This window comes from Crenobacter intestini (assembly GCF_004919095.1).
In the GTDB taxonomy this organism is placed as follows: Bacteria; Pseudomonadota; Gammaproteobacteria; order Burkholderiales; family Chromobacteriaceae; genus Craterilacuibacter; species Craterilacuibacter intestini.
In genome coordinates this window covers 339,780-539,996 of record NZ_STGJ01000001.1, presented here as the reverse complement: position 1 = coordinate 539,996, position 200,217 = coordinate 339,780, and the positions used below count along the sequence as shown (strand labels likewise).

Below are 200,217 nucleotides of genomic sequence, written 5' to 3'. Positions count from 1 at the left end.
TCCGCAGACCCCCAGCTCCATGAGCTGGGGGTTTTGCTTTGTGCGCGCACCCAATACATCTGCCGTGCGCATCTATAAGAACAAAGGGGCGTGTCCTGACGGACACGCCCCTTTGTTCTTGCCGGGCCAGCAGCCCGTTACAGCCCGAGCAGGCGCAGGGTCAGCGGGTCTTCCTTGCCGCCGTAGAAGGCGGCGAGGGTGGCGGCAAACAGCGGCTCGTCCGGCACGGCGCGGCCGAACAGGGTGACGCACGAGCACAGCTTTAGGTCATCCGGCCGGCCCAGAATGTCGCGGATGGCCAGGCTGCGGTGCGCGAGCAGGGCTTGCAGGCACTCGGCGAGCCTGGGGCCGAGCGTCGGGTGCGCCCAGTACGCACGCGCCTCGGCAAGATTGGAGAGCGCGTAGCGCTCGGCCATCGCGCTGTGGCCGAGGCCGTCCAGTTGCGGGAACACGAACCACATCCAGTGCGAACGCTTGCGCGCGGCGCTAAGCTCGGCGAGCACCGCCGGGTAGACCGCGTCCTGCGTGCGCACGAAGCGCGCCAGCCCCGCCTCGTCCATGTCAGGCGATCCTGGTGGGTGAGACCAGTACGCCGTCTTCGTCGGCGTACAGCCAGTGGCCGGGGGTGAAGTCGACGTCGACGAAGCGTACGGCCAGCCCTTGCTGGCCTTCGCCGCGCTTGACCGACTTCTTGGGGTTGGTCGCCAGTGCGCGTACGCCAAGGTCTAGCGCGGCGATGGCGACCGAATCGCGGATGCAGCCCCAGATCACCACGCCTTCCCAGCCGTTTTTCACCGCGAGTTCGGCGATCTGGTCGCCCATCAACGCACAGCGCAGCGAGCCGCCGCCGTCGACGACCAGTACCTTGCCCTCGCCTGGTGTGCCCAGCACTTCGCGCACCAGCGTGTTGTCCTCGAACAGCTTGACGGTGGCGATCTGCCCGCTAAAGCGCGCGCGGCCGCCGTAGCGTTGCAGCAGGGGGGTGGCGACGTTGACTTGCCCTTCGTGGGCGTCGTAGAGGTCGGTGGTCATAAATTGCATGGTTTTCTCCGTTTGCAGTGTTTGCTTTTGTTTTGTTCACAGCTTGAGCGCGCGTGCCCAGGTGCGGTAGACGCGGTCGGCCAGCGCGTTCGACGCGATCAGCTTGCGCTCGCTGTGCGCGAGCATCGCCTCGATCGCCTGCACGCCCGGGTGCTCGGCGTAGGGCGCGATCTCGTCCACGCATTCGCTCCAGTGCGCGAGCATCGCCTCGTCCATTTCCAGATGGAACTGCATGCCCAGATGGATGCCGTGGCTGAACGCCTGGTGCGGGCAGTGCGCGCTGTCCAGCAGCAGCGTCGCGCCTTCGGGCAGAGTGAAGTATTCGCTGTGCCAGTGCATCAGTTCGGTGCCGGTCGCGTCGCCGAACCAAGGGTTGGCGGCGTCCGCCGCGCGTACCGGGTGCCAGCCGATCTCGGCGCCGCCCGGGTTGGCGCCTACCATGCCGCCGAGCGCTTCGGCGAGCAACTGGCCGCCCAGGCAGTGGCCGATCACCGGGATGTCCAGCGCGATCGCCTCGCAAATCAGCGCCTTCTCGTGTTCGACGAAGGGCAGGCGGTCGTTGACGCTCATCGGCCCGCCGAGTACCACCATGCCGGCGTAGCCGGCGATCGACGCGGGCAGCGTCTCGCCCAGGTGGCCCTGGAGCAGGTGGAGCTTGAGGTGGGCGCGCTCGGCAAAGCGCGCGAAGTAACCGGGCCCTTCGCCCGGGTAGTGCTGGAAGACAGCGATGCCTTTCATGACGGTCCCCTTGTTGCGCGAAAAAAAAGCCGCCTCTACGGGCGGCTTGGAGTTACTGGATCTGCAGCGGGATGAACAGCGTGTTGTCCATGCGCCGCACCAGAAGGGCGATATTGCCGCGCGCGGCGTTCAGTTCGCGCTCGAACGACTTCACCGAGCCGACCTCGGTCTGGTTGACGCCGACGATCACGTCGCCGGTGGCGAGCCCCGAGCGGGCGGCGACGCCCGTCACCTTCTGGACCAAGAGGCCGCCCTTGACGCCGAGCGCGCTCTTTTGCTCGGCGGAGAGTTCGCTGACGATCAGCCCGATCTTGTCGAAGTTGAACGACTGCGGCTCGCTGCCGTTGCCGCCCTTCTTGTCGGCGGATGCCTCTTCGTCCTGCTTGAGTTCGCCCAACTTGGCGATGACGACCTTTTCCTTGCCCTTGCGCCATAGCGTGAGCTTGACCTCGGTGTCCGGCTGCATCGCGCCGACCAGAATGGGCAGGTCGCGCGAGCTTTCGATCACCTTGTCGTTCAGCTTGAGCACGATGTCGCCGGCCTGCACGCCGGCCTTGGCAGCGGCGGCGTCGGGTTCGACACGCACGACCAGCGCGCCGTGCGGGCGCTCAAGGCCGAAGGAGGCGGCGAGTTCCTGCGTCAGCTCCTGGATGTGGATGCCGAGCTGGCCACGGCTGACCTTGCCCTTGCTCTTCAACTGTTCGACGACGTTCATCGCGATATCGATCGGGATCGCGAAGGAGATGCCCATGAAGCCGCCCGAGCGGCTGTAGATCTGCGAGTTGATGCCGACCACTTCGCCCTTTAGGTTGAAGAGCGGGCCACCCGAGTTGCCCGGGTTGATCGCGACGTCGGTCTGGATGAAGGGCACGTAGCTCTCGTCGGGCAGGCTGCGGCCCTTGGCCGAGACGATGCCGGCGGTCACCGTGTTGTCGAAGCCGAACGGCGCGCCGATGGCGGCGACCCATTCGCCGACCTTGAGTGCGGCCGGGTTGCCGATCTTGGCGGCGGACAGCCCCTGTGCGTCGACCTTGAGCACGGCGACGTCGGTGCGCTTGTCGAGGCCGACCAGCTTGGCCTTCAGCTCGCGGCGGTCGGTCAGCGTGACCTTGATCTGGTCGCCGCCGGAGACTACGTGCGCGTTGGTCAGGATGTAGCCGTCTTCGCTGATCACGAAGCCCGAGCCGAAGGACACGCCTTCGTCCGGCGGCGCGTCCTGCTGCTCGGGCGGCATGAAGCGGCGGAAGAAGTCGTAGAACGGGTCGTCTTCGGGGATGCCGGGCAGGCGCGACGGCTGGGCGCTGCCCGGGCCGTTGCTGCTGCGTGTCGCCTGGATGTTGACGACAGCCGGGCCTTCCCGCTCGACGAGCATGGTGAAGTCGGGCAGCAGCATCTGTACGCTGCCGTCCGCCTTGGCCGGTACCGCCACCTTGGCGATCGGCTCTTCCCCCTTGATCCACTGGCTGACCCTGTCGCAGCCGGAGAGGGCGACGACGGCGACGGCCAGCACAGCCATTTTGCGCAATTGCGTGTTCACTTTTTCATTTCCAGTCTTGGCGGGCCGACGCAGGCGGGCGGGCCCGGCTTTGGCAGATGCTGCCTGCCACCGCCATTTTCAAGCAGCTTATTCAATCATACCGGCTTTGCCGGGTACTCGCAGAGATCCTGGATCGGGCAGCGCGCGCATTCGGGCTTGCGTGCCTTGCACACATAACGGCCGAGCAGGATCAGCCAGTGGTGGGCGTCCAGCCGGAACTCGGGCGGGGTAAATCGCGTGAGCTTGTCCTCCACTTCACGCACGTCCTTGCCCGGCGCGAGGCGGGTACGGTTGGCGACGCGGAAAATATGGGTGTCGACCGCGATGGTCGGCTGGCCGAAGGCGGTGTTGAGCACCACGTTGGCGGTCTTGCGGCCGACGCCGGGCAAGGCCTCGAGCGCCTCGCGGCTTTGCGGCACCTCGCCACCGTGCTGCTCGACGAGGATGCGGCAGGTGGCGAGGGTGTTTTTCGCCTTGGTGCGGTAAAGCCCGATGGTCTGGATGGTTTCGGTGAGGCGCGCCTCGCCCAGCGCCAGCATCGCCTCGGGGGTGGGCGCCAGCGGGAACAGGCGGCGGGTCGCCTTGTTGACGCCGACGTCGGTCGCCTGCGCCGACAGCAGCACGGCGATCAGCAGCTGGAACGGCGTGTCGTACAAAAGCTCGGTGGTCGGCTGCGGGTTGTCCTCGCGCAGCCGCTCGAAGATCGCGCGGCGCTTGGCTGCGTTCATTGCGCCGCCTCCGCCTCGGGCAGCGGCGTAGCGGCCGCTTGTTGCAGGGCTGCGCGGGCGCGGGCGCGCGCGTCCAGCCACTGCTTGCCGGCGACCATCAGGCCGAGCCCGATGAAGGCGCCCGGCGGCAGCAGCGCGAGCAGGTACTGGTAGTTCATCTGGGCCGGTACCAGGTGCAGCACCAGCGCGTGGCCGGCGTCGCCGAACACCAGTTCGGCGCCCGAGAACAGCGTGCCGCGGCCGATCATTTCGCGCAGCGCGCCCAGTACGGCGAGCACCCCGGTGAGGCCCAGCCCCATCATCGCGCCGTCGAGCGCGGCCTCGGGCACGGTGTTGCGCGAGGCGAACGCCTCGGCGCGCGCCATCACGATGCAGTTGGTGGTGATCAGCGGGATGAAGATGCCGAGCACCGCGTACAGCCCGTGCATCCACGCGTTCATCGCCTGGTCGACGCAGGTGACCAGCGCGGCGATGATCATGATGAACACCGGGTTGCGGATCTCGTTCGGGATGAACTGGCGAAGCAGCGCGACCGAGGCGCCGGAGAGCGCGGTCACCAGGGTGGTGGCCAGCCCCAGCGAGACGCCGTTGATGACGCTGGTGCTGACCGCCAGCACCGGGCACAGGCCGAGCAGCTGGACGACGCCCGCGTTCTGCTTCCACAGGCCGTTATGGGCGATTTCCCGCCAGCGGGAGGTGGGCTTGGCGTCACTCATTTCTGCTCCTTCAGCCGGGCGGCGAGTTGGTCTGCGACGCCCACGGCCTGGCCGACCGCGCCGGTGACGGCGCGCGCCGAGATGGTCGCGCCGCTGACCGAGTCGATGTCGCCGCCGTCCTTCTTCACGCGCCAGCGGGTTTCCATGCCGCGGCCGGCCAGCTGGTCGGCCCAGCTGCTCTTGGCGCGGTCGATATAGTCGCCCAGGCCCGGCGTCTCCTTGTGCGCCACCACGCGCACGCCGCTGACGCGCCCGTCGGCGGTGACGCCGACCAGCAGGCGGATGCGGCCGCCGTAGCCGCGGCCGGTCTCGGCCTCGAACACGCGGGCGACCAGCGCGCCCCCCTTGCGGGCGACATGGGCGACGGCGCCGGGGGCGAGCCCAAGCGCGGCCGCCTCGGCGCCGGTCAGCGGGACGGTGTCGGCGACCAGGTCGTTGTCGAAGCTGCCCGCGGGCAGCGTCTGCGCGATCAGCGCGGCGCGCGCCGCGTTTTCGTTGGCCGCGATACGCTCGCGGGTCGCGATGAAGCTCAGCGCGAGGATCAGCGTCGCGGCGAAGGTGAACGCGAGCAGGGTGGCCGCGCTCACGCGGGCCTGGGTGGCGGCGCGGCGGATCATCGGCTCTTTTCCTTGCGCTTGCGGTTAGCCGCGCCGAACGACGGCGGGCGCGTGTAGCGGTCGATCAGCGGGGTGGCGATATTCATCAACAGCACCGAGAACGCCGCCGCGTCCGGGTAGCCGCCGAACACGCGGATCACGTAGATCAGCACGCCGACGCCGGCGCCGAAGATCAGCCGGCCGCGCGCGCTGACCGGCGCGCTGACCGGGTCGGTCACGATGAAGAAGGCCGCGAGCATGGTCGCGCCGGCGGCCAGGTGGAAGGGCGCGCCGCTGTAGTACCACGGGTCGGCCAGGTGCATCAGCAGGGCGACAAGGCCCAGCGCGCCGAGCAGCGCCACCGTCGTGTGCCAGGCGATCACCTTCTGCTGCAACAGGTAGAGGCCGCCGGCCAGGTAGGCGAGCGCGACCCACTCGCGCCCGGCACCGCCTAAGCGGCCGAACAGCGGGTTCGCCATCACGTCGCCTGCCGGCATGTCCGGCGCGATATGCGTCTTCAGGTAGTCGAGCGGGGTCGCGCTGGTGATGGCGTCAAGCGTCAGGTGCGCGGGCAGTTCGCGAGCGAAGATCCAGCCCAACTGGTCGAGGGCGGACAGCGGGCCGTGCGGGATGCCCCAGGCCGCCATCTGCGCCGGAAAGGCGACGATCGCCATCGCGAAGCCGACCATCGCCGGGTTGAACGGGTTGTTGCCGAGCCCGCCGTACAACTGCTTGCCGAACACGATGGCGAAGGCGGTGGCGACCACGATCAGCCACCACACGCCGAGGGGCGGCATCGACAGCGCGAGCAGCCAGGCGGTGAGCAGGGCACTGCCGTCCTTCAGGAAGGGCGCGACCGGCACGGCACGCGCGCGTAGCATCAGCGCCTCGGTGACGAGGGCGGTGACGCTGGCGAGCACCAGCTGGACGAGCACGCCGGCGCCGAACACCCATACGCTGGTGGCGATGGCCGGCAGCAGCGCGGCGAGCACCTTGAACATGACCGTCGACACCGTGGTCGGGCGGGCGAGGTAGGGCGCGTACATCATGGTTGCGGGTCTTGTCCTTTCTGGGCTTCGCGTTCGGCCTTCTTGGCCGCCGCGCGCGCCATCGCCGCCTCGATGGCGGCGCGTTTGGCGTCGTCGATCACTGGCTTGGCGGCGGGCGCCGGTGCCGCTTCGGCCTCGGGCACCGCAGCGCCTTGCTGTTCGGCCTTCTTGGCCGCCGCGCGCGCCATCGCCGCCTCGATGGCGGCACGCTTGGCGTCGTCGATCACGGGCTTGGCGGCGGGCGCCGGTGCCGCTTCGGCCTCGAGCGCTGCCGCACTTTGCTGTTCGGCCTTCCTGGCCGCCGCGCGCGCCATCGCCGCCTCGATCGCGGCGCGCTTGGCGTCGTCGATCACGGGCTTGGCGGCGGGTGCGGGTGCCGCTTCGGTCTCGGGCACCGCCGCGCCTTGCTGTGCGGCCTTCTTGGCCGCCGCGCGCGCCATCGCCGCCTCGATGGCGGCACGCTTGGCGTCGTCGATCACGGGCTGGGCGGCGGGCGCCGGTGCCGCTTCGGCCTCGAGCGCTGCCGCACTTTGCTGTTCGGCCTTCCTGGCCGCCGCGCGCGCCATGGCTGCCTCGATGGCGGCGCGCTTGGCGTCGTCCAGCACCGGCTTGGGTGGGGCATCGGCGTCCTGCTGTTCGGCCTTCTTCGCCGCGGCACGCGCCATCGCCGCTTCGATGGCGGCACGTTTGGCGTCGTCGGTAGGCGGCGGCGCGGCACTGGCCTTGCGTTCGGCCGCCTTGGCCATCGCCGCGCGGATCGCGTCGGCCTTGGCCGCGTCGGGTGCGGCAGCCGCAGCCGGGGTCGCCGCGCGTGCGGCGAGGCGTTCGGCCTTCTCGGCCTTGTCGCGTTCGATGCGGAACTGGCGGAATTCGTGGCGCGCGCGCGCAAGGTCGGCCGCCTTCTTGTCGCGCTCGGCCGCCCAGATCTCGTCCTTGGCGAACTTGTAGAAGTCGACCAGCGGCAACTGGCTCGGGCACACGTAGCTGCACGCGCCGCATTCGATGCAGTCGAACAGGTTGGCTTCCTGCGCCGGGCCGAATTCGCGCGCCTTGGCGTGCCAGTAAAGCTCCATCGGCTGCAGCTCTGCCGGGCAGGCGTCGGCGCACGCGCCGCAGCGGATGCACGGCATCGCGGGCGGCCGCTGTGGCAGCAGCGTATCGCTCCTGGCGATCAGGCAGTTGACCGCCTTGCTAACGCCTGCCGCGCGTGACCCAAGCGGGAAGCCCATCATCGGACCGCCGACGATCACGCCGTCGCAGCGCGCGGTGACGCCGGCCCACGCGAGCAGGTGTTCGATCGGCGTGCCCAGCAGTACCTCGGTGTTGCCGCAGCGTTCGAGTTCGCCGGTCAGCGTGACGACGCGGCTGATCACCGGCTCGCCGTCGACGATGGCGCGCTTGAGCGAATAGAGGGTGCCGACGTTGAAGCACTGTACGCCAAAGTCGGTCGAGCGCATGCCGTGCGGCACCTCCTTGCCGGTCAGGATGCGGATCAGCTGCTTGGCGCCGCCGGACGGGTAGCGGGTCGGCACGCTGACCACCTCGATCGGGGTGCCGGCGCACGCGGCCTTGAGTGCGGCGATCGCCTCGGGCTTGTTGTCTTCCACCCCGATCAGCATTTCGGCGGCGCAGGTGAGCGTGCCGGCGATCATGACGCCTTTGGCGATCTCTTGCGCGCGCTCGCGCATCAGCCTGTCGTCGCAGCTGATGAAGGGTTCGCACTCGGCGCCGTTGACGATCAGGGTGTCGAGCTGGCTGACGCCGAGCTTGAGCGCGGTGGGGAACACCGCGCCGCCCTGGCCGACCACACCCATGTCGCGCAGGAAGGCGCGCACCGTCTCGTTGTCGGCATCCTGCCAGTTTGGCAGCGGCGTCTTGCCGACCCATCTGTCGAGGCCGTCGGTCTCGATGCTGATGCAGGTCTGCGGCAGGCCGGACGGGTGCGCGACGTCGGCGTTTGCGATCGCGACCACCCGGCCCGAGCTTGGCGCGTGCACGGCGGCGGACACGCGCCCGTCGGCGCCGGCGATGACCTGGCCCTTGAGGACGGCCTCGCCCACGGCGACGCAGGGCTTGGCCGGCGCACCAAGGTGCTGCGACACCGGCACCACCAGGCGCGCGGGCAAGGGCGGTTGCGCGATCGGCGTGCCGTTGGAGAGGTCCTTGAATTCGGGCGGGTGGATGCCGCCGTGAAAGCGGTACAGCTGTCTCATGCCTTGATCGTCCTGATCGGGATCACCGGGTAGCGCCACTTCCAGGTCTCGACGCTGGTGCCTAGCGGCACCATGCGGATGCAGTCGACCGGGCAGGGCGCGAGGCACAGCTCGCAGCCGGTGCACTCGCTCTCGATCACCGTGTGCATCTGCTTGGCCGCGCCGACGATGGCGTCGACCGGGCAGGCCTGAATGCACAGCGTGCAGCCGATGCAGGTTGTCTCGTCGATGCGCGCGACCGACTTGGGCTTGGGCTCGGCCGCTTCGCCGTCGAAGGGCTTGAAGTCGACGCCGAGCAGTTCGGCGAGCTTGCGGATGCCGTCTTCGCCGCCGGGCGGGCACTGGTTGATGTCGGCGTCGCCGCTGGCGATCGCCTCGGCGTACGGCCGGCAGCCGGGGTGGCCGCACTGGCCGCACTGGGTCTGCGGCAGGATCGCGTCGATCTGGTCGACCAAGGGGTCGGCGTCGACCCGGAAGCGTACCGAGGCGAAGCCCAGGATGGCGCCCAGCACGATGGCGAGCAGGGCCATCACGCCAAGCGCGGTCAACAGGATGTTCATACGGTCGTGTTTCTCATTTGACGAGGCCGGCAAAGCCCATGAAAGCGAGGCTCATCAACCCGGCGGTCACCAGCGCGATGGCCGGGCCGCGGAACGGTGCGGGCACGTCGGCGCCTTCGAGGCGCTCGCGCATCGCGCCGAACAGCACCAGCACCAGCGAAAAGCCCAGCGCGCTGCCGAGGCCGAAGATCAGCGACTCGGCGAAGCCGTGCTGCGCCTGCGCGTTCAGCAGCGGAATGCCCAGCACCGCGCAGTTGGTGGTGATCAGCGGCAGGTAGATGCCGAGCACCTGGTAGAGCAAGGGGCTCGTCTTGTGGATCACCATCTCGGTGAACTGCACGATGGCGGCGATCACCACGATGAAAGAGAGGGTGCGCAGGAACTCGAGGCCCAGCGTGACCAGCAGCGCGTTGATCAGGTAGCTGGTGCCAGAGGCCAGCGTCAGCACGAAGGCGGTGGCGATGCCCATGCCGATCGACGCCTCCAGCTTCTTGGAGACGCCCATGAACGGGCACAGCCCGAGCACGCGCACCAGCACCACGTTATTGACGAGGGCGGTGGCGACCAGGATGGGCAGGTAGTGGCTGAGGTCCATGGCGGCGCGGGCGTTGCGAAAGCGGCAAATTATCCGGATTTCGAGCAATCGCTACAAGTTGTCGCGTACCCGTACACCCCAATCAAGGTAGCCGCAGTAAAAAGCGTGTGCCTGGCGCCATGTGCGCCCGCCGGCCTGATTCAGGCGCGGCGCACGCGCGAGATCAGCGTCACGGCGCCAAGCGCGAGCGCGCCCGCGACCAGGCCGGTGAACAGGTTGACGAAGGAGGGCACCAGCGCGCCGATGATGCCCGCCTGGTGGGATTCGGCCAGGTGGTGCAGCGCGGGGATGCCGTGCACCAGGATGCCACCGCCGACCAGGAACATCGCAACCGTGCCGGCGACCGACAAGCCCTTCATCAGCCACGGGCAGGCCGCGAGCAGCGCGCGGCCGACCGCCTGCGGCGTGCTGCCCTGCTTTTGCATCAGCCACAGCCCCGCGTCGTCGAGCTTGACGATGGCGGCGACCAGCCCGTACACGCCGATGGTCATCACCACCGCGATGCCGGACAGTACCGCGACCTGCTCGACGAAGGTCGCCGCCGCGACGGTGCCCAGCGCGATGGTCACGATTTCGGCCGACAGGATGAAGTCGGTGCGGATCGCGCCCTTCACCTTGTCCTTCTCCAGCGCAGCAAGGTCGACTTCGGGCCTGGCGAGCGCCGCGGCGAGCTCGGCCTCGTGCGCCGCGTCTTCCTTGCCGTGCAAGAACTTGTGCGCGAGCTTCTCGACCCCCTCGTAGCAGAGGAAGGCGCCGCCGGCCATCAGCAGGGGTACGATCGCCCACGGCGCGAACGCGCTGATCGCCAGCGCCGCCGGCACCAGGATCAGCTTGTTGACGAAGGAGCCCTTGGCGACCGCCCACACCACCGGCAGCTCGCGGCTGGCGTCGACGCCGGAGACCTGCTGTGCGTTGAGCGCGAGGTCGTCGCCGAGCACGCCGGCGGTCTTCTTGGCGGCGACCTTGGTCATCAGCGACACGTCGTCGAGCAAGGTGGCGATATCGTCGAGCAGGGCGAGCAGGCTGGATGCCATCGTGGTGTTCCCGATGTTGAAAGAGACATTCTAGCCCGCTGCCGGCCGTGGCCGCGCGTGCACGGAAAAGTGCGTTGCGCAAACGCAAAAAAACCGCCGGCGGTGCCGGCGGTCAGTGCCTCGTTGCAAAGGCGGTAAAATCAGACGCCCTGTTGCAGCTGGCTCAGGATGTGCGGGTTTTCCAGCGTCGAGACGTCCTGCGAGATCTCCTCGCCCTTGGCGATCGAGCGCAGCAGGCGGCGCATGATCTTGCCCGAGCGGGTCTTGGGCAGGTTCTCGCCGAAGCGGATGTCGTCCGGCTGTGCGATCTTGCCGATCTCGTGCGCGACCCAGTTCTTGAGCTCGGTGGCGATCTTCTTGGCGTCGTCGCCTTCCGGGCGGTTGCCCTTGAGGACCACGAAGGCGACCACGGCCTCGCCCTTGACGTCGTGCGGCTTGCCGACCACGGCTGCCTCGGCGACCAGCGGGTTGGCGACCAGTGCCGACTCGATCTCCATGGTGCCCAGGCGGTGGCCCGACACGTTCAGCACGTCGTCGATGCGGCCCATGATCCAGAAATAGCCGTTCTCGTCGCGGTTGGCCGAGTCGCCCGCCAGGTAGTACTGGCCGTTGAACTCTTCGGGGAAGTAGGTCTTCTTGAAGCGGTCGGCGTCGCCCCAGATGGTGCGCACCAGGCTCGGGAACGGCTTCTTGATCACCAGGAAGCCGCCGCGGCCCGGCTCGACCGGCGCGCCGGACTCGTCGACGATGTCGGCGATCACGCCCGGCAGCGGCAGGGTGCAGGAACCGGGCTTGGTCGCGACCGCGCCCGGCAGCGGGGCGATCATCGCGGAGCCGGTCTCGGTCTGCCACCAGGTGTCGACGATCGGGCAGCGGCCGCCGCCGACCACCTCGTAGTACCACATCCACGCCTCGGGGTTGATCGGCTCGCCGACGGTACCCAGCAGGCGCAGGCTGGAGAGGTCGTATTGCTTGGGCAGGTCGGCGCCCAGCTTGATCAGCGAGCGGATCGCGGTCGGCGCGGTGTAGAAGGTGGTGACCTTGTGCTTCTCGATCATGCTCCAGAAGCGGCTGGCGTCCGGGTAGGTCGGCACGCCCTCGAAGATGACCTGGGTCGCGCCGTTGGCCAGCGGGCCGTAGCAGACGTAGGAGTGGCCGGTGATCCAGCCCACGTCGGCGGTGCACCAGAACACGTCGTTCGGCTTGTAGTCGAACACCCAGCGGAAGCTGTTGGCTGCGCCCAGCAGGTAGCCCGCGCTGCTGTGCTGGATGCCCTTGGGCTTGCCGGTCGAGCCGGAGGTGTAGAGGATGAACAGCGGATCTTCGGCGTTCATCCACTCCGGTTCGCAGTGCTCGCTCTGGCCTTCGGTCAGCTTGTGCCACCAGATGTCGCGGCCTTCGACCCAGTGCGCACCGCCGTTGGTGCGCTGGTAGACGATGACGTTCTTGACCGAGTCGCAGCCCTCGAGCGCGAGCGCCTCGTCGACGGTGGCCTTCAGCGGGACGGTCTTGCCGCCGCGCAGGCCTTCGTTGGCGGTGATCACGGCGACGGCGCCGGCGTCCTGGATGCGGTCACGCACGGCACCGGCGGAGAAGCCGCCGAACACCACCGAGTGAATCGCGCCGATGCGCGCGCAGGCCTGCATGGCGACGATTGCTTCGACCACCATCGGCATGTAGATGACCACGCGGTCGCCCTTCTGGATGCCGAGACTCTTGAGGCCGTTGGCGAACTGGCAGACGCGGTGGTAGAGCTCGGCGTAGGTCAGGCGGGTGACTTCGCCTCCGTCCGCTTCGAAGATCAGCGCGATCTTGTTGGCGTTCAGCGGCAGGTGGCGGTCGATACAGTTATGCGAGACGTTCAGCACGCCGTCGTCGAACCACTTGAAGAATGGCGCGTTGCTGTCGTCGAACACGCGGGAGAACGGCTTCTTCCAGCTGATCATCTCGCGGGCGAGGTCGCCCCAGAACGACAGGTAGTGGTCGTCGGCCTCTTCACACAGCGTGTTGTAGGCCTCCATCCCCGACACCGTGGCCTTGCGACGGAATTCGTCGGACGGCGGGAAGCTGCGGGTTTCTTTCAGGATCGACTCGAGGGTGGACATGGGGTCTCCTTGTGGACTTGGTATTTTCAGGCCGCGCCCGCGAGGGGCGCGGCGATTTACAGCGGTTTAAGGCTTAGTGCTTGGACGCACCGGCGGCGCCGATACCGGTCATCGCGCGGACAAACTGTGCGTCGAACTTTGCTTTTTCTTCCTGAGCCTGGCGCGAGCTGTCGGTGACGGAGAACAGCCAGGTGAAGAAGAAGGCGAGGGTCATCGAGAAGATCGCCGGGTTCTTGTACGGGAAGAGTGCAGTCTCATTCTTCAGTACGTCAACCCACACCGCCGGGCCGAGGATGATCAGCACCACCGCGGTCACCAGGCCAACTGCGCCGCCGAGCACGGCGCCGCGGGTGGTCAGGCCGCGCCAGAACATCGACAGGAACAGCACCGGGAAGTTGGCGGACGCCGCGATCGAGAACGCGAGGCCGACCATGAACGCGATGTTCTGCTTCTCGAACACGATGCCCAGCAGCATGGCGATCACGCCGAGCGCCAGGGTGGTGATCTTGGAGACGCGCATCTCGTCCTTTTCGTTGGCCTTGCCCTTCTTGATCACCGACGCGTAGATGTCGTGCGACACCGCCGAGGCGCCCGACAGGGTCAGGCCGGCCACCACCGCGAGGATGGTCGCGAACGCCACCGCCGAGATGAAGCCGAGGAACAGGTTGCCGCCGACCACTTCAGACAGGTGGATCGCCGCCATATTGTTGCCGCCGACCAGTTGGGTGACTTCCTTGCCGTTCTTCATCACGGTTTCCATCATGCCCGGCTGGTTCAACACCAGGAAGATCGCGCCGAAGCCGATGATGAAGGTCAGGATGTAGAAGTAGCCGATGAAGCCGGTCGCGTAGAACACCGACTTGCGTGCCTCGCGGGCGTCGGACACGGTGAAGAAGCGCATCAGGATGTGCGGAAGGCCGGCGGTACCGAACATCAGTGCGAGGCCCAGCGAGATCGCGTCGATCGGGTTGGCCACCAGGCCGCCCGGCTCCATGATCGCCAAGCCCTTGCCGTGCGCGGCGACGGCCATTTCAAACATGTGGTTCAGGCTGAAATCGGCCTTACCCAGCACCATGAAGGCCATGAACGAGGCGCCGGAGAGCAGCATGATCGCCTTGATGATCTGTACCCAGGTGGTGGCCAGCATGCCGCCGAACAGCACGTACATCACCATCAGGATGCCAACCAGGATCACCGCCGAGGTGTAGCTCATGCCGAACAACAGCTGGATCAGCTTGCCTGCGCCGACCATCTGCGCGATCAGGTAGATCGCAACGACGACCAGGGTGCCGGTCGCGGCGAACATGCGCACCGGGGTCTGCGAGAGGCGGTAGGACGCGACGTCGGCGAAGGTGAACTTGCCGAGGTTGCGCAGGCGCTCTGCGACCAGGAACAGGATGATCGGCCAGCCGACCAAAAAGCCCATCGAGTAGATCAGGCCGTCGTAGCCCTTCTCATACACCATCGCCGAGATGCCGAGGAAGGACGCCGCGGACATGTAGTCACCCGCGATGGCCAGACCGTTCTGGAAGCCGGTGATGCCGCCGCCGGCGGTGTAGAAGTCGGACGCCGACTTGGTCTTGCGCGCCGCCCAGTAAGTGATGAACAGGGTGGCGGCGACGAAGATGAAGAACATCACGATGGCCGAGATGTTCAGCGGCTGCTTCTCGACTTCGCCGGTCATGGCTTCGCCAGCCAGGGCAAGCGTCGGCAGTGCGGTCAACAGGCCCGCGTACAGGGATGTGATACGGGATTTCATTTGCGGGCTTCCTCGACGATCTGCTGGTTGAGGGCGTCAAACTCGCTGTTGGCCTTGCGGACATAGATGCCGGTCAGCAGGAAGGCGGAGACGATGATGAAAATGCCGATCGGGATGCCGATGGTAATCACCGAACCCTGGGCGATCGGGGCGCCCAGGCTGTGCGGGTTGAAGGCCAGTACCAGGATGAAGCCGTAGTAGATGACCAGCATGACCAGCGAAAGTTGCCAACCCAGACTGGTCTTCTTGCGGACCAGTTCTTTGAACTTGGGGTTGGACTGTACCTTGATGAGTACGTCCTCGTTCATGAGTTCCTCCTTGTTGTCGGACGCGAGGCATGCGCCTGCGTAAGGCGGACTGTACGGAAGGGTTCGAGGCTGGGCTAATCGCATTTTTTGATTGGGTGAATTTGTCAGGCGAATGATGCGTCGCAATAACCTATATAAAACATAGTCTTACAGTGGTGTTTAGACTCTAGTTGCTGTATGCCAAATCGATTTAAACGCTACGAAATACAAGGGGGACGGAGGGGGCGCCCTTGGTGGCTGTGATGCTTGTTGGTGAGTCGTGACCGCGCGGATGACTGCGGTTGGCAGAGAAGGGGTCGCCTCGCTGTAGTCGCTGGAGCACTAATCGGGCAGAGGGTTGCGTGCACCTCATATCCGGTAAGGATGGCTTGCTGCTGAAGACCGACGTTGTGGTGTGCAGCCTAGATGTATGGCTGTGTCGGATTGTGCGGCCGACGGGATTTGAATGGCGATAGGCTTGCGGTCGTGGGCTGTGTCTTAGAAAATCCAATCGGAATACATGGTGCCGTGTCCGGGTGCCTGACAAGCGTTTCAAGGGGAACCGATGGAAATTTACCAGTTGCGCACCTTCGTGACGGTCGCCCAGCAGGGGCACCTGACGCAGGCGGCCGAACTGCTGCACCTGTCGCAGCCGGCCGTCACCGCGCAGATCAAGGCGCTGGAAGAGGAGGTCTCCATGCCGCTGTTCGAGCGCAGCGCGGGCGGCGTCAGCCTGACCGTGGCCGGGCAGGAGCTGTTGCCGCAGGCGCAGGCCATCCTTGCCGCGTCACGCGAGCTGCTCAACCACGCCAAGAGCCTGAAGGGCCAGCTCACCGGCAAGGCCGACATCGGCATCACGCTGACGCCGGACACCCTGCGCATCGGGCCGTGGGTCGCGCGGCTGACCGAGCGCTACCCCTTGCTCGATTTGCGCCTGCACCACGGGGTGACCGGCGACGTGTTGAACCTGGTGCGCAAGAAGGAGCTTGATTGCGGTTTTTACCTGGGCAAGAACCCCTACGTGAACGTCGCGACCCGGGTGCTGGGCAGCGTACCGTTCCGCGTGGTGATGCCGAACGCCTGGCAGGACAGGGTGCCGCAAATGAACCCGAAGGCGCTGGGCAAGCTGCCGTGGATCGGCCTGTCGCAGTTCTCCAGCCTGTCCAAGATCAGCAGCGAGTTGTGGCGGGAGCTGAACATCTCGCCGCGCAAGGTCACCGAATGCGACCACCTCTCGGCGGTCGAGGCGCTGGTGTGCGCGGGCATCGGCCTTGCGCTGATCCGCGAGGACCACGCGCTGGCCGCCGAGGCGGAAGGGCGCTTGCTGGTGGTGCCCGACATCCGCAAGGAGGCCGACCTGCTGTTCGTCTACCCGGCCGAGCGCGAGGGCGACCTGATCCTCGAGGCGCTGCTCGCCGAGCTGATGCCCGTATGGGAGACGGCCGCCTGACGCGGCCGGGCAAGACCATGCCGCTTGCCGGGTGTATCCGCCGGCGTCTGCCGCTAGAATCCGCTCATGACACATGACTTGCTGCAGGCGCCCGCCCTCGCGCGGCTGGGTGCGCCTTTCGTGGTGCCGGTGGCGGCCACGCCCTTGCCGGACGCCCGCCTGCTGGCGGGCAACGACGCGTTGGCCGGCGCGCTTGGCTGGCCGGCTAGCTGGCAGGAGACGATGCTCGGCGTGCTCTCGGGCAACGCTGAGCCCTCTTGGGGTGCGCCCCTGGCGAGCCGCTATGGAGGCCACCAGTTCGGGGTGTGGGCCGGCCAGCTGGGGGACGGGCGGGCGCTCTTGATCGGCGAGGCCGGCCTGGGCGGTGCGCGGGTCGAGCTGCAGCTCAAGGGCAGCGGGAAGACGCCGTTCTCCCGGATGGGCGACGGCCGTGCGGTGCTGCGCTCGAGCGTGCGCGAGTACCTCGGCTGCGAGGCGATGCACGCGCTGGGCATCCCGACCACCCGCGCGCTGTCGCTGGTGGTGTCCAGCGAGCCGGTGTGGCGCGAGCGGGAAGAGCGGGCCGCCGTGCTGTGCCGCAGCGCCGACACCTTCCTGCGCTTCGGCCACTTCGAGCTGCTGTACCACAAGGGCGAGCACGCGGCGCTCACCACGCTGGTCGACTACGCGGTCGAGCAGCACTTCCCCGCCTGCCAGGGCGCACCGCTGCCCGCGCTCGCGCTGTTTGCCGAAGCCGCCCGGCGTAGCGCCGAGCTTGCCGCGCGGTGGCAGTCGGTCGGCTTCTGTCACGGCGTGCTCAACACCGACAATATGTCGCTGACCGGGCGGACGCTCGACTACGGCCCGTTCGGCTTTCTCGACGCGACGCGCCTCAACCACGTGTGCAACCACTCGGACAGTAGCGGGCGCTACGCGTACGCGCGCCAGAGCGACATTGTGCTGTGGAATCTGTACTGCTTCGCGTCCAGCCTGCTGCCGCTCGCGAGCGAAGAGGCCCTGCGCGAAGTGCTCTTGGCATGGCCGGCGCTTTATGAAACCGCGTTTCTTGCGCGCATGCGCGAAAAGCTCGGGCTTGTGGCGGCGCAGGACGGCGACGATGCGCTGGTCGGCGATCTCTTCGTGTGGATGGACCGCCTGGGCGCCGACTTCACGCTAACCTTCCGCGCGCTCTGTGGCTACGACGCGTCGCTGGACGCCGCCGCGCAGTTCGAGGCGGCGGGTTTCGTGCCCGACGCAGGCGTGCGCGCCTGGCTCTCGCGCTACGCGCAAAGGCTGGCGGGCGAAGCGCGTCCGGCGGAAGAACGCCGTGCGGCGATGCGCCGCGCCAACCCGCGGCTGGTGTTGCGCAACCATCTGGCCGAGCAGGCGATCCGCGCGGCCGAGGCGGGCGACGCGTCGGTACTCGAGCGCCTCGCGCGCGCGTTGTCGCGCCCGTTTGACGACGACGCCGAGTTTGACGACCTCGCCGCGCTGCCGCCGGCCTGGGCGGCGTCGCTGCAGCTGAGCTGTTCGAGTTAGGCGCGATGGACAAGCCGCTGAGGGTAGAACCCAAGTCGCCGGTCGCCTCGCTCGGCCTGGGGACGCCGCGCGACGTGCGCCGCGACCATTCGGCCGGGCTCGCCCGGCGGGAGGGCGCCGCCGAAGGCGAACCCTTCGAGGAGACGCTCAGCGAGCGCCAGCGCGCGCACGCGCGCGACGCCGCCGACGGGGCGCTGGCGGGGGCGCTGGCCCGCCTCGCGCTGCTAGAGGACGCGGTAGGTCATCTGGATACGGCGCTGCTCGGCGCGGACCTCGCGCGTTGCGTCGCGCTGGGGCAGGAACTTGCGTGGATGGTCGACGAGTGGCGTGCCGTCGCCGCGCTCTTGGTCCAGTGTGGCGGCTGGGCGGACGGCCGTACCCGCTGCGTGCGCCTGCTCGGCCGGCTGTCGGCGGCGCGCGGTCTGCTCGGCCGGGTGTCCGGCCGGCGCCTTGACGCGCTGGATGCCCAGCTTGCCGCCGCGCAGGCCGAGGCGGCGCGCGCATGAAAAAAGCCGGAATCTGACGATTCCGGCTTTAGTGTCCTGGTGGAGGTAAGCGGGATCGAACCGCTGACCTCTTGCATGCCATGCAAGCGCTCTACCAACTGAGCTATACCCCCGTCTTGCCCGCGTCGCGGGAAGAAGGCCGAACTATAAAGACAGCGGCGGTAGCTGTCAAGCCCTCAGCACTCGACGACGCTGACCGGCACCTCGATCACGTTGATGGCGAGGCCGCCGCGCGCGGTTTCCTTGTACTTGCTGTGCATGTCGGCGCCGGTGTCGCGCATGGTCTTGATCACGCGGTCGAGCGAGACGAAGTGCTTGCCGTCGCCGCGCAGCGCCATGCGTGCGGCGTTGATCGCCTTGACCGACGCCATCGCGTTGCGCTCGATGCACGGCACCTGCACCAGGCCGCCGACCGGGTCGCAGGTCAGCCCCAGGTTGTGTTCCATGCCGATCTCGGCCGCGTTCTCGACCTGCTCGGGCGTGCCGCCCATCACCTCGGCCAAGGCGCCTGCCGCCATCGAGCACGCCGAGCCGACTTCGCCCTGGCAGCCGACCTCGGCGCCGGAGATCGACGCGTTGAGCTTGAACAGGATGCCGATCGCGCCGGCGGTCAACAGGAAGCGCACCACGCCGTCGTCGTTGGCGCCGGGCACGAAGCGCGCGTAATAGTGCAGCACCGCCGGGATGATGCCGGCCGCGCCGTTGGTCGGCGCGGTGACTACCCGGCCGCCGGCGGCGTTTTCCTCGTTGACGGCGAGCGCGTACAGGTTGACCCAGTCGATCACGGTCAGCGGGTCGGCCAGGGCCGCCTCGGGGCGCTCCACCAGTTGGCGGTACAGCTGGCCGGCGCGCCGCTTGACCTTCATGCCGCCAGGCAGGATGCCGTCGCGCTGGCAGCCGCGGGCGACGCAGCCTTGCATCACCTGCCAGATCTTCAGAAGTTCGGCGCGCACCTCGGCCTCGCTGCGCCAGGCCAGCTCGTTCTCGAGCATGATCTGGCTGACCGGCTTGCCGTGGGTACGGCACAGCGCGAGCAGTTCGGCGGCGCTGGCAAACGGATGGGTCAGCTCGGACTTGCCCGGCGGCGTGAAGCCCGCGTCGATGGCCGCCTCGTCGACGACGAAGCCGCCGCCGACCGAGTAGTAAGCGCGCTTGGCGATCATCTCGCCCGCGCTGTCCCACGCCTCGAACGTCATCCCGTTCGGGTGGTAGGGCAGGGTCGCCGTCTTGTGCAGGATCAGGTCGTCTGCCTCGTTGAACGCGACCTTGTGCGCGCCCTGCAGGCGGATCTCGCATTCGGCGCGGATGCGCTCGAGCTTGGCCGGCACGGTGTCCGGGTCGATCAATTGCGGCTCTTCGCCGGAGAGGCCGAGCAGCACGGCGACGTCCGAGCCGTGCCCCTTGCCGGTCGCGCCAAGCGAGCCGTACATCTGCGCGCGCACGCGCGCGACGCGGCCTAGCAGGCCGTCGCGCTGCAAACGGGCCACAAAGGTGCGCGCCGCCCGCATCGGGCCGACGGTATGCGAGCTCGACGGTCCGATGCCGATCTTGAAAAGGTCAAATACGCTGATGGCCATGCCTGTCTCCTGGGTTCTTGTCGGCGCGCCGCATGTTGGCGAGCGGGCACTTTTGCCGGTGCGCCACTTTAATCAAGCCGCCCGTCGCCGGCAAGTCAGGCCAGCGCCGCGCGCACCGCGGCTTGCAGCGCCGGGATCACCTCGGCCTCGAACCAGGGGTGGGCGGCGAGCCACGGCCGGTTGCGCGGGCTGGGGTGCGGCAGCACGAAACGGGACGGCGCGAATTCACGCCAGCGCGTCGCCGCCTCGGTCAGCGTGAGCGTCTGGCCCAGATGCCAGCGCGTCGCGTACTGGCCGACGACAAGCGTCAGGCGGATTTCCGGCAGTTTCGCGAGCAGCGCCTCGCGCCAGGCGGGGGCGCATTCCGGCCTGGGCGGCGCGTCGCCGCTGCCGCGCTTGCCCGGGTAGCAAAAGCCCATCGGCGCGATCGCGACGCGGGACGCGTCGTAGAAGGTGTCGCGGTCGAGGCCGAGCCACCCACGCAGGCGTTCGCCCGACGCGTCGTCGAAGGGGACGCCGCTTTGCTGCACCTTGAGTCCCGGCGCCTGCCCGGCGATCAGGATGCGCGCGTGCGCGCCGGCCTGCACGATGGGGCGCGGCGGCAGCGGCAGGTGCGCCGCGCACAGCCGGCACGCGCGGATGCGGCAAAGCAGGGCGCTCAGCGAAGGGTCGGGGCTGGGCATGGCATTCTCCGTGGCTGTCGTTTAACGATGACGTCATCAAGGCGGCGCTCGCCTATACATAAGGGATAGACGACCGAGGACTGGCCGCCCGATGAACGCGCGCGCGAATACGCCCCACCTGACGCTGCCCCAACGCACCTTGCTGCACGGCGCCTTGCTGCTATTGGCCCTGGCCGCCTTGCTGCTTCTGGTGTCGGTGCTGAACGGGCGGGACGATGCGCGCTTCGAGGCGATGGCGCGCGCCAGCGACGCACAGCGCCTGATCGGCGAGGCGCGCGAGGCGGTCGCCGAGGGCGGGCTCACCCTGCGCGAACTCGTGATGTCGGCGGAGCCGGCCAGCCGGCAGACCCTGGTCGCCCAGCTGACCCGCAGCGACGCCGACGCGAGCGCCGCGCTGCGCGCGCTGTCCGCCGGCCCCTTCCCGCTGCAGGCGGCCGACGCCGAAGAGGCCCTGCGCAACTACTGGGCCAGCCGCTCGCCGGTGATCGCGCTGTCGGCGGCGACGCGCGACGGCGCCTGGCGCATGCTGGGCGAGGACGAGTCGGCGCGCGCCGCGCTGACGCTCGCGCGCGCGCTCGACCGCCTGTCTGTCGACGCCGCGCAACTCAAGGCAGGCGCCGAGTCCGGCCGGGCGCAGGCGGCGCGCGAGCGCGCGTGGCTGCTGGGCGGCGCGTTTACGCTGTTCGCGCTGCTGGCCGTCTGGTCCTTGTGGTCGCTGGCGCGGGCCTTGCGCGCGCCGCGCGCGGCGCTCGGACAGGAGCTTGCCGCATTGGCCGACGGCGACTTCGACTGGCGCGGGCCGCCGTGGCTCGCGCGCGAATACGGCGAACTTTCCGCCGAACTTGAACGCTTGCGCGAACAGTGCCGCAGCTCGAGCGCCGAGCGCTGGGTCCTCGGCGCACTCTCCAACCTGTCCTCGGTGATGCAGCGCGCGTCGTCCCTGTCCGAGCTTGGCAGGACCACGCTCTCGGCGCTGGCGCCGTCCACCGCTGCCGTACGCGGCGCGCTCTATCTCGACCGACCCTCGCGCAACCAGTTGTCCTTGTTGGCGGGCTACGCGCTGGAAGGGTCGTCACCGGCCGCGCTCGCTTACGGCGAGCGCCTCGCCGGGCAGTGCGCGGCAGACCGCCAGCCGCGTACGGTCGAGGGCGCGCAAGGCAACGAGCTGGGCTACGCGCTGGCGCTGTGCGTGCGGGTGTGGCCGGTGCTGCTGGGCGAGCGGCTGGTCGGCGTGCTCGAGCTTGGCTTTGCCGGCGCGCCGTCGCCGGCCGCGCTCAAGCTGGTCGAGGGCTTGCTGCCGCAACTGGCGATGGCGGTCGAGATCCTCGAGCGCGCGCACAAGGCGCGCTACCTGCTCGAATCGACCCGCAAGCAGGCGCAGCAACTGGGCGAGCAGGCCGAGGCGCTCAGGCAGCACCAGGTGGCGCTGGCCGACCAGTTGGCCTTCCAGCACGCGCTGATCGACACCATCCCCTATCCGCTCTTCTACAAGGGGCCGGACAACCGCTTTCTCGGCGTCAACCGCGCGTATGAGGCGGCGCTCGGCGTGCGCCGGCAGGACATGCTGGGCAAGACCGTGCTCGAGCTTGCGGCGCTGCCCGAGGCCGAGCGCGAACGCTACCAGGCGGAAGACGCGGCGGTGATCGCCGGCTGCTCGCGCCTCTCGCGCGAACGCCTGATCCGCTTTGCCGACGGCGCCGACCACGACACCCTGTACTGGGTCGCCGGCTTTTGCCACGCCGACGGCAGCGCGGCGGGCCTGGTCGGCAGCTTCGTCGACATCAGCGAGCGCAAGGCGATGGAGACCCGCCTGCGCGAGGCGGGCGAGCGGCTGTCGCTCGCGCAGCAGGCCGGCCGCGCCGGCGTGTTCGACCTCGACCTCTTGAGCGGCCACAACTACTGGACGCCCGAACTCGAGCAGGTGTTCGGGCTGCCGGCGGGCGGCTTTGCCGGCACGCTCGAGGCGTGGCAGTCGTTGCTGCACCCGGACGACCGCGGCGCGGCCACCCGCCGCCTGCGCGCGGCGTTCGCTGGCGCGTGTGAAAGCTTCGAGGACGACTGGCGCATCGTGCGCGCCGACGGGCAGACGCGCTGGGTGCATGTCAACGCGCGCATCCTGCGCGGCGAGGACGGCCGCGCGCGGCGGGTGATCGGCATCAACGTCGACGTCGACGAGCTGGTGTCGGCGCGCGAGGCCGCGCGCTCGGCCGCGCGAGCCAAGGCGGACTTCCTCGCCAACATGAGCCATGAGATCCGCACCCCGCTCAACGCCGTGCTCGGCATGGCGCATCTGGCGCTCGATGGCTGCGCCGAGCCGCGCACCCGCGACTACCTGCAGAAGGTCGAGCGCTCCGGCCGCTACCTGTTGTCCATCATCAACGACATCCTCGACTTCTCGCGGGTCGAGTCCGGCCGGCTCGCGCTCGAGTCCACGGTGTTCTCGCTGGCAGACGTACTCGACAACGTGGCCAGCCTGGTCGCCGAGCGCGCGTCGGACAAGGGCCTGGAGCTGGTCGTCGAGGTGGGCGAGGACGTGCCGGCGCGGCTGGTCGGCGACCCGTTGCGGCTCGGGCAGGTGCTGGTCAACTACGCGGGCAACGCGGTCAAGTTCACCGAGGAGGGCGAGATCGTGCTCGGCGTCGAGCGTGTCGCGGCCGAAGGAGACGGCGTGATGCTGCGCTTTTACGTGCGCGATACCGGCGTCGGCATCGACGCGGCGACGCAAAGGCGGCTGTTCCAGCCCTTCGAGCAGGCCGACGCGTCGACCACCCGCCGTTACGGCGGCACCGGGCTTGGGCTCGCCATCGTGCGCCGCCTCTCGCAGCTGATGGACGGCGAGGCCGGCGTCGACAGCACGCCGGGGCAGGGCAGCACCTTCTGGGCGACGGCGCGGCTCGGCGTCGCCGCCGAACAGGACACGCCTGTCCTTACCGGGATGCGGGCGCTGGTCGCCGACGACAACATGAGCGCGCGGCGCACGCTGGGCGCGACCTTGTCGCGCTTCGGCGTCGAGGTGGTGACGGTGGCCGACGGCGAGGCGGCGCTCGCGGCGGTGCGCGACGCGGACGCGGCGGGGCGCCCGTTTGACGCGGTGCTGCTCGACTGGCGGATGCCGGGGCTCGACGGCGTCGAGGCCGGGCGGCGCATCGCGGCGCTGCCGCTTGCGCGCCAGCCCGTACGCATCCTGGTGACCGCCTTCGCGCGCGACGAGGCGTTTGCGCAGGCGGGGGCGGCGGGCTTCGCGCGCGTGCTGGGCAAGCCCGTCCCGGCGTCGCTGCTGTTCGACACGCTCGCGCATCTGGGAGAGTCACCGCCCGTTGAAACACCGGCAGACAGCCGCGCGCGGCTTGCCGGCCTCGACGTGCTGGTGGTCGAGGACAACCCGCTCAACCAGGAGGTCGCGCGCGGTTTGATCGAGCGCGCGGGCGGCGAGGTGCGCATCGCCGGCGACGGCGCCACGGCGCTCTTAGAGCTTGCCCGCAAGCGCGCGGACGTGGTGCTGATGGACCTGCAGATGCCGGGCATGGACGGGCTCACAGCGACCCGCGCGATCCGTGCCGACCCGGCGCTGTTTGGCCTGCCGGTGTTCGCGATGACCGCCAGCGCCATGCCCGAAGAGCAGGCGGCGTGTCTGGCCGCCGGGATGGACGGCATTGTCGCCAAGCCGGTCGAGCCCGGGGCGCTGCTCTCGACACTTGAGCGCGTGCGCGCAAGCAGGGGCGGCGTCCCGACCGCGGCGCGCGCCCCTGCAGCGACCGCCGCGGAGGGCGATCCGCCGCCCATGCTCGACCGCGCCGGCGCGCTGGCGCGCCTGGGCGGGGACGCGGCGCTGTGGCGGCAACTGGCCGGCCAGATGGCCTCGCGCGAGGCGGACACGCCGTCGCGGCTGGCAGCACTGATCGCCGGGGGGCAGCTGGACGACGCGCGTTTTGCCGTGCACGCGTTGCGCGGCAGCGCCGCCAACCTGGGCGCGGTCGCGGTCGCCGCGGCGGCGGGCACGCTGGAGGCGTCGCTCGCGCGCGGGGCCGCCGACCAGGTGGCGCTCTCGGCGCTCACCGCGGCGATGGCGGCGCTGCCGGGCGCGCTGGCGGCCGCGCAGCTTCCCGCGCCAGAAGCGGATAAAGGCGGCGCCGGGCCTCTGCCGGCCGGGCTTGCCGCGCTGCGCCACCTGCTGGAAAACGACGACGCGGAGGCGCCCGCGTGGCTGTCGGCGCACCGCGCCTCGCTGCCCGCGGGCGAGGCGGGGGCACAGCTGGCCGCCGCGGTCGAACGCTACGACTACCCGGCGGCGCTCGCGCTGCTCGATACGCTGGAAGGGACGCCCGATGGATGACACGCAAAAACCGCTGGTGCTGGTGGTCGACGACACGCCGGAGAACCTCGCGCTGATGGGCGCCTTGCTGCGCGACCGTTACCGGGTCAAGGTCGCCAGTAGCGGCGAGCGCGCGCTGGCGATCTGCGCGGGCGGCACGCCGCCCGACCTGATCCTGCTCGACGTGATGATGCCCGGCGTCGACGGCCACGAGGTGTGCCGCCGCCTGAAAGCCGGCGCCGCCACCCGCGACATCCCGGTGATCTTCCTGACCGCCTTGAGCCAGGTCGACGACGAGACCTTCGGGCTGTCGCTCGGCGCGGTCGACTACATCACCAAGCCGGTCAGCCCGCCCATCGTGCTCGCGCGGGTCGACACCCACCTGCGGCTGAAGGCGGCCGCCGACTTCCTGCGCGACAAGAACGGTTATCTCGAGGCCGAGGTCGCGCGGCGCACCGCCGAAGTGCAGGCGGTGCAGGACGTCACCATCCACGCGATGGCGAGCCTTGCCGAGACGCGCGACAACGAGACCGGCGGCCATATCCGCCGCACCCAGTTCTACGTGCGGGCGCTGGCGCAGGCGCTAGCGGATACCCCGCGCTACGCGGCCGAGTTGACGCCGCAGGTGATCGACGCCCTGTTCAAGTCGGCGCCGCTGCACGACATCGGCAAGGTCGGCATCCCCGACGCGATCCTGCTCAAGGGGGCGAAGTTGAGCCCGGACGAATTCGAAATCATGAAGCAGCACACCACGCTCGGGCGCGACGCCATCGTCGAGGCCGAGCAGCGCCTCGGCATGCGTTTGCCCTTCCTCGACTACGCGAAGGAAATCGCCTACGGCCATCAGGAAAAGTGGGACGGCAGCGGCTACCCGCAGGGCATTGCCGGCGAGGCGATTCCCTTGTCGGCGCGGCTGATGGCGCTGGCGGACGTGTACGACGCGCTGATCAGCCGCCGCGTGTACAAGCCGCCGTTCAGCCATGAAGAAGCGTGCCGGATGATAGAGGAAGGGCGGGGCAGCCACTTCGACCCGGACGTGGTCGACGCCTTCCGGCACTGCAGCGCGGCGTTCGCCGGGATCGCCGAGCGTTTCGCGGACCCGCAGCATTAAGCATCGTGCGCGTCATGGAAAATCCCGCTATCATCGGCGGGTGTTTATTTTCAAGGATCGCCGCGGGCCGACCCGCCGCCGTATGGACCCTTACCCCGCTTGTCCCCGTTTTGCCCCGTCTTCTGTCCTGCCCGCTGTCCGCGCCGTGCGCCCCTACCCGGAGGTGACCGCGTGGAAGTCCTGATCCTGATCGGCCTGATCGTCTTAAACGGCGTGTTCGCGATGAGCGAGATCGCGCTGGTGACCGCCCGCCGCGCCCGCCTGACCCGCCTGGCCGACGAAGGCGACCACGCCGCCGCCGCCGCGCTCAAGCTGGGCGAAGAGCCGACCCGCTTCCTCTCCACCGTACAGATCGGCATCACCTCGATCGGCATCCTCAACGGTATCTTCGGCGAAGCCGTGCTCGCCGAGCCGCTCGCCCTCTGGCTTGTCTCGCTGGGCGTGCCGGCGCACGGCGCGTCGATCGGCGCGACCGTCGGGGTGGTGATCGTCATCACCTACGTGTCCATCGTGATCGGCGAGCTGGTACCCAAGCGGCTGGGCCAGCTGGCGCCCGAGTCCATCGCCCGCCTGGTCGCCCGCCCGATGCAGCTGCTGGCCGTGGCGACCCGGCCGTTTGTCCACCTGTTGTCGCTGTCGACCGAGGCGCTCTTGAGGCTGATGGGCGTGCGCAACCAGGTCGCCAGCGGGGTGACCGAGGAAGAGATCCAGACCATGCTCGACGAGGGCAGCGAGAGCGGCACCATCGACACCCATCAGCACGAGATGCTGCGCAACGTGTTCCGTCTCGATGACCGCCAGCTTTCGTCCTTGATGATCCCGCGCGCCGACGTGGTCAGCCTGGACACCACCTTGCCGTTCGAGGAGAACCTCGCGCGCATGAGCGGCTCCGAGTTCACCCGCTACCCGGTCTGCGCCGGCGCGCTGGACAGGCTCTCCGGCGTCGTCAACGCCAAGCATGTGCTGACCGCCGCCCTGAGCGGCGGCGAGCCGGACTGGGCGGCGCTGACCCAGAGCGCGCTGTTTGTGCCCGAGACGCTGACCGGGATGGAGCTGCTCGAACAGTTCCGCGCCGGCGGCACGCAGATGGCCTTCGTGGTCGACGAATACGGCGAGATCGAGGGCATCGTGACCCTGCACGACCTCTTGGAAGCGGTGACCGGCGAATTCACGCCGCGCGACGCGGAAGACGCGTGGGCCTTGCAACGCGAAGACGGCTCGTGGCTGCTCGACGGCTCGATCCCGGTGCCCGAGCTGAAAGACAAGCTTGCGCTCAAGGAAACGCCGGAAGAGGACAAGGGGCGCTACCACACGCTCTCCGGCATGCTCATGCTGCTGCTGGGGCGCGTCGCAAGAACCGGAGATGTGCTGCACTGGCAGGGCTGGCGGCTCGAGATCGTCGACATGGACGAGCTGCGTATCGACAAGGTGCTCGCCAGCCGGGTGCCGGATGCGAAGGAGGGCGGCGATGAGAGCGAACCCGCTTGAAGCGCTGCTCGCGTCTGAACCCTTCGTGCTGTTGGATGGCGCGCTGGCGACCGAACTTGAGGCGCGCGGCGCCGACCTGTCTGGCGGCTTGTGGTCGGCGCGGGTGCTCACCGACGCGCCGGCGCTGATCCGCGCGGTACACGCGGATTATCTGGCCGCCGGCGCCGACGTGGTCACCGGCGCAAGCTACCAGGCGTCGTTCGCGGGTTTCGCGCGTGCGGGGCTCGCGCACGACGCCGCGGCGCGGCTGATGGCGCGCTCGGTCGGACTCGCGCGCGAGGCGCGCGACCAATTCTGGGCGGTAGAGGGCAAGCGTGCGGGGCGCGGCTACCCGCTGGTCGCCGCGTCGGTCGGCCCCTACGGCGCGACGCTCGCCGACGGCTCGGAGTACCGTGGCGGCTACGGCCTCTCTGTCGAACAGTTGATGGACTTTCACCGCGAGCGCCTCGCCTGTCTCATTGCGGCGGGGCCGGACTTGCTCGCCTGCGAGACGCTGCCGTGTGCCGAAGAGGCCGTCGCGCTCGCTCGGTTGTTCACCGAAGAATTCCCCGACGCGCGCGCCTGGCTCGCGTTCTCCTGCCGCGACGGCGCGACGCTTGCCGACGGCACGCCGCTCACTGACGCGCTTTTGCAAATAGACGCGTGTCCGCAGATCGTCGCCGTCGGCGTCAACTGCACCGCGCCGGGTTTTGTCACGGCGCTGATCACCGCAGCGCGCGCGGTGACCGCCAAGCCCGTGCTCGCCTACCCGAATTCGGGCGAGCGCTGGGACGCCAAGACGCAATGCTGGCACGGCCACGGCGACGACTTTGCCGGTGACGCGACCGGCTGGCTTGCCGCCGGCGCCCGCCTGGTCGGCGGCTGCTGCCGCACCACGCCGGCGACCATCGCCGCGCTCGCCGCGTTGCGCGCCCGGCTTAAAGCCGCTGCCTCGCGCGGCTGATCGGCGGCGCGTCTCCAGCAGAATGGCTTGCTTCTACTTCACCAGCGGCCGGATCGTGGTGAAGCCACCGTCCACCGCGATGACCTGGCCGGTGATGCGGCTGGCCCCTTCGCTTAACAACCACGCCATCACCCCGGCGACCTGCTCGGCGCTTTGCAGGCCGCCTAGCGGGTACTGGCGGCCGGCCGCTTCGCGCAGCGCAGGCATACCCAACATCGGCGCGGTCAGCGGCGTGTCGGTCATGCCCGGCGCCACCGCGTTGACGCGCAGGCCCTGCGCGGCGTAAGTCGCGGCGGCGCTGCGCACCAGCGCTTCGACCCCGCCCTTGGCCGCCGCGATCGCTTCGTGGTTGGCGACGCCGATGCGCGCCACCACCGAGCTGCAGAACACCGCGGCGCCGGCCTGCCCGCCACGCGCCGCGTGCCAGGCTTGCAATGTGTAAAACGCGCTGTCCAGGTTCGCCCGCAAGATCGCCTGCCAGGCTTCAAGTTTGGTGCGGTGCAGGGGCGCGATCAGGGTGCTGCCCGCGCAATGCGCGAGGCCGTCGGGCGAGGCGCCTAACGCGTCCTGGCAGGCGGCAAGCGCGAGCGCTGCGCCCTCCGCCGTGCTCACGTCGGCGGTAACCCTGAGTTCCGCGTCCACGTCTTCAAGCTTTGTACCGTCCCGCCCGACGGCGACGACACGTGCCCCCGCGGCCGACAGCTGACGGGCGAGCGCGCGGCCGATGCCGCCGCTTGCGCCGGTAATCATCACGATCGAAGTCATGCGTTAGCCTCCTGTGAAGCAGGGTTGTCGGGTCAGCCGCCTTGCCGCGCGATGAGCTCGCTTGCGTTGGTGAAACCCGCGGTCGCCGCGCGCCACCACTGCGAGAACGAGGCGCAAGGCCCTTGTACGGCGGGGAACAGGCTGGCCGGTGCCTCGCACGTGGCGAAATGCCCGAGCCAGGGCGCGAGGTGCGGCTCGGCAACGGTGCGCACGCTGCGGGCAGTTTTGAGCGCGGCGGTGATATCGGACACATCGCCGTGCCAGCAGATGGGGGCGATGGTTTTCATCGCCGTTGATACAAACTGCCAGCGCTGCGCCGTCCACGGCCAGTCGCGGTGAAAGTCGGCCAGGTACACGCCGATCACCCGGGTGTTCGCCGGCAGGTTGGCGGGCGCGCAGCCCAGACACCAGGGGTGGACCAGCCACACGTCGCAGCCGGCGACGTGGGCGCTGTCGGGCGCGCTCGCGCCGCAAAAATCGGGCGGTGCCGTTAGCAAGGCGGGCTCGGCCACGCCCTCGGCGTGCGTGCCGGGCGCGGGCGGAAACTTCAGATCTGAAAACGCGATCGCCTCCAGTGCCGCGTAGCTGGTATCCAGCACGCTGCCCGGGCACTGCCAGGCAGCAGGTGCGTAGCGGGCGACGTTCTCCGCGTTGAAGAGATAGGGCTTGTGGCTGCCGGTGCCGGCGACCCACTGCCAGCTCAGGTGGTTGCTCGCCATATCGCCGTCCAGCAGGTGCGAGTAAAGCCAGTCGGCGCCGGCGCGCCAGTGCACCTTGCGCAGGTGGACAAGGTAGCTCGCCAGCCACATGCGCGCGTGGTTGTGCAGGGTGCCGACGGTGTAGAGTTCGCGCACGGCGCAGTCGATCACCGCGAGCCCGCTGCGCGCCTCGCGTACGTCGGCGGGGACTTCGACCTGGTAGGCGTGGCTGGGCAGGGGCCCTGCGTGAAGGTCCTGCAGGATGCCCGCGCCGCGCTGCTGCCACACATGGCGAAAGTAGGCGCGCCAGCCCAGCTCGTATACGAACTTGTGCGGCACCGGCAGCGCGTGGCGCGCGTCGACCTGCCGCAGCACGTCGACCAGGCTGATCAGCCCGTGCGTGATGTAGGGCGACAGCGTGCTGACATGGCCGGTAAGCGCGTTGCGCGTCCTCGCGTAACGCGCCGGGTCAAACGTGGCGATGCGCGCCAGCGCCGCGTCCACGCTCGCCTCATACGGCAGCGCCGCCAAACTGTCCGGCGCGCCGGAAAGCTCACTCAGGTCGCCTTGGTGCCAGCGTGTCATCGCCGTTTTCCTTGTCCCGCAGGGTTTGCGCTTGCCGTCTGATCTGCTGCTTTTCGTCGTCGGGTAGCCTGTCCAGTTGCCGGATCTGCAGCGCCATGCGCGGGTGCTTGGCGAAGCGCTGTTGATGGCGCAGCAGGAAGTCCCAGTACAGGGTGGTGAACGGACACGCGCGTTCCCCCGTTTTTTGCTCCGGCTTGTAGCGGCAACTGGCGCAATACGGGCTCATGCGCTGGATGTACTTGCCGGTGGCCGCGTAGGGCTTGCTCGCCATCCGGCCGCCGTCGGCGTACTGGCTCATGCCTATCACGTTAGGCAACTCGACCCACTCGACCGCGTCGACGTACACCGCGAGAAACCAGGCGTGAATCTGCCTGGGGTCGACGCCCAGCAGCAGTGCGTACAGGCCGGCCACCATCAGGCGCTGGATATGGTTGGCGTAGCCGTGCTTGAGCGTCTGCGCGATCACATCCTTCAGGCAGGCAAGCTCGGTGTCGCCGCTCCAATACCAAGAGGGTAGCGCCGCGCCAGCTTCCAGTGCGTTGGCGTCGGCGTAAGCCGGCATCTGGCTCCAGTACACCCCGCGTACGTACTCGCGCCAGCCGAGGATCTGCCGGATAAACCCCTCGACGCTGGCCAGCGGCGCCCGTCCACTGTGGTAGGCACGCTCCGCCGCCCCGATCACCTCGCGTGGGCTCAACAGCTTCAAATTCAGCGCGGCGGACAAATGCGCGTGGTAGAGCCAGGGGTCGTCCGGCCACATCGCGTCCTGGTAGCGGCCGAACGAGGGCAGCCGCGCCTCGATAAACACATCAAGCGCCTTGAGCGCCGCCTCGCGGGTGACCGGCCAGGCAAACGCGTCAAGCGAGCCCGGCAGGTGGGCAAGACGCGTATTCACCAGCGCCATCGCTTCGCGGGTGATCGCGTCGGGCGGGGTTGGCTGGCGTTGCGTGAGCAGGCCCGGCCCGTCTGGGGGTAATGGGTGGCGGTTGTCGGTATCGAAGTTCCAGCGCCCGCCAACCGGCCGCGCAGCGCCGTTGGCTTCTTCCATCAACACGCCGAAGCGCTTGCGCTGTTCCCGGTAAAAGGTCTCCAGGCGCAAGCTCTTGTGCGCCGCGAGATGGCGGGCAAAGTCGGCGTCCGACACCATGAAGTGGCGGTCGGCGCGCACCTCCAGCGGCACGCCGTGTTGGGCGGCGACGTTCTGCAACATGGCAAGCACCCGCCACTCGCCCGGCTGCGTCACGATCAGCTGGGTAGCACCCAGGCGCGTGAGGTCGGCGTCCAGCTGCGCGTGCAGGCTGCCTGCGTTGCCTTCGTCGTCGAGGCGGGTGTAGCTAAGCGGCCACCCGCGGGCCGTCAGTTCGGCCGCGAAGTGGCGCATGGCGGAGAGGAACAGGGTGCTGCGCTGTTTGCTCGAGCGGTAGGGGGCCGACTCGTCGGTGACTTCGGCCATCCATACCCTGTCGCACGCGGGGTCGAACGCGTCGAACGCCGCCGCGTCCGGGTCGAGCTGGTCGCCCAGCACCGCCACCAGGTTGCGCGGCCTAGGCACGGCGCGCCTTCGCCAAGCGGCAGGCGTCCGAGCAGTACTTCACCTCGTCCCAGTTGTTCGCCCAGCGGCGGCGCCAGCGCATCGGCCGGCCGCATGCCGCGCACGGCTTGCTCGGCAGCGCCGACTTCTGGTGGTGGTAGCGCTCGCCGGGTGATGGCGGCGCGTCTGGGGGAGGGCGGTTAGGCATGGCGAAGGGCAGGGGGCGGTCAGGCCAGGACAGACTATGCACCTGTTATAGCAAGCTTTGCACTCTCGCCGGTCGCGCCGACGGCCTTGCGGTCTGCTCGGGCCATGCCCCTCAGGGGGCAGGCGCGTGGCTGACCTTGAAGTGGCCGGTCTCGGCGAGCAGGCGCTGGATGTCCTGGCCGGTCACCTCGACGCTGGCCGACAGCCGCGCTTGCCTTACCGACAGCGTGGCGCTGGCCGTGCCGATCTTCTCCATTTCGCGCGTGCCGTCGCGCGCGGCGTCCGACAGGCGGGCGATGGTGCTGATCAGCCCGTCGATCAGCGCGTAGAGTGCCTGGCTCTCCCCGTTCGACGACTCGGCCAGTTGCAGGCCTTCTTCCAGATCCTGCATGCCCGACTGCATGCTGCCGACCGCGTCGTGCGCCTGCGCCTGCACCTGGCCGATCATCGCGCGGATTTCCTCGGTGTTGCTGCGCGTGCGCTCGGCCAGCTTCCTGACTTCGTCGGCGACCACCGCGAAGCCGCGGCCGGCCTCGCCCGCGCGCGCCGCCTCGATCGCGGCGTTCAGCGCCAGCAGGTTGGTCTGCTCGGCCACTTCCTGGATCAGTTCGACCACGCTGCCGATCCGCCGCGTGCCGTCCCCCAGCGAGTCTATGGTCGACGCCGACGCGGCGACGGTCTGCCGGATCGAGCGGGTGCGCTCGCCGACGTTCTGCATCTGGCTGAGCGAGGCGGCCAACTGGCGGGCGGTCGCCTCGCGCACATGCTCGGCGTAGCGGTCGGCCTCCTCGAGCATCTCGCGCTGGCGCTCGCCGGCGTGCGCGCTGTGCCGCGCGCTGTCGCATACCTCACCGACCGCGGCGCCGGCTTCGCCGCCGTGCCGGCTCATGTTCTGGTTGTGCGCACCCAAACGCTGGCTGTGCGAGAGCACGCGCCCGAGCATCAAGTCGAGCTGGTCGATCAGGCTGTTCACCCACTGTGCCATCACGCCGGTTTCGTCGGCAGGCAGCTGCTGGCGGTCGATGCGCCGGCGCAGGTCGCCTTCGCCGTCGACGATGTCGCGCAGCATCGCACTCACCGCGCGCAGGCGGACGCTGACCGGCCTCGCGTGCAAGGCGCGGAAGGCGAGGGTGCCGGTGATCGCGAGCGCGGCGAGCGTCGCCGCCTTACCCGCCAGCGACAGCTCGAACAGCTGGTCGGTCGCGAGCACCGCCGCGCACAGTGCCAGTTGCACGCGTGCGAAGCTGAAGGTGAGCTTGTCGGCGACCGAGCGGTAGCGGTACACCTCGGCGAGGTCGGCCTCGCACATCATGCCCCAGCTGTCCGGCGAGCCCGGCAGCGAGAAGGTGACGCCCTTGCCGACCACCGGGATATGCCGGTAGTCGGCGTAGCCGGGGTAGGTGACGAACAGGTTGTCGCCCTTGCGTATCGTCTCGCGCACGCCCGGGTGCAGCCGGCCGGTGGCCGGGTCGTTGAACACCAGTTCGAGCTCGGTGTGCGCCGACACGCGCACGGTGCCGTACGCGGTGCGCACGCCGTCCTTCAGGTTGTCGCCGCCGCTGAAGGTGCGGTCCTCGAAACGCGAGCGCGACAGCGCGGTGCCCGGCCGGATCGACGGGTCGAAGTTCGAGCGGACCATGAACAGGTAGTTGTCGCCCGACTCGTGGAAGATATGCCCGGCCTCGCGCTGGATCAGGTCGCCCAGCACGTCGTTGGGGACGCGCGCGCACAGGCAGCGGGTGCCGCAGGGCAGCGGCTGGTGAAAGACCAGCGTCACCGCGTCGTGGAAGGCCGAGCTGCGCGCGCCAAGCGCCAGCGTGACCGGGTCGATGTACGGGCCATGCAACAGCGGCGCCGTACACCCCTGCCGGCAGGCGCGCGGCTCGGCGACCGCCTGCCCCTGTCGCGCGGCGGCGCTCGACATCAGCACCCGCCCGTCCATTGTTGCCACATAAAGTTCGGTGGCGTCGCCAAGTTGGGCGAGCGCGTCCCGCAGCAGGGACGCCTGGGCGGCGGCCGGCGTCGTCTGCAACTGGCGGGCGAGCGCCTCGAGCGCCTGCCACTGCTGGCTGGCCCACGATTGCAGGATGCGCACGCGGGTGCGCGCGAAATTTTCGAAGATGTCCTCGATCACCGGGTAACGGTCGCGGTTGAGCGCGCAGGCGACGCGCATCGCGAGTTTGCCGGTGCGGCCGAAGACGGGTAGCCAGCTGCGTTCGGCAGCGGCGAGTGCCATACGGTGGCTTTGCAAGGTAGGGGGCATGCTGGGCGTCCTGATCGCTGATGCCCTTGTAATGCAATTGGCATGCCAAGGATGGTGCCGTGATCACACCCCTGCCGCGCAGTGCGTGCACAAGTCGGGTGCATGCGGCGGGAGGGTGCCCTGTCCTGGTGCGTTGGCGGGGCTGCGCGGGGCGGAGCGCAGCCTGCGGCTTACACCTTGAAGCGTTCGACCGACGCCTGCAATGTCCTGGCCAGGCGCGAGAGCTCGTCGACCGACTGTACCGCCTGCGCGATCGATGCGTCGTTCGCCTCGGCGCCCTCGGCGATCGCGTCGATATGGCGCGACACCGCCGCGCTGCTTTGCGACTGCTGCTCGGTGACGGCGACGATCGCGTCCAGTTCGCGGCTCACTTCGCTGGCCGCCTCGCTCGACGCCGCGAGCCGCTCGGCGACCATCCCGCTCGAGTGGCGGCTCGCCTCGAGCAAGCCCATGCTCTGCTCCAGCGCCTCGCGTACCGAAGCCGACTGCGGCCCCAGCGCGGTGGTGACGCGGTCGATCTGCGCGGCGGATGCGGCGGACTTCTCGGCGAGCTTTCTCACCTCGTCGGCGACCACCGCGAAGCCGCGGCCGGCTTCACCGGCGCGTGCTGCCTCGATCGCGGCGTTCAGCGCCAGCAGATTGGTCTGCTCGGCGATTTCGCGCACCTGGCGCGTCATGTCGTTGATCGCGTGCGTCGACTGCATGAAGTCGTTTTCGGCGTCGGCCATCAGGCGGATCGCGCGTTCGACGGCCTGAGCCTCGTCCTGCAGCTTCTGCATGCTGTCGCGGCCGGCCTTGGCGTGACCGGCGCTCTGCGTCGAGCCCTCGCGCACCTGGCCTGCCTGTTCGGCGATCTGCGCGATATGGCGGGCAAGCGCGTCGACTTCGCCGGAGGCCGCCGCGGACTGCGCCTTCTGCCGCGCCGAGCCTTCGGTCAGGTTGCCCGCGTGTGAGGTCAGCGTGCGGGCGGAAGCGGCGACCGCGCCGGCGGTGCGGCTGACGTCGCCGACCAGCGCGGTGATCGTCTCGAGCAGGCGATTGAAGCGGTAGGCGGCGACGCCGATCTCGTCGCGGCGGGTCACCGGCAGGCGGCGGGTGAGGTCGCCGTCCCCCTCGGCCAGTTCGGCCAGCCCCTGCGACATCCGCTTCAGCGGCTGGCTGACGAAACGGCGGATGAAGAAGTAGACGACGCCCATCAGCGGCAGCGACAGGAACAGGGCGAAGGCGATGCTCTGGTTGCGGAATTCGTCGACCGCGCCGTAGGTCTTGGTGAGCGACACCCGCATGCTGACGGCGCCCAAGGGCGTGCCCTCGGCCACCTGGTGGCAGCTGATGCAGTTCTTGCCCAAGTAATTCCTTGACGCGAGGGTCGGGTAGACCACGCGCAGCATCTCGCCCTCGGGCGTGCTCTCGATCGCCACATGCGGTTTGCCGCTTTCGAGCACCTGCCGTTCGACGCCGTCGCCCGCCTTGGCCTTGTCGCCGGCGTTGCCCGGGCCGAACACCTTGTTCACGCCGTCGCCGCGCAGCACGCGCAGGTCGTGCACGGCGGACAGTTCGCGGATCTGGTCGAGGAAGACGTCGCGCTGGGCGACGGTGCCGGTGATCATCATGCCGGTGAGGCCGGCCATGGTCATCTCGTTCATGCTGTGCGCGAGGTCCTTGGCCTGGGCGACGGCGATCTCGCGGCTGACCTTCACTTCCCACGCGATCAGGCTGCCCCAGGCGATGGCCAGGCAGCACCAGATGGCCAGGGTAAGGCGCAGCCAGATCGGCCAGTCGGCGAGTTTGCGCATGGCGGATGTCCACGTTATGAGAATGGGTTAAATTCGCCGCTATTAAATCAGCATATTGCTTGCAGGTAAAGCAGGAAAAACGCCTGCACAAGGCAGGCGTCGGTGGGGGTGGGCGGCGACTGCTGCGGTTAGCCTGGCACGCGCACCCAGCCCTCCATCAGGATGCGTGCGCTGCGGCTCATCACCGCCTTGGTGACGGTCCATTCTCCATCAACCAGCTTTGCCTCGGCGCCGACGCGCAGGGTGCCCGACGGGTGGCCGAAACGCACGGCGGCCTTCTCGCCGCCGCCGGCGGCGAGGTTGACCAGCGTGCCGGGGATCGCCGCGGCGGTGCCGATGGCGACCGCGCAGGTGCCCATCATCGCGTGGTGCAGCTTGCCCATCGACAGCGCACGCACCAGCAGGTCGACCTCAGCCGCGGCGACCTGCTTGCCGCTGGCGGCGGTGTAGCCCTTCGGCGGCGCGACGAAGGCGATCTTCGGCGTGTGCTGGCGGGTGGCGGCGTCTTCCGCGCGCTTGATCAGCCCCATGCGCAGGGCGCCGGCGACGCGGATAGCCTCGAAGCGCTTGAGCGCTTCGGCGTCGGTGTTGATGTCTTCCCTGAGCTCGGTGCCCTGGTAGCCGATGTCGCAGGCGTTGACGAACACGGTCGGGATGCCGGCGTTGATCATGGTCGCCGGGACGGTGCCGACGCCGGGGACTTCCAGCTGGTCGATGAGGTTCCCGGTCGGGAACATCGCGCCGCCCTGGTCGCCGTCGTCGGACGGGTTCATGAATTCGAGCACGATCTCGGCGGCCGGGAAGGTCACGCCGTCGAGCTCGAAGTCGCCGGTCTCCTGCACCTGGCCGTTGCTCACCGGTACCTGCGCGATGATGGTCTTGCCGATATTGGCCTGCCAGATGCGCACCGTGCACACGCCGTTGTCCGGCACGCGCGCGGGGTCGATCAGCCCGGCGTGGATGGCGAAGGCGCCGGCGGCGGTCGAGAGGTTGCCGCAGTTGCCCGACCAGTCGACGAAGGGCTTGTCGATCGAGACCTGGCCGTACAGGTAGTCGACGTCGTGGTCCGGCACGCTGGCGCGCGACAGGATCACGCACTTGGACGTGCTGGAGGTGGCGCCGCCCATGCCGTCGATATGCGCGGCGTACGGGTCGGGGCTGCCGATCACGCGCATGAAGAGGTCGTCGCGCGCGCGGCCGGGGCTCTGGCAGGCGGGGGGCAGGTCTTCCAGCCGGAAGAACACGCCCTTGCTGGTGCCCCCGCGCATATAGGTCGCGGGAACGCGTTGCTGGGGAGGATGGCTCATGGCGTCGATCCTGAGAGTTGGAGGCGGGGCAGGCGGCGTGCCGCCTGCCTGCGGGGTTTACGCCGGCTGGGCCTCGCGCTCGGCATTCGAGGCGAGGAAGTCCTGCGCGAAGCGCTGCAGCACGCCGCCGGCCTTGTACACGCGCACTTCGGCGGCGGTGTCCAGGCGACAGGTGACCGCGGTCTCGACCGTCTGGCCGTCCTTGCGGTGGATCACCAGCGTCAGCTCGCCGCGCGGCACGATTTCGCCCTTGACGTCAAAGGTCTCGGTGCCGTCAAGCGCGAGCGTCTTGCGGTCGGTGCCCGGCTTGAATTCCAGCGGCAGTACGCCCATGCCGACCAGGTTGGTGCGGTGGATGCGCTCGAAGCCCTCGGCGACGATGGCCTCGACGCCGGCCAGACGCACGCCCTTGGCCGCCCAGTCTCGTGAGCTGCCCTGGCCGTAGTCGGCGCCGGCGACGATGATCAGGTTCTGCTTGCGGCCCATATAGGTCTCGATCGCTTCCCACATGCGCATCACCCGGCCTTCGGGTTCGACGCGGGCGAGCGAGCCCTGTTTGACCTCGCCGTTCACGACTGCCATCTCGTTGACGAGCTTGGGGTTGGCGAAGGTGGCGCGCTGCGCGGTCAGGTGGTCGCCGCGGTGCGTCGCGTACGAGTTGAAGTCCTCTTCGGGCAGGCCCATCTTCGCCAGGTATTCGCCGGCGGCGGAACTGGCGAGGATCGCGTTGGACGGCGACAAATGGTCGGTGGTGATGTTGTCACCCAGCAGCGCCAGGGGACGCATGCCCTTGAGGGTGCGCTCGCCGGCCAGCGCGCCTTCCCAGTACGGCGGGCGGCGGATGTAGGTGCTCATCGGGCGCCAGGCGTACAGCGGGCTTTCCGCCTGCTCGGCTTCGCCCAGGTCGAACATCGGGATGTAGACCTTGCGGAACTGCTCGGGCTTGACGCTGGCGGCCACGATGGCGTCGATCTCCTCGTCCGACGGCCAGATGTCCTTCAGGCGGATTTCACGGCCGTCCACCACGCCCAGCACGTCCTGTTCGATATCGAAGCGCATGGTGCCGGCGATCGCGTAGGCGACGACCAGGGGCGGCGAGGCGAGGAAGGCCTGCTTGGCGTACGGGTGGATGCGGCCGTCGAAGTTGCGGTTGCCCGACAGCACCGCGGTCGCGTACAGGTCTCGCTCGATGATCTCCTGCTGGATCTTCGGGTCGAGCGCGCCGGACATGCCGTTGCAGGTGGTGCACGCGAAAGCGACGATGCCGAAGCCCATCTTTTCCAGCTCGCCCAGCAGCCCGGCTTCCTTCAGGTAAAGCTCGGCGACCTTGGAGCCCGGCGCGAACGAGGACTTCACCCACGGCTTGCGCACGAGGCCCAGTTCATTGGCCTTCTTGGCCAAGAGGCCGGCGGCGACCACGTTGCGCGGGTTCGAGGTGTTGGTGCAGCTGGTGATGGCGGCGATGATCACCGCGCCGTCCGGCAGCTGCCCGTTGGCTTCCTCGGCGCGGGCGGCGGCGAGCTTGGCCTCGTTTGCGATGCCGCGCTCGGCGAGGGCGGAAGTCGGCAGGCGGCGGTGAGGGTTGGACGGGCCGGCCATATTGCGCACGACGCTCGTCAGGTCAAACTCGAGCACGCGTTCGTAGTCGGCGGTCGCGAGCGCATCGGCCCACAGGCCGGTGGTCTTCGCGTAGTTTTCCACCAGCGCGACCTGCTCGGGTTCGCGGCCGGTCAGCTTCAGGTAATCGATGGTCTGCGCGTCGATGTAGAACATCGCCGCGGTCGCGCCGTACTCCGGGCACATATTGGAGATGGTCGCGCGGTCGCCGATCGACAGGCTGTCGGCCCCCTCGCCGAAGAACTCGACGTAGGCGCCGACCACGCGCTCCTTGCGCAGGAATTCGGTCAGCGCAAGCACGATGTCGGTCGCGGTGATGCCGCTTGGGCGGCGGCCGGTGAGCCTGACGCCGACGATGTCGGGCAGGCGCATCATCGAGGGGTGGCCGAGCATCACGGTCTCGGCTTCCAGGCCGCCGACGCCGATGGCGATCACGCCCAGCGCGTCCACGTGCGGGGTATGGCTGTCGGTGCCGACGCAGGTGTCGGGGAAGGCGACGCCGTCGCGCGCCTGGATCACCGGCGACATCTTCTCCAGGTTGATCTGGTGCATGATGCCGTTGCCGGCCGGGATCACGTCGACGTTCTTGAACGCGGTGCGCGTCCAGTCGATGAAGTGGAAGCGGTCTTCGTTGCGGCGGTCTTCGATCGCGCGGTTCTTGGCGAAGGCGTCCGGGTCGAAACCGCCGCACTCGACGGCGAGCGAGTGGTCGACGATCAGCTGGGTCGGCACCACCGGGTTGACCTGCGAGGGGTCGCCACCCTGGTCGGCGATCGCGTCGCGCAGGCCGGCCAGGTCGACCAGCGCGGTCTGGCCGAGGATGTCGTGGCAGACCACGCGGGCCGGGAACCACGGGAAGTCGAGGTCGCGGCGGCGCTCGATCAGCTGCTTGAGCGAGTCGGTGAGGGCGGCCGGCTCGCAGCGGCGCACCAGGTTCTCGGCGAGCACGCGCGAGGTGTACGGCAGGCGGGCCCAGGCGCCCGGGGCGATGGCGTCGACGGCGGCGGCGGCGTCGAAGTAGTCGAGCGCGCTGCCCGGCAGCGGTTTGCGGTATTGACGGTTCATGGCTCTATTCTTTGTTGTCCGGTTGGGTCAGCGCATGCGGGGAGCGGGGCGCAAGGCCCGGCTCCCCGGCACGCGGCACTGATGCTTAGCGTGCTTCGATCGGCACGAAGCGCTGATCTTCGGGGCCGGTGTAGTTCGCGCTCGGGCGGATGATCTTGCCGTCGATGCGCTGCTCGATCACGTGCGCGCTCCAGCCGCTGGTGCGGGCGATCACGAACAGCGGGGTGAACATCGCGGTCGGCACGCCCATCATGTGGTAGGAGACGGCGCTGAACCAGTCGAGGTTGGGGAACATCTTCTTGATGTCCCACATCACGCTCTCCAGGCGCTCGGCGATGTCGTACATCTTGGTGTCGCCGGCGGACTCGGACAGCTCGCGCGCGACTTCCTTGATCACCTTGTTGCGCGGGTCGGAGATGGTGTACACCGGGTGGCCGAAGCCGATCACCACTTCCTTCTTCTCGACGCGGGCCTTGATGTCGGCTTCCGCCTCGTCAGGCGTCTCGTAGCGCTTCTGGATCTCGAAGGCGACCTCGTTGGCGCCGCCGTGCTTGGGGCCGCGCAGCGCGCCGATCGCGCCGGTGATGCTCGAGTACATGTCCGAACCCGTGCCGGCGATCACGCGGCCGGTGAAGGTCGATGCGTTGAATTCGTGCTCGGCGTACAGGATCAGCGAGGTGTGCATCGCGCGCACCCACAGTGCGGACGGCTTCTCGCCGTGCAACAGGTGCAGGAAGTGGCCGCCGATCGAGTCGTCGTCGGTCTCCACTTCGATGCGACGGCCGTTGTGGCTGAAGTGGTACCAGTAGAGCAGCATCGAGCCGAAGCTCGCCATCAGGCGGTCGGCGATGTCGCGCGCGCCGGCGATGTTGTGGTCGTCCTTCTCCGGCAGGGTGCAGCCGAGGGCCGAGACGCCGGTGCGCATCACGTCCATCGGGTGGGCGGACGCCGGCAGCGCCTCGAGCACGGCCTTCACCGAAGCGGGCAGGCCGCGCAGCGCCTTGAGCTTCTGCTTGTAGCCGGCAAGTTCGGCCTTGTTCGGCAGCTTGCCGTGTACCAGCAGGTAGGCGACTTCTTCGAATTCGCAGCGCTCGGCGATGTCGAGGATGTCGTAGCCGCGGTAGTTGAGGTCGTTGCCGCTACGGCCGACCGTGCACAGCGCGGTATTGCCGGCGGCGACGCCGGAGAGGGCAACCGACTTCTTCGGCTTGCCGGTGATGACCACTTCGCTCATTGTGTTCTCCTTGCTCTCGTTGTTGCTTGCGGGCGGCAGCGCCGCCTTACTTGTTCTTGCCTTCGGCGAACAGCGCGTCGAGTTTCTGCTCGTACGCGTGGTAGCCGAGGTGGTCGTAGAGTTCCATCCGCGTCTGCATGGCGGGCACGGAAGCGGCCTGCGTGCCGTCGCGGCGCAGCGTCTCGTAGACGCCGAGTGCGGCCTGGGAGGCGGCGCGGAAGGCGGACAGCGGGTAGAGCACCAGGCCCACGCCGTTCTCGCCCAGCTGTTCGGTGGTGTAGAGCGGGGTCGAGCCGAATTCGGTGATGTTGGCGAGCACCGGCACCTTCACGGCCTCGGCAAACTGCTTGTACATCGCAAGGTCGGTGATCGCCTCGGGGAAGATCATGTCGGCGCCGGCCTCGACGCAGGCGATCGCGCGCTCGATCGCGGCTTCCAGCCCCTCGACCGCCAGCGCGTCGGTACGCGCCATGATCACCATGTCCTGGCGGCGGGCGTCGACGGCGGCCTTCACGCGGTCGACCATCTCTTCCTTGCTGACGATGGCCTTGTTCGGGCGGTGGCCGCAGCGTTTTTGCTGGACCTGGTCCTCGATGTGCACGGCGGCGGCGCCGGCCTTCTCCAGGTTGCGCACGGCACGCGCGATATTGAACGCGCCACCCCAGCCGGTATCGATGTCGACCAGGAGCGGCAGGTCGGTCACGTCGGTGATGCGGCGCACGTCGATCAGCACGTCTTCCAGCGTGGTGATACCCAGGTCGGGGATGCCGCACGAGCACGCGGCGACGCCGCCTCCGGACAGGTACAGCGCCTTGAAGCCGCTATGTTCGGCAAGGCGGGCGAAATAGGCGTTGACGGCGCCGACGACCTGCAGGGGTTTCTCCTGCTGGACGGCGAGGCGGAAGCGTTGACCCGGTAAGAGCGACATCGAGGCTTTCCTTTACATGAGGTTGGGTGTTTGTCTGACATTCTAGCAAGTGCTTGGTGAAAATGACAATCGGAATTATGGGCCGCGCGGCAGTGCTTCCTTGCGGGCGGGCAGCACGTGGCGGCGTCTGTTTTGCTTTGCAGCAGGGTCTGCTAAGGTATGCGCACTTTTGCGCAAGAACTAATCGGATATATGCGAGTCACACCTGAAAGACTGATTGGCGGCCGCGTCGGCCTTCGCTTGCGGCAGGGGGCGCGCGCCCTCCATGAGTGAGCGGGAACTTGACCAGCAACTGGTCGAGCGCGTGCAGCGCGGGGAGAAGCGCGCGTTCGATTTGTTGGTCGCCAAGTACCAGAAACGGCTCGGCCGGCTGCTGTCCCGCTTCATCAAGGACAGTGCCGACGTCGAGGACGTCACGCAGGAAGCCTTCGTCAAGGCCTACCGTGCGCTGCCGTCGTTTAGGGGCGAAAGCGCTTTCTATACATGGCTCTACCGCATCGGGATCAATACGGCGAAGAACTTTCTGGTCGCCAACGGTCGAAAGCCCATGGTCCACGCCGGAATCGAGGATGAGGACGGGGAGACGCTCGATCTGTCGAGCCAGATTCCCGACTACCACACCCCCGAAGCGGACCTGATGAACCAGCAGATCCTCGCGACGGTCAACCAGGCGGTCGAGGCGCTGCCGGAAGATTTGCGCACCGCGATCACGCTGCGCGAGATGGACGGCCTGAGCTACGACGAGATCGCCCAGGTGATGGGGTGCCCGATCGGCACCGTGCGCTCGCGCATTTTCAGGGCGCGCGAGGCGATCGCGACGCAGTTGCGTCCGCTGCTGGATACGTCGAAAGACAAAAGGTGGTAATGATGAACGAAAAAATATCCGCATTGATGGACGGCGAGCTCTCGCCGAACGAAGTCGACGACGTAAGCGACGCGCTGCTCGCCGAGCAGTCGCTCTCGGCGTGCTGGAGCGAGTATCACCTGATCGGCGAGGCGATGCGCCGCAACGGCCAGCTGACGCTGGACGTGCGCGAGAAAGTGTCCGTCCAGTTGCGTGACGAGCCGACGGTGCTTTCGCCGCGCGCTCCGCTGCGCCAGCGCCCGGTGCGCCGCTACGCGGCGATGGCCGCGACGGTCGCGTTTGCCGCGGCAGTCGGCTGGGTCGGCTTCGGGCAGGATCCGGCGTCGCAGGTGGTCGTCGCGCAGGCCGTGCCGGCTTCGCAGGACGTGTTCGCGCCGGCTTCCGGCGTCGAGGCGCCTTACCTTGCCGCGCATCAGGAGGCCGCCGGCGGCGGTCTGGTCAGGGTCAGCATGGCCGCCGGTGCCAAGGTGGCACATTGATGCGCGGCTTGTTGTTGCCTTTCGCCGTCTCCCTGCTGGGGGCCGGCTCCATTCATGCTTCAGCGCCCGACGACTGGGCCTTGCTCGGCAAGGCCGCGTCGGTCGCCCGCACGCAGCCCCTGGCCGGCAGCTATTTGCACCAGGTCGGTAGCGCCGCAGAGACTTTCCGCATCGAGCGCGCGCAGGCGCGCGGCAAGGTGCGCGAGCGGCGCGTCTCGCTCGACGGCCTGCCGCGCGAGGTGATCCGCAGCGGCGACACCGTCGTCAGCGCAGGGCCCGACCAACGCGCGCTGCAGGCGGCCAAGGCAAGTTCGGTCAAGCTCTTCCCGGCGTTGCTGCCCGAGGACGTGGACGCGCTGCAGCAAAGCTACACGCTGACCCGGCTGGGGCAGTCGCGCGTCGCCATGCGGGATTGCCAGTGGCTGGAGCTCAAGCCGCGCGAGGCCGGCCAGCGTTACGCGCTGCGCCTGTGCGTCGACGGCAAGTCGCACCTGCCGCTCAAGACGATGACGCTGACCCCGCAAGGGCAGGCGGTCGAGTCGTTCAGCTTCATCGACCTGAACCTCGACGTCGGCAAGCTGAAGGTCGACGTCAAGCCCCTCTACAAGCTGACGGCCAAGTCGTCGTCGCAGCGCGCTGCCGCCGACGCGCCGACGCCTGCGCTCGAGCTGCGCGGCATGCCGGCCGGCTTCTCGCTGGTGCAGGCCGGCGAGCGCCGCCTGCCCGGCGACGAGGGTGCGGCGCCGGTCCAGCATTTCGTCTACAGCGACGGCCTGGTGATGCTGTCGGTGTTTGCCGAGCCCGGCGCGCAGGCACGCACCACCGGCGGGCACGGGTACGGCGCGCTGTCCGTGGTGTCCGACCCGGAGGGCGACTACCAGCTGACCCTGGTCGGCGAGTTGCCCGAGTCCTCGCTCGCCGCCATCGCGCGCGGCCTGCGCATCAGCAAGAAACCATGACCGAAGCCGAAGCGCGCGTGCTGTCGGTCGAGTCCGGCCATGCCTGGGTCGAGCCGCAGCCGCATTCGCCGTGCGGGCATTGCGACCCGGTGAACGGCTGCCGTTCGATGAGCATCGCCCGCCTGTTCGGCGGCGCGACCCGCTTCAGGGTGCTCGACCCGCTGGGCGTCACGCCGGGCGACAAGGTGTTCGTCAGCGTCCCCGAGGGCGGGGTGCTCGGCAGCGCGCTCCTGATGTACCTCGCGCCCTTGAGCGGCCTTGTCGGCGGCGCCTTGCTCGGCAATCTCGCCGGCGAAGCCTTGGCCGTGGCCGGCGCGGTGTCGGGCGCCGCAATCGCGCTTTTCTGGGCGCGGCGCCGCGCGGCGCGCCTGAAAGGGGACGCGCGCTACGTGCCCGCGATCACCCGCCGTTTCGACCCCGCCTTGTCCCCGATGGAGATGCCCCGTAGATGCAGATCAGGAAAGTAGCCGCGGCCTGCGTGCTGGCCTTCGCCTGCGCGCTGCCTGCGGGCGGCGTTGCCGCCGCCCCGGCCGCCTTGCCGGACTTTACCCGGCTCGTCAAGAACGAAGGCCGTTCGGTCGTCAACATCAGTACCACGCAGACCGTGCGCGAACAGGCTGGCCTGCCGCAGGGCATGGAAGGCGACCCGTTCTTCGAATTCTTCCGCCGCTTCGCGCCGCCGCAGCCGCCGCGCGAGTACCAGGCCGCGAGCCTGGGTTCGGGCTTCATCATGAGCCCGGACGGCTACATCCTGACCAACGCGCACGTGATCGCGCGCGCCGACGAGATCAAGGTCACGCTCGGCGACAAGCGCGAATTCAAGGCGAGGGTGGTCGGCTCGGACGCGCGTACCGACGTCGCGCTCTTGAAGATCGACGCGGCGGGCCTGCCCGCGGCGAAGCTCGGCAAGGCGGATGACGTCGAGGTCGGCGAGTGGGTGCTGGCGATCGGCTCGCCGTTCGGCTTCGAGAACACCGTCACCTCGGGCATCGTCTCGGCCAAGGGCCGGCAGTTGCCCGACGAGAGCTACGTGCCGTTCATCCAGACCGACGCGGCGATCAACCCGGGTAACTCGGGCGGGCCGCTGTTCAACCTCAAGGGCGAGGTGGTCGGCGTCAACTCGCAGATCTACAGCCGTTCCGGCGGCTTCATGGGCATTTCGTTCGCGATCCCGATCGACGTCGCGCTGGACGTCGCCGACCAGCTGAAGAAGTCCGGCCGGGTCGCGCGCGGGCGCATCGGCGTGTCGGTGCAGGAAGTGAACAAGGACCTGGCCGCGTCGTTCGGCCTGGACAGGCCCGAGGGCGCGCTGATCAATTCGGTCGAGCCGGCTGGCCCGGCCGCGCGTGCCGGCGTGCGCGCGGGCGATATCGTGCTGGCCATCGACGGCAAGCCGATCGCGAATGGCGCCGACCTGCAGCGCGCGATCGGCATGATCCGCCCGGGTAGCACGGTCAAGCTGCAACTGTGGCGCAACCGTGCGCCGCTGGCGGTCGCCGTGCGCGCCGAGGAGCTGAAAGAGGCGGACCCCAGGCTCGCCGAGCGCGAGTACCGCGCGCCGGAAGAGACGGGCCGTATCGACCAGGGCAAGCTCGGCCTGACCCTGGCGGAGCTTAATACCGCGCAACTGAAGCAGGTCGGCGTGCCGTACGCGCTGGTGGTGCAGGGCACGGGTGCCGTGGCTGCGCGCGCAGGGATTACCCGTGGCGACGTGATCGTCGGCGTGGCGGGCGAGGCGCTCACCGGCCGCGCGCAGTTCCAGCGCCTGCTCGCGGCGGTGAAGCCCGGCGACGTGGTCGCGCTGCAGCTGTGGCGGCGCGGCAACCTGTTGTTCGTGCCGCTGGAAGTGCCGAAGGGGACGCCATGAAGCTGACGCTGTATTTTCGCGAGTACTGTTCGCTGTGCCACGCGATGCGCGACGCGCTTTTGCCTTGGCAGGCGCGCTACGGCTTCGAGCTGTCGGTGCTCGACGTCGACGACGACCCGGTGCTCGAGGCGCGCTACAACGAGCTGGTGCCGGCGCTGGAGATCGACGGCGAGCCGATCTGCCACTGGTACCTTGACGAGGCGAGGCTGGCCGCCGTGCTGGCTGCAAAGGCCGGGGAAATCCGCTAGAATCCGCCACCAACAATCCAACGACGAGGGCGCCTGGGGTGCCCTCATCTTTTTGCCTGCGAGCCGATGAAACATATCCGTAATTTTTCGATCATTGCCCACATCGACCACGGCAAGTCGACGCTGGCCGACCGCTTCATCCAGTTCTGCGGTGGCCTCGAACTGCGCGAAATGAGCGCCCAGGTGCTCGACTCGATGGATATCGAGAAAGAGCGCGGCATCACCATCAAGGCGCAGACCGCTGCGCTCCACTACAAGGCGCGTGACGGCCAGGTCTACAACCTGAACCTGATCGACACCCCCGGACACGTCGACTTCAGCTACGAGGTCAGTCGTTCGCTGTCCGCGTGCGAAGGCGCACTCTTGGTGGTCGACGCCTCGCAAGGCGTCGAGGCGCAGACCGTCGCCAACTGCTACACCGCGATCGACCTCGGCGTCGAGGTGGTGCCGGTGCTCAACAAGATCGACCTGCCGGCGGCCGAGCCCGAGCGCGTGGCGCAGGAAATCGAGGACATCATCGGCATCGAGGCGACCGACGCCGTGCGCGCGTCGGCCAAGAGCGGCATCGGCATCGAGGACATCCTCGAGACCGTGATCGCCAAGATCCCGCCGCCGACCGGCGACGAGGCCGCGCCGCTCAAGGCGCTGATTGTCGACTCGTGGTTCGACAACTACGTCGGCGTGGTGATGCTGGTGCGCGTCAAGGACGGCGTGGTGCGCCCGAAGGACAAGATAAAGTTCATGGCGACCGGCGCCGAGCACCTGGTCGAACAGGTCGGCGTGTTCACGCCCAAGTCGGTGCAGCGCCAGGAACTGAAGGCGGGCGAGGTGGGCTTCATCATCGCCGGCATCAAGGACATCAAGTCGGCCAAGGTCGGCGACACCATCACGCTGGTGAAGACGCCGGCGAGCGAAGCGCTGCCGGGCTTCAAGGAAGTGCAGTCGCAGGTGTTCGCCGGCCTCTACCCGGTGGAGAGCCACGACTACGACAACCTGCGCGACGCGCTGGAGAAGCTGCAGCTGAACGATGCCTCGCTCAAGTTCGAGCCGGAGGTGTCGCAGGCGCTGGGCTTCGGCTTCCGCTGCGGCTTCCTCGGCCTTCTGCACCTGGAGATCGTGCAGGAACGCCTCGAGCGCGAGTTCGACATGGACCTCATCACCACCGCGCCGACCGTGGTGTACGAGCTCCTGATGAAGGACGGCGAGGTGATCCACGTGGAAAACCCGTCCAAGCTGCCCGACCCGTCCAAGGTCGAGGAGCTGCGCGAGCCCATCATCACCGCGCACATCCTGCTGCCGCAGGAGTTCGTCGGCTCGGTGATGACGCTGTGCAACCAGAAGCGCGGCGTGCAGCAGAACATGCAGTACCTCGGCCGCCAGGTGATGCTCACCTACGACTTGCCGATGAACGAAGTGGTGATGGACTTCTTTGACAAGCTCAAGTCGACCAGCCGCGGCTACGCCTCGCTCGACTACGAGTTCAAGGAGTACCAGGCGTCCGACCTTGTCAAGCTCGATATCCTCGTCAACGGCGAGAAGGTCGACGCGCTGAGCCTGATCGTGCACCGCCAGAGCGCGCAGTTCCGCGGCCGCGCGGTGGCCGCCAAGATGCGCGAGCTGATCCCGCGCCAGATGTTCGACATCGCGGTGCAGGCGGCGATCGGCGCGCACATCATCGCGCGCGAGACGATCAAGGCGCTCAGGAAGAACGTGCTGGCCAAGTGCTACGGCGGCGACATCACCCGTAAGCGCAAACTGCTGGAAAAGCAGAAGGCGGGCAAGAAGCGCATGAAACAGGTGGGCAACGTGGAAATTCCGCAGACCGCGTTCCTCGCCATCTTGCAGGTAGGGGACAAGTAAGTGGCCGGCTATTTCTGGATGTTCGTGGTGGCGATGGTCGCCGGCGTGCTGATGGTCGCTTCCGGCGGCAAGCACAAGGCGCCCGGCGAGAAGGAGTGGCCGGCGTCGGTGCAGTGGGGCTACATCCTGCTGTTGGCCGGCTTCTTCGGCGTGCTCTCCAACTGGATGAGCTTCAGCGCGGTGATGCTGGTGATCGTGCTGATCACCGGTTTCGGCTGGGCGCTCGACCGCTTTTATCTCGCGCGCCGCCGCGCGCCGGGCGAGGAGCCGGGCCACGTGATCGACAACGCCAAGGGCTTCTTCCCGATCATCCTGGTGGTGTTCCTGCTGCGTGCCTTCGTCGTCGAGCCGTTCCAGATCCCGTCCAGCTCGATGCGGCCGGGGCTGGTGGTCGGCGACTTCATCCTGGTCAACAAGTTCGATTACGGCCTGCGCGTGCCGGTGCTCAACAAGGTGATGGTGCCGGTGGGCGAGGTGGCGCGCGGCGACGTGGTGGTGTTCAACTTCCCGCCCAATCCGCGGGTCGACTACATCAAGCGGGTGATCGGCCTGCCCGGCGACACCGTCGAGTACCGCAACAAGCGCCTGACCATCAACGGCCAGCCGGTGCCGGACGTCGAAGACGGCACATACGAGTACCTTGAACAGGGCCTCGCGATGATCCGTACCGACCAGTTCGTCGAGAAGCTGCCGAGCGCTCCTGCGCCTCGCAGCTACAAGGTGGTGACCACGCCGGACACGCCGGTGTACGACCCGCAGCAGGTGCGCGACTTCCCGTACCGCGACAACTGCAAGTACGAGGAAGACGGCTTCACCTGCAAGGTGCCGGACGGCCACTACTTCATGCTGGGTGACAACCGCGACAACAGCCTGGACAGCCGCTACTGGGGCTTCGTCGCCGACGACCTCTTGGTCGGCAAGGCCTTCCTGATCTGGATGAACTTCAAGGACTTCTCGCGCATCGGCCAGAAGATCCACTAAAGCGCCCGTCCCGGCGGCCGGCAGACCCCGCTAAGGCGGGGTCTGCCTTTTTGTTGCCGCATGCGCAAAGCGCCGAGGACGTTTAGAATGGTCGCCTATCCAACCCTGACCGGAGACACCATGCGCCACCGCCAAGCCGGCCTTTCCCTGATGTCCTTGCTCGCCTTCCTGCTGGTTGCGGGCACCGTACTCTTGACCTTCTTCAAGGTCGTACCGGTGTACGCCGAATATTTCGAGGTGAAGAACGCGCTGAACGACATGGCCAAGGAACCCGCGCGCGAAGGCGAGTGGGGCGTGCGCAAAGACTTCACGCAGCGCGCCGGCGTTGCCGACATCAAGTCGGTACGCGCGAACGACCTGTTGATCGTCGCGCCGGCCGGCGTGAGCCCGGTGATCCAGGCGGCGTGGCGCCGCGAGGTGCCGTTGGCCTACAACGTCAGTCTCGTCTTCGATTTCAACGTGAAAGCCGGCAACAAGGCCGGCGAGCAAATCCTACAGTGACCCAACAACGTGATACCCGGTTCCGGCGGCTGAGCGACGCCATCGGCCACCGCTTTACCGAACCTGCCTGGCTGCGCCAGGCACTGACCCACCGCAGCTTCGGTACGCCGAACAACGAGCGGCTGGAATTCATCGGCGACAGCATCCTCAACTACACCGTCGCCCGCATGCTGTACGACCGCTTCCCCGCGCTGAGCGAGGGCGAGCTCTCGCGCTTGCGCGCCAACCTCGTCAACCAGCAGACGCTCAGCGAGATCGCCGTCGTGCTCAAGCTGGGCGACGAGCTGTACCTGGGCGAGGGCGAACTGAAAAGCGGCGGCTTCAACCGGCCGTCCATCCTCGCCGACGCGCTGGAGGCGACCTTCGCCGCCGTCTCCTTCGACGCCGACTTCGCGGCCGCAGAGGCGGTGGTGCGGCGACTCTACGATGCGCGCGTCGCCGCGATCGACCCGACCCGCCACGCCAAGGACGCCAAGACCCGTCTGCAAGAAGCGCTGCAGGCGAGGCGCTACCCCCTGCCGCGCTACCGCATCGTCTCGCAAAGTGGCGAAGCGCACGAACAACACTTTATCGTCGCCTGTGAACTGGGCGACTTGGGCATCGACACCACCGGCGAGGGCAGCAGCCGTCGCGGCGCCGAGCAGCAGGCCGCCGAGGCCGCGCTCGAACGCCTGGCGTCGCTGTTCAAGAAAGGCAGCAAATGAACGAAACCGATTTCCGCTGCGGCTTTGTCGCGATCGTCGGCCGCCCTAACGTCGGCAAGTCGACGCTGATGAACCACCTGATCGGGCAGAAGATCAGCATCACCTCGAAGAAGGCGCAGACCACCCGCCACCGCGTCACCGGCATCCATACCGCTGATACGGCTCAGTTCGTGTTCGTCGACACGCCGGGCTTCCAGACCTTCCACAAGGGCGCGCTGAACGAGGCGCTGAACAAGAGCGTCAAGGACACGCTGTCCAACGTCGACTGCGTGCTGTTCGTGGTCGAGGCCAAGCGTTTCTCCGCCGCTGACCGCGAGGTGATGGCGCTGCTGCCGAAGAACATCCCGGTGATCCTGGTGGTGAACAAGGTCGACAAGGCCAAAGACAAGGTCGAACTGGCCAACTTCATCGACGACGTGCGCGCCGAGTTCAACTTCGCCGACGCCGAGGTGGTCAGCGCCAAGCACGGCCAGCGCCTGACCGAGCTGCTCGCCAAGGTCGAGCCCCTGCTGCCCGAGTCGGTGCCGCTCTACCCGGAAGACATGGTCACCGACAAGAGCCAGCGCTTCCTCGCCGCCGAGATCGTGCGCGAGAAGCTGTTCCGCTACCTGGGCGAGGAGCTGCCGTACTCGATGAACGTCGAAGTCGAGGCATTCGAGCTCGACGGCACTATGTACCGCATCCACGTGGCGATCCTGGTCGACAAGGAAGGGCAGAAGCCCATCGTGATCGGCAAGGGCGGCGAGAAGCTGAAGAAGATCTCGACCGAGGCACGCCTCGACATGGAGGCGCTGTTCGACACCAAGGTCTACCTCGAGGTGTGGGTGAAGGTGAAGTCGGGCTGGGCCGACGACGTGCGCTTCCTCAAGGAATTCGGCCTCGACTGAGCGATGTTCGCGCAAACGCCTAAGCCGCCCTACTGGGCGGTGATCTTTACCAGTCAACGCAGCGACGTCGACGCGGATTACGCGCGCGTCGCCGACCAGATGGTCGAGCTGGCCGCGCGCCAGCCGGGGTTTCTCGGTGTCGAGAGCGTGCGCGGCGCGGACGGCTTCGGCATCACCGTGTCGTACTGGGCAAGCGAAGCGGCGATCGCCGCGTGGAAGGCTGAAGGCCGCCACCGGCTCGCGCAGGGCGCAGGCTACGCGCGCTGGTACACGGCGCTGTTCACCCGGGTGGCGTGCGTGACGCGCGACCACGCGTGGACGCGCGGCTGATGCAGCCGGGCAAGGTCGACAAGCAGCGCGCGTACATCCTGCACGCGCAGCCCTACCGCGAGACCAGCCTGCTCTTGGACGTGCTGACCGCCGCCTACGGCCGCGTCGCCCTGGTCGCGCGCGGTGCGCGCCGCCCGCGCGCCGAGCTGCGCGGCCTGTTGATGCCGTTCCAGCCGCTGCGCCTGTCGTGGTTCGGCAAGAACGAGGTGAAGACCGTGCACGGCGCCGACTGGGTTGGCGGCGTGCGCATGCTGGAAGGCCAGGCGCTGGTGTGCGGCTTCTACCTCAACGAATTGACGGTGAGGCTGGTGCTGCGCGACGAGCCTTCCGACGCGCTGTTCGCCGCGTACGACGAGGCGGTGCGGGCGCTGGCGTCCCCCGGCGCCTCGCACGCGGCGGCGCTGCGCCGCTATGAAATCAAGCTTTTGCAGGCGCAGGGCTACGCCCCCGCGCTTTGTAGCGACGCCGCAGGCGAGCCGCTGGACGCCGCCGCGCTCTACCGCGTGCACGCCGACGCCTCGCCCGAGCGCTGGCTGGGCGGCACCGTGCCCGGCGAGCACGCGGTGGTGCGCGGCTCGACCCTGCTCGCGCTTGCCGGCGGCGAGCTGGCCGACGCGCACAGTCGGCGCGAGGCGCGCCAGGTCACCCGGCTGATGCTCGCGAACATCCTGGGCGACGCGCACCTGGCGAGCCGTGCGCTTCTGCCAGACCCATCCCTGGTGGCGCCGGAGCCCTTGCCCGCGCCGCCCCTCTAAGAACGGAGACTCAGCATGATCCAGTTGGGCGTGAATATCGACCATGTCGCCACCCTGCGCCAGGCGCGCGGCACCCGCTACCCGAGCCCCATCGAGGCGGCGCTGGTGGCCGAGAGCGCGGGCGCCGACCTGATCACCCTGCACCTGAGGGAAGATAGGCGCCACATCCAGGACGCCGACGTGTTCGCGATGCGGCAGGTGATCAAGACGCGGATGAACCTCGAGATGGCGCTGACCGAAGAGATGCTGGAAAACGCACTCAAGGTGATGCCGCAGGACGTGTGCCTGGTGCCGGAAAAGCGCGAGGAGCTGACCACCGAGGGCGGGCTGGACGTGATCCGCTACTTTGACGAGGTCAAGCGCTTCACCAGCGTGCTGCAAGGCGAGGGGATCCGCGTGTCGCTGTTCATCGACGCCGACCGCGCGCAGATCGAGGCCGGCTTCGATACCGGCGCGCGCGTGATCGAATTGCACACCGGTGCCTACGCCGACGCGCACGGCCAACAGCAACTCATCGAGCTTGCCCGCATCCGCGAGGCGGCGGTGTTCGCCGACCACCTGGGCTTCGTCGTCAACGCCGGCCACGGCCTGTCCTACCACAACGTGAAGCCGGTGGCGGCGATCGCCGAGATCGCCGAGCTCAATATCGGCCACGCGCTGGTGTCGCACGCGCTGTTCGTCGGCTTCCCGGCCGCGGTCAAGGAAATGAAGGCGCTGATGCTCGAAGGGCGCCGCGGCGAATGATCACCGGCGTCGGCACCGACTTGGCGCGCATAGACCGCTTCGAGACGCTGCTCGCGCGCAAGGGGGCCGCGTGCGCGCGCCGCCTGCTCGCGCCGTCCGAGCACGCGGCGTTCGCGCAGAGCCGTGAGCCCGCGCGTTTTCTTGCCAAGCGCTTCGCCGCCAAGGAGGCGCTGGCAAAGGCGCTGGGCACCGGCGTGCGCGCGCCGGTGCTGCTGACCGCCATCGCCGTCGGCCACGACGCTCTGGGCAAGCCCCTGTTCGAACTCTCGCCAGAACTTGCCGCCTTCGTCGCCGCGCGCGGCGTCGCGCGGCTGCACCTCTCCGTCAGCGACGAGACGACGCACGCGCTGGCGTTCGTCGTCGCCGAGTCGCCGTGAACGCAACGCCCAAGGACACCCAGATGGATACCTCTCTCAAGCTGCCGCGCGGCCCGGTGATGGCCGATATCGCAGGCTGCACCATGACAGCCGCCGAGCGCGCGCGCCTGTGTCACCCGCTGATCGGCGGCGTGATCCTGTTCCGCCGCAACTTCGAGTCGGTCGAACAGCTGATGGCGCTGACCGCCGAAATCCGCGCGCTGCGCAGCCCGCACCTCCTGATCGCGGTCGACCACGAAGGCGGGCGCGTGCAGCGCTTTTTGCCCGGCTTCACCCGCTTGCCGCCGATGAAGATGCTGGGCGACGCGTTCGACGCCGACCCGGCCGCTGCGCTGGCGCTCGCCCGCGACGTCGGCGAAGTGCTCGCCGCGGAGCTTGCCGCCTGCGGGGTCGACCTGTCGTTCACGCCGGTACTCGATCTGGATTGGGGCCAGTGCGCGGTGATCGGCAACCGCAGCTTCCACCGCGACCCGGCGGTGGTGGAACAGCTTGCGCTCGCGCTGCAGCAGGGGCTTGCCGCCGGCGGCATGGGCAGCTGCGGCAAGCATTTCCCCGGTCACGGTTTTGTCGAGGGCGATAGCCACCACGTGATCCCGGTCGATAAGCGCAGCCTCGACGAACTCAGGGCCGACGACCTCAAGCCCTTCGCCGCGCTCGCCGCGGCCGGCATGAGCGCGGTGATGCCCGCGCACGTGGTCTACCCGGCGGTGGACAGCCTGCCGGCCGGCTTCTCGCGCGTGTGGCTGCAGGACATCCTGCGCGGCGAGTTGGGTTTTGACGGGGTGATCTTCTCGGACGACCTGACCATGGAAGGCGCCGCTGGCGTCGGCAATATCGGCGCGCGCGCCGACGCGGCGTTTGCCGCCGGCTGCGACATGGTGCTGGTGTGCAACCGGCCGGATCTGGCCGACGAATTGCTGGCGACCCTGCAGCCGCCGGCGCAGCCGGAACTGGCCGCGCGGCTCGCGCGCATGCAGGGGCAGGGCGAGCCGGAAGCCTGGCGCGCGCATTGCCAGACTGACGCCTTCGCCGCCAAGCGCGCGCGCGTCGCCGCGCTGTCCATCCCGCCGGAAGCCTGCCAGGGCGTCGCGGTGGGCGAGGCGAGCTGAGGGCGGGCAGCTTCTCGAGCCCTCCGCTTGCTGCAGATTTTAATAAAATGCCGACCTTCAGGTCGGCGTTTTTCAATTGAAATCAATTCATGGCTAATTATTTGAAGATGATATCTATCCGACTTTCTCGTCCAGACGAGGGTGCGCGTGTTGTTGAAATCTGGCGCCGCGCGGTTGATGCCACCCATGACTTCCTGTCTCCAGAGGATCGCCAGGCCATCGATGAACTGGTCTGCGATTTTCTGCCGAAAGCTACGCTCTGGCTGGCCGTTGATGCCCATGGTTATCCTCTGGCGTTCATGCTGATCGATGATGGGCATATGGAGGCGCTGTTCGTTGATCCGGCTTTCAGGGGTGAAGGAATTGGCGCCTCGCTAGTCCGGCACGGACTGTCGATTCACCCGGCAATGACTACCGATGTCAATGAGCAGAATGGCCAGGCTATCGGCTTCTACGAAAAAATGGGATTCAAACGGACCGGTCGCTCTTCTGTCGATGCCCAAGGAAGGCCATACCCGATCATCCATCTGGCGATGCGCCGTTCGTAAGTGGGTGAGGTTGCGCGCGGTGGTTGCGTCCGCTGCGCGGACGTGTTCGGGTGCTCCTATGCTAGTGGACGAAAGAAGCCTCCCAACCCGACCGCCTAGAGCAAGAGGCTCAAGCGGGCTGCAGCGCTAGTTCTGCAGTTCTGCCCGAGGGGGGCAAGCATCAGGCCCCGGGATGCACTATCACAATTGGTACGTCTATTCGCGGATTGCGGAAACACTGTGGCATCGACTGAAAAGAAATACTGGTTTCCCGCGAAGCGTTCCGGCTGGGGGTGGGGGCTGCCCACAGCGTGGCAGGGTTGGCTCGTCTGCGTCATCTATTTCGCCTTGGTCTTGGCGGGTGCGGGCGCAGTGCTGCCGCGCCATGGCGCTCTGTGCTTCTTCGCCTACACCGGTGCGCTCACGCTCTTGCTGGTCGTGATCTGCATGGTCAAAGGCGAGCGCTTACCGTGGCTTCGAGGCAACAAGTGACGGCTTTACATGGCTAGTCCGTCAGCGAAACATCAAACGGCTTCACTGTTTGGTGTCCTCCGGCCTGTCACGTCCAACGTCAGCCTCGCAGGGTGGCTTGCCGCCGGCGGCATGGGTAGCTGCGGCAAGCATTTCCCCGGTCAAGGTTTTGTCGAGGGCGACAGCCACCACGTGATCCCGGTCGACAAGCGCAGCCTGGCCGAACTCAGGGCCGACGACCTCAAGCCCTTCGCCGCGCTCGCCGCGGCCGGCATGAGCGCGGTGATGCCGGCGCACGTGGTCTACCCGGCGGTGGACAGTCTGCCGGCCGGTTTCTCGCGCGTGTGGCTGCAGGACATCCTGCGCGGCGAACTGGGTTTTGACGGGGTGATCTTCTCGGACGACCTGACCATGGAAGGCGCCGCCGGTGTCGGCAATATCGGCGCGCGCGCCGACGCGGCGTTTGCCGCCGGCTGCGACATGGTGCTGGTGTGCAACCGGCCAGATTTGGCCGACGAATTGCTGGCATCTCTTGTGCCGCCGGTGCAGCCCGAACTCGCTGCCCGCCTCGCGCGCATGCAGGGGCAGGGCACGCCGGACGCCTGACGCGCGCATTGCGAGAGTGACGCATTCGCCGCCTAGCGCGCACGCGTCGCAGCGCTGTCCATCCCGCCGGAAGCCTGCCAGGGCGTCGCGGTGGGGGAGGCGAGCTGACGTTGTAGCTGAGCCGACTCGCGGCGGCCTGCCGACGCGAGTCGGCTCGAGCGACTAGTTAGGCATCGGGCGCAATGTTGCAACGAAGAAGTTGTACATAAGGTCGATTGCATCCTTCGCGTCGGACTCCATGATTGAAACCGGATGCCGTCGCTCGTCGCGCACGCGCGTGGCAAGGGCATGCTGATGCCAGCCTTCTTTAAGATGGGCAAAGGGATTGCGGCGCAGGCTCAGCGTCTTTGCTCGTTCGAGCCAATCTGCGGGGAATACCTTCTTATCTTGAGCGATCGCGATCGCTTGCCCAAGTGTCGGGCTGCCCTTCGTATGGCCTAGGAGTTGAAGCTCCTCAACGAGCGTGTGCTCAATGAAAGAGACCGCCATCAGCAACGATGCAACGAAATGCCCATCAACAAAAACTTCCCGGGCTTCGCGGAGCACTTGCAGCGACTCGGTTCGCCCCATAAAAACCGACACGCTAGGCTTGTGGAGTGACAGCCACACATTCCGCTCAGCGCGGGCAGCTCGTCTTTCATCGTCGCTTTCCTCCAAAGCTTTGAGCAGGTCTTCCATCGTGGCAGTCGGCTGTTCGCTCATGAGATGCCTAACGCCTTGCATCACCGGTAGCTAAAATCGGCGCGACGAAGGAGCGACGCTTTTGGCTGTCCGAGTGCATGCTTTTGTTAGGCATTATCTTCTGATGAACCTTCGTTTGCTTGTTGGTTGGCGCGACTTGCGTTCCAAAATGTGTTGAATACAAGTCGAAAGGCAAACCACCAAGCATAGATTGAATATATATTTTGGCTTTCCTCAAACCCGATAAGACCATGAGCCAATTCATTTCGTAAATTAGGCCCGAAAGGGTCGCAAAATATCGCTTTTAATTCGAACGCAAGGTCTTTTCCGAAAATATCCTCAACCTTTGAATTATCCAGCAATGTGCTAAGCCCGTTTTCGTTCTCTATGCCGTTAATATCAATATTGGATGTTTTTTCCCCATGCTGTTTAAGGTGATATCTAACTAAGTTTTCTATCTGGGGAATAAGCAAATGCAGGGCACTAACGAAATCTCCATCGAAGCCTTGGAAAAGAGCTTTTGCCACTAGTCGTACTCTATCTGGTGGCACCACAGGCGACCTTTTTACAAGCGAATAAAAATCGGCCTCTTTCAATCTGTGTTATTGCCTAATTACTTCAAGGGCTGGCCAAATATCTCCTTGCACTACCAAATTTAGTTCCATGCCGTAGTGCTTGATCATTTCCGGCCAAATAACCGCCTCTTGATTTTCTCCACCCAGATCCGCAGCTGGTTTTTTTGCAATTACTCTTCCGTCGGATGATATATGAGTAGCAGCAAACAGCGATTGCAAGGGGTGATTCCTTATCATTTCCAAAGAGAAACTTCGTATCTTTTCAGCACGAGCACCTCTATAGAGGTTTGCAAAATGTAATAGTGCTTCAGTTAATTCTATCCCCTTTACCGCTTTGATCGATTTTTCAATTAGTTCTGTGATATCTATTGGCCCGGATGTAATTTGGCCCATTTCATTAAGTGAATTTTCTCCTGCTTCATTCATTAATCTCCTGAGCTCAGCGATTCTTTCCTCTACTTTGTGTATATCGCGTAATGCTCTTGGAATTGTTCTGTATTTATGTATCGCACTTTCATAAAAGCTAGCGGCAACCATGTTGCTAGGGTTAATATCAGCCTGCCGTGCAATTGCTTCCTTTACCCAGCATTCTGCATTCCTAACAATCATCACTGTTGATTGCTCAGCATCTTCGGATTTTTTATACCATTCCGATGCAGCATCTAAATAATCCTTTGCCCTACGAAGATCGCCAGACTCTTCAAAGAAAGTGGCAAGCAACTCTAGTTTTTCAGCTATATCCTTCTTGTCTTTTGCGCCCAAGTGGTGCTTTGAAAGCAAATCAGCTAGCCAGTTGGCCAAATATCCATCTTCTGGCTTTGATTCTTTCAGTTTTTCAAGAATTTTTGATTCAATTTCTTTTAATCTTTCGCCTGCGCCAGCCCGGAGCATTAAGCATAGTTGTATAGCCCTATCCCAACATTCCCGATCATCACGAATCCAATTTTCGGTGATAATTTCAATGCTTCTATAATTATCAATGGCAAAGAGTGCATTCTGAGGATTTCTTGGCTTTTGTAGTAACCACACTATATCTGAAATTCTGGCGCACAATTTGGGCTCATCAATCAGGGGTATGATTTTCGAAAAGAACTCGATGTCTTCTTTTTTAAAGTCTTCTGGAAGTGCCGAACGTTTTCCATCCGTCACCATGCAAGGGGCAAATGGCTCATTCAAACTATTAGGCTTTAATATCATTGAGCAGGCATCAGCGAGTAACCAAAGCACTTTCCCTGCTGCCAAATTACCTCCTTCTGTAGCCTTTCTGGCTCTCGAAGACAGTTGTTGCCACATCGATGAATAATCTTCTCGACGTGCTTCTTCCAATGACTCGCGCCAACCACAAGTATTGAAGTCATCCAATGTAATGTTTGTATTCTCTGGGTAGCGTTCCATGATGCTCCAAACGGCGGATTCAAAAAGTAAGTGCAACGCGCTGCAGGCCGGAAGACCTTGGCTGGCGAATGCCAGCCAAGCCGTTTTCTCGGTCGATGGTTCAACTTCCGCTCGACCTCGTCCAGCTCCGTCTGCGTCACTTTTGTAAAATCGGTCTTTCCTTTCTGGAAGTATTGCCGTACCAGTCCGTTCAAATGCTCGTTGCAGCCACGCTGCCAGGAACTGTACGGCTCGGCGAAAAAGCAGTTAGCCTTCAGTTGGCGAGCCACATCCTGCTGTCCGACAAACGCCAGCACCCCCAACAAAAACGCTGCCATCGGCAGCGTTTTTGTTGGGAACTTCAAGACGCCGGCGTCGGCGGCGCATGGCGGCGGGCGAGGCGGACGAAGACGAGGCCCAGTGCGCAGAAGGCGAGCGAGGCAGTAGCTAACAGCGTCACGCTGTGCCAGATCAGCGGGGCGAGGGCGCCGGCGACGATGGCGCCGGTCAGCGTCTGCACGAAGCCCTGCATCGAGGAGGCGGTACCGCGTTGCGCGGGGAACAAGTCGAGGATGGCCAGCGTGATCGACGGTGCGGCCAGCGACATCCCCATGGTGTAAAGCCCGATCGGCAGCACGCTCGCGGGCAGCGCGGGCGGGAACAGGAGCGCGTGGGCGACGCTGGTAAGCGCCGCGGTCAGCATCATCACGTAGCCCGCGTTGACCGCCTGGCGTGCGGTAAAGCGGCCGGCGGCGCGGCCGGACAGCCACGCGCCCGTGATCATGCCGGCCACCGCCGGGCCGAACAGCCACAAAAAATCGTTCGGGCCGAGCCCGAGCTGGCCGATCAGCATGGCCGGCGCGGAAGGCACGTAGACGAAGAAGCCGACGAAGTTCAGGCTGACTGCGACGGTATAGAGGCGAAAGCGCGGGTTGCCGGCGACGGCGCGATAGTTGGCGAGGAGCGCGCGCGCGGCCAGCGGCGTGCGCTTTTCGGGCGGGTGCGTCTCGGGCAGGGCGGTCACGCACATCACGAACAGCACGGCGCCGACCACCGCCATGAAGGCGAACACCGCGCGCCAGCCGAAGGCCGAATACAGCCAGCCGCCGATCACCGGCGCCATCGCCGGCGAGAGCGCGAACAGCATGGTCACCTGCGACATCAGCTTCTGCGCGGCGATGCCCTGGTAGCAGTCGCGGATGATGGCGCGTCCGACGATCAGGCCGACCCCGCCGCTGACCCCTTGCAGCACCCTGAAGGCGACCAGTTCGGCGAAGCTGTCTGCGAAGGTGCAGCCCAGCGCGGCCAACGCGTAGCAGAAGGTGCCGGCGAGCAGTACCGGGCGGCGGCCGATGGCGTCGGCGATCGCGCCGTGCCACAGCATCATCAGCCCGAAGCTCGCCATATAGGCGGAGAGGATCAGCGGCGTCTGCGTTTCGTCGACGGACAAGGCGCCTGCGATTGCCGGCATCGCCGGCAGGAAGGTGTCGATCGCGAAGGGGCCGAGGGTGCCGAGGGCAGCGAGGATGATGGCGAGTGACGGGACAGGGCGGGGCATGGGCTTCCAGTGTTCAGGCGGTGACTGATTCTACCGGTTTTGCGTTTGTCCTGCCCTGCAGGATAGCGGGCGCTTTTTTTGACGCCGGGCAAGGGCGGGTGGCGCTGGCCGTGCGAGGATGGGCGGGACAATCACGAGGAGGCAGCATGCGTATCCTGTTGGTCGGCGGCCCGCTGGACGGGCAGTGGCACGAGGTCGGGCGCGAGCCGGAAACCCTGGAGGCGGGCGGGGGCGTTTACCAGCGCGTGCTGTGGATGTGGCCGCCGCGCGACGCGCTGTGGCTCTTCTGGTGGCACGGCAAGCCCGAGCCCGAGGCGGTGCTCGCGACGCTGGACAAGGCGGCGCTCGCCCCAGTGTGCTCGCGGCGCGAGGCGCTGGGCTACGGCGCGCTCGAAGTCTCGGCGGCGCGGCCGGCAACCAGCTGGGCGGTCAGCGCGTCGGCGGGTACGCCCGGCGAGAACAGGAAGCCCTGCCCGTAGTCGCAGCCGGCGCGCGCGAGCAGCGCGCGCTGCGCCTCGCACTCTATCCCTTCGGCGACCACGCTTAAGCCCAGCTTGTGCGCCATCACGATGACGGCCTCGCACAGGGCGAGGTCGACGCCGCTCAGGTGCAGGTGCTGCACGAAGCGGCGGTCGATCTTCAGGCTGTCGATGTCGAACTTCTGCAGGTAGGCGAGCGACGAGTAGCCGGTGCCGAAGTCGTCGATCGCTACCTCGACGCCGGCGTCGCGCAGGCGCAACAGTTGTGTCTGTACGGCGGGGTCGGCGTCGAGCAGCACGCCTTCGGTGATCTCGACGGCGATGCCTGAGAGCGATGCGATGGTCTCGGTGAGCGGCACGCTGCTGCGCTCGCGCCTGAACTGCACCGGCGAGACGTTGACGCTGACCACGAAGCCGGGGTCCAGCCGGCGCCAGCGCGCGGCCTGCTTCGCCGCCTGCTGCAGCACCCATTCGCCGATCTCGGGCATCAGCCCGGCCTCTTCGGCCAGCGGGATGAAACGGTCGGGGCTGACCGGCTCGCCCGCGTCGTTCTGCCAGCGCAGCAGCGCCTCGGCCTTGCGGATGCGGCCGGTGGCCAGCTCGACGACGGGCTGGTAGACCAGCGTGAACGCCTGGCGCCTGAGCGCGTCGCGCAGTTCGCGCAGCATCTGCGAGCGCTCGAGCGCCGCCTGCTGCAGGGCGTCCACGTAGAAGTGCGCGCTGTTGCGCCCCTGCTGCTTGGCCGCGTACATCGCGAGGTCCGCCTGCCCGAGCAGCGTCTCGGCGTCGACACCGGCAAACGTGTCGTGCAGCGCGACGCCGACGCTGGCGCTGATATGGCAGGCCTCGCCGTTCAGCACGAAGGGCCGGCACAGCGCGTCGAGGATGCGCTCGGCCAGCCGGCCTGCCTGTACCTTGTCTGCCTCGGCCACCAGTACGACGAATTCGTCGCCGCCGATGCGCGCGACCATGTCGCCGGCGCGCACGCACGAGAGCAGGCGCCGGCCCGCCTCGACCAGCAGCGCGTCGCCCGCGCCGTGGCCCTGGCTGTCGTTGACGTTCTTGAAGTGGTCGAGGTCGACGAACAGCACCGCGAGCCGGCCTGCGCTGGCCGTAATCTGGCGCGCGAGGCGGTCGAGCAGGTGGCGCCGGTTGGGTAGCCCGGTCAGGTTGTCGTGGTTGGCCTGCTGCCAGATCGCCCGCTCGGCGGCCTTCTTTTGCGAGAAGTCGGAGAAGATGGCGACGGTGTGGGTGTGGCTGCCGTGCGCGACGCTGTCCAGCGTCAGCCGCGCCGGAAACTCGGCGCCTTCCCGTGTCGCCAGCCAGAATTCGCCCTGCCAGCGGCCCTTGGCCCTCAACTCGGCCTCGACCATGTCGATGCGCTCGGGACGGTTGGACGGGCCGCGCAGCACGCGCGCGTCCAGCCCGACCGCCTCGCTTTCCGGGTAGCCGGTCAGCGTGGTGAACGCCGGGTTCACCGTCTGGATGCGCCGCGCTTCGTCCATCACCAGCATCGCTTCGCTGCTGGCGCGCAGGATCAGGTCGGAGAGCTGCATCGCCTCGAGGGTGCGGCTGCGCTCGATGGCGACCGAGGCAAGGTGCGCGGCCTCGGTGATCGCCGCGATGTCGGCCTCGGTTGGCGAGGCCGGGCGGGCGTGGTAGAGCGCGAAGGTGCCGAGCACCTTGCCTGCCGGGTTGACGACGGGCTCCGACCAGCACGCGGCAAGGTCGGCGGCGCGCGCAAGCGCGGTATAGGGCGCCCAGTAGGGGTGGCTGGCGATGTCCTCGACGATGACGCGCTCGCCGCGCGCGGCGGCGGTGCCGCAGGCGCCGACACCGTCGCCGATCGCGAGGCCGTGCACGGCCTCGTTGTAGAAGTCGGGCAGGCTGGGGGCGGCGCCCAGCAGCAGGTGGCGGTTGTCGCGCGCGAGCAACAGGATGCTTGCGCGCACCTCGGGATTCGCGCGTTCGATGCCCTGCGCGAGGGCGGTCAGCACCCGGGGTAGCGGCGCGCCGTGCGCGATGAGTTCGAGTACCGACTTGCCCACGCTCATCGGCAGCCCGGCGGACGCCGCGGCGCATTCGGGCTCGAGCACGATCAGCCGCAAGCCGCCGCCTAGCGCGCGTTCGTTAGCGTTGGCCGGCAAGGGCGCGCAACGCGTGCCGCACAGCGCCGCTTCCCCTGCGCCCAGCAGGCGGCAGGCGGCCTGGTTGGCCGCGACGATCACGCCGTCTGCGTCGGCAATCAGTTGCGCGCAGGGGCTCAGCGCGAAGGCGAGCGGGTAGGGAAGGGTGGGCTTGGGCTGCATCGGCCGTGTTCGGGCTGGGTCGAGGCGGCCAATTTAAGGCGGAAACGGGGCGCTGTCTACCCGATCGTCATTGACGGGCGGCGAAGCGCCGCCCGTTTGCCCGTTTACGCCTGCTGTTCGGCGGCGATCGCCGCGTCGCAGCGGCGCACCTTGACGAAAAACAGCACGGCCAGCGCAATGGCGCCGGCGACGCCGATCACCGTCGAGGTGGTCAAATCAAGGCCGAAGCCGATCGGCGCGTTGGCAAGGTAGGTGATGCACACCGCGCTCATGAACAGGGCCGGTACGGTGCAGATCCAGTGGAACTTGCCGTGGCGCATCAGGTAGGCGGCGGCGGTCCACAGCATGATGCTGGCGGTCGCCTGGTTGGCCCAGCCGAAGTAGCGCCAGATCACGTTGAAGTCGACATAGCTGAGCGCGAGGCCGACGGCGAACATCGGCACCGCGATGAGCATGCGCTTGCCGATCGCCTTTTGCGGCAGCTTGATCAGTTCGGCGACGATCAGGCGTGCCGAGCGGAACGCGGTGTCGCCCGAGGTGATCGGCAGCACGATCACGCCGAGCACGGCCAGCACGCCGCCGGTCATGCCCAACAGCGAGGTCGACACCTCGTGCACCACCTTGGCCGGGCCGCCGGCGGCCATGGTCGCCTGCATCGCCGCCGGGCTGTCGTAGAACGACAGGCCGAGCGTGCACCAGATCAGCGCGATCACGCCCTCGCCGATCATCGCGCCGTAGAACACGAAGCGGCCGTGCTTCTCGTTGGCCATGCAGCGGGCCATCAGCGGCGACTGCGTCGCGTGGAAGCCCGACAGCGCACCGCAGGCGATGGTGATGAAGAGCAGCGGCCACAGCGGCAGCTCGCCCGGGTGCATATTGGTGCCGAAGTCGAGGCCGGCCGAGTAGAAGCTGTGGTCGGACAGCGCGAGGCCGACGATCAGGCTGATCGACATGAACAGCAGCAGCGCGCCGAAGAAGGGGTAGACGCGGCCGATGATCTTGTCGACCGGCACCACGGTGGCGAGGATGTAGTAGGCGAAGATCACCGCGGTCCAGATCGCGACCTCGGTGCCGGTCAGGTTGGCCAGCAGGCCGGCCGGGCTCAACACGAACACCACGCCGACCAGCATCAGCAAGAGCAGCGCGAACGCGTTCATGAACTGGCGCACCACGTTCCCCAGGTGCTGGCCGACCACCGACGGCACCGACGCGCCGCCGGCGCGCACGCTGAGCATCCCCGAGAAGTAGTCGTGCACGGCGCCGGCGAAGATGCAGCCGAACACGATCCACAGCATGGCGACCGGGCCGTACAGCGCGCCCAGGATGGGGCCGAAGATCGGGCCGATGCCGGCGATGTTGAGCAACTGGATCAGCCAGACCTTGGCGGTCGGCATCTCGACGTAGTCGACGCCGTCGGCGTGGCTGGCGGCGGGGGTGGCGCGCGCGGGTTTGGGGCCAAACACGCGTTCGACGAAGGCGCCGTAGACGAAGTAGCCGCCGATCAGCAGGCCACAGGCGATGAGAAACCAGATCATGGGGATCTTTCCTTTATTTCGACCGAATGTAGAGGCCGCCCGGTGGCCTTTGTCGGCTCTGGTCGTACGCGAGGTGCGGGGCGGCAGGCATGACGCCGGCAGTAGCCGGCGTTCGGTAAAAATAAAGCAAGTGCTTTGTTCTTGTTCTGATCTGGCGCAAATGGCGCTAGCGCGGCGCGCGTTTGAGCGCCGTGAACCACGCGATCCGTTCCTGCCAGATGCGCGGCGCGCACGCGACCAGGTGCAGGCTGGCGAGCAGGTTGAGCACGGCGGCGCCGGCGAGCAGCAGCGCGATATTGTCGGTCAGCGCCAGCACGGCGACGCTCAAGGCTGCGGCGAGCACCATATAGAGGCCGTTGACGATGTTGTTGACGGCGATCGCCTGCGAGCGGAAGTCGTCCGGGCTCGCCGTTTGCAGCCAGGTATACAGCGGCACGGTGAAGAAGCCGCCGAAGAAGCCGAGCAGGGTCAGCGCGGCCATTTCGCGTACATGTCCCGGCTGCATCAGGTACTCGCCAAGCGTCAGCAGCGGGCCCTGGTGCGGCGTGTACGCGGCGAGCGCCAGGTCGAGGCCGAACACGCTCATGCCGGCGCTGCCAACGAGCACCAGCCCCAGTTGCAGCCGGCCCTGCGAGAGCTTGGCGCACACGACGGACCCCAGGCCGATGCCCAGCGAGAAGAGCGCGAGCATCAGCGTGTAGACGTCGGCGTCGCCGCCGAGATTGAGGCGGGTGAAGGTCGGCAACTGGGTGGTGTACACCGAGCCCATCAGCCAGAACCACGAGATGCCGAGGATGGCTGCGCGCACGTCGCGCATCCGCCACGCGCGGGAAACCAGCGTCGCGGTGTCGTCGGCGATATTGAACGAGAGCCTGATCTCGGGGCTGGCGGGTGGCGCCGGCGGCATCGCGCGGCTGGCCGCGTAGCCGGCGATCGCGACGGCGGATAGCAGCAGGGTGATCGTCAGGTGGCCGTGCTGGATCAGCACGCTGCCGCCGATCTGCCCGAGCAGGATCGCGAGGAAGGTGCCCATCTCGATCAGCCCGTTGCCGCCGACCAGCTCGCGCTCCTTCAGGTATTGCGGCAGCACCGAGTACTTGAGCGGGCCGAAGAAGGTCGAGTGCACGCCCATCAAAAAGAGGGCGCCAATCAGCAAGGGCGCGGACGCGTGCCAGAAACCGGCGGCGGCGAGCACCATGATCAGGATCTCGGCGAGCTTGATCGCGCGGGCGAGTACCGCCTTGTCGATCTTTTCGGAGAGCTTGCCGGCGCTGGCCGAGAACAGGAAGTAGGGCAGGATGAACACGCCCGCGCACACGTTGACCAGCATGGCCGGCCCCAGCCCCGCCATCGACAAGCCCTGGTAGCTGATCATCACCACGATCGCGGTCTTGAGCAGGTTGTCGTTGAACGCGCCGAGGAATTGCGTCGAGAAGAGCGGCAGGAAGCGGCGGGTGGAGAAGAAGCTGAACGAAGCCTGCACGGCGGGTCCGGTCGAAAAAAGAGGGAAGCGGCATGGTAGCCGCTTCCCCCTCGTGTTGTCAGCCGGGAAGGCTTACAGCACGGACAGCCACAGGCCGGCGATGGTCGCGGTCATGAAGCCCGCCATCACGGCGGCCAACAGCGCGCGCATGCCGATCTGCGCCAGGATCTTCTGCTTGTTCGGCGCCAGCGCGCCGATGCCGGCGACCGAGATGCCGACCGAGCCGAAGTTCGAGAAGCTCGACAGCGCGAAGGTCGAGATCAGGATGGCCTGCGGCGAAAGCGCGCCGGCTTCCTTCAGCTTGGCAAGGTCGAGGTAGGCGATGAACTCGTTGAGCACGATCTTCTGGCCGATCAGCGAGCCGACCTGCAGGCTCTCCGCCCAGCTCACCCCCATCATGAACGCGAACACGCGGAACACCTGGCCGAACAGGTATTGCAGGGTCAGGCCGTCGAACACGCCGCCGGTGGTGCTGGCGATCAGTGCGTTCACGCCGATGGCGTCGCCCAGGCCGTCTTTCAGCACGAAGTTGATCATCGCGATCAGCGAGACGATGGCGATCAGGATGGTCGCGATCGCGGTCGCCATCTTGGCGCCGTCGAACGCGCCGCCGACAATCGCGCTGATGAAGGTGCTGTCCTCCGGCTCGTCCGCTTCGTGGCGGTCCTGGCCGGATTCGTGCTCGGCGTCGTCCTCGGGGAACATGATCTTGGCGAATACCACGGCCGCCGGCGCGTTCATGAACGACGCGGTCAGCAGCATGGTCGCGAACCTGGCCTGCTCGGCGGTGTCCGCGCCGCCCAGGAAGCTCACGTAGGCGGCGAGCACGCCGCCGGCCAGCGTCGACATGCCGGCGACCATCACGCAGGCGAGCTCCGACTTGGTCATGTGGCGGATATACGGGCGGATCAACAGCGGCGCCTCGGTCTGGCCGAGGAAGATGTTGCCGGCGACGGTCAGGCTCTCCGGGCCGGACAGCTTCATGGTGCGCTTCATGAACCACGCCATGCCGGCGACCACGCGCTGCAGGATGCCCAGGTGGTAGAGCAGGGCGGTCAGCGCCGAGAAGAACACGATCACCGGCAGCACGATGAAGGCGAAGATGAAGCCGAACTTGGCCGGGTTGGCCAGGTCGCCGAACACGAAGCCGGCGCCTTCGCCGGCGAACGACAAGAGCTTGGCGAAGCCGGTGCCGACGGCGCTGAACACGCCGTTGATGGCAGGGACGTAGGTGATCAGGACAAACAGGGCGCTCTGGATCAGCAGGCCGGCGCCGACGATGCGCCAGTTGATGGCCTTGCGGTTGGTGGATGCCGCATAGGCCACGCCGATCAGGAACAGCATGCCGATCAGGGCTTGGAGGGTGTGCATGGTTCGCTGGTCCGCAGGGGGGTGAAAAAAAGTGCGCGGATTCTACACGAAGGGGCGGACCCTTGTGATGGCGATGCGCACGCCTCCCCTTCTTTTAGACCAACGTATTACACGTGCTTAATTATTTATGTTTTTGGTTTTGTTTTTGTCGGTTTGATGCGGGCTGTCGTCGTCCATCATCATCCGGTGCGCCGGCCCTTCGAGGTCGTCGAACTGCCCCGAGCGGGTCGCCCACCAGAACAGGCCGCCGATCAGGAAGGCGAGGACGAGGCTCAGCGGAATCAGCAGGTACAGGCTTTCCATTCTAGTGCTTTCTGCGGGTGAGGCGGACCGCGTTGCCGACGACGATCAGCGAGCTGGCCGCCATGCCCAGGCTGGCGATCCAAGGGGTGACGAAACCGGCCATCGCCAGCGGCAGCGCGACCAGATTATAGAGCGCCGCCCACGCGAGGTTCTGGCGGATCACCCGGCGGGTGCGTCTGGCCATGGCCAGTGCCGCGGGCAGGCTCGCGAGGCGGTTGCCGATCAGGAGCATGTCGCCGCTCTCGGCGGCGACGTCAGTGCCGCCGCCCATCGCGACCGAGACGTCGGCGCGGGAGAGCACCGGCGCGTCGTTGATGCCGTCGCCGACCATCAGCACGCGGCGGCCGGCCTGCTGCAAGTCGCTGACGTAGGCGAGCTTGTCTTCGGGGCTGGCGCCGGCCTTGAGGCGGCGGATGCCAAGCTCGGCGGCGAGCCGCTCGACCGCCGCTTCCCCGTCGCCGGACAACAGGTGCACGGCGAGGCCTTGCGCCTGCAAGGCGGTGACCGCGGCTGCCGCGTCCTCGCGCATGCTGTCGCCGATGGCGAAGCGGGCGAGCACGGCATTGTCGGAGGCAAGCCAGATCTCGGTCGCGCCCGCAGGTGCGGGCGGGAGCACCGGCAGCGCGCGGCCGGCGGCGGCGAACGCCGCCTTGCCCAGCCGGTAGTGTTGTCCGTCGATCTCGCCGGTCACGCCCGCACCCGGCTGGTTGGCGAGGTGGTGCGCGGCAAGCGACGGTGCGCCTGCCGCGTCGGTCAGCGCGCGCGCGATCGGGTGTTCGCTGCCCGCTTCGAGCGCGGCGGCCAGCGCGAGCGCCTGTCCGGGCGCAAGTTCGCCCGTGCAGTCGGTGGCGACCAGACGCATGCGGCCGTGGGTCAGCGTGCCGGTCTTGTCGAATACCACGTCGGTCGCGCCGGCGAGCGTTTCCAGCGTGTGGCCGCGGGTGACCAGAAGGCCGTCCAGCGCCAGCTCGCCGGTGGCGGCGGTCAGCGCGGCGGGGGTCGCCAGCGACAGCGCGCACGGGCAGGAGATCACCAGCACGGCGACGGTCACCCATAGCGCGTGCTCCGGGTCTTGCGGGAACCACCACGCGAAGGTGGCAGCGGCGGCGATCAGCAGCGCCAGCACGAAATAGCCGGCGATGCGGTCGGCGACGCGCGCCATGCGTGGCTTCTCGGCGAGCGCGAGGTCGAGCAGGCGCACGATGGCGGCGAGCCGGGTGTGCTCGCCGGTGCCGGTGACGCGCGCGTAGAGCGGGCTATCGATGTTGACGCTGCCGGCGATCAGCGTGTCGCCCGTCTGCTTGGGCACCGGCGCGCTCTCGCCGGTGAGCAGCGCCTCGCTCGCGCTGCCGCTGCCTTCGAGCACCTCGGCGTCGGCGGGTACCGTCTCGCCCGGGCGCACCAGGATCACGTCGCCGCTGGCCAGCAGGGCGGCCGGTGCCTCCTCGCTTGCGCGCGACTCGGGCCAGCGTGCCACCTTGTGCGCGAAGGCCGGGATCAGCTTGACCAGGCTCTCGGCGGCCGAGCCTGCGCGGCGGCGGGCGACGCCCTCCAGGTAGCGCCCGCCCAGCAGCAGGAAGACGAACATCGACACCGAATCGAAGTAGATGCCGTGGTCGATATGGTTGACCAGCGCGTACAGGCTGGCGAAGAAGGTGACCAGGATGCCGAGGGTCACCGGCGTGTCCATGCCGACGCGGCGCGCCTTCAGGTCACGCCAGCACGCCTGGTAGAACGGCACCGCCGAGTAGACCATCACCGGCAGGGTCAGGATCAGGCTCGCCCAGTGCAGCATCCACAGGAAGTTGGGTTCGATCTCGCCGTCCGGCGCCATGTACACCGGCACCGCGTACATCATCACCTGCATCATCGACAGGCCGGCGACCCACAGCCGGTTGATCGCGCGCTTGCGCTCCTTCTGCTGCAGCGCCTCCTGGCGCGCGGCGTCGTAAGGGTGCGCGCGGTAGCCGATCGCCGCGATCGCCTCGAGGATCTGCGACAGGCGGATCTTGCGGTTGTCCCAGCGCACGCGTGCGCGGTGCGAGGTGTAGTTGATGTCGACCGCCAGCACGCCGTCCAGCCTTTGCAGGTGGTGCTCGTTCAGCCACACGCAGGCGGCGCAGGTGATGCCCTCCAGGATCAGCGACGCCTCGCGCACGTCGCCGTCCTCGCTGCGGACGAAGCTTTGTTGCAGGGTCTCGTTGTCGTACAGGCGGATCTGCTCGAGCAGTTCGGTCGGCAGTGCCTCGGCGCGTTGGCTGCTGCCGTCGCGGTGCTGGTAGTAGTCGTCGAGCCCGGCGTCGATGATGGTCTGCGCGACGGCCTGGCAGCCGGCGCAGCAGGCCGGTTCGGTGCGTTCGCGGTAGCGGATCGGGTGGGCGGCGCCCGACGGGACGGGCAGGCCGCAATGGAAGCAGGAATCGGTCATCGCGTGCTATTGTAACCGCTTGGAATGCTGTGGTGCGAGGAGGCGGTGATGTTGATGCGTGCGGTGCTGCAAGGCGGGCCCGGTGGGGCCGATACCCTTTATCTGGGCGAGCTGCCGCGTCCCGAGCCCGGGCCGGGCGAACTGCTGGTGCGGGTGATGGCCGCAGGGGTCAACCGTGCCGACATTGTGCAGCGCGAAGGACATTACCCGCCGCCGCCCGGCGCCTCCAGCGTGCTCGGGCTGGAAGTCGCCGGCGTGGTCGAGGCCGCGGGCGAGGGTGCGTCGCGTTTCGCCAAGGGTGACGCGGTATTCGGCCTGGTCGCAGGGGGCGGTTACGCCGAGTATGTGCTGCTGGACGAGGCGCTGGCGATCGCCAAGCCTGCGAGCCTCGGTTGGGCCGAGGCGGCGAGCCTGCCCGAAGTGTGGATGACCGCGTGGCTGAACCTGGTCGAGGTCGCACAGCTTGCACCTGGCGAGCGTTTCCTGGTGCACGCCGGCGCCAGCGGCGTCGGCGCGGCGGCGATCCAGTTGGCGCGCATGCTGGGGGCCGACGTGCTCGCCAGTTCGAGCAGCGACGAGAAGCTCGAGTTTTGCCGGATGCTCGGCGCGCAGACGGTGTTCAACGCGCGCCGCGACGGCGCGTTCTCGGGCCAACTCAAGGCTACCGGCGGCGTCGACGTGATCCTCGACCCGGTCGGCGCCAGCTATTTCCGCGAGAACCTCGCCTCGCTCAATACCGACGGGCGCCTGGTGCTGATCGGCGTGATGGGCGGGCGCAACGCCGAACTCAACCTCGGCCTGTTGCTGGTCAAGCGCTTGCGGGTGATGGGCTCGACGCTGCGCACCCAGCCGCTGGAGGTGAAGGCGCGTCTCGCCGCCGCGCTCGAGGCCCGCGTGCTGCCGGCGCTCGCGCGTGGCGAGGCGAGGGTCACGCTGGACGCGGTTTTCGCGCTGGAAGCGGTGGCCGACGCGCACCGCCATTTGGAAGAAAACAACAACCTCGGGAAAGTCGTGCTGGATCTGTCGAATTTAATGCAAATGTAATTGTCATCGACTATATTGAAGTCCGGAAGGCGAAATCCTTCTGATTTGGTATGGATGGGACTCGGGCGACGGCGACGTCGCCCCTTTTTTTGCGCGCACGCCCGACGCGCACGCACCAGTTGTGATCTGGCGCAAAAAAGAAAGTGTGGACTTGCTGATATCTTGCCGAGCTTTGAGTCCTGCAAGGTGAAGCATGCTGTCCGATACCGAAATCGCCCGCCTCGCGCGCCCGCGTCCGATTGAAGCACTGGCAGGCTCGCTCGGGCTCTCGCCCGACGAGTTCGAGCCTTACGGCCGCGACAAGGCCAAGGTCGGCCTGTCTTTAGCGCGTCAGCCGCACGGCCGCCTGGTGCTGGTGACCGCGACCAGCGGCACGCCCGCGGGCAGCGGCAAGACCACGGTGTCGGTCGCGCTCGCCGACGGTCTTGCCAGGCTCGGGCAGCGTGCCGCGCTCGCACTGCGCGAGCCCTCGCTCGGCCCCTGTTTCGGCATGAAGGGCGGCGCGACCGGCGGCGGTTACGCGCAGGTGGTGCCGTCGACCTCGATCAACCTGCATTTCACCGGAGACTTCCACGCGATCACCAGCGCGAACAACCTGCTCGCCGCGCTGGTCGACAACGCGCGCCACCACGGCGCGGTGTCGTTGAAGCAAGTGCTGTGGCGGCGGGTGCTCGACGTGAACGACCGCGCGCTGCGCCAGATGGTCAGCGGCCTTGGCGGGCCGGCCAACGGCGTGCCGGCCGAGACGGGTTTCGACATCACCGCCGCGTCCGAGATCATGGCCGCGCTGTGCCTGGCCGACGGCGAAGCCGACCTGCGCGCGCGGCTGGACCGCCTGCTGCTGGGCGTGCGCGCCGACGGCCGCCCGTACACCTGCGCCGAGCTGGGCGCGACCGGCGCGCTGATGGCGCTGCTAGTCGACGCGCAAAAACCCAACCTCGTGCAGACGCTGGAGGGCACGCCCGCCTTCGTGCACGGCGGCCCGTTCGCCAATATCGCGCACGGCTGCAACTCGCTGGCGGCGACCCGCGCCGCGCTCGCGTGCGCCGACTGGGCGGTGACCGAGGCGGGCTTCGGCTCGGACCTGGGCGCCGAAAAATTCTTCAACATCAAGTGCCGGCAGGCGAAGCTTGCGCCCGCCGCGTGCGTGCTGGTGACCTCGCTCAAAGCCTTGCGCTGGCACGGCGGCGTCGAGCTCTCCGACGCGGGCCACGGCAACGCCGACGCGCTCAGTCAGGGCCTCGCCAACTTGGGGCGCCATCTGGACAACCTCTTCGCGTTCGGCCAGCGGGTGGTGGTCGCGCTCAACCGCTTCGCGGGCGACGAGGACGACGAGATCGCGCTGGTGCGCGGTTACGCGCAGGAAAAGGGCGCGCGTTTCGCGGTGTGCGAAGGGTACGCCAAGGGCGGCGAGGGCGCGGTGGAACTTGCGCAGGCGGTGATGGACGCGGCGTCCAGTGCGCCCGCGGCGCCGGCCTACAGCTACCCGCTGGACGCACCACTCGAGGAGAAGCTGGGTGCGCTCTGCCGCCGGGTGTACCGCGGCGCCGGGGTGGAACTGTCGGCGCGCGCGCGCGCGGACCTTGCGCAACTCAAGGCCTTCGGCTGCGAGCAGTTGCCGGTGTGCGTCGCCAAGACGCCGTTCTCGTTCAGCCACGACGCGAAGCTGCGCGGCGCGCCCGAGGGCTTCGTGCTGCCGATCGAGCGGCTCTACGCGAACGCCGGTGCCGGCTTTGTCGTCGCGATGGCTGGCAGCGTGCTCAGGATGCCGGGCTTGCCCAGGCAGCCGCAGGCCTTTGCCATCGACGTGTCCGGCGGCGAAGTGAGCGGGCTGCCCTGAGGCCTCCCGCCATCCGCGGCCGGGCACTTATACTGGCGGCTCTGCCGGCTTGAGCGGGAGGGTCGGCCCGCGGCGGCCCAGCCGGCGTAAGGAGGGAATATGGATATCTGGAAGCCAGGCAGTCTGTTGCTGCTTGCAAGCATTTTGGCTGGCTGTGCGTCGGCGCCGCCGCGGCAGGAGGCCGGCGCGCAGAGGACGCCGGGCGCCGGCGTGGTGTTGTCCGAGGCGGATAACGGCCTCGCGGTGTCGCTTGCGCCGTCGCAGGCGTTGCTGGTCGAATTGCCGGCGCAGCCGAGCACCGGCTATGGCTGGTCGTGGCGGATGCGCGGCAGCGCGCTGCTGGAGGCGGACGGCGAGCCGGTGTTCCTGCCGGAGAAGCCGGGCCTCGCCGGCGGGCGCGGGCTCGAGCAATGGACGCTCAGGGCGCGTACGCGCGGGCAGGGCGTGCTAGTGTTCGAGTACCGGCGGCCGTGGGAGGGCGGGGTGCCGCTGCGCGAGCTGTCCTTCCCGGTCAGGGTCGATTAGCCGGCCGCTTGCAGCACGCTGTCGTCGCCGGCGAACACAGCCTGCATGATGGCGCGCTCGCGCCCGACGATGGCCGCGACGAATTCGTCGGCGCCTTTCATCGCGGCAAAGCTCTGGTAGCCGGATTCGAGGAAGGCATGCAGCGAGGCGAGGCCGGCTAGCGTGGCCGGTGCGCGCATCATGCGCAGGGTCACGCCGATCAGCGGCTTGCGGGTGAGCGCGTTAAGCGCGTTGCCGACCTGTTCGGTCAGCTCGATCTGGCGCGCGCGTGCCTGGTGGTTGTCGCACGCGCGGTACGCCGCCGCCCAGGCCGCCGCGTCGATGGCGCCGGCGCGGCAGTTTCCGCCCAGCGCGTCGACCATCGCCGCGTCCAGCCGCTCGGAGAGCGCATCGAGCTCGAGCGCCAGCGTGACGACCCTGAGCCCGCCTTCGGGCAGCATCGCGACCACCTTGGGGACGACGCGCGCGATCTCGTGGTCGCGCTCGGAGAGGTCGCCGCCGCCGTAGAGCTCGTCCAGGAAGAAGCGGGCGGCCGCGCCGTAACGCGTGCTGGCCAGCAGGTCGGCGTGGGTGCGCGCGAGGCGCGCCGCCTGCCATTGGCGTAGCGCCTGGCGGGCCGCTTGCAGTGCGGGGTCGGTTTTGGCGGCCCGGCGCAGGCGGTTTGCCTCGGCGAGGTGGGCCTGCAGCGTTTCGCCCAGGCGGGCGCGCGCGTCTTCGCTGGCGGTGTCTTGCATGGGGAGGGGGCTTGCGGCAAAGCGGGCATTATCGCCGAGGCCGCCGCTTCAGGCCACCGGCCCGCGCGGATGCGATATATACTTTCGTCATGAATGAGATCCGCATTGTCCGTGCGCACGCGCTCGGTGCCGACGAAGCGCTCGCACGCGCGCAGGCGCTGGCCGCGTCGCTTTCGGCCGAGTACGGCCTGCGCTACCACTGGCAGGCGGCACGCCTGTTGCATTTTCGCGGCAGCGGCGTGCACGGCACGCTAGAACTGGGCGACGCCGAGCTCTGCCTTTGCCTGACGCTGGGCTTCCTGCTGTGGCCGCTGCGCCCTTCGCTCGAGCTGGCGATCAGCGAGCGGCTGGACGCGCTGCTGCCCGGTTAACGGATTCGTTCACCTGTAATGTGCGTGGCATAATCGGTGCAAGCCCTTCACCGCGAGCCGCCAGCATGAGCGCACAAGAACCCGTTTCCCACGTCGATACCGCCTGGCTGCGCATGGACAGGCCTTGCAACCTGATGCAGATCGTCGGCGTGATGCTGTTCGACGGCGCGCTCGACATCGGGCGCCTCAAACAGACCATCCGCGTGCACATGCTCGCGCACGACCGCTTCCGCCAACTCGCGCGGCCACACGGTACCGGCTACCGCTGGGTGGAAGACCGTGACTTCGACCTCGATCACCACCTGCGCCGCGCGGTGCTGCCCGGCGACGCCGGCAAGGCCGCGCTGCAGGCTTTCGTCGCCGACCTGGCCGCCGTGCCGCTCAACCCGCACCGCCCCTTGTGGGAGATGCACCTGGTCGACACTTCGCTCGGCGGGCAGGCGCTGATCGTGCGCATTCACCACGCGATCGCCGACGGGATCGCGCTGGTCGGCGTGCTGCTCTCGATGATGGACAACACGGCCGAAGGCGGGCAGGGCGAAGAGGCGCCGCCGCTGCCGGCTGCAAGCGCCATGGAGGACGCGGACGACGCGCACTGGTTCGACAAGGTGTGGGCGCCGGTAGGCCAGGCGCTGGTCACCTCGGCCGGGCTGACCGCCCGCCTGTGGGGCGGCTATCTTGGCTTCTTGATGCAGCCGATGAAGGCGCTCGACTACCTGGGCACCGGCTGCGACGTGACGGCGGAACTCGCGCGTCTGGCGGCGATGCCCGACGACTCGCCGACCCGTTTCAAGGGCGAGCCGGGGAGCGTCAAGCGCGTGGCGTGGTCCGAGCCGATCGCGCTGCCCGAGGTGAAGGCGGTCGGCAAGGTGCTCGGCGTGTCGGTCAACGACATGCTGCTGTCGGCCGCTGCCGGCGCGCTGCGCGAATATCTGGCGGCCAAGGGCGACGCGACCGACGGGGTAGAACTGCGCGCGCTGGTGCCGGTGAACCTGCGCGCGCCGGGCGACGCGCGCCTGGGCAACCGTTTCGGCCTGGTCGCGCTCGAGTTGCCGGTCGGCGTCGAGAACCCGCTTGCGCGGCTCTACGCGGTGCGCGAGCGCATGGACGCGCTCAAGCACTCCTACCAGGCGCCGGTGAGTCTCGGCATCCTGGGCGCGTTCGGCATGTTGCCCAAGCTGGTGCAGACGCAGGTGTTCGACCTGTTGGCCAACAAGGCAACCGCGGTGATGACCAACGTGCCGGGCCCGCAGCAGGCGCTGTACCTGGCCGGCGCCAAGTTGCGCCAGCCGCTGTTCTGGGTGCCGCAGTCGGGCAAGATCGGCATGGGGGTGTCCATCCTGTCGTACGACGGCAAGGTGCAGATCGGCCTGATCACCGACAAGCGCCTGGTGCCCGACCCGGACGCGATCGTCGGGCGCTTCACCCGTGCCTTCGAGCAGTTGCTGCTCCTGGTGCTGATGGAGCCGTGGGATACGCTCGCCGACGCCGCCGCTGTCGAGCGGCGGCTGTCGGCGCTAGTGGCCCAGAGCGGCCGCTAGCCGCGCAGTTCAGGCCAGCTCTTCGCGGGCGGCCTCGACATCCAGCCGCTCCATCGCATCGGCCGCCTCGCACTCGGCCGCCTCGGCGTACAGCCGCTCCGCTTCGGCGAGCTTGCGCTTGCCGTAGAGCATCGCCAGCGCGTTGGCGAATTCCATGCGCGCGATCGCCGAATCCGGGTTCAGCTCGAGCGCGCGCCTGAAGTGGCGCTCGGCTTCCTCCTTCTTCGCCCCGTAGGTGAGCCCGCCGACCATGGCGCCGACCTTGTCGACGATCTCGGCGTGCCAGGTGCCCAGCGCGATATGTGCGTCGGCGTGTGCCGGCGCAAGTTCGAGCGCGCGCTCGAGGCTGGTGCGGATCTTGCCGCCCAGCCCCTGCGCGAGCGCCTTGGCGACCGAGATGCCCTGGCCGTAGCGGCCGAGCGCGTAAGCGTGGTAGTACCAGACATTTGCGTCGTTCGGGGTGCGTGCCTGGCGCTTTTCGCAACGCTCGGCGACCGCCTTGAAGATCGCCAGCGCCTCTTCCGCGTCGCCTTCCAGATAGGTCGCGTAGATCATCGCCGCCTTGTCGGCCGCGTTCTCGCCCTTGTCGCCGGCGGCAAGCCCGGCGCGCACGGCCTCGGCAAACTCGCCCGCGTGGTAGGCGCGCCAAGCGTCGGCGACGGCCGTCTCCGCCGGCCACGGTTCGCAGTCGCCGCGGTGCAGGCGCGCCCAGCTTTTTTTCAGGTGCTCGCCCGCGTAGCGGTAGTGCTCGCCCGGGTAGGGAAATGCGTGCCAGTTCCTGCTCATGGTCTCCTCCTTGTCGTGCTTGTTGTCTTGTAGTGGTCGTTCAGCCTCTTTGTCCTGGCCGTGCGAGCGCGTCCCGCGAGAGGCGGGCGAGGCGGGCACCGGCATCGCTGGTGAGCCACGGGGCGGCGGCGAGCATCATCTGGCTGGCGCCGCGGGCGGGGGCGTTGGCGGCGGTGCCGCTGCGCGCCTCGTCGTAGGCGAGCCAGCAGGTGCCGATCAGGCTGAGGTTTACCGCCAGCATCCCGCGCGCGGCCTCGTCGGCGACGAGCTGGCCGCTTTGGGAGAGTCCGGCGAGCGCCCGTCGCGCGGCGTCCTCCTTGCGCGCGATCAGGCGCTTCAGGCGCGGCGCGATGGCCGGGTAGTCGGCCATCAGCGCATTCAGGTCGCGGAACAAGAAGCGGTAGCGCGCGAGCGTGTCGAACAGCCGGTGCGCGAACTGCCACAAGTCCTCGACGTCGTCGCTCAGGCTGGCCGCTTCCAGGAGCGGGGCGATTTCGGCCTCGTAGCGCGACAGCAGTTCGCCGACAAGCTCGCCCTTGTTGTGGAAGTGGTAGTGCAGGTTGCCCGGGCTGATGCCGATCTCGAGCGCGATCGCGACCGGCGTGACTGCAGCCGCGCCGTGCGCGTTGAACAGCGCGAGCGCGCAGGCGGCGATGCGCTCGCGGGTGTGTCGGGCCGGTTTCTTCTCCATGTCGGCGCTCCGCCTTGCAATGCACTAAGCATACGACGTCAGCGCCCTGCCGGGTCAAGCAGGCGGGAGAGCCTGGATAGCGTGCCGTCCAGTTGGCCGAGCGTTGCCTTCAGGTTGTCCGGGCGCGGGAACAGCAAGGTGCGCGTGGAATCGGTGATCGCGGCCAGATCAAGCCTCAGCCCGTGCCCCTCGAACAGGGGCGCCAGGGTGTGGCGCCGGCGATACAGGTCGGTGCGCGTGTGCTGGTACGCGTGCTCGCACAGGCGCCGGCGGTCGCGGTAGCTGAACACGTTGGCGAAGAAGACCTGCGCGTTGTCGCGCGCGGGCTCGAACAGCACCACGTCGGCGTCCGGGTACTCGTGGCGGTAGCGGGCAAGCCCGGTATGCATGCGCGAGTGGATGATCGCGCGGAACGTCTGCGAGAGCACGGCCGGCAGCCCGCGCGTCTCAAGGTGTTCTTCGTCGGCGCCGGCGACCGGCGCGTTGTAAGGCACCAGCGGGTTCACGCACAGCACGAGGCGCGCGCCTTCGCGCAGCGCGACGGACGCGTGCAGCGTCTTGATCAGCGCGCCGTCGACGTAGCTGCGCCCGTCGATCTCTACCGGCGGGAACAGCCCGGGCAGCGCCGAGCTTGCCTGTACCGCGCGCGAGATCGGCACGTGTTCGAAGCCGGGGCTGCCGAAGGCGACCGCGCGCCCGGCGTCCAGGTCGGTGGCGACGACGAACAGCTTGCGCTTGAGCGTCCTGAAGTCGTTGCTCATGCCGTCGCGGGAAAAGAGTTCGCCCAGGATGCGGTCGATTTCGGCGCCGTCAAACAGCCCGGTGGGGAGCGCGCGCGTCAGCCTGGCCAGCGATTCGAACACACCGCGTTGGCTGGGGGCGCCAAGCTGCTCGGCGAGCGTGTCGGCCAGCAGGCCGGGCAGCATCGCCGCGCGGCGTGCGTATTCGCCAAGCGCCGGGCGCAGCAGGGTAGAGGGCTCGAAGGCGATGGCCGCGTCGTCGCTGATCAGGATGCGCGCGAGCCGATGCGGGCCGATGCCGTTGGCGAGGATGGACGAGACGATCGCGCCCGAACTGACGCCGACAAAGGTGTCGACGCGGGAGAAGTCCAGCCCCTCGACCGATTCGGCGAGCGCGGCGCACGCGCCGATCTCGTAGATCGCGCCCAGCGGGCCGCCGCCGGCCAGGGCAATGGCAATCTCGCTCATGCTGTGTCTCCCGTGAAAAAGGCCCGGCGCGGGCCGGGCCTTGTGTGGCGGAGTGTCGCCTTAGGCGGCTGTCGCGGTGTCGTCGGCCTTGCCTGCTTCGGCGGCCGGCGCCGCTTCGGCCGCAACCGGCTTGACGGCCGGCTTGGCCTTGGCCACGGGCTTGGCCGGTGCGGGAGCCGGCGCTTCTGCGGCCGGCGCGGCGGCCTTCCTGGCGGCGCGCGGCTTGGCCGGTGCCTTCGCCGGTTTTTCCTGCGCGGCCTTCTCGGCGGCGAGCAGCTCGACCAGTTCGCTCAGTTCGGCGACGCGTTTGGAGAGCTTCTCGACGTCCTTGCGGGTCGGCATGCCCAGCGTCGCCACCGCGCGGGCGACGCGCTCCTCGAACACCTGCTCAAGCTTGCCCCAGGTGCCGGCGGTCTTGTCGGCGACTTCGGCGATCTTCTCGTCGGCCGCCTGACGGGTGCGCGCCTGCAGACTCTCGCCTTCGCGCACCAGCGCGTCGAACACCTTGCCGCCTTCTTCCTGCGCCTTGGCGTACGCGCCAAGGCCGGCCAGCCAGATTTGCTGGGCGGATTCGCGGACGGTCGCCGCCAGTTGGTTGTCGGTGACCGAGCCTGCCAGCGCCTTGAGTTTCTTGGCCATGATGCTTCTCCTCTTGTGGTTGCCGTGATTGTTGCGGGTATGGCCACAGCCAACCCTCAATTGCAGTGTATGGATGAATCCTAGGCTGTTCAGCCTAATCGTATTCATGGCATAACTGTTCAAACAATGACAAATAACATAGTGGACAGGAGGGAGCGATGCACTATCTGGTGACGGGCGCCAGCGGCTTTATCGGGCGCAGGCTGGTGCGCAAACTGTTGGAACGCGAAGGCAGCGAAGTGACCTTCCTGGTGCTCGAGCACGAGCTGCCGCGGGTGGCAGCGTTGCTTGAGTTCTGGGGCGTGGACGAGACGCGCGCGCGCGCGCTGGTCGGCGACTTGACCCGGCCGCTGCTGGGGGTGGACGAGGCGGCTTCCAGGCAGCTTGCCGGGACGGTCGACCACTTCTTCCACCTGGCGGCGGTGTACGACCTGAAGGCTGATGCGCAGACGCAACAGAAGGCCAACGTCGACGGCACCCGCAACGCGGTGCGCTTTGCCGAGGCGCTCGGCGCGCGGCACTTCCACCTGTTCAGCTCGATCGCGGCGGCCGGGCTCTACGAGGGCACCTTCCGCGAGGACATGTTCGACGAGGCCGAGCACCTCGAGCACCCGTACTTCCGCACCAAGCACGACTCCGAGGCCATCGTGCGCCGCGAATGTTCGCTGCCGTGGCGGATCTACCGGCCGGCGCTGGTGGTCGGCGACTCGCAGACCGGCGAGATGGACAAGATCGACGGGCCGTATTACTTCTTCAAGCTGATCCAGAAGACGCGCCGCCTGCTGCCGCCGTGGATGCCGACCCTCGGCGTCGAGGGCGGGCGCATCAACGTGGTGCCGGTCGACTTCATCGTCGCCGCGGTCGACCATATCGCGCACCTAGAAGGCGAGGACGGCCGCTGCTTCCATCTGGTCGACCCCGAGCCGATGCGGGTGGGCGACTTGCTCAACACCTTCGCGCGCGCCGCGCACGCGCCGCAGATGGAGCTGCGCTTCAACGCGGCGCTGTTCGGTTTCATCCCCCGGCCGCTGCTGCAGATGGTGATGGCCCTCGCGCCGGTGCGCCGGGTGCGCGACGCGGTGATGGCCGACCTCGGCCTGCCCGACGACATCTTCCGCTTCATCAACTACCCGACCCGCTTCGACTGCCGAGAGACGCAACGCGCACTCAAGGATACCGGCATCGAGGTGCCCAGGCTCGCCGACTACGCGTGGCGGCTGTGGGACTACTGGGAGCGCCATCTCGATCCGGACCTGTTTGTCGACCGCAGCCTGCGCGGCCAGGTCGAGGGACGGGTGGTGCTGGTGACCGGCGCGACCTCGGGCATCGGCAAGGCGACGGCGCTCAAGCTCGCCAAGGCCGGCGCCACCGTGCTGACCATCGCGCGCGACGAGGCCAGGATCGCCGAGACGCAGGCCGAATTCGAGGCCGAGGGGCTGAAACTTCACGCCTACCAGGGCGACATCGCCGACCTTGCCTGCGCCGAGGCGCTCACCACGCGCATCCTCGCCGACTTCGGCCATGTGGACGTGCTGGTCAACAACGCCGGGCGCTCGATCCGCCGCGCGATCGAGGAGTCGTTCGACCGCTTCCACGACTTCGAGCGCACCATGCAGCTAAACTACTTCGGCGCGCTGAAGGTGAGCATGGGCCTGTTGCCGAGCATGGCCGAACAGCGGCGCGGCCACATCATCAACATCTCGTCGATCGGCGTGCTGACCAACGCGCCGCGCTTCTCCGCCTACGTTGCCTCCAAGGCCGCGCTCGACGCGTGGGCGCGCACCGCGGCGTCCGAGTTCGCCGACCGCGGCGTGCATTTCTCGGTGATCAACATGCCGCTGGTGAAGACGCCGATGATCGAGCCGACCAAGGCGTACGACCATGTGCCGACGCTGACGGCGGAGGAAGCCGCCGACATCATCTGCGACACCATCATCCACAAGCAGGTGAGGGTGGCGACCCGGCTGGGCATCTTCGGCCAGGTCATGCACGCGCTGGCCCCGCGCGTCGCGCAGGTGATCATGAACACCAGCTTCCGCACCTTCGGCGGCGCGGACGGCGGCAACGGCAAGGGCGCCCCGTCGGCCAACCAGGTCGCGATGGGGCAGCTGATGCGGGGGATCTACTTCTGAAGGCTGGAGCCAGACAAGAAAAAGCCGGGGAGAACCCCGGCTTTTTTCGTTACGGCAGAGAGCCTGTTACATCATGTGCTGGCCGCCGTTGATCGCGAAGTCGGCGCCGGTGATGAAGGCCGCGGCGTCGGAGGCGAGGTAGCTGACGAGCCCGGCGACTTCCTCGGGCTTGCCCAGGCGGCCGACCGGGATCTGCGCGATGATCTTGTTCCGCACATCTTCAGGGACGGCCATCACCATGTCGGTGCCGATATAGCCGGGCGAGATGGTGTTGACGGTGACGCCCTTACGGGCGACTTCCTGAGCCAGCGCCATGGTGAAGCCATGCATGCCGGCCTTGGCCGCGCAGTAGTTGGCCTGGCCGAACTGGCCTTTCTGGCCGTTGATCGACGAGATGCTGATGATGCGGCCAAAGCCGCGCTCCATCATGGTCTCGACCACCGGCTTGGTCATGTTGAACATGGAGTCGAGGTTGGTGGCGAGCACCGCGTCCCAGTCGTCCTTGCCCATCTTGCGGAAGGAGGCGTCGCGGGTGATGCCCGCGTTGTTGACCAGGATGTCGATCGGACCGATCTCGGCGGTGACCTTGGCGACCAGCGCGCGGCAGGCGTCGAAGTCGGTGACGTCGCACAACTGGGCGTGGAAGTCGTAGCCCAGTTCTTTCATGTCGGCAAGCCAGGCCGTTTCCTTGCCCGGTTTGCTGTAGGTGCTGACCACGGTGTGGCCGGCGTCGGCGAGCGCGCGGCAGATGGCCGAGCCGATGCCGCCCATGCCGCCGGTGACGAGTGCGATGCGTGCCATGCTTGTCTCCTTCGTTGTGTGGATTTGTTTTCCTCCACACTATCCCAAAGACATGTTAAGGCCTAGTGACAGCAGGGTTTGGCCGGCCATTGGCGGCGCGGGGTGTTGCATGCACGCACGCGGCACCGCGAAGGTGCACGCGGCGAATCAGGCGGGGACCTGGCCGGACGCCGAGATCAGCTTTTGCAACAGCGCGAGCCGTTGCGGTGCGATCTTGCCCGCGGCGGCGGCGTCCTTCACCGCGCAGCCCGGCTCGTTGCGGTGCGTGCAGTTGTGGAAACGGCAGTGGCCGATCAGCGCGCGCATCTCGGGGAAGTAATGGATGAAGTCGGTCGCCGCGATATGCGCGAGGCCGAAGGCCTGCAGGCCCGGCGAGTCGATCAGTTGGCTTACCGCGTCCAGGTGGTAGAGCGTCGCGTTGGTGGTGGTGTGCCGGCCGCTGTCGAGCGCGGACGAGATGTCGCCGACCCGCGCGCACGCCTCGGGCAGCAGCGCGTTGGTCAGCGTCGACTTGCCCATGCCGGACTGGCCGACCAGCACGCTGGTGTGGCCCTCCAGCAGCGGACGCACCGCGTCGGCACCTTCCAGCGCCGAGACCGGCACCACCGGGTAGCCGAGCTCGCGGTAGAGTTCGAGCTTGGCGAGCCACGCGGCCGTCTCGGGCAGGTCGGACTTGTTGACGAGGATGACCGGGCTAATGCCCTCGGCCTCGCAGGCGATCAGGCAGCGGCCGACCAGCTCTTCGCTGGGCGACGGCACCGCCGCCGTCACCAACAGCACGCGGCTGACGTTGGCGGCGATGATCTTGGTTTTCCATTCGTCCTGCCGGTAGAGGAGTGTCTGGCGCGGCTGCGCGCCCTCGATCACCACCTGTTCGGCGTTCTGCACGGTGACGTCGACGACGTCGCCGACCGCGTAGTCGACGCGCTTGCCGCGGGTGGTCGCGCTGTATTCGGTGCCGTCGATTTCGACGACGAAGCGGCGGCCGTAGCTGCGGATGACGAGGGCTTGAGTCTTCATGCAGCGTGTTCCAGCAGCGCGTCGCAGCGGGCGGCGCAGATCAGGTCGTTGAGGGTGACGCCGCCGGCGTCGTGGGTGCCGAAGCGCACGACGACGCGGTTGTAGTGCACCGACAGGTCGGGGTGGTGGTCGGCCTGGTGGGCAATCCACGCCAGCGCGTTGACGAAGGCGATGGTGCGGTAGTAGTCGGCGAAGCGGTACTCGCGGGTGATCGCGTCGCCGTCGAGCGCCCATTCGGGCAGCGCGTCCAGCAAGTCGTCCAGTTCGACCGCGCCCAGGCGGGGCGCGCCGGCACGGCATTCGAGTTCGGTCAGTTTCATCGCAAGCATCCTTGCAGGTGGGCGAGCCTCGCGCTCGCGCCGGGGTGTGAGTCGTAGAACGCCGAATAGAGCGGGTCCGGCGTCAGGGTGGACGCATTGTCACGGTAGAGCTTCACCAGCGCGCGCGAGAGCGCCGCGCCGTCGCTCACCCGCGCGGCGAAGGCGTCGGCCTCGTATTCGTGGCGGCGAGACAGGTAACTGGAGAGCGGGGTTAGCCAGTACAGCAGCACGGGCAGCACCAGCGAGAAGAGCAGCAGCGCGGTGGCATTGGTGGCGGTGGGTAGGCTCACGCCGAGCGTCTGGTAGAACAGCGACTCGCGCGCGAGCAAGCCCAACAGCGCGAACAGCGCGAGCGACGCGGCCAGCGTGGTCGCGACGCGCTTGCGGATATGGTGGAGCCGGTAGTGGCCCAGTTCGTGCGCGAGCACGGCCTCGATCTCGTCAGGCGCGAGCGAGCAGAGCAGGGTGTCGAAGAACACGATGCGCCGCGCCTTGCCAAAACCCGTGAAGTAGGCGTTGCCGTGGCCGGAGCGGCGCGAGCCGTCCATCACCAGCACGGAGCGCGCGGCAAAGCCGGCGCGCGTGAGCAGCGCACCGATGCGCGTTTCAAGCGCGGGGTCGGCAAGCGGCGTGAAATGGTTGAAGAGCGGCGCGATCAGCAAGGGGTAGAGCACCAGCATGGCAAGCGAAAACAGCGCCCACGCCCCCCACGCCCACAGCCACCACATCTCGCCCGCCGCCTGCATCAGCCACAGCGCCAGCGCGGTGAGCGGCAGCAAAAGGACGGCGGCCACCAGCGCGTGGCGCACGAGGTCGGCGACAAACAGCCCGGGGGTGACGCGGTTGAAGCCGAAGCGCGCCTCGACACCGAAGGTCGACGCGAGCGTCAGCGGCAGCGACAGCAGCGCGCCGGCGATGCCGGTCAGCGCAATGGTCAGCACGCCGCCGGCGATGCCGTCCCCTGCCAAGCCGGTGGCGATGCGTTGGGCGAAGGCGATGCCGCCGCCCAGCGTCAGCACGAACAGCCAGCCGGTGTCGACGATGGCGCCGAGAAGCGCGAGGCGCATGCGCGCCGCGGTGTAGTCGGCGGCCTTACGGTGGGCGTCAAGCGGGATGGTTCCGGCGAACGCTGCCGGTACCTTGTCGCGGTGCGCGCGCACATGTGCGATCTGGCGCGCGCCGAGCACGAGGCGGGACGCGAGGGCCGCGAGCACGCAGGCGATGAACGGCAGGGTCAGGGAGGTGGTCATGGTCGTTTGCCGAAGCGGCGGCGATCGCGGAAAATGGCGGATTGCACAGGCAGCATCAAAAAGGCGACCAAGTATGGCACAAGACGCGAACAAGCTCATCTGGCTGGATATGGAAATGACCGGCCTAGACCCGCAGAACGACCGCATCATCGAGGTGGCGATGGTGGTCACCGACAACGACCTGAACGTGCTCGCGCAGAGCGAGGTGTACGCGGTGCACCAGGACGACGCGGTGCTTAACGCGATGGACGAATGGAACACCCGCACCCACGGCAACAGCGGGTTGACCGCGCGCGTGCGCGCGTCGACCCTGGCCGAGGCCGACGTCGAGGCGGCGCTGATCGCCTTCATGGCCGAGCATGTGCCCGCGCGCACGAGCCCGATGTGCGGCAACTCGATCGGGCAGGACCGCCGCTTCATGGCGCGCTGGATGCCCAAGCTCGAGGCCTACTTCCACTACCGCAACCTCGACGTGTCGACGGTGAAGGAGTTGTGCAAGCGCTGGCAACCCGACGTTGCCAAGGGCGTGGTCAAGAAGGGCGCGCACACCGCGCTGGCCGACATCCTCGAGTCGATCGACGAGTTGCGCTACTACCGGGCCAACTTCTTCCGCGGCTGACCTTTCGGCGCATTTGGGACGGCAGGGCGCGTCGCGCCCTTTTATTATTGGTTTAATGACTTTCGCAAATTTTTTGGCATGAATGATGGCGACCATACGTTTTAACGACATCAACGCGTCGCAGGTGTGGGCGCGGCTGCACCAGCACCAGCGCTCGACCCGGCATGTGCACATGCGCGAGCTGTTCGACGCCGACCCTGGACGCTTCGAGCGCTTCTCGCTGCGGCTGGACGGGCTGCTGCTCGACTACTCGAAGAACCGCATCACCGACCGCACGCTGGAGCTCCTGTTCGAGCTCGCGGAAGTCGCCGACCTTAAGGGGCAGATGGACGCGATGCGCGGCGGCGAGCGGATCAACGTCAGCGAAAACCGCGCGGTGCTGCACACCGCGCTGCGCCTGCCGGCGGACGCGAGCCTGCTGGTCGACGGCGTCGACGTGGTGCCCGAGGTGCACGCGACGCTCGCCAGGATGGCGGCCTTCTCAGGGGACGTGCGGGCGGGCGATTGGCGCGGCCACGCAGGGCAAAAGATCACCGACGTGGTGAACCTCGGCATCGGCGGCTCGGACCTGGGACCCTTGCTCGCCTGTGAGGCGCTTGCGCCCTGGCACGACGGCCCGCGCGTGCACTACGTCTCCAACGTCGACCCGGCGCACCTCGCGCGCACGCTAGAAGGCCTGGATGCCGCAAGCACGCTCTTCATTGTCTGCTCCAAGTCGTTCACCACGCCGGAGACCCTGCTCAACGCGCACGCCGCGCGCCGCTGGTTCCTCGCGCGTGCGCCGGAGCCGGCCCTTGCGCGCCATTTTGTCGCGGTGTCGACCAACACCTGCGCCGCCGGCGCCTTCGGCATCCCGCCTGACAACCTGTTCGGTTTCTGGGACTGGGTCGGCGGCCGCTATTCGCTGTGGTCGGCGGTCGGGCTGTCGCTGATGCTGGCGGTGGGTGAGGCGAACTTCCGCGAATTGCTCGCCGGCGCGCACGCGATGGACACCCACTTCTTCGAGGCGCCGTTTACGCGCAACATGCCGGTGCTGATGGCGCTGATCGGCGTCTGGTACAACACCTTCTACGGCGCGCACACCCACGCGATCATGCCGTACGACCACGGCCTGCGCCGCTTGCCCGCGCATATCCAGCAGCTCGACATGGAGTCCAACGGCAAGCGGGTAGGCCGCTACGGCGAGCGTCTGGATTTTGATACCGGCCCGGTGATCTGGGGCGAGGAGGGCGTCAACAGCCAGCACGCCTTCTTCCAGCTCTTGCACCAGGGGACAAGGCTGGTGCCGAGCGACTTCATCGTGCCGATGCAAAGCCGCTACGACGACGCGCAGCACCGCGTGCTGGTCGCCAACGCGTTCGCGCAGACCGAGGCCTTGATGCGCGGCAAGACCGTCGCCGAGGCGATGGCCGAACTTACGGGCGTCAGCGGCGAGGCGCTCGACATGCTCGCGCCGCAGAAGACCTTCCCGGGCAACCAGCCGTCGAATACGCTGGCGCTCTCGGCGCTGACTCCGCACACGCTGGGCATGCTGCTCGCGCTGTACGAACACAAGGTATTCGTGCAGGGCGCGGTGTGGGGGCTCAATTCCTTCGACCAGTGGGGGGTCGAGTACGGCAAACAGCTCGCGCGCGCGATCGCGCCCGAACTCGAGCAAGGTGTAGATGTCGGCGAACACGACAGCTCGACCCACGGGCTGATCGGCTTTTACCGGGAAACCCATGCACAAAGTTGACGTGGTACGGCTAGGCGACGCCTTGCGCGCGCGCAAAGAGACCGTCGCGCTCGCCGAGTCGTGCACCGGCGGGCTGATCGCCGCCGCCCTCACCGACGTCGCGGGCAGCTCCGACTGGTTCGGCTGGGGCTTTGTCAGCTACGCCAACGCGGCCAAACAGGCGATGCTCGGCGTGCGCGCGGACACGCTTGCCGCCTTTGGCGCGGTCAGCCGCGAGACGGTGCTCGAGATGGCCGGGGGCGCGCGTAGCCGTGCCTCGGCCGACTGGGCCGTCGCGGTGTCCGGCATCGCCGGCCCCGGCGGCGGCAGCCCCGGCAAGCCGGTCGGCACCGTGTGGATCGCGGTGGCCGGCCCTGACGGGGTGGCGGCCGAGTGCCACCTGTTCGCCGGAGACCGCGCGGCGGTGCGTGCGCAGACGGTGGAGGCGGCGCTCGCCCTGCTTGCCGCGCGGCTTGGCCTGTAGCGTCTTTAAGCGAAGCGCCAGCGACCCTCGCCGGTGAGTTCTAGCTTTTGCGGGTGATGGCGCTCGAGCGTGCTGCGGTGGCCGACGCTGACCAGTACCAGCTCCGGCAGCCGCTCGCGCACCAGCGTGTACATCGCGTGTTCCAGAGCCTCGTCCATCGCGCTGGTCGCCTCGTCGAGGAAGGCCGCACGCGGCGCCGCGAGCAGCAGGCGGCCGAAGGCGAGCCTTTGCTGCTCGCCCAGCGACAGGATGCGCGACCAGTCACCCGCCTCGTCCAGGCGCCCGCTCAAATGCCCAAGCTGCACGTCGGCGAGCACCTGCGCCGCGCGTGCGTCGTCGATTGCCGGGTGCGGGTAGCACAGCGCCTCGCGCAGCGTGCCCAGCGGCAGGTAGGGCTTCTGTGACAGGAACAGCCGTTCGCCGTCCGGCCGCCGGATGCGCCCCTCGCAGTAAGGCCACAGCCCGGCGATCGCGCGCAGCAAGGTGGTCTTGCCGCTGCCCGAGCGGCCTCGGATCAACAGCGGCGCACCCGGCTCGACCGTGAAGCTCGCGTCTTGCAACAGCGGCCTCGCCTGCGGCGTGCGGATGCTCAGGTTCTCGACGCCCAGCGTACGGCCGCCGTCTTCCAGCGTGGGGGCGGGCAGGGTGTCAGCCGCCTCGATCGCGTCGACGAAACCGGTCAGACGGTCGAGCACCGCGCGATAGCCGGCGAAGTCGTCGTACGCCTGGCGGAAGAACGACAGGTTGTCCTGCAACTGGCCGAAGGCCTGCGCGGTCTGCACCATGTCGCCCAGCGTGATTTCCTTAGAGAAGAAGCGCTGCGCCTGGATGATGAAGGGGAACACCGCCGCGGTCTGGCTGACCACGAAGTTGAAGCCCTGGAACTTCAGCGAGCGGAACACGATCGCCCACGCGTTGCCGATGATGCCCGAGAAGCGCGCGCGCAGCTTGCCGCCCTCGACCGCCTCGCCCCGGTAGAAGGCGACGCTCTCGCCGTATTCGCGCAGGCGCACCAAGGCGTAGCGGTAGTCGGCGTTCAGCTGCTCGTTGAGGAAGTTCAGCCGGATCAGCGGCTTGCCGATCTTGAACGCGAACACGGTGGCGACGATCACGTAGAGATAAACGACAAACACCATGCCGCGCGGGATCTCAAGCCCGAACAGCTCGAGCACGCCGGAGAGCCCCCACAGGATGATGGTGAATTCGATGGTCGACACCAGCGCGTCGATCACGCCCATCGACAGCGACAGCGACAGCGCGGCAAAGCTGGTGACGTCCTGCTGCAGCCGCTGGTCGGGGTTGTCCGCCGGCGTTTCCAGATACTGGCTCTTGAAGTAGGCCTGCTTGTCGACCCAGCGCGAGAGCAGGGTTTCGTTCAGCCATTGCCGCCAGTGGATCACGAAGGACTGGTTCAGGTAGTAGCTGGTGAGCGCGCGCACCACGTGCACGCTGGCCAGGCCGGCGAAGCTCCACATCGACACCCAAAACAGCTGCTCATCGAGCTTCTGCAGCGAGGCGTACATCTGGTTGTACCACTGCGAGAACAGCACGCTCATGCGCACGCCAAACAGCGTGATCAGGAGGATCGCCAGCAGCGTCAGCAGCGCGCGCGGGTTGCGCCGGATCGAGAAGTAGCCGCCGGAGAGCCGCCAGAACTGGCGGCCCCATACCGTGCTTTTCGCCAGCACGTAGAGCGCGGCGCCCGCGATGGCGGTGGTCAGCGTAAAGGCCTTGAGCAGCCACAGGCTGCTGTCGACGAGTTCCTGGCTCCAGTTCATGTCGTCCCCTAGTCTGCGGCGTGTGCCGGCGGAAGGCGTATCCTAGCCAAAATCCGCGGCGGCGGCACCCTGACGGGCAGTCTGTCCGCCCCTTTACACCCGTGCGTGCGCATGAAATGCTAGGGAAAACCCGTTTTGGACCCCGAACGTGCTCGCTACCCTGCTGTTATTCGTCTCCAAGGTGCTGTTTGTCGCCGCCGCACTGCTGCCGATCATGAACCCGCCCGGCATGGTGCCGGTGTTCCTCGCGCAGACCGCGCGCAACACGCCCGAGCAGCGCGTCTACCTGTCGCGCCGCATCGCGGTGTTCGCCTTCCTGCTGCTGCTGGGGTCGATGTATATCGGCGGCTTCGTGCTGGAGATCTTCGGCGTGTCGCTGCCGGTGGTGCAGATCAGCGGCGGCATGCTGATCACGCTGGCCGCCTGGCGCATGCTGAACGACGAGCCGGCCGAGGCCTCGCCCGCGTCGGGGCAACTGGGCGAGCACATCAGCCGTGACGCGCTCAAGCAGAAGGCGTTCTACCCGCTGGCCTTCCCGCTGACGGTGGGGCCAGGCTCGGTGTCGGTCGCGATCACGCTGGGCGCGTCGTTCGCGCACACGGGCGAGGGCTGGATGCGCTACGTGCTGGCGCCTTTGGCCGCGATGGTCGCCGTCGCGCTGGTCAGCGTGTTCGTCTACCTCTGTTACCGGCACGGCGAGCGGCTGCTCGCGCTGCTCGGGCAGACCGGCGCGGTGGTATTCATGCGCCTGACCGCGTTCATCCTGCTCTGCCTCGGCGTGCAGATCATGTGGGACGGGGCGCGCGAGCTGTTGCTGCCGCTGCTGGCCGCGCGCTGAAGGCGGCCGCCTCGGCGGCTAGCTGCGGGTAGAACGCGAAAAAATCCGCTTCCAGTGCCGCGTAGTTGGCGAGCAGTTCTTCGGCGCCGCCCAGGAGCGGATTGCCGGCGCGGGCGCGGTGTCGCGCGAAGGCGTCGATCACCCGCGCGATGCCGTCCACGTCGCGGTAGGCGACCAGCCAGTCGTTGGCGCGCATCAGCGGGGCGGCTGCGGCGAGCCTGGCCGGCAGCTGCCCTTGGCATGCGTCGAGCGCGCGGTAGACCGCCTGCGCGAAGCACTCGAGGCCCGGCGTGTACCAGCGGTCCCAGTGGCGGGCGAGGAAGTGGTCGTAGAAGAGGTCGACCAGCACGCCCGAGTAGCGGGCCCTTGCCGCGCTGATGCGGGCGCGGCTTTGCCTGTGCAGCGGGTGGGCGTCGGTGTAGCGGTCGATCTGCTGGTGCAGCAGGTAGCCCGCCATGAAGGCGGGCGGCAGCGCGGAGAGCTCGGCCTTGCGGCAGAAATCACCCATCAGGTTGCCCAGCCGGACGGCCGTATCGTCCGGGGAGAGCGCCAGATGGGCGAGGTAGTTCATGTGGCGAGCACGACCCGGTTGCGCCCCTGCGCCTTGGCCTGATAGAGCGCCGCATCCGCAAGCTTGATCAGCGCGTCGAGCGAGACGCCGTCCTGCCACGCGGCGACCCCGGCGCTCAGCGACAAGGGCAGCGTGTTGTCGTCGAACGCCAGCCCGCGCACGCTGACCTGCTCGAGCATCCGTTGCGCGGCGGCCAGTGCCTGGTGCGCGGCGGCGCCGGGCAGCAGCATCACGAATTCCTCGCCGCCGTAGCGGGCGAACAGGTCGTCCTGGCGAGCGCCTTCCCGCAGCGCCCGGCTGATTTCCTGCAAAGCGAGGTCGCCGACGGCGTGCCCCCAGTTGTCGTTGATCTGCTTGAAGTGGTCGGCGTCGAACAGGATCAGGCAGGCGTGCAGGCCGGCCTTCGCGCAGCGCGCGAGCGTAGCCTTCGCCTCGTCGCGGAAGTGACGCCGGTTGTAGATGCCGGTCAGCGCATCGAAGCGGGCGAGGCGCTCGGCTTCCTTCAGGAGGTCAGCGCGGCGGCGCACTTCCGCTTCCAGCGCCTGGTTGCGCAGTTGCGCCTGCTCCTTCATCTGCTCGGCGTGTACCGTGCGGAAGCGGATTTCCAGGTAGCGCACGCGAAGCTCGGCCGTGTCGCTGCGCAGCGCCTCCTTGCGCTGGTGGTAGGCCTCGAACTGTTGCAGCGCCTCGCGAAAGCGCCGTTGCCCCTTGAACAGCGCCGACAGCGCGTGGCAGCACAGGTAGCCGAGCCTGCCGTCGCCGATTCGGTCGGCCAGGCGCAGCGCGTGCTCGAGTTGCGTCTGCGCCTCGTCGACGCGCTGGTGGCGGCCGTCGAGCCGGCCCAGATGGTAGAGCGCCTGCGCCTCGTGGCGGGAGAGCCGCAGCCGGCGGGAGAGCGAGAGCGCCTCGATCAGGTGTGCGCGGCCGTCGCCGCCGCCGGCCTCGACCACCTGCGCGAGCGTGATCAGGTACTCGGCCAGATAGTCTTCATTGCCCAGTTCGCGCAGCAGCAGGATGCTCTGGTCGATGTGCGCGCGTGCGGCGTCGACCTGCCCTTCGGCCAGTTCGGTATTGGCGAGGCTGTCCAGCGCCAGCGACTCGATCATGCGGTCGCCGCTGCCGCGTGCAAGTTCGATGCATCGCAGCAGGCTCTTGCGGGCCTTGGCCTGCTCGCCGAGGAAGTGGTAGGTGAAGCCCAGGCTGTTGAGCAGGCGGGCCAGGTGCGGGGATCCGCCGCGCCGCTCCACTTCGGCGATCTCGTCCAGGCAGATGGCCAGCGCGTCCGGGTAGAGCCCCTGCATGATATGGATGTTGGCGATCCGGCACTGCACCAGCGTCTCGAGTTCAAGCCCGGCGGCCTTGACGGCCAGCTGCTTGGCGCGCACCAGATGCTGCAGGGCCGAGTCGAAACTGCCGGCCAGGGTCTCGAGCGTGCCTTGTTCGAGCAGCAGCGCTGCCTCGTGCAGGGTGCCCGCCCCGTCGCTGCTCACGTCAGGCTGCGGCAGCGCGCGGCCCGCGCTGGGCCTAGGCGCGTCCTGCAGAGTCTGGGCAGCTTGCGTGATGGGACGGGTGGGCATGGATTGTATGGAGTCGCTAAGTTTAAGTGGCAGTTTATATAGTATATTGGCCGCCCGTTCAAATGCCGCCTGTCCTAAAGGAGTAACAATGTCCGAAACCGTCCGCCTGAGCCGTTATCTGGTCGATAAGGGGCTGGCCGCCTCGCGGCGGGACGCCGACGAGGCGATCGAGATGGGGCGGGTCTGCGTCGACGGCCAGCTGGTCGACGCGCTGGGCAGCCGCGTGTCGCCCGGCCAGCAGGTGACGCTGGTCGACGTCGCGTACACCCTGCCGCCGTCGCGGGTGACCCTGCTTGCGCATGCCCCTGCCGGGGCGGACGCGGAGGCGGTGCTGGGCAAGGCCACCCGCAGCGCGCACGACGCGACCCGCTGGGCGTGGCTCGCGCGCTGCGCGGGGCATCTGCAGGAGGCCGCGCCGCTGGCCGCCGGTGCCGAGGGCCTGCGCGTCTGGACGCAGGACACGCAGCTGGCGCGCCTCCTGTCCGACCCGTCGCGTTTCGAGCATGAATACCTGATCGATTTCAAGGAGGCGCCTCACGACGCGGCGCTTGAGCGCTTGGCGGCCTTGCCGTGCAGGGTGTCGCGCCAGGGCGAGTGCCGGATCCGCGTATTGCTGCGCGAGCGCCCGCGCGTGGCGCTTGCCGACGCGCTCGCCGCCGCTTCGCTCGCGCCGGTCAGGGTATTCAGGCAGCGGGTCGGCCGGGTGTCGCTCGTCCGGCTGGAGCAGGGCAGCTGGCGCTACCTCGCGCCGGGCGAACGTTTTTGAGCGGGTGAAGGGCGCAGAGGCCTGCGGGTGCTTTTATGACATGGTAAGATTTGGCCGTCGAAAAATATTACCTGCAGCAACCCACATCCCTGGAGTTTCCGTCTTATGAGCAGCTCTCTTTTCGCCGGCGTCGCGCTGGCTCCGCGCGACCCGATTCTCGGCCTGAACGAGGCGTTCAACGCCGACACCCGCGCGACCAAGGTCAACCTCGGCGTCGGCGTGTACTTCGACGCCAACGGCAAGCTGCCGCTTCTGGCGGCTGTCAAGGAAGCGGAAAAGGCGCGCCTCGCGGCACAGCCGCCGCGCGGCTACCAGCCGATCGAGGGCAACGGCGCGTATAACCAGGCCGTGCAGAAGCTGCTGTTCGGCGCGGACAGCGAACTCTTGGCCGCCGGCCGCGTGGTGACCGCGCAGGCGCTGGGCGGCACCGGCGCGCTGAAGATCGGCGCGGACTTCCTCAAGGGCCTGAACGCCGACGCCAAGGTCTACATCAGCGACCCGTCGTGGGAAAACCACCGCGCGCTGTTCGAAGCGGCCGGCTTCGTGGTTGAAAACTACCCGTACTACGACGCCGCTACCCGTGGCGTCGACTTCGCCGCGATGAAGGTGTTCCTCGCCGGCCTGCCCGCAGGTTCGGTCATCGTGCTGCACGCGTGCTGCCACAACCCGACCGGCGCGGACCTCTCCGATGAAGAGTGGGGCGAAGTGGTCGAGCTGTGCCGCGAGCGTGGCTTGGTGCCTTTCCTCGACATGGCCTACCAGGGTTTCGCCGAAGGCATCAGCGAAGACGCGGTCGCGGTGCGCCTTTTCTCGGCGTCCGGCCTGCAGTTCTTCGTGTCGAGCTCGTTCTCCAAGAGCTTCTCGATGTACGGCGAGCGCGTAGGCGCGCTGTCCATCGTCACCGCCGACCGCGACGAGTCCGCCCGCGTGCTCTCGCAGGTCAAGCGCGTGATCCGCACCAACTACTCGAACCCGCCGATCCACGGCGCGGCGGTGGTCGGCGCGGTGCTCGCAAGCAGTGAACTGTGTGCGATGTGGGAAGAAGAGCTCGCCGGCATGCGCCTGCGCATCCGCGCGATGCGCGAGGGCCTGGTGGGCGCGCTGAAAGAAAAGGGCGTCGCGCAGGACTTCTCCTTCGTGACCCGCCAGCGCGGCATGTTCTCGTACACCGGGCTCGCCGCGGCGCAAGTCGACGTGCTGCGCGGCGAGTTCGGCATCTACGCGGTGTCGACCGGCCGCATCTGCCTGGCTGCGCTCAACGAAGGCAACCTGGGCTACGTCGCCGACGCGATCGCGTCCATCGTCAAGGCCTGATCCGCCTCGCCCTGGCAACCGCCGGCCCTGCGCCGGCGGTTTTCTTTTTGGCGCCGATTACAATCGATGAAGGGAGGGGGCGCGATGCCGGCATGGAAGATGAACGACGACGACCTCGAGCGGCATGCGGCGCTTGGCCGGATGAAGGCCTTCGCGCTGGCGCTGCTGCTCGCGGCGCTGGTGCTTGCGCTTGTCGCGCGCGCGAACGAGGGTGCGCACCCGGCGTGGAGCTATGTGGCGGCGTTTGCCGAGGCGGCGACCGTCGGCGCGCTGGCCGACTGGTTTGCGGTGGTCGCCCTGTTCCGCCGCCCGTTCGGTTTGCCGATCTGGCACACGGCGATCATCCCGCGCAGCAAGGCGCGCATCGCGCGCAACCTGGGCAGCTTCGTCGTCGAGCACTTCTTCACCGCCGAGGCGTTGACGCGCCGCCTCGCGGCGATCAACCCTGCCGCCCGTGCGGGCGAATACCTGGCCGACGACGCGAACGCGGCGCGCATCGCGCGCATGCTCTCAAGCGCGCTCGGCGGTTTGCTTTCTTCGGCGAACGACGCGGCGCTGCGCGGCTGGTTCTCGCGCCGGCTGGGCGACGCGCTGCGTTCCGAACAGACGGCCGACGCGATCGCCGGCCTGGCCGTCTCGGCGCTGGACGCGAAGAGGCGCCAGGCGCTGGCCTCGTACGCGCTTGCCAAGGCCGCCGACAAGCTGGCCGACCCCGTCTTGCGCGAACAACTGGTCGAGCGTCTGACCGAGGTGCTGCACCTGGAAGACGTCAAGGTGATGGGGGTGTCGCTGGGCGGCACGCTGCGCCCGCTGGCGCGCTCGCTGGCCGAGCGGCTGATCGCGCGTTGCGCGGGCGAGCTCTCGGCCGCCTACGCGGACGAACACCATCCGTGGCGGCAGCCCTGCGACGACGCGCTGCGCCATGCGATCGACCGCCTGCAATCGGACGCAGGCTACCGCAGGGCGCTGGCGAGCGGCCTGGCCGCGCTCGCCTGCGACGACGCCTGGGCTGCGGCCACGGACCAGCTGTGGGGCGCGCTGCGCGAGGCGCTGCTGGAAGAAGTGCGCGGCGAGGCGGGCGAGCGCTGGCTGGGCGGCTTGCTGCGCGAGCTTGGCGTGCACCTGTCGGCGGATGCGCGCCTGCAGGGGCGGATCAACCGGCGCCTGCTCGCGGTGCTGCCCGGCCTGATCGAACCCTACCGGCCGTCGATCGGCCGTTTCATCGCCGAGAAGCTCGACAGCTGGAGCGAGGAGGAGGTCAGCGAGCGCATCGAGCTTGCCATCGGCCGCGACCTGCAGTTCATCCGCGTCAACGGCACGCTGGTCGGCGGGCTGATCGGCCTCGCGCTTTACGGCCTCTCGCGCCTGTTCGCCTGAGAACCTGTACACGCCCAGCAGCAAAAAGGGCCGGCGCGTGGCCGGCCCTTCATGTGGCGCTGGACTTACTTCTTGTTGGTGTACATGAAGGTTTCCATGCCCAGCTCGGCCAGGTTGAACCAGCCGTGCTCGAGCGCGCGGAATTTCTTCCACGGCGCGTAGATCTTGGCGAACGCCGGGTTCTTGGCCGCTTCTTCCTCGTACAGCTTGAACGCCTCGGTGTGCGCGGCCTTCATGATGTCTGCCGGGTACTTCTTCAGCTTGGTGCCCTTCTGCAGCAGCGACACCAGCGCCTGCGGGTTCTTCGCGTCGTACTCGGCGAGCATCAGCAGGTTCGCCTCGGCGGCGGCGGTCTCGAACGCGAGCTGGTAGTCCTTCGGCAGCTTCGCCCATTCCTTGCTGTTCACGTAGAACGACAGGTTCGGGCCCGGCTCCCAGAAGCCCGGGTAGTAGTAGAACTTGGCGACCTTGTAGAAGCCGAGCTTCTCGTCGTCGTACGGGCCGACCCATTCGGTCGCGTCGATGGTGCCTTTTTCCAGCGCCGGGTAGATGTCGCCGCCCGGGATGGACTGCGGGATCGCGCCGAGTTTCGCCATGATCTCGCCGCCGAAGCCCGGGATGCGCATCTTCAGGCCCTTGAGGTCGGCCAGCGACTTCACTTCGTTACGGAACCAGCCGCCCATCTGGCAGCCGGTGTTGCCGCCCGGGAAGTTGACGATGTTGTACTGCGCGAACAGTTCGCGCATCAGCTTCATGCCGCCGCCGTAGTAGAGCCACGCGTTCTGCTGGCGCGCGGTCAGGCCGAACGGCAAGGAGGTGTCGAAGGCGAACGCCTTGTTCTTGCCGACGTAGTAGTAGCTGGCGGTGTGGCCGCACTCGACGGTGCCGTTCTGCACCACGTCGAGTACCTGGTTGCCCGGGGCGATCTCGCCGCCCGGGAACACGCGGATCTGGAACTTGCCGCCGGTCAGTTCGGCAACGCGGCGGGACAGCTGCTCTGCGCCGCCGAAGATGGTGTCGAGGCTCTTGGGGAAGCTCGACGCCATGCGCCAGCGTACGGTCGGGCCATCTGCGGCCAGCGCGGGCGCGCTGACGGTGGCAGCGGCGGCGCCGGCGACACCGGCTTTCTTCAAGAAGGAACGTCTCTCCATGGTTTTCTCCTTTGGGGCTGCGCTCGAGCGGCGCTTTGTCTTGCCCGTTTCTTTGCAGTTGATGGCGGGGACGGGTAGTTGCTTTGGTCAAACAGCGGGGCCCGGAGGCCCCGCTATCGGGTTTACTTCACGCGGTTGCTGTACATGAATGAATCCATGCCCAGTTCAGCCAGGTTGAACCAGCCGTGCTCCAGCGCGCGGAACTTCTTCCACGGGCCGTAGATCTTGGCGAAGGACGGGTTCTTCTTCGCTTCTTCCTCGTAGAGCTGGAACGCGATGGTCTGCGCGGCCTTCATGATGTCCGCCGGATACTTCTTCAGCTTGACGCCCTTTTGCAGGAGGCGAACCAGCGCCTGCGGGTTCTGCGCGTCGTACTGCGCGAGCATGGTCAGGTTGGCCTCAGCCGCTGCTACCTCGAACGCTTCCTTGTACAGCTTGGGCAGCTTCTCCCACTGCGCCTTGTTGACGATGAAGGACAGCGTCGGGCCCGGCTCCCAGAAGCCCGGGTAGTAGTAGTAGGGCGCGACCTTGTAGAAGCCGAGCTTCTCGTCGTCGTACGGGCCGACCCATTCGGTCGCATCGATGGTGCCTTTCTCCAGCGCCGGGTAGATGTCGCCGGCCGGCAGCGACTGCGGGATCGCGCCCATCTTGGCCATGATCTCGCCGCCGAAGCCCGGGATGCGCATCTTCAGGCCCTTGAGGTCGGCCAGCGACTTCACTTCCTGGCGGAACCAGCCGCCCATCTGGCAGCCGGTGTTGCCGCCCGGGAAGTTCACGCAGCCGTACTGCGCGTAGAGTTCGCGGGTCGCCTTCAGGCCGCCGCCGTAGTACAGCCACGCGTTCTGCTGGCGGGACGTCAGGCCGAACGGCATCGAGGTGTCGAACGCGAACGCCTTGTTCTTGCCGACGTAGTAGTAACCGGCAGTGTGGCCGCATTCGACGGTGTTGTTCTGCACCACGTCGAGCACCTGGTTGCCCGGCGCGATCTCGCCGGCCGGGAACACGCGGATCTGGAACTTGCCGCCGGTCAGCTCGGCGATGCGTTTGGACATGCGCTCGGCCGCGCCGTAGATGGTGTCGAGGCTCTTGGGAAAGCTCGACGCCAGGCGCCAGCGGATGGCCGGCAGGTCAGCCGCCAGCGCAGGAGCGCTGACCGTGGCGGCGGCGGCGCCGGCGACACCGGCTTTCTTGAGGAAGGAACGTCTTTCCATGTTTTTCTCCTGTTTATGCAAAGCCGCGCGCAGGATGGGGCTGCGCGCTTGAATCGGGTGTTACTGGCCGGTCAAGGCCTTGAGGGCGGCGTCGCTCTCGTCCGCTGCGCTGCCGGTGGCCGCGCTCGCGTCGCCGCCTTCGCCGGTCAGCGACTGCATCGTCGCAGCGCTCTCGTCGCCGGCGCCGGAGGCGTCGCCGTAGCTCTCGTTCTCGGTCGAGAGCTGTTCGAGCACCATTTCGGCCTTGCTCTCGTCGACGACGACTTCCTTGTCGCGCAGTGCGGTGGTCAGCTGCGGGAACGCGATTACCAGGCCGATCATCACGATCTGCAGCAGCACGTAGGGGATGGCGCCCTTGTAGATGTTGCCGCTGCTGACTTCCTTGGGCGCGACGCTGCGCAGGAAGAACAGCGCGAAGCCGAACGGCGGGTGCATGAACGAGGTCTGCATGTTCACCGCGAGGATCACGCCGAACCAGACGAGGTCGATGCCCAGGTTTTGCGCGACCGGAGCCAGTAGCGGTACCAGGATGAAGGCGATCTCGAAGAAGTCGAGGAAGAACGCCAGGAAGAATACCAGCACGTTGACCGCGATCAGGAAGCCGGTTTCGCCGCCGGGCAGCGAGGTCATCAGGTGCTCGACCCACTTGTCGCCGTCGACGCCGAGGAAGGCGATGCGGAACACGCGCGCGCCGATCAGGATGAACACCACGAAGGTGGTCAGCTTCAGCGTCGAGTCCATCGCCTGCTTGAGCAAGCCCATGTCCAGCTTGCGGTTGATCAGGGCGAGGATGATCGCGCCGACCGCGCCCATCGCACCGCCTTCGGTTGGGGTCGCGATGCCGAGGAAGATGGTGCCCAGCACCAGGAAGATCAGCAACAGCGGCGGCACCATCACCAAGAGCACGCGGGCGAACAGCGCGCCGCCACGCAGGGTGCGCGCCTCTTCCGGCAGCGCCGGCGCCCACTGCGGCTTCACCATGGTCACGCCAAAGATGAACATCGCGTACATCAAGCACAGGCCAAGGCCCGGCAGCAGCGCGGCGGCGTACATGTCGCCGACCGAAGTGCCCAGCTGGTCGGCCAGCACGATCAGCACCAGGCTGGGTGGGATGATCTGCGCGAGCGTGCCCGACGCGGCGATCACGCCGGTGGCGATCTTCTGGTCGTAGCCGTAGCGCAGCATGATCGGCAGCGAGATCAGACCCATCGAGATCACCGAGGCGGCGACCACGCCGGTGGTCGCGGCGAGCAGCGCGCCGACGAAGATCACCGCGTAGGCGATGCCGCCGCGCACGCGGCCGAACAGCTGGCCGATGGTCTCGAGCATCGCCTCGGCCATGCCGGATCGCTCGAGGACCAGGCCCATGAAGGTGAAGAAGGGGATCGCCAGCAGCGTGTCGTTGCGCATGATGTCGAACACCTGGCGCGGCAGGGCCTGCAGGAGTTCGGGGCGCAGCAGTTCAAAGTGGATGCCGACCCAGCTGAAAAACAGGCCGACCGCGGCGAGCGCGAAGGCGACCGGGTAGCCGATCAGCAGGAACAGGATCAGCGACCCGAACATGATCGGGGCCATCAATTCGAGGCTCATACGTGTTCATCCTCTTTCGGGTCGATTGCCTTGTCGAGCGGGTTGGGGGCGATGCCCGCCAGGAAGCCGACGCGCTTGATGATTTCGGAGACGCCCTGCAGGGAGAGCAGCGTGAAGCCGATCGGGATCAGCACCAGTACCGGCCAGCGGATCAGGCCGCCGTTGTCGGCCGACATCTCGCCGGTCGTCCACGCGTCCATGAACATCGGCCAGCCGTAGTAGACGAGCAGGGTGCTGAAGGGTAGCAGGAACAGTACGGTGCATACGATGTCGAGCAGCGCCTGGCCGCGGGCCGAGAGCTTGCTGGCGAGCAGGTCGATGCGGATGTGTTCGTTCTTTTGCAGCGTGTACGCGCCGGCGAACAGGAACATCGCCGAGAACAGATACCACTGGATCTCGAGGAAGCCGTTCGAGCTGACGTGGAACAATTTGCGGACGACGGCGTTGCCGGCGCTGATGAGCACGACAATCAGCACGATCCATGATGCGGACCGGCCTATGCGCGCGTTGATCGCGTCGATCAGACGCGACAGGGCGAGCAGGGTGTGCACGATTTCTCCTGAAGTGTGGAAGGCCTGAGGCTTGTTATCGTTATCCGGATATTATTCCGGATGACAAAATACTAATCCTTCGGCATGTCAGAAGAAAGGGTGTGCCCCTCAGGGATTCCCCGCATGGGCGGTGAAGCAAGGGGGCGGATGGACGAGCCTGTGCTTGCGCGGACGGGTTTTACGTCCGCTTGCCAGGAAAAGGTGGCGTGTGCCGGCGGCTGGTGCGCACTTTCTCGCCGGCACGGGCGCGGCGTGAAAGTGCGCGCAGGGTGCTACTGGAACAGGGTGCGCCCACCCTGGTAGCGGGCCTGGAACCAGGGGTTGCTCAGCGATTCGACGCGGATCTGGCTGTTGGTGCGCGGCGCGTGCACGAACTTGCCGTCGCCGATATAGATGCCCATGTGCGAGAACGGGCGGTCCATGGTGTTGAAGAACACGAAGTCGCCGACGCGCAGCCGCGTATCGGTGACCGGGCGGCTGGCTTCGGCGATCTGCGCCGCGGTGCGCGGCAACTCGACCCCGAGCGCCTGCCGGTAGATGTAGCCGGCCATGCCGCTGCAGTCGAGGCCGGCCTCGGGGTTGCTGCCGCCGAAGCGGTAGTCGATGCCCAAGAGGCTCATCGTCACCATCAACACCTCGCGCCCGGCGCCTTCCGCCTTGAGCGAGGAGAGCGCGAGCGTAGGCCTGGGGCGCGGCGGTTTTTTCGGCGGCGTGCTCGAGCACGCCGCGATGAGCAGGATCAGGCCGAAGGTGGCGAGGCGCTTAGCCATGGTTCAGCCCTGCTTGGCTTCGAGTTCTTCCCAGCGCGCGAGCTTCTCGAGCAGTTCTTCCTCGATCGCCTCGATCCTGGCCTGCCACTGGCGCGCGTCCTGCGGCTGGTCGCGATAGACCGCCGGGTCGAGCAGTTGCTGGTTGAGCGCGGCCTGCTCGGCCTCCAGCGCGGCGATCGTGTCGGGCAGGGCGGCGAGCTCGCGCGTCTCGTTGAAGCTGAGTTTCTGCGCGCGGTTTTTCTGGCGTTCGGCCTTGTTCTCGCGCGCGGCCGCCGGGGCGGAGGCCTTGGCGGCGGGGGCGAATTCGGCCATGCGGGCCCTCGCGTCGACCCAGTCCTGGTAGCCGCCCGGGTATTCCTCGAGCTTGCCGTCGCCCTCGAACGCGACCACCTGGGTGACCACGTTGTCGAGGAAGGCACGGTCGTGGCTGACCAGGAACACGGTGCCCGCGTAATCGGCGATCAGGTTTTCCAGGAGTTCGAGGGTGTCGATGTCGAGGTCGTTGGTCGGCTCGTCGAGCACCAGCACGTTGGCCGGGCGGGTGAACAGTCGGGCGAGCAACAGGCGGTTGCGCTCGCCGCCGGAGAGCGAGCGCACCGGGCTTCGGGCGCGGGCCGGGTCGAACAGGAAGTCCTCGAGGTAGCTCATCACATGCTTGCGCAGGCCGCCGACTTCGACGTAGTCGTTGCCCTGGCCCAGCGTGTCGAACACCGTCTCGTCTTCGTTCAAGCGTTCGCGGAACTGGTCGAAGTAGGCGATCTCCAGGCGCGTGCCCTGGCGGACGGTGCCGCTGTCGGGCGTGATCTCGCCCAGGATCAGCTTGAGCAGCGTGGTCTTGCCGGCGCCGTTCGGGCCGATCAGGCCGATCTTGTCGCCGCGCAGGATGCGCGTGGTGAAGTCGCGGATCAGCACGCGGTTGTCGTAGCCTTTGCTGACATGCTCGAGCTCGGCGACCAGCTTGCCCGAGCGTTCGCCCGCGTCGAGCTGGAAGTTGACCTGGCCCACGCGGTTGCGGCGGGCGGCGCGCTCGCGGCGGATCTCCTCCAGGCGGCGCACCCGGCCTTCGTTGCGGGTGCGGCGCGCCTCGATGCCCTTGCGGATCCAGACCTCTTCCTGCGCGTGGAACTTGTCGAACACGCGGTTCTGCTCGGCCTCGACGGCGAGCTCCTCGGCCTTCTTCACCTGGTAGGCGCCGAAGCTGCCCGGGTAGCTGCGCAGCACGCCGCGGTCGAGTTCGACGATGCGGGTGGCGACGTTGTCGAGGAAGCGCCGGTCGTGGGTGATCAGCAGCACGGCGCCGGTGAAGGCCTTGAGCAGGCCCTCCAGCCATTCGATGGCGGCGACGTCCAGGTGGTTGGTCGGCTCGTCGAGCAGCAGCACGTCGGGGCGGGCGGCCAGCGCGCGCGCCAGCGCGACGCGCTTCTTCCAGCCGCCGGAGAGGCTGTCGACGCTGACGTCGGCGTCAAGCCCGAGGTGGGTGAGCGCGGTCGAGATCAGCGCGTCGAACGCCCAGCCGTCCTGCGCCTCGATCTCGTGCTGGATCTCGGTCAGCCGTGCCAGGCGCGCGTTATCGTCGCCGTGGCCCAGCTCGCGGGTGAGCTTGTGGTACTCGGCGAGCGAGTCGCGCAATGCGCCCAGGCCTTCGGCGACCGCGTCGAACACGGTCTGTCCCGGCAGGAACTGCGGCTCCTGCGGCACCCAGCCGACCGAGAGGTCGTTCTTCATGTTGATGCGGCCGTCGTCCAGGCGGATTTCGCCGGCGACAGCCTTGATCAGCGAGGACTTGCCTGCGCCGTTGCGGCCGATCAGGCCGACGACCTCGCCCGGCTCGAGGGCAAAGTCGACTTGGTCCAGCAATGCGTGGTGTCCGAAGGCGAGCGAGGCCTTCTCGACGGTAATCAGCGCCATGGGGTCGTTATCGGTGAGAGCTAGCAATGGCGCGTATTGTAGCAGGGACGGCCTGCTGCGCGCCCAAGCGCGATCCGCGCACAGCATGTACAATGCGCGCGGGCGCAGGCTTTGCCCTGGCGGCCCGCATCATTTGCATCCCAGACCTGAAGGTGAGTCCATGTATTTCGTCGACCGTTCCGTAGCCATCATCAAGCCGCGCCAGCCCTTTCTCGACTGGCTGACCAGCGTCGCCGGGGACGATATGGTCGACCTGACCCTGGACAACCTGCGCGCCGACTGCACCGCCTTGCTGGTGCCCGAGTACGACGAGCCGGAAGAGGCGGTCGCCTGGGTCGACGAGCGCGCCGAGCAACTGTTCCGCCAGGAACTCGCCAGCTGGCACGAGGACGAGGCCGCCTGGCCGGCCGACCGCTCGCTGATGGTGTTCTGGCAGTGGTTCGACGTGGAGTTCCACTCCCTGGTGCTCGACTCGGTCGACGAGCCGATCGAGAACAGCCCGGCGCTCGACGCGTAAGCACGGGCGCGCCGCCGGTGGCGATGCGCCCCTTCGTGCTGCTGGCGCGCCCTTCGCGCCTGGCACTCGTGCTCGCCACGCTCTTCGCGGCCGCCTTTGCCGTGGCCGTTGTTTACTACGCACTGCCGGCCTGGCTGCTGCCGGCCGTGCTTGCCGCGTGGCTGATGGTACTGGCGAGCGAGGGCTGTTTGCCCTGGCGGCGGCCGGTCACCGGCCTACGCGTCGACGCCGCGGGCGACCTTTACCTGCTGCCCGGCGGTGAAGGGCCCTGTGCCGTGTCGGACGCGTCGCTCGCCAGCCGCTACCTGACCGTGCTGGTGTGCCGCGCCGCACACCGCCGCTACCGGCTGGTGTTGTGGCCGGACAGCACCGACCCCGAATCCTTGCGCCGCCTGCGCGTGCACTTGCGCTGGCAACGCCCCCTGCTAGACGGAGACCCCGATGCAAAAGCCTGACCGCCACGCGCCGCTTGCGAACTGGCTCGCCTACCTGGAAGCGATCCACCCGGTCGCGATCGACATGGGCCTTGCCCGCGTCGACGCGGTCAGGCAGGCGATGGGCCTCTCGCCCGCCTTCCCGGTGATGCTGGTCGGCGGCACCAACGGCAAGGGCTCGGTCGCGGCGATGGTGTCGACCATCCTCAGGTGCGCGGGCTACCGGGTTGGCACCTATACCTCGCCGCACATCCTGCATTACAACGAGCGGGTCGCCATCGACCTTGCGCCGGCAAGCGACGCGACCATCGTCGATGGTTTGGCGGCGGTCGAGGCGGCGCGCGGCGACGTCTCGCTCACGTACTTCGAATACGGGACGCTGGCCGCGATGAAGACCTTCGTCGACGCGAAGGTCGACGTCGCGGTGCTCGAGGTGGGCCTGGGCGGGCGGCTCGACGCGACCAATGTGTTCGACGCCGACGTCAGCGCCGTGGTCAGCGTCGACCTCGACCACCAGGCCTTCCTCGGCGACACCCGCGAGGCGATCGGCTTCGAGAAGGCCGGCATCTACCGCGCCGGACGCACCGCGATCTGCGCCGACCCCAACCCGCCCGCGTCGCTGGTCGCGCAGATCGGCAAGGTCGGCGCGCGCGCCATGCTGCTGGGGCAGGACTACCGCTACGAGCGTCTGGACGCGCAGTGGAATTTCCGAGCGGGCGAGCGCGGCCGCTTCGCGCTGCCGCAGCCGGCGCTGCGCGGCGCGTACCAGCTGGGCAACGCGGCGTGCGCGCTGGCCATCATCGACGCGCTGCGCGAACGCCTGCCGGTCGACCTGGGCGCCGTCAAGCGCGGCTTGCTGGAAGTGAGCTGGCCGGGGCGCTTCCAGGTGCTGCCGGGGCGTCCGCAGGTGGTGCTCGACGTCGGCCACAACCCGCACGCGGCGCGCGCGCTCTCCCAGGGGCTGCGCCAGCTGCCGTTTGCGTCGCGCCGCATCGCGGTGTTCTCGATGCTCGCCGACAAGGACATGCAGACGGTGGTCGACACCCTGCGCGACGACTTCGACGCGTGGTACGTGGCGCCGCTGGAAGGGCCGCGTGCGCTGAGCGCGGAAGAACTCTCGGCGCGGCTCGCGGACAGCGGGGTGGGGGGCGTGCGCCGTTTCCCCGACATCGCAAGCGCCTGGCATGCCGCCTTATCGGAGGCGGGCGACGATGGTAGAATCTGCGTCTTCGGATCGTTCCATACCGTCGCCGCCGTGATGGCGGCGCGCAGCGAGGCTTGAAATCGACATGGCAGGACTCTCCCAGCAGCAGGAACTCGTGCAGCTCAGGAAGCGTGCGCGCCGCCGTCTGGTCGGCGCGATCGTGCTGGTGCTGGTGTCGACCGCGGTGCTGTGGAACGTGGTTGGCGCGATTCCCGACCAGAAGATGAAACCCGAGGCGATCGAGATCGTCGGTCTGGAAACCAGCCAGCCGGCCGCCCTGCCGGTGCAGCCGGCGTCCGCGCCGCTGGCCGATGCCGCTTCGGCGCCCCTTGACGCCTTGCCGCCCGCCGGTGCGACCGAACTGCCAGCCGCGCTGCCTGATGACGGCGCGGTGGTGACGCTGCCGGCGACGCCGGCCCCCGCCCAGCCGGCGGCCGCGGCCAAGCCCGTGCTGCCGCTGCCATCCGTCACGCCGGCAGTAGCGCCCGAGCCTGCCCCCAAGCCTGCGCCGAAACCCGAACCCAAGCCGGCGCCCAAGCCCGCGCCGAAGCCCGAGCCCAAACCCAGGGCCGCGCCCGAGCGCGACCCCCTGGCCATCCTCGAAGGGCGCGCGTCGTTCGACGATCACAAGCAGCCGGCCAAGGCGGCCGAGGCGAACCCGCAGGGGACGCGCTACATGGTGCAGCTGGCGGCGCTGTCCGACCCGGCCAAGGTCGACGCGCTGCGCGCGCGCCTCGCGGCCAACGGCCTGTCGGCCAGCTTCAGCAAGGTCACTACCAGCAAGGGCGAGGTGGTGCGGGTGCGCATGGGGCCGTTCGGGAGCCGGCAGGAAGCCGACGCGGCGCTCGCGCGGCTGTCGCGCGCCGGGGTGAGCGGCATCGTCGTGAGCAAATGACATGACGAGTTTCGATTACGTGATGCTGGCGATCGTCGCCGGCTCGATGCTGGTCGCGCTCATGCGCGGCCTGGTCGCCGAGATCCTGTCGCTGACCTCGTGGCTGGTCGCCCTGTGGGTCGCCAAGGAATACGCGGCGGTCGCCGCGCCCTTCCTGCCCTTGCCGGGCGAGGGCTTGCAACTGATCGGCGGCTTTGTCGTGCTCTTCTTCGGCTGCTGGCTGGCGACCGCGCTGTTGCGTACCACGCTCGTCGGGGTGCTCGGCGCGACCGGGCTCTCCGGCGTCGACCGCTTTTTCGGCGTGATCTTCGGCCTGGTGCGCGGCCTGCTGCTCGCGACGGTGCTGGTGCTCGTCGGCGGCCTGTCGACGCTGCCGCAACAGCCGGTGTGGCGGGACGCGGTATTCGCCGAGCCGCTGCAGTCGGTCGCCTTGTCGCTCAGGCCCTGGCTGCCGCAGGCGCTGGCCAGCCGCATCCGTTACGGTTAAAGGCGGCGCTGCCGCCCGGATTACAACAAGCAGTTCTTCAATCGGGGAAGTTTGAATATGTGTGGAATTCTCGGCGTCGTGGCGGCCTCGCCCGTCAACCAGCTCCTGTACGACGGACTGCAGGTGCTGCAGCACCGCGGTCAGGACGCGGCGGGCATCGCGACGGCCCACGGCAAGACCTTTCACATGCACAAGGGCAGCGGGATGGTGCGCGACGTGTTCCGCACCCGCAACATGCGCTCCTTGCAGGGCAACGCCGGCATCGCGCACGTGCGCTACCCGACCGCGGGTTCGGCGTCCAACCTGGCCGAGGCGCAGCCCTTTTACGTCAACTCCCCGTTCGGCGTGGTGCTCGCGCATAACGGCAACCTGACCAATACCGAGGCGCTGAAGGCGGAGATGATCCGCCACGACCTGCGCCACATCAACACCAATTCCGATTCCGAAGTGCTGCTCAACGTGTTCGCGCACGAACTCTCGCAGCGCGTGGTCGACTTCGAACTGTCGGTCGACGCGATCTTCGACGCGGTCGCCGCCGTGCACCGCCGCGTCAAGGGTGCGTACGCGGTGGTCGCGATGATCGCCGGCTACGGCCTCGTCGCGTTCCGCGACCCGAACGGCATCCGCCCGCTGGTGATCGGCACCGCCGAGCACCACGGCCGCACCGAATACATGTTCGCCAGCGAGTCGGTCGCGCTGGACTGCTCGGGCTTCTCCATCCTGCGCGACGTTGCGCCCGGCGAATGCGTGTACGTCGACTTTGCCGGCGACTTCAACGCGCGGGTGGTGACGCCGGGCCACGTGCACGCGCCATGCCTGTTCGAATACGTGTATTTCGCGCGGCCGGACAGCGTGATCGACGGCGCGTCGGTCTACCAGGCGCGGCTGGTGATGGGCGACATGCTGGCCGACAAGGTCCGCCGCGCGCTACCCGAACTCGACATCGACGTGGTGGTGCCGATCCCGGATACCAGCCGCCCGAGCGCCCTGCAACTGGCGACCAGCCTGGGCCTGCCGTACCGCGAGGGCTTCATCAAGAACCGCTATATCGGCCGCACCTTCATCATGCCGGGGCAGGCGGTGCGCAAGAAGTCGGTGCGCCAGAAGCTCAATCCGGTCGCCTGCGAATTCAAGGGCCGCAACGTGCTCTTGGTCGACGACTCGATCGTGCGCGGCACCACCTCCAAGGAAATCGTGCAGATGGCGCGCGACGCCGGCGCCAACAAGGTGTACTTCGCGTCGGCCGCGCCGGCGGTGCGTTTCCCCAACGTGTACGGCATCGACATGCCGACCCGCGCCGAACTGTTGGCGACCGGCCGCGACGAGCGCGAGATCGCCGCCGAGATCGGCGCCGACGCGGTGTTCTACCAGGACCTCGCCGCGCTGGAAGAGGCCGTGCATACCGTCAATGCGCAACTGACCCGCTTCGAGAACTCCTGCTTCTCCGGCGAGTACGTGACCGGCGACATCGACGACGCCTACCTCGACCGCGTCGAGGCCGCCCGCAAGGCGGGCAAGGGTGCCGACGGCAGCGAGCAGATGCTCGACCTCAACCTCAATGTCGCCGAGCAGAACCTGATGTAAGCGCAGGTACGCGCAAAGCCGGCCGCCGTCGTATGACGGCGGCCATTTTTTTGGTAAGTTGTCAGCGGCATGCGCGTGCGTGCCGCCAAGAACGACAAAGAGACTCCCATGAGCGAAGCCCAATACCACCCCCAGACGCTGGCGATCCGTGCCGGCCGCGAGACCTCAGCCTTCGGCGAGCACAGCCAGGCGCTGTTTTTGACCTCCAGCTTCACCTACGCCAACGCGGCCGAGGCCGCCGCGATGTTCTCGGGCGAGCAGGACGGCTATACCTATTCGCGCTTCACCAACCCGACCGTCGCCGCGTTCCAGGCGAGGCTGGCCGCGCTCGAAGGCGGCGAGCGCGCGCAGGCGACCGCCAGCGGCATGGCGGCGATCCAGGCGGTGATGCTGACCTTCCTCAAGTCGGGCGACCATGTGGTCGCCTCGCAAAGCCTGTTCGGCTCGACCACCAACCTGCTGCTCGGGCTCGCCCGTTTCGGCGTCGAGGTGAGCTTCGTCGAGGGGGCGAGCCTGGAGGCCTGGCGCGCGGCGCTGCGCCCGTCGACCAGGCTCTTTTTCCTCGAGACGCCGTCCAACCCGCTGACCGAGATCGTCGACATCGCGGCGGTCGCCGCGCTCGCGCGCGAAGCCGGGGCCTTGAGTGTGGTCGACAACTGTTTTTGCACGCCGGCGCTGCAGCGTCCGCTCGCACTGGGCGCGGATCTCGTCGTGCATTCGGCGACCAAGTCGCTGGACGGGCACGGGCGCGTGCTGGGCGGCGCGGTGGTCGGCGCCGACGCGCTGATTGAGCAGGTCTACCTCCATGTGCGCACCGCGGGGCCGACGCTCTCGCCGTTCAACGCATGGGTGCTGCTCTCGGGCCTGGAGACGCTGCACGTGCGGATGGCGCAGCAGTGCGCGAGCGCGCTTGAGCTGGCGCGGTATCTGGAAACGGTGCCGGGTGTCGAACGCGTCTACTACCCGGGCCTTGCGAGCCACCCGCAGCACGCGCTGGCCGCGCGGCAGCAGTCGGGCGGCGGCGCGGTGGTGTCCTTCGTGGTGGCGGGCGGCCGCGCGGCGGCGTGGTCGGTGTACGACGCCTGCCGCCTGATCTCGCGCACCGCGAACCTGGGCGACGTGAAGACGACGATCACCCACCCGGCGTCGACCACGCACGCGCGCATCAGCGCCGAGGCGCGCGAGAAGGCCGGCATCGTCGAGGGCCTGCTGCGCGTCGCGGTCGGCCTCGAACATGTGGACGACCTGAAGGGCGACCTCGCGCGGGGTTTGCTCAAGTAGAACGATTGCTCGAAAAATCATACGTTCTTATCAAACGGCAGCTAGAATGGCTGCCGTTTCCTGTTATGCGATGTGCAAAATGCTTGACATCATTCAAGGCAAAACGTATGTTTCAAACGCCTGTTCGAAAGCCCGCAAGGACTTCGCGGACCGGGCAATCCACAACAAAGGCCAGAAAAACATGGAAGCGAATCGCCCGGATACCGCCAGCCGCATACTCGAGGTTTCCGAACTCCTGTTCGTGGAGCACGGCTTCGAGGCGACTTCGCTGCGCATGATCACCCAGCAGGCGGGGGTCAACCTCGCGGCGGTGAACTATCACTTCGGCTCCAAGGACGCGTTGTTCGAGTCGGTGTTCATGCGGCGCTTCACGCCGCTGATCGCCGCCTGCCTGTCCGAGCTCGAGGCGGTCGAAGGCAGGGGAGAGGGCGACAAGATCGAGGCGGTGGTGATGACCTTCATCCGCCCCTGCCTTGCGCTGTCGCGCGACCCCAGCGGTGGCGGCGCGCTGTTCGTGCGGCTGCTCTCGCGCGCGCTGGTGGAAAACCACCGGCTGCTGCGCGAGGCGTTGTCGCGCGAGTACAGCCAGTTCGTCGAGCGCTACACGCGGGCGTTCTCGCGCGCGCTGCCCGAACTCCCCGAGCAGGAGCTGTCCTGGCGGATGCACTTCGCGTTCAGCCTGATGTTCAACGCCTTCGCCGGCAACGACGTCCTCAAGATCTTCCGCAAGAGCCCGGTGGTGACTGCGCGGGACCCCGAGGCGATCGTCCGCCATCTGCTTCCCTTTGTCGTGGCGGGCCTGGTCCAGTCCTGAGACGGGCGTAAACGGGGTTAACACGAGGAAAAAACCCTATGCTATACGCCATTTCCCTGATCCTGGCCGTCGGCGTGCTCGCCTACTGGCGCGCGCCCCTGCTGCTGTGGACGATCGCGCTCGGCCTGTGGCTCGCCGCGCTGCAACTGGTCGGCGGCTGTGCCGTCCCGGTCGCCGTGTGGGCAGTGTTCGCGGTTGTCGCGGCCGTGCTCAACGTCGCGCCGCTGCGCCGCCTAGTCTTCACCGGCCCGGTGTTCGCCATCTTCAAGAAAATCACTCCGGCGATGAGCCAGACCGAGCAGGAGGCGATCAACGCCGGCACCGTCTGGTGGGACCGCGACCTGTTCTCGGGCAAGCCTGACTTCAAGCGCCTGCTCGCCTTCCCCGCGCCCAAGCTCTCGGCCGAAGAGCAGGCCTTCATCGACGGCCCGACCGAACAGCTGTGCCGGATGATCGACGACTGGAAGATCACCCACGAACTGAAGGACCTGCCGCCTGAGGTGTGGCAGTTCATCAAGGACCAGGGCTTCCTCGGCATGATCGTCAAGAAGCGCTACGGCGGCCTCGAGTTCTCCAACTACGCGCACGCCAAGGTGGTCACCAAGATCGCGACCCGCGGCGGTTCGGCGGCCGTGTCGGTGATGGTGCCCAACTCCCTGGGGCCGGGCGAACTGTTGCAGCACTACGGCACCGAGGCGCAGAAGGACTACTACCTGCCGCGCCTGGCCCGTGGCCTCGAGATTCCCTGCTTCGCGCTGACCAGCCCGTCGGCCGGCTCGGACGCAGGTTCGATTCCCGACTACGGCGTCGTCTGCCGCGGCAGCTACACCCACCCGCGTACCGGCGAGCGTTTCGAGGACGTGCTCGGCATCCGCGTAAGCTGGGAGAAGCGCTGGATCACGCTGGCGCCGGTGGCGACCATCCTCGGCCTCGCGTTCAAGATGTACGACCCGGATCACCTGCTGGGCGACGTGGAAGAGCTGGGCATCACCTGCGCGCTGGTGCCGACCGAGCACGAGGGCGTGGCTATCGGCCGCCGCCACTACCCGGGCGGTGCGGTGTTCATGAACGGCCCGACCTGGGGCCGCGACGTGTTCATCCCGATGGACTGGATCATCGGCGGGCAGGCGATGGCCGGCAAGGGCTGGCGCATGCTGGTCGAGTGCCTGTCGGTCGGCCGCTGCATCTCGCTGCCGGCGATGTCGGTTGCGACCGGCAAGTTCACCTCGTTCACCACCGGCGCGTTCGCCCGCGTGCGTGACCAGTTCGGCCTGCCGATCGGCAAGTTCGAGGGCGTCGACGAGGCGATGGCGCGCATCGGCGGTTACACCTACCAGATGGAAGCCGCGCAGGACCTGGCGCTGGTCGGCCTCGACACAGGCGAGAAGCCGTCGGTGCTCTCGGCGGTGTTGAAGTACCACAACACCGAACGCATGCGCAAAGTGCTGAACGACGCGATGGACGTGCACGGCGGCAAGGCCGTGGTGCTCGGGCCGCGCAACTACCTGGGCCGCGCCTACCAGGCGATCCCGATCGGCATCACCGTCGAGGGCGCGAACATCCTGACCCGTTCGATGATCATCTACGGCCAGGGTGCGATCCGCTGCCATCCCTTCGTGCTGCGCGAGATGAAGGCGTCGATGGCGAACGACGCGCGCGAGTTCGACGACGCGTTCACCGGCCATATCGGCTTCGTGCTGAGCAACGTGGTGCGTTCGTTGTGGCTGGGTGCGACCGGCGCCCGCTTCACCGGCAGCCCGAAGGGCGGCGAGGTCGCGGCTTACTATCGCCGGGTGACCCGTCTCTCCAGCGCGTTCGCGCTGCTCTCGGACATGGCGATGTTCAGCCTCGGCGGCACGCTGAAGTTCCGCGAGAAGCTGTCGGCGCGCCTGGGCGACATGCTCTCCGGCCTCTATATCGCGACCGCTTCGCTCAAGCACTACGAAGACCAGGGCGCACAGAAGGACGACCTGCCGCTGGTGCGTTTTGCCGTCGGCAACGCGCTTTATGATGTGCAGCAGGCGATGGACGGCTTTCTCGCCAACCTGCCCAGCCGCCCGCTCGCCTGGGTGCTGCGCCGCGTGATCTTCCCGTGGGGCCTGACCCTGCGTCCGGCCTCCGACAAGGACGGCACCCGCATCGCCCGCTTGCTGATGACCCCGGGCGGCAGCCGCGACCGTCTGGTGCACGGCGTGTTCAAGCCCGAGGACGCGCGCGACGCGGTCGGCGTGCTCGAGCCTGCGATGCGCGCGATCATCGAGACCGAGCCCCTGGAAGGCAAGCTCAAGAAGCTCGCCCGCGAGGGCCGCTTCAAGACGATCACCGCGCGCGAACGCCTCGCCGAGGCACTCGCCGGCGGCTTGATCAGCCAGGCCGAGCACGACGCGCTCGAGACGGCGCGCCGCCTCAAGCGCGAGGTGATCATGGTCGACGACTTCGACTTTTCGCTTCGCGAGCACGACGACAAGATGCTGGAACGCGTGGTGTTCTGATCGTCGCTGTCAAGGTGTACACAAAGCCGCCCCTCGGGGCGGCTTTGTTGCATTTTGGCAACGATTTTCACGTGGGGGTTCGGCGTAGTTCAGGAATTTTGCATTTTTTTACATCGATCGGCTGCATTTCGCGGTTTGGGCAACACAAAGGCGGCAAACCCGCATGCGCTGTGCCATTACTGGTACTGAGGTGCGCGCAAATCATTTTCCGGCGCTGCCCGCGTTCCCCTTATCTTGTGGAGACTAAAAATGAAATATCCCCTGCGTTCCCTGCTTGCCGTCGCAGTCGCTGCAGCGCTGCCCGCCATCGTCCACGCGGCCAATGTCGACGAGCCGTGGTACGTCGGCGGCAAGGTGGGCTGGTCCGATTACTACAGCAAGGATTACGGTCTTGGACTGACCGACGGCGACACCAGCAACAGCGACAAGGTCGGCGCCGGCGCCTTTGTCGGCTACCAGTTCAACGACTGGTTCGCGCTGGAAGGCGGCTACGACTGGCTGGGCAAGGAAGGTATCCGTAACGCAGCTGGTCTTGAGGCGAAGCAGCGCTTCCAGGGTATCCAGCTCTCCGGCAAGTTCAGCACTCCGGTGACTGACAAGCTCGACGCCTACGCGCGCCTGGGTGTGATGGGCTACCGCGCGAGCGGCGCATTTGGCGACAAGCATGACGGCGCCGCGCCACTGGCCGCCCTCGGTCTCGAGTACAACATCGACCGCAACTGGTCGACCCGCTTCGAATACCAGTACACCAACCACTTGGGCAAGGCCGAGGATAACGGCCTGCGTGCCGACAACGGCCTGCTGTCGCTGGGCGTTGCCTACCACTTCGGCGGCGCGCCGGCACCGGTGCCGGTCGCCGCGCCTGCCCCGGCGCCGGTAGCCGCCGCACCGCAGGTGATGGAGTTCAAGCTCAACGGCGACGTGCTGTTCGCGTTCAACAGCGCCAAGCTCAACGACGCGGGCCAGGCCGAGCTTGCGACCATCGTCCAGCAGATCAAGACCGCGCAGCCGCAGCAGGCCGCGATCAATATCGCCGGCTACACCGACCGCATCGGCTCCGACGCGTACAACCTGAAACTCTCCAAGGAGCGTGCGGCGTCGGTCGGCGACTTCCTGGTCAGTCAGGGCATCCCGGCCAGCATCATCACCGCCGAAGGCTTCGGCAAGGCCGATCCGGTCGTGGCGTGCGACAACGTCGCGCCGCGCGCCGAGCTGATCAAGTGCCTGCAGCCGAACCGGCGCGTGATCATCCGCGCCATCGGCCAGACCGTGCAGCAATAAGCCTTGATGTGCACAAGAAGATGCCCGCGCAAGCGGGCATTTTTGTTGGTGCGCGTCAGGAAAGGTGCGCGGCCAGTTGCGCGCGCTGGTGCTGGCCGGCGAGGGTGATTTTCAGCGTGCCCTCGCATGCGGCGATCAGTCCCTGCCCGGTGAGTTCCGCTAGGAAGCGTTCGGCGTCGGGCGGCCGCAAGCCGTAGGGCGTGCACGCGTTGATGAACAGGGTGGCGGGCATGCCGTGGACGGCGCACTCGTCGAGCGCCTCGAGCAGGGCGAGGGTGAATTTCTGGCGGCGCAGCCGCGTCGCCTCGTCCGGGCGCTGCTGCCCGGCGATCAGCGTGTCAACGAAATAGGGCATGCCAGTCCCTCCGATCATGATTTTCGCATGTCATTGTACGCGCGCCCCCATGGGCGCGTCATCCTGCCTGTCCGGACGCCAGTCATGAGCGAAGTGTTAACAGATGTTGGCATCGTGCGTTCATTCAACACATCGCAACGGCTGGCGGGCACCCGCGCAAACTTTGCACAGAGGATGGGTGTGTAATGGGCGGGTCGCGATACTGGAGCCTGCCATGAAGAAATATCCGTTGACCCTCACCCTGCTGCTGGGCGTGCTTGTGCCGTTGGCCTGCTGGCTGGCAGTGACAGGGGTGCCTGCCGACTACTGGGGCTGGCGCCGTATGGTCGTGATGGTCAGTGGCGTCGGGCTCGCCGCGCTGATCGGCGCGTGTGCCTTGCTGGCGGTCAGGCCCGGCTGGCTGGAGCGCAGCCTGGGCGGCCTCGACAAGCTGTACGCGCTGCACAAGCGCTTCGGCATCGCCTGCGCGCTGATGCTAGGCGTGCACTGGCTCACCGAGCTCTCGCCCAAATTGTTTCTCGCGCTCGAGTGGGCGGCGCCCAAAGTGCGCAAGGCGGGCGGCGTGAAAGACCCGCTGATGTCCTTGGCCAAGGACATGGGCGAATGGGCGGCGTGGGGGATGCTTGCGATGGTGCTGGTCGCGCTTCTGAGCGCCATCCCGTACCGCTGGTGGCGGCCCAGCCACCGCCTGTTCGCGCCCCTGGTGCTGATGGGCGCGTGGCACGGACTGATGCTGTTCGACGGCCGCCTGTGGGCAGGGCCGGCCGGCGTGCTGTTTGCCGCCATCCTGGCTGTTTCCGTGTACGCCGCGCTGATGTCCTTGTTCGGGCGGATCGGCCGCAAGCGCCGGCATGCGGGGCAGATCGTCTCGCTGGAACGCCTGCCTGGCGGCACGCTGGATATCCTCTGCAAGGCAGACGGTTGGCCCGGGCACACTGCCGGCCAGTTCGCGCTGGTGACTTTCGACAAACGCGAAGGCGCGCACCCCTTCACCATCGCCAGCGCGCCGCGGCCGGGGGGCGAGCTGCGCTTCATCGTCAAGGCGCTGGGCGACTACACCGCGACGCTGGCGGACACGCTGCACGCTGGCGATGCGCTGCTCGTCGAGGGGCCGTACGGCGGCTTTGTCGCCGGGCAGGGGCAGGGGCGGCAGGCCTGGGTCGCCGGCGGCATCGGCGTGACGCCATTTCTCGCGTGGCTGGAGGCGCGCGGGCGCACCGGCGGCACGGGCGAGGTCGATTTCTACTACTGCGTGAAGGACGCCGGCGAGGCGGCCGCGCTGGAAGAAGTGCGCGAGCGGGCCCGTGCCTCGGGCGTGTGCCTGCACCTGGTCGAAAGCGCGAAAGGCGGGCGCTTCGACCCGGCCTGCCTTGCCGATGCCAGCGACGTGTATTTTTGCGGGCCGCCAAGGCTGGGTGAGGCAATCGAAGCCGCGCTCAGTGCTCGTGGCCGCGCGGCGCACTTCCATCACGAGGCGTTCGCGATGCGCTAGCGCGTCAGCCATGCATGGCGCGCCAGCGCCCAATCAGCGCGGGCAGCGCCGCGAGCGTGAGGCCGGTGTGCACGCGGGGTTCGGCAAGCGTAGGGCGGCTACCCGCGCCGCCGACCCACAACTCGCAGTTGCCGGGCAAGGCGGCGATCAGCGCGGGCAGTTCGCGCCCGGGGTCGCCTGTATAGGCGGCCGAGAACGACAGGCACAGCACGTCGATGCGGTGCTCGGCGCAGGCGGCGGCCATCTCGGCGAAGGGCATCGACACGCCGAAGGGGACGATCTGGCAGCCCGCCAGACGCAACTGCGTCTCGGCGAGCATCAGCCCCAGCGCGTGCGCCTCGCCCGGCGCGGTGGTCAGCATCACCCTTGGCGGCGCGCCCCCTTCGGGCAAGAGCGCCATCGCTTCGCGCAGCACGCGGCTGACATGTTCGCTGTAGAGGTGCTCGTGGCGGACCCCGAGCACGCCGCGCGCCCACGCATCGCCGACCTGGTAGCCGGTATGCGGCAGGTAGTCGCCGGCGAAGCGCGCGAGGCCCAGTTCGGCCAGGCGGCGGCGCAGCAGCGCGCGCAGCGCGGGCGTGTCGTGTGCGGCGAGCACGGGCAAGAGTTCGGTCTCGTCGTCTTCCCGGACGCGCGGCGCGGGCAGCGTGTCGGCGAGCAGCGCGTCAAGCTCGGCGGTGCCAAGCGCGACGACGCGGCCCGGGCGTAGCCCCAGGTCGAGCAGGCGGCGGATCTGGCGCAGGCGTTCGACCTGCTCGGGCGGGTAGACGCGGTCGCCGTGGGCGTCGCGCAGCGGTGCCGGGAAGCCGTAGCGGCGCTCCCACATGCGCAGCAAGTCGCGTGGCACGCCGGTTTCGCGTTCGACTGCGGCGATCGGCAGCCCGTGCGGGGTAGGGGGCTGACTTTTTTGCGTATTCATTGGGCGCGGATTATGCCATGCGCCGCTTGATCAGGCGCAGCAGGGGGCCGACGAGCGGCAGGGGGGCGAGCGCGTCGGCGCTGTCCCAGTAGTCTTGCTGGCGGGCGATCAAACCCTTGTCGTCCATCTCCAGCACGCTGGCGCCGTCAAAGCCGTGCGCGCGGCCGCGGTAGCGGTAGTCGAAACGCCAGGCGACGAAGGCGTTGTCGTCCTCGGCGATCACGCGGGTGATGGTGAAGCACGGCGTCTCGAGGGTGTCGAACATGCGCGCGTAGAGCGCCTGAATCGCGTCGCGGCCGCTTATCTTGTGCACGGGGTCGGCAAAGCGGGCATCGGGCGCGTAGACCGCTTCGATACGTGCGAGTGTCGAGGGCGTCAGGCCCGAGAACCACGCGAGGTGCTGTTCAAGAGGTGTGTTCATAGTCCGGTCGTCTTGTGCATCAGCCAGAACCAGGCGCGCCTGGGCAAGAGGGCGGCGAGCTTGAGCACCGTAGTGAAACGGCGCGGGAAGTGGATGTCGAAAGCCCCCTGCGCGAACCCCGCGACGATGGCATCAGCGGCTTCTTCGGGCGAGATCAGCGCCGGCATCGCAAAGTCGTTGCCGGCGGTCAAACGGGTGCGCACGAAGCCCGGGTTGATCACCCACACGCCGACGCCCAAGGGCGCGAGGTCCAGGTAGAGTGTCTGCGCCAGGTGGTTGACGGCGGCCTTGGTCGCGCCGTACACGGTGGCCTTGGGCATGCCGCCGACGCCGGCGACGCTGCCGGTCAGCGCGATGCCGCCCTTGCCGCGTTGCCTGAAGATAGGCGCGCACGCGGCGACCAGGTAAAACGCCGCCATCAGGTTGACGTCGGTCAGCTTACGCGCGGCCTCGGGCGTGACTTCCCACGCGCGTAGCGGCAGGTAGTCGCCTGCGAGCAGCACCACCAGGTCGATGCCGCCCTCTGCGTCGAGCCGCGCGGCCATCGCTTGCCAGGCGGCGGCGTCGGTCGCGTCGAACGGTGCGCTTTTGGCAGTACCCGCGCAGCGCGCGGCCACCGCCTGCAGCGCGTACGGGTTACGGCCTGACAGGGTGAGCCGTGCGCCAAGCTTGGCAAGCTTCACTGCCAGCGCTTCGCCGATGCCGTGCCCGGCGCCGATGAGCCACACATGTCGCCCCTGCCACTGCCTGATCGGTGCGTTGGCGCTCATGGCGTGCGCCCCTGTTTTTGCAGGAGCAAGGTGATGTCACCGACGCGGACGCCGAACTTCTTCATCTCGGAGCGGTTGATCAGGTTGTTGTCGTCGACCAGGTACATCCAGTCGTCGATGGTCAAATCGATTTCGCGGCCGTCGAGCGGGACCTTCAGCGTGTACGCAAAGTTGAACGCGTAGCCCGCGCCGCGCCCTTGCGCGTCGCCGACCACGTCGTGCGCGCGGCCGGTGTAGCTGCCGTCAGGTTGGCGCGTCAGCGTCCACACCCTGCGCTGGCGCTCGCCGTCGTCGAACACGAAGTGTTCGTCCAGCGTGCCGGTACTGCCAGCCCAGCGCGCGTCGATGTCGACCACGAAGCGGCGCAGCACCTTGCCCGAACGGTCCTGTACGGTACCCCAGCCCTTCAATGGGCCGTCGAAGAAGCGCTCGAGTACGAGTGCGGGCTTGCCGCTCTGGTAGGTGTCGACGCCGGGGGTCGAGCAGGCGGCGAGCAGCATGGCGAGGCAGGCGGCGAAGGTGCGTTGCAGGGTACGGATCATGATGCGTCCTCCAGGAGCGGGCGCACGCGTGCGAGCAGCGCCCAGGCAAACAGCTTGAACAGGCAAGGCAGGCCGGCGTACATCAGGGTGAGCGCGGCCAGCCCTTGATCGCCGCCGGGCGCATAGCCCGCGGCCGCCGCGAGCGGCAGGGCGACGCCGGCGCCCAGCGCCAGCGCGAGCTTGTTGACGAGGCTGACCCCGCCGAAATAGCTGCCGCCGTCTTCCTCGACGCCGCGGCCGATCACGTCGGCGATCAGCGCGGTCGAGTAGGCGAGGTCGGCACCCAGCGCCGCGCCCGTCACCACGCATACCAGCCAGAACCAGTAAGCGTTTTGCGGTGACAGCCACGGCACCAGTACGAAGCCGGCGAGCGCGAGCGCCATGCCGGCGTACCACGCGCGTACCCGGCCCAGCTTTCGGGCAAGCGCAAGCCACGCCGGCAAGGACAGCAGCGCCGCGCCGAAGTAGGCGAACAACCAGGGGCCGATCAGGCCGGGTGCACCCAGCGCGTCAGCGGCAAAAAAGTTGAACAGCGTCGCCGGCAGCGCCATCGCCAAGGAGTTTGCGAGCACCACGGCGAGCAGCGCGAGGTAGCAGCGGTCGGCCAGCACGCGGCGCCAGTTGCCGCGCGCGATGCGGGCAGGTGGTGCCGCCGGCGCACGTGCGAACAAAAGCAGGCTTGCGCCGCCGAGCGCGGCAAAGACCGCAAAAAACAGCGCAAGCCCGCGCTGGCTCCCAAGTGCGTCGGAAAGCAGCGGCGGCAACGCGGCGGCAAGCATCACGCCGACCACGCCGAACGCTTCGCGGCTGGCGACCACGCGGCCGCGCCCGTCGACGTCCTGGCTCAAGGCCGCGCCGTAACGCAGCAGGGCGATGCTCAGCCAGCCGTGCGCGGTGAAAACCAGTGCGAGCGTCACACCCAGTTGCCAGGTGAGCGGCAAGCCTTGTGCGGGCAGCAGCAAGAAGTAAAACGCGGCGGCGCCGACACCCGCGAGGGCGACGCTGAGTGCGCGCAGGGTGCTTGGGCTGCAGTGGTCCTGCAGGTAGCCGATCAACGGGTCCTGCGCGGTGTCGTACAGCCTGGCAAACAGCAGGATGGCGCCGACAGTCGCCAGTGGCAGGCCGTACTCGGCGGTATAAAGCGCAGGGGTGAGCACGTAGACGGGCAGCGCGACCATCGCCAGCGGCAGGGCTGGGCTGGCGGCCAGCCACAAGGCGCGGGTGCCCGGCATGCTAGCGGCCCTCTTTGGTCAAGGCGCGGCGCAGCGCAGGCTCGCGCGTGGTCGGCGCAAGCCAGATGCCGAAGAAGCGCCGTGCGAACACGGGGTCGTCGATGCGGCCGACCGGCCGGCCGTTGTGCCAGAAGCTGGCGCCGCCGTCCGCGCGGCGCGCACCGACGATCACGTCGCCTGCCGCCACGTCCGGGAACACCCCGCGCAGCAGCTCGACGTAGCGTTCGATCTCCGCTTGCGGCACGCCCTGGCGCGCGATTTCGTCGCCGCTCGAACGCGCGAGCGCCTCGCCTTCGAAGGCGCGCGCGTAGCGCAGCTCCAGCGCGTACGGCGCGCCGGCTTGCCACGGCGCGCCGGCCGGCGTGAACAGCGCCGCGTCGTACAGCTTGAGGCCGAACCAGCGCATGGTGCCCTTGCCCAGTACCTCGAGAGCGGGGGTTTGCGCGAGCGCCGGCGGCAGCGCGTGGGCGAGCCCGGCCATCAGCGCAAGGCACGCGCTAAGGACGAGCGAATTGAATTTGGCAGACATCGGTGCGCCCCGTTTCAAAGCCTGCGATGCAGTAGTCGAGGTAAAAGCGCCAGATCCGCTGGAAGGGCGCGTCAAAACGCGCGTCCAGCATCGGCAGCGCGGCGGCGAAGCGGTGGCGCCACGCGCGCAGCGTCAACGCGTAGTCCGCGCCGAAGGCAAACAGGTTGTCGATGCGCAAGCCGGCGCCGCGGCTCTCTTCTTCCAGCCTTTGCACGCTCGGCAGCATGCCGCCGGGGAAGATGTACTGCTGGATGAAGTCGGTGCCGCGCCGGTAGCGGGCGAAGTGCGCGTCGTCGATGGTGATCACCTGCACCAGCGCCGTGCCGCCCTGCCCGAGCCTGTCGCGTAGCGTCGCGAAGTAGGTGGGCCACCAGCGCTCGCCGACCGCCTCGAGCATCTCGATCGACACGATATGGTCGAACTGCCCCTTGATGTCGCGGTAGTCGGTCAGCGTGAGCGAGGCTTGTTCGGCAAGACCGGCACGCGCGAGCCGCGCCTGGGCGTAGGCGAGCTGTTCGCTGGAGAGGGTGACGCCGGTGACGTGCACGCCGCGGGTGCGGATCGCGTACTCGGCAAAGCCGCCCCAGCCGCAGCCGATTTCGAGCAGACGCGCGCCGCGCGCCGGGTTCAGCCTTTGCAGGATGCGTTCGTACTTGGCGGTTTGCGCGTCTTCCAGCGTGCGCGTGCTGTCGCCGTCAAACAGCGCGGCGGAGTAGGTCATGCCCTCGTCCAGCCACAGACGGTAAAAATCGTTGCCCAGGTCGTAGTGCGCCTGGATGTTGCGGCGGCTGCCCGCGCGGGTGTTGGCGTTGAAGAGGTGGCGCAGCCAGTAAAGCAGGGTGCCGGCGACGCTGCCGTGCACCGCGCGGTCCAGCGCCGCCTCGTTGGCGAGCGCGAGGCGGATCAGCGCGACCGCGTCCTGCGTATGCGCGCGCTCGTCGCGCAGTGCCTCGGCCAGCGCGATGTCGCCGCCCTTGGCGACTTTGGCGAGCACGTCCCAGTCACGGATCGCGAGGTGGGCACTCGGGCCGGGAGCCTGGCCGTGAAAGAGCTGCGCGCTGCCGTCCGGGCATTCGAGCAGCAGGCTGCCCGCCTGCAGGTTCTCCAGCGCGCTGATCAGCGTGCGGGCCAACAGTGGCGGGCGAGCCAAGATCAGCGGTCGGGTGGGGCTGTGTCCGTTCATGTCGTACTCCTGTCGTCGAGTCCCGTTGGGTGTGGGCGGCCGTCACGGCCAAAGAAAGGCGCGCCGCGGCGCCAGAGCCGCCACGCCTGCAGGTGGATGTGCAGCCAGACGCCGGCGCCCATCAGCCAGTGGCGTGCGCCGCTCAAGAGCCAGTCGGTGCTGCGCGAGCTAGCGCTGTGGCCGTCGAGCCCCGCGGTAAAGAGAAGCGCGCCGTGCGGGTCCAGATAATCGATGCGCACGGCAAAGCGGTCGTTGTCCGCGACGTTGAAGGCGAAGCGGTAGCCGCCCTCAACCTTGAAGAACGGCGAGACGTGCAGTGCCTTGGCGATTTCTGAGTCGCCAGCAGGCGGCACGAAGTAGTCGTGCCGCTCACCGAAGGTGTTGCGCACCTCGACCCAGAAGCCGAGCAGCGCGCCTTGCTCGCCGCGCACCACGTAAAAGCTCGCCGGGTTGAAGACCCGGCCCAGCACACAAGGCAGGGTGTGCAGTTCGGCCGACACCGCGCCGCTCACGCCGTGCTGGGCGAGCCTCGCTTGCAGCCACGGCAGCAGCGCGCTGCCGTCTTCGGCGCCGTGGCGCTTGCGCTGCCAGGCAACCATGGTCGCCAGGCGCACGCTTGGCCGGTCGCACTCGGGCAGGGGCAGCGCCAGCCAAGCGTGCGGGTAGGCGAAGCGGTGTTCGACCGGGGCGCGCCGCGCGTGCCACACACGGCCGACGAAGCGGCGCGCGCTCATGCCGCGCACGCCTCGGCGGGCAACGGCGCCGGCCGCATGATGGGGGCGACGCCATGCTGCCACGGCACCGTGGCGCCCAGCGCCAGCGCGACGCGCATGCCGGCCTTCAGGCCGTCTTCGTGGAAACCGTAGCCGCACCAGGCGCCGGCCAGCCACACGCCGCCTTGCCCCTGCACGCCGTCCAGCGCTTGCTGCGCGGCGATGGCGGCGGCGTCGAGCCGCGGGTGCGCGTAGTCAAAGCGCGCGATCAGCTGGTCGGGCGCTTGCGCAGGGTTGAGGCTGACGATGACCGGCGCCTTGAAGGGCAAGGGTTGCAGGCGGTTGATCAGGTAGTGCACCGACACCGGCGCGCCACCCGCTTCGCCTGCTTCTGCGCGGTAGTTCCACGCCGACCACAGCGCGCGGCGTCGGGGTAGCACGCGCGCGTCGCTGTGCAGGTAGGCGCGGTTGGGTGTGTAGCCGATCTGCCCCAGCAGGGTGCGTGCCGCGTGGTGGCGCTCGCCCAGCATGGCGCGGGCTTCGTCGCTATGGCAGGCGAGCACCACCTGGTCGTGCCGGCTGACGCCGTGCGCGTGGGCCAGTTCGACGCCTTGGTCCGCTTCTCGGATGGCGTGCACCGGGCAGCCGTAGCGCACGTCGTCAAGAGTTGCCAGCATGGTGCGCACGTACTCGCGCGAGCCGCCCACCACCGTGCGCCACTGCGGGCGGTCGGTGACCTGCATCAGCCCGTGGTTCGCGCAGAATTCGAAGAAGGTCGCCGCCGGGAAGTCCAGCATGTCGCGGGTGGAAGTCGACCAGATCGCCGCGCCCATCGGCAGCAGGTACCAGCGCAGTAGCGTCTCGCCAAAGCCGTGCTGTGCGAGCGCCTCGCCCAGTGTGTCGTCCCGGACGAGCGCTTCGGCAAGGATGATCGGGGCGAGCCTGTGCAGGCGCTGGATGTCGGCGAGCATGCGCCAGAAGCGGGGGCGCACCAGGTTGCGCTTCTGCCCGAACAGCGTGGCGATGCTGCTGCCGGCCCACTCCAGGTCATCGGCCTCGCTCGCGACCGAGAAGGTCATCTCGCTGTCGCAGGTCTTGACCCCGAGCGTCTGAAAGAGGGCGATCAGATTGGGGTAGGTGCGTGCGTTGTGCACGAGAAAGCCGGTGTCGACCGGGTGACGCACGCCTTCGAGCTCGACGTCGACGGTATGGCTGTGTCCGCCCGCGCGTTGTGCCTTCTCGTACACGGTGACCTTGTGGCCGCTGCGCGCGAGCAACCACGCAGCGGAGAGGCCGGCGATGCCGGTGCCGACGACGGCGATGTTCATGACGTGCGCTCCTGGGTAAGGGGATGTCCATCGCACTATTGTTTATCGCACTGTATCTGTCAACTATTTGTACAGTACAAACCATGGACGAAATGGCGGCCTGTCCAGGACGGACAGGCCGAAGGGGAGGGAACAGGCGGGCGGATGCCCGCCAGGGGTCAGGCGGCGGCGTGCGGGTGGCTGGCGGGCAGCAAGGTGGGCAGGTTGACGATGCGCTGACAGGCGTCCATCCCGCGCGGGCAGTGCGCCTCGGTGCGCGCGACCGGGTGGGCCGGGGTGGTGAACCACACGCCCACTTCGACGCCCAGCGCGTTTTCCAGCGCGTGGCGGTCGGCCTTGAGCGCGGGGTCGACCCATAGCGGAAAGCGCAGCCAGGCAGGCTCGCTGCCGTCGATGGCGTCGAAGTACCCGATGCCGCGTTTGCTGGCCCAGTGTTGCCAGTACGCGGTCTGCGCGCGGCGGCGCGCGAGCACCGCGTCCAGCCGGTCAAGTTGCGCGTCGGCGAGGCGGGCGATCGCCGAGGGCATGCGCTGGCCGTAGCGCGGCGGCACCGAGATGCCGAATTCTTCCGGCCACATCTGCGGCAGCACCCGTTCGCCCCACAGCGCGCGGGCGCGCTCGGCGCCGGCGGCGTCACCGCTCGCACGCACCCAGTAGTCGTGCATCACGCTGACAAGCTGCGCGTCGATCTCGTCCGCCGCCGGCAGCGGTGCGGCTTCGGCGAGCGCACAGAGGCGTTGGGCCGCTTCCGCGTCGTTGGCGAGCGCGACACCGCCGTGGATGGTGGTCAGCACCTTGCTGCGCTCGAAGCTGTATACCGCGACGTCGCCGTATGCGCCCAGCGGCAGGCCGCGGTGGCGCGCGCCCAGCGCGTGCGCGCAGTCTTCGATCACCTTGAGGCCGCGCTCGTGGGCGAGCTGCAGGATGGCCTCGAAGTCGCGGCCGACGAGGCCGAAGCTGTGCTGGACCATCACCGCGCGGGTGCCGGGCGTGATCGCTGCGCGCACCGCGTCTACGTCGAGGCCGAGGCTGGTGTGCTCGATATCGGCGTACTGTGCCTTGGCGCCGGCGAAAGCGAGCGCGTTGAGCACGCACTGGCAGGTGAAGCCCGGCACGATGACGCCGGCGTTGTCCCCGAGGTCCAGTGCGCGGATCGCCATCGCCAGCGCGGCGCGCCCGCCCATGAAGGCGCGGGCGTGGCCGTGGCCGAGCCAGTTTTCGAAGCGGCGCTCGAAGGCGCGCGTCGCGTGGGTGTCCATCGCCTCGGGCAGCCGCTCGCGCAGGGCGCGCGCAAGCTCCAGTTCCCGCCGGGTGAGGGTGGTGCTGAGCAAAGGGGCAAGCGCCTTCATCGTGTGTGCCTTTACTTGCCGCCGTCGACCGACAGCACCTGGCCACTGATCCAGCCCGCCTCGGCGCTCGCGAAGAACAGCACCGCGTGCGCGATGTCGGCAGGCTCTCCCGGCCGGCGCAGCGCGATCGTGTCCATCAGCCGCGCCTGGCCCGCCTCGCCCATCGCCTGCCATTGCCGCTCGGTGCTCGGGTTCGAGCGGATGAAGCCCGGCGCGACGCTGTTGACGGTGATGCCGAAGGGGCCGAGTTCGTGGCCGAGCTGGCGCGCGAGCGCGATCTCGGCCGCCTTGGCCGCCGCGTACGCCTGAATGCCGGTCAGGCTCACGCCCAGGCCCGCGCCGCTGGAAATCAGCACGATGCGTCCGCGCCCCTTTGCCTTCATGCCCGGCGCCACCGCCTGCGCGCACCAGAACGCGCCGTCGGTGTTGACGGCGAAGATGCGCCGCCAGTCTGCCTCGGTGATGATTTCCAGTGGCCTGCCTGCCTGCCCGCACACGCCGCCCGCGCTGTGTACCAGCACGTCGACGGCGCCGGTGGCGGCGATCAGCGCGTGTACGGCAGCGCGGTCGGTCACGTCGAGCCGCCGCGCCTCGCACTGCCCGCCGCAGGCAGCGACGGTTTCGGCGAGCGTCGCGGCGTCGATGTCGGCGGCGATCACCCGCGCGCCGGCCGCGCAAAAGCGGCGGCAGATCTCGCGGCCGATGCCTTGCGCGGCGCCGGTGACGAGTACGGTCTGCCCCGCGTAGTCGTAACAAAGGTTCATCGCACTGCTCCTTCAGACATCGCAGCGCGCACCGATTCGAGCAGTTCCAGCCCGAGCGGCACGCCGCCTTCGGCCGCGTGTACCGCGCGCACCAGCGCGTCGGTCAGCGGGGTGGGCACGCCGTGTTCGCGGCCGATGCGCGCGATCGGCGCGATGATCTCGTCGACCTCGGTCTTGCGCTTGTGCACCGACAGGTCGCGCCAGATGCCGGCGTGCTTCTTGGCCGAGCGCCGGTTGTGGGCGGCGAGCCGGTCGAGCGAGGCGTACGCGCCGCCCAAGGGCGCGTCAGGCGCGAAGGCATCCGGCTCGAAGCCGTCGAAGCCCTCCAGCGTGACGCCGTGCGCATGGGCCACCTGGCACACCTCACGTGCGAGCGCGACCAAGAGCGGGCGGTAACGGTCGTTTTCCAGCACGCCGGCGATGCCCTCGTCGGTCAGCGCGGTGGCGAACAGCAGGCTGCCGTAGACGAGCTTGCTCCACAGGTAGCCGTGGATGTTGGCGGTGAGCGCCGCGTCGGGGTTGAAGAGGGTAAACAGCGCGTGGATGTCGCGCGCACGGTCGGTAAGGTGACCGTCGATCTCGCCCACCACGGTCGCGCCCCAGCCGCCGAACATCACCTCGCCCGGCGCCATCAGGTCGGCGCCGAAGTTGACGAAGCAGCCGAAGGTACGGGGAGCGCCCACTTCCTCGGCGATCACCGCCTCGTTCAGCCCGTTCTGCACGCTGACCACCACGCCGTCGCCGGTGAGGTGTTCTGCCAGCATGCGGCAGGCGGTGCGGGTGTGCAGCGCCTTGGTGGCGAGCAGGATCAGCGGGTAGCGCCCGGTGAGCGCCTCCGGCGTGCATGCGGCTACCCTGAAGCGCCCTTCGACGATGGGGCCGGTGAGTGTCAGGCCGTTTTCATTCAGTGCCGCGACGTGTGACACATTGTTGTCGACCAGCAGTACGTCGCGGCCTGCGCGGAGGAAATGGGCGGCGAGTGTCGCGCCCATCGCGCCTGCGCCCCAGACCAGGATAGGGGTGTCGGTCTTCATCGCCACGGCCCCTCGATCAGCGCGCGCGTCTCCTCGACGGCGATCTGCCACATGCGCTCGGTGTCGGCTTCCGGCCGGGTGTAGGCGCCGCCGAAATTGCCGTCGCCGATATACTCGCGCACGAGTTCGGGGTTCAGCACCGCGTAGCGCGCGAAGTCGATCAGCGGCTTGCCCGTCGCGGGCGGGGTTGCGCCGGACACGCGGGTGAAGGGCAGGCTCTCCATCCACGACGCGTGCGAGCTGTCTGCGTCGCAGGCCTTCACGAAGGCGAGGGTGCGCGGCGCGTTCCACCAGTTGTGGAACTTCACCTGCACTTCGGGGTTTTCTGCCATCCACTCGGTGGCGAGCGCCGCCGCCGGCGCGTTGCCGCCGTGGCCGTTGACGATCACGATGCGCCTGAAGCCCTGGCGGGCGAGGCTGTCCAAGAGGTCGCGCACCAGCGCGAGGTAGGTGCCGGTTTTCAGCGTGACGGTGCCGGGGAAGGCGGAGAAATACGGCGCGAGGCCGTAGCTTTGTACCGGGAACACCGGCACGCCCAGGGGTTCGGCCGCGTCCAGCGCGACGCGCTCGGCGAGCAGCGCGTCGGTGGCGAGGCTCAGGTAGGCGTGCTGCTCGACGCTGCCCAAAGGCAGCACGCAGCGGTCGTCGTCCTGCAGGTAGTTGTCCACCTGCATCCAGTTCATGTCGGCAATCTTCATGGTGAGCTCCTTAGTCGCGGTAGATGGCGACTTCGATCTCGCCGCCGGCGACCAGCTGGCCGCGGTACATGCCTTCGGTGTTGAAGGGCAGGCTGATCCGCCCTTCGGCGTCGACGACGATCAGGCCGCCCTGGCCGCCCATCTGCCCCAGTTCGGCCATCACGGCGGCGGCGGCGGTGGCCGCGTCTTCGTGCAAATAGCGCATGCGCGCGGTGATTTCGTGCGCGGCGCACGCGCGCAGGAACACTTCGCCGGTGCCGGTGGCCGAGATGGCGACCTGCGGGTCGGCCCAGGTGCCGGCGCCGATCACCGGGCTGTCGCCGACACGGCCCCAGCGCTTGTTGGTGAGCCCGCCGGTGGAGGTGGCGGCGGCGAGCTTGCCGTTCCTGTCCAGCGCGACGGCGCCGACGGTGCCGAACTTCTTGTCGGCGAAGGCCAGCTTGTGCGCGCCGTCGTGGTCGAGCACCGCGGCACTGCTGTCGCGCACCGCCAGCAATTGCCGGTAGCGCGCGTCGGTGTGGAAGTACTCGGCCGGCGCGGTCTCAAGGCCCACGCTTTCGGCGAAGGCGCGCGCACCGTCGCCGGCGAGCAGCACATGGTTGGATTTTTCCATCACCGCGCGCGCGGCGAGCACGGGGTTCCTGATGCCGGTGAGCTGGCAGACGGCGCCGGCGTCGCGCCCCGCGCCGACCATCACCGCCGCGTCCATCTCGTTGCGGCCCTCGTGGGTGAACACGGCACCGCGCCCGGCGTTGAAGAGCGGGCTGTCTTCCATCATGGCGACCGCCGCGCATACCGCGTCGAGCGCGCCTTGCCCGGCGGCGAGGCAGGCCTGGCCTGCGACCATCGCCTGGTGCAGCGCGGCGCGGTACTCGGTTTCCTGTCCGGCGGTCATGGTGCTGCGGGTGAGGGTGCCGGCGCCGCCGTGGATGGCCAGCGCGAATTCCGGTCTTTGCATGTTTCTATCCTTGTTATCTTTTTGCAGGAAGGCCCGCCGGCAAAAACCGGCGGGCCTTGTCGCTTAGGCGAAGGCGAAGTGGCGGCCCAGCACCTCGCGCTTGACCGGCTGGGTGAACAGGCTGACGACGACCATCAGCACCATGGTCACGCTCCAGCTGACGATCAGCGGGTCAAAGCCCATGGTCAGCCCCTGGCCCCACAGCGCGAGCGACACATACAGCGCGCCGCCGATGATCGCGGCCGCGAAGGCGGCGCTGGTGGTCGCGCGCTTCCAGTACATGCCGAGGATCACCGGTGCCACCCAGATGCCGAGGCCGCCGAAGGAGAAGCGGATCAGCTCGAAGATCGACGCGGGCTTGGTGATGCCCACCGCGATGCCGGCGATGCCGATGATCACGGTCACGTAGCGCGACAGGCGGAAGATCTCCTCGTCGCTCGCCTTGGGGTTGAAGCCGTGCTGGTAAATGTCGCGGGTGATGCCGCCGGTGGCGACTACCAAGAGCGCGTCGATGGTCGACATGCCCGCCGAGACGATGCCTGCGATCAGGATCGCGGCAAGGTAGGGGTTGAGGTTCTGCTGCAGCAGCATCGGCACGATGAAGTCGGTTTCCTTGCCGGTGAGGCCCGGCAGGCTGACGATGCCCATCACGCCCGACCACTCGATCATGGTCGCCGAGACCAGCATGCCCAGCGTTCCGAGGATCACCGCCTTGAACATGGTGCGGTAGTCGCGCATCGCGTAGAACTTGGTGAACAGCGTCGGCTGGCCGATGGTGAAGAAGCTCCACATCACGATCATCGAGAAGTAAGCGCTCCACGGGTATTTTCCGGCCGCGCCCGGGTGCGACAGGAACTGCTCGCCCTTGGCCAGCAGTTGCTCGTTGATGCTGGCCAAGCCGCCGCCTGCGTCGACCGACACGATGAAGGTGACGGTCGCGGTGACCACCATCAGGCCGCCTTGCAGCACGTCGGTCAGCATCGCGCCCTTCATGCCGCCGGCCATGCAGTAGAGGATCACGATGATGCCCATGCCGACCACGCCGACCCACTCGGGCAGGCCGGTGAAAGTGTGGACGATCACGCCGGCGCCGACGGTCTGCGCGCCGATCATGCCGATCAGGAAGATCACCATCATCGTCGCGTGCAGGATGCCCAGCTTGCGCGAGTCGTAGCGGCTGACCAGGTAGTCGGTCATGGTCAGGAGGCCGTGGGTGTGCGAGAGCTGCATCAGTTTGCGGCCGACCAAGAGCGCCGGGATGATCATCGAGAAGGCGAGGCCGGGTACCGAGATGGTCAGGCCGGCGTAGCCGTTGGCGTAGGCGACCGCCGGCACGCCCATGAAGGTGCTCATCGAGTACTGCGTCGCGAAGTAGGCGATGCCGCTGACCACCGCGCCGGCCTTGCCGCCGAGCACGAAGAAGTCCTTGAGGTTCTTGGTGTTGCGCGCGGCGTACCAGCCGATGCCGCCGATCACCACGAAGTAGAGCGCCAGCGTCACGAAGAAGGGGACGGGCGTCGGTGCGATCAGTTGCGAGACGGGCGAACTCATGCTTCACCTCCGTCACTGTCCAGGCTCTGGTACTCGGGGCGCGCCAGGCACTGGCGCGCGAAAATGGCAATTGCGACCAGCACGACGAAGCCGTGACCGATCCAGCCCCACAGGAACATCGGGACGCCCAGCGGGCCGGGCAGGTAGCTCTCGTTGTAATACCAGGGCAGCGGCAACATGATCAGCCCGTAGAGGGCGAGAAAGACGGCGGCCCATCGCCGTTCGAAGGCGTTGCTCAGGCAGTGCATGGGTAGGGATCCTTTGTAGGGTGTTGTCGCCTTGAATATCGGCAACTACTTATATAAAAAGCATTTTTAATGCCTTTTAATTACTTCATGGGATGGGTGTTGCCGTATTGATTGATATCAAGCGCTTTCGTAATTGGGTGGGCGCATCCGTGCGTAATCCGCAAGCCTGGATTGCGGCGGGTGGGGCTGTGCCGCTTGCCGGGTGTCCGGATATGACGCCTTCGTGGCACGCCGCGGATCGGCTGCTATAACGCAAACAATCACCGGCGGCGCATGGTGGCGATCGCAGCAACGTCCTGCGGGCACTGCGTGCGACGGCGGTGCCGGTCCGCATTCAATTGGCCGCGGCAAGACGCCGTGGCGGCACACTGGAGGTCGAGATGGACAAGAAAGTAGGGGAACAGGAACTCATCGCCGCGATCACTACGCCCAACGCGCTGGGCGAAGACGCCAGGCGGGACATCAGCGCGGCGCTGAACCTCCTGTTGGCGGACGTGTTCGCGATGTACCTGAAGACCAAGAATTTTCACTGGCACCTGAGCGGGCCGCATTTCCGTGACTACCACCTGATGCTGGACGAGCAGGGTGACGAGCTGTACGCGATGACCGACGTGATCGCCGAGCGCGTGCGCAAGGTTGGCGGCCGTACGCTGACGTCGATCGGCTCGATCGCGCGCAACCAGCGCGTACTCGACAACGACGCGCCGTTCGTGCAGGCGGCCGACATGCTGGCCGAGCTGTGCGAGGACAACAAGAACCTGGCCCAGCGCCTGCGCGAGGCACACGGCGTGTGCGACGAGTACGGTGACGTGGCCGGCGCGAGCCTCCTGGAAAACTGGATCGACGAGGCCGAACGCCGCACCTGGTTCCTGTTCGAGGCGAGCCGCCGCGGGGATGGTACCGGCCACTGAACCCCGCTTTACGCTTCAAAAGCCCGCGTGCTCGCACGCGGGCTTTTTTCATTCAGTTGCCGGGCAGCGGTAACTGGCCGATCAGGCGCAGGGTCGCGCGCTGCAAGGTGGCCACGCTGTCGTCCGGCAGGGGCTCTGATGCCTGCCAGGGGGCATCTGCGGGTCGTGCCGCGGCCGGCCGGGCGTTCAGGGCCAGCGTGCGGCGGACGCGTTCTTCGCGCGGATAGCCCCAGGGCGCGTAGCCGCCGCCCCATGTACCCCAGCCGCCGTCCCCGTAGCCGATGCCCGCGTACGGCGCCAGTACCAGTTCCCGTGTCTCTGCTTGGCGCAGGCAGACCGACCACTGGCCGCCCGACGGCAGCAGGGTGCGCCCGTTCAGGGCGAGCGCGTCGGCGACCCACGCCGCGGACAGGCCTGCCGGCAGCGGGCAGTCCAGCGAGATGGTGGCGGGCGGCTGGGCGGCGGCGAAGGCGGGAAGTGCCAGCAGCAGGCACAGCGGGTAGCGGGGTTTGGACATGGCCGCGTCTCCGGGGAATGGTCCAGCCCAGCATAGCGCCATCCACGCGGGCCCGGATAGTGCAGCGCAGCCGGGGTACGCGGCGCGGACGCCTGCGCGGAGGGCGGTTGGCGCTGCGGCGCGCCGGCTTGTGGCCGACGGCAAGCCAGCCTGGCCTGCCCGGCGGCGCCAAGAGGAGATCTTCGCCGCTGACAGGCGGGGCGCGCGCAGAGGCCGGGAGGGGCGGCCACTTCCGGTTGGGCTAGGGCGGCTCAGTCCTTTGGCGTATTGCCGGTGCCGCGCCCGTCGTGGACAATCAGGCGGCCTTCACCCGAAGGCCGCTTTTTTTACGGGACGACCGCATGAACGACGACCAGTTGCTGCGTTACAGCCGCCACTTGCTGCTGAAGGAGGTTGACCTCGCCGGACAGGAGCGGCTGGCGCGCGCACGGGTGCTGGTGGTCGGCTGCGGGGGGTTGGGCGCCGCCGCGGTGCCTTATCTGGCCGCGGCCGGGGTGGGCGAGCTGTGGCTTGCCGACGACGACGCAGTCGAACTCTCCAACCTGCAGCGTCAGGTCGCGTACGGCGAGGCAGACCTTGGCCGGCCGAAGGTCGACGCCGCTCGCGACGCGGTGCGCCGCATAGACCCGGCCGTCAAGCTGCGAACTTTCGCCGAACGGCTGGACGAAGCGCGGCTGGTGGCGCTTGCGCGGGAGGTGGACGTGCTGCTCGACTGCTCGGACAACTATCCGACGCGCCAGGCGCTCAACCGTGCGGCGCTGGCTGCCCGCCGACCGGTGGTGGTCGGCGCGGCGGTGCGCTTTGACGGGCAATTGCTGGTGGTCGACCCGCGCCGCGCGGGTACGCCTTGCTACCACTGCCTGTTCGGCGGCAGCGAGGCGAGCGACGGCGCGTGCGCGACCTTCGGCGTGTTCTCGCCGCTGGTCGGCGTGATCGGCGCGCAGCAGGCGCTCGAGGCGTTGAAGCTGATTATTGGTATTGGAGACGCGCCCATCGGCCGGCTGATCAGCTACGACGCGCTGTCCGGCGCGTGGCGCGAGCTTGGTTTCGGGCGCGACCCCGAGTGCGCGAGCTGCGCGCCTTACGCGAGGATGGACCAGCCGTAACGGGCGATCTCGACCACCAGCACGCCGATGAACAGCAGGCGGATCAGGTGGCTGTCGCCTTTCTCCGCCAGCTTGAGGCCGACGAAGGAGCCGGCGACCGAGCACGCGCCCATCAGCAGCGCGACCTCGTACAGGCATTGGCCGTGGGCGAGGAACCACAGCATCGCCGCCGCGTTGCACGCGTTGACGAAGAGCTGCGCGTTACCGACCGCCCGCGCGAACGCCATGCCGCGCGCGCGCACCAGCGCAAGCGAGACAAAGCTGATCGCCGCCGGGCCGAACATGCCCTGATAGAGGCCGAACAGCGCGCCGCCGGCGGCGCCAGCGACCGGCGCCGCTCGGTCGGGCACGGCAGGGGCGGATTCCGTTTCGCCCAGCTGCTTGTGGGTGAGGATGTAGCCGGCGATCAGCACCAGCACGACCAGCAGCACCGGCTTGAACCAGGCTTCGTCGAGCTTGCCGATCAGCGACGCGCCGAACACCGCGGCGGCGACGCCAAAAACCAGCGCGGGCAGCAGCAGCGGCCACTCGATACGGGTGGTTTGCAGGTAGCGGCGCACGTTGTTGGCCCCGCTCAAGGCGAAGATCAGCTTGTTGGTGCCGAGGATGAACGGTAGCGGGCTGCCGGGGAAGGCGTTCAGCAGCGCCGGCAGCTGGACGAGCCCCGCGCCGCCGACCGTCGCGCCGGCGACGCCACCGATAAAGGCGACCGCTGCGAGGTAGAAGTATTCGGTCATCCTGTAAAATGGGTGCGGACAATGTCCAAAGTATAGGTGGCCGGCGCGTGCCTGCCGCCAAAGTGGAGGGGATATGCCCAAGGTGCTGGGGGTGGCCGGTTTTTCCGGCTGCGGCAAGACGACACTGATCGAGGCCTTGCTGCCGAGCCTGGCCGCGCGTGGCCTGACGGTGTCGGTCATCAAGCACAGCCACCACGCGCTGGAAGTCGACACGCCGGGCAAGGACAGCGACAGGCACCGCAAGGCAGGCGCCAACCAGGTGCTGCTGCTGGGGGATACGCGCTACGCGCTAACGGCAGAGCTTGCCGCGCCGCTGGACCTTGCCGCGCAACTCGCGCTGCTCTCGCCGTGCGACCTGGTGCTGCTCGAGGGGCAGAAGTGGGCCGACGTCGACAAGGTCGAGGTGTGGCGCCCTGTCCAGGGCAAGCCGCGGCTGGCCGCCGCGCGCGTCATCGCGCTGGCGAGCGACACGGGAAGCAGCGCCGACGCGGGCGATCTGCCACTACTGGACCTGAACGACGTGCCCGCCATTGCTGAATTCATCGCCGCCTGGCTTGCACGCCAAGGCGGCCACAACGAGGAAACCGCCGCATGATCCGCATTCTTTACTTCGGCTTTTTGCGCGAGGCGCTCGGCCGCGACAGCGAGACGCTCGCCTGGGACTGCGGCGACAGTGACGCGCTGCTCGCCTTGCTGCGCGCGCGCGGCGACGACTGGGCGGCCGCGCTCGCGCCGGACAAGGTGTTTCGCGTCGTCGTCGACCGCGAGGTGCGCCGCGGCGTGGTGGCCATCCCGGACGGCGCCGAGGTCGGCATCCTGCCGCCGGTGACCGGAGGCTGACGCGATGTGGCTCGACATCACCGTACGCGAGGCGCCGTTTGTGGTTGCTTTCGAGGAGGAACGCCTGCTCGCCGAGGCGGGTGACGCCGGCGCCGTGGTCACCTTCCAGGGGCGGGTGCGCGGGCAGGATGGCGCTGTGCCGCTGGCCGCGCTGCACCTCGAACACTACCCGGGCGTCACCGAGGACGAGATCGCGCGCATCGCGCGCGACGCCGAAACGCGCTGGCCGCTGACCGCGTGCCGCGTGCTGCACCGGGTCGGCCGCCTCGCGGTCGGCGAGGGCATCGTGCTCTTGATGGTCGCCAGCCGCCACCGCGCCGCCGCCTTTGCCGCCGCCGAATACCTGATGGACTACCTGAAGACCGAGGCGCCGTTCTGGAAGCGCGAGGAATTCGTCGACGGCAGCAGCCGCTGGGTCGACGCCAAGGCCTGCGACAACAGCGCCGCCCGCCGCTGGGAGGCGGGCGCTTGATTGCCGGGCTGATCCTCGCCGGCGGCGAGGGCTCGCGCATGGGCGGCGCCGACAAGGGTGCGTGCCTGCTCGCAGGCGAGCCGCTCGCCTGCCATGTCGCGCGCCGCTTCGCGCCGCAGGTCGATGCCCTGTGGGTGAGCGCCAACCGCGGCGTGGCGCTGTACCGCACGCTGGGCGAGGTGGTGCCCGACCTTGCCGCCTACGCCGGGATGGGGCCGCTCGCCGGCATCGCAAGTTGTGCTCAGAGGCTGCCGGAGGGTGCGCTGCTCGCGGTGGTGCCTTGCGACACGCCGCGGCTGCCCGATGATCTTGTGGCGCGGCTCTCGGCGGGCCTCGCCGCACAACCGGCTGCCGGCGCCGCCTATGCGCAGGCGCCTGCCGGCCCCCACTACGCGATGCTGCTTGCGCGCGCGGGCGCACTGGCCGCCTTGCCTGACTACCTTGCGCGCGGCGGCCGCGCGATCCGCCACTGGCTCGCCGCCGTGCACGCGGCCGGCGTGCCGTTCGACGACGACACGGCGTTCGCCAACGCCAACGACGCGGCGTCGCTCGCCGCGCTCGCCGCGCGGCTTGACGCCGCCAAACCCTGAAGGACAGACATGCTCGACTACCATGACGCGCTTGCGACGCTGCTCGCTGGCCTGACGCCCCCCGCCGCCGACGAGACGCTGCCCTTGTCGGCCGCCGCCAACCGCACGCTCTCGCGCGCGCTGCCGGCGCGTGTCGACACCCCGTCGTTCGACAACAGCGCGATGGACGGCTACGCGCTGTGCGACCCGGACGCGACGCGCACGGCGTTTTGCGTGACCGCGCGCGTCGCTGCGGGCGACAACGCGGCGGGCGTTGCCCTAGAGCCGGGCGAGGCCGCACGCATCTTCACCGGCGCGCCGCTGCCGGCGGGCGCGACGGCGGTGGTCGCGCAGGAAGACACGCGGCGGGATGAAGACGCGCTGCACCTCGATCAGCCCCCGCGCGCCGGGCAGCACATCCGCCGCCGCGCCGAGGAATACGCGGCGGGCGGCGTCTTGCTCGCGGAGGGCGCGCGGCTCACCCCGGCCGCCATCGCGCTGGTGGCAAGCCAAGGCTACGCGGCCCTGCCGGTGCGGCCCCGCCTGGCCGTGACGGTGTTCTCCAGCGGCAACGAGCTGGCCGAGCCGGGCGCCGAGCTGTTGCCGGGGCAGATCTACGACGCCAACCGCTACCAGCTGATCGCCTGGCTCGCCGGCTTTGACGTCACGGTGCGCGACGGCGGCATCCTGCCCGACGACGCGGCGCACACCCGCGCCGCGCTCGCCGAGGCGTCGCTAGCAAGCGACGTGATCCTGACCTCGGGCGGGGTGTCGGTCGGCGAGGAAGACCATGTGCGCGCCGCGCTCGAAGCCATCGGCACGCTCACCGCGTGGAAGCTCGCGATCAAGCCGGGCAAGCCCTTCGCGTGGGGGCAGGCCGGCCGCGCGCGGGTGTTCATGCTGCCGGGCAACCCGGTGGCGACCTTCGTCACCTTCTTCCTGCTGGTCGCACCGGCGCTGCGCGCGCTCTCGGGCGAGGCGGCCGCCGCGCCGCGCGCGCTGCCGGTACGCGCCGCGTTCGTGAAGGGCAAGCTTGAGCCGCGCCGCGAGTTCCTGCGCGCGCGGTTGCGGGTGGAGGATGGCGCGCTGCTGGCGGACCTCATGGCCGGGCAGGGCTCGGCCATGCTCTCGGCGTGCGCCGGGGCCGACGCGCTCGTGGAGATCCCGCCTGCGGCGACCGTCGCCGAGGGCGATTTGCTTAATGCCTACCTGATCAACGGAGCCTTCCAGTGAAAGTAACGAACAAGAGCGTGCGCATCGGCCTGGTGTCGGTCAGCGACCGCGCGAGCAGCGGCGTGTACACCGACGAGGGCCTGCCCTCGCTACGCGAATGGCTAGCAGCCGCGATTGTCGAGCCGACCGAGTTTGTCGAGGCGCTGATCCCCGACGAGCAGCCCCTGATCGAGGCGACGCTCAAGCGGCTGGTCGACGAGGAGGGCTGCGCGCTGGTGCTGACCACCGGCGGCACCGGCCCCGCGCCGCGCGACGTGACGCCCGACGCGACGCTCGCCGTCGCCGACCGGGAAATGCCGGGCTTCGGCGAGCAGATGCGCCAGGTCTCGCTCTACTACGTGCCCACCGCGATCCTGTCGCGCCAGGTCGGCGTGATCCGCGGCCAGAGCCTGATCCTCAACCTGCCGGGCCGCCCCAAGTCCATCCGCGAGACGCTGGAGGGCGTGCGCGGCGAAGACGGGGAAGTGCGGGTGCACGGCGTGTTCTCGGCCGTGCCATACTGCGTCGAGCTGATCGGCGGGCCGGTGTTCGGCACCCGCTCCGAAGTGGTGCGCGCGTTCCGCCCGAAGAAGAAGTGACGCTCAGGCGCCGAGCATGGCGGCGTCGACCGTGAAGTCGTTGCCGTGCCGGCGCACGAGCCGGGTCAGTACGGGGCCCAGGGTGTCCCAGTGCGCCGCCAGTGCCGCGGCCGGGTCGGCGAGCGCCGCCTCGCCCAGGCGCAAAGCCAGCGCCTGCGGGTCGATATGGAAGAAAGCCGGGTAGCCGTCGAGGCGGCCGTTGACCAGCAGCAATCGGCTGCGGTCGATACGCGCGGCGAGCAATACCAGCATGGTCAGGCTCCGCTCAAAAGGCGCGAGTGTGCGCGAGCCGGCGGGCGCTGGCAAGCCGCCTCGACGCGAGCGGTGCGTCGTTATACGGTGGAGGGTAGAGGCGAAGCCATCTGGTAGTGAAAGGCTGCGAATAGACAGGCCTGGATTGAGTTTCACTTAGCTTTATTGAGCCCACGCGCTGAAGAAAATAGTTCGTGATCGATTCGCTAATTATGGTTAGTGATTCTGAGGTGCGTATTTTTGCGCAAATAAAATGCAGGTGAGTCTCCTCTTTTTACTGGGTGGTTGCTTTTATATTGATTTGACTATTGTGTTTGCGATGTTGTATTCTGGCAATTTGATAATAATAAATCTTCCGCGTAAATTGATTAAAATCATGTAGTTGTTTTCTGAATATTTGTAAGATTTACTTGATTAAACAAGAAGAGCGGAATTTTAAAAATTGCCATGACTAGAGATGAATTCTTTAAAGATATATTGCCGCGCAATGAAGCGTTGGTAGATAAAATTAAGCGCGGTGATTTAGCTTGCGGGTGCTTGCGTAATCTAAGCGATGAGGAAATTAGGTCGATCTATTGTTACACGACTGAAGATAGGGATTTTTCCTATGTTGCGATAAATAATGAACTGCAGTCGTCTAATGGGGCTTCTATGGGAAGCCGGTTACATTTTCAAATAGAAAAGATTGATTCCGGCCTTGAAAAACTTCGCCCATACACAGAGGACTGCTATAGAGGGGAAGATGAAGATGGTCGATTAGACTCTCTGATAAAAAAAGGAAAACAGGCGACTGAGTATGATGTGGTTTATATTGCGGTGAATTTTTTCATGAGCACATCTATGGATAAAAAGAGTGACTTCCTAGAGAAAAAAATAAATTACATCATTCAAAATTTAGTTGATGAGCAAAGTAAGGCAAGGAATATAAGCCACGCTAGTCATTTTCCAGACGAAAAAGAAACTCTATACAAGAGAAATGCAACTTTTTTTGTTTCAGACATAGAAGAAACTGCTGATGGCAAGTTTGAGGTTTATCTTGTGGAGGTGTTGGAATGAAATGGTCTATTTTTGATAGCGAAAATGCGGCGCTGCTGGGGCAGATAAAACAAAAATATAAAATCACAAGCGAGCAACTGGAGTTGATTAAAAAAAGAAATGAAGAACTAAAAGAAAAATTCAAGACTCTAAAAAAAGAATATGCCAAGGAAAAAGAGTCAAAATTTGGGCGGAAAACGCTAAGGCCTAATTTAAAACATGGCACTCAAAAACTTGCTGCAATTATTGCTGCTGCAGAAAAAAACCTAAAAATAAAATTGAGTGGAAGTGAATGCCTTGGAGTTATTACTCTGAAGAGTAGGTCGGATAAATCTCTGGTGGTTGCCTGTGCGCACAATAGACGATTCGGCAAGGATGTAATCATCAAAAATAACTTCAGTGGTGGAGAAGGTTTTGAAGTAAATGAGGTTGTAATAGTTACAGGGAAGAGGTCTAGTCCTCTTAAATCGAGAGCCTTGAAGTTACACAGAAATAATAGAACTAAATCAATCCGCCCAATCGGGATTGGTCATCGGTCAAAATCAATAGTAACAATTGAAAAAATATCACGAAACGAAGAGATTTTATCCGAAAAAAAATAGCTCGGGACAGGGAAGATAGTATGTAAGGGCTTTATTGCACAACTCCCTTTTGCTGGTCTTGTCGGGTAGCTGTCTAGTCTTCAGGCGATTTGTGCAACAAAGCCGGTGGACATCGATCTTGCCAAGAGCAATGTTGTGGTTTTCGGCATCTATGCACGGAAAAGCATTACTCGTGCGGCCGGCAGTGCGGCGCGGTCAGTTGCCAGAACTCATCTCCGGCCTGCCGCCGTGCGCGATCGGCTGGGAGGCCTGCCTGGGCGGGCAGTTCACGGTGCTGTGCCATACGGTGAGGCCGATGCGGGGCAGACCGCTACAGCCAGCGCCGCACCTTGCGGCAGTACGCCGCGTAATCGTCCTTGAAGCGCGCGGCCAGCGCGGCTTCCTCGACGCGGATCTGGAAGCGGTTCATCCACCACACGAAGAGCGGCACCGGCAGCCACGCGGCCCAGTTGCCGAGCTTGAGCGCCCACGCGACCAGCAGCAGCAAGTCGGCCAGATACATCGGGTTGCGGCTAAAACGGTACAGTCCGCTCGTCACCAGCGTGTTCGCCTTCTTCGGGTGGCGCGGGTCGATGGTGGTGCCCGCGTGCAGAAAACCCAGCACGGCGACGCCGATGATCAGCACGGCGACGACCGCGATGGCGCGTGCGGCGCCGTGCGCGCCAGGCAGGGTGTAGGCAAGCATCGGCAGCCATTCGGCGGCGCCGTACATCAGCGCGCCGGCGATCACCACGAGGACGGGGGGCGGAAGTTTCAGCTCGAGCAGCATGCGTGTCGGATAGCGGGTCGGGCCGACCATGCTGCCTTCAAGTGCAGGAGGAAGCAATGTCTACCGCTTTTGTCGGCCTCGATTACATCGTCGACGTGATGGGTGAGGGCGGCCATCCGGCGCGCTGCAAGGCCGAGGCCGCGCGGCGCGAGGTGGTCCGCCACGCCAACCAGGCTGCCGCTTATTGCCGCGCACGCGGCTGGCCGGTGATCTGGGTGAGGGTCGGTTTCTCGCCGGGCTACCCCGAGTGGCCGGCCGCATCGCCCTTGTTCGGCGGCGCGCGCGACGCCGGCGCCTTCTTGCTCGGCGCGCCCGGCACCGCCTTTGTGCCGGAGCTTGCCGTGCAGGCGGGCGACGTGGTGCTCGCCAAGCCCAGGGTCAGTGGCTTTTACGGTACCGCGCTCGAGGCGGTGCTGCGCGCGCGTGGCGTTACCCGGCTGATTGTCGCCGGGGTGAGCACCAGCCTTGCGGTGTCGTCGACGGTGCGCGACGCGCACGACCGCGACTACGCGGTGTACCTGCTGGAAGACGCGTGCGCGGCGGCGAGCGAGGCCGAGCACGCGGCAGCGCTGCTGCCGCTGCCCGCGATCGCCCGCATCATCCGCTGCGGCACGCTCGCGTCGCTGGCCTGAGCAGGTACAATGCGCGCGTCACCCACCGTAGCCTTGCCCATGCGCGCTGCCATCGTCCGCGTCGAACCCGTCCACGCACCCGCCATCGATTACCCGCGCGAGGACAGGCTGGTGGAGGGGCGGCCACGCCGCCAGACCTGGACGGCCAGCGAGACGCAGGGCGTCGCCTGCGGCATCTGGTCGTGCGAGGCGGGCGCGTGGAAGATCCGCTTCGCCGACAACCGCCAGGAATTCTTCTGCGTGATCAGCGGGCGGGTGGTGCTGACCGACGAGGCGGGCCGCGCCGAGGTGTTCGGCGCGGGCGAGGCGGGGGTGATCCCGCCGGGCTTTGCCGGCGAGTTTCGCGTGCTCGAGCCGGTGTCCAAGTACTTCGTGGTCGCCGACGCGAAGTCCGCCTGAGCCCCTGTTCACGCGCTGCGGCGCATCGCCGATACGGCGTTAAAAACGGCTGCGAAATGCTGATGTACAAGCTGTACATTCCGCTTTTCCAGCCGTTTTCGTCTTGTCACGCCCTCGCCCGCGAGAGCGCGGGCACCTTCTAGGCGCCCTCGATTTCGCGGATCGCCTGTTCGATCTCGCGGATCGCCTTGTCGGTGTCCGCGTCCTTGTCGCCGCGGGCGCTTTGCTTGAGCTGGGCGAGCAGCTGCTTGAGCTTGGCGACCATCTCCTGCAGCGCCGGGTCGGCCTTCTCTTCGCCCTGCATGCCCCGGAGGGCGTCTTTTGCCGGATCGCCGGGCGTCGTCCCTTCCACAGATGTCTCGCTGTCTTCGCCCTCTGTCTGGCCGGGCTGCGTGCCGCCTTGGGCGGCGGCCTGGCTGTCGGCCGGCGCGGGGGCCTCCTGCAGTGTCTGCGTGGCGGCGGACGCGTCTGCCGTCTGCGTGCTGTCGCCGGCCTCTTCGCTTGTGAGGCGCGGTTCGGCCTGGCTGGCGGCGGGGGCGCTGCGCCTGCCGCCTCGCCCAATGCCTTCAATTCACGCGCGACCTGCGCGAGCTGCTGTGCGATCGCGCGGCGGCTGCCGGCGTCGTTGCCGGCGAGCGCCATCATCTTGCGCAGCATCTCGAGCTTTTCCTTGAGCATCGCCTTCTGCCAGCCCTGCGCCATGTCGTTTGCCGCGTTGCGAGCGGTCGTCTTGGGCTTGTCCATGCGTTCGCGCATCGCGCGCAGCGCGTCGCTGAGCGACTGGGAGAGCGCCTGCTCGGGCGTCGTGTCGGTGTGGGGGTGGGCGGGCAGCGTTGCGGCCGCCGACAGGGGCGCCGGCGTCTTGCCGGCAGGGGCGGAGCCGGCCTCGCGTGCGCCGGTGCGCGGCGAAAGGCTGGCCCAGGGGGCGGGCTGGATCTTCATGTTGTTCGCTTTCGGATGCTTTTTATTTTTATCGCCCGTCCTCGGCGAATCTTGAGTCAGAGCTCGTCGAGCGCGTCGCCCAGGTGTTCGAGCGAAGCCCAGGTGTCGAGATGCCAGCACCCGGCGCGGTGGCTGAGCGTATTGAGCGCGGCGTTGGGGATGGGCACCTTGCGCGGCGTATCCAGCGGCTCGCCGCTGGCGATGCGCCACACGATGTCGAGCACGCCGCCGTGGCACACCACCAGCACGCGGCGCCCGCTGTAGTGGCGCTCGACGTCCTCGAGTGCGGCGGCGACCCGCCCGGCAAAGTCCGTAAGCGATTCGCCCCCACAGAGCGGGTGGCCGGGCGTGCGTTCGCGGTAGGCGCGCCAGGGCGCCGGCGCGAGCGACGGCGCCTCGTCCAGCGTCAGCCCCTGCAGCGCGCCGTAGTGGCGCTCGCGCCAGCGCGCGTCAAGGCAGACCGGCAAGCCGAGTGCCGCAGAGAGCGGCGCGGCGGTCTGCCGCGTGCGCGTCAAGTCCGACGCGATGAGCGCGTCGAAGCGTTGGCCCTGCAGTGCCGCGGCAAGCCGGGCGGCCTGCGCGTGGCCGTTGGCGTTGAGCGGGATGTCGAGGTGGCCTTGCAGGCGGCGCTCGACGTTCCAGTCGGTCTCGCCGTGGCGGACCAGGCAGACGGTGGTGGTGGCGGTGTGCATGGCGCAAGGCTGCGGGGTTTACAGGGCGAGCGCAAGCCCTAGCGGCACGAAGGCGATGCTGGCGAGGTTGCCCACCAGCACCATCGCCGCCATCCGTTCGGGCTCCTGCCGGTAGTGTTCGGCCATCAGGAAGTTGAGTACGGCAGGCGGCAGCGCGCCGAACAGGATCAGCAACTGTGCCTGCGCTGGTGGCAGCTCGATCAGCCACAGCGCGGCGTACGCGCCGACAAGCCCGCTGAGAGGGCAGACCAGCGCGCCGACGACACCCGTGCCCAGCGCGGCGCGGCCGACGCTGACCATGCGCACGCCCAGCGCGAACAGCATCAGCGGGATGGTCGCGTCCCCCAGCATCTTGAGACCGGTCAGCACGGGCGCGGGCGGGTGCAAGCCTGTGAGGCTGGCGGCGACGCCGAGTGCTGACGCGATCACGATCGGGTTGCGCGCGAGCCCCGCGATGCGGGTGCGCGGGCTGAAGATGTAGGCGCCCAGCGTGAAGTGCAGCAGGTTGGAGACGACGAACAGCACGACAAAGCCGGCGAAACCCTCCGGCCCGAATGCCAACAGCGCGAGCGGCAGCCCCATATTGCCGCTGTTGTTGAACATGGCAGCGGGCAACAGCGTGCGCGCGTTCACGCCGAGGGCGCGCGCCACCGGCCACGCGACGAGGCCCGAGACTAGGATCACCAGCGCCGCGGCCGGCACCAAGCGCCACTGGGCGGCGAGGTCGAAGCCGCGCGCGGCCAGCGCCGAGAACACCAACAGCGGCACGCACACGTCCATGTTGAGGCGGTTGAGCGCGCGCATGTCCGGTTTGACGGTGCGGCCGTACCACCAGCCGATGGCGACGATGACGATGACGGGGAGGATGGTGGCGACAATGCGATCCAGCATGGCGGTGTGCTCGTTTGTTTCTTGCAAGCATGCCGCCATCTTGCCGCTTTGGCTATCAGTGTATACCCAGCCCCGACACCTCGCGCGCAAGCGCCGCCGCCGCGTTGTCGGTCAGCGCACCGACGTAGTCGAGGATCTTCATGTAGGCAAGGTAGGGCCCGTCGCTCGCGTCGATGCGCCCGTCGATCAGCGCGAGGTGCAACTGCTCGCGGGTGGTGAGCGCCTTGCCGGTGGTCAGCGCGTGCGCGGCGGGGACCAGGATGTCGAGCAGCGCGCCCATGCACGGGTAGGCGGCGATTTCGGTGACCAGCTTGGCGCGGTGGCGGTAGATGCGCTGGCTTGCCAGCGACTTGGCGCCGGTGACGGTGTCGCGCACCGCCGGCGCGCACACTTCGATCAGGTCGCGCGCCGGAAAGCGCCCTGCGAGCAGTTCGCGCTCGAAGGCCATGCAGCGGTCGGCCACCTCGGCGACGCACTTGCCGACCGCCGAGCCGCGCAGCGCCGAGCAGCGCTGGCGCGGGTCGGTGATCGGCCACGCCTTCTCGACTTCGACCAGGGGGCCTAGCGCCTCCTCGAATTCGGTGACGTCCAGCATGCCGATCTCGACCGCGTCTTCCAGGTCGAGGATCGCGTAGCAGATGTCGTCGGCTGCCTCCATCAGGTAGGAGAGCGGGTGGCGCGCCCATTCGGTGTCGCCGCGGCGCAGCAGGCCCAGCTCGCTGGCGACCGCCTCGAACATGGCAAGCTCGGTGCGGTAGACGTTGAACTTGCCGCGCGCGGGGTAGGTGTCGGACGTCCACGGGTATTTGACCAGTGCGCCCAGCGCCGCCGAGGTCAGCCGCATGCCGCCTTCGCCGACGTAAAGCTCGAGCGAGGCGACCGTGCGCAGGCCGTGCGCGTTGCCTTCGTAGGTCTGGATGTCGGCGCGCTGCGCCGCGCTCAAGGGTTCCAGCCAGAGGGCGTTGCGCGGTGCGCGGAACCAGTCGCGCAGCGCGTCCTCGCCGGTGTGGCCGAACGGCGGGTTGCCGATGTCGTGGGCGAGGCAGGCCACCTGCACCACCGCACCGATGTCGAACGGGGTGACGCCGGCGGGCAGGCGGGAAGAGGCGGCGAGCATCGCGCCGACGCGGTTGCCCAGGCTGCGCCCGACGCTGGCGACCTCGACGCTGTGGGTGAGCCGGTTATGGGTGTGGTCGTTCGGCGCGAGGGGGTGGACCTGCGTCTTGCGGCCGAGCCGGCGGAATGCGCTGGAGAACACCAGGCGGTCGTGGTCGACGTGAAAGTCGGTGCGCAGGCCGGCGCCGCTGTCGCCGGCGGCCAGCGCGCGTGCCGGCACGACGCTGCCTTCCTTGAGCTTGAAACGGCGCGTCGACATCAGCGCCGGCCACTGCATGGTCGCCTCGGGCATGGGGCCTCCTGGTTGGGTAGGCCCCCAGTATGCCCGATGGCTTACAGGTAGTGGAACGCCGGCGTCCTGCGCTCGTCGGTCGGGATCTCGTAACCCAGCATGAAGAGCGCCGCCTCGACGCGGTCGGCGGCGTCCGCGTGCGCAAGCCACGCCGCGTCGCAGCGGCTGGCCGCGTCGCGGATCAGCCAGCTGGCGCGGATCATCCACTCGGCGTGGAAGGCGCCGCGGTTGGAGAGCTGGCGGAAGTGGTAGCGCTCGTCGCTCGGGTTGCGGTTCAGCGACGAGGCGCCCGGTGCCCACGGGAAGCCCAGCGCCTCGGGCAGGTCGATGCGCGCGCGCCAGCAGTGCTGGCGGGCGAGCAGGCCGAGCGCGGCGCCGACCCGGCCGTCGTACATGGTCAGGCGGTCGCTGGCCAGCGCGTACACCTTGGTGAAGCCGACGTTCATGCGCAAGCGTTCGTTGAATGCGGTGACGTCGGGCGTGTCCGACTCCAGCACGGCAAGCGCGTCGCCCAGCAGGCGCGGCAACTCTTTGCGGTTGGCTTCGGCCCATTCGGCGTTCAGCGAATAGAGCTTGATGCCCTTGCCGCCGGTGCTCCAGCGCAGCGCGGCGTCGACCGCCGCGAGCAGCGCGTCGGCGTCGCCAGCGGCGAGGGCGGACGACAAGGCCGTGCGCAGCGCGTGGCGCGCGCGCGCGTTTTCCTCGTAATCGAGGCCGTTCCAGTGGTAGTGGCTGAAACACTCTTCCAGGCGGGTGACGGTGAATTCGCGCGGCGCGTCCTCAGGCAGCGTCTTGTCGCGCAGGCGGAAAGGGTGGGCGGCGATGGCCTCGCCACCTAGCCAGCGCGAGAGGCGCTGGCTGAACGCCGCGACGGCCGGGTCTGCGAGATAGCTTTGTTTGTCCGGGAAGGGTGCTTGCACGCAATGGCTCCAATAGATTCCGCTTGTCGGTCTTGTTTAATCAAAATAGATATATAGCCAAAAAATGCCGGTCTGGCGAGCCGGGGATGCTTTGCCGCGGCCGGCAGTGTAGACTCGCCGACCGAAAAACGACAGGAGGACGCCATGCAATTCGAACATCTGGTCGCCGTCAACCAGCCCGGCAACCCTGGCTTGCGCGCGCTGACCCGCGACGAGCTGTGGCGCGGCCTGCTCAGGCGCGCGCTATCCGCGCTCGATTTTGTCGAGTCGCTGGAAACCGACGTCGAGCACGAGGCGGGCGAGGGCTACAGCGAGCGCAGCTGGGGCTACGGCAACTTCGAGGTGCGGGTACGCATCGAGCACGCGGCGCCGGACACCATCGTCGTGCGCACCCACCCGCTGCCCGACGACGAAGGCGGCCGGCTGACCATCACGGTCGAGGAGCCCGAGGCGGGCCACCTGTTCGTGCGCTTCGCCTACCTGACCCCGCTGCCGGAGGGCGTGGTCGACGGCGTCGACGTCGCCGCCTACCTGCGCTCGGCGTACCGCGACACCGATGTGGCGATCATCCGCCGCATCCGCGAGATGGTCGAAGCGGGCGAGCTGTAAGAGCGTGTTCACGATCTCGCGAGCGAGGGCGAGACAAGGCGAAAACGGCTGAGAAAGCGGAATGTACAGGTGGTACATGAGCATTTCGAAGCCGTTTTCAACACCGTATCGCTGATGCGCAGCAGATCGTGAACAGGTTCTAAGTCAAAAGCGCCGCTTGCTGCGTTGCCGCAGGCGGCGCTTTGCGCTAGAGTGCGCGCTCCATAAATCGCGGGCGGCACGCCCGCGCAACGCCGCAAGAGCGCCTCCATACCCCATGCAGACCACCATCTTCGATACCAACTTGCCCCGCCGCGCGCTGGCCTGGCTGTCCAGCCGCCTGTTGAAGCTCGCCGGCTGGCGCGTCGAGGGGCAGTTCCCGTCCATCAAGCGTTGCGTGATGATCGCCGCGCCGCATTCGACCAACTGGGACTTCCCGCTGGCGCTGGCGGCAACTTTCATCCGTGGCGGGCGCATCTACTGGATGGGCAAGCACACGCTGTTCTGGGGCCCGATGGGCCCGGTGATGCGCTTTCTGGGCGGCATCCCGGTCAACCGTGGCCGCGCGGGCTCGCTGGTCGGCCAGATCGTCGACGCGTACGGCCGCGCCGACGAACTGGTGGTGGTGGTACCGCCCGAGGGGACGCGCGCCAAGGTGCGCGAGTGGAAGACCGGCTTTTACCGCATCGCCTGCGGCGCCCAGGTGCCGATCGTGCTTGCCTATATCGACTTCCCGAGCCGTACCGTCGGTTTCGGCCCTGTGTTCGAGCCTTGCGGCGACATCGACGTGGACATGCCGAAGATCCGCGACTTCTATAGCGGCTACCGCGGCAAGTACGACTGAGCGCCTGCCTCAGGGCAGCGCCGGCAGCGCGCTCAAGGGTAGCAGCAGGGTCGAGGTCGCCACCGCCTGCGCGCCGCCGATCGCGCTGCGCCGCAGGTGCTCGCCGCTGACGGTGGCCATGAGCAGCGTGCGGCCTATCATCTGCCCGAATTCCCGCTCGAAGCTGAGGTTGACCGTATCGGCCGTGCGCTCGTTGGCGACGAGCAGCGGGCGGCCGGCGGCGTCCGCGCGGTGGTTGAGAAGCCAGGCGGCGACTTCGATGTTGTAGGCGGCGTTGGCGAGCTTTTGCGCGTTGACGGTGTCGGTGAGCGTCGGCGTGCGCTCGCCCTCCCATGCGTCCATCAGCATGCTGCCCAGCCCGTAGACCAGGGTGCCGGCGCGGTCGCCCTCGAAGGCCGGCTCGAACGCGGTCGCGATCGCGTCCTGCGCGCGCACCCGGCCCAGCGGCGCGAGCGGCAGGCGGCTCTTGATCGCGAACATCACTTCCGACTTGGCCGCCTCGGCGCTGGTGTGGCCGCCCTGGCGCCAGGCGGCGGGGTTGCGCAGGTAGAGCTTGGCGAGCAGCCGATCCAGGCTTTGCAGGTTTTCGGCCATCACCAGCGTCGCCAGGCGCTGCGTCGGTGTCTGGATCAGCTCGCGCGCGTCGAACGCGTGCTCGGGCACCGTCTTTTTGGCCGGCACCCACGCGCAGCCGGCGAGGCCGAGCGCGAGCACGCCCGCGAGCAGGGCGCTAGCGCGCAAAGTAGCCCCGCGCCTCGGCGTTTTCGAGCGCGTCTGCCAGCCAGCGCCCGGCGTCCGGGCAGCCCGCGTCGACCTGGCTTGCCGCGCGGCTGCGCACGTCGTCTGCGCGCACGCCGTTCTCGCGCCAGCTCTGCCCCTCGCGGTTGAGGTTGAGCAGGATGGGCATCAAGCGGTCCATCGCCCGCGCGAAACGCGCCTCGGCGCTTTGCGCGGCCTCGAATTCTTCCCATAGCGCGAACATCTCCGCTGCCTGCGCCGGCGGCAGCAGGGAGAAGATGCGCCGCGCGCCTTCGGCTTCTTCCGCCTTGTCCTCGGCGCTTGCCGCGTAGAACAGGGTGTCGCCGCTGTCGATCTCGCCGATGTCGTGCACCAGCAGCAGGCGGATCACCCGTTCGATGTCGAGGGCCACCGGCGCGTGCGGGGCCAGCGTCAAGGCGAGCAGCGCGACCTGCCAGCTGTGTTCGGCGGCGTTCTCGTAGCGCTCGAGGGTGACCGGCTTGTTCTTGCGCAGCACGCCCTTGAGCTTGTCGATCTCGACGATGAAGGCGATGCGCCGGGCGATGGGGGTCTCATGCATGGTGACGGGGACGGTGTAATGGTTGGACGCACGGATTCTAGCGCGCCGGCGCCGTTTCGCGCGCGGTGCGGTACGCGATCGCCTCCAGCACGTCGACCGCACGCTCCATCGCCTGCACGCTGACGCACTCGCGCGGGCTGCCGACGTTGAAGCCGCCGGTGAAGAGGCCGGGGCAGGGCAGGCCGATGCGGGCGCCGATGCTGCAGTCGCGCAGTTGCGCCGGGCGCGGGGTGACCCCGGCGTCGGCCATCGCCGTGCGGGCGAGCGCGAGCGCGCGCCGCCCGTTTTCCTGCATGCCGGCCAGGTTGCGGCAGCGCTCGGCAAAGGCCAGCGTCACCCGCGGGCGGTCGAGTTCCGCGTTGAACGCGGCGGCGCGCTCGGCAAGGAAGCGTTCGCGGCAGGCCAGCCCCTCGGCGACGAAGTCGCAAAGCTGGTAGTGAAGTTCGGCGCGTTCGGTGTTGCCCACCATCGATTCGAGGTGGAAATAGCCTTCGGCCCCCTGGGTCGCCTCCGGCGTCTCGTCGCGCGGCATGCCGGCGTGAAACAGCGCGGCCAGCGTCGCCGCGTTGACGAGGCGCTCGTAACCCGCACCCGGCGGGCAGCCGTCGCCCTCGAAGGTGAGCGACGCGCGCGTCGCGTTAAAGCTGTCGCCGCACAGTTCGCCAAGCGCCCCCGCGTCGACCGTATACCCCCAGCGCGCGCTGACCTTCTCGCGCGGGAAGGCCGCCGCGGCGCGCCCCAGGTGCGCGTCCGGCAACAGCACGACCCAGATCTCGCCGTGCGGCGCGGCAGGCGCGTGCACGAGGCGCGCGCACGCGCTGACGATCTCGGCGATGCCCGCCTTGTCGTCGATGCCCAGGCGTGCGTGGCCGTCGCCGGCGATCAAGTCGTCGCCGCGCGCCAGGCGCAGCGCAGGGGTGTCGCGCAGGCTCAGGCGCCCGGCACCGTCGCCCAGTTTCACCGCGCGGCCCGGCCAGGCCGGGATCTCGTGCGCGCCGGTGACGCAGGCGTCTGCCGCAGGGTCGGTGTCGAGGTGGGCGATCCAGACGATGGCGGGCGCGTCTGTGGCGTCTTTGGTGGCGGCCAGACGGGCGCTGACGCAGCCGGTGGCGTCGTGTTCGACGTCACTCAGGCCGATGCGCGAGAGTTCTTCGGCGAGCAGCGCGCCCAGTGCGCGCTGTCCTGCGCTGCTGGGCTGGGCGGTTGAGGCGGGGTCGGCTCGGCTGTCGATCGCTGCGTAACGCAGGAAACGCTCGCTGACGGCGGTGGGCATCGCACACTCCTTGGCAGTCGGGTGCGTCCACTATGCACGCTCGGCGTGCGTACGGCTTTGCGCTGTGTCAGACAATCGCCCGCCTCAGGGCAGGCGGCCGATCGCCGCGGCCATCAGCGCGAACATCGCGTCGGCGTCGACCTCGGTGATCCACGTTGCGTTGGGCGCGCGGCCGGTGCTGTGCCACCAGTCGACCGATGAGTGGCCGCGGGTCAGCGCGCTTGCGGTCTCGATCTCTACGTTGACCTCGCGGCCGCCGAACAGGGCGGGCGCCAGCAGCCACGCCACCGCGCACGGGTCGTGCAGGGGTGCGCCGTCCTGCCCGTATTTCTGCACGTCGTGCCGCTCGAAGCTCGTCATCAGCCGCGCGGCGAGCGGGCCGCAAACGTTGGGCAGGGCCGCGACGCGCGCGACGCGGGAGGCCGCTGTGCACGCCTTGTGGGTGGCGTCCAGCGGCAGCACGGTGACGGGCACCCCGGCGTGCAGCACGCGCGCCGCGGCGTGCGGGTCGGCGTAGAAGTTGAATTCGGCCGACGGCGTGATGTTGCCGCCCTCGAAATAGGCGCCGCCCATCACCACGATGCGGCCGATGCGTGGCGCGATGTCCGGCGCGAGCGAGAGCGCGAGCGCGAGGTTGGTCAGCGGGCCGACCGCGCACAGGGTGACGCTGCCGGGCGCCTGTTCGCGGACGGTGTCGACGATGAACTGCGCCGCATGCAGAGGTTGCAGCGGCATGGCCGGCGTGTGCATCGGCGCGCCGGCCATGCCGCCCTCGCCGTGCACCTCTTCGGCGGTGGCGACGCTCGCGCACAAGGGCGCCGCCGCGCCCGCGTACACCGGCACGTCGGGGCGGCCGGCCCACTCGCAGACGATGCGCGCGTTGCGCGAGGTGGCCCCGACGCCCACGTTGCCGGCGACGCAGGTGACGCCCAGCAGGTCCAGTCGGTCGCTTGCGCCGAGCAGGAAGAGCAGGGCGACAGCGTCGTCGAGGCCGGGGTCGGTGTCGAAAATGACTTTCTGGCGCATATGCAGAGGGCTCTCCCGTGCGTGGACAAGACATTATTGGTCAGGCGAGCGGGTGCCTGCTACACTTGCGGCCTTTTTTGACGCGCTCGAGGCGCCAAGTCATTGTGAACACAAAGGATTTTTCCGCGCTGGCGCTGCCGGCGCCGCTACTGGCCAACCTGCCCTCGCTCGGTTACCGCGAGATGACGCCGATCCAGGCCGCCGCCTTGCCCGTCGCGCTCGCCGGCCGTGACCTGATCGCGCAGGCGGCGACCGGCAGCGGCAAGACCGCGGCGTTCGGCTTGCCCTTGCTTAGCCGGATCAACCCGCGCTGGTTCGCCGTGCAGGCGCTGGTGCTGTGCCCGACCCGCGAGCTGGCCGAGCAGGTCGCGCGTGAAATCCGCCGCCTCGCCCGCGCCGTCGAAAACATCAAGGTGGTCACGCTGACCGGCGGCACCCGCATGGGCCCGCAGATCGGCTCGCTCGAGCACGGCGCGCACATCGTCGTCGGCACGCCGGGCCGCCTGCACGACCACCTGTGGCGGCGCACGCTCGACCTCTCGACCGTCAGCACGCTGGTGCTCGACGAGGCCGACCGCATGGTCGACATGGGGTTTTACGAGGAGATCACCGGCATCGTCGACGCCTGCGGCAAGCGCCGGCAGACGCTGATGTTCTCGGCGACGTACCCCGAGGACATCCAGCGCCTCGCCAAGCGCTTCATGCGCGAACCCGAGCGCGTCAGCGTCGACGCCAAGCCCGACGCGGCGAAGATCGAGCAGCGCTTCTACAAGGTCGACCCGGCCGGCCGCATCGACGCGCTGGTGCGCCTGATCGGCCACTTCCGCCCGGCCTCGACGCTGGTGTTCTGCAACACCCGCGAGGCGGTCAAGGCGTCGGTGCGCGCGCTCGAGGCGCAGGGCATCGGCGCGCTCGCGCTATACGGTGACCTGGAACAGCGCGACCGCGACGAGACCCTGCTCAAGTTCGCCGCCGGCTGCGCGCCGGTGCTGGTCGCCACCGACGTCGCCGCGCGCGGCCTCGACATCCGCTCGCTCGACTGCGTGATCAACGCCGAGATCGCGCCGAAAGCCGACGTGCACGTGCACCGTATCGGCCGCACCGGCCGTGCCGGCGAGACCGGCCTCGCGTTAAGCCTGGTGGCGCCGACCGACACCGCGCGCCTCGCCCGCATCGAAGAGGTGCAGGGCGCGCGCGCGCGCTGGGACGAGCTTGCCAAGCTGACGGTACAGCCTGCCGACGCCAAGCCGGCCCCGGCACTGTTGTGCATCAACGCGGGCAAGCGCGACAAGCTGCGCCCGGGCGACATCCTCGGCGCACTGACCGGCGAGGGCGGCCTGCCGGGCACCGCGATCGGCAAGATCCAGCTCTCCGACACCGCAAGCTACGTCGCCATCGCCCCCGACTACGCGAAACAGGCGCTCGCCTGGCTCGACGGCGGCCGCATCAAGACGCGCAGCGTCAAGGCGCGCATCCTCTAACGGGCCTGCCGGTAGGCGACGCCCTGCACCACGGCGGCACGGTCGCTGTGGCAGCGCCCTTCGATCAATTCGCGTTCGGTCTCCTGCAGCCATTCCCAGCGCACGCGGGGCAGGTCGGCGACCAGATGTGCGGGCTCGAGCAGCAGCTCGGGTTCGCGCGGGCCGCCGGTGCCGAAGGCGAGCTGGCGCGGGGTGTACGCCTCGATCAGGAAGACGCCGCCGTCCACCAGCGCGTCGCCCGCGCGCGCGAGCACTGCCTTGCGCAGCGCGGGGTCCAGGTGGCAGAACACCGAAACCACCGCGTCAAACGTGGCCGCCTCCGGCAGGAAGCCGGCGAGGTCGGCGTGCACGACGTCCACTTCGATGCCGCGCGTGGCGGCGAGGCGGCGGATCTTGTCGCAGCCGGCACGCGAGCCTTCCACCGCGCATACCCGGTGCCCGAGTGACGCCAGGTACACCGCGTTGCGGCCTTCTCCTTCCCCCAGGCTCAACACCCGCGAGGCGGGCGCGAACCGATGCGCCTGGCTTGCCAGGAAGTCGTTCGGCGCGGTGCCGTATACATAGTCGTCAGCCGCGTAGCGGCTGTCCCAGAAGTTGTTTTCCGGCATGCTGATGTCCTTAAGCGGGCGGGGCGCCAGTATAGCGCCTGCCTTCAGGGGAGGGCGTCCAGCGCGCGCTTGAGTGTCTCGGCGTCGGTCAGGCCGGCGTACAGGCGCTCGCCGATCAGTAGCACCGGCGTTGAAAAGAGCTGCAACTGGTCGGCCAGTGCCTGGTTGGCGGCCAGCGCCTGCGTGGCGCGCGGCTCGCCCGGCAGCGCGCGCGTGGTGCCGGTGTCGGCGGCGACGCGGGTGAGGGTGGTAGGGACGAGCGGGCCGGCCGCCTGCATCAGCGCGTGGTGCACCGCCCAATAGCGTGCCGGGGCATCCTGCCAGACGGCCAGCGCGTAGCGCGCGGCCGGCGCCGAACTGTCGTCGATCAGCGCGAGCGGCTTGAAGACGAAGCGTACCGTCGGGCGTTCGCGCGCGACGCGCTCGAGCACCGCGTCGAGCTTGCGGCAGTACGGGCAGTTGAAGTCGGTGAAGTAGATGACGGTCCTGGCCGCGCGCGCGGGACCCAGCGCGGGGTCGGCCGGGTTCGCGTAGACGGCGGCGGGGCGGCTTGAAGCGAGTGCGTGCAGGCGCTCGCGGTGGCGCTGCCGGTTACGCTCGGCGAGCGCCTCGAGGTCGGGCAGGGTGCGGGCGGCGCCGATCAGGGGCATCAGCCCGAGCCCCGCCAGCAGGGTGCGGCGTTTCATCTTGCGGTCTTTGGCGTGGGTGCGAGCTTCCAGTAAAGACCGTGCGCTCGCACCCTCGCAAGCGCTTTCAGTGTGCGTCGTCGATGGCGTCTTCGCGGCCGGGCAGCAGCAGGTTCATCCCAAGCGCGATCAGCGCGCTGACGGTGATGCCCGAGCCGAACACTTCGCGCACGTAGGCGGGCAGCTTGCCCAAGAGTTCAGGGCGCACGGTGACCGCCATCCCGCAGCCGATGGCCACCGCGATGATCACGCCGTTGCGGCGGCTGCCCTTGACCTTGCCCAGCATCTCGATGCCGGCGACGATGATCATCGCGAACATCATCAGCCCCGCGCCGCCCAGCACCGGCAGCGGGATGGTGACGATCAGCGCGCCGAACACCGGGAACAGGCCGGCGCCGACCAGCAATGCGCCCGCCAGCGCCACCACGTAGCGGCTGGCGACGCCGGTGAGCGACACCACGCCGATATTCTGCGCGAACGAGGAGAACGGCGTGGTCGACATCAGCGCGGCGAGCGCCGAACCCAGACCGTCGCACAGGATGCCGCCGGCCATCTGCTTGCCGTCTACGCGGGTCTGCGTGGCCTGCCCCAGCGCGAGGAAGTTGCCGGTCGACTCGACGATGGTCACGAGGTAAGCGATCGACATGCCGATGATGCCCGAAATCGGGAAGCTCATGCCGAAGTGCAGCGGCTGCGGCAGCGCGAACCACGCCGCGTCCTGTACCGGCTTGAAGTCGATCTTGCCGAGCATCAGGCAGAGCAGGTAGCCCACCACCATGCCGATCACGATGGCGGCGGCGGAGACGATGCCGCGGCCGAACTGCACCAGGCACACCACCAGTACCAGCACGAAGCCGGCGATCGCCAGATGGTCGGGGCGCGCGTAGTCGGGCGAGCCGACCTGGCCGCCGGCAAACCAGTCGACCGCGACCGGGATCAGCGACAGGCCGATCATCGACACCACGGTGCCGGTGACCACCGGCGGGAACAGCTTGCGGATCTGCGGCATGAAGAAGCTGCCGATGATCATCACCAGCGAGGCGACCAGGGACGAGCCGAGGATGCCGGCGACGCCGTGCTCGAAGCCGATCGCGATGGCGGCCGCGACGAAGGTGAAGCTGGTACCCATCACGCAGGGCAGGCGGATGCCGACCGGACCCGCGCCGCGGCACTGCACGATGGTGACCGCGCCGGAGACCATCAGCGCAGCGTTGACGAGGGCGACCACGTCGGCGGTGGGCAGGCCGAGCACGCCGCCGACCACCAGCGGCACGGCGATGATGCCGCCCAGCGCGGCGAGCAGGTGCTGTGCGGCGAGCAGGAGCGAGGTGGGCAGGGGCGGGCGGTCTTCGACCCGGTACAGCAGCTGTTCCATGGGGGCTTTCGTCGGTAGTTGAGAGTGCTTGCGCGCTAAAGTCGCGCATCATTCGCGAAGGCTGCCGCCGCGTCAATGATGTCTTGATTTGATCTGAAAACACCCGGTGTCGCGCGCCGGCGCTTGTGTTGTGACAAATGCATTTAATGACGATATCCTGTCTGTTTCGATTTCGATCCAAGGAAGTCAGCGATGGAACAGTTCGACAACGTCAGCGTCGCCAAGCGCGCCAATGTCTATTTCGACGGCAAATGCGTGAGCCACACCGTCACCCTGGCCGACGGCACCCGCAAGTCGGTCGGCGTGATCCTGCCGTCCACCCTGATCTTTAGCACCGGCGCGCCGGAAGTGATGGAAGTGTTGCAGGGCCAGTGCAAGGTGACGCTCGCGGGCGAGGCGGAGGCGCGCGCGTACGGTGCCGGCGACAAGTTCGAGGTGCCGGGGCAGAGCAGCTTCACCATCGAAGTGGCCGACACCGTGCACTACGTCTGCCATTTCGGCTGATTGGGAACGGGCGTGCGCTAGCGGATTTGTCATTTTTTTGCAAGGATAAGCGCGTGCGGCTAATATTCGGCGCATGAAAATTGCCGTCGCCGCCTCGCGCTCCTGCTGTACCGCCGTCGCACCCGGCGCGGCTTCCTTGGTGGCGAGCCCATGAAGGTTGCCACCCACGTCGCCGCCGGCGCCTTTTCGGGTGTCGCCACCGCGTTCTACTTCAAGGCGGACTGGTTGCCGGCGCTGCTCCTGATGGCGGGCGGCATGGTCGGCGCCTTGCTGCCGGACATCGACCACCCGTCAAGCTGGCTTGGCCGGCGCCTGACGCTGATCTCGCGGCCGATCGCGTGGCTGTTCGGCCATCGTGGCGTCACCCACAGCCTGCTGGGGCTTGCCGGCGTCTGCTACGCGGCGTTCAGCACGCTGACTCATCCCGAACTCGGCCTGTGGCTGCCGTGGCTGTTCGGCCTGTGCGTCGGCTACGCCTCGCACATCGCCGGTGACTGGCTGACGCCGGCCGGCGTGCCGCTGCTGTGGCCGGTGCGCCACCATTTCGCGGCGCCCCTGCCGGTGTTCAACGGCAAGTTTGCCGAGAATCTGATGATGACCGGGCTGTGGTTCGGCGCCGGCTACCTGATGGCGCGTTCGGGCCATGTCCCGTTCTGACGCCGTGCCTGCCTTGCCTTATCATTGCCGCGCATGAGCCAACGCATAGCCCCGATTCCGGTGCGCGACGGGATCGCGCCCAGCTTCCTGCACCTGCCCGCCGGCGACTGGGAGAGCCTGTTCGCCTTCCTGCTCGCGCGCTTCCCGCACGTGGGAGAGGAAGCGTGGCGCGCGCGCCTGGCCAGCGGTGACGTGTACGACCACGAAGGCCGGCCGCATTCGCTCGCGAGTCCGTACCCGGCCAACCGCCGCATCTGGTACTACCGCGACGTGCCGCGCGAGACGCCGATCCCGTTCGACGCGCCCATCCTCTACCGCGACGAGCGGCTGGTGGTCGCCGACAAGCCGCACTTCCTGGCTAGCGTGCCGGGTGGGCGCCATGTGCACGAGACGCTGCTGACGAGGCTCAGGCTGGCGCTGGATTGCCCGAAACTGACGGCGATCCACCGGCTCGACCGCGAGACGGCCGGCGTGATCCTCTACTGCGCCGACGCCGACTGCCGCGGCGGCTACCAGACCCTGTTCCAGGACCGCGCGGTGGTGAAGGCGTACGAGGCGATCGGCCGCTACGACCCGCAGCTTGCCTTGCCCCTGACGCGCGAGAGCCGGCTGGTCGAGGAGGCCGACAGCTTCCGCATGCAGGAGGTGGACGGCGCGCCCAATAGCGTCACCCGCATCGAGCTGATCGAGCGGCGCGGCGCCTACGCGCGCTACCGGCTGACGCCCGACACCGGCAAGAAGCACCAGTTGCGCGCGCATCTCTCCGCGCTGGGGATCGGCATCGTCGACGACCCCTGGTACCCCGCGCTGCTGCCGGACAAGGCCGCCGACGACTTCTCGCGGCCCTTGCGCCTGCTGGCCCGTTCGATCGCGTTCACCGACCCGTTCGACGGCAGCTACCGCGTCTACCAAAGCCGCCGCACGCTGGCGTGGCCGGACGACGCATGAGCCGGGTGCGCTTTTTTCGCGAGGGCGGGGCGGCGCCGTTTGCCGCGTGCGACGCGCTGCCGGGCACGCTGCTCCTGGACCTTGCGCGCCTCGAGGACATCCCGCTGCACTGGCGCTGCGGGCAGGGCACCTGCGGCACCTGCCTGGTTCGCCTGGTGCACGCGGGGCAGCCGGGCGAATTCACGCCGGGCAACCGCGAGCGCAACGTGCTGACGCGCTTCGGGCGCGCGCCGTGCGCGGCAAAGGTGTGGCCGGATACGGCCGAAACCTGGCGGCTTGCCTGCCACGTCGAGGTGGGGGAGACCGACCTCGACGTGTGGCTGCCGGCGTGAGGGGGCTTATTCCTCGCCGTAGTCGGCGCGGCGTTTGCCGTCGACGCTGATCAGACGGTCGAGGCGGATTTCGCCGCCGTCGTCGAGCACGGCGAATTCCTGCGCGTCGCGGGTGACGAGGTCGGTGATGCGCGCCAGCGTCTCGAACTCGCGGCCGGCGTCGTCGTGGTAGTGGATCGCGCAGCGTTTGCGCGACAGGCAGGTCAGTTCGAGTTCGCTGTAGTAGTCGCAGGCGACCGGGCGGTAGGTGCTGCTCATGGTACTTTCCTGGAAAACGGGATTTTTACAGCATAGGGGGCGAGCCATGTTCTCGCCCGCCATCAAAAATGGGGAACAAGATGATTGAAAAAGCAGGCGTCGACCTGTCCTTGCTGGACCTGGAAGAACTGCGCGCGCTGGCGCGCGATTTGGGCGACGAGATCGCCCGCCAGCAGGACGAGGCCGAGCGCGAGGCGCGGCTGCAGATCCGCGCGCTCGCCGAACGCTGCGGCCTCACTGCCGAAGACTTCGCCGCCGCGCCTGATGCGCCGAAGTACCACAGCGGTACCAGCCCCGACTTCACCTGGAGCGGGCGCGGGCGCAAGCCGGAGTGGGTGCTGCGCCACCTGGCCGCCGGCGGTGCGCTGGACGACTTGCTGATCGAGCGCTAGGCGCGGGTCAGCGCGCGCTCGATGAAGCGGCGCGGCACCTGCGTCTTGGGGACGCGCACGTCGAACCAGCGGCGCACGTCCCAGTCGAGGCCGATGCCGTGCATGAAGTTGTACAGCGCCTTGGCGAGCGCGCGGCCCATCGCCGCGTGGTCGGTGCCGGTCGGGTCGGAGAAGCCGACGTCGTTCTGCGCGAAGCCGGCGAACGGCAGCGGCTTGAGCATGATGCCGTATTCGGCGGGCTGCTTGCCGACCGGCGAGTGGATGGTGCACGCGAAACGGTGGAAGTATCCCGACTGGATGCAGCCCGCCTCAAACAGCTGGCGCACGTACTCGAGCGCGTCGACGCTGTCCTGCACGGTCTGCGTCGGGAAGCCGTACATCAGGTAGGCGTGCACCAGGATGCCCGCCTCGGTGAAGTCGCGGGTGACGCGGGCGACCTGCTCGACCGACACGCCCTTCTTCATCAGCTTGAGCAGTCGGTCGGAGGCGACCTCCAGCCCGCCGGACACCGCGATGCAGCCGCTTTGCGCGAGCAGGCGGCAGAGATCGGCGTCGAACGACTTCTCGAAGCGGATATTGCCCCACCAGGTGATCGCCAAGCGGCGGCGGATCAGCTCCTCGGCCAGCGCGCGCAGCATCTTGGGCGGCGCCGCCTCGTCGACGAAGTGAAAGCCGGTCTGCCCGGTCTCGGCGACGATGCGCTCGATGCGGTCGGCCAGCAGCGACGCGTTCGCCGTCTCGTAGCGCGAGATGTAGTCGAGGCTCACGTCGCAGAAGCTGCACTTCTTCCAGTAGCAGCCGTGGGCGACGGTCAGCTTGTTCCAGCGCCCGTCCGACCACAGGCGGTGCATCGGGTTGAGCATGTCGATCAGGCTCAGGTAGTCGTGGATTGGCAGGCCGTCCCAGGTCGGCGTGCCGGTCTCGCTGAACGGTACGTCCGGCTCGGGGAAGTTCACGTAGCGCACGCGCTGCTCGTCGCGCAGGTAGGTGCGCACCAGACGCTCGCGCGAACGCCCGCCCGCCAGGTGGTCCATCAGTGCCAGCAGCGGGCGCTCGCCGTCGTCTAGCGTCACGTAGTCGAAGTAGTCGAACACGCGCGGCTCGGCCAGCGAGCGCAGCTCGGTGTTCACGTAGCCGCCGCCGAGCACGATCCTGGTTTCGGGGCGCAGGCGGCGCACGGTTTGCGCGATGCGGAACGCCGCGTACACCGAGCCGGGGAAGGGCACCGACAGCAGCACCACGTCCGGCGTGTGGACGTTCAGCGCTTCGGTGACCAGCGCCTCCAGCGTGTCGTCGACCAGCGTCGGCGGCGCGGCCAGCGCCTGCGCGAGCGGGTCGAACGAGCCCTGGCTCAGGGCGAGGCTCTCGGCGTAGCGGACGAACTCGAAGCGGCTGTCGGCGGCGTCGCGCAGCACGTCGGCCAGGTCGTCCAGGTACAGCGTCGCGATATGGCGCGCGCGGTCGTAGCTGCCCAGCTCGCCGAACGCCCACGCCAGCGGGTCGGCGTCGGGCGCCTCCGGGTCGACGTAGGCGTCGATCGCGGCGAAGCGTGCGCCCTCGGGCAGCAGGGTGCGGCTGGCGATGCGGTGGGCGAGGGTCGAGTCGCGCCCCTGCAGGAAGCGGATCACCGGCGCGATGGTCGCCGCGTAGCCCTCGTACACGGCGAGAAAGTGTTCGACCTGCGCGCTTCTGGCGCGCGCGGGGAGTTTCTTGGCACGCTCGCGCAAGCGGGCCAGCCCGTCCTGGCTGAACAGCGAGAGCACCAGCGCGAGGGCGAGGTCCGCCTGGCGCGCGTCGAAGCCTTGTTCGCGCAAGAAGCCGGTCAGGTAGGCGGTCGACGGGTACGGGGTGTTCAGCTGCGTCATCGGCGGGATGATCGACAGGATACGGGCTTGGCTCATGCTGGGGCTCGACGGCAGGTTTACAAAGCGGCGCGGCCCGCGAGGGCGGGCCGGCGCGGCAAGACTAAGTAAGTTTGGACAAGGGCGCAAGGGTGTGCCCGCGATAACAAGGGAGAGCGGGATGCAAAAAAGGGTTTTGCTGGCGGCGGCGGTTTCGGCCGCGGTGCTGTACGCCGAGTCGGCGCTGCTGGGCGGCTACGCCAACCTGCAGGGGGTGGACTTGTTGCGCGCGCCGCTCGAGGCGTGCCAGGGCCTGGCGTTCAGCTTCGCGTTCGGCCTAGGGGTGCCGAACGGCCTCGCGCTTGCGCTGGCCGCCGCGCTGATGGTGCTGCCGCCGTGGCTGATCGCGCGGCTGATCGTGCGCTGGCGCGGTTGAGGCGGACAGCTCAGCCCTGCCTGCGCGCCCCGCGCGGCAGCAATCGGGCGAGCGAGTGTGCGAGCAGCAGCCATAGCGCGGCCCACACCAGCGCTGCCGCGGCATAGCCTGCCGGGCCGGGCGACGCCCAGCCACCCGCTTCGGCGCCGGCGAGAAGCGGTACACCAAGTAGTGAGAGCGCCAGCAGCGGCAGATAGAGGCTGGCGCCGGCCACGCCGGCCAGCGGCGCCAGTGCCGGCAGTGTCAGCACGGCGGCGAGCAGCGCTGCGTGGGCGACAAGGAACAGCAGGAACAGGCGCAGGGTCAGGGGCATGGCGTACCTCGGCAGGCTAGGTCGGTTCAGTGTACCCCGGCGCCGGGGCGCCTGCCCTCATGGCATTGCCCGTCCATGCTAGATTGCCGCGCGGCCTGCGCGGCCGCAGCCATTGAGCCCTTGATGACCCGAGAGACAGGACGCCCCGATGCCCAGCCCGCTTGCCCCGTTTAACCTGGTCGACACCCGCAACGCGTCCGCCACCGACTTGCGCGAGGCGCAGCAAGCGTTGTTCGGCCTGCTCATCGAGCGCGAGCGCGCGTTCGGCTTCCACCCGGACGTGGTCACCGAATACCCCGACCCGCTGGACGCGCTACTGGCCGACCCGGTGGCCTATCTGGCCGGCCGCCTGCACGCGGCCGAGCAAAAGCGCGGCGCGCCGCTGGCGCGCGTGGTGGTGCTGACCACCTACGTCGACAAGCTCGGCACCCTGCAATGCGCGGCCGGCTACAGCGAGGAGGTGATCGACATGCCGGCAGGCCCCGAGCACACCAGCGGCTTTGCCCGCACGCTCGACCCGGACGGCGTCGGCACCCTGTACCTCGAGGCCGTCAACGAGATGGACGACAAGATCAGCCCGACCTTCGTGCTGACGGCCAGCGACGGCGAGGGGCGCCTGCTCGCGGGGATGTCCGGCTCGGTGTGGACGGCGGCGGGCGAGTGCTCGGCGTATGTCTCGACGGTGGTCGCGCGCGAGGACGCCCCCGCCGGCACCGGCAGCCGGCTGGCCGCGGCGGTGTGGGATTACCTGCTCGGCGAGGGCGTCAGCCGGGTCAACCTCGGCACGCAGACTGCCGACGGCTTCTACCTGCGACAGGGCTTCCGGGTGATCCACACCCTGGTACCCCGATTGCGCTGGCGGCGCGCGGCTAACGGGCGCACCGTCTGGCACGACCTGGTGATCATGCGCAAGGACCTGTGAGCCGGCGCGCCGCGCTTGCCGCCGCCGCGTCCGGCAGCCATACCGAAGGGTTTGTACGGACGGGAGGCGGACATGGGCAGGAAACTGGCGCTGTTTTTTGACGGGACGTGGAACAAGCCGGGCAGGGACGCGCGCACCGAGGCGGTGGAGACATCGGTGCGCCGTCTCTACGAGGCGACGCCGAACACCCCCTCGCAGACGACGTGGTACGACTCGGGCGTCGGCACCGGGCGGCTGCTCGACAAGCTGCTGGGCGGCGCGTTCGGCGTCGGGCTGGACGGCAATATCTGCGAGGGTTACCGCCAGCTGTGCACCAGCTATCGGGAAGGCGACGAGCTGTTCCTGTTCGGCTTCTCGCGCGGCGCGTACACCGCAAGGTCGCTCGCCGGCATGCTCAACAAGTGCGGGCTGCTGCACACGCCCGAGCACGCGCTGATCGACAAGGCATACGCCTTCTACCGCGACACCACGATGAAGCCCGCCGGCCCCGAGGCGCGGGCGTTCCGCGCCGCGCATTCGCGCGAGATCCGCGTGCGCTGCATCGCGGTATGGGACACCGTCGGCGCGCTCGGCATCCCGCTGGACGTGATGGATGCCTTCAACCTCAGGCGGCACGCCTTCCACGACACCGAGCTGTCGTCCATCGTCGAGCATGCCTACCACGCATGCGCGATCGACGAGGCGCGCGACATCTACGACGTCGCGCTGTGGACGCACCAGCCGCGCGAGAATCAGGTGGTCGAGCAGCGCTGGTTTCCCGGCGCGCACGCCGACGTCGGCGGCGGCTACCGCGAGCGCGACTTGAGCTACGGGCCGCTGCGCTGGCTCGCCAGCAAGGTGCAGGCGCTGGGGCTCGCGGTCGACGCGAGCCTGCAGCTGGGCGCGCCACCGCAGGACGCGGTGGCCGGCCTGCTGCACAACGAGCTCGACAACCCGCTGTTCGACCTGGTGTGCCGCATGCAGCCCAGGCGGCTGGGCCTTGGCCAGTTCGGCGTCGACAGCAACCAGACCCTGTCGGACGAGGCGCTGGCGCGCTACCGGCAGCGCGCCGACTACCGACCGTGCAACTGGCCGCCCGGCGCGGGGTGAACGTGAACGGCGGGGGGGGCTGGCCTGTTTCTTGCTGCATCCCACCCATGTCCGAGCCCCGCCACGACACGCCACCGCCCCGTCCCGTCGAACTGCTGAGACGGGACTACAACCGCTGGGTGGCCCGGGAGACGCTGGAAGACTACGCGCTGCGCTTCACGCCCAGAGGCTTTAGGCGCTGGTCGGTGTGGCGGGTCGCCAATACCGCCGCCGGCGGGGCGGCCGCCTTTCTGGTGCTGGAAGCCGTCGGCGCCACCATGATGCTGCAGGCGGGGTTTTACAACGCGTTCTGGGCGATCCTCGCGACCGGGCTGATCATCTTCGCGGCCGGGCTGCCGATCAGCGTGTACGCCGCGCGTTACGGCGTCGACATGGACCTGCTCACGCGCGGCGCCGGCTTCGGCTATATCGGCTCGACCGTCACCTCGCTGATCTACGCCTCGTTCACCTTCATCTTCTTCGCGCTGGAAGCCGCGATCATGGCCTACGCGCTGGAGATGGGCTTCGGCATCCCGCCAGAGTGGGGCTACCTGCTGTGCGCGCTGGTGGTGCTGCCGCTGGTCACCCACGGGGTGACCGCGATCAGCCGCCTGCAAAACTGGACCTTGCCCTTGTGGCTGGTGCTGCTGGTGCTGCCGTATGTGTTCGTGCTCTGGCATGAGCCGCAGGCGCTGGCCGGCCTGTGGCACTACGGCGGAGCACAGGGCGTGCCGCAGTCGTTCGACTTGCGCCATTTTGGTGCCGCGCTGACCGTCGGCATCGCGCTGATCACGCAGATGGGCGAGCAGGCGGACTACCTGCGCTTCATGCCGCCGCAAAACGGCGTCAAGCCGCGCAGCTGGTGGTGGGCGGTGGTGGTCGGCGGCCCCGGCTGGGTGTTGCCGGGAGTGCTGAAGATGCTGGGCGGCGCGCTGCTGGCGTGGCTGGCGCTGCGCAACGGCGTCGATGCGGCGCGCGCGGTCGACCCGAACCAGATGTACCTGATCGGTTTCTCGCATGTGTTCGACAACACGGTGCTCGCCATCGCGGCGACCGCGGCGCTGGTGATTGTCTCCCAGCTGAAGATCAACGTCACCAACGCCTATGCAGGTTCGCTCGCGTGGTCGAACTTCTTCTCGCGGCTCACGCACAGCCACCCGGGGCGGGTGGTCTGGGTGGTGTTCAACCTGGCCATCGCGCTGTTGCTGATGGAACTCAAGGTCTTTCACGCCTTGGGGCAGGTGCTCGGGCTTTACTCGAATATCGCGATCTCCTGGATCATGGCGGTGGTCGCCGACCTGGTCGTCAACAAGCCGCTCGGCCTGAGCCCGCGCGGCATCGAGTTCCGCCGCAGCTACCTGTACGACGTCAACCCGGTCGGGGTCGGCGCGATGGCGCTGGCGTCCGGCCTGTCCATCGCCAGCCATGTCGGCCTGTTCGGCGACCCCTGGCAGCCGCTGGCGCCCTTCGTCGCGATGGCGGTCGCCTTCTGCTGCTCGCCCTTGCTGGCCTGGCTCACCCGCGGGCGCTACTACCTGGCCCGCGAAGCGAGCGCGGCCAAGGCGCCCTGCCGCTGCGTGGTGTGCGCGCGCAGCTACGAGCCGGAGGACATGGCGCCGTGCCCGGCCTACCGCGGCCAGATCTGCTCGCTGTGCTGCACGCTCGACGTCCGCTGCCAGGACGCGTGCCGGCCGCATGCCCGGCTGGCGGAGCAGTGGGCCGCGCTGTTGCGGCGCGTGCTGCCGCGCGCGCTGTGGCCCTATCTCTCGCACGGCCTCGGCCATTACCTGCTGCTGATGGCCGGCATCGGCGGCGTGCTGTGGCTGCTGCTGGGGCTGCTCTATTACATCGAACGCCAGGCCAGCCCCGACGCGGCCTATGCGGCTGCGTTGCCGCAACTCTTCTGGCGGCTGTTCGCGGTGCTGGTGCTGACCGGCGGGGTGCTGGCGTGGTGGATGGTGCTGACCGCGCGCAGCCGGGAGGTCGCGCAGCAGGAATCCAACCGGCAGACCGCCCGCTTGCTCGCCGAGATCGAGTCGCACCGCTGCACCGACGCACAGCTCAAGCTGGCGCGGGAGCATGCCGAGCTGGCCAACCAGGCCAAGAGCCGTTACGTCACCGCGATCAGCCACGAATTGCGCACGCCGCTCAACAGCATCCTCGGCTACGCGCAGATCCTCGACGGCGACCCGGCCATCCCGCCGCACCGGCAGCAGGCGATCGCGGTGATCCGCCGCAGCGGCGAGCACCTGCTGTCGGTGATCGACGGCAGCATGGACATCGCGCGCATTGAAAGCGGCAAGCTCACGCTCGACATCCGCGCGGTCGATTTTTCGGGTTTCGTGCAGCAGCTGGTGTCCATGTTCGCGCTGCAGGCGCGCGACAAGGGGCTGCAGTTCTCCTTCGTGCCCGACGCGGCGATGCCGCCCGTGGTGCGGGCCGACGAGAAACGCCTGCGCCAGGTGCTGATCAACCTGCTGGGCAACGCCGTGAAGTTCACCCGGCAAGGCTCGGTGCGCTTTTGCGTGCGCTACCGCGGCCAGGTCGCGACCTTCGAGGTCAGCGATACCGGCCCGGGCATCGCCGAAGACGAGCTGGCCCGGGTGTTCGAGCCTTTCGCGCGGGGGCGCGCCAGCGGTGCCGGCGGCACCGGGCTTGGCCTGACCATCAGCAAGATGCTGGCCGAGGTGATGGGCGGCGAGCTGACCGTGCAGAGCACGCCGGGGCAGGGCAGCCGCTTCGCGGTCCGCCTGTTCCTGCCCTCGGTCCACGCGGCGCTGGCCGCGCGCGAATTGCCCAGGCGCAACCGCATCGGCTACGCCGGCGAGCGCCGGCGCGTGATGCTGGTCGACAACGAGGCGGTCGACCGCGAAATGCTCGCCGGCGTGCTCTCGCGGCTGGGCTTCGGGGTTGCGCAGGCGGCTGACGGCACCGAATGCCTGGCCCGGGTGCGCGCGTTCCGGCCGGACCTGGTGCTGATGGACCTGGCGATGCCGGGGATGGACGGCTGGGAGACGCTGCGCCGGTTGCGCGAGACGGGCACGCCGGCACGCCTCGCCATCCTGTCGGCGAATGCCTTCGAACACGGGCAGGCCAACGACGCGGGTATCGGTGCCGACCACTTCATCCTCAAGCCGATCCGGGTGGAAGAGCTGCTCGACTGGCTGGGCGACACCCTGCAACTGCAATGGCAGTTCGCGGACGACAACGCCGCGGTGCAGGCCGCCCCGCCCGCCGGTGCTTTGGTGGGCCCGCCGCCGGGGGAACTGGCCGCGCTTATCGACGCGGCGGCGCTCGGGCATCTGCGGGGCGTGCGCGCGGAGCTGGCGCGGCTGCGCGGGCTTGACCCCGCCTACGCCGAATTTGTCCGGGTCGCCGCCACGCACGCTGAGGGCTACCAGTTCGACGCGCTGCGCGAATGGATGGGCAGTATCCCGACCATGGAGGTGGACGATGGTGGACGCTGAGCGCGGGGAGGGCGTGGTGCTGATCGTCGACGACCAGCCGGACAACCTGAGCCTGTTGCACGACGCGCTGGACGGCGCGGGCTATACGGTGCTGGTCGCCACCGGCGGGCCGGCCGCGCTCGAGCGGGCCGCGCGGGCGCGGCCCGACGTGATCCTGCTGGATGCCCTGATGCCCGGCATGGACGGCTTCGAGGTGGCCCGCCGGCTGAAGGCCGACCCGGCGTTGCGCCCCATCCCCATCGTGTTCATGACGGCGCTGGTGGAGAGCGAGCATGTGGTGGCTTCGTTCGCGGCGGGGGGGACCGACTACGTGAGCAAGCCGCTGCGTCCGTCCGAGGTGCTGGCGCGCATCGGCGCACATATCCGCAACGCCCGCCAGGCCAGCCGGGCGAGCAGCGCGCTGGACGCGTTCGGGCAGGCGACCGTCGCCGTGTCCGCGCGCGACGGTCGCCTCTTGTGGCAGACGGCGTTGGCGCGCCGCCTGCTCGAACACCATTTCGGACCGGGTGAAATCGCGCCGCCCGCATTGCTTGCCTGGATCCGCGACGCGCAGGCGTGCCACGCCCGCGGGGGCGAGCCGCCGGCGCTGCTCGCGCGCTCGGACAGCCGGCGCCTGCTGGCGAGCTACCACGACCAGACCGAGGACGGCGAGTGGCTGGTGGTGCTGCGCGAAGAGGACGAACACGCCAGCATCCTCGCGCTGATGCGGCGCTTCCGGCTGACCCCGCGCGAGGCCGAGGTGCTGCACTGGCTGAGCCTGGGCAAGACCAACCGGGACATCGCCGAGATCCTTTCGATGAGCCCGCGTACCGTCAACAAGCACCTCGAGCATGTGTTCGACAAGCTGTCGGTCGAGACGCGCACCGCCGCGGCGACGCTGGCGCACAGCGCGAACCGCTGACCTGCCTGCAGGCAGGTCGATGAGGATTTCAAGCTTCTTTGCGGCACCATAACGAGGGCCCAGCAGCAAACGCCGGCTGCAGGTCCTTTTTCATTACCCATGGAGCCGCTACCGGACGAGACCTGCAAGGGAGCGTCAAGCGTACGCGAGGTGGCACCTGACCTGGTGGCCGGTTTGCCGCGGCTCGCCCGTGACAAGTGCTTGCGGTGTTTGACAGCCCGACGTTGCGCGCGCACAGCGGTCCTTGAAAAAACAACCGGCGGGCAGCTTGATATTGCTGGGCAGCTCCGTCTTTTCGGCTGGGTCTGACGAGAAGCCCGCGTCGGAGAGTTTGGGGACGGATTCCATCAATAGCTGGGTGTAAGGGTGGCGCGGGTTTTCCAGCACATCGAGCGTCGCGCCCACTTCCACGATCTGCCCGAGGTACATCACCGCCGTCCTGTTGCACATGTGCCGGATCACCGAGACGTTGTGCGAAATCAGGATGAAGGTCATGTTGCGGCTGCGCTGCAGCTCCTGCAGCAGGTTGAGAATCTGCGCCTGCACGGAAATGTCGAGCGCCGAGGTTGGCTCGTCTAGCAGGATGATTTCAGGGTTGGTCGACAGCGCTCGGGCGATGGCGATGCGCTGGCGCTGGCCGCCGGAAAACTCGTGCGGAAACCTGTAAATGTACTCGGGCCGGATGCCGACCTGGATGGCCAGGCTTTTGGCGAGGTCCATCATCGCTTGCTGCGACGGGCGGTCGCCGAGGGCGTAGACCGGCTCGGTGATGATCTTCCACACCGGCAGTTTCGGGTTGAGCGACGATTGCGGGTCCTGAAAAACGATCTGCATGCCGCTGCGCGTGGCAGCGTCTTGCTTGGCGAGCTGCAAGCTGCCCGAGGTCGGCTTGAGCAAACCGACCAGAATTTGCGCCAGCGTACTTTTGCCGCAGCCCGACTCGCCGACGATGCCGAGGATGTCGCCGCGTGCGACGTCGATGGAGATGCCGTTCAGCGCGTGGACGTGCTGCCGCGGCCGACCTAACCAGTCCGGGTTGATCGGGAAGCGGACGTGCACGTCCTTCATTTGCAAAATCGGGGTAGGGGTCACGCCACGGCCTCCAGGTCGGTCAAGGGGTGCCAGCACGCGCACAGGTGGGCATCAGTTTGCGGTGCCTCGGCAAGCGCGGGCTTTTGATGACATTTTTCAGACGACTGGCTACATCGCGATTGGAACGCGCAGCCAACGGGTAGCTTGGAGAGGTCAGGCACGCTGCCGGGGATGGACTTGAGCTGCGTGCCGGGTGCCGCCGTCTCGGGTAGCGCAGCCAGCAGCCCGCGCGTGTAGGGGTGGCGGGGGCTATGCAGCACCTTTCTTGTCGAGCCGGATTCGATCAGGCTGCCCGCGTACATCACGTACACCCGGTCACAAAACTGCGAAACGACGGCCATGTCGTGCGTGATGAACAGGATGGCGGTTTTGCGCTCGGCCGCCATTTTCTTCAGTAGCATCAGCACCTGCTTTTGCACCGTCACGTCGAGCGCGGTGGTGGGTTCGTCCGCGATGATCACCTTGGGGTTGCAGGAGAACGCGAGCGCGATCAACACCCGTTGGCGCATGCCGCCGGAGAGCTCGAAAGGGTAGCGGGCCAGAATGTCCTCGGGGTCGGCGAAGTGCATGTCGGAGAGCAAGCCCGCTGCAATCTCTTCCGCCTGGCCTTTGGAGACGCGCTGATGGCGGCGGATCACGTCGACCATCTGCTTGCCGACCTTGCGGGTGGGGTTGAGCGCGGTCATCGGCTCCTGGAAGATCATCGCGACGTCGCCGCCGCGCAGCTCGCAAATCTCTTTTTCCGAGGCTTTCAGGATGTCTACGCCCAGCATGTCGATGCTGCCCGTGCGGACACGATAACTGCCTTCGCCCAACAGGCGCATCGTCATCATCGCCGTGATTGACTTGCCCGAGCCCGACTCGCCGACGATGCCGACAATCTCCCCTTGCTTGACAGTAAGGGAGACACCGTTCAGCGCCTTGAGCGTCCCTTCGTACAGCGGAAACTCGATGCTGAGGTCTTTGATAGATAAAACCGTGCGGCTATCCATGTTTACTTGCCCCTCTGCTTTGGGTCGAGGATGTCGCGAATGCCATCGCCGAACAGGTTGAAACTGGTCGACGTGATCAGGATGGCGAGGCCGGGGAAGAGCGAGTACCACCAGTGGTCCAGGATGTAGTTGCGGCCGGTAGCGACCATCGTCCCCCATTCGGCAGTTGGCTGTTGTGCGCCCAAGCCGATAAAGCCCAATGCAGCCGCCACCAAAATGGTGCCGCCAATATCCAGCGTCGCCTGCACCACGACCGGCGGCAGTGCGTTGCGTACGATATGCCAGCGCACGATATGCCAGCGGCTGGCGCCGAAGGTGCGGGCTGCTTTTACATAGCCCATCTCTCGGATGCCGAGCGCTTGGCCTCTGGCCAAACGGACGTAGTAGGGGATGCGCACCAGGGTGATCGCGAGCATGGCGTTAAACAGGCTGGCGCCCAGCGCGGCGGCCAACGCCATGGTCAGCACCAACGATGGTACCGAGAGGATGGTGTCGGTCAGGCGCATGATCAGGCCATCGATACGGCCGCCGACCGACCCCGAGAAGCAGCCGACCAGCGTGCCGACCACGCCGGCAACGCCGACCACAAAAAAACCGACGCTGATCGACTGCTGGCTGCCAAAAACGACCCGGCTGTAGATATCCCGCCCGACTTCGTCGGTGCCGAACCAGTGTGCCGCCGACGGTGGCTGCAGCCGCTTCATCAGGTCGATCGCGTTTGGGTCGTGCGTGGCAAGCCACGGCGCAAACAGCATCACGCACAGCATGAACAGGATGATGCTTGCGCCAAGCAAGGTGAGCGGGCTTTTTCTGACCCGGTAAAAGAAATAACCGATGCGTTTTGATCGCTGGCTTTTAACTTCCTCAATCGATGCGATCGGATGTTCCGTGCTTACGTTCATGATCAATTCACTCCGGAAATGCGCGGGTCGATCAGCATGTAAACCAGGTCGACAATCAGGTTGACGATGACGTACGCGAAGGACACTACGATGGCGAACCCCATCACCGCCGGAAAGTCTAGCGCCTGAATCGAGTTGACCACGTAAGCGCCCATGCCCGGCCAGGCAAATACCGTTTCGGTCAACACCGCGCCGTACAGCAAATCGCCCAGCGCAAGGCCGATGACGGTGACCGAAGGAATCAGCGCGTTAGGCAGCGCCTGCTTGAAGATGATCGACCATTTGGACGCTCCGCTTGCCTTGGCGGTGCGGATGTAGTCTTCCTGCAATTGCTCGAGCATCGACGAGCGGATTTGCCGGGCGACAACGCCCAAGTGGACAAAGCCAAGCGTGAAGGCGGGCAGCGCGATGTGTTTGAGTGCGCTGATAAAGCCCGAAAAGTTGCCTTCAAGCAGGGTATCGATCAGGTAAAACCCGGTTGCGTTCAATTGCGGCGCCAAGCCTTCTCCGATACGCCCGCCGCCGGGGAGCATGCCGAGTTTGCCGTAAAAAACCAGGATGACACCTAAGCCCAGCCAGAAGGCGGGGGTTGAAATGCCGGTCACCGAAATCAGCCTGACAAAATGGTCGAGCGGCTTGTCTTTATAAACGGCCGACAGGACGCCCAGTGGAATGCCCACGACACTGGCAAACAGCAGGGCTACGATCGCCAACTCTAGCGTGGCTGGAAAAAAAGCCGCCAAGTCATCGAGCACTGGCTGCGTGGTGCGGATCGACGTGCCCAAGTCGCCGCTCAGCAAGTTTTTTAGATAACTGAAGTACTGGATATGCAGCGGCTGATCGAGCCCAAGCTGCACCCGGATGTTCTGCACGATTTCTTCGGTCGCCTTCTCGCCGGCGATCAGCCGGGCCGGGTCGCCCGGGATTAGGTGAGAGACGGTGAAAGTGATCACCGAAACGCCCAACACCACTACCAGCAAACCTAATAGCCGTTTTCTTATTAACTGCAGGGCTGACATGCGGCTCCCCCGTTCGAAGAATAAATGGCGGGCACCGCCGTTTTATCGGCGGTGCCCTGCTTCATTCTTTAAAGTTTTTTAATGGCGTCGACGTTGAAAACGCTTTCCAGCATCGGGTTGAAGGCAAAGCCCTTGACCTTGTTGCTCATGCCGACCTGGTAGTTCTTCTGGAAGAGGAATACGTAGCCTGCATCGTTGATGGCCATTTGCTGGGCTTTCTGATAAAGCTCGGTCCGTTTTTTCTGGTCGGTCATCGAAGCGGCTTCGCGCACGAGTTTATCGACGGCAGGGTTCTTGTAGTAAGAACGGTTGCCCGGCAAGCCTTCTTTTTCCGAATCGAACCAGTAGTTCATGAACATGTACGGGTCGGCAAAGTCCGGGCTCCAGTTTCCGATGGCGATATCGTAGTCGCCCTTGCCGACGCGGTCGCGCATGGTGGCGTTGGCCAGATTCTCAAGTTTGACCTTGACGCCGAGTGCGCCAAGCGCCGCTTGCGTGCTGATCGCGATCGGCTCCCAGTTCGGGTCTTTGGTCGAATAGACAAAATTGAGCGTGCCGCCTTTGCTTGTGGCGCTATCGATCAACTGCTTGGATTTATTCATGTTCATGTTGTACTGCATGGCTTTGGCGTCAAAGCCCCACATCCCTTCCGGTATCGCACCGCGCATCTGCTTGGCGTTACCCTTGAGCACCCCCTTGATGATCCCGTTGTAGTCAGTCGCGTAGGAGACGGCGCGGCGCATGTTGACGTCGCTCATCGGACCTTTCCGGTTATTGAGGTACAGGTAGGTCACCCGCAGCGAGGGGAAGGCTGCCACGCTGACGCCTGGTTTTTTGCCAAGCGATGCCAACTGGTCTTCCGGAAGTTCTTCCGCGATATCCAGGTCGCCATTTTCAAGTTGCAGGCGGCGACTGGACGGGTCAGCGATGATCTTCACCACAACCTGTTTCAGGCTGGGTTTGGGGCCGGCGTAGTAAGGGTTCGGTTCCAGCGTTAGGGATTGCCCTTTTTGCCAATTGCTCAGCCTGAAGGGGCCGGAGCCGGCGGTAGCCTTGGCCAGATAGCCGGCACCTTGCTTCTCAACGACAGCAGGGTTGACGATGCTGGCGCCGTTGTTGGCAAGCGTATACAGGAACGGTGCAAACGGCTTTTGTAGTCTGAAGCGCACGGTTTCCGGGTCGACGACTTCGATCACCATGTCGGAAGGAAAGGCTTCGGATGGGCCTTGTGCGGCCTTGACCATGCGCTCGAAGGAGTATTTGACCGCGTCGGCGGTGACGTTTTTGCCGTCGTCAAACTTGTTGCCCTTTTTGAGCTTGAATTCCCACGTCAGGCCGTCGGCCGAGGATTTCCAGCTCTTGGCCAGGTCGCCTTCGACCTGGGTCGACCCTTTGCCGTTCTCGACCTTGTAACGTATCAGCCGTTGGTAGGCAGGGTAGGTCACCGTCCAGTCGTTATTGTCGATGGTGATGGCCGGGTCCAGCGTCTGTGGGTCAGCCGCCTTGCCGATCACCAGGGTACCCGCCGGCGTGGCAGCAAACGCCTGACCGGAGATGAGGCTCGCGGTGATGATGAGACCTGCCAGCGCGCGGGTACTGAACGGCTTGTTCATCGCACGCATGTCACTTTCAAGATGTGCATTCATGAGGGTTGTCTCCGAGTGTTTGCGGGGTACTGCTGTGGTTATCACCTTGCGGTAATTACTTAATGAACGGATAGGATTTTGCATCGGGCAGCTCGTAATGCCACCACTCTGTCGATATGTGCACGAAGCCGGCCGCTTTCATGATGCCAAGCAGTACCAGCCGGTTGATTTGTACATGAGGCGGGTGTGCCGGATGGAAATGACCGGACGTCTCTTCCATCACGTCAAAGTCGGTGCCCATGTCCAATTCGCAGTCGTTCTGGTCAACCAGGGTGACGTCGAGTGCGACGCCGCGGCTGTGGTTGGAGCCTGTGGCAATGTCCGCGACGTAGTTGGGGTTGGGCAGGAAATTCCATAGCCGTTTGTGGTCGTCCTGGCTTCGATAAGCATCCAGTATTTTTATCTTGTAACCTGCCAATTCTGCGAGGGACGTGGCGAGACTTAGCGCGTCTGCGGCGTCGCTGTGCAAAAGGCAGTTGTCGTTCTGGTACACGGCTTTGCCAAGCATGTTCTGGTTCGTAGCGTAAGCCATGTGAACGACGACGCCATGTTTTTCAGGCGTAATTTCGATAAGTGCCGGGTTGTTTTTCATCTGGGTGGCAGTGCCTATATTTCAAATTGTCCGAATTCAACCTGAAGTTGTTTGTTGAGCTTCAATCGCTGCTCGAGCTGGGTGCCCGACCCTTTGACGACGCCAGACGCCAGCAGGTTAAAAAGTGTGGCCAGCGGGGCGTGGGAGTCCCAGAATTGCCCAACGTCCACGTTGATTTGTAATAGGTCGATCGGGAATGTCCTCGCCCAAGTGCAGTGATGTTCGGTAATCAGCACTAGTCCGATGTCTCTCTTGCAGGCTGCCGCGCATATCTTTCTGGTGACGGCCGCGTAAGCCTTGAAGTCTGCGATGATGATGTAAGGATTTTTAAATTCGGAGTTCAGGCATTCTATGTAGGCACCCGACAGGCCGTCCACGTAGAATACATGGGGTCGTATGTATTCCAGTCGGCAAAAGAACGAGTTGGCGATGCCACGGGTTGATTGAATGCCAATGATGAAAACTGCGTCAGCATCGATAATTTTTTGGACGACTTCTTTGAAGTCTTCGGTGCGCGCGAGAGTGTATACATACTCGATTGACTTCAGTTCGAGTTTCAACGAATCGCTCAGGGTGTCCGTGTTGTCCAGTTCCCTGACAGAATCGAGTCGATCTGCCATCAGCCAGGTCTGACCGCTGCCCCGCAATGACTGCTTCAGGTCTTCGAGGTTCTGGAAGCCTATCTGCCTGAGGAAGCGGCCCACTGAAATTCCCGTGGTGCCGGTCTGCCGGGCAATCCCCTCGGCCGTTTCAAACGGGATTTGCAGCAGGTTGGACAGGAGGTAGTCGGCTATCCTTTTTCCCGTCGGCGTGAAGTCCGCGAAGTTGTCTTCAAGCAGTCTCACTAATCCTTCTCGGCCCATTCGTCGGTTACGCCCGTAATGTTAGATGGTTGTCTTTGGTGTTCAATTTGTTGATAACCTAACATTCGCTTCTGTCAAGTCAAAGGCTTTTTGCATTCCAGAGGCCGCTGTCGGCGCGAGTGTTGCGAAATCGTTTCAGTGCCGGGTGGCCTCCTGTCTGTGGATGGGCAAAATAGTGCGGTGCGTCATCTGCTTATGGATAAGCAAGGTTCATGCCGATGCGCGCGGCTTGACCCAGCGTGGCGCACGAGCGGTCGGGGTTCCTCGATGGCTTATTACTGAAGGAGGTGGGAGCCGTTTGCTTATACGCAATTTGACGTATTCCGGCGCCGGTGGACGGGCCTTAATCTGGTTTTGCACCGCAGCAAAACCAACCGTTCACCAGGGAGCACGCTCATGGCCACTCGCCGCCTTATCCTCAAGACCACCGTCCTCGCCGCGTCCTTGCTGGCAGCCGGCTTTTCCGCGCAGGCGCACGCCGCCGACACCATCAAGGTCGGCGTGCTGCATTCGCTGTCCGGCACCATGGCGATTTCCGAGACCTCGCTCAAGGACATGGCGCTGTTCGCCATCGACGAGATCAACGCCAAGGGGGGCGTGCTGGGCAAGAAGCTCGAGCCGGTGGTGGTCGACCCGGCGTCCAACTGGCCGCTGTTCGCCGAAAAGGCCCGCCAGCTGCTGACCCGCGACAAGGTCGCCGCCACCTTCGGCTGCTGGACTTCGGTGTCGCGCAAGTCGGTGTTGCCGGTCTACGAGGAGCTGAACGGCCTCCTGTTCTACCCGGTGCAGTACGAGGGCGAGGAGCTGTCGCCCAACGTGTTCTACACCGGCGCCGCGCCCAACCAGCAGGCGATCCCGGCGGTCGAGTACCTGATGAGCAAGGAGGGCGGCAGCGCCAAGCGCTTCTATCTGCTGGGGACCGACTACGTCTACCCGCGCACGACCAACAAGATCCTGCGCGCGTTCCTGAAGTCGAAGGGCGTCAAGGACAGCGACATCCAGGAGGTGTACACGCCGTTCGGCCACAGCGACTACCAGACCATCGTCGGCAATATCAAGAAGTTCTCCGCCGGCGGCAAGACCGCGGTGATCTCGACCATCAACGGCGACTCCAACGTGCCGTTCTACAAGGAACTGGGCAACCAGGGCCTGAAGGCGACCAACGTGCCGGTGGTGGCGTTCTCGGTTGGCGAGGAGGAACTCAAGGGGATCGACACCAAGCCGCTGGTCGGCCACCTGGCCGCCTGGAACTACTTCATGAGCGTGAAGAACCCGGTCAACAGCCAGTGGGCCGGCGCGTACAAGGCATGGGCCAAGAAGAAGGGCATTGCCGGCGCCGACAAGCTGGTGACCAACGACCCGATGGAGGCGACCTACGTCGGCATCAACATGTGGGCCGAGGCCGTCAAGAAGGCCGGCACCACCGACGTCGCCGCCGTGCGCAAGGCGATGGCCGGCATTTCGTACAAGGCGCCGTCCGGCTACACGCTGACCATGGACGCCAAGAACCACCACCTGCACAAGCCGGTGATGATCGGCGAAGTGCAGCCCAACGGCCAGTTCTCGGTGGTCTGGAAGACCCCGTCGCCGATCCGCGCCCAGCCGTGGAGCCCGTACATCCCGGGGAACGAGAAGAAGCCTGACACCCCGGTCAAGACCAAGCTGTAAGCCATCCCCGACCGCGCCAGCCCGCCGGCCGCTTCGGCTGCCGGGCCGGCGCGCGCCGCACCTTCATCGAAAGGCTCGCGCATGAAGTTATTCCACCTCGCCGGCCTGTGGCTGGCGCTTGTGCTGCTGTCGTCCGGCGCGCAGGCGGGCGCACCTGCCGCCGAACTGGCCGCGGCCGATCCGGCGACGCGGGCCGAACTGATCTCGGGCTGGGCGGTCGCGCCCAACGCCGAACGAACCGCCGCCGTCGCCGCGCTGGAAGAAGGACGCCTGCTGGCCGACCCGGCCGGTACCCGCTTCTTTGTCCAGCAAGGCGAGCGCTACCTCGACGCCGCCAGCGGCCAGCCGGTGGCGGTGCTGCCCGAAGGCACCGACAGCGTGCCGGTCAACAACAGCGTGCGCAGCGCGCTGGAGCGTTTTCACGCCGCGTCGGCGCTCACCGCCCCGGCGCCGCAGACCCGCCTCGAAGCGGTACGCACGCTGGAGCAGGCGGCCGATGCGGCCTGGTTGCCGCTGATCCTCGAGCGGCTCGCCAGCGAACAGGACACCCAGGTGCGCGCGGCCTTGCAGGCGGCCGCGGCGACCCTGCAGCTGTCGGCGGGCAGTGCGGCTGAGCGGGTGGCGGCCATCCGCCTGCTGGGCGCCGAGGGCGACCCGGCACGCCTGCCGCTGCTGCTGCCCTTGCAGGACGACCCGCAGGCGCCGCCCGAGGTACGCGCCGCGGCGGTGGACGCCATCGCTCAGATCGAGTCGGCGCAGTTCGGCTACAACCTGCTCGGTCACCTGTTCAGCGGGGTCAGCCTCGGCTCCATCCTGCTCTTGGCCGCGCTGGGGCTGGCGATCACCTACGGCCTGCTCGGCGTGATCAACATGGCGCACGGCGAGATGCTGATGCTGGGCGCCTACACCACCTGGCTGGTGCAGAACCTGTTCCGCGCGCACTGGCCGGCGCTGTTCGACTACTACCTCTTGGCGGCGTTGCCGGCGGCCTTTGTGGTGGCGGCGCTGGTCGGCATGCTGCTCGAGCGCACGGTGATCCGCCACCTGTACGGCCGCCCGCTGGAGACCCTGCTGGCGACCTGGGGGATCAGCCTGATGCTGATGCAGGCAGTGCGCGTCGCGTTCGGCGCGCAGAACGTCGAGGTGGCCAACCCCGGCTGGCTCTCTGGTGGCCTCGCCGTGTCGAGCACGCTGACGCTGCCCTACAACCGGCTGGCGATCATCGCCTTCGTGCTGGCCGTGCTGCTGGCCACCTGGCTGCTGCTGAACCGTACCCGGCTTGGCCTGTTCGTGCGCGCCGTCACCCAGAACCGCCGCATGGCCGACAGCGTCGGCGTGGCGACCGGCCGGGTGGACATGCTCGCCTTCGGGCTGGGCTCGGGCATCGCCGGCCTTGGCGGGGTCGCGCTCAGCCAGATCGGCAACGTCGGCCCGGACCTCGGCCAGGGCTACATCATCGACAGCTTCATGGTGGTGGTGCTCGGCGGGGTCGGCCAGCTGGCCGGCACGGTGCTGGGCGCGCTGGGCCTGGGCATGCTCGCCAAGGTGATCGAGCCCTCGCTGGGGGCGGTGCTGGCCAAGATCCTGATCCTCGTCTTCATCATCCTGTTCATCCAGAAGCGACCGCAGGGCATCTTCGCCCTGAAGGGCCGCGCACTCGATTGAGGTGAGCCATGTCGCAACCCTATACCCTGAGGCTGGCCGCGGCGGCCGGCCCGCGAGCGGCGACGTTCGCCACGGCGCTGGTGCTCGGCCTGTTGCTGCTGTTGCCGCTCGCGCACTGGGCCCTGCCCGCAGGCCACGCACTTCACGTGTCGGCCTATACGCTGACGCTGGTCGGCAAGATCCTCTGTTACGCGGTGGTCGCGCTGGCGATGGACCTGGTCTGGGGCTACACCGGCCTGCTCAGCCTGGGCCACGGCCTGTTCTTCGCGCTCGGCGGCTACGGCATGGGCATGTACCTGATGCGCCAGATCGGCCGTGACGGCAACTACCAGAGCGAATTGCCGGACTTCATGGTGTTCCTAGACTGGCACAGCCTGCCCTGGTTCTGGCAGGGGACCGAGCATTTCGCGTGGGCGATGCTGCTGGTGGTGCTGGTGCCCGGCCTGCTCGCGCTGGTATTCGGCTGGCTGGCCTTCCGTTCCCGCATCAAGGGCGTCTACTTCTCGATCATGACGCAGGCGCTGACCTTCGCGGCGATGCTGCTGTTCTTCCGCAACGAGACGGGTTTCGGCGGCAACAACGGCTTTACCGACTTCAAGCGCATCCTGGGCTACGGCATCGCCGAGCCGGCGACCCGCGCGCTGCTGTTTACCGCGACGGTGCTGCTGCTGGGTGCGGCGCTATGGGGCGGCCAGCGGCTTGTGCGCAGCAAGTTCGGCCGCATCCTGACCGCGATCCGCGACGCCGAGTCGCGCCTGATGTTCTGCGGCTACAACCCGCTCTACTACAAGCTGACGATCTGGGTGGTGTCGGCGGTGCTGTGCGCGCTGGCCGGCGCGCTGTATGTGCCGCAGGTCGGCATCATCAACCCCGGCGAGATGTCACCGGCCAACTCGATCGAGATCGCGATCTGGGTCGCGCTGGGCGGGCGGGGCACGCTGATCGGCCCGGTGCTGGGCGCCGGCCTCGTCAACGGGGCCAAGAGCTGGTTCACCGTCGCCTTTCCGGAGTACTGGCTGTTTTTCCTGGGCTTTTTGTTTATCGCCGCGACCCTGGCCTTGCCGAACGGTGTGCTCGGGCTGTTCGGCAAGAAAGGGGACCGCGCATGAACGCGAACACGGCAGAGGCAAGGCAGGCATCGCAGCGCGGGACAGCCGGCGGGCTTTCCCGTCCGCTGGAGGACACGCTGGATACGCGGCACGGCGCGATCCTGTACCTGGACGACGTGACGGTCAGCTTCGACGGCTTTCGCGCCCTGAACAAGCTGACGCTGGACATCGGCGTAGGCGAGTTGCGCTGCGTGATCGGCCCCAACGGGGCCGGCAAGACCACGATGATGGACGTGATCACCGGCAAGACGCGGCCGGATTCGGGTTCGGTGTTCTTCGGGCAGACCATAGACCTGACCCGCCACGCCGAGCCCGAGATCGCGCAGCTGGGGATAGGCCGCAAGTTCCAGAAGCCGACCGTCTTCGAGGCGATGAGCGTGCAGGAAAACCTCGAGCTTGCGCTCGCGGGCGACAAGTCGGTGCGTGCCAGTCTGATGGCCAGGCTGACCGGCGCAGCGCGCACGCGCATCGACGAGCTGTTGGTGACGATCCGCCTGGCCGACTTGCGGCAGCGCCCGGCCGGGCTGTTGTCCCACGGCCAGAAACAGTGGCTGGAGATCGGCATGCTCCTGGCGCAGGAGCCGCGCTTGCTGCTGCTGGACGAGCCGGTGGCCGGGATGACCGACGCCGAGACCGAAAAGACCGCCGAGCTCCTGTGCTCGCTGCGGGGGCGGCACTCGATGATGGTGGTCGAGCACGACATGGATTTCGTCGGGCAGATCGCGCAGAAGGTGACGGTGCTTGCCGAGGGGCGCGTGCTGGCCGAGGGCAGTCTCGCCCAGGTGCAGGCCGACGAGCGCGTGATCGAAGTTTATCTGGGAAGGTGAGCGATGCTGATCGTCAACAAGCTGAACCAGTTTTACGGCGGCAGCCACATCCTGCGCGACGTCGCCTTCGAGGCACCGGTGGGCGAGGTGACCTGCATCCTCGGGCGCAACGGCGTCGGCAAGAGCACCCTGCTGCGCTGCCTGATGGGGCAGCTGGCCGCACGCAGCGGCGAGGTGCGCTTGCAGGGCGAGGACATCCGCACTCTTGCGCCGCACCAGCGCGTCGAGCGCGGCATGGCCTACGTGCCGCAGGGGCGGGAGATCTTCCCCCGCCTGAGCGTCGAGGAAAACCTGCGCATGGGGCTGGCGCGCTTCAAGGGGCGACAGGGCCGCGTGCTGCCCGACAGCGTGTTCGAGATGTTCCCCGTGCTCTACGAGATGCGGCATCGCCGCGGCGGCGACTTGTCCGGCGGCCAGCAGCAGCAGCTGGCGATCGGCCGCGCGCTGGTCAGCCGCCCCTCGCTGCTGATCCTCGACGAGCCGACCGAGGGGATCCAGCCGTCGATCATCAAGGAAATCGGCAACGTGATCCGCCAGCTGGCGTCGCGCGGCGACATGGCGATCCTGCTGGTCGAGCAGTACTACGACTTTGCCGAGGCGTTGGCCGACCGCTACGTGGTGATGTCGCGCGGCGAGGTGGTGCAGCGCGGCCACGGCCACGCGATGGCCGGGGACCGGGTGCGCGAACTTCTGGCGATCTGAGCGGGGCGCCAGTCATGACGCTGGCACGGTGTTTGCAAGGGTAAGGGCATCCTGACTGAGTGGCCCGACCATGCACGCCGACCCGACCCTAGCTACCCTGCCGTGTTCCCTGCGGCAAGGCTGGCCCGCGACGCTCAGCCTCGCCTACGCGCGGCAGGCCGGATGCACCGTTCCGGTGCATCGCAGCCACAGCGGTCCCTTGCGCGTGCAAAAGCACTTCGTCGGCGCCGACGGCAGTTGCGAGCACATCATCGTGCACCCGCCAGGCGGCGTGGCCGGCGGCGACAGCCTGCGGCTGGACGTGCGGCTCGAGGAGGGCGCCGAGGTGCTGCTGACCAGCCCGGGCGCCGCCAAGTGGTACGACGGCTTCGGGCGGGACGCGCAGCAGACCCTGCGCTTCACGCTGGCCGCCGGCAGCACGCTGTCTTGGCTGCCGCTGGAAACCATCCTGTTCGACGGCGCCCGGGTCCGCTTGCGCGCCGAGGTCGAACTCGCTGCCGACGCCGGCCTGCTGTGGGGCGACGTGGTGTGCCTGGGGCGGCCTGCTGCACGGCGCCCCTTCGCGCGCGGCCTCTGGCGCCAGCAGGTCGACATCCGCCGCGACGGCCGGCTGCTCTTTCACGAGCGCACCGTGCTCGACGCGGCAAGCCCGCTGTTGGCCTCGCCCGTCGGCCTGGCCGGCCACAGCGTGGTCGCCATGCTGCTGTGGGCCGGCCCCGCGCTGCCCGCGCCGGTCCACGACGAGATCCTCGGCTTGCCGGCGGACGGCCATGCCGCCGCCAGCCAGTTCGACGGCGTCTGGCTCGCGCGCTTTGTCGGCGACAGCGCCGAGGCCGCCCATCACTGGCTGCGCGATGCGCGCGCAGCGCTACACCCTTTCACCCACGGCCGGGCCGCGCAGCTGCCGCGGATCTGGTCGACCTGATCAAACCGGGACACCCATGGAACTGACACCACGCGAAAAGGACAAGCTGCTGATCTTCACCGCAGCCTTGCTCGCCGAACGCCGCCGTGCGCGCGGCCTCAGGCTCAACTACCCCGAGACGGTCGCCTTCATCAGCGCGGCCATCATGGAGGGCGCCCGCGACGGGCGCAGCGTGGCCGAGCTGATGCATTTCGGCACCACCTTGCTCGGCCGCGACGACGTGATGGACGGGGTGGCCGAGATGATCCCCGACATCCAGGTCGAGGCAACTTTCCGCGACGGCACCAAGCTGGTGACCGTGCACCAGCCCATCCTCTAGGAGGCCGCATGATTCCCGGAGAAATCCTCGCGCAGCACGGCGAGATCGAACTGAACGCCGGCCGCGACACCCGTTCGCTGGCCGTGGTCAATGAGGGCGACCGGCCGGTACAGGTCGGCTCGCACTACCATTTTGCCGAGGTCAACGACGCGCTGTCATTCGACCGCGACGCCGCCTACGGCTTCCGGCTGAACATCGCGGCCGGCACCGCCGTGCGCTTCGAGCCGGGGCAGTCGCGCACCGTCGAACTGGTCGCGCTGGGCGGCTTGCGCCGGGTGTTCGGCTTTCAGGGCAAGGTCATGGGGGCACTATGAAAATCAGCAGGCAGGCGTATGCGGAAATGTTCGGCCCCACCCGTGGGGACCGGGTGCGGCTGGCGGACACCGGGCTCTTGCTCGAGGTCGAACAGGACCTCACGGTCTACGGCGAGGAGGTGAAGTTCGGCGGCGGCAAGGTGATCCGCGACGGGATGGGGCAAGGCCAGAAACTGGCGGCCGAAGTGGCGGATACCGTGCTGACCAACGCGCTGATCCTCGACCACTGGGGGGTGGTCAAGGCCGACATCGCGCTGAAGGACGGCCGCATCGCGGCGATCGGCAAGGCGGGCAACGCCGACATCCAGCCGGGGGTCGACATCCATATCGGCGCGTCGACCGAAATCATCGCGGCCGAAGGGATGATCGTCACCGCCGGCGGCATCGACTCGCACATCCACTTCATCTGCCCGCAGCAGATCGAGGAGGCGCTGACCTCCGGTATCACCACCATGATCGGCGGCGGGACGGGGCCGGCGACCGGCACCAACGCGACCACCTGCACGCCCGGGCCCTGGCATATGGCGCAGATGCTCAAGGCGGCCGAGGCGTTCCCGATGAACCTGGGCTTTACCGGCAAGGGCAACGCCAGCCTGCCCGAGCCGCTGCGCGAGCAGGTGCGCGCCGGTGCCATCGGGCTGAAACTGCACGAGGACTGGGGGACCACCCCGGCCGCGATCGACAACTGCCTGACGGTGGCCGACGAGATGGACGTGCAGGTCGCGATCCACACCGACACCCTGAACGAGGGCGGCTTCATCGAGGCGACGCTCGCCGCGTTCAAGGGCCGCACCATCCACACCTACCACACCGAAGGCGCCGGCGGCGGGCACGCGCCGGACATCATCAAGGCGTGCGGGCAGGCGAACGTGCTGCCCAGTTCGACCAACCCGACCCGGCCGTTCACGGTCAACACCATCGACGAGCACCTGGACATGCTGATGGTGTGCCACCACCTCGACCCGGCGATCGCCGAGGACGTCGCCTTCGCCGAGAGCCGCATCCGCCGCGAGACCATCGCCGCCGAGGACATCCTGCATGACCTGGGGGCGTTCGCGATGATGTCCTCGGACAGCCAGGCGATGGGCCGCGTCGGCGAGACCATCCTGCGTTGCTGGCAGACCGCCGACAAGATGAAGCGCCAGCGCGGCGCGCTGCCCGGCGACGGCGCGGGCAACGACAACGCGCGCATCAAGCGCTACCTCGCCAAGTACACGATCAACCCGGCGATCACCCACGGCATCGCGCACGAGGTCGGCAGCGTCGAGGCGGGCAAGCTGGCCGACCTCGTGCTGTGGAAGCCGGCGTTCTTCGGCGTGAAACCGAGCCTGATCCTCAAGGGCGGGCTGATCGTTTGCGCGCCGATGGGCGACGCCAACGCGAGCATCCCGACGCCGCAGCCGGTGCATTACCGGCTGATGTTCGGTGCGTTCGGCGGCGCGGTGGCGCAAAGCAGCGTCACCTTCATGTCGCAGGCCGCGCTGGACGCGGGCGTGCCGCAGTCGCTGGGCCTGAAGAAGCGGGCGGTCGCGGTGCAGGGCTGCCGCCGCGTGCAGAAGGGTGACCTGGTGCACAACAACTACCTGCCGAAGATCGAGGTCGATCCACAAAACTACCAGGTGCGTGCCGACGGCGAGTTGCTGTGGTGCGAGCCGGCCGAAGAGCTGCCGATGGCGCAGCGCTATTTCCTGTTCTGAGGGGGACCCATGCTAGTGCTACGTAGCCGGGGGGCAGACGGTGTGCCGTCGGACCGACTGGTGCTCGACTTCGAGCGACGCTGCAAGATGCGGCTGCTGACGCGGACCGCTGCCGGCGAGGAGGCCGGGGTGATGCTGCCGCCGGGCAGCCCGCCACTGCGCCATGGCGAGCGCCTGCAGTCCGACGACGGCCGCTGTGTCGAGGTATGCGCGGCAGACGAGGCGCTGCTGCACGTCGAGTGTCCCAACCCGCGCGCGCTCGCGTGCGCGGCCTACCACCTGGGCAACCGCCACGTGAAGGTCGAGGTCGGCGACGGTTGGCTGCGCCTCGCCAGCGACGAGGTGCTCGCCCAGATGCTTGGCCAGATGGGCCTGCCGGTGGTCCGCGTGGACGCGGCCTTCCAGCCCGAGCACGGCGCCTACGGCGGCGGCCACCACCACTCGCACGGCAAGGAGTCGGCTTTCCATTACGCGCCCATGCTGCACCTGTTCGGGCCGCAGCCATGAAGCAGGCGGTGGCCCGCCTGCAGCTCCTGCGCCTGGCCAGCCCCGGCTTGCCGATCGGCGCCTACAGCTATTCGCAAGGCCTGGAGAGCGCGCTCGAACTCGGCCTGGTCCACGACGAGGCCAGCGCAGAGCGCTGGCTGGCCGGCCTGCTCGAGGGCCCGCTGGTGTCGTTTGACGCGCCGGTGCTGGCCGCCTGCTGCCGGGCGGCCGAGGCGGGCGACTGGCCGGCGCTCTGGCGGCTGAACGAGGAGGTGCTCGCCAGCCGCGACAGCCGCGAGCAGGTGCAGGAGAGCACGCAGATGGGGTATTCGCTGTGCCAGCTGCTCTCGGGCTTGCCCGAGGGGGCCGGCGGGGCGCCCTGGCCCGCGGACGAGCCGGTCAGCCTGCCGGTGGCCTGGGCGCTGGCCGCGTGCTGCCTGCAGTTGCCGGGCGAAGAGGCCCTCGAGGCGTGGCTGTGGGGCTGGCTGGAAAACCAGGTGATGGTGCTGATGAAGGCCATGCCGATGGGGCAAAGCGCCGGCCAGCGGCTGGTCTCCCGCCTGCTGCCCAGGCTTGCCCAGGCGGTCGGGCAGGCCTGGTGCTGGCCTGACGATGCGCGCAGCAACTTCGCGCCGATGCACGCCTGGGTCGTACAGAAACACGAAACACAGTACAGCCGGTTGTTCCGGTCCTGATCTTCCTTCCTTCTTTCTCGAGGACACACCATGAAACAAGCCGCATTGCGCGTGGGCATCGGCGGCCCGGTCGGGTCGGGCAAGACGCACCTGACCTGGGCGCTGTGCACGGCGTTGCGCGACAAGTACAACGTCGCCGCCGTCACCAACGACATCTATACGCAGGAAGACGCCCAGTTCCTGGTGCGCAACGAGGCGCTGGCGGCCGACCGCATCATCGGGGTCGAGACCGGCGGCTGCCCGCATACCGCGATCCGCGAGGACGCGTCGATCAACCTCGAGGCCGTCGCGCGGCTGAACGCCCGCCACCCCGACCTTGACGTGATCTTCATCGAGAGCGGCGGCGACAACCTGGCCGCGACCTTCAGCCCCGAATTGTCCGACCTCACCCTCTACGTGATCGACGTCTCGGCGGGCGACAAGATCCCGCGCAAGGGCGGGCCCGGCATCTGCAAGTCCGACCTGCTGGTGATCAACAAGATCGACCTGGCCCCGCTGGTGGGCGCGTCGCTCGACGTGATGGCGCGGGACGCGCTGAAGATGCGCGGCGCGCGGCCCTTCATCTTCTCCAACCTGAAAAGCGGCCACGGCCTGGACGACATCATCCGTTTCATCGAACACAAAGGCATGCTCACCCTGAGCGAACAAGGAGCCACCCATGCGTAAAATGCTGCTTTCCATCCTGCTTGCCGGCGCCGCCGGCCTCGCGCAGGCACATACCGGCCACGGCACCGACAGCTTCAGCCAGGGCCTGATCCACCCGTTTGCCGGGCTCGACCACCTGCTGGCGATGTTCGCGGTCGGCCTGTGGGCCGCCCAGCAGCAGGCGCGCGCGCGTTGGCACGGGCCGCTGGCCTTCGTGCTCGCGCTGGCCGCCGGCGGGGCGCTGGGCATGGCCGGCGTCGTGCTGCCCATGCTGGAGGGCGGCATCGCGCTGTCGGTGATGCTGGGCGGCCTGCTGGTGGCCACCGTGACCCGGGTGCCGGCGGTGCTCGCGCTGTCCGGGATCAGCCTCTTCGCGTTGTGGCACGGCGTCGCGCACGGACTGGAAATGCCGGGGGGCGCCAGCGCCGCCGCGTACGCGGCCGGCTTCATGCTGGCCAGCGCCGCGCTGCACGCGGGCGGCCTGGCCGTCGGCCACGCCGCACTGCGCGTGACCGGCCTGCTGCGCTGGCTGGGCGCCGCGATCGCCGCCTCGGGTGCGCTGCTGGTGATGGCGACGGTGTAGCGGGTGCCTCGCCAAATCGCGTCTTTCCTGATCTGACCTTAGTCCCGCAGCCCGTGACGCCCCCCGCCGAGCGGGGGGGGGCAGATACGGCCCGAACGACAACCGCCCAGCAGGCCACGCTTACTGGGCGGTTGTCCATCCGGCGCCGAGGTTCATCCCGGCCAAGGCCGTGCTTTCGACCCGGATGCCGGCAAGCAGGGCTTTCATGCAGCCGGGCGTGCCGGCGGAGCGCGCGGCTGCGAGGAGGCTGTGCCAGCCGGTTTTAAGCTCAAGCAACGGGGTGCCGGGTGCGCTGGTGTCGCTTGTTACACGGCCGCAAGCCCGGCCGGGGTTAACCGGCCGGGCTTGCGGCACACCATCGCATCAGGCCGCTGGCAGGTCCGCGTGCCCGGCAGGCCTGCATCGTTGCCTAAACCCGTCGGGCAGCGTGCCTTCGCGCCGGGAACGCTGCGACCTTGTAGTGACGACAACCCCCGCTTATGGCGTATGGGCGCCGCGGTGTGCCCAGGCGGTGAAGCGCTGTTCGGCCTGCGAGAACACTGCGTACATCACGACCCCCATCGCGCCGATGACGGCGAGCCCGGCAAACACCAGCGCCATGTTCATGGTCGAGCTTGCGGACATCATCAGATAGCCGATGCCCAGGTTGGACGCGACGGTTTCGGCAATGACGGAGCCGACAAACGCCAATGTGATCGAGACCTTGAGCGACGCAAAGAAGTAGGGCAGTGCGCGCGGGATGGCCACTTTCCTGAGGATGTCCAGCCGGCTGGCGCCAAGCGAACGCAAGACGTCCTCCAGTTCGGGTTCCAGGGTGGACAGCCCGGTTGCCACGTTGACGACGATGGGGAAAAACGAGATCAGGAAAGCGGTGATGATGGCGGGCATGGTGCCAATGCCGAACCATACGACCAGCACGGGGACGAAGGCGACTTTCGGAATGCTGTTGAAGCCGACCATCAGGGGGTAGCACGCGCGATAGACGAGGGGCGAAATGCCGACCGCAATGCCCAGGAGCAGGCCGACGACGACAGCCAGCGCGAAGCCGCCGAGCGTCGTCAGCAGGGTCTGTTGCGCATGCATCATGATCGGATCAAAGGCCTCTACCCCGGCATGCCAGACCGCCAGCGGCGAGGGGAAGAGGAAGTCGGGGATGGCGAGCGCAGTACATGCCACATGCCAGACAAGCAGCAGGGCGAGCAGCAGGATGGCAGGCGCGGCACGGACGGTCAGTGACGTGGGCATGGTCGTTCCTCAGTGTTGGCGGGCGTGGCCGATTTGGCCGCGCAATGCGTGGACATGCCCGGCAAACGTCTCGGTGTAGCAGATTTCCAGCGGGCGGGGGCGGGGCAGGTCGATGGTGCGGTCGTCGATCACGCGGCCCGGCCTCGGACTCATGACAATGACGCGGTCGGCCAGAAAGACCGCTTCCCGCAGGTCGTGGGTGACAAGAATGGCGGTGAACGGCTCGTTCTGCCACAAGTCGCGCATCAGGCACCAGAGCTCCTCGCGGGTGAAGGCGTCGAGGGCCCCGAAGGGCTCGTCGAGCATCAGCAAACGGGGTTTGTGGATCAGTGCGCGGCAGATGGAGGCGCGCTGTTGCATGCCCCCCGAAAGCTCCCAGGGGAATTTGTCTTCGCAGCCGGCCAGCCCCACCCGCGCGAGCAATGCGCGCGCCATGGCCTCGTGCGCCTTGCGCTGTTGCCTGTGGCGCGAACGGAATGGCTCGACAATTTCCAGCGGCAGCATCACGTTCTGCAAGGTGGTACGCCACGGCAGAAGGTTGGCTTGCTGAAATGCCATGCCGACGATCCCCAGCGGGCCCTTTACCTCGCGGTTCCCGACGTAGACGTAACCGGAACTGACTGGCTTGAGGCCGCTGACCAGCTTCATCAAGGTGGACTTGCCGCAGCCGGATGGGCCCACCACTGCGACAAAGGAATTTTCCTCGACCTTGATGCTGACGTTTTCGATGGCGGCCGGGCCGCCCGGCTGATAGGCGAGACTGACGTCCTCAAATTCCACAAATGTCATCTTGTGCACCTTACTTGATCATCAAGGCGGATTTGGGCGGCAAGAATGCACCGGTAAAGAGCACGTCGGCGGCCGGAATGGTGGCAAGCCCGTAGGCGGCCGCGGTTTCCTCTATCGCGCGTTGCATGCGCGCCGGGTTGACCGTGCCGAGCCCGGCGCTGCGCGTTTCGGGGGTGACTACGCATGCGGCCAGGGCAAGCTTCAGCCGGCGTAATTCAAGGGCCTCGTTGACGAGCGGATCCTGGCGCTTGACATGGGCCACGGCCGCTTCCGGGTTGGCCAGCGTTTCCTTGAGGGCCTTGTTGAAAGCCCGGACAAAACCGGCGACGACCTTGGGTTTGTTCCGGATGAGGTCGCTGCTGGCGATCAGCGTGTTTCCGTAAGCCTCTACCCCGTGCTTCGAATAGGGCATCACGCGGATGTCGTCCGGTTTTACCCCCCTGGATTCAAGATTCAGCACGCTCGTGAACGAGAAACCGGTGATGGCGTCTACGTCGCCACGCGCCAGCAGGGTCTCGCGCAAGGCCGGTTCGACGGTCTGCCAGGTGACGGACGTTGGCGCGATCTGGTTAGACTTGGCAAACGCCGGCCATGCCTTGCGGCCCGCGTCGAAAATTGGCGCCGCCAGCGTTTTTCCAACCAGGTCGGCCGGGCGGTTAATGGATTTGTCTTTCAGGCTAATGATGGCGGCCGGGGTGGTGTTGTAGACCATATAAATGCCTTGCACGCGGGAACCCGGTGTTTTGGCCTCGTATTCGACCAGAGCGTTGAAATCGGCAAAACCGATGTCGTATGCGCCGCTGGCAACACGGGTGACGGCGCCGGCCGAACCGGTGCCCACGTCGATGCTGACGTCCAGCCCTTCCGCTGCGAAATAACCCTTGTCCCTAGCAAGAAGGAAAGGCGCGGCCGGGCCTTCCATGCGCCAGTCAAGCGTGAAGCGAACTTTTTCTGGGGTGGCGGCGAGTGTGGCGGTCGCCGGGAACAGGCACAGGGTAGCCATTACGGGCAGCAACATGCGGCGATTGATTTTCATGGTTGATCTCCGGTGGGTGAATGTCCGGCAGACGATGCAAAACATGTGCCGGATAATCCGGGGCGGCATGTTGCATGTTTGCCAATTAAAAAAACATGCACAAGAAAGGTGCCGGTATATGTTTTGCAATGGTGCCTGCGGCATTTGACGGCCGGATTTTTATTGCCTGGCGGCACGGTGGTGGTGCGTTGGCCTGTGTTTCGGATACAGATCATGCGTATTAATCGTTGTTATTGGCATTTATTGGTCCGGTGGATACAGAGTATTGGCGATTTGTCGATATGACCCTGATAGTTTCTCTCTGTCGATTATGCGACGAAACATAAATAGGGGGTTTTATGGACGGTATCAAGAAGATTGCCTGTGCCGGCATGTTGTGTTCGATTGCCTTCCCGGCATTGGCCGCCGATTGGAGCGACACCTTTATCGGGTATCGCTGGAGCAACCAGTACACGGAGCCGGCCATCGATGCAGAGATCAGCAAGAACATTGTTTCGCTGACGCACGCCAGCGGTTATCGCTACGGCAGCAATTTCTTCAACGTCGACGTCCTGATGTCAGACAGCAAGGACCCCGCGGCGGGTGCGGGTTCGGGCGGCGCTCAGGAATTGTATGCGGTCTACCGTACGCAACTGTCTTTCAATAAAATTTATGGAAGTGACTGGAAGCTTGGTCCGATCAAAGACTTGGCGCTGACGGCCGGCTTCAACGCGGGCAGCAAGAATACCCAGTTCGCTCCACGGCCAAGGGTCCTGGTCATTGGCCCGACCATCAAGTTTGATGTGCCGGGCTTTCTCGATGTGAGCCTGCTTTATCGTGACGAAACCAACCATAACGGTATTCCTTCTGCCAAGGAGCGGAACGTCCATTTTGATTCGACCTGGAACCTGAATGTTTCATGGGGTATCCCATTCCATATTGGCGCGGCGTCCATGCTGTTCAAGGGTTTTGCCGATTACATCGGAGAGAAGGGGCGGGACGGTTTCGGTCAGTCGACCAAGCCTGAAACACTGGTGCGCACGGCGCTGCTGCTGGATGTGGGCCAGTTGGTCGCAGGCCACAAGAACACGGTATTCATGGGCCCGGGCTACGAGTATTGGCACAACAAGTTCGGCAATCCGCCGGGCAAGGGCACCAAGACTAGCGCTCCATCGATCAATGCAGAGTGGCATTTCTGAAGCCTGACTGAAACCGCCCGATGATTCGGGCGGTTTTCTGTCCGGGATGGCGGGGACGGGGCGGGATCGGGGTGTCTGCTCAGCCCGCCTGCATCGGCGGGACGGCGCGTTGCGCGGCAGTCCGTAGCTGCAACAGCTGGGCGCAGCACGAAACCGCAATGGCCATGGGTGACTTGTCGTTGATCTGCGCCACGCCGATCGGGCAGCACAGGCTGGCCCTTTGCTGCGCAGAAACCCCCCGGGCTTCCAGCCGGTGCATGAATCGGGCCCGCTTGCTTTGCGAGCCGATCATGCCGACGAAGCCGGCTTTCGAGCCTGCAAGCAGGGCATGGACGATGGAAAAGTCCAGTGAGTGGTCGTGCGTTATGACCAGGTGGAATGCGCCGGCCGGGGCAAGCAAGGCCTCGGCGACGGGGTCGTCACTGGGAAGCGGCGTGACGTTGCCTGCCGCCTGCGCGGGCAGGCAGCCGTCCCGGTTATCGATCCAGACCGTCGAAAACGGCAATGAAGCGAGCATGGGCTGCATCGCGTTGGCGATATGACCGGCGCCGTACAGGTACAGCGGGGTACGGTCGTCGAGCAGAAATTCGAGCAGGTACTGCTGACCTTGATGCGTCACCAGTTGCGCCCGCGGTGGGGCCGGCTGCCCCGCCTGCAGGGATTGGACCCACTCAGGCAAGTCGCAATCCTGCGCGAAGTAACTGGCGTCGGCCGTGCCGGCTGGGCTCAGCCGCCAGCGGGCAGCGGGCTTTGCCGGCCCTTCAGCCGGTTCGAACCATAGCTCGACCACGCCGCCGCAGCATTGCCCGAGGCTGGCCCCGAGCGAAAACCGCTGGCAGCGTGCCACGGCTTGCCCATCAAGCATCATCTCCCTGGCCTGGCGTATGGCCATCCATTCGAGGTGTCCGCCGCCGATCGTGCCGTGGCTGCCCGTCGCGTCGACAAGCATGCTGGCGCCGGCCTCCCTGGGGGTCGAACCCAGGGTCGAGGCCACGGTGATGCGCACGGATTTCATCGCTGCGCCCTTGCGGCTTGTACCGCGTGCAGGATTGCCTCTGCCGTGGCGGGGGCGTTCAGCGCAACAGGCGCCTTGGCGGGCGCGCAGGCGGCGACCGCGTCGCGCACCGCGAAGAATACGGCCATGCCAAGCATGAACGGCGGTTCGCCCACCGCTTTCGAGCGGTGAATCGTGTCCGCCGGGTTGGGGGCATGCGCAAGCAGCCGGATCCTGCTGCTTGCCGGCCAGTTGCGCGCGGTCGGTATCTTGTAGGTGGAGGGCGCGTGGGTCGCCAGCTTGCCGTCTGCAGTCCAGACCAGTTGCTCCATGGTCAGCCAGCCCAGGCCCTGCATCAGGCCGCCCTCGACCTGACCGATGTCCAGTGCCGGATTGAGCGAACGGCCTGCGTCGTGCAGCACGTCCAGCGAAAGGGTGCGCATTTCCCCGGTCAGGGTGTCGATGGCCACTTCGGCGAGCGCCGCAGCGCAGGCGAAGTAATAAAAGGGCCGTCCCTGAAAGCTTCCCTTTTCGTAGGCCAGCCCCGGTGTCGCGTAATAGCCGGTGGCCGATAGCTGGACGCGCGCCAAATAGGCGGCCTTGACCAGCGCGTCGAAGCCCAGCACGTTCGGCCCCGCGAAAACCTGATCGTTGGCGAACAGGACATCCTCTTCGCGGATGCCAAAACGCGCCGCTGCGAAGGCGGCTAGACGGGATCGGAGGCACTGGGCCGCCGCGGCCGCCGCCTGCCCGTTCAGGTCGCTGCCCGATGAGGCGGCGGTTGCCGAAGTATTGGGGACTTTGGCGGTGTCGGTGGCCGATACGCTGACCCGCTCCAGGCGAATGCCGAGTTCTTCCGCGACAATCTGGGCGATTTTGGTGAACAGGCCCTGGCCCATCTCGGTGCCGCCATGGTGGATCAGGACGCTGCCGTCGGTGTAGATGTGCAGCAGCGCGCCGGCCTGGTTGTAGTGGGTGGCGGTAAACGAGATGCCGAATTTGACGGGCGTCAGCGCGAGCCCCCGTTTGACGGTGGGGCTGGCGGCGTTGAATGCATCGACGGCGGCCCGCTTTTCGGCGTATCGGCCTTCTTGCGCCAGAGAGTCGACCAGCGTGGCGAGCGGCGCGCTTTCCACGCTCATGCCGTAGGGGGTCGTTTGATGCGGCTGGTACAGGTTTTTCCGCCGCAAGGACCATGGGTCGACCCCCGTTTGGCGCGCGATGTCGTCGAGGATTGCTTCAATGGCCAGCATGCCCTGAGGACCCCCGAACCCCCTGAAGGCGGTATTCGACGCGGTATGGGTCTTGAGGCGGTGCGAGGTGACGCGTACTGCCGGTAGCCAGTAGGCATTGTCTATGTGAAGCATCGCCCGGTCGTTGACCGGGCCGGACAGGTCGGCCGAGTAGCCGCAGCGGGAGGCCAGTTTCACGTCGAGTGCGAGGACGTGGCCGGCTTCATCGGTCCCCGCGCGGTAGCGGACCTGGAAATCGTGCCGTTTGCCGGTGATTAGCATGTCATCGTCGCGGTCCAGCCGCAGGCACACCGTCCGTTCGAAGTGGCGTGCGCCCAGTGCCGCGAGCGTGGCGACCAGGGCGGCTTGCGACTCCTTGCCGCCGAAGGCGCCCCCCATGCGGCGGCACTGGACCGTCACCTGGCTTGCGCGCAGGCCCAGCGCTTCGGCGACGATATGCTGGACTTCGCTGGGGTGCTGGGTCGACGAATGCACGAGGACGCCATTGTCTTCGCCCGGCGTGGCGACGGCGACCTGGCTTTCCAGGTAGAAGTGCTCCTGGCCGCCCATCGCGAATTGACCGCTGAATTGCCTGGGCGCCGCCGCCATCGCCGCGTCAGGCTCGCCGCGCACGAGGGTTTCGCTTGGCAGCAGGAAGTGGTTGGCTGCCAGCGCCGCGTCAATGTCGAGGATGGCGGGCAATGGCTGCCAGTTCGCGGACAACTTGCGGGCGGCCTGTCGCGCTGTGGTATGGCTCGCTGCCACGACCAGGCAAACGGGCTGGCCGGCGTATTCGACCCGCGTCTCGGCCAGCAGCGGGTCGTCGGGGCGGATGCCGCCGTAGTTGTTGTGGCCGGGGATGTCCTGCGCGGTGAGGACCCCGATCACGCCGGGTTCGGCCTGCATGGCGGCCCGGTCGATCCGGCTGAAGGTGGCGTGCGCATGCGGGCTGTAGGCGATCGCCGCGTGCAGGGCGCCCGCCGGCAGCGGGATGTCGGCGGTGTAATGGGCCTGCCCGGTGACGTGCAGGTGCGCGCTGTCATGACGGTGCGACTGGCCCACGATGCTGCCGTGGCGGGAGAGCGGTGCGTTCATGCTGTCGGCTCCAGGTCTTCGATCCGGCAAGCGCCTGCGCCCTGCCATTGCAGCAAGGCGCGTCTGAGCAGGCCCTGCGCCGCCGCCTGCCGGTAGCCGGCGCTGCCGCGATGGTCGGATAGCGGCGCAAGCGCACGCTCAAGCAGGGCGTCCATCCTGGCGGGGTCGATCTTGTCCAGCGCTTGGCCTTCCAGTGCCGACTCGAGGGCGGGAAGGCGTAGCGCGCAGGCGGCCATGCCGCCGAAGGCGAGCCTGACGCGGGACAGGCAGCCCTCTTGCAGGTCGGCGCTCAGCGCCATGCTCACCGTGCTGATGTCCTGGTCGAACCGGCGGGCGAGCTTGTATGCGGCGATGCGCTGGTGCGGACGCGGTCGGGGGATGTGGATGGCTGAGATGTATTCGCCCAGCCGCAGGCCTGTCTGGCGGTACCCGGTATAAAAGCCGTGCAGGGGGATGCGTCGGGTTTCCTTTGGCGAAACCAGCGTCAGTTCGGCATCCAGCACCAGCAGGGGCGGGAGGGTGTCGCCCACGGGAGAGCCGTTGGCCAGGTTGCCCGCCAGCGTGGCCGCGTGCCGGATGGGGGGGGACGCGAAACGTTCCTTCAGTTCGGCAAGCGCCGGATAGTGGCCGGCCAGCTCGGTCAGCGCATCGGACAGGCTGACGGCCGCGCCGATGCTGATCGTCCCTGCATCCGCATGCATCTCGTCCAGTCCCTGGACATGGGCGGTGGAGAGCATCAGCTGCGGTTTGCGGAACGCTTTGTTGACGGCGACGCCAAGGTCGGTGGCGCCGCCGACCAGCGTGGCGTCCGGATGCAATGCCAGCCACTGCGCGAGCGCGGTCTGGGTGCGGGGCGCCGCGAAGCGCTCGCCTGCGGTGTCCTGCACCAGGGTGGTGCCATCGTCGAGCGCCCTGATCGCGGCCAGCCGCTCTGGGTCTTGCCCGCAATGCTTGTTCCAGGATTCGGCCGGTGGATAATTGTCCATGGAGAGCGCCGCGTCGATGACGGGCCGGTAGCCGGTACAGCGGCACAGGTTTCCAGACAGGCAGGACAGTATTTTCTCCCGGTCAGGCCGCTCTTCCTCCAGATAGCATCCGGCAAGCGCCATGGTGATGCCCGGCGTGCAAAAGCCGCATTGCGAAGCGTGATGCTGCACCAGCGCCTGCTGTACCGGATGCAGGGGCGCGCCGGTGGCCGCGAGCGATTCGACCGTGACAACTTCGCAACCGTCGACGAGCGCCAAGGGGCGGATGCAGGCATTGACGCTCTGGTAGCGTACCCGGCCGCGATGCTCGCGCCCCACAAGGACCATGCATGCACCGCAGTCGCCCTCGGCGCAGCCCTCCTTGCTGCCGGTCCGGCCGAGCTGCTCGCGTAGCACGGGCAGCAGCATCGTCGTGGCAGTCCACTGTGTCACTTCAACGGTTTTGCCATCCAGCAGGAAGCGGACGGCAGAGCGGGTGCGGTCCATGCTCAGCTTCCCCGGTAAGTGCTGTAGCCGTAGGGCGTTAGCAGTAGCGGCATATGCGTCGGTTTCGTGGCGTCCGCGATAAAGAAGTTGATGTCTATCCGGTCGAAAAATGGCGTGTCGCCTGCGCGGCCCAGATAGTCGCCCACCATAAACCGCAGCGTGTAATGCCCGTCCTGCCAGGCGTCGCCTTCCAGCAAGGGGGCGTCGAGCCGGCCGTCGCTATTGCTTGTCGCGCGGGCAAGCTCGTGTTCATTCCGCAATAACAGGACGGGGATGCCGGCGGCAGGCAAGCCCAGGCTTGTGTCGAGGATGTGGGTGGTCAGTTTGCCCATGGCCTGATTCCTTGCATTGAAATTGATGCCAGTGTCTAGCAAGTGCCGTTCCATGGGCAGCGTCTGGATTTGATAAACGGTATCGGCGTTCCTGAATGAGTTCTTGTCCGGACCCGAGCGGGAAGGCAGGCGGGGCCGGCCGTGGCACGGTTTATGCTGTGCCGGTTCTGCTTATTCACGCGCGTCATGGCTGTTCGGGCATGACTGGCTCTACAAGGCAGGAGAGATATGCGCAGCATTCCATCGTGGGACAACGTGGACATTCACCTTTTGAAGGTGCTCAACGTTTTATTGAACGAGTGCAGCGTTTCTCGGGCGGCGCTCAAGCTTGGCCTTTCGCAGCCGGCCGTGAGTACCGCGCTCAGGCGCCTGCGGGATATCGCCGGCGACCCTTTGCTGGTGAGGGGACGGTTCGGCATGACGCCGACGGAGCGGGGGGTGGCGCTGCACGCGACCGTGCGGGCCGTGCTGGAAAAGCTTGAGCTGATGACCTTTGTCGGTGCGCCTGCGTTCGAGGCCGCGCAGAGCCGGCAGGCCTTCAGCATTGCCAGCCCGGATTACCTGCATGCCGGGCATCTGGGCCGGCTGGTCGGCCGGGTTACCCGCCTGGCTCCCAGGGCGACAATGGCGATGCATGCGCTTGGCCCCGAGTATGACTGGCTGGGCGCGCTGGAGTCCGGGGAGGCCGACTGTGTCATCGGCAACTGGCCGGAGCCTCCCGAGCATTTGCGGACGGCGCCGCTGTTTGAGACGGATTTTGTGGTGCTGATGCGCAGTGGGCATCCCTTGTTGAAAAGCGGCTTAACGACGCAAGCCTATCTGGAGGCTGGCCATCTGGCGCCCACGCCTCACAGCGTCGGCCCCCGGGGCAGCCTTGACATGTACCTTTCCCGCGAGCGCCTTCGCCGTCACGTGGTCGCTCAAGTGCCGTACTTCAACCTTGCGCCTTATCTGCTGCTGCAAAGTGATTTGCTGTTCACCTGCTCCCGGCAGTTTGCCGAGCATTATGCGGAGTTGTTGCCGGTTGAATTCCTGCCCTTGCCCATGGCGCTGCCTTCCGTGTGCTATTACTTGCTCTGGCACGAGCGTAGCCATTACAGCGAGGCAGACCGCTGGTTCCGAGAGCAAGTCATTTTCACGATGCGGGAAGAGGTGCCGCCTAGCCTTCGGACGCAACACGTTTTGCCAGCCTGAAGGCTGCGATTAGCGCAATTTGCTGCAGGGCGGTGGCGAATTCCTGCTCGGGTGTTTCTTGCAGGCGCATCCGGAGTTCCGCCTCGATGCCTGCCGCGTCGCGTCCTTGCACCGCGATGATGAAAGGGAAGCCGAACTTCTCGCGGTACTGCCTGTTGAGTGACTGCATGCGCGCTTGTCCCGCCTGTTCAAGGTCGATGAGTCCTGCCTGTGATTGTTCCTGGGTCGATGCAGGGCTTAGCGTCCCTGATTGTGCCGCTTGGCCAGCCAGTTCGGGGTGGGCGCGGATCAGCCGGGTTTGCTGGGCGGTTGAAGCGCCGAGCATGACCTGGTTAAGGGCGGCCAGCAGGTTTTCCCGACTGGAGAACGGGCGGAGTGACCAGGCCTGATCGGCGACCCAGTCGCTGTGTTCGTAGACGCCGGCCAGGGCCTCGGTGAACGCCTGGCGGTTCAATCCTGAAATCTGGCTGGGTCGAAGCAGTGCCGCCATCTTGAAGTGTCCTTCGTTGTGTCTTTCGTGCCTTATTTTCGCTGCCCCGCATTTTCGTGCCTAGCGCTTGATCGAGATATACATCATTCGCTGCGCAATATTTGCCATGAACACGATGGGTATTTCAAAAAAGCGATAGAGGGTATTCCAGACCTGCAGACCAAAATGCTTGATCATGGTTGCGACGATTTATGGGAGTTGATAAATGGACGGATATTGGCTGGATTGGGCCGGCTTGCTATTGCGCTGGTTGCATGTGGTCGCCGCGATTGCCTGGATTGGGGCGTCCTTTTATTTCGTTTGGCTGGACAACCACCTGACGCCGCCTCAGTCGCCGGCCCTGCAGGCCAAGGGGGTCAGCGGCGAGCTGTGGGCCATACACGGCGGCGGTTTCTACAATCCGCAAAAGTACCGGCTGGCTCCGCCTGTCCTGCCCGAGAAGCTGCACTGGTTCCGCTGGGAAGCCTACACGACCTGGCTGTCCGGCATGGCCTTGCTTGCCGCGCTGTATTTTGTCAGGCCGGGTTATCTGGTTGACCCGGCGGTGGCAGCACTCCCCCAGCGCGAGGCAATCTTGCTGGCTTTGGGGGGGATGCTGCTGGGGACCCTGCTGTACGAAGCCGTGTGCCGTCTGCTGGCCGGCAGGGGCGGCCTGCAGGCGATTGTGCCGGCCGGGCTGGTCGGTGCCATCAGCTTCTCCTTTTCGCAGGTTTTTGCGGCACGCGCGGCATTTTTGCTGACCGGTGCGACGCTTGCGTGCTGGATGGCCTGGAACGTGCTGTGGGTCATCATCCCTGGGCAGCGCCGGATGGTTGCGGCCATGGCAGCCCGGCAAGAGCCCGCTGCCGAGGATGGCCTGCGCGGCAAGCAACGCTCGGTGCACAACAATTATCTGGCGCTGCCGGTGGTGCTGGCGATGATCAGCAACCACTACGCCTTTCTTTACCAGCAAGCGCAATCGTGGTTGGTGCTGTGCGGGCTGATGTCGGCCGGTGTGCTCATCCGGCATTTTTTCAACCGGCGGCACCACGGGGTCTCGGATTGGCGTCTGCCGGCAGGTGCCTGCCTGCTGCTTGCGCTGCTGGCCTGGCGTGTTGCGCCAGAGCCCGTGTCTGCACCATCGCCGGTGTCCGAGGGGGATGCGGTCCGGGTGCAGCGCGTGCTGGCTGAACGCTGTGTCTCCTGCCATGCGGCCCGGCCGACGCAAGCGGGGTTTTCCTCGCCGCCGGCAGGGTTGCGGCTCGACGACCAGGGCGCGATCGCGGCGAACGCGGCGCGCATTCACCAGCAGGTCGTGCTCAGCCGGACGATGCCGCTGGCCAACCTGACGCAGATGACCGAAGAAGAGCGGCAGCTGATTGCGCGCTGGTTTGGCGCGCAAGCGGGCGCAGAGGGGGGGCGGTGATGGCCTATCCGCGTGACTTGCGAGGGTACGGCCGTCAGCTGCCGGCGGTCAGATGGCCGGGCAACGCCCGCGTGGCGGTCCAGTTCGTCCTCAACTTCGAGGAAGGCGGGGAGTGCTCTGTCCTGCACGGCGATGCCGCGTCAGAGCAATTCCTCTCCGAGCTCATTGGCGCCGCCGCCTATCCGGATCGCCATCTGTCGATGGAGTCCGTCTATGAATTCGGCGCCCGGGTTGGGGTGTGGCGGATTCTGCGCGAATTCGAACACCGTGGCTTGCCGCTGACGGTGTTCGGGGTCGCCATGGCGCTGGAGCGGGTACCGGAGGTTGCCGCGGCCTGTGTCGAGCTCGGGCACGAGATCGCCAGCCACGGCTGGCGCTGGATCCACTACCAGACGGTGGACCGGGAGACGGAACGGGAGCATATGGCCCGGGCCGTCGAGGTGCTCACCAGGTTGACGGGAGCCCAACCCCTCGGCTGGTACACCGGCAGGGATAGCCCGAACACCCGTAGTTTGTTGGTCGAGCAAGGCGGGTTCCTGTATGACAGCGACTATTACGGCGACGAATTGCCGTTCTGGACGGAGGTGGAAACCACGGGCGGTACCCGCCATCCACACCTGATCGTGCCGTATACGCTTGACTGCAACGACATGCGTTTTGCGACGGCGCAGGGCTTTAACACGGGCGAGCAGTTCTTGCAGTACCTGAAAGACAGCTTCGACGTGCTTTACGCGGAAGGTGCCGAGACGCCGCGCATGCTGTCCATCGGCATGCATTGCCGCCTGCTGGGCCGCCCCGGGCGCTTTGCCGCCCTGCAGCGTTTTCTTGATTACCTCGAACAGCACGACCGCGTCTGGGTCTGCCGCCGCGTCGATATTGCCCGCCACTGGCATGCCCATCACCCTTTCACCCCACGGAGTACCCCATGAACAATCCACTGCTTGCCAGCACCCCCGAGCTGCCTCTTTGGGCGCAAGAGAGCGTCAACCTGGCAGACGAGCGCCTTGGCGCGCGGGCCCTGGCGTGCTCCGATGATTTTTTTGCGCCGATGCAGCGCATGCTCAATCCCGCCGCCGCGCAGTTTTTCCCCGGGCGGTACGACGAGCACGGCAAATGGATGGACGGCTGGGAGTCGCGCCGGCGCCGGCAGGGCGGCAATGACTGGTG

201 protein-coding genes and 1 tRNA gene (1 of these 202 cut by a window edge) are annotated in these 200,217 nt (G+C 67.4%); 95 read left to right on the top strand and 107 right to left on the bottom strand.

All coding sequences use genetic code 11. From position 1 onward, the window contains the following. Positions 1–137: 137 nt before the first annotated feature. From E5K04_RS02485 to E5K04_RS02415, 15 genes are all read right to left on the bottom strand, one after another. Positions 138–560 carry a DUF1810 domain-containing protein gene (locus E5K04_RS02485; RefSeq protein ID WP_136551313.1) on the bottom strand — a complete coding sequence of 141 codons (423 nt, stop codon included), beginning with the start codon at positions 558–560 and terminating at the stop codon, positions 138–140. 1 nt (position 561) lies between these two features. Continuing rightward, positions 562–1,041 carry a ribonuclease E activity regulator RraA gene (gene rraA / locus E5K04_RS02480; RefSeq protein ID WP_136551312.1) on the bottom strand — a complete coding sequence of 160 codons (480 nt, stop codon included), beginning with the start codon at positions 1,039–1,041 and terminating at the stop codon, positions 562–564. A 36-nt stretch (positions 1,042–1,077) separates the two neighbouring features. Further along, the gene (locus tag E5K04_RS02475) at positions 1,078–1,779 is read right to left on the bottom strand and encodes a type 1 glutamine amidotransferase (RefSeq protein WP_136551311.1); all 702 of its coding nucleotides are present in this window, start codon (positions 1,777–1,779) and stop codon (positions 1,078–1,080) included. A gap of 52 nt (positions 1,780–1,831) precedes the next feature. Then, positions 1,832–3,295 carry a DegQ family serine endoprotease gene (locus tag E5K04_RS02470; protein WP_136551310.1) on the bottom strand — a complete coding sequence of 488 codons (1,464 nt, stop codon included), beginning with the start codon at positions 3,293–3,295 and terminating at the stop codon, positions 1,832–1,834. Between the two features lie 116 nt (positions 3,296–3,411). Continuing rightward, the gene (gene nth / locus E5K04_RS02465; protein WP_136551309.1) at positions 3,412–4,044 is read right to left on the bottom strand and encodes an endonuclease III; all 633 of its coding nucleotides are present in this window, start codon (positions 4,042–4,044) and stop codon (positions 3,412–3,414) included. Then, complete coding sequence (locus E5K04_RS02460) at positions 4,041–4,760, bottom strand: electron transport complex subunit E (RefSeq protein WP_136551308.1); 720 nt, start codon at positions 4,758–4,760, stop codon at positions 4,041–4,043. The genes nth and E5K04_RS02460 overlap by 4 nt, the downstream gene beginning before the upstream one ends. Next, positions 4,757–5,377, bottom strand: coding sequence for an RnfABCDGE type electron transport complex subunit G (locus tag E5K04_RS02455; protein ID WP_136551307.1), 621 nt, complete (start codon positions 5,375–5,377; stop codon positions 4,757–4,759). Before E5K04_RS02455 ends, E5K04_RS02460 begins: the two co-directional genes overlap by 4 nt. After that, a complete protein-coding gene (locus E5K04_RS02450) occupies positions 5,374–6,405 on the bottom strand; it encodes an RnfABCDGE type electron transport complex subunit D (protein ID WP_136551306.1) in 1,032 nt (343 codons plus the stop codon). Before E5K04_RS02450 ends, E5K04_RS02455 begins: the two co-directional genes overlap by 4 nt. Beyond that, positions 6,402–8,618 carry an electron transport complex subunit RsxC gene (gene rsxC / locus E5K04_RS02445; protein ID WP_136551305.1) on the bottom strand — a complete coding sequence of 739 codons (2,217 nt, stop codon included), beginning with the start codon at positions 8,616–8,618 and terminating at the stop codon, positions 6,402–6,404. The genes E5K04_RS02450 and rsxC overlap by 4 nt, the downstream gene beginning before the upstream one ends. Beyond that, positions 8,615–9,178, bottom strand: coding sequence for an electron transport complex subunit RsxB (rsxB, locus tag E5K04_RS02440; RefSeq protein WP_205700274.1), 564 nt, complete (start codon positions 9,176–9,178; stop codon positions 8,615–8,617). The genes rsxC and rsxB overlap by 4 nt, the downstream gene beginning before the upstream one ends. A 13-nt stretch (positions 9,179–9,191) precedes the next feature. Beyond that, positions 9,192–9,773: an electron transport complex subunit RsxA gene (rsxA, locus tag E5K04_RS02435; RefSeq protein ID WP_136551304.1), complete on the bottom strand. Its 582-nt coding sequence runs from the start codon at positions 9,771–9,773 to the stop codon at positions 9,192–9,194. 140 nt (positions 9,774–9,913) lie between these two features. Then, the gene (locus tag E5K04_RS02430; RefSeq protein ID WP_136551303.1) at positions 9,914–10,807 is read right to left on the bottom strand and encodes a DUF808 domain-containing protein; all 894 of its coding nucleotides are present in this window, start codon (positions 10,805–10,807) and stop codon (positions 9,914–9,916) included. A 140-nt stretch (positions 10,808–10,947) separates the two neighbouring features. Next, positions 10,948–12,912 carry an acetate--CoA ligase gene (acs, locus tag E5K04_RS02425; protein ID WP_136551302.1) on the bottom strand — a complete coding sequence of 655 codons (1,965 nt, stop codon included), beginning with the start codon at positions 12,910–12,912 and terminating at the stop codon, positions 10,948–10,950. A 73-nt stretch (positions 12,913–12,985) separates the two neighbouring features. Continuing rightward, entirely contained in the window at positions 12,986–14,671 is a 1,686-nt protein-coding gene (locus tag E5K04_RS02420; protein WP_136551301.1) for a cation acetate symporter, read from the bottom strand. Next, on the bottom strand, positions 14,668–14,979 hold the full coding sequence (locus tag E5K04_RS02415) for a DUF485 domain-containing protein (RefSeq protein WP_136551300.1): 312 nt from the start codon (positions 14,977–14,979) through the stop codon (positions 14,668–14,670). Before E5K04_RS02415 ends, E5K04_RS02420 begins: the two co-directional genes overlap by 4 nt. A gap of 544 nt (positions 14,980–15,523) precedes the next feature. On the opposite strand from E5K04_RS02415, the gene E5K04_RS02410 reads away from it, so the two are divergent. The 3 genes from E5K04_RS02410 (at position 15,524) to E5K04_RS02400 (ending at position 18,432) form a co-directional block, all read left to right on the top strand. Next, on the top strand, positions 15,524–16,408 hold the full coding sequence (locus E5K04_RS02410) for a LysR family transcriptional regulator (protein ID WP_136551299.1): 885 nt from the start codon (positions 15,524–15,526) through the stop codon (positions 16,406–16,408). 66 nt (positions 16,409–16,474) lie between these two features. Continuing rightward, a complete protein-coding gene (locus tag E5K04_RS02405) occupies positions 16,475–17,926 on the top strand; it encodes a protein adenylyltransferase SelO (protein ID WP_136551298.1) in 1,452 nt (483 codons plus the stop codon). A 5-nt stretch (positions 17,927–17,931) separates the two neighbouring features. Next, positions 17,932–18,432, top strand: coding sequence for a hypothetical protein (locus tag E5K04_RS02400; RefSeq protein WP_136551297.1), 501 nt, complete (start codon positions 17,932–17,934; stop codon positions 18,430–18,432). 37 nt (positions 18,433–18,469) lie between these two features. On the opposite strand, the gene E5K04_RS02395 is transcribed toward E5K04_RS02400, so the two are convergent. The 3 genes from E5K04_RS02395 to E5K04_RS02385 all read right to left on the bottom strand — a co-directional run bounded on the left by E5K04_RS02395 (position 18,470) and on the right by E5K04_RS02385 (position 20,692). Further along, positions 18,470–18,545: transfer RNA gene (locus tag E5K04_RS02395), tRNA-Ala, on the bottom strand. 63 nt (positions 18,546–18,608) lie between these two features. Beyond that, complete coding sequence (locus tag E5K04_RS02390) at positions 18,609–20,009, bottom strand: L-serine ammonia-lyase (RefSeq protein ID WP_136551296.1); 1,401 nt, start codon at positions 20,007–20,009, stop codon at positions 18,609–18,611. A 95-nt stretch (positions 20,010–20,104) separates the two neighbouring features. Further along, positions 20,105–20,692: a uracil-DNA glycosylase family protein gene (locus tag E5K04_RS02385; RefSeq protein ID WP_136551295.1), complete on the bottom strand. Its 588-nt coding sequence runs from the start codon at positions 20,690–20,692 to the stop codon at positions 20,105–20,107. Between the two features lie 91 nt (positions 20,693–20,783). Between E5K04_RS02385 and E5K04_RS02380 the strand changes: the two genes are divergently transcribed. From E5K04_RS02380 to mmuM, 4 genes are all read left to right on the top strand, one after another. Next, the gene (locus E5K04_RS02380; protein WP_136551294.1) at positions 20,784–25,025 is read left to right on the top strand and encodes a response regulator; all 4,242 of its coding nucleotides are present in this window, start codon (positions 20,784–20,786) and stop codon (positions 25,023–25,025) included. Further along, on the top strand, positions 25,018–26,115 hold the full coding sequence (locus E5K04_RS02375; protein ID WP_136551293.1) for a response regulator: 1,098 nt from the start codon (positions 25,018–25,020) through the stop codon (positions 26,113–26,115). The genes E5K04_RS02380 and E5K04_RS02375 overlap by 8 nt, the downstream gene beginning before the upstream one ends. A 171-nt stretch (positions 26,116–26,286) precedes the next feature. Next, entirely contained in the window at positions 26,287–27,603 is a 1,317-nt protein-coding gene (locus tag E5K04_RS02370; RefSeq protein WP_136551292.1) for a hemolysin family protein, read from the top strand. Further along, a complete protein-coding gene (mmuM, locus tag E5K04_RS02365) occupies positions 27,584–28,546 on the top strand; it encodes a homocysteine S-methyltransferase (protein ID WP_205700273.1) in 963 nt (320 codons plus the stop codon). Before E5K04_RS02370 ends, mmuM begins: the two co-directional genes overlap by 20 nt. A 33-nt stretch (positions 28,547–28,579) precedes the next feature. Here mmuM and E5K04_RS02360 read toward each other — a convergent pair whose 3' ends face one another. The 10 genes from E5K04_RS02360 to prpB form a co-directional block, all read right to left on the bottom strand. Continuing rightward, entirely contained in the window at positions 28,580–29,311 is a 732-nt protein-coding gene (locus tag E5K04_RS02360) for an SDR family NAD(P)-dependent oxidoreductase (protein WP_136551290.1), read from the bottom strand. 32 nt (positions 29,312–29,343) lie between these two features. Further along, the gene (locus tag E5K04_RS02355) at positions 29,344–30,594 is read right to left on the bottom strand and encodes an FAD-binding domain-containing protein (RefSeq protein WP_136551289.1); all 1,251 of its coding nucleotides are present in this window, start codon (positions 30,592–30,594) and stop codon (positions 29,344–29,346) included. After that, complete coding sequence (locus E5K04_RS02350; protein WP_136551288.1) at positions 30,563–32,146, bottom strand: cryptochrome/photolyase family protein; 1,584 nt, start codon at positions 32,144–32,146, stop codon at positions 30,563–30,565. Before E5K04_RS02350 ends, E5K04_RS02355 begins: the two co-directional genes overlap by 32 nt. Next, positions 32,139–32,333, bottom strand: a complete 195-nt coding sequence (locus E5K04_RS02345) for a DUF2256 domain-containing protein (RefSeq protein WP_136551287.1) — start codon at positions 32,331–32,333, stop codon at positions 32,139–32,141. The genes E5K04_RS02350 and E5K04_RS02345 overlap by 8 nt, the downstream gene beginning before the upstream one ends. 111 nt (positions 32,334–32,444) lie before the next feature. Continuing rightward, positions 32,445–34,595, bottom strand: a complete 2,151-nt coding sequence (locus E5K04_RS17035; RefSeq protein WP_136551286.1) for a methyl-accepting chemotaxis protein — start codon at positions 34,593–34,595, stop codon at positions 32,445–32,447. A gap of 170 nt (positions 34,596–34,765) precedes the next feature. Next, complete coding sequence (locus tag E5K04_RS02335) at positions 34,766–36,391, bottom strand: methyl-accepting chemotaxis protein (RefSeq protein ID WP_136551285.1); 1,626 nt, start codon at positions 36,389–36,391, stop codon at positions 34,766–34,768. Positions 36,392–36,519: 128 nt separating this feature from the next. Next, the gene (gene prpF, locus E5K04_RS02330; RefSeq protein ID WP_136551284.1) at positions 36,520–37,698 is read right to left on the bottom strand and encodes a 2-methylaconitate cis-trans isomerase PrpF; all 1,179 of its coding nucleotides are present in this window, start codon (positions 37,696–37,698) and stop codon (positions 36,520–36,522) included. Positions 37,699–37,755: 57 nt separating this feature from the next. Further along, positions 37,756–40,380 carry a Fe/S-dependent 2-methylisocitrate dehydratase AcnD gene (gene acnD / locus E5K04_RS02325; protein ID WP_136551283.1) on the bottom strand — a complete coding sequence of 875 codons (2,625 nt, stop codon included), beginning with the start codon at positions 40,378–40,380 and terminating at the stop codon, positions 37,756–37,758. A gap of 85 nt (positions 40,381–40,465) precedes the next feature. Beyond that, positions 40,466–41,614: a bifunctional 2-methylcitrate synthase/citrate synthase gene (gene prpC, locus E5K04_RS02320; protein ID WP_136551282.1), complete on the bottom strand. Its 1,149-nt coding sequence runs from the start codon at positions 41,612–41,614 to the stop codon at positions 40,466–40,468. 46 nt (positions 41,615–41,660) lie between these two features. Further along, on the bottom strand, positions 41,661–42,542 hold the full coding sequence (gene prpB / locus E5K04_RS02315; protein WP_136551281.1) for a methylisocitrate lyase: 882 nt from the start codon (positions 42,540–42,542) through the stop codon (positions 41,661–41,663). Positions 42,543–42,807: 265 nt separating this feature from the next. Between prpB and rpoE the strand changes: the two genes are divergently transcribed. The 19 genes from rpoE (at position 42,808) to nagZ (E5K04_RS02220) (ending at position 56,812) form a co-directional block, all read left to right on the top strand. Next, positions 42,808–43,407 (top strand): RNA polymerase sigma factor RpoE, encoded by a 600-nt coding sequence (rpoE, locus tag E5K04_RS02310; RefSeq protein WP_136551280.1) that lies wholly within the window; start codon positions 42,808–42,810, stop codon positions 43,405–43,407. A 2-nt stretch (positions 43,408–43,409) separates the two neighbouring features. After that, positions 43,410–43,886, top strand: a complete 477-nt coding sequence (locus E5K04_RS02305; protein WP_168929135.1) for a sigma-E factor negative regulatory protein — start codon at positions 43,410–43,412, stop codon at positions 43,884–43,886. Then, positions 43,886–44,845, top strand: coding sequence for a MucB/RseB C-terminal domain-containing protein (locus tag E5K04_RS02300; RefSeq protein WP_136551278.1), 960 nt, complete (start codon positions 43,886–43,888; stop codon positions 44,843–44,845). The genes E5K04_RS02305 and E5K04_RS02300 overlap by 1 nt, the downstream gene beginning before the upstream one ends. Further along, positions 44,842–45,312, top strand: a complete 471-nt coding sequence (locus tag E5K04_RS02295; protein ID WP_136551277.1) for a SoxR reducing system RseC family protein — start codon at positions 44,842–44,844, stop codon at positions 45,310–45,312. Before E5K04_RS02300 ends, E5K04_RS02295 begins: the two co-directional genes overlap by 4 nt. After that, positions 45,294–46,712 (top strand): DegQ family serine endoprotease, encoded by a 1,419-nt coding sequence (locus E5K04_RS02290; protein ID WP_136551276.1) that lies wholly within the window; start codon positions 45,294–45,296, stop codon positions 46,710–46,712. The genes E5K04_RS02295 and E5K04_RS02290 overlap by 19 nt, the downstream gene beginning before the upstream one ends. Continuing rightward, complete coding sequence (locus E5K04_RS02285) at positions 46,709–46,960, top strand: glutaredoxin family protein (RefSeq protein WP_136551275.1); 252 nt, start codon at positions 46,709–46,711, stop codon at positions 46,958–46,960. The genes E5K04_RS02290 and E5K04_RS02285 overlap by 4 nt, the downstream gene beginning before the upstream one ends. A gap of 66 nt (positions 46,961–47,026) precedes the next feature. Further along, positions 47,027–48,820 carry a translation elongation factor 4 gene (gene lepA, locus E5K04_RS02280; protein WP_136551274.1) on the top strand — a complete coding sequence of 598 codons (1,794 nt, stop codon included), beginning with the start codon at positions 47,027–47,029 and terminating at the stop codon, positions 48,818–48,820. 18 nt (positions 48,821–48,838) lie between these two features. Next, a complete protein-coding gene (gene lepB, locus E5K04_RS02275; RefSeq protein WP_136551335.1) occupies positions 48,839–49,801 on the top strand; it encodes a signal peptidase I in 963 nt (320 codons plus the stop codon). Between the two features lie 120 nt (positions 49,802–49,921). After that, on the top strand, positions 49,922–50,302 hold the full coding sequence (locus tag E5K04_RS02270; RefSeq protein ID WP_168929134.1) for a DUF4845 domain-containing protein: 381 nt from the start codon (positions 49,922–49,924) through the stop codon (positions 50,300–50,302). After that, a complete protein-coding gene (gene rnc / locus E5K04_RS02265; RefSeq protein WP_136551272.1) occupies positions 50,299–51,006 on the top strand; it encodes a ribonuclease III in 708 nt (235 codons plus the stop codon). The genes E5K04_RS02270 and rnc overlap by 4 nt, the downstream gene beginning before the upstream one ends. Further along, positions 51,003–51,893, top strand: a complete 891-nt coding sequence (gene era / locus E5K04_RS02260; protein WP_136551271.1) for a GTPase Era — start codon at positions 51,003–51,005, stop codon at positions 51,891–51,893. Before rnc ends, era begins: the two co-directional genes overlap by 4 nt. A 3-nt stretch (positions 51,894–51,896) precedes the next feature. After that, the gene (locus tag E5K04_RS02255) at positions 51,897–52,223 is read left to right on the top strand and encodes an antibiotic biosynthesis monooxygenase family protein (RefSeq protein WP_136551270.1); all 327 of its coding nucleotides are present in this window, start codon (positions 51,897–51,899) and stop codon (positions 52,221–52,223) included. Next, positions 52,208–52,978, top strand: a complete 771-nt coding sequence (recO, locus tag E5K04_RS02250) for a DNA repair protein RecO (protein WP_235844215.1) — start codon at positions 52,208–52,210, stop codon at positions 52,976–52,978. Before E5K04_RS02255 ends, recO begins: the two co-directional genes overlap by 16 nt. An 18-nt stretch (positions 52,979–52,996) precedes the next feature. Then, positions 52,997–53,722 carry a pyridoxine 5'-phosphate synthase gene (gene pdxJ / locus E5K04_RS02245; RefSeq protein ID WP_136551333.1) on the top strand — a complete coding sequence of 242 codons (726 nt, stop codon included), beginning with the start codon at positions 52,997–52,999 and terminating at the stop codon, positions 53,720–53,722. After that, a complete protein-coding gene (acpS, locus tag E5K04_RS02240) occupies positions 53,719–54,099 on the top strand; it encodes a holo-ACP synthase (RefSeq protein ID WP_136551269.1) in 381 nt (126 codons plus the stop codon). The genes pdxJ and acpS overlap by 4 nt, the downstream gene beginning before the upstream one ends. 23 nt (positions 54,100–54,122) lie before the next feature. Beyond that, positions 54,123–55,208: a beta-N-acetylhexosaminidase gene (nagZ, locus tag E5K04_RS02235; protein WP_136551268.1), complete on the top strand. Its 1,086-nt coding sequence runs from the start codon at positions 54,123–54,125 to the stop codon at positions 55,206–55,208. An 89-nt stretch (positions 55,209–55,297) separates the two neighbouring features. Next, complete coding sequence (locus E5K04_RS02230; RefSeq protein ID WP_235844214.1) at positions 55,298–55,756, top strand: acetyltransferase; 459 nt, start codon at positions 55,298–55,300, stop codon at positions 55,754–55,756. 219 nt (positions 55,757–55,975) lie between these two features. Further along, a complete protein-coding gene (locus tag E5K04_RS02225; protein ID WP_136551267.1) occupies positions 55,976–56,227 on the top strand; it encodes a hypothetical protein in 252 nt (83 codons plus the stop codon). A 9-nt stretch (positions 56,228–56,236) separates the two neighbouring features. Beyond that, a complete protein-coding gene (gene nagZ / locus E5K04_RS02220) occupies positions 56,237–56,812 on the top strand; it encodes a beta-N-acetylhexosaminidase (RefSeq protein WP_168929133.1) in 576 nt (191 codons plus the stop codon). Positions 56,813–56,974: 162 nt separating this feature from the next. Here nagZ (E5K04_RS02220) and E5K04_RS02215 read toward each other — a convergent pair whose 3' ends face one another. From E5K04_RS02215 to E5K04_RS02205, 4 genes are all read right to left on the bottom strand, one after another. Beyond that, positions 56,975–57,514, bottom strand: coding sequence for a hypothetical protein (locus E5K04_RS02215; RefSeq protein ID WP_136551266.1), 540 nt, complete (start codon positions 57,512–57,514; stop codon positions 56,975–56,977). 86 nt (positions 57,515–57,600) lie between these two features. Further along, positions 57,601–58,089, bottom strand: a complete 489-nt coding sequence (locus E5K04_RS16715) for a DUF4209 domain-containing protein (protein ID WP_205700272.1) — start codon at positions 58,087–58,089, stop codon at positions 57,601–57,603. Positions 58,090–58,095: 6 nt separating this feature from the next. Beyond that, positions 58,096–59,463, bottom strand: coding sequence for a DUF7380 domain-containing protein (locus E5K04_RS02210; protein ID WP_205700271.1), 1,368 nt, complete (start codon positions 59,461–59,463; stop codon positions 58,096–58,098). Between the two features lie 340 nt (positions 59,464–59,803). After that, a complete protein-coding gene (locus tag E5K04_RS02205) occupies positions 59,804–61,000 on the bottom strand; it encodes a multidrug effflux MFS transporter (RefSeq protein ID WP_136551265.1) in 1,197 nt (398 codons plus the stop codon). Positions 61,001–61,146: 146 nt separating this feature from the next. On the opposite strand from E5K04_RS02205, the gene E5K04_RS02200 reads away from it, so the two are divergent. After that, the gene (locus tag E5K04_RS02200) at positions 61,147–61,479 is read left to right on the top strand and encodes a hypothetical protein (protein ID WP_136551264.1); all 333 of its coding nucleotides are present in this window, start codon (positions 61,147–61,149) and stop codon (positions 61,477–61,479) included. Here the strand turns inward: E5K04_RS02200 and E5K04_RS02195 are convergent. The 6 genes from E5K04_RS02195 to E5K04_RS02170 all read right to left on the bottom strand — a co-directional run bounded on the left by E5K04_RS02195 (position 61,380) and on the right by E5K04_RS02170 (position 70,908). Continuing rightward, on the bottom strand, positions 61,380–63,788 hold the full coding sequence (locus tag E5K04_RS02195) for a sensor domain-containing protein (protein WP_136551263.1): 2,409 nt from the start codon (positions 63,786–63,788) through the stop codon (positions 61,380–61,382). The two genes, E5K04_RS02200 and E5K04_RS02195, sit on opposite strands and share 100 nt — an antisense overlap. 104 nt (positions 63,789–63,892) lie before the next feature. After that, positions 63,893–65,323: a carbon starvation CstA family protein gene (locus E5K04_RS02190; protein WP_136551262.1), complete on the bottom strand. Its 1,431-nt coding sequence runs from the start codon at positions 65,321–65,323 to the stop codon at positions 63,893–63,895. 166 nt (positions 65,324–65,489) lie between these two features. Further along, entirely contained in the window at positions 65,490–66,806 is a 1,317-nt protein-coding gene (locus tag E5K04_RS02185) for an MFS transporter (protein ID WP_136551261.1), read from the bottom strand. Between the two features lie 72 nt (positions 66,807–66,878). Continuing rightward, positions 66,879–68,177, bottom strand: coding sequence for a NupC/NupG family nucleoside CNT transporter (locus E5K04_RS02180; RefSeq protein ID WP_136551260.1), 1,299 nt, complete (start codon positions 68,175–68,177; stop codon positions 66,879–66,881). Positions 68,178–68,294: 117 nt separating this feature from the next. Beyond that, positions 68,295–68,480, bottom strand: coding sequence for a cbb3-type cytochrome oxidase assembly protein CcoS (ccoS, locus tag E5K04_RS02175; RefSeq protein WP_136551259.1), 186 nt, complete (start codon positions 68,478–68,480; stop codon positions 68,295–68,297). 1 nt (position 68,481) lies between these two features. Further along, positions 68,482–70,908: a heavy metal translocating P-type ATPase gene (locus tag E5K04_RS02170; RefSeq protein ID WP_136551258.1), complete on the bottom strand. Its 2,427-nt coding sequence runs from the start codon at positions 70,906–70,908 to the stop codon at positions 68,482–68,484. A gap of 48 nt (positions 70,909–70,956) precedes the next feature. On the opposite strand from E5K04_RS02170, the gene E5K04_RS02165 reads away from it, so the two are divergent. The 3 genes from E5K04_RS02165 to E5K04_RS02155 all read left to right on the top strand — a co-directional run bounded on the left by E5K04_RS02165 (position 70,957) and on the right by E5K04_RS02155 (position 74,317). Further along, positions 70,957–71,952 carry an NAD(P)H-quinone oxidoreductase gene (locus E5K04_RS02165; RefSeq protein WP_136551257.1) on the top strand — a complete coding sequence of 332 codons (996 nt, stop codon included), beginning with the start codon at positions 70,957–70,959 and terminating at the stop codon, positions 71,950–71,952. A gap of 193 nt (positions 71,953–72,145) precedes the next feature. Next, a complete protein-coding gene (locus E5K04_RS02160; protein ID WP_136551256.1) occupies positions 72,146–73,792 on the top strand; it encodes a formate--tetrahydrofolate ligase in 1,647 nt (548 codons plus the stop codon). Between the two features lie 99 nt (positions 73,793–73,891). Then, on the top strand, positions 73,892–74,317 hold the full coding sequence (locus E5K04_RS02155; protein WP_136551255.1) for a protease inhibitor I42 family protein: 426 nt from the start codon (positions 73,892–73,894) through the stop codon (positions 74,315–74,317). On the opposite strand, the gene E5K04_RS02150 is transcribed toward E5K04_RS02155, so the two are convergent. Then, positions 74,314–75,051, bottom strand: a complete 738-nt coding sequence (locus tag E5K04_RS02150; protein ID WP_205700270.1) for an FFLEELY motif protein — start codon at positions 75,049–75,051, stop codon at positions 74,314–74,316. The genes E5K04_RS02155 and E5K04_RS02150 overlap by 4 nt on opposite strands. Positions 75,052–75,140: 89 nt before the next feature. Between E5K04_RS02150 and E5K04_RS02145 the strand changes: the two genes are divergently transcribed. Next, entirely contained in the window at positions 75,141–75,422 is a 282-nt protein-coding gene (locus E5K04_RS02145; protein WP_136551254.1) for a polyhydroxyalkanoic acid system family protein, read from the top strand. A gap of 65 nt (positions 75,423–75,487) precedes the next feature. Further along, complete coding sequence (locus E5K04_RS02140; protein ID WP_136551253.1) at positions 75,488–76,963, top strand: wax ester/triacylglycerol synthase family O-acyltransferase; 1,476 nt, start codon at positions 75,488–75,490, stop codon at positions 76,961–76,963. A gap of 9 nt (positions 76,964–76,972) precedes the next feature. On the opposite strand, the gene E5K04_RS02135 is transcribed toward E5K04_RS02140, so the two are convergent. From E5K04_RS02135 to E5K04_RS02120, 4 genes are read right to left on the bottom strand one after another with little or no spacing between them, the layout of a single operon-like run. Further along, positions 76,973–77,749, bottom strand: coding sequence for a tetratricopeptide repeat protein (locus E5K04_RS02135; RefSeq protein ID WP_136551252.1), 777 nt, complete (start codon positions 77,747–77,749; stop codon positions 76,973–76,975). Positions 77,750–77,789: 40 nt separating this feature from the next. After that, entirely contained in the window at positions 77,790–78,440 is a 651-nt protein-coding gene (locus E5K04_RS02130) for a TetR/AcrR family transcriptional regulator (RefSeq protein ID WP_136551251.1), read from the bottom strand. A 38-nt stretch (positions 78,441–78,478) separates the two neighbouring features. Beyond that, the gene (locus E5K04_RS02125) at positions 78,479–79,648 is read right to left on the bottom strand and encodes a patatin-like phospholipase family protein (protein ID WP_136551250.1); all 1,170 of its coding nucleotides are present in this window, start codon (positions 79,646–79,648) and stop codon (positions 78,479–78,481) included. Positions 79,649–79,708: 60 nt separating this feature from the next. Further along, positions 79,709–80,287 carry a phasin family protein gene (locus E5K04_RS02120; RefSeq protein WP_136551249.1) on the bottom strand — a complete coding sequence of 193 codons (579 nt, stop codon included), beginning with the start codon at positions 80,285–80,287 and terminating at the stop codon, positions 79,709–79,711. Positions 80,288–80,445: 158 nt separating this feature from the next. On the opposite strand from E5K04_RS02120, the gene E5K04_RS02115 reads away from it, so the two are divergent. Further along, on the top strand, positions 80,446–82,419 hold the full coding sequence (locus E5K04_RS02115; protein WP_136551248.1) for an SDR family oxidoreductase: 1,974 nt from the start codon (positions 80,446–80,448) through the stop codon (positions 82,417–82,419). A gap of 66 nt (positions 82,420–82,485) precedes the next feature. On the opposite strand, the gene phbB is transcribed toward E5K04_RS02115, so the two are convergent. The 4 genes from phbB to E5K04_RS02095 form a co-directional block, all read right to left on the bottom strand. Continuing rightward, complete coding sequence (phbB, locus tag E5K04_RS02110; protein WP_136551247.1) at positions 82,486–83,220, bottom strand: beta-ketoacyl-ACP reductase; 735 nt, start codon at positions 83,218–83,220, stop codon at positions 82,486–82,488. A 147-nt stretch (positions 83,221–83,367) separates the two neighbouring features. After that, the gene (gene rsgA, locus E5K04_RS02105; protein ID WP_136551246.1) at positions 83,368–84,240 is read right to left on the bottom strand and encodes a ribosome small subunit-dependent GTPase A; all 873 of its coding nucleotides are present in this window, start codon (positions 84,238–84,240) and stop codon (positions 83,368–83,370) included. After that, positions 84,237–84,560, bottom strand: coding sequence for a 4a-hydroxytetrahydrobiopterin dehydratase (locus E5K04_RS02100; protein WP_136551245.1), 324 nt, complete (start codon positions 84,558–84,560; stop codon positions 84,237–84,239). The genes rsgA and E5K04_RS02100 overlap by 4 nt, the downstream gene beginning before the upstream one ends. After that, the gene (locus E5K04_RS02095) at positions 84,557–85,810 is read right to left on the bottom strand and encodes a M48 family metallopeptidase (protein WP_136551244.1); all 1,254 of its coding nucleotides are present in this window, start codon (positions 85,808–85,810) and stop codon (positions 84,557–84,559) included. The genes E5K04_RS02100 and E5K04_RS02095 overlap by 4 nt, the downstream gene beginning before the upstream one ends. Positions 85,811–85,883: 73 nt before the next feature. Between E5K04_RS02095 and orn the strand changes: the two genes are divergently transcribed. From orn to E5K04_RS02080, 3 genes are all read left to right on the top strand, one after another. Beyond that, positions 85,884–86,429, top strand: a complete 546-nt coding sequence (gene orn, locus E5K04_RS02090; protein WP_136551243.1) for an oligoribonuclease — start codon at positions 85,884–85,886, stop codon at positions 86,427–86,429. 85 nt (positions 86,430–86,514) lie between these two features. After that, positions 86,515–88,164, top strand: a complete 1,650-nt coding sequence (gene pgi / locus E5K04_RS02085; protein ID WP_136551242.1) for a glucose-6-phosphate isomerase — start codon at positions 86,515–86,517, stop codon at positions 88,162–88,164. After that, positions 88,151–88,627, top strand: a complete 477-nt coding sequence (locus tag E5K04_RS02080; protein ID WP_136551241.1) for a CinA family protein — start codon at positions 88,151–88,153, stop codon at positions 88,625–88,627. Before pgi ends, E5K04_RS02080 begins: the two co-directional genes overlap by 14 nt. Before the next feature lie 5 nt (positions 88,628–88,632). Here E5K04_RS02080 and E5K04_RS02075 read toward each other — a convergent pair whose 3' ends face one another. Then, positions 88,633–90,405 carry an ABC transporter ATP-binding protein/permease gene (locus tag E5K04_RS02075; protein ID WP_136551240.1) on the bottom strand — a complete coding sequence of 591 codons (1,773 nt, stop codon included), beginning with the start codon at positions 90,403–90,405 and terminating at the stop codon, positions 88,633–88,635. 148 nt (positions 90,406–90,553) lie between these two features. Between E5K04_RS02075 and E5K04_RS02070 the strand changes: the two genes are divergently transcribed. After that, positions 90,554–91,243, top strand: coding sequence for a MarC family protein (locus E5K04_RS02070; protein WP_136551239.1), 690 nt, complete (start codon positions 90,554–90,556; stop codon positions 91,241–91,243). Here E5K04_RS02070 and E5K04_RS02065 read toward each other — a convergent pair. Continuing rightward, positions 91,191–91,814: an acyl carrier protein phosphodiesterase gene (locus tag E5K04_RS02065; RefSeq protein WP_136551238.1), complete on the bottom strand. Its 624-nt coding sequence runs from the start codon at positions 91,812–91,814 to the stop codon at positions 91,191–91,193. The genes E5K04_RS02070 and E5K04_RS02065 overlap by 53 nt on opposite strands. Continuing rightward, positions 91,811–93,391, bottom strand: a complete 1,581-nt coding sequence (locus E5K04_RS02060) for a tetratricopeptide repeat-containing diguanylate cyclase (RefSeq protein WP_168929132.1) — start codon at positions 93,389–93,391, stop codon at positions 91,811–91,813. The genes E5K04_RS02065 and E5K04_RS02060 overlap by 4 nt, the downstream gene beginning before the upstream one ends. Positions 93,392–93,479: 88 nt before the next feature. Between E5K04_RS02060 and E5K04_RS16620 the strand changes: the two genes are divergently transcribed. The 3 genes from E5K04_RS16620 to E5K04_RS02045 all read left to right on the top strand — a co-directional run bounded on the left by E5K04_RS16620 (position 93,480) and on the right by E5K04_RS02045 (position 96,848). Next, positions 93,480–94,157 (top strand): S4 domain-containing protein, encoded by a 678-nt coding sequence (locus E5K04_RS16620; protein ID WP_168929131.1) that lies wholly within the window; start codon positions 93,480–93,482, stop codon positions 94,155–94,157. 105 nt (positions 94,158–94,262) lie between these two features. Next, entirely contained in the window at positions 94,263–95,471 is a 1,209-nt protein-coding gene (locus E5K04_RS02050) for an amino acid aminotransferase (protein ID WP_136551235.1), read from the top strand. A gap of 84 nt (positions 95,472–95,555) precedes the next feature. Continuing rightward, the gene (locus E5K04_RS02045; protein ID WP_205700267.1) at positions 95,556–96,848 is read left to right on the top strand and encodes a DUF445 domain-containing protein; all 1,293 of its coding nucleotides are present in this window, start codon (positions 95,556–95,558) and stop codon (positions 96,846–96,848) included. Between the two features lie 65 nt (positions 96,849–96,913). Here E5K04_RS02045 and E5K04_RS02040 read toward each other — a convergent pair whose 3' ends face one another. The 6 genes from E5K04_RS02040 to E5K04_RS02015 all read right to left on the bottom strand — a co-directional run bounded on the left by E5K04_RS02040 (position 96,914) and on the right by E5K04_RS02015 (position 104,029). Continuing rightward, a complete protein-coding gene (locus tag E5K04_RS02040) occupies positions 96,914–97,999 on the bottom strand; it encodes a TRAP transporter substrate-binding protein (RefSeq protein WP_136551233.1) in 1,086 nt (361 codons plus the stop codon). Positions 98,000–98,121: 122 nt separating this feature from the next. After that, the gene (locus E5K04_RS02035; protein WP_136551232.1) at positions 98,122–99,210 is read right to left on the bottom strand and encodes a TRAP transporter substrate-binding protein; all 1,089 of its coding nucleotides are present in this window, start codon (positions 99,208–99,210) and stop codon (positions 98,122–98,124) included. A 60-nt stretch (positions 99,211–99,270) separates the two neighbouring features. Beyond that, positions 99,271–100,800 carry a TRAP transporter large permease gene (locus tag E5K04_RS02030; RefSeq protein ID WP_136551231.1) on the bottom strand — a complete coding sequence of 510 codons (1,530 nt, stop codon included), beginning with the start codon at positions 100,798–100,800 and terminating at the stop codon, positions 99,271–99,273. Continuing rightward, positions 100,797–101,351: a TRAP transporter small permease subunit gene (locus E5K04_RS02025; protein ID WP_136551230.1), complete on the bottom strand. Its 555-nt coding sequence runs from the start codon at positions 101,349–101,351 to the stop codon at positions 100,797–100,799. Before E5K04_RS02025 ends, E5K04_RS02030 begins: the two co-directional genes overlap by 4 nt. 272 nt (positions 101,352–101,623) lie before the next feature. Continuing rightward, positions 101,624–102,121 carry a C40 family peptidase gene (locus tag E5K04_RS02020; RefSeq protein ID WP_136551229.1) on the bottom strand — a complete coding sequence of 166 codons (498 nt, stop codon included), beginning with the start codon at positions 102,119–102,121 and terminating at the stop codon, positions 101,624–101,626. Positions 102,122–102,124: 3 nt separating this feature from the next. Further along, positions 102,125–104,029, bottom strand: coding sequence for an ATP-binding cassette domain-containing protein (locus tag E5K04_RS02015; protein ID WP_136551228.1), 1,905 nt, complete (start codon positions 104,027–104,029; stop codon positions 102,125–102,127). Between the two features lie 160 nt (positions 104,030–104,189). On the opposite strand from E5K04_RS02015, the gene E5K04_RS02010 reads away from it, so the two are divergent. From E5K04_RS02010 to ompA, 10 genes are all read left to right on the top strand, one after another. Further along, a complete protein-coding gene (locus E5K04_RS02010; protein ID WP_136551227.1) occupies positions 104,190–104,546 on the top strand; it encodes a hypothetical protein in 357 nt (118 codons plus the stop codon). A 23-nt stretch (positions 104,547–104,569) separates the two neighbouring features. Then, on the top strand, positions 104,570–105,001 hold the full coding sequence (locus E5K04_RS02005) for a protein YgfX (RefSeq protein WP_168929129.1): 432 nt from the start codon (positions 104,570–104,572) through the stop codon (positions 104,999–105,001). Further along, a complete protein-coding gene (folC, locus tag E5K04_RS02000) occupies positions 104,988–106,262 on the top strand; it encodes a bifunctional tetrahydrofolate synthase/dihydrofolate synthase (protein ID WP_136551225.1) in 1,275 nt (424 codons plus the stop codon). Before E5K04_RS02005 ends, folC begins: the two co-directional genes overlap by 14 nt. Before the next feature lie 7 nt (positions 106,263–106,269). Further along, positions 106,270–107,079 carry an SPOR domain-containing protein gene (locus E5K04_RS01995; RefSeq protein ID WP_136551224.1) on the top strand — a complete coding sequence of 270 codons (810 nt, stop codon included), beginning with the start codon at positions 106,270–106,272 and terminating at the stop codon, positions 107,077–107,079. A gap of 1 nt (position 107,080) precedes the next feature. Continuing rightward, complete coding sequence (locus tag E5K04_RS01990; protein ID WP_136551223.1) at positions 107,081–107,566, top strand: CvpA family protein; 486 nt, start codon at positions 107,081–107,083, stop codon at positions 107,564–107,566. Positions 107,567–107,623: 57 nt separating this feature from the next. Beyond that, positions 107,624–109,150 carry an amidophosphoribosyltransferase gene (gene purF / locus E5K04_RS01985; protein WP_136551222.1) on the top strand — a complete coding sequence of 509 codons (1,527 nt, stop codon included), beginning with the start codon at positions 107,624–107,626 and terminating at the stop codon, positions 109,148–109,150. A 108-nt stretch (positions 109,151–109,258) separates the two neighbouring features. Then, on the top strand, positions 109,259–110,431 hold the full coding sequence (locus tag E5K04_RS01980; RefSeq protein ID WP_136551221.1) for an O-succinylhomoserine sulfhydrylase: 1,173 nt from the start codon (positions 109,259–109,261) through the stop codon (positions 110,429–110,431). A gap of 181 nt (positions 110,432–110,612) precedes the next feature. Beyond that, positions 110,613–111,245, top strand: a complete 633-nt coding sequence (locus E5K04_RS01975) for a TetR/AcrR family transcriptional regulator (RefSeq protein WP_136551220.1) — start codon at positions 110,613–110,615, stop codon at positions 111,243–111,245. A gap of 38 nt (positions 111,246–111,283) precedes the next feature. Continuing rightward, positions 111,284–113,737 (top strand): acyl-CoA dehydrogenase, encoded by a 2,454-nt coding sequence (locus E5K04_RS01970; protein WP_136551219.1) that lies wholly within the window; start codon positions 111,284–111,286, stop codon positions 113,735–113,737. Positions 113,738–113,986: 249 nt separating this feature from the next. Next, positions 113,987–115,018: a porin OmpA gene (gene ompA, locus E5K04_RS01965; RefSeq protein WP_136551218.1), complete on the top strand. Its 1,032-nt coding sequence runs from the start codon at positions 113,987–113,989 to the stop codon at positions 115,016–115,018. Positions 115,019–115,073: 55 nt separating this feature from the next. Here ompA and E5K04_RS01960 read toward each other — a convergent pair whose 3' ends face one another. Further along, the gene (locus tag E5K04_RS01960; RefSeq protein WP_136551217.1) at positions 115,074–115,373 is read right to left on the bottom strand and encodes a hypothetical protein; all 300 of its coding nucleotides are present in this window, start codon (positions 115,371–115,373) and stop codon (positions 115,074–115,076) included. A gap of 214 nt (positions 115,374–115,587) precedes the next feature. On the opposite strand from E5K04_RS01960, the gene E5K04_RS01955 reads away from it, so the two are divergent. After that, positions 115,588–116,865, top strand: coding sequence for a ferredoxin reductase family protein (locus tag E5K04_RS01955; protein WP_168929128.1), 1,278 nt, complete (start codon positions 115,588–115,590; stop codon positions 116,863–116,865). A gap of 4 nt (positions 116,866–116,869) precedes the next feature. Here the strand turns inward: E5K04_RS01955 and E5K04_RS01950 are convergent, their stop codons facing one another. The 16 genes from E5K04_RS01950 to E5K04_RS01875 form a co-directional block, all read right to left on the bottom strand. Next, entirely contained in the window at positions 116,870–117,784 is a 915-nt protein-coding gene (locus E5K04_RS01950; RefSeq protein WP_136551215.1) for a MerR family transcriptional regulator, read from the bottom strand. Positions 117,785–117,794: 10 nt separating this feature from the next. Continuing rightward, on the bottom strand, positions 117,795–118,205 hold the full coding sequence (locus E5K04_RS01945) for a nuclear transport factor 2 family protein (protein ID WP_136551214.1): 411 nt from the start codon (positions 118,203–118,205) through the stop codon (positions 117,795–117,797). Next, positions 118,202–118,975 carry an SDR family NAD(P)-dependent oxidoreductase gene (locus E5K04_RS01940; protein WP_136551213.1) on the bottom strand — a complete coding sequence of 258 codons (774 nt, stop codon included), beginning with the start codon at positions 118,973–118,975 and terminating at the stop codon, positions 118,202–118,204. Before E5K04_RS01940 ends, E5K04_RS01945 begins: the two co-directional genes overlap by 4 nt. Beyond that, positions 118,972–119,517, bottom strand: a complete 546-nt coding sequence (locus E5K04_RS01935; RefSeq protein ID WP_205700265.1) for a DUF3833 domain-containing protein — start codon at positions 119,515–119,517, stop codon at positions 118,972–118,974. The genes E5K04_RS01940 and E5K04_RS01935 overlap by 4 nt, the downstream gene beginning before the upstream one ends. Further along, on the bottom strand, positions 119,514–120,749 hold the full coding sequence (locus E5K04_RS01930) for an MFS transporter (protein ID WP_136551212.1): 1,236 nt from the start codon (positions 120,747–120,749) through the stop codon (positions 119,514–119,516). Before E5K04_RS01930 ends, E5K04_RS01935 begins: the two co-directional genes overlap by 4 nt. Position 120,750: 1 nt before the next feature. After that, positions 120,751–121,278 (bottom strand): chalcone isomerase family protein, encoded by a 528-nt coding sequence (locus E5K04_RS01925; RefSeq protein WP_136551211.1) that lies wholly within the window; start codon positions 121,276–121,278, stop codon positions 120,751–120,753. Continuing rightward, complete coding sequence (locus E5K04_RS01920; protein ID WP_136551210.1) at positions 121,247–122,461, bottom strand: SAM-dependent methyltransferase; 1,215 nt, start codon at positions 122,459–122,461, stop codon at positions 121,247–121,249. The genes E5K04_RS01925 and E5K04_RS01920 overlap by 32 nt, the downstream gene beginning before the upstream one ends. Next, positions 122,458–123,195, bottom strand: coding sequence for a DUF1365 domain-containing protein (locus tag E5K04_RS01915; RefSeq protein WP_136551209.1), 738 nt, complete (start codon positions 123,193–123,195; stop codon positions 122,458–122,460). The genes E5K04_RS01920 and E5K04_RS01915 overlap by 4 nt, the downstream gene beginning before the upstream one ends. After that, a complete protein-coding gene (locus tag E5K04_RS01910) occupies positions 123,192–124,502 on the bottom strand; it encodes an NAD(P)/FAD-dependent oxidoreductase (protein ID WP_136551208.1) in 1,311 nt (436 codons plus the stop codon). Before E5K04_RS01910 ends, E5K04_RS01915 begins: the two co-directional genes overlap by 4 nt. Before the next feature lie 158 nt (positions 124,503–124,660). Beyond that, positions 124,661–125,851, bottom strand: coding sequence for a DegT/DnrJ/EryC1/StrS family aminotransferase (locus tag E5K04_RS01905; protein ID WP_136551207.1), 1,191 nt, complete (start codon positions 125,849–125,851; stop codon positions 124,661–124,663). An 11-nt stretch (positions 125,852–125,862) separates the two neighbouring features. Beyond that, positions 125,863–126,615 carry an SDR family NAD(P)-dependent oxidoreductase gene (locus E5K04_RS01900; protein ID WP_136551206.1) on the bottom strand — a complete coding sequence of 251 codons (753 nt, stop codon included), beginning with the start codon at positions 126,613–126,615 and terminating at the stop codon, positions 125,863–125,865. Then, entirely contained in the window at positions 126,612–127,649 is a 1,038-nt protein-coding gene (locus E5K04_RS01895) for a ketopantoate reductase family protein (RefSeq protein WP_136551205.1), read from the bottom strand. Before E5K04_RS01895 ends, E5K04_RS01900 begins: the two co-directional genes overlap by 4 nt. Continuing rightward, a complete protein-coding gene (locus tag E5K04_RS01890) occupies positions 127,646–128,347 on the bottom strand; it encodes a creatininase family protein (RefSeq protein ID WP_136551204.1) in 702 nt (233 codons plus the stop codon). The genes E5K04_RS01895 and E5K04_RS01890 overlap by 4 nt, the downstream gene beginning before the upstream one ends. Before the next feature lie 10 nt (positions 128,348–128,357). Beyond that, the gene (locus E5K04_RS01885; protein WP_136551203.1) at positions 128,358–129,305 is read right to left on the bottom strand and encodes an isoaspartyl peptidase/L-asparaginase family protein; all 948 of its coding nucleotides are present in this window, start codon (positions 129,303–129,305) and stop codon (positions 128,358–128,360) included. 63 nt (positions 129,306–129,368) lie between these two features. Next, positions 129,369–130,856, bottom strand: a complete 1,488-nt coding sequence (locus tag E5K04_RS01880) for a sodium:solute symporter family protein (RefSeq protein WP_136551202.1) — start codon at positions 130,854–130,856, stop codon at positions 129,369–129,371. Continuing rightward, positions 130,853–131,104 (bottom strand): hypothetical protein, encoded by a 252-nt coding sequence (locus tag E5K04_RS01875; RefSeq protein WP_136551201.1) that lies wholly within the window; start codon positions 131,102–131,104, stop codon positions 130,853–130,855. Before E5K04_RS01875 ends, E5K04_RS01880 begins: the two co-directional genes overlap by 4 nt. 380 nt (positions 131,105–131,484) lie before the next feature. Here E5K04_RS01875 and E5K04_RS01870 point away from each other — a divergent pair, with 380 nt between their 5' ends. Further along, a complete protein-coding gene (locus E5K04_RS01870) occupies positions 131,485–132,015 on the top strand; it encodes a Dps family protein (protein ID WP_136551200.1) in 531 nt (176 codons plus the stop codon). 52 nt (positions 132,016–132,067) lie between these two features. Here E5K04_RS01870 and E5K04_RS01865 read toward each other — a convergent pair whose 3' ends face one another. Beyond that, positions 132,068–132,532 (bottom strand): hypothetical protein, encoded by a 465-nt coding sequence (locus E5K04_RS01865; protein WP_136551199.1) that lies wholly within the window; start codon positions 132,530–132,532, stop codon positions 132,068–132,070. Positions 132,533–132,873: 341 nt separating this feature from the next. Between E5K04_RS01865 and E5K04_RS01860 the strand changes: the two genes are divergently transcribed. After that, positions 132,874–133,638 (top strand): HesA/MoeB/ThiF family protein, encoded by a 765-nt coding sequence (locus E5K04_RS01860; protein WP_136551198.1) that lies wholly within the window; start codon positions 132,874–132,876, stop codon positions 133,636–133,638. Here the strand turns inward: E5K04_RS01860 and E5K04_RS01855 are convergent. Continuing rightward, on the bottom strand, positions 133,614–134,375 hold the full coding sequence (locus E5K04_RS01855) for a sulfite exporter TauE/SafE family protein (protein ID WP_168929127.1): 762 nt from the start codon (positions 134,373–134,375) through the stop codon (positions 133,614–133,616). The genes E5K04_RS01860 and E5K04_RS01855 overlap by 25 nt on opposite strands. Positions 134,376–134,448: 73 nt before the next feature. On the opposite strand from E5K04_RS01855, the gene mobB reads away from it, so the two are divergent. Genes mobB through mog form a run of 6 tightly spaced genes read left to right on the top strand, consistent with a single transcriptional unit; the run spans position 134,449 to position 138,067 of the window. Further along, complete coding sequence (gene mobB / locus E5K04_RS01850) at positions 134,449–134,970, top strand: molybdopterin-guanine dinucleotide biosynthesis protein B (protein ID WP_136551196.1); 522 nt, start codon at positions 134,449–134,451, stop codon at positions 134,968–134,970. Continuing rightward, the gene (locus E5K04_RS01845; protein ID WP_136551195.1) at positions 134,967–135,215 is read left to right on the top strand and encodes a MoaD/ThiS family protein; all 249 of its coding nucleotides are present in this window, start codon (positions 134,967–134,969) and stop codon (positions 135,213–135,215) included. The genes mobB and E5K04_RS01845 overlap by 4 nt, the downstream gene beginning before the upstream one ends. Positions 135,216–135,219: 4 nt before the next feature. Further along, positions 135,220–135,687: a molybdenum cofactor biosynthesis protein MoaE gene (locus tag E5K04_RS01840; protein ID WP_136551194.1), complete on the top strand. Its 468-nt coding sequence runs from the start codon at positions 135,220–135,222 to the stop codon at positions 135,685–135,687. Then, positions 135,684–136,277 (top strand): molybdenum cofactor guanylyltransferase MobA, encoded by a 594-nt coding sequence (gene mobA, locus E5K04_RS01835; RefSeq protein WP_136551193.1) that lies wholly within the window; start codon positions 135,684–135,686, stop codon positions 136,275–136,277. The genes E5K04_RS01840 and mobA overlap by 4 nt, the downstream gene beginning before the upstream one ends. A 9-nt stretch (positions 136,278–136,286) precedes the next feature. Further along, entirely contained in the window at positions 136,287–137,489 is a 1,203-nt protein-coding gene (locus E5K04_RS01830; protein ID WP_136551192.1) for a molybdopterin molybdotransferase MoeA, read from the top strand. Beyond that, positions 137,486–138,067 carry a molybdopterin adenylyltransferase gene (mog, locus tag E5K04_RS01825; RefSeq protein WP_136551191.1) on the top strand — a complete coding sequence of 194 codons (582 nt, stop codon included), beginning with the start codon at positions 137,486–137,488 and terminating at the stop codon, positions 138,065–138,067. The genes E5K04_RS01830 and mog overlap by 4 nt, the downstream gene beginning before the upstream one ends. A gap of 3 nt (positions 138,068–138,070) precedes the next feature. Here the strand turns inward: mog and E5K04_RS01820 are convergent, their stop codons facing one another. After that, the gene (locus tag E5K04_RS01820; protein ID WP_136551190.1) at positions 138,071–138,319 is read right to left on the bottom strand and encodes a hypothetical protein; all 249 of its coding nucleotides are present in this window, start codon (positions 138,317–138,319) and stop codon (positions 138,071–138,073) included. A 447-nt stretch (positions 138,320–138,766) separates the two neighbouring features. Between E5K04_RS01820 and E5K04_RS01815 the strand changes: the two genes are divergently transcribed. Both E5K04_RS01815 and E5K04_RS01810 read left to right on the top strand, forming a co-directional pair. After that, positions 138,767–139,375, top strand: a complete 609-nt coding sequence (locus tag E5K04_RS01815) for an ADP-ribosyltransferase (RefSeq protein WP_136551189.1) — start codon at positions 138,767–138,769, stop codon at positions 139,373–139,375. Next, on the top strand, positions 139,372–139,956 hold the full coding sequence (locus tag E5K04_RS01810) for a hypothetical protein (protein WP_136551188.1): 585 nt from the start codon (positions 139,372–139,374) through the stop codon (positions 139,954–139,956). Before E5K04_RS01815 ends, E5K04_RS01810 begins: the two co-directional genes overlap by 4 nt. A gap of 310 nt (positions 139,957–140,266) precedes the next feature. Here the strand turns inward: E5K04_RS01810 and E5K04_RS01805 are convergent, their stop codons facing one another. Further along, the gene (locus tag E5K04_RS01805) at positions 140,267–140,755 is read right to left on the bottom strand and encodes a methyltransferase family protein (protein WP_235844213.1); all 489 of its coding nucleotides are present in this window, start codon (positions 140,753–140,755) and stop codon (positions 140,267–140,269) included. Positions 140,756–140,781: 26 nt separating this feature from the next. Here E5K04_RS01805 and E5K04_RS01800 point away from each other — a divergent pair, with 26 nt between their 5' ends. Both E5K04_RS01800 and E5K04_RS01795 read left to right on the top strand, forming a co-directional pair. After that, on the top strand, positions 140,782–141,357 hold the full coding sequence (locus E5K04_RS01800; protein WP_136551187.1) for a cysteine hydrolase family protein: 576 nt from the start codon (positions 140,782–140,784) through the stop codon (positions 141,355–141,357). Positions 141,358–141,396: 39 nt separating this feature from the next. Next, positions 141,397–141,756, top strand: coding sequence for a cupin domain-containing protein (locus E5K04_RS01795; protein WP_136551186.1), 360 nt, complete (start codon positions 141,397–141,399; stop codon positions 141,754–141,756). Positions 141,757–141,895: 139 nt separating this feature from the next. Here the strand turns inward: E5K04_RS01795 and E5K04_RS16615 are convergent, their stop codons facing one another. Beyond that, entirely contained in the window at positions 141,896–142,060 is a 165-nt protein-coding gene (locus tag E5K04_RS16615; RefSeq protein WP_168929126.1) for a hypothetical protein, read from the bottom strand. A gap of 366 nt (positions 142,061–142,426) precedes the next feature. On the opposite strand from E5K04_RS16615, the gene E5K04_RS01790 reads away from it, so the two are divergent. Continuing rightward, entirely contained in the window at positions 142,427–142,753 is a 327-nt protein-coding gene (locus E5K04_RS01790; protein WP_136551185.1) for a hypothetical protein, read from the top strand. A gap of 1 nt (position 142,754) precedes the next feature. Here the strand turns inward: E5K04_RS01790 and E5K04_RS01785 are convergent, their stop codons facing one another. Genes E5K04_RS01785 through E5K04_RS01770 form a run of 4 tightly spaced genes read right to left on the bottom strand, consistent with a single transcriptional unit; the run spans position 142,755 to position 146,609 of the window. Further along, positions 142,755–143,390 (bottom strand): histidine phosphatase family protein, encoded by a 636-nt coding sequence (locus E5K04_RS01785; protein WP_136551184.1) that lies wholly within the window; start codon positions 143,388–143,390, stop codon positions 142,755–142,757. Positions 143,391–143,408: 18 nt separating this feature from the next. After that, positions 143,409–144,281, bottom strand: coding sequence for an AEC family transporter (locus E5K04_RS01780; RefSeq protein WP_136551183.1), 873 nt, complete (start codon positions 144,279–144,281; stop codon positions 143,409–143,411). A 55-nt stretch (positions 144,282–144,336) separates the two neighbouring features. After that, complete coding sequence (locus E5K04_RS01775; protein WP_235844212.1) at positions 144,337–145,689, bottom strand: deoxyguanosinetriphosphate triphosphohydrolase; 1,353 nt, start codon at positions 145,687–145,689, stop codon at positions 144,337–144,339. Positions 145,690–145,730: 41 nt separating this feature from the next. After that, positions 145,731–146,609 carry a hypothetical protein gene (locus E5K04_RS01770; RefSeq protein ID WP_136551182.1) on the bottom strand — a complete coding sequence of 293 codons (879 nt, stop codon included), beginning with the start codon at positions 146,607–146,609 and terminating at the stop codon, positions 145,731–145,733. A 144-nt stretch (positions 146,610–146,753) separates the two neighbouring features. Here E5K04_RS01770 and E5K04_RS01765 point away from each other — a divergent pair, with 144 nt between their 5' ends. Together E5K04_RS01765 and E5K04_RS01760 are read left to right on the top strand one after the other, a co-directional pair. Continuing rightward, the gene (locus tag E5K04_RS01765; RefSeq protein ID WP_136551181.1) at positions 146,754–147,218 is read left to right on the top strand and encodes an AtaL-like protein; all 465 of its coding nucleotides are present in this window, start codon (positions 146,754–146,756) and stop codon (positions 147,216–147,218) included. Positions 147,219–147,474: 256 nt separating this feature from the next. After that, complete coding sequence (locus E5K04_RS01760; protein ID WP_136551180.1) at positions 147,475–148,041, top strand: lysophospholipid acyltransferase family protein; 567 nt, start codon at positions 147,475–147,477, stop codon at positions 148,039–148,041. Positions 148,042–148,050: 9 nt separating this feature from the next. Here E5K04_RS01760 and E5K04_RS01755 read toward each other — a convergent pair whose 3' ends face one another. The 4 genes from E5K04_RS01755 to E5K04_RS01740 form a co-directional block, all read right to left on the bottom strand. Further along, entirely contained in the window at positions 148,051–148,782 is a 732-nt protein-coding gene (locus E5K04_RS01755; protein WP_136551179.1) for a hypothetical protein, read from the bottom strand. Then, on the bottom strand, positions 148,772–149,359 hold the full coding sequence (locus E5K04_RS01750) for an HD domain-containing protein (protein ID WP_136551178.1): 588 nt from the start codon (positions 149,357–149,359) through the stop codon (positions 148,772–148,774). Before E5K04_RS01750 ends, E5K04_RS01755 begins: the two co-directional genes overlap by 11 nt. A gap of 37 nt (positions 149,360–149,396) precedes the next feature. Next, on the bottom strand, positions 149,397–150,632 hold the full coding sequence (gene pepT / locus E5K04_RS01745) for a tripeptide aminopeptidase PepT (RefSeq protein ID WP_136551177.1): 1,236 nt from the start codon (positions 150,630–150,632) through the stop codon (positions 149,397–149,399). A gap of 84 nt (positions 150,633–150,716) precedes the next feature. Then, complete coding sequence (locus tag E5K04_RS01740; RefSeq protein WP_136551176.1) at positions 150,717–151,658, bottom strand: nucleoside hydrolase; 942 nt, start codon at positions 151,656–151,658, stop codon at positions 150,717–150,719. A 104-nt stretch (positions 151,659–151,762) separates the two neighbouring features. On the opposite strand from E5K04_RS01740, the gene dbpA reads away from it, so the two are divergent. Continuing rightward, positions 151,763–153,139: an ATP-dependent RNA helicase DbpA gene (gene dbpA / locus E5K04_RS01735; RefSeq protein ID WP_136551175.1), complete on the top strand. Its 1,377-nt coding sequence runs from the start codon at positions 151,763–151,765 to the stop codon at positions 153,137–153,139. On the opposite strand, the gene E5K04_RS01730 is transcribed toward dbpA, so the two are convergent. The 3 genes from E5K04_RS01730 to E5K04_RS01720 form a co-directional block, all read right to left on the bottom strand. Continuing rightward, complete coding sequence (locus E5K04_RS01730; protein ID WP_136551174.1) at positions 153,136–153,747, bottom strand: SAM-dependent methyltransferase; 612 nt, start codon at positions 153,745–153,747, stop codon at positions 153,136–153,138. The two genes, dbpA and E5K04_RS01730, sit on opposite strands and share 4 nt — an antisense overlap. Positions 153,748–153,791: 44 nt before the next feature. Continuing rightward, positions 153,792–154,433: a thioredoxin domain-containing protein gene (locus E5K04_RS01725; RefSeq protein ID WP_136551173.1), complete on the bottom strand. Its 642-nt coding sequence runs from the start codon at positions 154,431–154,433 to the stop codon at positions 153,792–153,794. 67 nt (positions 154,434–154,500) lie between these two features. Beyond that, entirely contained in the window at positions 154,501–155,808 is a 1,308-nt protein-coding gene (locus tag E5K04_RS01720; protein WP_136551172.1) for a nucleobase:cation symporter-2 family protein, read from the bottom strand. A gap of 192 nt (positions 155,809–156,000) precedes the next feature. Here E5K04_RS01720 and ppnP point away from each other — a divergent pair, with 192 nt between their 5' ends. The 4 genes from ppnP (at position 156,001) to E5K04_RS01700 (ending at position 158,249) form a co-directional block, all read left to right on the top strand. Further along, positions 156,001–156,312 carry a pyrimidine/purine nucleoside phosphorylase gene (ppnP, locus tag E5K04_RS01715; protein ID WP_136551171.1) on the top strand — a complete coding sequence of 104 codons (312 nt, stop codon included), beginning with the start codon at positions 156,001–156,003 and terminating at the stop codon, positions 156,310–156,312. Between the two features lie 150 nt (positions 156,313–156,462). Further along, complete coding sequence (locus E5K04_RS01710) at positions 156,463–156,969, top strand: metal-dependent hydrolase (protein ID WP_136551170.1); 507 nt, start codon at positions 156,463–156,465, stop codon at positions 156,967–156,969. A 33-nt stretch (positions 156,970–157,002) separates the two neighbouring features. Next, positions 157,003–157,917 (top strand): pseudouridine synthase, encoded by a 915-nt coding sequence (locus E5K04_RS01705; protein WP_136551169.1) that lies wholly within the window; start codon positions 157,003–157,005, stop codon positions 157,915–157,917. Beyond that, positions 157,914–158,249: a 2Fe-2S iron-sulfur cluster-binding protein gene (locus E5K04_RS01700; RefSeq protein ID WP_136551168.1), complete on the top strand. Its 336-nt coding sequence runs from the start codon at positions 157,914–157,916 to the stop codon at positions 158,247–158,249. The genes E5K04_RS01705 and E5K04_RS01700 overlap by 4 nt, the downstream gene beginning before the upstream one ends. A 6-nt stretch (positions 158,250–158,255) precedes the next feature. Here E5K04_RS01700 and E5K04_RS01695 read toward each other — a convergent pair whose 3' ends face one another. Then, entirely contained in the window at positions 158,256–158,507 is a 252-nt protein-coding gene (locus E5K04_RS01695) for a hypothetical protein (RefSeq protein WP_163315512.1), read from the bottom strand. 80 nt (positions 158,508–158,587) lie between these two features. Between E5K04_RS01695 and E5K04_RS01690 the strand changes: the two genes are divergently transcribed. Then, the gene (locus E5K04_RS01690) at positions 158,588–158,899 is read left to right on the top strand and encodes an H-NS histone family protein (RefSeq protein WP_168929125.1); all 312 of its coding nucleotides are present in this window, start codon (positions 158,588–158,590) and stop codon (positions 158,897–158,899) included. Here the strand turns inward: E5K04_RS01690 and E5K04_RS01685 are convergent. Then, a complete protein-coding gene (locus E5K04_RS01685; protein ID WP_136551165.1) occupies positions 158,896–160,800 on the bottom strand; it encodes a B12-binding domain-containing radical SAM protein in 1,905 nt (634 codons plus the stop codon). The two genes, E5K04_RS01690 and E5K04_RS01685, sit on opposite strands and share 4 nt — an antisense overlap. Before the next feature lie 121 nt (positions 160,801–160,921). Here E5K04_RS01685 and E5K04_RS01680 point away from each other — a divergent pair, with 121 nt between their 5' ends. Next, positions 160,922–161,176: a hypothetical protein gene (locus E5K04_RS01680; protein ID WP_136551164.1), complete on the top strand. Its 255-nt coding sequence runs from the start codon at positions 160,922–160,924 to the stop codon at positions 161,174–161,176. 10 nt (positions 161,177–161,186) lie between these two features. Here E5K04_RS01680 and E5K04_RS01675 read toward each other — a convergent pair whose 3' ends face one another. Then, positions 161,187–161,489 (bottom strand): hypothetical protein, encoded by a 303-nt coding sequence (locus tag E5K04_RS01675; protein ID WP_136551163.1) that lies wholly within the window; start codon positions 161,487–161,489, stop codon positions 161,187–161,189. 148 nt (positions 161,490–161,637) lie between these two features. On the opposite strand from E5K04_RS01675, the gene E5K04_RS01670 reads away from it, so the two are divergent. The 4 genes from E5K04_RS01670 to E5K04_RS01655 all read left to right on the top strand — a co-directional run bounded on the left by E5K04_RS01670 (position 161,638) and on the right by E5K04_RS01655 (position 167,847). Further along, entirely contained in the window at positions 161,638–162,411 is a 774-nt protein-coding gene (locus E5K04_RS01670) for a GNAT family N-acetyltransferase (protein WP_136551162.1), read from the top strand. Positions 162,412–162,483: 72 nt separating this feature from the next. Beyond that, positions 162,484–163,500: a DUF2235 domain-containing protein gene (locus tag E5K04_RS01665; RefSeq protein ID WP_136551161.1), complete on the top strand. Its 1,017-nt coding sequence runs from the start codon at positions 162,484–162,486 to the stop codon at positions 163,498–163,500. Between the two features lie 47 nt (positions 163,501–163,547). Further along, a complete protein-coding gene (locus tag E5K04_RS01660; RefSeq protein WP_136551160.1) occupies positions 163,548–166,946 on the top strand; it encodes an ATP-binding protein in 3,399 nt (1,132 codons plus the stop codon). Further along, on the top strand, positions 166,933–167,847 hold the full coding sequence (locus E5K04_RS01655; RefSeq protein WP_136551159.1) for a response regulator: 915 nt from the start codon (positions 166,933–166,935) through the stop codon (positions 167,845–167,847). Before E5K04_RS01660 ends, E5K04_RS01655 begins: the two co-directional genes overlap by 14 nt. A gap of 135 nt (positions 167,848–167,982) precedes the next feature. On the opposite strand, the gene E5K04_RS01650 is transcribed toward E5K04_RS01655, so the two are convergent. The 7 genes from E5K04_RS01650 to E5K04_RS01620 all read right to left on the bottom strand — a co-directional run bounded on the left by E5K04_RS01650 (position 167,983) and on the right by E5K04_RS01620 (position 174,935). Further along, a complete protein-coding gene (locus tag E5K04_RS01650) occupies positions 167,983–168,939 on the bottom strand; it encodes an oligopeptide/dipeptide ABC transporter ATP-binding protein (protein WP_205700263.1) in 957 nt (318 codons plus the stop codon). After that, positions 168,936–169,931 carry an ABC transporter ATP-binding protein gene (locus E5K04_RS01645; protein ID WP_136551158.1) on the bottom strand — a complete coding sequence of 332 codons (996 nt, stop codon included), beginning with the start codon at positions 169,929–169,931 and terminating at the stop codon, positions 168,936–168,938. The genes E5K04_RS01650 and E5K04_RS01645 overlap by 4 nt, the downstream gene beginning before the upstream one ends. A gap of 2 nt (positions 169,932–169,933) precedes the next feature. Then, on the bottom strand, positions 169,934–170,833 hold the full coding sequence (gene ddpC / locus E5K04_RS01640; protein ID WP_136551326.1) for a D,D-dipeptide ABC transporter permease: 900 nt from the start codon (positions 170,831–170,833) through the stop codon (positions 169,934–169,936). A gap of 2 nt (positions 170,834–170,835) precedes the next feature. Further along, positions 170,836–171,852: an ABC transporter permease gene (locus E5K04_RS01635; RefSeq protein WP_136551157.1), complete on the bottom strand. Its 1,017-nt coding sequence runs from the start codon at positions 171,850–171,852 to the stop codon at positions 170,836–170,838. A gap of 68 nt (positions 171,853–171,920) precedes the next feature. Beyond that, positions 171,921–173,498, bottom strand: coding sequence for an ABC transporter substrate-binding protein (locus E5K04_RS01630; protein ID WP_235844211.1), 1,578 nt, complete (start codon positions 173,496–173,498; stop codon positions 171,921–171,923). Positions 173,499–173,553: 55 nt separating this feature from the next. Then, positions 173,554–174,090 carry a D-alanyl-D-alanine dipeptidase gene (gene ddpX / locus E5K04_RS01625; protein ID WP_136551156.1) on the bottom strand — a complete coding sequence of 179 codons (537 nt, stop codon included), beginning with the start codon at positions 174,088–174,090 and terminating at the stop codon, positions 173,554–173,556. Positions 174,091–174,104: 14 nt separating this feature from the next. Then, entirely contained in the window at positions 174,105–174,935 is an 831-nt protein-coding gene (locus E5K04_RS01620) for a MurR/RpiR family transcriptional regulator (protein ID WP_235844209.1), read from the bottom strand. Positions 174,936–175,349: 414 nt separating this feature from the next. Between E5K04_RS01620 and urtA the strand changes: the two genes are divergently transcribed. The 13 genes from urtA (at position 175,350) to E5K04_RS01555 (ending at position 186,588) form a co-directional block, all read left to right on the top strand. Continuing rightward, complete coding sequence (gene urtA / locus E5K04_RS01615; protein ID WP_136551154.1) at positions 175,350–176,621, top strand: urea ABC transporter substrate-binding protein; 1,272 nt, start codon at positions 175,350–175,352, stop codon at positions 176,619–176,621. Positions 176,622–176,702: 81 nt separating this feature from the next. Further along, entirely contained in the window at positions 176,703–178,286 is a 1,584-nt protein-coding gene (gene urtB / locus E5K04_RS01610; protein WP_136551153.1) for an urea ABC transporter permease subunit UrtB, read from the top strand. A gap of 8 nt (positions 178,287–178,294) precedes the next feature. After that, positions 178,295–179,395 carry an urea ABC transporter permease subunit UrtC gene (gene urtC / locus E5K04_RS01605; protein WP_136551152.1) on the top strand — a complete coding sequence of 367 codons (1,101 nt, stop codon included), beginning with the start codon at positions 178,295–178,297 and terminating at the stop codon, positions 179,393–179,395. Beyond that, a complete protein-coding gene (gene urtD / locus E5K04_RS01600; protein ID WP_136551151.1) occupies positions 179,392–180,222 on the top strand; it encodes an urea ABC transporter ATP-binding protein UrtD in 831 nt (276 codons plus the stop codon). Before urtC ends, urtD begins: the two co-directional genes overlap by 4 nt. Positions 180,223–180,225: 3 nt before the next feature. Next, positions 180,226–180,924, top strand: coding sequence for an urea ABC transporter ATP-binding subunit UrtE (gene urtE / locus E5K04_RS01595; protein WP_136551150.1), 699 nt, complete (start codon positions 180,226–180,228; stop codon positions 180,922–180,924). A gap of 70 nt (positions 180,925–180,994) precedes the next feature. Then, entirely contained in the window at positions 180,995–181,849 is an 855-nt protein-coding gene (locus E5K04_RS01590; RefSeq protein ID WP_136551149.1) for an urease accessory protein UreD, read from the top strand. Positions 181,850–181,865: 16 nt separating this feature from the next. Continuing rightward, the gene (locus tag E5K04_RS01585; RefSeq protein ID WP_136551148.1) at positions 181,866–182,168 is read left to right on the top strand and encodes an urease subunit gamma; all 303 of its coding nucleotides are present in this window, start codon (positions 181,866–181,868) and stop codon (positions 182,166–182,168) included. 8 nt (positions 182,169–182,176) lie between these two features. Further along, positions 182,177–182,482: an urease subunit beta gene (locus E5K04_RS01580; protein WP_136551147.1), complete on the top strand. Its 306-nt coding sequence runs from the start codon at positions 182,177–182,179 to the stop codon at positions 182,480–182,482. Beyond that, positions 182,479–184,179 carry an urease subunit alpha gene (ureC, locus tag E5K04_RS01575; RefSeq protein WP_136551146.1) on the top strand — a complete coding sequence of 567 codons (1,701 nt, stop codon included), beginning with the start codon at positions 182,479–182,481 and terminating at the stop codon, positions 184,177–184,179. The genes E5K04_RS01580 and ureC overlap by 4 nt, the downstream gene beginning before the upstream one ends. Positions 184,180–184,188: 9 nt before the next feature. Further along, positions 184,189–184,686, top strand: a complete 498-nt coding sequence (ureE, locus tag E5K04_RS01570) for an urease accessory protein UreE (RefSeq protein WP_136551145.1) — start codon at positions 184,189–184,191, stop codon at positions 184,684–184,686. Beyond that, complete coding sequence (locus E5K04_RS01565; RefSeq protein WP_136551144.1) at positions 184,683–185,360, top strand: urease accessory protein UreF; 678 nt, start codon at positions 184,683–184,685, stop codon at positions 185,358–185,360. Before ureE ends, E5K04_RS01565 begins: the two co-directional genes overlap by 4 nt. Before the next feature lie 30 nt (positions 185,361–185,390). Next, positions 185,391–186,026 carry an urease accessory protein UreG gene (ureG, locus tag E5K04_RS01560; protein WP_136551143.1) on the top strand — a complete coding sequence of 212 codons (636 nt, stop codon included), beginning with the start codon at positions 185,391–185,393 and terminating at the stop codon, positions 186,024–186,026. Next, complete coding sequence (locus E5K04_RS01555) at positions 186,019–186,588, top strand: HupE/UreJ family protein (RefSeq protein ID WP_136551142.1); 570 nt, start codon at positions 186,019–186,021, stop codon at positions 186,586–186,588. The genes ureG and E5K04_RS01555 overlap by 8 nt, the downstream gene beginning before the upstream one ends. Positions 186,589–187,065: 477 nt before the next feature. On the opposite strand, the gene E5K04_RS01550 is transcribed toward E5K04_RS01555, so the two are convergent. The 3 genes from E5K04_RS01550 to E5K04_RS01540 are packed head-to-tail and all read right to left on the bottom strand — an operon-like array spanning position 187,066 to position 189,658. Continuing rightward, positions 187,066–187,833: an ABC transporter permease gene (locus E5K04_RS01550; protein WP_136551141.1), complete on the bottom strand. Its 768-nt coding sequence runs from the start codon at positions 187,831–187,833 to the stop codon at positions 187,066–187,068. A 9-nt stretch (positions 187,834–187,842) separates the two neighbouring features. Then, positions 187,843–188,622, bottom strand: coding sequence for an ABC transporter ATP-binding protein (locus tag E5K04_RS01545; RefSeq protein ID WP_136551140.1), 780 nt, complete (start codon positions 188,620–188,622; stop codon positions 187,843–187,845). A gap of 10 nt (positions 188,623–188,632) precedes the next feature. Continuing rightward, positions 188,633–189,658, bottom strand: a complete 1,026-nt coding sequence (locus E5K04_RS01540) for an ABC transporter substrate-binding protein (RefSeq protein WP_136551139.1) — start codon at positions 189,656–189,658, stop codon at positions 188,633–188,635. Between the two features lie 338 nt (positions 189,659–189,996). Here E5K04_RS01540 and E5K04_RS01535 point away from each other — a divergent pair, with 338 nt between their 5' ends. Then, positions 189,997–190,836, top strand: coding sequence for a hypothetical protein (locus tag E5K04_RS01535; protein WP_136551138.1), 840 nt, complete (start codon positions 189,997–189,999; stop codon positions 190,834–190,836). 79 nt (positions 190,837–190,915) lie between these two features. On the opposite strand, the gene xdhC is transcribed toward E5K04_RS01535, so the two are convergent. The 4 genes from xdhC to uraH are packed head-to-tail and all read right to left on the bottom strand — an operon-like array spanning position 190,916 to position 195,961. After that, positions 190,916–191,851 carry a xanthine dehydrogenase accessory protein XdhC gene (gene xdhC / locus E5K04_RS01530; protein ID WP_136551137.1) on the bottom strand — a complete coding sequence of 312 codons (936 nt, stop codon included), beginning with the start codon at positions 191,849–191,851 and terminating at the stop codon, positions 190,916–190,918. Further along, entirely contained in the window at positions 191,848–194,157 is a 2,310-nt protein-coding gene (gene xdhB, locus E5K04_RS01525) for a xanthine dehydrogenase molybdopterin binding subunit (protein WP_136551136.1), read from the bottom strand. The genes xdhC and xdhB overlap by 4 nt, the downstream gene beginning before the upstream one ends. Further along, positions 194,154–195,629: a xanthine dehydrogenase small subunit gene (xdhA, locus tag E5K04_RS01520; protein ID WP_136551135.1), complete on the bottom strand. Its 1,476-nt coding sequence runs from the start codon at positions 195,627–195,629 to the stop codon at positions 194,154–194,156. The genes xdhB and xdhA overlap by 4 nt, the downstream gene beginning before the upstream one ends. 2 nt (positions 195,630–195,631) lie before the next feature. Then, the gene (gene uraH / locus E5K04_RS01515) at positions 195,632–195,961 is read right to left on the bottom strand and encodes a hydroxyisourate hydrolase (protein ID WP_136551134.1); all 330 of its coding nucleotides are present in this window, start codon (positions 195,959–195,961) and stop codon (positions 195,632–195,634) included. Positions 195,962–196,189: 228 nt separating this feature from the next. Between uraH and E5K04_RS01510 the strand changes: the two genes are divergently transcribed. Further along, complete coding sequence (locus tag E5K04_RS01510; RefSeq protein ID WP_136551133.1) at positions 196,190–197,155, top strand: LysR family transcriptional regulator; 966 nt, start codon at positions 196,190–196,192, stop codon at positions 197,153–197,155. Here E5K04_RS01510 and uraD read toward each other — a convergent pair. Beyond that, the gene (uraD, locus tag E5K04_RS01505) at positions 197,121–197,645 is read right to left on the bottom strand and encodes a 2-oxo-4-hydroxy-4-carboxy-5-ureidoimidazoline decarboxylase (RefSeq protein ID WP_136551132.1); all 525 of its coding nucleotides are present in this window, start codon (positions 197,643–197,645) and stop codon (positions 197,121–197,123) included. The two genes, E5K04_RS01510 and uraD, sit on opposite strands and share 35 nt — an antisense overlap. Before the next feature lie 205 nt (positions 197,646–197,850). On the opposite strand from uraD, the gene E5K04_RS01500 reads away from it, so the two are divergent. The 3 genes in view from E5K04_RS01500 to alc are tightly spaced (each overlapping or abutting the next) and all read left to right on the top strand, a layout consistent with a single transcriptional unit that may run on beyond the window. Next, complete coding sequence (locus tag E5K04_RS01500) at positions 197,851–199,050, top strand: urate hydroxylase PuuD (RefSeq protein WP_136551131.1); 1,200 nt, start codon at positions 197,851–197,853, stop codon at positions 199,048–199,050. Further along, positions 199,050–199,979, top strand: coding sequence for an allantoinase PuuE (puuE, locus tag E5K04_RS01495; RefSeq protein ID WP_136551130.1), 930 nt, complete (start codon positions 199,050–199,052; stop codon positions 199,977–199,979). The genes E5K04_RS01500 and puuE overlap by 1 nt, the downstream gene beginning before the upstream one ends. Then, positions 199,976–200,217: the 5' portion of an allantoicase gene (gene alc, locus E5K04_RS01490; RefSeq protein ID WP_136551129.1), read on the top strand. 778 nt of this gene lie beyond the right edge of the window; only the first 242 of its 1,020 coding nucleotides appear in the window; it begins with the start codon at positions 199,976–199,978; its stop codon lies beyond the right edge, outside the window. Before puuE ends, alc begins: the two co-directional genes overlap by 4 nt.

Excerpts from the sequence above, each read along its gene's own strand:
- E5K04_RS02475 (WP_136551311.1), bottom strand. The coding sequence starts at position 1,779 with ATGAAAGGCATCGCTGTCTTCCAGCACTACCCGGGCGAAGGGCCCGGT.
- E5K04_RS01500 (WP_136551131.1), top strand. The coding sequence starts at position 197,851 with ATGGACGGATATTGGCTGGATTGGGCCGGCTTGCTATTGCGCTGGTTG.
- E5K04_RS01875 (WP_136551201.1), bottom strand. The coding sequence starts at position 131,104 with ATGCACTGCCTGAGCAACGCCTTCGAACGGCGATGGGCCGCCGTCTTT.
- E5K04_RS01765 (WP_136551181.1), top strand. The coding sequence starts at position 146,754 with ATGCAATTCGAACATCTGGTCGCCGTCAACCAGCCCGGCAACCCTGGC.
- uraH (WP_136551134.1), bottom strand. The coding sequence starts at position 195,961 with ATGGGCAAACTGACCACCCACATCCTCGACACAAGCCTGGGCTTGCCT.
- E5K04_RS02150 (WP_205700270.1), bottom strand. The coding sequence starts at position 75,051 with ATGCAAGACACCGCCAGCGAAGACGCGCGCGCCCGCCTGGGCGAAACG.
- E5K04_RS01685 (WP_136551165.1), bottom strand. The coding sequence starts at position 160,800 with ATGAGCCAAGCCCGTATCCTGTCGATCATCCCGCCGATGACGCAGCTG.
- E5K04_RS01660 (WP_136551160.1), top strand. The coding sequence starts at position 163,548 with ATGTCCGAGCCCCGCCACGACACGCCACCGCCCCGTCCCGTCGAACTG.
- E5K04_RS01940 (WP_136551213.1), bottom strand. The coding sequence starts at position 118,975 with ATGAGCGCCAACGCACCGATCAGGCAGTGGCAGGGGCGACATGTGTGG.
- E5K04_RS02470 (WP_136551310.1), bottom strand. The coding sequence starts at position 3,295 with ATGGCTGTGCTGGCCGTCGCCGTCGTCGCCCTCTCCGGCTGCGACAGG.
- E5K04_RS02200 (WP_136551264.1), top strand. The coding sequence starts at position 61,147 with ATGCGTATCCTGTTGGTCGGCGGCCCGCTGGACGGGCAGTGGCACGAG.
- E5K04_RS01920 (WP_136551210.1), bottom strand. The coding sequence starts at position 122,461 with ATGAACGGACACAGCCCCACCCGACCGCTGATCTTGGCTCGCCCGCCA.
- urtC (WP_136551152.1), top strand. The coding sequence starts at position 178,295 with ATGTCGCAACCCTATACCCTGAGGCTGGCCGCGGCGGCCGGCCCGCGA.
- E5K04_RS01730 (WP_136551174.1), bottom strand. The coding sequence starts at position 153,747 with ATGCCGGAAAACAACTTCTGGGACAGCCGCTACGCGGCTGACGACTAT.
- E5K04_RS02285 (WP_136551275.1), top strand. The coding sequence starts at position 46,709 with ATGAAGCTGACGCTGTATTTTCGCGAGTACTGTTCGCTGTGCCACGCG.
- E5K04_RS17035 (WP_136551286.1), bottom strand. The coding sequence starts at position 34,595 with ATGCCCCCTACCTTGCAAAGCCACCGTATGGCACTCGCCGCTGCCGAA.
- E5K04_RS02005 (WP_168929129.1), top strand. The coding sequence starts at position 104,570 with ATGCGCCCCTTCGTGCTGCTGGCGCGCCCTTCGCGCCTGGCACTCGTG.
- E5K04_RS01545 (WP_136551140.1), bottom strand. The coding sequence starts at position 188,622 with ATGACATTTGTGGAATTTGAGGACGTCAGTCTCGCCTATCAGCCGGGC.
- E5K04_RS01725 (WP_136551173.1), bottom strand. The coding sequence starts at position 154,433 with ATGAAACGCCGCACCCTGCTGGCGGGGCTCGGGCTGATGCCCCTGATC.
- purF (WP_136551222.1), top strand. The coding sequence starts at position 107,624 with ATGTGTGGAATTCTCGGCGTCGTGGCGGCCTCGCCCGTCAACCAGCTC.
- ddpX (WP_136551156.1), bottom strand. The coding sequence starts at position 174,090 with ATGAAAAACAACCCGGCACTTATCGAAATTACGCCTGAAAAACATGGC.
- E5K04_RS02065 (WP_136551238.1), bottom strand. The coding sequence starts at position 91,814 with ATGAACTACCTCGCCCATCTGGCGCTCTCCCCGGACGATACGGCCGTC.
- E5K04_RS02420 (WP_136551301.1), bottom strand. The coding sequence starts at position 14,671 with ATGAAATCCCGTATCACATCCCTGTACGCGGGCCTGTTGACCGCACTG.
- E5K04_RS01740 (WP_136551176.1), bottom strand. The coding sequence starts at position 151,658 with ATGCGCCAGAAAGTCATTTTCGACACCGACCCCGGCCTCGACGACGCT.
- E5K04_RS01975 (WP_136551220.1), top strand. The coding sequence starts at position 110,613 with ATGGAAGCGAATCGCCCGGATACCGCCAGCCGCATACTCGAGGTTTCC.
- E5K04_RS02075 (WP_136551240.1), bottom strand. The coding sequence starts at position 90,405 with ATGAACTGGAGCCAGGAACTCGTCGACAGCAGCCTGTGGCTGCTCAAG.
- E5K04_RS02160 (WP_136551256.1), top strand. The coding sequence starts at position 72,146 with ATGCTGTCCGATACCGAAATCGCCCGCCTCGCGCGCCCGCGTCCGATT.
- E5K04_RS01555 (WP_136551142.1), top strand. The coding sequence starts at position 186,019 with ATGCGTAAAATGCTGCTTTCCATCCTGCTTGCCGGCGCCGCCGGCCTC.
- E5K04_RS01540 (WP_136551139.1), bottom strand. The coding sequence starts at position 189,658 with ATGAAAATCAATCGCCGCATGTTGCTGCCCGTAATGGCTACCCTGTGC.
- E5K04_RS01550 (WP_136551141.1), bottom strand. The coding sequence starts at position 187,833 with ATGCCCACGTCACTGACCGTCCGTGCCGCGCCTGCCATCCTGCTGCTC.
- E5K04_RS02155 (WP_136551255.1), top strand. The coding sequence starts at position 73,892 with ATGGATATCTGGAAGCCAGGCAGTCTGTTGCTGCTTGCAAGCATTTTG.
- E5K04_RS02270 (WP_168929134.1), top strand. The coding sequence starts at position 49,922 with ATGCGCCACCGCCAAGCCGGCCTTTCCCTGATGTCCTTGCTCGCCTTC.
- E5K04_RS01630 (WP_235844211.1), bottom strand. The coding sequence starts at position 173,498 with ATGAATGCACATCTTGAAAGTGACATGCGTGCGATGAACAAGCCGTTC.
- E5K04_RS02360 (WP_136551290.1), bottom strand. The coding sequence starts at position 29,311 with ATGACTTCGATCGTGATGATTACCGGCGCAAGCGGCGGCATCGGCCGC.
- rpoE (WP_136551280.1), top strand. The coding sequence starts at position 42,808 with ATGAGTGAGCGGGAACTTGACCAGCAACTGGTCGAGCGCGTGCAGCGC.
- E5K04_RS02455 (WP_136551307.1), bottom strand. The coding sequence starts at position 5,377 with ATGATCCGCCGCGCCGCCACCCAGGCCCGCGTGAGCGCGGCCACCCTG.
- E5K04_RS02100 (WP_136551245.1), bottom strand. The coding sequence starts at position 84,560 with ATGAAACTGACCGAACTCGAATGCCGTGCCGGCGCGCCCCGCCTGGGC.
- E5K04_RS01695 (WP_163315512.1), bottom strand. The coding sequence starts at position 158,507 with ATGAGCAGCACCTACCGCCCGGTCGCCTGCGACTACTACAGCGAACTC.
- pgi (WP_136551242.1), top strand. The coding sequence starts at position 86,515 with ATGGCGACCATACGTTTTAACGACATCAACGCGTCGCAGGTGTGGGCG.
- E5K04_RS01675 (WP_136551163.1), bottom strand. The coding sequence starts at position 161,489 with ATGCCCCTGACCCTGCGCCTGTTCCTGCTGTTCCTTGTCGCCCACGCA.
- E5K04_RS01705 (WP_136551169.1), top strand. The coding sequence starts at position 157,003 with ATGAGCCAACGCATAGCCCCGATTCCGGTGCGCGACGGGATCGCGCCC.
- E5K04_RS16620 (WP_168929131.1), top strand. The coding sequence starts at position 93,480 with ATGTCCGAAACCGTCCGCCTGAGCCGTTATCTGGTCGATAAGGGGCTG.
- nagZ (WP_168929133.1), top strand. The coding sequence starts at position 56,237 with ATGGCTAGTCCGTCAGCGAAACATCAAACGGCTTCACTGTTTGGTGTC.
- E5K04_RS01800 (WP_136551187.1), top strand. The coding sequence starts at position 140,782 with ATGTCTACCGCTTTTGTCGGCCTCGATTACATCGTCGACGTGATGGGT.
- E5K04_RS01865 (WP_136551199.1), bottom strand. The coding sequence starts at position 132,532 with ATGTCCAAACCCCGCTACCCGCTGTGCCTGCTGCTGGCACTTCCCGCC.
- E5K04_RS01700 (WP_136551168.1), top strand. The coding sequence starts at position 157,914 with ATGAGCCGGGTGCGCTTTTTTCGCGAGGGCGGGGCGGCGCCGTTTGCC.
- orn (WP_136551243.1), top strand. The coding sequence starts at position 85,884 with ATGGCACAAGACGCGAACAAGCTCATCTGGCTGGATATGGAAATGACC.
- E5K04_RS02195 (WP_136551263.1), bottom strand. The coding sequence starts at position 63,788 with ATGCAGCCCAAGCCCACCCTTCCCTACCCGCTCGCCTTCGCGCTGAGC.
- E5K04_RS02050 (WP_136551235.1), top strand. The coding sequence starts at position 94,263 with ATGAGCAGCTCTCTTTTCGCCGGCGTCGCGCTGGCTCCGCGCGACCCG.
- nagZ (WP_136551268.1), top strand. The coding sequence starts at position 54,123 with ATGGATACCTCTCTCAAGCTGCCGCGCGGCCCGGTGATGGCCGATATC.
- E5K04_RS02390 (WP_136551296.1), bottom strand. The coding sequence starts at position 20,009 with ATGGCCATCAGCGTATTTGACCTTTTCAAGATCGGCATCGGACCGTCG.
- lepA (WP_136551274.1), top strand. The coding sequence starts at position 47,027 with ATGAAACATATCCGTAATTTTTCGATCATTGCCCACATCGACCACGGC.
- E5K04_RS01690 (WP_168929125.1), top strand. The coding sequence starts at position 158,588 with ATGATTGAAAAAGCAGGCGTCGACCTGTCCTTGCTGGACCTGGAAGAA.
- puuE (WP_136551130.1), top strand. The coding sequence starts at position 199,050 with ATGGCCTATCCGCGTGACTTGCGAGGGTACGGCCGTCAGCTGCCGGCG.
- acs (WP_136551302.1), bottom strand. The coding sequence starts at position 12,912 with ATGTCCACCCTCGAGTCGATCCTGAAAGAAACCCGCAGCTTCCCGCCG.
- phbB (WP_136551247.1), bottom strand. The coding sequence starts at position 83,220 with ATGGCACGCATCGCACTCGTCACCGGCGGCATGGGCGGCATCGGCTCG.
- E5K04_RS02430 (WP_136551303.1), bottom strand. The coding sequence starts at position 10,807 with ATGGCATCCAGCCTGCTCGCCCTGCTCGACGATATCGCCACCTTGCTC.
- E5K04_RS02405 (WP_136551298.1), top strand. The coding sequence starts at position 16,475 with ATGACACATGACTTGCTGCAGGCGCCCGCCCTCGCGCGGCTGGGTGCG.
- prpF (WP_136551284.1), bottom strand. The coding sequence starts at position 37,698 with ATGAGCCATCCTCCCCAGCAACGCGTTCCCGCGACCTATATGCGCGGG.
- E5K04_RS02460 (WP_136551308.1), bottom strand. The coding sequence starts at position 4,760 with ATGAGTGACGCCAAGCCCACCTCCCGCTGGCGGGAAATCGCCCATAAC.
- E5K04_RS01890 (WP_136551204.1), bottom strand. The coding sequence starts at position 128,347 with ATGAAGATTGCCGACATGAACTGGATGCAGGTGGACAACTACCTGCAG.
- E5K04_RS02215 (WP_136551266.1), bottom strand. The coding sequence starts at position 57,514 with ATGAGCGAACAGCCGACTGCCACGATGGAAGACCTGCTCAAAGCTTTG.
- E5K04_RS01535 (WP_136551138.1), top strand. The coding sequence starts at position 189,997 with ATGGACGGTATCAAGAAGATTGCCTGTGCCGGCATGTTGTGTTCGATT.
- folC (WP_136551225.1), top strand. The coding sequence starts at position 104,988 with ATGCAAAAGCCTGACCGCCACGCGCCGCTTGCGAACTGGCTCGCCTAC.
- E5K04_RS01925 (WP_136551211.1), bottom strand. The coding sequence starts at position 121,278 with ATGTCTGCCAAATTCAATTCGCTCGTCCTTAGCGCGTGCCTTGCGCTG.
- pepT (WP_136551177.1), bottom strand. The coding sequence starts at position 150,632 with ATGCCCACCGCCGTCAGCGAGCGTTTCCTGCGTTACGCAGCGATCGAC.
- E5K04_RS01945 (WP_136551214.1), bottom strand. The coding sequence starts at position 118,205 with ATGAACACACCTCTTGAACAGCACCTCGCGTGGTTCTCGGGCCTGACG.
- E5K04_RS01785 (WP_136551184.1), bottom strand. The coding sequence starts at position 143,390 with ATGCACACCGCCACCACCACCGTCTGCCTGGTCCGCCACGGCGAGACC.
- E5K04_RS01680 (WP_136551164.1), top strand. The coding sequence starts at position 160,922 with ATGCAAAAAAGGGTTTTGCTGGCGGCGGCGGTTTCGGCCGCGGTGCTG.
- nth (WP_136551309.1), bottom strand. The coding sequence starts at position 4,044 with ATGAACGCAGCCAAGCGCCGCGCGATCTTCGAGCGGCTGCGCGAGGAC.
- urtE (WP_136551150.1), top strand. The coding sequence starts at position 180,226 with ATGCTGATCGTCAACAAGCTGAACCAGTTTTACGGCGGCAGCCACATC.
- rsxB (WP_205700274.1), bottom strand. The coding sequence starts at position 9,178 with ATGAACATCCTGTTGACCGCGCTTGGCGTGATGGCCCTGCTCGCCATC.
- E5K04_RS01895 (WP_136551205.1), bottom strand. The coding sequence starts at position 127,649 with ATGAAGACCGACACCCCTATCCTGGTCTGGGGCGCAGGCGCGATGGGC.
- E5K04_RS01665 (WP_136551161.1), top strand. The coding sequence starts at position 162,484 with ATGGGCAGGAAACTGGCGCTGTTTTTTGACGGGACGTGGAACAAGCCG.
- E5K04_RS01905 (WP_136551207.1), bottom strand. The coding sequence starts at position 125,851 with ATGAAGGCGCTTGCCCCTTTGCTCAGCACCACCCTCACCCGGCGGGAA.
- E5K04_RS01990 (WP_136551223.1), top strand. The coding sequence starts at position 107,081 with ATGACGAGTTTCGATTACGTGATGCTGGCGATCGTCGCCGGCTCGATG.
- E5K04_RS01635 (WP_136551157.1), bottom strand. The coding sequence starts at position 171,852 with ATGTCAGCCCTGCAGTTAATAAGAAAACGGCTATTAGGTTTGCTGGTA.
- E5K04_RS02015 (WP_136551228.1), bottom strand. The coding sequence starts at position 104,029 with ATGGCGCTGATTACCGTCGAGAAGGCCTCGCTCGCCTTCGGACACCAC.
- E5K04_RS01955 (WP_168929128.1), top strand. The coding sequence starts at position 115,588 with ATGAAGAAATATCCGTTGACCCTCACCCTGCTGCTGGGCGTGCTTGTG.
- E5K04_RS01815 (WP_136551189.1), top strand. The coding sequence starts at position 138,767 with ATGACTAGAGATGAATTCTTTAAAGATATATTGCCGCGCAATGAAGCG.
- E5K04_RS01915 (WP_136551209.1), bottom strand. The coding sequence starts at position 123,195 with ATGAGCGCGCGCCGCTTCGTCGGCCGTGTGTGGCACGCGCGGCGCGCC.
- E5K04_RS01980 (WP_136551221.1), top strand. The coding sequence starts at position 109,259 with ATGAGCGAAGCCCAATACCACCCCCAGACGCTGGCGATCCGTGCCGGC.
- urtA (WP_136551154.1), top strand. The coding sequence starts at position 175,350 with ATGGCCACTCGCCGCCTTATCCTCAAGACCACCGTCCTCGCCGCGTCC.
- E5K04_RS01960 (WP_136551217.1), bottom strand. The coding sequence starts at position 115,373 with ATGCCCTATTTCGTTGACACGCTGATCGCCGGGCAGCAGCGCCCGGAC.
- E5K04_RS02190 (WP_136551262.1), bottom strand. The coding sequence starts at position 65,323 with ATGATCTGGTTTCTCATCGCCTGTGGCCTGCTGATCGGCGGCTACTTC.
- E5K04_RS02135 (WP_136551252.1), bottom strand. The coding sequence starts at position 77,749 with ATGAGCAGGAACTGGCACGCATTTCCCTACCCGGGCGAGCACTACCGC.
- acpS (WP_136551269.1), top strand. The coding sequence starts at position 53,719 with ATGATCACCGGCGTCGGCACCGACTTGGCGCGCATAGACCGCTTCGAG.
- E5K04_RS02180 (WP_136551260.1), bottom strand. The coding sequence starts at position 68,177 with ATGCACACCCTCCAAGCCCTGATCGGCATGCTGTTCCTGATCGGCGTG.
- E5K04_RS02095 (WP_136551244.1), bottom strand. The coding sequence starts at position 85,810 with ATGACCACCTCCCTGACCCTGCCGTTCATCGCCTGCGTGCTCGCGGCC.
- E5K04_RS01880 (WP_136551202.1), bottom strand. The coding sequence starts at position 130,856 with ATGAGTTCGCCCGTCTCGCAACTGATCGCACCGACGCCCGTCCCCTTC.
- lepB (WP_136551335.1), top strand. The coding sequence starts at position 48,839 with ATGTTCGTGGTGGCGATGGTCGCCGGCGTGCTGATGGTCGCTTCCGGC.
- E5K04_RS02045 (WP_205700267.1), top strand. The coding sequence starts at position 95,556 with ATGCCGGCATGGAAGATGAACGACGACGACCTCGAGCGGCATGCGGCG.
- E5K04_RS02335 (WP_136551285.1), bottom strand. The coding sequence starts at position 36,391 with ATGCGCAAACTCGCCGACTGGCCGATCTGGCTGCGCCTTACCCTGGCC.
- era (WP_136551271.1), top strand. The coding sequence starts at position 51,003 with ATGAACGAAACCGATTTCCGCTGCGGCTTTGTCGCGATCGTCGGCCGC.
- E5K04_RS02060 (WP_168929132.1), bottom strand. The coding sequence starts at position 93,391 with ATGCCCACCCGTCCCATCACGCAAGCTGCCCAGACTCTGCAGGACGCG.
- E5K04_RS02080 (WP_136551241.1), top strand. The coding sequence starts at position 88,151 with ATGCACAAAGTTGACGTGGTACGGCTAGGCGACGCCTTGCGCGCGCGC.
- E5K04_RS02290 (WP_136551276.1), top strand. The coding sequence starts at position 45,294 with ATGCAGATCAGGAAAGTAGCCGCGGCCTGCGTGCTGGCCTTCGCCTGC.
- E5K04_RS01970 (WP_136551219.1), top strand. The coding sequence starts at position 111,284 with ATGCTATACGCCATTTCCCTGATCCTGGCCGTCGGCGTGCTCGCCTAC.
- E5K04_RS01590 (WP_136551149.1), top strand. The coding sequence starts at position 180,995 with ATGCACGCCGACCCGACCCTAGCTACCCTGCCGTGTTCCCTGCGGCAA.
- E5K04_RS01585 (WP_136551148.1), top strand. The coding sequence starts at position 181,866 with ATGGAACTGACACCACGCGAAAAGGACAAGCTGCTGATCTTCACCGCA.
- ppnP (WP_136551171.1), top strand. The coding sequence starts at position 156,001 with ATGGAACAGTTCGACAACGTCAGCGTCGCCAAGCGCGCCAATGTCTAT.
- E5K04_RS02125 (WP_136551250.1), bottom strand. The coding sequence starts at position 79,648 with ATGAGCGAGATTGCCATTGCCCTGGCCGGCGGCGGCCCGCTGGGCGCG.
- E5K04_RS01670 (WP_136551162.1), top strand. The coding sequence starts at position 161,638 with ATGCCCAGCCCGCTTGCCCCGTTTAACCTGGTCGACACCCGCAACGCG.
- E5K04_RS02410 (WP_136551299.1), top strand. The coding sequence starts at position 15,524 with ATGGAAATTTACCAGTTGCGCACCTTCGTGACGGTCGCCCAGCAGGGG.
- E5K04_RS02415 (WP_136551300.1), bottom strand. The coding sequence starts at position 14,979 with ATGAACGAGGACGTACTCATCAAGGTACAGTCCAACCCCAAGTTCAAA.
- prpB (WP_136551281.1), bottom strand. The coding sequence starts at position 42,542 with ATGTCGCTCTTACCGGGTCAACGCTTCCGCCTCGCCGTCCAGCAGGAG.
- ddpC (WP_136551326.1), bottom strand. The coding sequence starts at position 170,833 with ATGAACGTAAGCACGGAACATCCGATCGCATCGATTGAGGAAGTTAAA.
- urtD (WP_136551151.1), top strand. The coding sequence starts at position 179,392 with ATGAACGCGAACACGGCAGAGGCAAGGCAGGCATCGCAGCGCGGGACA.
- E5K04_RS16615 (WP_168929126.1), bottom strand. The coding sequence starts at position 142,060 with ATGCAGGGCGAAGAGAAGGCCGACCCGGCGCTGCAGGAGATGGTCGCC.
- E5K04_RS01565 (WP_136551144.1), top strand. The coding sequence starts at position 184,683 with ATGAAGCAGGCGGTGGCCCGCCTGCAGCTCCTGCGCCTGGCCAGCCCC.
- E5K04_RS01775 (WP_235844212.1), bottom strand. The coding sequence starts at position 145,689 with ATGCCCGAGGCGACCATGCAGTGGCCGGCGCTGATGTCGACGCGCCGT.
- E5K04_RS02165 (WP_136551257.1), top strand. The coding sequence starts at position 70,957 with ATGTTGATGCGTGCGGTGCTGCAAGGCGGGCCCGGTGGGGCCGATACC.
- E5K04_RS02400 (WP_136551297.1), top strand. The coding sequence starts at position 17,932 with ATGGACAAGCCGCTGAGGGTAGAACCCAAGTCGCCGGTCGCCTCGCTC.
- E5K04_RS01830 (WP_136551192.1), top strand. The coding sequence starts at position 136,287 with ATGCTCGACTACCATGACGCGCTTGCGACGCTGCTCGCTGGCCTGACG.
- urtB (WP_136551153.1), top strand. The coding sequence starts at position 176,703 with ATGAAGTTATTCCACCTCGCCGGCCTGTGGCTGGCGCTTGTGCTGCTG.
- E5K04_RS01655 (WP_136551159.1), top strand. The coding sequence starts at position 166,933 with ATGGTGGACGCTGAGCGCGGGGAGGGCGTGGTGCTGATCGTCGACGAC.
- E5K04_RS01910 (WP_136551208.1), bottom strand. The coding sequence starts at position 124,502 with ATGAACATCGCCGTCGTCGGCACCGGCATCGCCGGCCTCTCCGCTGCG.
- E5K04_RS01820 (WP_136551190.1), bottom strand. The coding sequence starts at position 138,319 with ATGCTGGTATTGCTCGCCGCGCGTATCGACCGCAGCCGATTGCTGCTG.
- xdhC (WP_136551137.1), bottom strand. The coding sequence starts at position 191,851 with ATGAAATCCGTGCGCATCACCGTGGCCTCGACCCTGGGTTCGACCCCC.
- E5K04_RS01795 (WP_136551186.1), top strand. The coding sequence starts at position 141,397 with ATGCGCGCTGCCATCGTCCGCGTCGAACCCGTCCACGCACCCGCCATC.
- E5K04_RS01645 (WP_136551158.1), bottom strand. The coding sequence starts at position 169,931 with ATGGATAGCCGCACGGTTTTATCTATCAAAGACCTCAGCATCGAGTTT.
- E5K04_RS01860 (WP_136551198.1), top strand. The coding sequence starts at position 132,874 with ATGAACGACGACCAGTTGCTGCGTTACAGCCGCCACTTGCTGCTGAAG.
- E5K04_RS02205 (WP_136551265.1), bottom strand. The coding sequence starts at position 61,000 with ATGCCCCGCCCTGTCCCGTCACTCGCCATCATCCTCGCTGCCCTCGGC.
- rsxA (WP_136551304.1), bottom strand. The coding sequence starts at position 9,773 with ATGGACCTCAGCCACTACCTGCCCATCCTGGTCGCCACCGCCCTCGTC.
- E5K04_RS02295 (WP_136551277.1), top strand. The coding sequence starts at position 44,842 with ATGACCGAAGCCGAAGCGCGCGTGCTGTCGGTCGAGTCCGGCCATGCC.
- E5K04_RS02230 (WP_235844214.1), top strand. The coding sequence starts at position 55,298 with ATGGCTAATTATTTGAAGATGATATCTATCCGACTTTCTCGTCCAGAC.
- E5K04_RS01935 (WP_205700265.1), bottom strand. The coding sequence starts at position 119,517 with ATGATCCGTACCCTGCAACGCACCTTCGCCGCCTGCCTCGCCATGCTG.
- E5K04_RS02010 (WP_136551227.1), top strand. The coding sequence starts at position 104,190 with ATGTATTTCGTCGACCGTTCCGTAGCCATCATCAAGCCGCGCCAGCCC.
- E5K04_RS01760 (WP_136551180.1), top strand. The coding sequence starts at position 147,475 with ATGCAGACCACCATCTTCGATACCAACTTGCCCCGCCGCGCGCTGGCC.
- E5K04_RS02145 (WP_136551254.1), top strand. The coding sequence starts at position 75,141 with ATGAATGAGATCCGCATTGTCCGTGCGCACGCGCTCGGTGCCGACGAA.
- E5K04_RS01995 (WP_136551224.1), top strand. The coding sequence starts at position 106,270 with ATGGCAGGACTCTCCCAGCAGCAGGAACTCGTGCAGCTCAGGAAGCGT.
- E5K04_RS01780 (WP_136551183.1), bottom strand. The coding sequence starts at position 144,281 with ATGCTGGATCGCATTGTCGCCACCATCCTCCCCGTCATCGTCATCGTC.
- prpC (WP_136551282.1), bottom strand. The coding sequence starts at position 41,614 with ATGAGCGAAGTGGTCATCACCGGCAAGCCGAAGAAGTCGGTTGCCCTC.
- E5K04_RS02355 (WP_136551289.1), bottom strand. The coding sequence starts at position 30,594 with ATGACACGCTGGCACCAAGGCGACCTGAGTGAGCTTTCCGGCGCGCCG.
- E5K04_RS02300 (WP_136551278.1), top strand. The coding sequence starts at position 43,886 with ATGCGCGGCTTGTTGTTGCCTTTCGCCGTCTCCCTGCTGGGGGCCGGC.
- rsxC (WP_136551305.1), bottom strand. The coding sequence starts at position 8,618 with ATGAGACAGCTGTACCGCTTTCACGGCGGCATCCACCCGCCCGAATTC.
- uraD (WP_136551132.1), bottom strand. The coding sequence starts at position 197,645 with ATGGCGGCACTGCTTCGACCCAGCCAGATTTCAGGATTGAACCGCCAG.
- E5K04_RS01900 (WP_136551206.1), bottom strand. The coding sequence starts at position 126,615 with ATGAACCTTTGTTACGACTACGCGGGGCAGACCGTACTCGTCACCGGC.
- E5K04_RS02115 (WP_136551248.1), top strand. The coding sequence starts at position 80,446 with ATGCACTATCTGGTGACGGGCGCCAGCGGCTTTATCGGGCGCAGGCTG.
- E5K04_RS01840 (WP_136551194.1), top strand. The coding sequence starts at position 135,220 with ATGTGGCTCGACATCACCGTACGCGAGGCGCCGTTTGTGGTTGCTTTC.
- E5K04_RS02040 (WP_136551233.1), bottom strand. The coding sequence starts at position 97,999 with ATGGAGAGACGTTCCTTCTTGAAGAAAGCCGGTGTCGCCGGCGCCGCC.
- E5K04_RS01805 (WP_235844213.1), bottom strand. The coding sequence starts at position 140,755 with ATGGTCGGCCCGACCCGCTATCCGACACGCATGCTGCTCGAGCTGAAA.
- E5K04_RS02380 (WP_136551294.1), top strand. The coding sequence starts at position 20,784 with ATGAACGCGCGCGCGAATACGCCCCACCTGACGCTGCCCCAACGCACC.
- E5K04_RS02375 (WP_136551293.1), top strand. The coding sequence starts at position 25,018 with ATGGATGACACGCAAAAACCGCTGGTGCTGGTGGTCGACGACACGCCG.
- E5K04_RS02255 (WP_136551270.1), top strand. The coding sequence starts at position 51,897 with ATGTTCGCGCAAACGCCTAAGCCGCCCTACTGGGCGGTGATCTTTACC.
- E5K04_RS02170 (WP_136551258.1), bottom strand. The coding sequence starts at position 70,908 with ATGACCGATTCCTGCTTCCATTGCGGCCTGCCCGTCCCGTCGGGCGCC.
- E5K04_RS01810 (WP_136551188.1), top strand. The coding sequence starts at position 139,372 with ATGAAATGGTCTATTTTTGATAGCGAAAATGCGGCGCTGCTGGGGCAG.
- ureE (WP_136551145.1), top strand. The coding sequence starts at position 184,189 with ATGCTAGTGCTACGTAGCCGGGGGGCAGACGGTGTGCCGTCGGACCGA.
- E5K04_RS01950 (WP_136551215.1), bottom strand. The coding sequence starts at position 117,784 with ATGAATACGCAAAAAAGTCAGCCCCCTACCCCGCACGGGCTGCCGATC.
- E5K04_RS01710 (WP_136551170.1), top strand. The coding sequence starts at position 156,463 with ATGAAGGTTGCCACCCACGTCGCCGCCGGCGCCTTTTCGGGTGTCGCC.
- E5K04_RS02485 (WP_136551313.1), bottom strand. The coding sequence starts at position 560 with ATGGACGAGGCGGGGCTGGCGCGCTTCGTGCGCACGCAGGACGCGGTC.
- E5K04_RS02130 (WP_136551251.1), bottom strand. The coding sequence starts at position 78,440 with ATGGAGAAGAAACCGGCCCGACACACCCGCGAGCGCATCGCCGCCTGC.
- E5K04_RS02120 (WP_136551249.1), bottom strand. The coding sequence starts at position 80,287 with ATGGCCAAGAAACTCAAGGCGCTGGCAGGCTCGGTCACCGACAACCAA.
- acnD (WP_136551283.1), bottom strand. The coding sequence starts at position 40,380 with ATGAACCGTCAATACCGCAAACCGCTGCCGGGCAGCGCGCTCGACTAC.
- xdhB (WP_136551136.1), bottom strand. The coding sequence starts at position 194,157 with ATGAACGCACCGCTCTCCCGCCACGGCAGCATCGTGGGCCAGTCGCAC.
- E5K04_RS01720 (WP_136551172.1), bottom strand. The coding sequence starts at position 155,808 with ATGGAACAGCTGCTGTACCGGGTCGAAGACCGCCCGCCCCTGCCCACC.
- E5K04_RS02140 (WP_136551253.1), top strand. The coding sequence starts at position 75,488 with ATGAGCGCACAAGAACCCGTTTCCCACGTCGATACCGCCTGGCTGCGC.
- mmuM (WP_205700273.1), top strand. The coding sequence starts at position 27,584 with ATGAGAGCGAACCCGCTTGAAGCGCTGCTCGCGTCTGAACCCTTCGTG.
- ureG (WP_136551143.1), top strand. The coding sequence starts at position 185,391 with ATGAAACAAGCCGCATTGCGCGTGGGCATCGGCGGCCCGGTCGGGTCG.
- E5K04_RS02385 (WP_136551295.1), bottom strand. The coding sequence starts at position 20,692 with ATGCCCAGCCCCGACCCTTCGCTGAGCGCCCTGCTTTGCCGCATCCGC.
- E5K04_RS02305 (WP_168929135.1), top strand. The coding sequence starts at position 43,410 with ATGAACGAAAAAATATCCGCATTGATGGACGGCGAGCTCTCGCCGAAC.
- E5K04_RS02210 (WP_205700271.1), bottom strand. The coding sequence starts at position 59,463 with ATGGAACGCTACCCAGAGAATACAAACATTACATTGGATGACTTCAAT.
- E5K04_RS01580 (WP_136551147.1), top strand. The coding sequence starts at position 182,177 with ATGATTCCCGGAGAAATCCTCGCGCAGCACGGCGAGATCGAACTGAAC.
- E5K04_RS01510 (WP_136551133.1), top strand. The coding sequence starts at position 196,190 with ATGCGCAGCATTCCATCGTGGGACAACGTGGACATTCACCTTTTGAAG.
- mobB (WP_136551196.1), top strand. The coding sequence starts at position 134,449 with ATGCCCAAGGTGCTGGGGGTGGCCGGTTTTTCCGGCTGCGGCAAGACG.
- ureC (WP_136551146.1), top strand. The coding sequence starts at position 182,479 with ATGAAAATCAGCAGGCAGGCGTATGCGGAAATGTTCGGCCCCACCCGT.
- ccoS (WP_136551259.1), bottom strand. The coding sequence starts at position 68,480 with ATGGAAAGCCTGTACCTGCTGATTCCGCTGAGCCTCGTCCTCGCCTTC.
- E5K04_RS01885 (WP_136551203.1), bottom strand. The coding sequence starts at position 129,305 with ATGCAAAGACCGGAATTCGCGCTGGCCATCCACGGCGGCGCCGGCACC.
- E5K04_RS01870 (WP_136551200.1), top strand. The coding sequence starts at position 131,485 with ATGGACAAGAAAGTAGGGGAACAGGAACTCATCGCCGCGATCACTACG.
- E5K04_RS01750 (WP_136551178.1), bottom strand. The coding sequence starts at position 149,359 with ATGCATGAGACCCCCATCGCCCGGCGCATCGCCTTCATCGTCGAGATC.
- E5K04_RS02035 (WP_136551232.1), bottom strand. The coding sequence starts at position 99,210 with ATGGAAAGACGTTCCTTCCTCAAGAAAGCCGGTGTCGCCGGCGCCGCC.
- E5K04_RS02345 (WP_136551287.1), bottom strand. The coding sequence starts at position 32,333 with ATGCCTAACCGCCCTCCCCCAGACGCGCCGCCATCACCCGGCGAGCGC.
- E5K04_RS02020 (WP_136551229.1), bottom strand. The coding sequence starts at position 102,121 with ATGGCTAAGCGCCTCGCCACCTTCGGCCTGATCCTGCTCATCGCGGCG.
- rraA (WP_136551312.1), bottom strand. The coding sequence starts at position 1,041 with ATGCAATTTATGACCACCGACCTCTACGACGCCCACGAAGGGCAAGTC.
- E5K04_RS01855 (WP_168929127.1), bottom strand. The coding sequence starts at position 134,375 with ATGACCGAATACTTCTACCTCGCAGCGGTCGCCTTTATCGGTGGCGTC.
- E5K04_RS02030 (WP_136551231.1), bottom strand. The coding sequence starts at position 100,800 with ATGAGCCTCGAATTGATGGCCCCGATCATGTTCGGGTCGCTGATCCTG.
- E5K04_RS01930 (WP_136551212.1), bottom strand. The coding sequence starts at position 120,749 with ATGCCGGGCACCCGCGCCTTGTGGCTGGCCGCCAGCCCAGCCCTGCCG.
- E5K04_RS02450 (WP_136551306.1), bottom strand. The coding sequence starts at position 6,405 with ATGATGTACGCGCCCTACCTCGCCCGCCCGACCACGGTGTCGACGGTC.
- E5K04_RS01845 (WP_136551195.1), top strand. The coding sequence starts at position 134,967 with ATGATCCGCATTCTTTACTTCGGCTTTTTGCGCGAGGCGCTCGGCCGC.
- rsgA (WP_136551246.1), bottom strand. The coding sequence starts at position 84,240 with ATGAAGACTCAAGCCCTCGTCATCCGCAGCTACGGCCGCCGCTTCGTC.
- ompA (WP_136551218.1), top strand. The coding sequence starts at position 113,987 with ATGAAATATCCCCTGCGTTCCCTGCTTGCCGTCGCAGTCGCTGCAGCG.
- xdhA (WP_136551135.1), bottom strand. The coding sequence starts at position 195,629 with ATGGACCGCACCCGCTCTGCCGTCCGCTTCCTGCTGGATGGCAAAACC.